The sequence below is a fragment of the Futiania mangrovi genome, assembly GCF_024158125.1.
Taxonomy (GTDB): Bacteria; Pseudomonadota; Alphaproteobacteria; order Futianiales; family Futianiaceae; genus Futiania; species Futiania mangrovi.
Window position 1 is genome coordinate 167,212 of record NZ_JAMZFT010000001.1, and the last position, 224,368, is coordinate 391,579.

217 protein-coding genes, 2 tRNA genes, 2 other RNA genes and 1 pseudogene (2 of these 222 running past the window's edge) are annotated in these 224,368 nt (G+C 68.2%); 129 read left to right on the plus strand and 93 right to left on the minus strand.

Features of this window, described 5'->3' with window-relative positions; all coding sequences use genetic code 11:
* Positions 1-303 carry the start of a hydantoinase B/oxoprolinase family protein gene (locus NJQ99_RS00795; protein WP_269330902.1) on the minus strand. It extends 3,354 nt beyond the left edge of the window, so only the first 303 of its 3,657 coding nucleotides appear in the window; its start codon is at positions 301-303; its stop codon lies beyond the left edge, outside the window.
* Between the two features lie 176 nt (positions 304-479).
* Here NJQ99_RS00795 and NJQ99_RS00800 point away from each other — a divergent pair, with 176 nt between their 5' ends.
* The 24 genes from NJQ99_RS00800 to ligA all read left to right on the plus strand — a co-directional run bounded on the left by NJQ99_RS00800 (position 480) and on the right by ligA (position 27,698).
* On the plus strand, positions 480-1,031 hold the full coding sequence (locus tag NJQ99_RS00800; protein WP_269330903.1) for a winged helix DNA-binding protein: 552 nt from the start codon (positions 480-482) through the stop codon (positions 1,029-1,031).
* Between the two features lie 87 nt (positions 1,032-1,118).
* Complete coding sequence (locus tag NJQ99_RS00805; protein WP_269330904.1) at positions 1,119-1,838, plus strand: TerB family tellurite resistance protein; 720 nt, start codon at positions 1,119-1,121, stop codon at positions 1,836-1,838.
* Between the two features lie 8 nt (positions 1,839-1,846).
* On the plus strand, positions 1,847-2,575 hold the full coding sequence (locus tag NJQ99_RS00810) for an N-acetylmuramoyl-L-alanine amidase (protein WP_269330905.1): 729 nt from the start codon (positions 1,847-1,849) through the stop codon (positions 2,573-2,575).
* Positions 2,576-2,582: 7 nt separating this feature from the next.
* An RNA gene (rnpB, locus tag NJQ99_RS00815) (RNase P RNA component class A) lies at positions 2,583-2,986 on the plus strand.
* A gap of 301 nt (positions 2,987-3,287) precedes the next feature.
* Complete coding sequence (locus NJQ99_RS00820) at positions 3,288-3,797, plus strand: division/cell wall cluster transcriptional repressor MraZ (RefSeq protein ID WP_269330906.1); 510 nt, start codon at positions 3,288-3,290, stop codon at positions 3,795-3,797.
* Positions 3,794-4,792: a 16S rRNA (cytosine(1402)-N(4))-methyltransferase RsmH gene (rsmH, locus tag NJQ99_RS00825; RefSeq protein ID WP_269330907.1), complete on the plus strand. Its 999-nt coding sequence runs from the start codon at positions 3,794-3,796 to the stop codon at positions 4,790-4,792. The genes NJQ99_RS00820 and rsmH overlap by 4 nt, the downstream gene beginning before the upstream one ends.
* A complete protein-coding gene (ftsL, locus tag NJQ99_RS00830; protein ID WP_269330908.1) occupies positions 4,789-5,166 on the plus strand; it encodes a cell division protein FtsL in 378 nt (125 codons plus the stop codon). The genes rsmH and ftsL overlap by 4 nt, the downstream gene beginning before the upstream one ends.
* The gene (locus tag NJQ99_RS00835; protein ID WP_269330909.1) at positions 5,163-6,878 is read left to right on the plus strand and encodes a peptidoglycan D,D-transpeptidase FtsI family protein; all 1,716 of its coding nucleotides are present in this window, start codon (positions 5,163-5,165) and stop codon (positions 6,876-6,878) included. Before ftsL ends, NJQ99_RS00835 begins: the two co-directional genes overlap by 4 nt.
* Before the next feature lie 6 nt (positions 6,879-6,884).
* A complete protein-coding gene (locus tag NJQ99_RS00840) occupies positions 6,885-8,375 on the plus strand; it encodes a UDP-N-acetylmuramoyl-L-alanyl-D-glutamate--2,6-diaminopimelate ligase (protein WP_269330910.1) in 1,491 nt (496 codons plus the stop codon).
* Positions 8,372-9,793 carry a UDP-N-acetylmuramoylalanyl-D-glutamyl-2,6-diaminopimelate--D-alanyl-D-alanine ligase gene (locus NJQ99_RS00845; RefSeq protein ID WP_269330911.1) on the plus strand — a complete coding sequence of 474 codons (1,422 nt, stop codon included), beginning with the start codon at positions 8,372-8,374 and terminating at the stop codon, positions 9,791-9,793. Before NJQ99_RS00840 ends, NJQ99_RS00845 begins: the two co-directional genes overlap by 4 nt.
* A gap of 8 nt (positions 9,794-9,801) precedes the next feature.
* Complete coding sequence (mraY, locus tag NJQ99_RS00850) at positions 9,802-10,890, plus strand: phospho-N-acetylmuramoyl-pentapeptide-transferase (protein WP_269330912.1); 1,089 nt, start codon at positions 9,802-9,804, stop codon at positions 10,888-10,890.
* A 4-nt stretch (positions 10,891-10,894) separates the two neighbouring features.
* Complete coding sequence (murD, locus tag NJQ99_RS00855; protein WP_269330913.1) at positions 10,895-12,295, plus strand: UDP-N-acetylmuramoyl-L-alanine--D-glutamate ligase; 1,401 nt, start codon at positions 10,895-10,897, stop codon at positions 12,293-12,295.
* Positions 12,292-13,434, plus strand: coding sequence for a putative lipid II flippase FtsW (gene ftsW, locus NJQ99_RS00860; protein WP_269330914.1), 1,143 nt, complete (start codon positions 12,292-12,294; stop codon positions 13,432-13,434). The genes murD and ftsW overlap by 4 nt, the downstream gene beginning before the upstream one ends.
* Positions 13,431-14,567, plus strand: coding sequence for an undecaprenyldiphospho-muramoylpentapeptide beta-N-acetylglucosaminyltransferase (gene murG / locus NJQ99_RS00865; RefSeq protein WP_269330915.1), 1,137 nt, complete (start codon positions 13,431-13,433; stop codon positions 14,565-14,567). Before ftsW ends, murG begins: the two co-directional genes overlap by 4 nt.
* On the plus strand, positions 14,564-15,991 hold the full coding sequence (gene murC / locus NJQ99_RS00870) for a UDP-N-acetylmuramate--L-alanine ligase (RefSeq protein WP_269330916.1): 1,428 nt from the start codon (positions 14,564-14,566) through the stop codon (positions 15,989-15,991). The genes murG and murC overlap by 4 nt, the downstream gene beginning before the upstream one ends.
* Before the next feature lie 5 nt (positions 15,992-15,996).
* Positions 15,997-16,926, plus strand: a complete 930-nt coding sequence (murB, locus tag NJQ99_RS00875) for a UDP-N-acetylmuramate dehydrogenase (protein ID WP_269332051.1) — start codon at positions 15,997-15,999, stop codon at positions 16,924-16,926.
* Positions 16,923-17,852, plus strand: a complete 930-nt coding sequence (locus NJQ99_RS00880; RefSeq protein ID WP_269330917.1) for a D-alanine--D-alanine ligase — start codon at positions 16,923-16,925, stop codon at positions 17,850-17,852. The genes murB and NJQ99_RS00880 overlap by 4 nt, the downstream gene beginning before the upstream one ends.
* Positions 17,840-18,724 (plus strand): cell division protein FtsQ/DivIB, encoded by an 885-nt coding sequence (locus NJQ99_RS00885; protein ID WP_269330918.1) that lies wholly within the window; start codon positions 17,840-17,842, stop codon positions 18,722-18,724. The genes NJQ99_RS00880 and NJQ99_RS00885 overlap by 13 nt, the downstream gene beginning before the upstream one ends.
* Positions 18,725-18,800: 76 nt before the next feature.
* Positions 18,801-20,084, plus strand: a complete 1,284-nt coding sequence (ftsA, locus tag NJQ99_RS00890) for a cell division protein FtsA (protein ID WP_269330919.1) — start codon at positions 18,801-18,803, stop codon at positions 20,082-20,084.
* 92 nt (positions 20,085-20,176) lie between these two features.
* Positions 20,177-21,703 (plus strand): cell division protein FtsZ, encoded by a 1,527-nt coding sequence (gene ftsZ, locus NJQ99_RS00895; protein ID WP_269330920.1) that lies wholly within the window; start codon positions 20,177-20,179, stop codon positions 21,701-21,703.
* Positions 21,704-22,027: 324 nt separating this feature from the next.
* Complete coding sequence (gene lpxC / locus NJQ99_RS00900; RefSeq protein ID WP_269330921.1) at positions 22,028-22,936, plus strand: UDP-3-O-acyl-N-acetylglucosamine deacetylase; 909 nt, start codon at positions 22,028-22,030, stop codon at positions 22,934-22,936.
* A 106-nt stretch (positions 22,937-23,042) separates the two neighbouring features.
* Entirely contained in the window at positions 23,043-23,876 is an 834-nt protein-coding gene (locus tag NJQ99_RS00905) for an outer membrane protein assembly factor BamD (RefSeq protein ID WP_331283226.1), read from the plus strand.
* Positions 23,877-23,913: 37 nt separating this feature from the next.
* Entirely contained in the window at positions 23,914-25,599 is a 1,686-nt protein-coding gene (recN, locus tag NJQ99_RS00910) for a DNA repair protein RecN (RefSeq protein WP_269330922.1), read from the plus strand.
* The gene (gene ligA, locus NJQ99_RS00915; RefSeq protein WP_269330923.1) at positions 25,596-27,698 is read left to right on the plus strand and encodes an NAD-dependent DNA ligase LigA; all 2,103 of its coding nucleotides are present in this window, start codon (positions 25,596-25,598) and stop codon (positions 27,696-27,698) included. The genes recN and ligA overlap by 4 nt, the downstream gene beginning before the upstream one ends.
* Here the strand turns inward: ligA and NJQ99_RS00920 are convergent.
* Both NJQ99_RS00920 and NJQ99_RS00925 read right to left on the minus strand, forming a co-directional pair.
* Positions 27,682-28,944: a multidrug effflux MFS transporter gene (locus NJQ99_RS00920; RefSeq protein ID WP_269330924.1), complete on the minus strand. Its 1,263-nt coding sequence runs from the start codon at positions 28,942-28,944 to the stop codon at positions 27,682-27,684. The two genes, ligA and NJQ99_RS00920, sit on opposite strands and share 17 nt — an antisense overlap.
* A gap of 100 nt (positions 28,945-29,044) precedes the next feature.
* Positions 29,045-30,862 carry an aminopeptidase P family protein gene (locus NJQ99_RS00925; protein ID WP_269330925.1) on the minus strand — a complete coding sequence of 606 codons (1,818 nt, stop codon included), beginning with the start codon at positions 30,860-30,862 and terminating at the stop codon, positions 29,045-29,047.
* 237 nt (positions 30,863-31,099) lie between these two features.
* On the opposite strand from NJQ99_RS00925, the gene NJQ99_RS00930 reads away from it, so the two are divergent.
* Positions 31,100-31,387, plus strand: a complete 288-nt coding sequence (locus NJQ99_RS00930) for a DUF1127 domain-containing protein (RefSeq protein ID WP_269330926.1) — start codon at positions 31,100-31,102, stop codon at positions 31,385-31,387.
* Here the strand turns inward: NJQ99_RS00930 and NJQ99_RS00935 are convergent.
* The 5 genes from NJQ99_RS00935 to NJQ99_RS00955 all read right to left on the minus strand — a co-directional run bounded on the left by NJQ99_RS00935 (position 31,366) and on the right by NJQ99_RS00955 (position 37,307).
* Complete coding sequence (locus NJQ99_RS00935) at positions 31,366-32,274, minus strand: 50S ribosomal protein L11 methyltransferase (protein WP_269330927.1); 909 nt, start codon at positions 32,272-32,274, stop codon at positions 31,366-31,368. The genes NJQ99_RS00930 and NJQ99_RS00935 overlap by 22 nt on opposite strands.
* A 1-nt stretch (position 32,275) precedes the next feature.
* A complete protein-coding gene (locus NJQ99_RS00940; RefSeq protein WP_269330928.1) occupies positions 32,276-34,540 on the minus strand; it encodes an ATP-dependent helicase in 2,265 nt (754 codons plus the stop codon).
* Positions 34,541-34,646: 106 nt separating this feature from the next.
* Entirely contained in the window at positions 34,647-36,257 is a 1,611-nt protein-coding gene (locus NJQ99_RS00945; RefSeq protein ID WP_269330929.1) for a chloride channel protein, read from the minus strand.
* 34 nt (positions 36,258-36,291) lie between these two features.
* Positions 36,292-36,795, minus strand: a complete 504-nt coding sequence (locus tag NJQ99_RS00950; protein WP_269330930.1) for a pentapeptide repeat-containing protein — start codon at positions 36,793-36,795, stop codon at positions 36,292-36,294.
* A complete protein-coding gene (locus NJQ99_RS00955; RefSeq protein ID WP_269330931.1) occupies positions 36,795-37,307 on the minus strand; it encodes a thioesterase family protein in 513 nt (170 codons plus the stop codon). The genes NJQ99_RS00950 and NJQ99_RS00955 overlap by 1 nt, the downstream gene beginning before the upstream one ends.
* Before the next feature lie 134 nt (positions 37,308-37,441).
* Here NJQ99_RS00955 and NJQ99_RS00960 point away from each other — a divergent pair, with 134 nt between their 5' ends.
* Positions 37,442-38,833 (plus strand): FAD-binding oxidoreductase, encoded by a 1,392-nt coding sequence (locus NJQ99_RS00960; RefSeq protein ID WP_269330932.1) that lies wholly within the window; start codon positions 37,442-37,444, stop codon positions 38,831-38,833.
* A gap of 29 nt (positions 38,834-38,862) precedes the next feature.
* Positions 38,863-41,832, plus strand: coding sequence for an AsmA family protein (locus NJQ99_RS00965; RefSeq protein WP_269330933.1), 2,970 nt, complete (start codon positions 38,863-38,865; stop codon positions 41,830-41,832).
* Between the two features lie 9 nt (positions 41,833-41,841).
* On the opposite strand, the gene NJQ99_RS00970 is transcribed toward NJQ99_RS00965, so the two are convergent.
* The 4 genes from NJQ99_RS00970 to ssrA form a co-directional block, all read right to left on the minus strand.
* Positions 41,842-42,084: a ribbon-helix-helix domain-containing protein gene (locus NJQ99_RS00970; RefSeq protein ID WP_269330934.1), complete on the minus strand. Its 243-nt coding sequence runs from the start codon at positions 42,082-42,084 to the stop codon at positions 41,842-41,844.
* Positions 42,085-42,104: 20 nt separating this feature from the next.
* On the minus strand, positions 42,105-43,499 hold the full coding sequence (gene fumC, locus NJQ99_RS00975; protein ID WP_269330935.1) for a class II fumarate hydratase: 1,395 nt from the start codon (positions 43,497-43,499) through the stop codon (positions 42,105-42,107).
* Between the two features lie 126 nt (positions 43,500-43,625).
* The gene (locus NJQ99_RS00980) at positions 43,626-44,117 is read right to left on the minus strand and encodes an SspB family protein (protein ID WP_269330936.1); all 492 of its coding nucleotides are present in this window, start codon (positions 44,115-44,117) and stop codon (positions 43,626-43,628) included.
* Positions 44,118-44,274: 157 nt separating this feature from the next.
* Positions 44,275-44,646: a transfer-messenger RNA gene (gene ssrA, locus NJQ99_RS00985) on the minus strand.
* A 75-nt stretch (positions 44,647-44,721) separates the two neighbouring features.
* On the opposite strand from ssrA, the gene NJQ99_RS00990 reads away from it, so the two are divergent.
* From NJQ99_RS00990 to NJQ99_RS01015, 6 genes are all read left to right on the plus strand, one after another.
* A complete protein-coding gene (locus NJQ99_RS00990; protein WP_269330937.1) occupies positions 44,722-45,516 on the plus strand; it encodes a thymidylate synthase in 795 nt (264 codons plus the stop codon).
* Positions 45,517-45,519: 3 nt separating this feature from the next.
* Positions 45,520-46,074 carry a dihydrofolate reductase gene (locus NJQ99_RS00995; RefSeq protein WP_269330938.1) on the plus strand — a complete coding sequence of 185 codons (555 nt, stop codon included), beginning with the start codon at positions 45,520-45,522 and terminating at the stop codon, positions 46,072-46,074.
* Between the two features lie 99 nt (positions 46,075-46,173).
* Positions 46,174-47,364: an FtsH protease activity modulator HflK gene (gene hflK / locus NJQ99_RS01000; protein WP_269330939.1), complete on the plus strand. Its 1,191-nt coding sequence runs from the start codon at positions 46,174-46,176 to the stop codon at positions 47,362-47,364.
* Between the two features lie 24 nt (positions 47,365-47,388).
* Entirely contained in the window at positions 47,389-48,279 is an 891-nt protein-coding gene (gene hflC / locus NJQ99_RS01005) for a protease modulator HflC (protein ID WP_269330940.1), read from the plus strand.
* A 46-nt stretch (positions 48,280-48,325) separates the two neighbouring features.
* Positions 48,326-48,511, plus strand: a complete 186-nt coding sequence (locus tag NJQ99_RS01010) for a DUF2065 domain-containing protein (RefSeq protein WP_269330941.1) — start codon at positions 48,326-48,328, stop codon at positions 48,509-48,511.
* A gap of 232 nt (positions 48,512-48,743) precedes the next feature.
* The gene (locus tag NJQ99_RS01015; RefSeq protein ID WP_269330942.1) at positions 48,744-50,222 is read left to right on the plus strand and encodes a DegQ family serine endoprotease; all 1,479 of its coding nucleotides are present in this window, start codon (positions 48,744-48,746) and stop codon (positions 50,220-50,222) included.
* 23 nt (positions 50,223-50,245) lie between these two features.
* Here the strand turns inward: NJQ99_RS01015 and serB are convergent, their stop codons facing one another.
* Positions 50,246-51,163 carry a phosphoserine phosphatase SerB gene (gene serB, locus NJQ99_RS01020; protein ID WP_269330943.1) on the minus strand — a complete coding sequence of 306 codons (918 nt, stop codon included), beginning with the start codon at positions 51,161-51,163 and terminating at the stop codon, positions 50,246-50,248.
* A 113-nt stretch (positions 51,164-51,276) separates the two neighbouring features.
* On the opposite strand from serB, the gene miaA reads away from it, so the two are divergent.
* From miaA to NJQ99_RS01060, 8 genes are all read left to right on the plus strand, one after another.
* Complete coding sequence (miaA, locus tag NJQ99_RS01025; protein ID WP_269330944.1) at positions 51,277-52,248, plus strand: tRNA (adenosine(37)-N6)-dimethylallyltransferase MiaA; 972 nt, start codon at positions 51,277-51,279, stop codon at positions 52,246-52,248.
* A gap of 169 nt (positions 52,249-52,417) precedes the next feature.
* On the plus strand, positions 52,418-54,181 hold the full coding sequence (locus NJQ99_RS01030; RefSeq protein WP_269330945.1) for an acetolactate synthase 3 large subunit: 1,764 nt from the start codon (positions 52,418-52,420) through the stop codon (positions 54,179-54,181).
* 153 nt (positions 54,182-54,334) lie between these two features.
* Positions 54,335-54,886, plus strand: a complete 552-nt coding sequence (gene ilvN, locus NJQ99_RS01035; RefSeq protein WP_269330946.1) for an acetolactate synthase small subunit — start codon at positions 54,335-54,337, stop codon at positions 54,884-54,886.
* Positions 54,883-55,560: a glutathione S-transferase family protein gene (locus tag NJQ99_RS01040; protein WP_269330947.1), complete on the plus strand. Its 678-nt coding sequence runs from the start codon at positions 54,883-54,885 to the stop codon at positions 55,558-55,560. The genes ilvN and NJQ99_RS01040 overlap by 4 nt, the downstream gene beginning before the upstream one ends.
* A 67-nt stretch (positions 55,561-55,627) precedes the next feature.
* On the plus strand, positions 55,628-56,647 hold the full coding sequence (gene ilvC / locus NJQ99_RS01045; protein WP_269330948.1) for a ketol-acid reductoisomerase: 1,020 nt from the start codon (positions 55,628-55,630) through the stop codon (positions 56,645-56,647).
* Between the two features lie 212 nt (positions 56,648-56,859).
* Entirely contained in the window at positions 56,860-57,153 is a 294-nt protein-coding gene (locus NJQ99_RS01050) for a hypothetical protein (RefSeq protein ID WP_269330949.1), read from the plus strand.
* Between the two features lie 157 nt (positions 57,154-57,310).
* A complete protein-coding gene (locus NJQ99_RS01055) occupies positions 57,311-57,535 on the plus strand; it encodes a hypothetical protein (RefSeq protein WP_269330950.1) in 225 nt (74 codons plus the stop codon).
* 277 nt (positions 57,536-57,812) lie between these two features.
* Positions 57,813-58,568 (plus strand): hypothetical protein, encoded by a 756-nt coding sequence (locus tag NJQ99_RS01060; protein WP_269330951.1) that lies wholly within the window; start codon positions 57,813-57,815, stop codon positions 58,566-58,568.
* 142 nt (positions 58,569-58,710) lie between these two features.
* Here the strand turns inward: NJQ99_RS01060 and NJQ99_RS01065 are convergent, their stop codons facing one another.
* The gene (locus tag NJQ99_RS01065; protein ID WP_269330952.1) at positions 58,711-58,953 is read right to left on the minus strand and encodes a hypothetical protein; all 243 of its coding nucleotides are present in this window, start codon (positions 58,951-58,953) and stop codon (positions 58,711-58,713) included.
* A 179-nt stretch (positions 58,954-59,132) separates the two neighbouring features.
* Between NJQ99_RS01065 and NJQ99_RS01070 the strand changes: the two genes are divergently transcribed.
* The 11 genes from NJQ99_RS01070 (at position 59,133) to NJQ99_RS01120 (ending at position 71,138) form a co-directional block, all read left to right on the plus strand.
* On the plus strand, positions 59,133-59,255 hold the full coding sequence (locus NJQ99_RS01070) for a hypothetical protein (protein ID WP_269330953.1): 123 nt from the start codon (positions 59,133-59,135) through the stop codon (positions 59,253-59,255).
* Between the two features lie 106 nt (positions 59,256-59,361).
* On the plus strand, positions 59,362-60,927 hold the full coding sequence (locus NJQ99_RS01075) for a 2-isopropylmalate synthase (protein ID WP_269330954.1): 1,566 nt from the start codon (positions 59,362-59,364) through the stop codon (positions 60,925-60,927).
* 247 nt (positions 60,928-61,174) lie between these two features.
* Positions 61,175-62,212 (plus strand): rod shape-determining protein, encoded by a 1,038-nt coding sequence (locus tag NJQ99_RS01080; protein ID WP_269330955.1) that lies wholly within the window; start codon positions 61,175-61,177, stop codon positions 62,210-62,212.
* Between the two features lie 35 nt (positions 62,213-62,247).
* Positions 62,248-63,132, plus strand: a complete 885-nt coding sequence (gene mreC / locus NJQ99_RS01085) for a rod shape-determining protein MreC (RefSeq protein ID WP_269330956.1) — start codon at positions 62,248-62,250, stop codon at positions 63,130-63,132.
* Between the two features lie 10 nt (positions 63,133-63,142).
* Entirely contained in the window at positions 63,143-63,655 is a 513-nt protein-coding gene (gene mreD / locus NJQ99_RS01090) for a rod shape-determining protein MreD (RefSeq protein WP_269330957.1), read from the plus strand.
* Positions 63,656-63,664: 9 nt separating this feature from the next.
* The gene (gene mrdA / locus NJQ99_RS01095) at positions 63,665-65,536 is read left to right on the plus strand and encodes a penicillin-binding protein 2 (RefSeq protein WP_269330958.1); all 1,872 of its coding nucleotides are present in this window, start codon (positions 63,665-63,667) and stop codon (positions 65,534-65,536) included.
* 4 nt (positions 65,537-65,540) lie between these two features.
* Entirely contained in the window at positions 65,541-66,680 is a 1,140-nt protein-coding gene (gene rodA / locus NJQ99_RS01100; protein ID WP_269330959.1) for a rod shape-determining protein RodA, read from the plus strand.
* A 136-nt stretch (positions 66,681-66,816) separates the two neighbouring features.
* A complete protein-coding gene (locus NJQ99_RS01105) occupies positions 66,817-67,647 on the plus strand; it encodes a 5-bromo-4-chloroindolyl phosphate hydrolysis family protein (protein WP_269330960.1) in 831 nt (276 codons plus the stop codon).
* 66 nt (positions 67,648-67,713) lie between these two features.
* On the plus strand, positions 67,714-68,844 hold the full coding sequence (locus NJQ99_RS01110) for a toxic anion resistance protein (protein ID WP_269330961.1): 1,131 nt from the start codon (positions 67,714-67,716) through the stop codon (positions 68,842-68,844).
* 34 nt (positions 68,845-68,878) lie between these two features.
* Positions 68,879-70,012: an SPFH domain-containing protein gene (locus tag NJQ99_RS01115; protein WP_269330962.1), complete on the plus strand. Its 1,134-nt coding sequence runs from the start codon at positions 68,879-68,881 to the stop codon at positions 70,010-70,012.
* Positions 70,013-70,025: 13 nt separating this feature from the next.
* Positions 70,026-71,138, plus strand: a complete 1,113-nt coding sequence (locus tag NJQ99_RS01120; RefSeq protein ID WP_269330963.1) for a primosomal protein N' (replication factor Y) - superfamily II helicase — start codon at positions 70,026-70,028, stop codon at positions 71,136-71,138.
* On the opposite strand, the gene NJQ99_RS01125 is transcribed toward NJQ99_RS01120, so the two are convergent.
* Positions 71,135-71,362 carry a sulfurtransferase TusA family protein gene (locus NJQ99_RS01125; RefSeq protein ID WP_269330964.1) on the minus strand — a complete coding sequence of 76 codons (228 nt, stop codon included), beginning with the start codon at positions 71,360-71,362 and terminating at the stop codon, positions 71,135-71,137. The two genes, NJQ99_RS01120 and NJQ99_RS01125, sit on opposite strands and share 4 nt — an antisense overlap.
* 184 nt (positions 71,363-71,546) lie before the next feature.
* On the opposite strand from NJQ99_RS01125, the gene NJQ99_RS01130 reads away from it, so the two are divergent.
* The 7 genes from NJQ99_RS01130 to NJQ99_RS01160 all read left to right on the plus strand — a co-directional run bounded on the left by NJQ99_RS01130 (position 71,547) and on the right by NJQ99_RS01160 (position 80,636).
* On the plus strand, positions 71,547-73,256 hold the full coding sequence (locus NJQ99_RS01130) for an NAD(P)H-dependent oxidoreductase subunit E (protein WP_269332053.1): 1,710 nt from the start codon (positions 71,547-71,549) through the stop codon (positions 73,254-73,256).
* Entirely contained in the window at positions 73,253-76,030 is a 2,778-nt protein-coding gene (gene fdhF / locus NJQ99_RS01135) for a formate dehydrogenase subunit alpha (RefSeq protein WP_269330965.1), read from the plus strand. The genes NJQ99_RS01130 and fdhF overlap by 4 nt, the downstream gene beginning before the upstream one ends.
* A gap of 64 nt (positions 76,031-76,094) precedes the next feature.
* Positions 76,095-76,973, plus strand: a complete 879-nt coding sequence (gene fdhD, locus NJQ99_RS01140; RefSeq protein WP_269330966.1) for a formate dehydrogenase accessory sulfurtransferase FdhD — start codon at positions 76,095-76,097, stop codon at positions 76,971-76,973.
* Positions 76,963-77,601, plus strand: coding sequence for a molybdenum cofactor guanylyltransferase MobA (mobA, locus tag NJQ99_RS01145; RefSeq protein ID WP_269330967.1), 639 nt, complete (start codon positions 76,963-76,965; stop codon positions 77,599-77,601). Before fdhD ends, mobA begins: the two co-directional genes overlap by 11 nt.
* Positions 77,602-77,635: 34 nt before the next feature.
* Entirely contained in the window at positions 77,636-78,157 is a 522-nt protein-coding gene (mobB, locus tag NJQ99_RS01150) for a molybdopterin-guanine dinucleotide biosynthesis protein B (protein ID WP_269330968.1), read from the plus strand.
* Positions 78,154-79,440, plus strand: coding sequence for a molybdopterin molybdotransferase MoeA (locus tag NJQ99_RS01155; RefSeq protein WP_269330969.1), 1,287 nt, complete (start codon positions 78,154-78,156; stop codon positions 79,438-79,440). The genes mobB and NJQ99_RS01155 overlap by 4 nt, the downstream gene beginning before the upstream one ends.
* Before the next feature lie 47 nt (positions 79,441-79,487).
* On the plus strand, positions 79,488-80,636 hold the full coding sequence (locus NJQ99_RS01160; RefSeq protein ID WP_269330970.1) for an MFS transporter: 1,149 nt from the start codon (positions 79,488-79,490) through the stop codon (positions 80,634-80,636).
* Positions 80,637-80,646: 10 nt separating this feature from the next.
* Here NJQ99_RS01160 and dgcA read toward each other — a convergent pair whose 3' ends face one another.
* From dgcA to NJQ99_RS01185, 5 genes are all read right to left on the minus strand, one after another.
* Positions 80,647-81,642, minus strand: a complete 996-nt coding sequence (gene dgcA / locus NJQ99_RS01165; protein WP_269330971.1) for an N-acetyl-D-Glu racemase DgcA — start codon at positions 81,640-81,642, stop codon at positions 80,647-80,649.
* On the minus strand, positions 81,639-82,646 hold the full coding sequence (dgcN, locus tag NJQ99_RS01170; protein WP_269330972.1) for an N-acetyltransferase DgcN: 1,008 nt from the start codon (positions 82,644-82,646) through the stop codon (positions 81,639-81,641). Before dgcN ends, dgcA begins: the two co-directional genes overlap by 4 nt.
* A gap of 21 nt (positions 82,647-82,667) precedes the next feature.
* Complete coding sequence (locus tag NJQ99_RS01175) at positions 82,668-84,050, minus strand: TRAP transporter large permease (RefSeq protein ID WP_269330973.1); 1,383 nt, start codon at positions 84,048-84,050, stop codon at positions 82,668-82,670.
* A gap of 31 nt (positions 84,051-84,081) precedes the next feature.
* Positions 84,082-84,696, minus strand: coding sequence for a TRAP transporter small permease subunit (locus NJQ99_RS01180; protein WP_269330974.1), 615 nt, complete (start codon positions 84,694-84,696; stop codon positions 84,082-84,084).
* Positions 84,697-84,821: 125 nt separating this feature from the next.
* On the minus strand, positions 84,822-85,880 hold the full coding sequence (locus NJQ99_RS01185) for a TRAP transporter substrate-binding protein (RefSeq protein ID WP_269330975.1): 1,059 nt from the start codon (positions 85,878-85,880) through the stop codon (positions 84,822-84,824).
* A gap of 420 nt (positions 85,881-86,300) precedes the next feature.
* Between NJQ99_RS01185 and NJQ99_RS01190 the strand changes: the two genes are divergently transcribed.
* From NJQ99_RS01190 to NJQ99_RS01205, 4 genes are read left to right on the plus strand one after another with little or no spacing between them, the layout of a single operon-like run.
* Positions 86,301-87,413, plus strand: a complete 1,113-nt coding sequence (locus NJQ99_RS01190) for an ABC transporter permease (RefSeq protein WP_269330976.1) — start codon at positions 86,301-86,303, stop codon at positions 87,411-87,413.
* Between the two features lie 17 nt (positions 87,414-87,430).
* The gene (locus NJQ99_RS01195) at positions 87,431-88,210 is read left to right on the plus strand and encodes an ABC transporter ATP-binding protein (protein WP_407933351.1); all 780 of its coding nucleotides are present in this window, start codon (positions 87,431-87,433) and stop codon (positions 88,208-88,210) included.
* Positions 88,211-88,223: 13 nt separating this feature from the next.
* Positions 88,224-89,603, plus strand: a complete 1,380-nt coding sequence (locus NJQ99_RS01200; protein WP_269330978.1) for an MlaD family protein — start codon at positions 88,224-88,226, stop codon at positions 89,601-89,603.
* Positions 89,600-90,241, plus strand: a complete 642-nt coding sequence (locus tag NJQ99_RS01205) for an ABC-type transport auxiliary lipoprotein family protein (protein WP_269330979.1) — start codon at positions 89,600-89,602, stop codon at positions 90,239-90,241. Before NJQ99_RS01200 ends, NJQ99_RS01205 begins: the two co-directional genes overlap by 4 nt.
* Positions 90,242-90,301: 60 nt before the next feature.
* Here NJQ99_RS01205 and NJQ99_RS01210 read toward each other — a convergent pair whose 3' ends face one another.
* A complete protein-coding gene (locus NJQ99_RS01210; protein ID WP_269330980.1) occupies positions 90,302-92,041 on the minus strand; it encodes a hypothetical protein in 1,740 nt (579 codons plus the stop codon).
* Between the two features lie 148 nt (positions 92,042-92,189).
* Between NJQ99_RS01210 and NJQ99_RS01215 the strand changes: the two genes are divergently transcribed.
* The 7 genes from NJQ99_RS01215 (at position 92,190) to NJQ99_RS01245 (ending at position 96,436) form a co-directional block, all read left to right on the plus strand.
* A complete protein-coding gene (locus NJQ99_RS01215) occupies positions 92,190-92,444 on the plus strand; it encodes a hypothetical protein (RefSeq protein WP_269330981.1) in 255 nt (84 codons plus the stop codon).
* Between the two features lie 118 nt (positions 92,445-92,562).
* On the plus strand, positions 92,563-92,955 hold the full coding sequence (locus NJQ99_RS01220; RefSeq protein ID WP_269330982.1) for an Hpt domain-containing protein: 393 nt from the start codon (positions 92,563-92,565) through the stop codon (positions 92,953-92,955).
* A gap of 105 nt (positions 92,956-93,060) precedes the next feature.
* Complete coding sequence (locus tag NJQ99_RS01225; protein WP_269330983.1) at positions 93,061-93,885, plus strand: MBL fold metallo-hydrolase; 825 nt, start codon at positions 93,061-93,063, stop codon at positions 93,883-93,885.
* A gap of 143 nt (positions 93,886-94,028) precedes the next feature.
* Entirely contained in the window at positions 94,029-94,349 is a 321-nt protein-coding gene (locus NJQ99_RS01230; protein ID WP_269330984.1) for a 2Fe-2S iron-sulfur cluster-binding protein, read from the plus strand.
* A gap of 5 nt (positions 94,350-94,354) precedes the next feature.
* The gene (locus NJQ99_RS01235; RefSeq protein ID WP_269330985.1) at positions 94,355-95,422 is read left to right on the plus strand and encodes an NAD(P)/FAD-dependent oxidoreductase; all 1,068 of its coding nucleotides are present in this window, start codon (positions 94,355-94,357) and stop codon (positions 95,420-95,422) included.
* A 17-nt stretch (positions 95,423-95,439) separates the two neighbouring features.
* On the plus strand, positions 95,440-95,760 hold the full coding sequence (locus NJQ99_RS01240) for a 2Fe-2S iron-sulfur cluster-binding protein (RefSeq protein WP_269330986.1): 321 nt from the start codon (positions 95,440-95,442) through the stop codon (positions 95,758-95,760).
* A gap of 58 nt (positions 95,761-95,818) precedes the next feature.
* On the plus strand, positions 95,819-96,436 hold the full coding sequence (locus NJQ99_RS01245; RefSeq protein WP_269330987.1) for a class I SAM-dependent methyltransferase: 618 nt from the start codon (positions 95,819-95,821) through the stop codon (positions 96,434-96,436).
* Positions 96,437-96,455: 19 nt separating this feature from the next.
* Here the strand turns inward: NJQ99_RS01245 and NJQ99_RS01250 are convergent, their stop codons facing one another.
* Positions 96,456-97,085, minus strand: a complete 630-nt coding sequence (locus NJQ99_RS01250) for a glutathione S-transferase family protein (protein ID WP_269330988.1) — start codon at positions 97,083-97,085, stop codon at positions 96,456-96,458.
* Between the two features lie 108 nt (positions 97,086-97,193).
* Here NJQ99_RS01250 and NJQ99_RS01255 point away from each other — a divergent pair, with 108 nt between their 5' ends.
* A complete protein-coding gene (locus NJQ99_RS01255; protein WP_269330989.1) occupies positions 97,194-97,376 on the plus strand; it encodes a hypothetical protein in 183 nt (60 codons plus the stop codon).
* 7 nt (positions 97,377-97,383) lie between these two features.
* Here the strand turns inward: NJQ99_RS01255 and doeB are convergent, their stop codons facing one another.
* The 6 genes from doeB to NJQ99_RS01285 form a co-directional block, all read right to left on the minus strand.
* The gene (doeB, locus tag NJQ99_RS01260; RefSeq protein ID WP_269330990.1) at positions 97,384-98,379 is read right to left on the minus strand and encodes a N(2)-acetyl-L-2,4-diaminobutanoate deacetylase DoeB; all 996 of its coding nucleotides are present in this window, start codon (positions 98,377-98,379) and stop codon (positions 97,384-97,386) included.
* Positions 98,376-99,572 (minus strand): M24 family metallopeptidase, encoded by a 1,197-nt coding sequence (locus tag NJQ99_RS01265; RefSeq protein WP_269330991.1) that lies wholly within the window; start codon positions 99,570-99,572, stop codon positions 98,376-98,378. Before NJQ99_RS01265 ends, doeB begins: the two co-directional genes overlap by 4 nt.
* A gap of 103 nt (positions 99,573-99,675) precedes the next feature.
* Positions 99,676-100,854 (minus strand): vWA domain-containing protein, encoded by a 1,179-nt coding sequence (locus tag NJQ99_RS01270; RefSeq protein WP_269330992.1) that lies wholly within the window; start codon positions 100,852-100,854, stop codon positions 99,676-99,678.
* Positions 100,855-100,876: 22 nt separating this feature from the next.
* Complete coding sequence (locus NJQ99_RS01275; RefSeq protein WP_269330993.1) at positions 100,877-101,041, minus strand: hypothetical protein; 165 nt, start codon at positions 101,039-101,041, stop codon at positions 100,877-100,879.
* Between the two features lie 173 nt (positions 101,042-101,214).
* Positions 101,215-102,825: a hypothetical protein gene (locus tag NJQ99_RS01280; RefSeq protein ID WP_269330994.1), complete on the minus strand. Its 1,611-nt coding sequence runs from the start codon at positions 102,823-102,825 to the stop codon at positions 101,215-101,217.
* A 113-nt stretch (positions 102,826-102,938) separates the two neighbouring features.
* Positions 102,939-103,781 carry an AAA family ATPase gene (locus NJQ99_RS01285; RefSeq protein ID WP_269330995.1) on the minus strand — a complete coding sequence of 281 codons (843 nt, stop codon included), beginning with the start codon at positions 103,779-103,781 and terminating at the stop codon, positions 102,939-102,941.
* A 237-nt stretch (positions 103,782-104,018) separates the two neighbouring features.
* Between NJQ99_RS01285 and dksA the strand changes: the two genes are divergently transcribed.
* From dksA to alaS, 8 genes are all read left to right on the plus strand, one after another.
* A complete protein-coding gene (gene dksA / locus NJQ99_RS01290) occupies positions 104,019-104,435 on the plus strand; it encodes an RNA polymerase-binding protein DksA (RefSeq protein WP_269330996.1) in 417 nt (138 codons plus the stop codon).
* A gap of 147 nt (positions 104,436-104,582) precedes the next feature.
* The gene (locus NJQ99_RS01295; protein WP_269330997.1) at positions 104,583-105,083 is read left to right on the plus strand and encodes a flagellar basal body-associated FliL family protein; all 501 of its coding nucleotides are present in this window, start codon (positions 104,583-104,585) and stop codon (positions 105,081-105,083) included.
* A complete protein-coding gene (gene fliM / locus NJQ99_RS01300; RefSeq protein ID WP_331283228.1) occupies positions 105,080-106,258 on the plus strand; it encodes a flagellar motor switch protein FliM in 1,179 nt (392 codons plus the stop codon). The genes NJQ99_RS01295 and fliM overlap by 4 nt, the downstream gene beginning before the upstream one ends.
* Positions 106,258-106,788: a MotE family protein gene (locus NJQ99_RS01305; RefSeq protein WP_269330998.1), complete on the plus strand. Its 531-nt coding sequence runs from the start codon at positions 106,258-106,260 to the stop codon at positions 106,786-106,788. The genes fliM and NJQ99_RS01305 overlap by 1 nt, the downstream gene beginning before the upstream one ends.
* Entirely contained in the window at positions 106,785-108,563 is a 1,779-nt protein-coding gene (locus NJQ99_RS01310) for a hypothetical protein (protein WP_269330999.1), read from the plus strand. The genes NJQ99_RS01305 and NJQ99_RS01310 overlap by 4 nt, the downstream gene beginning before the upstream one ends.
* A gap of 188 nt (positions 108,564-108,751) precedes the next feature.
* Positions 108,752-111,211 (plus strand): response regulator, encoded by a 2,460-nt coding sequence (locus tag NJQ99_RS01315; protein WP_269331000.1) that lies wholly within the window; start codon positions 108,752-108,754, stop codon positions 111,209-111,211.
* Positions 111,212-111,325: 114 nt separating this feature from the next.
* The gene (recA, locus tag NJQ99_RS01320; RefSeq protein WP_269331001.1) at positions 111,326-112,414 is read left to right on the plus strand and encodes a recombinase RecA; all 1,089 of its coding nucleotides are present in this window, start codon (positions 111,326-111,328) and stop codon (positions 112,412-112,414) included.
* A 181-nt stretch (positions 112,415-112,595) separates the two neighbouring features.
* A complete protein-coding gene (gene alaS / locus NJQ99_RS01325; protein ID WP_269331002.1) occupies positions 112,596-115,262 on the plus strand; it encodes an alanine--tRNA ligase in 2,667 nt (888 codons plus the stop codon).
* A gap of 33 nt (positions 115,263-115,295) precedes the next feature.
* On the opposite strand, the gene NJQ99_RS01330 is transcribed toward alaS, so the two are convergent.
* Together NJQ99_RS01330 and NJQ99_RS01335 are read right to left on the minus strand one after the other, a co-directional pair.
* Positions 115,296-115,760 carry a GFA family protein gene (locus NJQ99_RS01330; RefSeq protein WP_269331003.1) on the minus strand — a complete coding sequence of 155 codons (465 nt, stop codon included), beginning with the start codon at positions 115,758-115,760 and terminating at the stop codon, positions 115,296-115,298.
* Between the two features lie 87 nt (positions 115,761-115,847).
* Positions 115,848-117,059 (minus strand): NADP-dependent isocitrate dehydrogenase, encoded by a 1,212-nt coding sequence (locus NJQ99_RS01335; RefSeq protein WP_269331004.1) that lies wholly within the window; start codon positions 117,057-117,059, stop codon positions 115,848-115,850.
* A 157-nt stretch (positions 117,060-117,216) separates the two neighbouring features.
* On the opposite strand from NJQ99_RS01335, the gene NJQ99_RS01340 reads away from it, so the two are divergent.
* Positions 117,217-118,023, plus strand: coding sequence for an RNA methyltransferase (locus NJQ99_RS01340; protein WP_269331005.1), 807 nt, complete (start codon positions 117,217-117,219; stop codon positions 118,021-118,023).
* Positions 118,024-118,194: 171 nt separating this feature from the next.
* A complete protein-coding gene (gene rpsD, locus NJQ99_RS01345; protein WP_269331006.1) occupies positions 118,195-118,812 on the plus strand; it encodes a 30S ribosomal protein S4 in 618 nt (205 codons plus the stop codon).
* An 87-nt stretch (positions 118,813-118,899) separates the two neighbouring features.
* Here the strand turns inward: rpsD and NJQ99_RS01350 are convergent, their stop codons facing one another.
* The 7 genes from NJQ99_RS01350 to purC all read right to left on the minus strand — a co-directional run bounded on the left by NJQ99_RS01350 (position 118,900) and on the right by purC (position 124,105).
* Positions 118,900-119,397, minus strand: a complete 498-nt coding sequence (locus tag NJQ99_RS01350) for a hypothetical protein (RefSeq protein ID WP_269331007.1) — start codon at positions 119,395-119,397, stop codon at positions 118,900-118,902.
* Positions 119,398-119,517: 120 nt separating this feature from the next.
* Positions 119,518-119,859, minus strand: a complete 342-nt coding sequence (grxD, locus tag NJQ99_RS01355) for a Grx4 family monothiol glutaredoxin (protein WP_269331008.1) — start codon at positions 119,857-119,859, stop codon at positions 119,518-119,520.
* Between the two features lie 60 nt (positions 119,860-119,919).
* A complete protein-coding gene (locus NJQ99_RS01360) occupies positions 119,920-120,153 on the minus strand; it encodes a BolA family protein (RefSeq protein WP_269331009.1) in 234 nt (77 codons plus the stop codon).
* A gap of 16 nt (positions 120,154-120,169) precedes the next feature.
* Positions 120,170-122,338, minus strand: coding sequence for a phosphoribosylformylglycinamidine synthase subunit PurL (gene purL / locus NJQ99_RS01365; protein ID WP_269332055.1), 2,169 nt, complete (start codon positions 122,336-122,338; stop codon positions 120,170-120,172).
* A gap of 56 nt (positions 122,339-122,394) precedes the next feature.
* Entirely contained in the window at positions 122,395-123,081 is a 687-nt protein-coding gene (gene purQ, locus NJQ99_RS01370) for a phosphoribosylformylglycinamidine synthase subunit PurQ (RefSeq protein WP_269331010.1), read from the minus strand.
* Positions 123,078-123,320 carry a phosphoribosylformylglycinamidine synthase subunit PurS gene (gene purS / locus NJQ99_RS01375; RefSeq protein ID WP_269331011.1) on the minus strand — a complete coding sequence of 81 codons (243 nt, stop codon included), beginning with the start codon at positions 123,318-123,320 and terminating at the stop codon, positions 123,078-123,080. Before purS ends, purQ begins: the two co-directional genes overlap by 4 nt.
* Positions 123,321-123,355: 35 nt before the next feature.
* On the minus strand, positions 123,356-124,105 hold the full coding sequence (purC, locus tag NJQ99_RS01380) for a phosphoribosylaminoimidazolesuccinocarboxamide synthase (RefSeq protein ID WP_269331012.1): 750 nt from the start codon (positions 124,103-124,105) through the stop codon (positions 123,356-123,358).
* A gap of 200 nt (positions 124,106-124,305) precedes the next feature.
* Here purC and NJQ99_RS01385 point away from each other — a divergent pair, with 200 nt between their 5' ends.
* Positions 124,306-124,635, plus strand: a complete 330-nt coding sequence (locus tag NJQ99_RS01385; RefSeq protein WP_269331013.1) for a DUF1476 domain-containing protein — start codon at positions 124,306-124,308, stop codon at positions 124,633-124,635.
* Positions 124,636-124,738: 103 nt separating this feature from the next.
* On the opposite strand, the gene NJQ99_RS01390 is transcribed toward NJQ99_RS01385, so the two are convergent.
* The 5 genes from NJQ99_RS01390 to sfsA form a co-directional block, all read right to left on the minus strand.
* Positions 124,739-124,897 (minus strand): hypothetical protein, encoded by a 159-nt coding sequence (locus tag NJQ99_RS01390; protein ID WP_269331014.1) that lies wholly within the window; start codon positions 124,895-124,897, stop codon positions 124,739-124,741.
* 86 nt (positions 124,898-124,983) lie between these two features.
* Entirely contained in the window at positions 124,984-126,291 is a 1,308-nt protein-coding gene (purB, locus tag NJQ99_RS01395) for an adenylosuccinate lyase (protein WP_269331015.1), read from the minus strand.
* A 98-nt stretch (positions 126,292-126,389) separates the two neighbouring features.
* Positions 126,390-127,091, minus strand: coding sequence for a RadC family protein (radC, locus tag NJQ99_RS01400; protein WP_269331016.1), 702 nt, complete (start codon positions 127,089-127,091; stop codon positions 126,390-126,392).
* A gap of 7 nt (positions 127,092-127,098) precedes the next feature.
* A complete protein-coding gene (map, locus tag NJQ99_RS01405) occupies positions 127,099-127,920 on the minus strand; it encodes a type I methionyl aminopeptidase (protein WP_269331017.1) in 822 nt (273 codons plus the stop codon).
* 26 nt (positions 127,921-127,946) lie between these two features.
* A complete protein-coding gene (sfsA, locus tag NJQ99_RS01410; protein ID WP_269331018.1) occupies positions 127,947-128,648 on the minus strand; it encodes a DNA/RNA nuclease SfsA in 702 nt (233 codons plus the stop codon).
* Positions 128,649-128,765: 117 nt separating this feature from the next.
* Between sfsA and NJQ99_RS01415 the strand changes: the two genes are divergently transcribed.
* Entirely contained in the window at positions 128,766-129,524 is a 759-nt protein-coding gene (locus tag NJQ99_RS01415; RefSeq protein WP_269331019.1) for a competence/damage-inducible protein A, read from the plus strand.
* A 137-nt stretch (positions 129,525-129,661) separates the two neighbouring features.
* Positions 129,662-129,748: transfer RNA gene (locus NJQ99_RS01420), tRNA-Leu, on the plus strand.
* Between the two features lie 133 nt (positions 129,749-129,881).
* Here NJQ99_RS01420 and NJQ99_RS01425 read toward each other — a convergent pair.
* Entirely contained in the window at positions 129,882-131,264 is a 1,383-nt protein-coding gene (locus NJQ99_RS01425) for an MATE family efflux transporter (protein ID WP_269331020.1), read from the minus strand.
* Between the two features lie 295 nt (positions 131,265-131,559).
* On the opposite strand from NJQ99_RS01425, the gene NJQ99_RS01430 reads away from it, so the two are divergent.
* From NJQ99_RS01430 to NJQ99_RS01440, 3 genes are all read left to right on the plus strand, one after another.
* The gene (locus tag NJQ99_RS01430) at positions 131,560-131,805 is read left to right on the plus strand and encodes a TM2 domain-containing protein (protein ID WP_269331021.1); all 246 of its coding nucleotides are present in this window, start codon (positions 131,560-131,562) and stop codon (positions 131,803-131,805) included.
* A gap of 158 nt (positions 131,806-131,963) precedes the next feature.
* Complete coding sequence (locus tag NJQ99_RS01435; protein ID WP_269331022.1) at positions 131,964-132,602, plus strand: hypothetical protein; 639 nt, start codon at positions 131,964-131,966, stop codon at positions 132,600-132,602.
* A gap of 198 nt (positions 132,603-132,800) precedes the next feature.
* Positions 132,801-133,967, plus strand: a complete 1,167-nt coding sequence (locus NJQ99_RS01440; protein WP_269331023.1) for a CaiB/BaiF CoA transferase family protein — start codon at positions 132,801-132,803, stop codon at positions 133,965-133,967.
* 102 nt (positions 133,968-134,069) lie between these two features.
* On the opposite strand, the gene NJQ99_RS01445 is transcribed toward NJQ99_RS01440, so the two are convergent.
* The 10 genes from NJQ99_RS01445 to NJQ99_RS01490 are packed head-to-tail and all read right to left on the minus strand — an operon-like array spanning position 134,070 to position 142,256.
* The gene (locus NJQ99_RS01445) at positions 134,070-134,894 is read right to left on the minus strand and encodes a F0F1 ATP synthase subunit gamma (protein ID WP_269331024.1); all 825 of its coding nucleotides are present in this window, start codon (positions 134,892-134,894) and stop codon (positions 134,070-134,072) included.
* Positions 134,891-136,396, minus strand: coding sequence for a F0F1 ATP synthase subunit alpha (locus NJQ99_RS01450; RefSeq protein ID WP_269331025.1), 1,506 nt, complete (start codon positions 136,394-136,396; stop codon positions 134,891-134,893). The genes NJQ99_RS01445 and NJQ99_RS01450 overlap by 4 nt, the downstream gene beginning before the upstream one ends.
* Positions 136,374-137,129, minus strand: a complete 756-nt coding sequence (locus NJQ99_RS01455; protein WP_269331026.1) for a F0F1 ATP synthase subunit B family protein — start codon at positions 137,127-137,129, stop codon at positions 136,374-136,376. The genes NJQ99_RS01450 and NJQ99_RS01455 overlap by 23 nt, the downstream gene beginning before the upstream one ends.
* Before the next feature lie 4 nt (positions 137,130-137,133).
* The gene (locus NJQ99_RS01460) at positions 137,134-137,388 is read right to left on the minus strand and encodes a F0F1 ATP synthase subunit C (protein WP_331283231.1); all 255 of its coding nucleotides are present in this window, start codon (positions 137,386-137,388) and stop codon (positions 137,134-137,136) included.
* Positions 137,385-138,074, minus strand: coding sequence for a F0F1 ATP synthase subunit A (locus tag NJQ99_RS01465; protein WP_269331027.1), 690 nt, complete (start codon positions 138,072-138,074; stop codon positions 137,385-137,387). The genes NJQ99_RS01460 and NJQ99_RS01465 overlap by 4 nt, the downstream gene beginning before the upstream one ends.
* Entirely contained in the window at positions 138,071-138,346 is a 276-nt protein-coding gene (locus tag NJQ99_RS01470; protein ID WP_269331028.1) for an N-ATPase subunit AtpR, read from the minus strand. The genes NJQ99_RS01465 and NJQ99_RS01470 overlap by 4 nt, the downstream gene beginning before the upstream one ends.
* The gene (locus NJQ99_RS01475) at positions 138,343-138,624 is read right to left on the minus strand and encodes an AtpZ/AtpI family protein (protein ID WP_269331029.1); all 282 of its coding nucleotides are present in this window, start codon (positions 138,622-138,624) and stop codon (positions 138,343-138,345) included. The genes NJQ99_RS01470 and NJQ99_RS01475 overlap by 4 nt, the downstream gene beginning before the upstream one ends.
* Positions 138,621-139,070 carry a F0F1 ATP synthase subunit epsilon gene (locus NJQ99_RS01480; RefSeq protein WP_269331030.1) on the minus strand — a complete coding sequence of 150 codons (450 nt, stop codon included), beginning with the start codon at positions 139,068-139,070 and terminating at the stop codon, positions 138,621-138,623. The genes NJQ99_RS01475 and NJQ99_RS01480 overlap by 4 nt, the downstream gene beginning before the upstream one ends.
* Complete coding sequence (gene atpD / locus NJQ99_RS01485; protein ID WP_269331031.1) at positions 139,067-140,455, minus strand: F0F1 ATP synthase subunit beta; 1,389 nt, start codon at positions 140,453-140,455, stop codon at positions 139,067-139,069. The genes NJQ99_RS01480 and atpD overlap by 4 nt, the downstream gene beginning before the upstream one ends.
* Before the next feature lie 55 nt (positions 140,456-140,510).
* Positions 140,511-142,256, minus strand: a complete 1,746-nt coding sequence (locus NJQ99_RS01490) for a PHA/PHB synthase family protein (protein ID WP_269332057.1) — start codon at positions 142,254-142,256, stop codon at positions 140,511-140,513.
* A gap of 260 nt (positions 142,257-142,516) precedes the next feature.
* On the opposite strand from NJQ99_RS01490, the gene NJQ99_RS01495 reads away from it, so the two are divergent.
* The 3 genes from NJQ99_RS01495 (at position 142,517) to NJQ99_RS01505 (ending at position 144,781) form a co-directional block, all read left to right on the plus strand.
* Positions 142,517-143,761, plus strand: coding sequence for an MFS transporter (locus NJQ99_RS01495; protein ID WP_269331032.1), 1,245 nt, complete (start codon positions 142,517-142,519; stop codon positions 143,759-143,761).
* Between the two features lie 128 nt (positions 143,762-143,889).
* Positions 143,890-144,210, plus strand: coding sequence for an ArsR/SmtB family transcription factor (locus NJQ99_RS01500; RefSeq protein ID WP_269331033.1), 321 nt, complete (start codon positions 143,890-143,892; stop codon positions 144,208-144,210).
* Between the two features lie 40 nt (positions 144,211-144,250).
* Entirely contained in the window at positions 144,251-144,781 is a 531-nt protein-coding gene (locus NJQ99_RS01505) for a rhodanese family protein (protein WP_269331034.1), read from the plus strand.
* Positions 144,782-144,785: 4 nt separating this feature from the next.
* Here NJQ99_RS01505 and NJQ99_RS01510 read toward each other — a convergent pair whose 3' ends face one another.
* The 4 genes from NJQ99_RS01510 to moaA form a co-directional block, all read right to left on the minus strand.
* A complete protein-coding gene (locus NJQ99_RS01510; protein ID WP_269331035.1) occupies positions 144,786-145,754 on the minus strand; it encodes an EAL domain-containing protein in 969 nt (322 codons plus the stop codon).
* A gap of 60 nt (positions 145,755-145,814) precedes the next feature.
* On the minus strand, positions 145,815-146,906 hold the full coding sequence (locus tag NJQ99_RS01515) for an AbrB family transcriptional regulator (protein WP_269331036.1): 1,092 nt from the start codon (positions 146,904-146,906) through the stop codon (positions 145,815-145,817).
* Positions 146,903-147,670 (minus strand): NAD kinase, encoded by a 768-nt coding sequence (locus tag NJQ99_RS01520; RefSeq protein WP_269331037.1) that lies wholly within the window; start codon positions 147,668-147,670, stop codon positions 146,903-146,905. Before NJQ99_RS01520 ends, NJQ99_RS01515 begins: the two co-directional genes overlap by 4 nt.
* Before the next feature lie 130 nt (positions 147,671-147,800).
* Complete coding sequence (gene moaA / locus NJQ99_RS01525) at positions 147,801-148,844, minus strand: GTP 3',8-cyclase MoaA (protein ID WP_269331038.1); 1,044 nt, start codon at positions 148,842-148,844, stop codon at positions 147,801-147,803.
* Between the two features lie 325 nt (positions 148,845-149,169).
* On the opposite strand from moaA, the gene NJQ99_RS01530 reads away from it, so the two are divergent.
* From NJQ99_RS01530 to NJQ99_RS01550, 5 genes are all read left to right on the plus strand, one after another.
* Positions 149,170-150,885, plus strand: coding sequence for an ABC transporter substrate-binding protein (locus tag NJQ99_RS01530; RefSeq protein ID WP_269331039.1), 1,716 nt, complete (start codon positions 149,170-149,172; stop codon positions 150,883-150,885).
* 124 nt (positions 150,886-151,009) lie between these two features.
* A complete protein-coding gene (locus NJQ99_RS01535) occupies positions 151,010-151,942 on the plus strand; it encodes an ABC transporter permease (RefSeq protein ID WP_269331040.1) in 933 nt (310 codons plus the stop codon).
* A 31-nt stretch (positions 151,943-151,973) separates the two neighbouring features.
* Positions 151,974-152,927 (plus strand): ABC transporter permease, encoded by a 954-nt coding sequence (locus NJQ99_RS01540; protein ID WP_331283233.1) that lies wholly within the window; start codon positions 151,974-151,976, stop codon positions 152,925-152,927.
* A gap of 16 nt (positions 152,928-152,943) precedes the next feature.
* Positions 152,944-155,085, plus strand: a complete 2,142-nt coding sequence (locus NJQ99_RS01545) for a dipeptide ABC transporter ATP-binding protein (protein WP_269331041.1) — start codon at positions 152,944-152,946, stop codon at positions 155,083-155,085.
* Between the two features lie 137 nt (positions 155,086-155,222).
* Positions 155,223-157,550 carry a xanthine dehydrogenase family protein molybdopterin-binding subunit gene (locus NJQ99_RS01550; protein WP_269331042.1) on the plus strand — a complete coding sequence of 776 codons (2,328 nt, stop codon included), beginning with the start codon at positions 155,223-155,225 and terminating at the stop codon, positions 157,548-157,550.
* Positions 157,551-157,611: 61 nt separating this feature from the next.
* Here the strand turns inward: NJQ99_RS01550 and NJQ99_RS01555 are convergent, their stop codons facing one another.
* The 3 genes from NJQ99_RS01555 to NJQ99_RS01565 form a co-directional block, all read right to left on the minus strand.
* The gene (locus NJQ99_RS01555; protein ID WP_269331043.1) at positions 157,612-158,235 is read right to left on the minus strand and encodes a hypothetical protein; all 624 of its coding nucleotides are present in this window, start codon (positions 158,233-158,235) and stop codon (positions 157,612-157,614) included.
* 260 nt (positions 158,236-158,495) lie between these two features.
* Positions 158,496-159,140, minus strand: a complete 645-nt coding sequence (locus NJQ99_RS01560; protein ID WP_269331044.1) for a PEP-CTERM sorting domain-containing protein — start codon at positions 159,138-159,140, stop codon at positions 158,496-158,498.
* Between the two features lie 433 nt (positions 159,141-159,573).
* Positions 159,574-159,837 carry an usg protein gene (locus NJQ99_RS01565; protein WP_269331045.1) on the minus strand — a complete coding sequence of 88 codons (264 nt, stop codon included), beginning with the start codon at positions 159,835-159,837 and terminating at the stop codon, positions 159,574-159,576.
* A 181-nt stretch (positions 159,838-160,018) separates the two neighbouring features.
* Here NJQ99_RS01565 and NJQ99_RS01570 point away from each other — a divergent pair, with 181 nt between their 5' ends.
* Entirely contained in the window at positions 160,019-160,642 is a 624-nt protein-coding gene (locus NJQ99_RS01570) for a LysE family translocator (RefSeq protein ID WP_269331046.1), read from the plus strand.
* A 10-nt stretch (positions 160,643-160,652) separates the two neighbouring features.
* Here NJQ99_RS01570 and NJQ99_RS01575 read toward each other — a convergent pair whose 3' ends face one another.
* Together NJQ99_RS01575 and NJQ99_RS01580 are read right to left on the minus strand one after the other, a co-directional pair.
* Complete coding sequence (locus tag NJQ99_RS01575) at positions 160,653-162,077, minus strand: FAD-binding oxidoreductase (RefSeq protein WP_269331047.1); 1,425 nt, start codon at positions 162,075-162,077, stop codon at positions 160,653-160,655.
* A gap of 52 nt (positions 162,078-162,129) precedes the next feature.
* Complete coding sequence (locus tag NJQ99_RS01580) at positions 162,130-163,101, minus strand: L-threonylcarbamoyladenylate synthase (protein ID WP_269331048.1); 972 nt, start codon at positions 163,099-163,101, stop codon at positions 162,130-162,132.
* A 91-nt stretch (positions 163,102-163,192) separates the two neighbouring features.
* Between NJQ99_RS01580 and NJQ99_RS01585 the strand changes: the two genes are divergently transcribed.
* From NJQ99_RS01585 to NJQ99_RS01600, 4 genes are all read left to right on the plus strand, one after another.
* Entirely contained in the window at positions 163,193-164,977 is a 1,785-nt protein-coding gene (locus NJQ99_RS01585) for an acyl-CoA dehydrogenase (RefSeq protein ID WP_269331049.1), read from the plus strand.
* Positions 164,978-165,091: 114 nt separating this feature from the next.
* On the plus strand, positions 165,092-166,213 hold the full coding sequence (locus NJQ99_RS01590; RefSeq protein ID WP_269331050.1) for an MBL fold metallo-hydrolase: 1,122 nt from the start codon (positions 165,092-165,094) through the stop codon (positions 166,211-166,213).
* A 92-nt stretch (positions 166,214-166,305) separates the two neighbouring features.
* Positions 166,306-167,511: a M20 aminoacylase family protein gene (locus NJQ99_RS01595; protein ID WP_269331051.1), complete on the plus strand. Its 1,206-nt coding sequence runs from the start codon at positions 166,306-166,308 to the stop codon at positions 167,509-167,511.
* 242 nt (positions 167,512-167,753) lie between these two features.
* Positions 167,754-168,416, plus strand: coding sequence for a hypothetical protein (locus NJQ99_RS01600; protein WP_269331052.1), 663 nt, complete (start codon positions 167,754-167,756; stop codon positions 168,414-168,416).
* 164 nt (positions 168,417-168,580) lie between these two features.
* Here NJQ99_RS01600 and NJQ99_RS01605 read toward each other — a convergent pair whose 3' ends face one another.
* Genes NJQ99_RS01605 through NJQ99_RS01615 form a run of 3 tightly spaced genes read right to left on the minus strand, consistent with a single transcriptional unit; the run spans position 168,581 to position 172,225 of the window.
* Positions 168,581-170,665 (minus strand): acetate--CoA ligase family protein, encoded by a 2,085-nt coding sequence (locus NJQ99_RS01605; RefSeq protein WP_269331053.1) that lies wholly within the window; start codon positions 170,663-170,665, stop codon positions 168,581-168,583.
* Positions 170,666-170,679: 14 nt separating this feature from the next.
* Complete coding sequence (locus NJQ99_RS01610; RefSeq protein ID WP_269331054.1) at positions 170,680-171,057, minus strand: Zn-ribbon domain-containing OB-fold protein; 378 nt, start codon at positions 171,055-171,057, stop codon at positions 170,680-170,682.
* A gap of 22 nt (positions 171,058-171,079) precedes the next feature.
* The gene (locus NJQ99_RS01615; protein WP_269331055.1) at positions 171,080-172,225 is read right to left on the minus strand and encodes a thiolase family protein; all 1,146 of its coding nucleotides are present in this window, start codon (positions 172,223-172,225) and stop codon (positions 171,080-171,082) included.
* A gap of 324 nt (positions 172,226-172,549) precedes the next feature.
* Here NJQ99_RS01615 and NJQ99_RS01620 point away from each other — a divergent pair, with 324 nt between their 5' ends.
* Complete coding sequence (locus NJQ99_RS01620) at positions 172,550-173,191, plus strand: FecR family protein (protein ID WP_269331056.1); 642 nt, start codon at positions 172,550-172,552, stop codon at positions 173,189-173,191.
* Positions 173,188-175,023 carry a CHASE2 domain-containing protein gene (locus tag NJQ99_RS01625; RefSeq protein ID WP_269331057.1) on the plus strand — a complete coding sequence of 612 codons (1,836 nt, stop codon included), beginning with the start codon at positions 173,188-173,190 and terminating at the stop codon, positions 175,021-175,023. Before NJQ99_RS01620 ends, NJQ99_RS01625 begins: the two co-directional genes overlap by 4 nt.
* 33 nt (positions 175,024-175,056) lie before the next feature.
* On the opposite strand, the gene NJQ99_RS01630 is transcribed toward NJQ99_RS01625, so the two are convergent.
* Both NJQ99_RS01630 and NJQ99_RS01635 read right to left on the minus strand, forming a co-directional pair.
* Entirely contained in the window at positions 175,057-175,854 is a 798-nt protein-coding gene (locus NJQ99_RS01630) for an enoyl-CoA hydratase-related protein (RefSeq protein ID WP_269331058.1), read from the minus strand.
* 36 nt (positions 175,855-175,890) lie between these two features.
* A complete protein-coding gene (locus NJQ99_RS01635; RefSeq protein ID WP_269331059.1) occupies positions 175,891-176,766 on the minus strand; it encodes a DMT family transporter in 876 nt (291 codons plus the stop codon).
* Positions 176,767-176,945: 179 nt separating this feature from the next.
* On the opposite strand from NJQ99_RS01635, the gene NJQ99_RS01640 reads away from it, so the two are divergent.
* Complete coding sequence (locus NJQ99_RS01640) at positions 176,946-177,200, plus strand: hypothetical protein (RefSeq protein ID WP_269331060.1); 255 nt, start codon at positions 176,946-176,948, stop codon at positions 177,198-177,200.
* A gap of 31 nt (positions 177,201-177,231) precedes the next feature.
* Here NJQ99_RS01640 and NJQ99_RS01645 read toward each other — a convergent pair whose 3' ends face one another.
* The 5 genes from NJQ99_RS01645 to NJQ99_RS01665 form a co-directional block, all read right to left on the minus strand.
* Positions 177,232-177,645 (minus strand): hypothetical protein, encoded by a 414-nt coding sequence (locus NJQ99_RS01645; protein WP_269331061.1) that lies wholly within the window; start codon positions 177,643-177,645, stop codon positions 177,232-177,234.
* Positions 177,642-178,568, minus strand: coding sequence for a non-homologous end-joining DNA ligase (gene ligD, locus NJQ99_RS01650; RefSeq protein ID WP_269331062.1), 927 nt, complete (start codon positions 178,566-178,568; stop codon positions 177,642-177,644). Before ligD ends, NJQ99_RS01645 begins: the two co-directional genes overlap by 4 nt.
* A 2-nt stretch (positions 178,569-178,570) precedes the next feature.
* Complete coding sequence (locus NJQ99_RS01655) at positions 178,571-179,161, minus strand: DNA polymerase ligase N-terminal domain-containing protein (RefSeq protein WP_269331063.1); 591 nt, start codon at positions 179,159-179,161, stop codon at positions 178,571-178,573.
* 55 nt (positions 179,162-179,216) lie between these two features.
* Positions 179,217-180,023, minus strand: a complete 807-nt coding sequence (locus NJQ99_RS01660) for an SDR family NAD(P)-dependent oxidoreductase (RefSeq protein WP_269331064.1) — start codon at positions 180,021-180,023, stop codon at positions 179,217-179,219.
* A 187-nt stretch (positions 180,024-180,210) separates the two neighbouring features.
* Entirely contained in the window at positions 180,211-180,906 is a 696-nt protein-coding gene (locus NJQ99_RS01665) for a PEP-CTERM sorting domain-containing protein (protein WP_269331065.1), read from the minus strand.
* A gap of 327 nt (positions 180,907-181,233) precedes the next feature.
* Between NJQ99_RS01665 and NJQ99_RS01670 the strand changes: the two genes are divergently transcribed.
* Positions 181,234-182,304 carry an Acg family FMN-binding oxidoreductase gene (locus tag NJQ99_RS01670; protein WP_269331066.1) on the plus strand — a complete coding sequence of 357 codons (1,071 nt, stop codon included), beginning with the start codon at positions 181,234-181,236 and terminating at the stop codon, positions 182,302-182,304.
* Here the strand turns inward: NJQ99_RS01670 and NJQ99_RS01675 are convergent.
* The 5 genes from NJQ99_RS01675 to NJQ99_RS01695 all read right to left on the minus strand — a co-directional run bounded on the left by NJQ99_RS01675 (position 182,271) and on the right by NJQ99_RS01695 (position 187,177).
* Positions 182,271-183,128, minus strand: a complete 858-nt coding sequence (locus tag NJQ99_RS01675) for a glycosyltransferase family 2 protein (RefSeq protein WP_269331067.1) — start codon at positions 183,126-183,128, stop codon at positions 182,271-182,273. The genes NJQ99_RS01670 and NJQ99_RS01675 overlap by 34 nt on opposite strands.
* Positions 183,125-184,786 (minus strand): ArnT family glycosyltransferase, encoded by a 1,662-nt coding sequence (locus NJQ99_RS01680; RefSeq protein WP_269331068.1) that lies wholly within the window; start codon positions 184,784-184,786, stop codon positions 183,125-183,127. Before NJQ99_RS01680 ends, NJQ99_RS01675 begins: the two co-directional genes overlap by 4 nt.
* A complete protein-coding gene (locus NJQ99_RS01685; RefSeq protein ID WP_269331069.1) occupies positions 184,783-185,073 on the minus strand; it encodes a lipid-A-disaccharide synthase N-terminal domain-containing protein in 291 nt (96 codons plus the stop codon). The genes NJQ99_RS01680 and NJQ99_RS01685 overlap by 4 nt, the downstream gene beginning before the upstream one ends.
* A 95-nt stretch (positions 185,074-185,168) precedes the next feature.
* Positions 185,169-186,521 carry an ATP-binding protein gene (locus NJQ99_RS01690; protein WP_269331070.1) on the minus strand — a complete coding sequence of 451 codons (1,353 nt, stop codon included), beginning with the start codon at positions 186,519-186,521 and terminating at the stop codon, positions 185,169-185,171.
* On the minus strand, positions 186,518-187,177 hold the full coding sequence (locus tag NJQ99_RS01695) for a response regulator (protein WP_269331071.1): 660 nt from the start codon (positions 187,175-187,177) through the stop codon (positions 186,518-186,520). The genes NJQ99_RS01690 and NJQ99_RS01695 overlap by 4 nt, the downstream gene beginning before the upstream one ends.
* Positions 187,178-187,332: 155 nt before the next feature.
* On the opposite strand from NJQ99_RS01695, the gene NJQ99_RS01700 reads away from it, so the two are divergent.
* The 5 genes from NJQ99_RS01700 to NJQ99_RS01720 all read left to right on the plus strand — a co-directional run bounded on the left by NJQ99_RS01700 (position 187,333) and on the right by NJQ99_RS01720 (position 192,233).
* Positions 187,333-187,605 carry a PepSY domain-containing protein gene (locus NJQ99_RS01700; protein ID WP_269331072.1) on the plus strand — a complete coding sequence of 91 codons (273 nt, stop codon included), beginning with the start codon at positions 187,333-187,335 and terminating at the stop codon, positions 187,603-187,605.
* Position 187,606: 1 nt separating this feature from the next.
* Entirely contained in the window at positions 187,607-188,149 is a 543-nt protein-coding gene (locus tag NJQ99_RS01705) for a cytochrome b/b6 domain-containing protein (RefSeq protein ID WP_269331073.1), read from the plus strand.
* A 202-nt stretch (positions 188,150-188,351) separates the two neighbouring features.
* The gene (locus NJQ99_RS01710; RefSeq protein ID WP_269331074.1) at positions 188,352-190,001 is read left to right on the plus strand and encodes a GMC family oxidoreductase; all 1,650 of its coding nucleotides are present in this window, start codon (positions 188,352-188,354) and stop codon (positions 189,999-190,001) included.
* Positions 190,002-190,038: 37 nt separating this feature from the next.
* Positions 190,039-191,370, plus strand: a complete 1,332-nt coding sequence (locus NJQ99_RS01715) for an NtaA/DmoA family FMN-dependent monooxygenase (RefSeq protein ID WP_269331075.1) — start codon at positions 190,039-190,041, stop codon at positions 191,368-191,370.
* Positions 191,371-191,396: 26 nt separating this feature from the next.
* Complete coding sequence (locus tag NJQ99_RS01720; protein WP_269331076.1) at positions 191,397-192,233, plus strand: SMP-30/gluconolactonase/LRE family protein; 837 nt, start codon at positions 191,397-191,399, stop codon at positions 192,231-192,233.
* A gap of 3,673 nt (positions 192,234-195,906) precedes the next feature.
* Here the strand turns inward: NJQ99_RS01720 and NJQ99_RS01725 are convergent.
* The 4 genes from NJQ99_RS01725 to NJQ99_RS01740 are packed head-to-tail and all read right to left on the minus strand — an operon-like array spanning position 195,907 to position 199,610.
* The gene (locus NJQ99_RS01725) at positions 195,907-196,668 is read right to left on the minus strand and encodes an SDR family NAD(P)-dependent oxidoreductase (RefSeq protein ID WP_269331077.1); all 762 of its coding nucleotides are present in this window, start codon (positions 196,666-196,668) and stop codon (positions 195,907-195,909) included.
* On the minus strand, positions 196,665-197,501 hold the full coding sequence (locus NJQ99_RS01730) for a polysaccharide deacetylase family protein (protein ID WP_269331078.1): 837 nt from the start codon (positions 197,499-197,501) through the stop codon (positions 196,665-196,667). Before NJQ99_RS01730 ends, NJQ99_RS01725 begins: the two co-directional genes overlap by 4 nt.
* Before the next feature lie 28 nt (positions 197,502-197,529).
* On the minus strand, positions 197,530-198,666 hold the full coding sequence (locus NJQ99_RS01735; RefSeq protein ID WP_269331079.1) for a C45 family autoproteolytic acyltransferase/hydolase: 1,137 nt from the start codon (positions 198,664-198,666) through the stop codon (positions 197,530-197,532).
* Positions 198,663-199,610 carry a GntR family transcriptional regulator gene (locus NJQ99_RS01740; RefSeq protein WP_269331080.1) on the minus strand — a complete coding sequence of 316 codons (948 nt, stop codon included), beginning with the start codon at positions 199,608-199,610 and terminating at the stop codon, positions 198,663-198,665. The genes NJQ99_RS01735 and NJQ99_RS01740 overlap by 4 nt, the downstream gene beginning before the upstream one ends.
* A 40-nt stretch (positions 199,611-199,650) precedes the next feature.
* Here NJQ99_RS01740 and NJQ99_RS01745 point away from each other — a divergent pair, with 40 nt between their 5' ends.
* The 9 genes from NJQ99_RS01745 to NJQ99_RS01785 all read left to right on the plus strand — a co-directional run bounded on the left by NJQ99_RS01745 (position 199,651) and on the right by NJQ99_RS01785 (position 210,082).
* Positions 199,651-201,660 (plus strand): hydantoinase/oxoprolinase family protein, encoded by a 2,010-nt coding sequence (locus tag NJQ99_RS01745; RefSeq protein WP_269331081.1) that lies wholly within the window; start codon positions 199,651-199,653, stop codon positions 201,658-201,660.
* On the plus strand, positions 201,612-203,357 hold the full coding sequence (locus NJQ99_RS01750) for a hydantoinase B/oxoprolinase family protein (protein WP_269331082.1): 1,746 nt from the start codon (positions 201,612-201,614) through the stop codon (positions 203,355-203,357). Before NJQ99_RS01745 ends, NJQ99_RS01750 begins: the two co-directional genes overlap by 49 nt.
* A 71-nt stretch (positions 203,358-203,428) precedes the next feature.
* Positions 203,429-204,571, plus strand: coding sequence for an ABC transporter substrate-binding protein (locus NJQ99_RS01755; RefSeq protein ID WP_269331083.1), 1,143 nt, complete (start codon positions 203,429-203,431; stop codon positions 204,569-204,571).
* Between the two features lie 91 nt (positions 204,572-204,662).
* A complete protein-coding gene (locus NJQ99_RS01760; RefSeq protein ID WP_269331084.1) occupies positions 204,663-205,550 on the plus strand; it encodes a branched-chain amino acid ABC transporter permease in 888 nt (295 codons plus the stop codon).
* Positions 205,547-206,500, plus strand: a complete 954-nt coding sequence (locus NJQ99_RS01765) for a branched-chain amino acid ABC transporter permease (protein ID WP_269331085.1) — start codon at positions 205,547-205,549, stop codon at positions 206,498-206,500. Before NJQ99_RS01760 ends, NJQ99_RS01765 begins: the two co-directional genes overlap by 4 nt.
* The gene (locus NJQ99_RS01770) at positions 206,500-207,285 is read left to right on the plus strand and encodes an ABC transporter ATP-binding protein (protein ID WP_269331086.1); all 786 of its coding nucleotides are present in this window, start codon (positions 206,500-206,502) and stop codon (positions 207,283-207,285) included. Before NJQ99_RS01765 ends, NJQ99_RS01770 begins: the two co-directional genes overlap by 1 nt.
* A complete protein-coding gene (locus tag NJQ99_RS01775; protein ID WP_269331087.1) occupies positions 207,272-207,991 on the plus strand; it encodes an ABC transporter ATP-binding protein in 720 nt (239 codons plus the stop codon). Before NJQ99_RS01770 ends, NJQ99_RS01775 begins: the two co-directional genes overlap by 14 nt.
* On the plus strand, positions 207,984-208,748 hold the full coding sequence (locus NJQ99_RS01780) for an SDR family NAD(P)-dependent oxidoreductase (protein WP_269331088.1): 765 nt from the start codon (positions 207,984-207,986) through the stop codon (positions 208,746-208,748). Before NJQ99_RS01775 ends, NJQ99_RS01780 begins: the two co-directional genes overlap by 8 nt.
* Positions 208,745-210,082, plus strand: coding sequence for an NAD(P)/FAD-dependent oxidoreductase (locus NJQ99_RS01785; RefSeq protein ID WP_269331089.1), 1,338 nt, complete (start codon positions 208,745-208,747; stop codon positions 210,080-210,082). Before NJQ99_RS01780 ends, NJQ99_RS01785 begins: the two co-directional genes overlap by 4 nt.
* Positions 210,083-210,248: 166 nt before the next feature.
* Here the strand turns inward: NJQ99_RS01785 and NJQ99_RS16330 are convergent.
* Positions 210,249-210,662: pseudogene (locus tag NJQ99_RS16330) on the minus strand (PACE efflux transporter); the annotation flags it as partial.
* Positions 210,663-211,160: 498 nt separating this feature from the next.
* Positions 211,161-211,233, minus strand: a tRNA-Thr gene (locus NJQ99_RS01795).
* A gap of 82 nt (positions 211,234-211,315) precedes the next feature.
* On the opposite strand from NJQ99_RS01795, the gene NJQ99_RS01800 reads away from it, so the two are divergent.
* Positions 211,316-211,633 carry a hypothetical protein gene (locus NJQ99_RS01800; protein WP_269331090.1) on the plus strand — a complete coding sequence of 106 codons (318 nt, stop codon included), beginning with the start codon at positions 211,316-211,318 and terminating at the stop codon, positions 211,631-211,633.
* 160 nt (positions 211,634-211,793) lie between these two features.
* On the opposite strand, the gene NJQ99_RS01805 is transcribed toward NJQ99_RS01800, so the two are convergent.
* The 6 genes from NJQ99_RS01805 to NJQ99_RS01830 form a co-directional block, all read right to left on the minus strand.
* A complete protein-coding gene (locus NJQ99_RS01805; protein ID WP_269331091.1) occupies positions 211,794-212,648 on the minus strand; it encodes a GIY-YIG nuclease family protein in 855 nt (284 codons plus the stop codon).
* A gap of 69 nt (positions 212,649-212,717) precedes the next feature.
* On the minus strand, positions 212,718-214,037 hold the full coding sequence (locus tag NJQ99_RS01810) for a glycosyltransferase family 2 protein (RefSeq protein ID WP_269331092.1): 1,320 nt from the start codon (positions 214,035-214,037) through the stop codon (positions 212,718-212,720).
* Positions 214,034-214,276: a hypothetical protein gene (locus tag NJQ99_RS01815; protein ID WP_269331093.1), complete on the minus strand. Its 243-nt coding sequence runs from the start codon at positions 214,274-214,276 to the stop codon at positions 214,034-214,036. Before NJQ99_RS01815 ends, NJQ99_RS01810 begins: the two co-directional genes overlap by 4 nt.
* The gene (locus tag NJQ99_RS01820; RefSeq protein WP_269331094.1) at positions 214,273-214,464 is read right to left on the minus strand and encodes a hypothetical protein; all 192 of its coding nucleotides are present in this window, start codon (positions 214,462-214,464) and stop codon (positions 214,273-214,275) included. The genes NJQ99_RS01815 and NJQ99_RS01820 overlap by 4 nt, the downstream gene beginning before the upstream one ends.
* A gap of 95 nt (positions 214,465-214,559) precedes the next feature.
* Positions 214,560-214,958: a GIY-YIG nuclease family protein gene (locus NJQ99_RS01825; RefSeq protein ID WP_269331095.1), complete on the minus strand. Its 399-nt coding sequence runs from the start codon at positions 214,956-214,958 to the stop codon at positions 214,560-214,562.
* Positions 214,958-215,962 (minus strand): hypothetical protein, encoded by a 1,005-nt coding sequence (locus NJQ99_RS01830; protein ID WP_269331096.1) that lies wholly within the window; start codon positions 215,960-215,962, stop codon positions 214,958-214,960. Before NJQ99_RS01830 ends, NJQ99_RS01825 begins: the two co-directional genes overlap by 1 nt.
* A 244-nt stretch (positions 215,963-216,206) precedes the next feature.
* Between NJQ99_RS01830 and NJQ99_RS01835 the strand changes: the two genes are divergently transcribed.
* Positions 216,207-217,334, plus strand: coding sequence for a DNA-methyltransferase (locus NJQ99_RS01835; protein WP_269331097.1), 1,128 nt, complete (start codon positions 216,207-216,209; stop codon positions 217,332-217,334).
* On the opposite strand, the gene NJQ99_RS01840 is transcribed toward NJQ99_RS01835, so the two are convergent.
* Entirely contained in the window at positions 217,326-218,249 is a 924-nt protein-coding gene (locus tag NJQ99_RS01840; RefSeq protein WP_407933346.1) for a BstXI family restriction endonuclease, read from the minus strand. The two genes, NJQ99_RS01835 and NJQ99_RS01840, sit on opposite strands and share 9 nt — an antisense overlap.
* Between NJQ99_RS01840 and NJQ99_RS16335 the strand changes: the two genes are divergently transcribed.
* The 3 genes from NJQ99_RS16335 to NJQ99_RS01850 all read left to right on the plus strand — a co-directional run bounded on the left by NJQ99_RS16335 (position 218,225) and on the right by NJQ99_RS01850 (position 219,834).
* On the plus strand, positions 218,225-218,296 hold the full coding sequence (locus NJQ99_RS16335) for a hypothetical protein (RefSeq protein WP_407933352.1): 72 nt from the start codon (positions 218,225-218,227) through the stop codon (positions 218,294-218,296). The two genes, NJQ99_RS01840 and NJQ99_RS16335, sit on opposite strands and share 25 nt — an antisense overlap.
* Before the next feature lie 147 nt (positions 218,297-218,443).
* A complete protein-coding gene (locus NJQ99_RS01845) occupies positions 218,444-218,644 on the plus strand; it encodes a helix-turn-helix transcriptional regulator (RefSeq protein WP_269331099.1) in 201 nt (66 codons plus the stop codon).
* Positions 218,641-219,834, plus strand: coding sequence for a hypothetical protein (locus NJQ99_RS01850; RefSeq protein WP_269331100.1), 1,194 nt, complete (start codon positions 218,641-218,643; stop codon positions 219,832-219,834). The genes NJQ99_RS01845 and NJQ99_RS01850 overlap by 4 nt, the downstream gene beginning before the upstream one ends.
* A 48-nt stretch (positions 219,835-219,882) precedes the next feature.
* Here NJQ99_RS01850 and NJQ99_RS01855 read toward each other — a convergent pair whose 3' ends face one another.
* Together NJQ99_RS01855 and NJQ99_RS01860 are read right to left on the minus strand one after the other, a co-directional pair.
* The gene (locus tag NJQ99_RS01855; protein WP_234170186.1) at positions 219,883-220,080 is read right to left on the minus strand and encodes a hypothetical protein; all 198 of its coding nucleotides are present in this window, start codon (positions 220,078-220,080) and stop codon (positions 219,883-219,885) included.
* A gap of 342 nt (positions 220,081-220,422) precedes the next feature.
* The gene (locus tag NJQ99_RS01860; RefSeq protein WP_269331101.1) at positions 220,423-220,671 is read right to left on the minus strand and encodes a hypothetical protein; all 249 of its coding nucleotides are present in this window, start codon (positions 220,669-220,671) and stop codon (positions 220,423-220,425) included.
* 482 nt (positions 220,672-221,153) lie between these two features.
* Between NJQ99_RS01860 and NJQ99_RS01865 the strand changes: the two genes are divergently transcribed.
* The 6 genes from NJQ99_RS01865 (at position 221,154) to NJQ99_RS01890 (ending at position 224,311) form a co-directional block, all read left to right on the plus strand.
* On the plus strand, positions 221,154-221,339 hold the full coding sequence (locus NJQ99_RS01865) for a hypothetical protein (RefSeq protein WP_269331102.1): 186 nt from the start codon (positions 221,154-221,156) through the stop codon (positions 221,337-221,339).
* Between the two features lie 195 nt (positions 221,340-221,534).
* Positions 221,535-221,768, plus strand: a complete 234-nt coding sequence (locus NJQ99_RS01870) for a hypothetical protein (protein WP_234170182.1) — start codon at positions 221,535-221,537, stop codon at positions 221,766-221,768.
* A gap of 11 nt (positions 221,769-221,779) precedes the next feature.
* A complete protein-coding gene (locus NJQ99_RS01875) occupies positions 221,780-222,115 on the plus strand; it encodes a hypothetical protein (RefSeq protein WP_269331103.1) in 336 nt (111 codons plus the stop codon).
* 171 nt (positions 222,116-222,286) lie between these two features.
* The gene (locus NJQ99_RS01880; protein ID WP_269331104.1) at positions 222,287-222,709 is read left to right on the plus strand and encodes a hypothetical protein; all 423 of its coding nucleotides are present in this window, start codon (positions 222,287-222,289) and stop codon (positions 222,707-222,709) included.
* A 458-nt stretch (positions 222,710-223,167) separates the two neighbouring features.
* Positions 223,168-223,590 (plus strand): hypothetical protein, encoded by a 423-nt coding sequence (locus NJQ99_RS01885; RefSeq protein ID WP_269331105.1) that lies wholly within the window; start codon positions 223,168-223,170, stop codon positions 223,588-223,590.
* A 10-nt stretch (positions 223,591-223,600) separates the two neighbouring features.
* Entirely contained in the window at positions 223,601-224,311 is a 711-nt protein-coding gene (locus tag NJQ99_RS01890; RefSeq protein WP_269331106.1) for a hypothetical protein, read from the plus strand.
* On the opposite strand, the gene NJQ99_RS01895 is transcribed toward NJQ99_RS01890, so the two are convergent.
* A protein-coding gene (locus tag NJQ99_RS01895; protein ID WP_407933353.1) for a tyrosine-type recombinase/integrase crosses the window boundary here: on the minus strand, positions 224,280-224,368 show its final stretch. Its footprint extends 790 nt past the window's final position; the window shows 89 of its 879 coding nt (coding positions 791-879); its start codon lies off the right edge, out of view — the gene reads right to left on this strand; its stop codon occupies positions 224,280-224,282. The two genes, NJQ99_RS01890 and NJQ99_RS01895, sit on opposite strands and share 32 nt — an antisense overlap.

Genomic DNA, 224,368 nt, shown 5'->3' on the forward strand with positions numbered 1-224,368 from the left:
GACGAGCGCCGTGCGCTCGCCCTTGCGCTCCAGCAGGGCGTTGGTCGCTACCGTCGTGCCCATCTTCACCGCGGAAATGCGGTTCTTCGGCATGGGATCGTCGTCGCCGAGGCCAAGAAGCTCCCGGATGCCCTGGACGGCGGCGTCCTCGTACCGCTCAGGGTTTTCCGACAGCACCTTGTGCGTCACCAGCGCGCCGTCGGGCCGGCGGGCGACGATATCGGTGAAGGTGCCGCCACGGTCGATCCAGAAGTCCCAGAGCGTGTTGGATCCGATGGCGCCGCCTGCGTCCTGAGCCGTCATTCAAACCTCCATACTCCCTGCCTCCACGCGACCTGGCGCGGGCGGTTTTTGCATGTTGCGTGACAAAACGTTGACAAAAAATCGGCAAATTGTCAACGTAACGGATAAGGGGATGCGTCTGGCGTCAAATACCGTTTTGGTTGTAGCGGCTTGCGCGCGAGAAAGGGAAAAGCGACATGCCGAGGGATCCGAACGCTACGCCGAAAGGTGCCGCACGCCGCCCGGGCGTAGGCCCGGTGGTTTCGGCAGCTCACCTCGCCGCCGGCGGAATGCCGGAGCTTTCGGAGGTCGAGTTCGCGCTTGCCATGGCGACCAACGCCTTCAACCGCTGGATGACACGGTGCATGACGGCGGCGGGGGAGGAGGGGCTGAGCCCGCTGGAGGTATTCCTGCTGCACACGGTCAATCATCGCGGGCGGCAGAAGACGCTGGCGGACATCTGCCTCGTGCTGAACATCGAGGACACGCACACCGTCACCTACGCGCTGAAGAAGCTGGAGGCGCGCGGCCTCGTCGAAAGCGGCCGGCGCGGCAAGGAGAAAACCGTGGGCATCACGCGCGCGGGTGAAGCGGCCTGCAACCGCTATCAGGAGATCCGCGAGGCCGTGCTGGTCGGCGCCATGCGGCACCTGAGCCTGGACCCGGACGACGTTTCCAACATCGCCGCGCTGCTGCGCGTCCTGTCTGGCCACTACGACCAGGCGGCGCGGGCGGCAGCATCGCTCTGACGACACCCGCGACCAGGCGACGCGGACTGCGCGAGGCAGGGTCAATTCGGATTTCAAACCTTCTCGGCACGGGATAGTCTGCGCCCGATGTCCATGTGGAGCAAATTGGCGGGGGCGGCCGACAGCATCGGGCTTCCGGGCCCGCTGGGGGACCTGCTGCGGTCCTTCGATTCCGGCCGCGGGGTTTCCGCGCCGCACGGGGCACATGCGCCGGAACGCTCGGTCGCTTTCTCCATCGCCTTGATTGCGCTGTCGGCCAAGCTTGCCAAGGCGGACGGTTCCGTCTCCCAGGACGAGATCGCGGCCTTCGGCGATGTGCTGCACGTGCCGCAGGGCGAGGCTGGGAACGTCGCCCGGGTCTTCAACCTGGCCGGGCAGGCAACCGCGGGGTTCGAGGGCTACGCCCGCCAGGTCGCGCGCATGTTCCGCGACAATCCCGCCGTGCTCGAGGACGTGCTCGATGCGCTGTTCCACATCGCCAAGGCCGACGGCGTCATGCACCCGTCGGAGTGCGCCTACCTGGAGGAGGTGGCGGAAATCTTCGGCTTTTCCGAGGCCGAGTGGCGCCGCCTCAAGATCACGCATCTGGGACGCGCGGAGGACGACCCGTATGTCGTGCTCGGCATCGACCCGGATGCATCCGATCAGGATGTGCGCACGGCCTATCGGAGGCTCGCGCGCGACAACCATCCCGACCGGATGATGGCGCGGGGCGTGCCGTCGGAACTGATCGGCATGGCGAACGAGAAGCTTGCGGCAATCAATGCCGCCCATGCCCGCATCCGGGCGGAGCGCGGGTTGAAATGATCCCGGCCGTGAGGGTGCGTCCGTCGCCCAACCACGGCGACCGCAAGGGGCGGGAGATCGGCTGGGTGGTCCTGCACTACACCGGCATGCGCAGCGCGGAAGAGAGCATTGCCCGGCTGTGCGACCCGGCCGCGGAGGTCTCGGCGCACTATTTCATCGAGGAGGACGGCTCGGTCACGCAGCTCGTGCCGGAAGACCGGCGCGCCTGGCATGCAGGCGCGGGCTGCTGGCGCGGCGAGCGGGACATGAACTCGGTCTCTATCGGGATCGAGCTTCAGAACCCCGGGCACGAGTTCGGCTATCGTGCGTTCCCCGACGCGCAGGTCGGCGCGCTGTGCGGGCTGCTGTCGGACCTGCTCCGGCGGCACGCGCTGACACCGGACCGGGTGATCGGACATTCCGACCTCGCGCCCGCGCGCAAGACCGATCCGGGAGAGCTTTTTCCGTGGGAGGACCTGGCGCGCCGCGGGCTTGCGCTCCCCCTGCCGCGACAGCCGCGCCATGCGCCGCCGATGGGGGCCGCGGGCGTGCGCGCCTGCCTGTCGCTGATCGGCTACGAGGTTGGACAGGGGCCGGGCTGGGACCGGCAGACGCGGGCCGCACTTGCCGCCTTCCAGCGCCGCTGGCGGCCTGAACGCGTCACCGGGGCAGCCGATGCGGCGACGACCGCGCGCCTCGTCGCCGTCGCCGCGCGCGCAGCCGCCCTTGACGGCGACCCCCGTCTCGCCGACATCTGAGAACGGATCAGACGGCTGGACGGCCGCTCCCGTCCGGCTTGCCGGCGCGGGGGAGGAAAGTCCGGGCTCCACGGAAACACGGTGCCGGGTAACGCCCGGCGGGGGCGACCCCAGGGAAAGTGCCACAGAAAGCAAACCGCCCGGCGTTCGCGCCAGGCAAGGGTGAAAGGGTGCGGTAAGAGCGCACCGCGCCCCCGGTAACGGGGGCGGCACGGCAAACCCCACCGGGAGCAAGACCAAATAGGGGCGGCGCGCGGGTTTCGGTCCGCAGGTTCCGTTTCCGAACCAGCCGTCCGGGTCGGTCGCGCGAGGCCGGGAGCGATCCCGGTCCCAGAGGAATGGCCGTCCAGCGCCTTGCTGCCTTCGGGTGGCGGGCGTGGACAGAACCCGGCTTACAGGCCGTCTGATCCCATTCATTTCCATGCCCCGTCCCGCAGCATTCCATGGAACGCCGTGGGGTCATGCGGCCGTCCGGCCCCGATATTCTTTTTTTGTTCTTGTTTGAGCTTGTCGAAAGGACTGCAAAACCCGAAGGTTTCAGGCAAGTTCCATATAGACTCCATTAAGTTCCATGACATACCATGCCGTGTCAGCCTGATCCGGTGGCGTGAGTCGCGTGCGTGGTCCTTCGCGTTGCGTGGTCTCGCCGCCGTTGCCCGCGGAATGGGGTCCGTGGCCGGGGTCAGGAACCGATGGTGGGGTTTGCAGGACGATGAGCGAGCCGTTGTTCCTCGGCACATACCGCGTCCGCTGTGACGGCAAGGGCCGCGTGTCCGTGCCGGCGCAGCTGCGCGCGGAGCTGCGGGGGACGATGGGCATGGGCTTCTTCGCCTATCCCTCGCTCGCGGGCGAGCCCGCGCTGGAGTGTTGCGAGCCCGCGCACCTGCGCCGCCTCACCTCCGTGCTCGACCGGATGAGCCCGCTCTCCAAGACCCGCCGCAAGCTGGAGCGGCGCCTGCAGGCGCAGGCGACCCAGCTGCAGATCGACGGCGACGGCCGCACCGTCCTCAACGCCGACCTGCGCGCGCGCCTCGGCCTCGGCGAGAAGGGGGGCGAGCTTGTCTTTGCCGGTCGCGGGCGCGTGTTCGAGATCTGGTCGGCGGACGTGTTCGACGCCCAGCTCGACGACGCCCTGGGCGAGGACGAGGAGGAGATGTTCGCCGCCGCATGGTCGCAAGCCGTCGAGGCGGGCACGGCGCAGGCCGGGGAGGGCGCGGAATGAGTGCGCGGCCCCATGTTCCGGTGCTGCTGAACGAGGTTCTGGAGGTGCTGGCGCCTGCTGCGGGCGAGGTGCATGTCGACGGCACGTTCGGGGCGGGCGGCTACACCCGCGCGATCCTGCAGGCCGCGCCCTGCGTGGTCTGGGGCGTCGACCGCGACCCCCGCGCTGCGCGCGAGGCCGAAGTGCTGGCCGGCGAGGCTCGGGAGCGTTTCCGTTTCGTCGCTGGCCGATTCGGAGAGATGGACGGCCTGCTGCGCGCGGAGGGTGTCGAGGCGGTCGACGGTGTCGTGCTCGACATTGGCGTCTCCTCCATGCAGATCGACGAGGCCGAACGCGGCTTCTCCTTCATGAAGGACGGTCCCCTCGACATGCGCATGTCGGGCGAGGGGGAGAGCGCGGCGGATGTCGTGAATACCTATCCGGAGGGCAGTCTCGCCCGCATCATCGCGGTCTACGGCGAGGAGCGCGCGGCGCGCCGCGTCGCCCGGGCCATTGCGCGCGCCCGGGAGCGTCAGCCGCTTGCCACGACGGGCGCGCTGGCCGACGTCGTGGCGGCGGCGCTGGGCGGAGTGCGCGGCGACAGGATCCATCCCGCGACGCGGACCTTCCAGGCCCTGCGCATCCATGTGAACGACGAGCTGGGCGAGCTGGTACGCGGGCTGTTCGCGGCGGAATCCCTGCTGGCGCCCGGCGGGCGGCTGGTCGTTGTCACCTTCCATTCGCTCGAGGACCGGATCGTGAAGCGTTTCTTCCAGGAGCGCGGCGGCCTGACTGGCGGCGGCTCCCGCCACATGCCGGAAGTGCAGGGCGCGCAGCCGACGTTTCGCGTCTTGTCGCGCAAGGCCGTCGAGGCAGACGAGGCCGAGGTCGCCGCCAACCCGCGGGCGCGGTCGGCGAAGCTGCGCGCGGGCGTGCGCCTCGACGTCCCGGTTCCGGCGAATGACGGCCTTCGCGGACGGTTCCTTGAAAGCTTCACGCTGGAGGCCGCGGCATGATGCGTTTTGTGAACGTGCTGCTGTTTCTCCTGATCGCGGCGACGTCCGTCGGCGTCTACCGCGTGAAATATGCGGTCATGGATCTCGAGAAGGAGGCGACGCAGCTCTCCGCCCGGTTGCTGGAGGAGCGTGACTCCATCCGCACCTACCAGGCCGAGTGGACCTATCTGAACGAGCCGCGCCGGCTCGAGGGGCTGGCCCAGCGTCACCTGACACTTCAACCGGTCAATGCCCGCCAGATCATGGCGCCGGCGCAACTGCCGCTGCGTCCGCCGCCGGGGGATGCGGAAATCTTCGCCGAGCTGCCGGACGGCACCATCATCCGCCTGCCCCAATACAAGCCCTGGGTTCCTGCTTGGGAAACGCGCCAATGACCGACGTGACCTACGCCAAGCCCCGGCCGCACGCTCCCGCCCGTACGCGGCGGGTTCTGCGTTTGGACGGGGAGCAGCGGGCCGCGATGGAGACGGGCCGCAACCGCATGGCGCTCGCCGCTGTCGTGTTTGCCGCGGCGTTCGGCGTCCTGGGCATGCGCCTCGTCGACCTGGGCGTGCTGCGCGATGCCGGTGAGCCCGTGGCCGCCGCCATGACCTCGCAGCTTTCGGCGGGGCGCGCCGACATCGTGGACCGCAACGGCGTCCTTCTCGCGACGGAGCTTCCGACGGCCTCGCTCTTTGCCGACGCGCGCCGTGTGCTCGATCCCGCCGATGCCGCCCGCCGCCTGGTCCGGGTTCTGCCGGAACTTGACGAGGCGCAGGTGCTGGGCCGTCTCGACTCGCGCAAGGCCTTCGTCTGGATCGCCCGCGCGCTTACCCCGCGCCAGCAGGAAGCGGTCCTCAACCTCGGCATCCCCGGTCTCGATTTCGTCCGGGAGGAACGCCGCGTCTACCCGCAGGGCCGCGCCGCGCCGCATATCGTCGGCTTCGTGGACGTGGACAACCGCGGCATCGCGGGCATGGAGAAGGCGTTCGAGCAGGCGCTGACCGACCCGGAGCGTGCGGGCAAGCCGCTTGCCCTGTCCATCGATCTGCGCGTCCAGCACATCCTGCGCGACGCGCTGGCGGCACAGATGTCCAAGCACCAGGCGATCGGCGCAACCGGCCTCGTCATGGACGTACGGACGGGCGAACTGCTGGCCATGGTCTCGCTGCCCGATTTCGATCCGAACCAGCCGGCGCAGTTCGAGCCCGAGCGCCTGTTCAACCGGGCGACGCTCGGCGTCTACGAGATGGGTTCCACCTTCAAGATCTTCAACACGGCGATGGCGCTCGACTCCGGCGCGGTGCGGGTAAACGACAGCTTCGACGCCAGCAAGCCCATCAAGATCGGACGCTTCACCATCAACGACTATCACGGCAAGCACCGGTGGCTGTCGGTGCCGGAGGTGTTCAAGTATTCCTCCAACATCGGTTCGGCGCGAATGGCGCTGGCGGTGGGCGCGGAGACGCAGCGTGCCTATCTGCGCGACCTGGGCCTGCTGGAAGCTGCCGTGCTCGAGGTGCCGGAAGTCGGCAAGCCGCTCGTGCCTTCGCCCTGGCGGGAGGTGAACACGCTGACCGTTTCCTATGGGCACGGCCTCGCGGTCACTCCCGTTCAGCTTGCAGGCGCGGTGGCCGCCGTGGTCAACGGCGGCCGCAAGGTCGTGCCGACCCTCCTGCGGCAGGACCACGCCACTCCGGGCGAACAGGTGATCTCCGCTCGGACCAGCGCTCTCATGCGCGACCTCATGCGCCTTGCCGTGCTCGACGGCACGGGGCGGAATGCCGACGTACCGGGCTATCCCGTCATCGGCAAGACCGGGACGGCAGAGAAGGCGAACGCCGGCGGCTATGCACGCAAGGCGCTCCTCTCCTCGTTCGTCGGCGCGTTTCCGGCGCACGATCCCCGGTTTCTCGTGCTGGCCGTCATCGACGAGCCGAAGCCGACACCCGACACGCACGGCTATGCGACCGGCGGATGGGTTGCCGCGCCTGCCGTGCGCGAGGTCGTCGCCCGCCTCGGGCCGCTCTACGGACTTCGGCCGAGCCTGCCTCAAGAAGGCCCGAATCCGGACGTGAGGGTGGCCTCTTTCACCGTGAACGACTGAGGGGCTATGAAGCTGGATGCGCTCATCACTGCCGATCTTCCGCCAGCCCGCGGGACGGACGCGACTGCGTCCGCGCGGGACGTGGAGATCTGCGGGCTGACCGCGGACAGCCGCGAGGTCCGGCCCGGCTATCTCTTCGCGGCCCTGCCCGGAACGCGCACCGACGGCGCCCGTTTCGCGCAGGAGGCGGTGGCGCGGGGCGCCATTGCGATTCTCGCGCCGGAAGAGACGGCTGCGGCGATGCGGTTCGAGGGCGTGCACGTGATCGGCGCGAAGAACCCGCGCCGCGCCTTCGCAAGGATGGCCGCCGCCTGGCACGGGCGCCAGCCGGATATCGCGGTCGCGGTCACGGGTACCAACGGCAAGTCCTCCGTGGTGGAGTTCACCCGCCAGGTCTGGGCCGCACTGGGGCGCGAGGCCGCAGCGCTGGGCACGCTGGGCGTCGTGACAGGCAGGGGCGTCGAGGCGACGACCCACACGACACCGGACCCGGTCGCGCTGCATGCCCTTCTGGCGGACCTGAAGGACCGCGGCATCGAGCGCGTGGCGTTCGAGGCGTCGAGCCACGGCCTCTCTCAATATCGCACCGACGGCGTGCGGCTGACGGCGGCTGCCTTCACCAACCTAACGCGCGATCACCAGGACTATCACCCGACGCACGAGGATTACCTGCTCGCCAAGCTGCGCCTGTTCGGCGAGGTGCTGGGCCCCGGCGGCACCGCGGTGCTCAACGCCGACGACGCCCACTTCACGGACTTCGAGGACGTGTGCTGGGCGCGGGGGCTCAAGGTCCTGACCTATGGCGCGGGCGGCCGCGATCTCGTGCTCGAGGACGCCGATCCGCACGGGGAAGGCCAGGCCGTCACCGTGCGCGCGTTCGGGGTGCGACGTCATCTCGACCTCGCATTGAGCGGGCGCTTCCAGGCGATGAACGCGCTCGCCGCTGCGGGCCTCGCCATCGCCAGCGGCGAGGATGCCGACGCGGTATTCGCCGTGTTGCCGGCGCTGAAGCCCGTTCCGGGGCGGATGGAGCGCGTGGGCACGACACCGTCGGGCGCGGCCGTCTATGTGGACTATGCGCACACGCCTGACGCGCTCGAGACCGTGCTCACGGCGCTGCGCCCGCACGCGCACGGAGCCTTGCATGTCGTTTTCGGTTGCGGCGGCGACCGGGACCGCGGCAAGCGCCCGCTCATGGGAGAGGTGGCCGCGCGCCTTGCCGACCGAGCGGTCGTGACCGACGACAATCCGCGCAGCGAGGATCCGGCGGCGATCCGGGCGGAGATCCTTGCCGCCGCGCCGGGCGCGATCGACGGTGGGGAGCGGCGGGCGGCGATCTGTGAAGCAGTGGCGGCGCTCGGTCCTGGCGACCTGCTGCTGATCGCGGGCAAGGGGCACGAGACGGGCCAGACGATCGGCGCGCAGGTCATTGCCTTCGACGACCGGGATGTCGCGCGCGAGGCGATCGCCGCCCAGGGCGGAAAGGGGGCGGCATGACCGCGCCTCAGCCGCTCTGGACCTCCGCTGAGATGATGGCCGCGACCGGCGGGCGCATCGGTGCCGATGTGACAGTCACGGGCGTCTCCATCGACACGCGGACGCTGGCTCCGGGCGACCTGTTCGTGGCGCTTGAGGGGGAGAACCGCGACGGCCATACGTTCGTCGCGGACGCACTGGCGCGCGGCGCCGCGGCGGCAATAGTCGTGCGCGTGCCGGACGGCGTGGCTCCCGACGCCCCGCTGCTCATTGTCGAGGATACGCTCGAGGGCTTGCGCGCGTTGGGCCGCGCGGCGCGTGCGCGCATCGACGGCACGGTGATCGGCGTCACGGGGAGCGTCGGCAAGACCAGCACGAAGGAGGCCCTGGCCGCCGCCTTCGGGGCCCAGGGGGCGACGCACGCGGCGCAGGCGTCCTACAACAATCATTGGGGCGTGCCGCTGACGCTCGCCCGCATGCCGCGCGAAACGCGCTTCGCCGTGATCGAGATGGGCATGAACCACGCGGGCGAGATCGCACCGCTCTCGCGCCTCGCGCGTCCGCATGTCGCCATCATCACGACGGTTGCGCCGGTGCACCTGGAAAACTTCGCCGACGTGTCGGGTATCGCCGACGCCAAGGCGGAAATCATCGACGGGCTGGAGCCGGGGGGCACGCTGCTGCTCAACGCCGACAACGCCTGGACGCCGCGTATTCGAGACAGGGCACAGGCTGCGGGCGTGCGCCATGTCCTGACCTTCGGCGAGGCGGCAGACGCCGACATCCGGGCCGAGCGGATCGCGCTGAAGCCCGAGACCTCCTGCATCGCGGCGACCGTGTGCGGAACGCCGGTCACCTACAAGCTGGGCGCGCCCGGCCGGCATCTTGCCCTCAATTCGCTCGCGGTGCTGGGCGCGGTGCACGCGGCCGGCGGCGACCTTGCAAGGGCGGCGCTGGCGCTGGCCGGGGTCCGGCCCGCCTCCGGGCGGGGCGAGCGGATCGAGATCGGGCTTCCCGGCGGCGCGGCACTCCTGATCGACGAGAGCTACAACGCCAACCCCACCTCGGTGGGGGCGGCGCTCGACCTGCTGGCGCAGGCGCCGGTGGGCGACCGGGGACGGCGGATCGCGATCCTGGGCGACATGCTGGAACTCGGACCGGAAGCGGAGGCCCTGCACGCCGGGCTCGCGGAGGCGGTCGCACGGGCTGGCATCGACCGCGTGCATTGCGCCGGGCCGCTGATGCGCGCGCTCCACGATGCGCTGCCGGCGCGTGTGCGCGGCGTGTGGGCGCAGTCGAGCGCAGACCTGGCCGACCGTGCCGCCGCAGACCTGCGGCCCGGAGATGCGGTGATGGTGAAGGGGTCACTGGGAAGCCGGATGGCCCGCGTTGTCGAGGCGTTGCGTGCACGCGATGTACGCGGACGCCGGGCGGGTTAGGGGGTGCCATGCTCGAACTGCTGCTGCTGAACCTGTCTCCCCAGTTTCCGGGCGTGAACGTCTTCCGGTACCTGACGTTCCGGACGGGCGGGGCGATCATGACCTCGCTGGTGGTCGCCTTCCTGCTGGGGCCGGCGATCATCCGCTGGCTGAAGAGCCTGCAGAAGAAGGGCCAGCCGATCCGCGACGACGGACCGCAGAGCCACATCGTCTCGAAGGCAGGCACCCCGACGATGGGCGGCGTGCTGATCCTCGTGTCGGCGCTGGCGTCCACGCTGCTGTGGACCGACCTCGCCAACCCCTACGTCTGGATCGCGATCCTGGTGACGGTCGGTTTCGGCCTGATCGGGTTTGCCGACGACTACCTGAAAGTGACAAAGGCGAACGTGCGCGGCGTGCCGGGCAAGGTGCGCCTCGCGGCGGGGGCAGCGATCTCGGCCTGTGCCGCGATCGCCGTGCACCAGCTTTCGCCGGAGCCGCTGGCCGGTACGCTGGCCGTGCCATTCTTCAAGGACGCCCTGATCACGCTCGGATGGTTCTTCGTACCCTTCGCGATCTTCGTGATCGTCGGCGCGGCGAACGCGGTCAACCTCACCGACGGGCTCGACGGGCTGGCCATCGTGCCCGTGATGATCGCGGCGGCTAGCTTCGGGCTCATCTCCTATCTCGTCGGCAACGCGGTCTTCTCGGACTATCTTCAGATCCACTACGTCCCCGGCACGGGCGAGCTTGCGGTCCTGTGCGGCGCGCTGATCGGTGCGGGGCTGGGATTCCTGTGGTTCAACGCACCGCCCGCGATGGTGTTCATGGGGGACACCGGGTCGCTCGCGCTTGGCGGGGCACTGGGCGCGATCGGCGTCATCACCAAGCACGAGATCGTGCTCGCCGTGATCGGCGGGCTGTTCGTGCTGGAGACCGTGTCGGTCATCGTCCAGGTGGTGAGCTTCAAGCTGACCGGCCGGCGGGTCTTCAAGATGGCGCCGATCCACCATCATTTCGAGCAACTGGGCTGGCAGGAGCCGACCATCGTGATCCGCTTCTGGATCATCGCGGTCGTGCTGGCGCTGATCGGTCTGTCGACGCTGAAACTGAGGTAGGGCGATGCTGGCGCGCGGTTTCCAGGGACGCAATGTTGTGGTGTTCGGTCTCTCGCGGACCGGCCTCGCGGTGGCGCGTGCGCTCGCGCTGGGCGGCGCGAGGGTGGTGGCGTGGGACGACCAGCTCGCGGCGCGCGAGAAGGCAGCGGCCCTGGGCATCCCGCTCGACGATCCGTCCCGCGTCGTATGGGGAGAGGTGAGCGCGCTCGTCCTCTCGCCCGGCGTGCCGCTGACCCATCCGCAGCCGCACTGGGTCGTGGACCTGGCCCGTGCAGCGGGCACGCCCGTCATTGGGGACATCGAGGTGCTGGGCCGCACGCTGAGCCTGGGGCACGCCCCCCGCCATGTCGTCGGCGTCACCGGCACGAACGGCAAGTCCACCACGACGGCGCTGATCGGGCATCTGCTTGCCGGAGCCTACGGTCTCGACCACGTGGCGGTTGCCGGGAACATCGGGCGGGCGGTCTTCGACCTCGATCACGTCCCGGACGAGGCACTGGTGCTGGAGCTGTCCTCATACCAGCTCGATCTCGTGAAGAGCTTCCGCCCGACGATCGGTGCCTGGCTGAACATCACGCCCGACCACATCGACCGGCACGGCGACATCGACGGCTATGTCCGCGCCAAGAAGCGCATGTTCGCCGCCATGACCGACAAGGACATGGCGGTCGTCGGCGTCGACGACACGACGAGCGCCGGGGTCGCGACCGAACTGGAAAAGCGGAAAGGCGGGCCGAAGGTCGTCCGCGTGACCGTCGGCACGCGGGCGCGCAAGGGTATCTCCTGCGTCGACGGGCTCATTCACGAGAACGGCAAGGCGGCCGCCGACGTGCGCGACGTGCCCTCCCTGCGCGGGGCGCACAATTGGCAGAACGCCGCCGTGGCATTCGCGGTGGCGCGCGCTGCGGGCGTCTCCGCCACGGACATCGCGGCACGGATCGGCAGCTTTCCGGGCCTCGCGCACCGGATGGAGGAAATCGCGGTCGTCGACGGCGTGCGCTTCGTCAACGACAGCAAGGCCACCAACGCCGACGCCGCGGCGAAGTCGCTGGCGGCCTTCAAGCGGATCTACTGGATCGCCGGAGGGCGCGCCAAGGAGGGTGGGATTGCGCCGCTCAAGCCGCTTTTCCCGAATGTTGCGCGTGCCTACCTGATCGGCGAGGCCGCGCCGCAGTTCGCCCAGACGCTGGGCAGCGAGGTGCCCCATACGCTCGCCGGAACGCTGGAGCGAGCGGTCGCCCGCGCCTATGCCGACGCCCGCGCGGACGGCAGCGGGGACGCCACGATCCTGCTCGCACCCGCGTGCGCATCTTTCGACCAATTCTCGGACTACGAGGCGCGGGGGGCGGCCTTCCGCGCGCTTGCCCTCGGCATTGCCCACGAGAAGAACGGAGCCGCCGCATGACGACCTTCGCCCGCGCCGACACGCGCCCCCTGGCGCAATGGTGGTGGACCGTCGACCGGTGGTGCCTCGGCGCCCTGTTTGCGCTGGCCTGTCTCGGCCTTCTGCTTGTGCTGGCGGCGAGCCCCGCGGTCGCCAACCGCATCGACATCGCGGAGTTTCATTTCGTGATCCGGCAGGCGGTGTTCGTCTCGATCGCACTTGCGGCAATGGTGGGTGTTTCGATGCTGGGCCCGCTTGCGGTGCGGCGCACGGGTGTGCTGCTGTTCCTGGGCGCGTTGGTCGGCCTTCTGCTGACCCTGACGATAGCGCCCGAGGTCAACGGTGCGCACCGCTGGCTGTGGCTCGGGCCCCTGACCATCCAGCCGTCGGAGTTCGCCAAGCCCGGCTTCATCGTCTTCTGTGCCTGGATGTTCGCCGAGGGCCGCAAGCCCGACGGCTTGCCGGGCGGCTGGATCAGCTTTGTCGCGCTGTGCCTGCTGCTGGCGATCTTCGCCGCCCAGCCCGATTTCGGGCAGGCCGCACTCGTGACGCTGGTCTGGGTGGGCATGGCATTTGTCGCGGGCGCGCCGATCCTGCCGATCGTCGGTGTCGTTTCGGCGGGTGCGGGCGGACTCTTCCTCGCCTATCTCTTCGTGCCGCACGTGACGAGCCGGATCGACCGCTTCCTCGACCCGTCCTCCGGCGATACCTACCAGATGGACACCGCAATCAGCGCCATCACCTCGGGCGGGCTGTTCGGGCGCGGGCCGGGCGAGGGCGTGCTGAAGCGGGTGCTGCCGGATGCGCACACCGACTATATCTTCGCCGTCGCGGCGGAGGAGTTCGGCGTGCTCGCCTGCATGGCTCTGGTCGGCATTTTCGCCTTCATCGTGCTGCGTGCCTTCCAGCGCGTGATGGGGGAGCGCGACGCCTTCGTGCAACTGGCTGCGGCTGGCCTGATCGGCCTTTTCGGGCTGCAGGCCTTCATCAACATGGGCGTGAACCTCGGCCTGCTGCCGTCCAAGGGCATGACGCTGCCCTTCATCTCCTATGGCGGTTCCTCGAGCCTCGCCATCGGCATTTCCATGGGCTTCGTGCTGGCGCTGACGCGGCGGCGGGCGCACGGGCGCAGCGTGTTGAGGAGCGCACAGGGAGCATGACGGAGAAGCGCGCGATTGCACTGGCTGCCGGCGGCACGGGAGGGCACCTCTTCCCAGCCGAGGCGCTGGCGCGCGCGCTCGTCGACCGCGGCCATCGCATCGTGCTGGTGACGGACCGGCGCGGGCTTGCGTGGGCCGACCGGATTCCCGCCGGGACGGTGGTGGAGGTCCCGGCGGCGACCCTGTCGGGCGGTCCGGCGGCGAAGCTCGGCGCGGGTCTCACGATCCTCAAGGGTGTGTTCCAGGCGCGCCGCGCGCTGAAGGCCGCGGGTGCCTGCGCGGTCGTCGGGTTCGGCGGGTATCCGTCCTTTCCAGCTTGTGCGGCGGCGGCCTTGCTGCGGCTCCCCCTCGTCCTGCACGAGCAGAACGCCATCCTCGGCCGGACGAACCGTGCGCTCTGCCGGCTGGCGCACATCCTTGCCGTGAGCCATGCCGAGACCGCGGGCGTCCCGCCGCGGCTGCGTGCCCGGGTGCGCCATGTCGGCAACCCCGTGCGCCCCGAGATCGCGCAGGCTGCGACGGCCTATGCCGCGCCGGAGCCCGGTGCGCCCATCCATCTGCTCGTGATCGGTGGCAGCCAGGGTGCCCAGGCGCTGACCGAGGCGGTGCCGGAGGCGCTCGCACATCTCGCCGCGGACGTGCGCGCGCGGCTGCGGGTGGCCATGCAGGCGCGCGCAGAAGGTCTCGAGCTGGCGCGCGCAACACTCGCCGACGCGGGGATCGAGGGCGAGGTCGCCCCCTTCTTCGACCGGATGGGAGAGCGGCTGGCATCCGCGCATCTCGTGATTGCACGGGCCGGCGCGTCCACCGTCGCCGAGCTTGCCGTTGCGGGCCGCCCGTCGATCCTCGTCCCGCTGCCGTCCGCGATGGACGATCAGCAGACGCTCAATGCCGCCGCGCTGGAGCAGGCGGGTGGCGGGGCGCTTCTCCCGCAGGGCCGGCTCGATACGCTGGGCGCGATGCTGGCCGAGCTTCTGTCGTCGCCGAACCGGCTCCAGGCGATGGCCACCGCGGCCTCGGCGCAGGGCGCGCCGCAGGCGGCGGACGCGCTGGCAGACCTTGTCGAGACACTGGCGGACGGCGCGACGCCCGCGCCCGCAGCCGCCCCCATTCCCAGGGAGGGACGTGCATGAGCAAGCTTCCCCTCGATATCGGCCTCATCCATTTCGTCGGCATCGGCGGTATCGGCATGAGCGGCATCGCAGAGGTCATGCGCAACCTCGGCCACAAGGTGCAGGGCTCCGACGTGGCGGAAAGCGCAAACGTGCGCCGCCTGCGCGCCATGGGCATCCCCGTGGAGATCGGCCATCGCGCGGAGAACCTGGGCGAGGCGCGCGTGATCGTGGTGTCCTCCGCCATCCGCCGCGACAACCCGGAACTGGTCGAGGCGCGCGCGCGCCATCTCCCCGTCGTGCGGCGGGCGGAGATGCTCGCGGAACTGATGCGCCTGAAGAACGCGATCGCGGTCGGGGGCACCCACGGCAAGACGACGACGACATCGATGGTCGCCGCCCTGCTCGACGCCGCCGACATTGACCCCACCGTGATCAATGGCGGGATCATCAATGCCTATGGCACCAACGCCCGGCTCGGCGCGGGCGAGTGGATGGTGGTGGAGGCGGACGAGTCCGACGGTACCTTCGTCAAGCTGCCCGCGACCATCACGATCGTGACCAACATGGATCCGGAGCATCTGGATCACTACGGCTCCTACGATGCGATGAAGGCCGCCTATCGCGCCTTCGTGGAGAACGTGCCCTTCTATGGCGTGTCCTTCATGTGCATCGACCACCCGGAAGTACAGGCGCTGGTCGGACGGATCGAGGACCGCCGCGTCGTCACATACGGCATGAACCCGCAGGCCGACGTGCGCGCGGTCAACCTGCGTCCGGGCGGCGGAGGAACCAGCTTCGACGTCATCGTGACCAACCGGCGCACGAACGAGACGCGCACGCTGAAGGACATGCACCTGCCCATGCCGGGCGCCCACAACGTCCAGAATGCGCTCTCCGCGATTGCCGTCGCGCTGGAACTTGGCATCAAGGCACCGGTCATTCATGGCGCGCTGGCGCAATTCGGCGGCGTGAAGCGCAGATTTACCGAAGTCGGCGTCTGGAACGGGGTGCGAATCATCGACGATTACGGGCACCATCCGGTCGAGATCTCCGCCGTCCTCAAGGCCGCGCGCGAGGCGTGCCAGGGGCGCGTCGTCGCCGTGGTGCAACCGCACCGGTTCACGCGGCTGCAATCGCTGTTCGAGGACTTCTGCCGCTGCTTCAACGATGCCGATACCGTGATCGTGACCGACGTTTACCCCGCAGGCGAGTCCCCCATCGAAGGCGTCGACCGCGACGCGCTGGTGGCGGGCGTGCGCGCGCACGGGCACCGCGACGTGCTTCCGCTGGAGACGCCGGACGACCTCGCCTCCACGATCGCACGCCGCGTGTCGCCCGGCGACATGGTCGTCTGTCTCGGCGCGGGCAACATCACGCAATGGGCCAATGCGCTGCCCGACGCGCTGGCCGATTTGAAGCGCCTGAAGGAGGCGTGCAGGTGACTGTCATGGCGCTCGACCGGCTGCACCTGATCGACCGGCTGCCGCCCGTGCGCGGCCGGATCGTGCCGGACGTGGCGCTCGGCCCGATGACCTGGTTCCGGACCGGCGGGCCGGCGGAGGTCCTGTTCTCTCCGGCGGATGCGGCAGACCTTGCGGACTTCCTGCGCTCGAAGCCGGCGGACGTGGCCGTCACCGTGATCGGCGTCGGTTCCAACCTGCTGGTGCGCGACGGTGGGGTTCCGGGCGTGGTGATCCGCCTTGGCCGCGGCTTTGGCGGCATCGCGGCCGAGGGCGCGCGCATCCGTGCCGGTGCGGCGGTGCCCGATGCCCGCGTGGCGGAGGCGGCGGCCGAGGCCGGCATCGCTGGCCTCAGCTTCTTCCGCGGCATTCCCGGAACAGTCGGCGGCGCGGTGGCGATGAACGCGGGCTGCTACGGCGTCGAGACGAAGGACGTGCTGGTCGAGGTCGAGGCCGTGACCGTCGACGGCCAGATGGCGGTCTTCGCGGCACATGACCTGCCGATGACCTACCGTTCCGGCGGACTGCCTGCAGGCGCCATCGTCACGGCAGCCACGTTCGCAGGGCGTCCCGGCGATGCGGAGGCGATCCGCGCCGAGATGGCCGGGATCACGGCCCAGCGCGAAGCGTCCCAGCCCGTGCGCACCCGCACCGGCGGCTCCACCTTCCGCAATCCGCCAGAGGGCAAGGCCTGGGAACTGATCGACCGGGCGGGCTGCCGTGGCCTGCGGGTCGGCGGCGCGCAGGTCTCCGAGAAGCATTGCAACTTCCTCATCAACACGGGCGAGGCGACCGCGGCGGACCTCGAGACGCTGGGGGAGACGGTGCGCGCCCGCGTGCTCGAGGCGACGGGGGTCGAACTGCACTGGGAAATCCGCCGCATCGGCGTGCCCGCAGCAGGCGGGGAGGGCGCATGACCCGGCGCTTCGACCATGTGGCGGTGCTGATGGGCGGCTGGTCGGCCGAGCGCGAGGTGAGCCTCGTCTCGGGCGCCGGATGCGCTGCGGCACTGCGCGAGGCGGGCTATCGCGTGACCGATATCGATGTGGGTCGGGACGTCGCGGCGCGGCTGGCGGAGGTGCGTCCCGATGCCTGCTTCAATGCTCTGCACGGACGCTGGGGCGAGGATGGCTGCGTGCAGGGCCTGCTCGAGGTGATGGGCATTCCCTATACCCATTCGGGCGTGCTGGCCTCCGCACTTGCCATGGACAAGGCGCGTGCCCGCGACGCCTTCAGTGCCTGCGGCCTCACGGTGGCCGAAGGGCTGGTCGCGACCGCGCGGGAGGCTGCTGCGGGGCACCTTATGGCCGCGCCCTACGTGGTGAAACCGGTCAACGAGGGCTCCAGCGTCGGGGTGCACATCGTCCGCGACGGCGCGAACCGTCCGCCGCAGGAGATCCTCGGCGAGGATCCGGACCGGCACGTCCTGGTCGAGGCTTTCGTGCCGGGCCGCGAACTGACGGTCAGCGTCATGGACGGGCGCGCGCTCGCCGTGACCGACATCCTGCCCGCGACGGAATTCTACGACTACAAGGCCAAGTACGCCGCCGGCGGCTCCCGCCACGTCGTGCCCGCCGACATTCCGGAGGACGTCTACGATGCCGCCATGCGCGCCTCCGAAGCGGCGCACAGTGCGCTCGGCTGCCGGGGCGTGAGCCGGGCCGACTTCCGCTGGAACGAGGGCGGCACGGGCGATCCCGCGCACGATCTGGTGCTGCTGGAGGTCAACACCCAGCCCGGCATGACGCCGACCTCGCTCGTGCCGGAGCAGGCCGCCCATGTCGGGCTCAGCTACCGCGACCTGGTGGTCTGGATGATGGAGGATGCCTCGTGCCCACGGTGAAGCGCCGCAGCAGTCCGCGCGTGCAGGCCGCGCCGCGTCCTCCCCTGCTGAGCCGCCTGTTCGGCCGCCGGATGGAGCGGGCGTTGCGCCGGCGCTGGGTTCGCCGCTCGCTCGGCCTGGGGATGGGTGCCGTTTGTGCGATGGGGCTGCTCTCTCTCCTCGGCGGCGTGGACCGGATCGCACACGATGCGCGCAATCTCTGGCGCGGGCAAATGGAGCAGGCAGCAAGCGTCCTGGACCTGCGGCTTGCGCGCGTGCTCGTCAGCGGGCGCGAGGAGACCGACCCCGAACTTCTGCGCCTTCAGGTGGGCGTAGAGATCGGCGCGCCGCTGACCGCGGTCGACGTGCGCGCCGTCCGCAGCCGGGTGGAGCAGATCTCCTGGGTCGAAAGTGCATCTGTCCGCCTCGTCCTGCCCGACACGCTGCTGATCGACCTGCAGGAGCGCACACCCTATGCGATCTGGCAGGTCGACCGGGACTTTCACGTGATCGACCGGGAGGGGGTGCGTCTCACCTCCGTCGAGTGGACGCGGCACAAGGGGCTGCCGCTCGTCGTGGGCGCGGGGGCGAACCTCCGCGTCGAGGAGATCACGCGGCTGGTCGCCGCGCACCCTGAGATCGAGCGGCAGGTACAGGCGGCGGTGCGTGTGCGCGACCGGCGCTGGACGCTGCACCTGTGGAACGGGGTCGACCTGCTGCTGCCGGAGGAGGGCGCGGCCCAGGCGCTTGCCGGGTTCGCCGGGGATCCGGAGGCGGGGCGCCTGCTGTCTGCAGACGTGGAGCGCATCGACCTGCGTCAGAAGGACCGCTGGTACGTCCGCCTGACGCCGGAGACTGCCAAGCAGATCCGGGAGCCGGGGCGGGAGACATGACGAGAAGAGGGCGCGCGCGCGCCGGCCGCGCGCGAGGTGGGGACCGCATGAAACGCTTGAAGGGAATGGACCGGGCATGACGACGCTTGCACGGCAAGGATATGTCGCCGCTCTCGACGTCGGCACGACGAAGATCTGCTGCCTCATCGCCAAGGTGGACGGCTCCAAGAACATCGCGCGGGGCGAGCCGCTTCCGCTCGGCGCGGTTCGTGTCGTGGGCATCGGCCACCAGTTGAGCCAGGGCTTGCGCCAGGGGGCGGTCGTGGACATGGGCGCGGCAGAGGCGGCGATCCGCCATGCCGTCGACGCGGCAGAGCGCATGGCGGGCGAGACGATCGACCGCGTCGTCGTGAACGTCTCCTCGGGGTTTCCGCGCAGCCAGGCGCTCGAAGCGGACATCGCGCTGGGCGGTCATGCGATCACGGACCGCGATATCCGCCGGATCGTGGACCATGGGCGCGCCGAATTCGATCCGACCGACCGGGAACTGATCCACGCGATTCCGACGGCCTTCTCCGTGGACGGCAACGGAGGCATCCGCGACCCGCGCGGCATGCACGGCGACCGGCTGGGTGTCGCCATGCACTTCGTTACGGCCTCCGTCGGTCCCTTGCGCAACCTCGCGATCTGCGTGGAACGCTGCCACCTGGAACTCGGCGGTCGCGTGCTCTCCCCCTATGCCAGCGCGCTGTCGACGCTGGTCGAGGACGAGCGCGACCTCGGCGCGGTCTGCATCGACATGGGCGGGGGCACGACCTCGCTCGCCGTCTTCCACGGCGGGGAGTTCGTCTATTCCGACGTGATCCGCGTCGGCGGGCATCACATCACGAAGGACATTGCGCAGGGGCTTTCGACCTCGCTCGCCCACGCGGAACGGCTGAAGACGCTTTATGGCTCGGCGCTGCCATCCTCCTCCGACGAGCGCGAGATGATCACGGTGCCGCACCTCGGCGACGACCTCGATGCGCCCTCGGCTCAGATGCCCCGCTCGCTGCTGACCGGCATCATCCGCCCGCGGATCGAGGAGACGTTCGACCTGGTGCGCGATTCGCTGCGCCGGTCGGGCATGGACCGGCTCACCTCGCGCCGCGTGGTGCTCACGGGCGGGGGGAGCCAGCTGAACGGCGTGCGCGAACTGGCCGCCCGCATCCTCGACAAGCAGGTCCGGCCGGGCCGGCCGATCCGCCTGACCGGTCTCTCCGACGGGGTAAGCGGCCCCGCCTTCGCGACGGCCGCGGGCCTCGTCGCGCACGCGGTCGGGGGCACGGAGGAGCCACTTCTCGCCGCGCCCGACCTGCGCCGGGGACGCGCGGCGGGAACGCTCGGCCGCATCGGGCAATGGCTGAAGGAAAACTTCTGAGAAAAGGCCCGGAAAGCACAAGATCGTCCGCACGAAGGCTCTTCAAACGCCACAAGTTGTGCGAAACTCAGGTAACGAATCGGAGGCGCGGCATGACACTCAATCTCAAGGTTCCGGAACCCACCGAACTCAAGCCCAAGATCACCGTCATCGGTGTCGGCGGCGCCGGCGGGAACGCGGTCAACAACATGATCCGTTCCGAGCTGGAGGGGGTCGACTTCGCGGTGGCGAACACGGACGCGCAGGCGCTCGCGCTGTCGCTGACCAACAACCGGATCCAGGTTGGCCGCAACATCACGCAAGGTCTCGGCGCCGGTGCCAAGCCGGAGATCGGGCGCGCGGCGGCGGAGGAGTCGCTCGACGAGATCGTCGAGCACATCTCGGGCAGCCATATGTGCTTCATCACCGCCGGCATGGGCGGCGGTACGGGCACGGGCGCCGCGCCCGTCGTCGCCCGGATCGCGAAGGAGCACGGCATCCTCACGGTCGGCGTGGTCACCAAGCCCTTCCAGTTCGAAGGCGCGCACCGCATGCGCCTCGCGGAGAGCGGGATCGAGGATCTGCAGCAATACGTCGATACGCTGATCATCATCCCGAACCAGAACCTGTTCCGCATCGCCAACGAGCGCACGACATTCGCCGAGGCCTTCACGATGGCCGACGAGGTGCTGCACTCCGGCGTGCGCGGCATCACCGACCTGATGGTCATGCCGGGTCTCATCAATCTCGACTTCGCCGACGTGCGCTCGGTCATGAGCGAGATGGGCAAGGCGATGATGGGCACGGGCGAGGCCGAGGGCGACCGCCGGGCGCTCGACGCGGCCGAGGCCGCGATCTCCAACCCGCTGCTCGACGACGTGTCGATGAAGGGCGCGCGCGGTGTGCTCATCAACATCACCGGCGGCATGGACATGACGCTGTTCGAGGTGGACGAGGCGGCGAACCGGATCCGGTCCGAGGTCGACCCGGATGCCAACATCATCGTCGGCTCGACCTTCTCCGATGCGCTCAACGGCCGCATTCGGGTTTCGGTCGTGGCCACCGGCATCGACATCGACGAGGAGCATGCGGCGCAACTGCATCGCGCGGCAGCAACCATCACGCCGCGCAGCGAGCCGCGCAAGGCACCGGCACCGGTGGCGCGTCCCGCCGCTGCCGCAGCGGCTGCGGCACCCGCGGCCGTCGAATTGGCCGATGACGCGGATGAGGATCTGGGCGTGGATGTGGACGAGGCGTTCATCGCGCCCGCGCCCGCCAGCGTGCAAAAGCCTGCTGCCGCCCCCGCTCCGGCCGTGGAACGCGCCCCTGCCGCGGAGTTGCCACTGGCTGCCGATCCGGAAATGGCGGAGCGTGCACATGACGGGGACGAGGCGAGCCCCTTCGTCAAGCGTTCCCTGAGCCTTCTGGAGCGCATGGCCGGCAGCCTTGCCCGGCGCGACGACGAGGAGCGTGCCGAGGCGCCGCAGGTGCCGGACAATCGCCTGCGCGTCGCGGCCGCCGACGAGGCGCCGCCCACCCGGGGGGAGCCGCGGACCCGCCAGGAAGAACGCCTCTTCCCCGCTGCGGAGGAGGATGACCAACTGGAGATTCCGGCCTTCCTCCGCCGCCAGGCGAACTGAACGGAGGCGGGGGTCCCGGCGCACGGGTGCGCCAGCCGCCGCGTGTCATTGCAACGAAAAGGCTGCCCCGCTGGGAAGCGGCGGCAGCTTTTTTGTCTAACCCCCGGTCGTCGTGACGCTTTCCCGGCCGCCGCCTGCGTAACACTCCGTCACATAGCGTGATTTGTTCTGGCCCGGCGTTAAGGCTACCTATGCGCTGCGGGATCGGGCCCTTGCCGAATCGTCTGCATCAGCCGAGGGGGGCGAAATGCGGGGTAAGGGACTGGAGCCTGCAACGGGCCGCCATTGCGGCGGGCCGCTCAAGTTCAGGTCAGGGTTGGGATCATGCTTCAGACGACCATTCGCAACAGCATCAATTGCACCGGTACGGGCCTGCACTCGGGCGAGACGGTGCGGATGTGCCTGCGCCCGGCGCCTGCGGCGACCGGCATCGTCTTCGTCCGGACCGACCTTGAGCGGCGCATCGCCAAGGTGCCCGCGATGTGGGACCTGGTGACGGAAACGACGCTCGGCACCACGCTCACGAACGAGCATGGCGTATCGGTCGCCACTGTCGAGCATCTGATGTCCGCGCTCGCGGGCGCCGGCATCGACAATGTGTTCGTCGAACTCGACGGTCGCGAGGTGCCGATCATGGATGGCAGTTCGGCGCCCTTCCTGTTCCTGATCGATTGCGCCGGGATCCGGCGGCAGGAGAGCCCGCGCACGGCGATCGAGATTCTCGAGACCGTGCGGGTCGAGGAGGGCGACAAGTGGGTGACGCTCGAGCCCGCGGACCGGTTCGAGGTGTCGTTCAGCATCGATTTCCCGACCCCGGTGATCGCCAGCCAGTCGTTTGACCTGGTGGTGAACGAAGAAACCTACAAGGCGGAACTGGCGCGTGCCCGCACCTTCGGGTTCGCGCCGGAGGTCGACTATCTCCGCTCGCGCGGACTTGCCCGGGGCGGCTCGCTCGACAATGCGGTCGTCATCGACGGCGACCGCGTGCTGAACGAGGGCGGCCTGCGTTTCGAGGACGAGTTCGTGCGGCACAAGGCGCTCGATGCGGTCGGCGACCTCTACCTGGCGGGCGCGCCGATTCTTGGCCGGTACACCGGGCACAAGGCAGGGCACGCGCTCAACAACCGCCTGCTTCGGGCGCTCTTCGCGGAGGCGGATGCCTGGCGCACGGTGCCCATGACGCGCGGCGTGGTGCGCAGCGCAGCCCCGGCGTTCGCCGCCGTCGCTCTCTGAACCCGATTCCTTTTGCGCCAAGGCGGGCACGGCATCTGGCCGGGCGCCCGCCTTTCCGCTAAAAGGGCTGCCTGACGTCATCGCGCCGGGAATCGAAGAGCGTCTCATGTCCATGCTGCAGCGGCTCAGCCGCCTGACGATTGCCATTCTCCTGCTTGCGGGGCTGTCGGCCTGCGCCTCCGGCGAGCCGGAGGACGTGCCTTATGTCGAGCGCCCGGTCGAAGATCTCTACAATTCGGCGATGAATGCGCTCAACGAGGGCGACAACGAGATTGCGGTGCAGCTTTTCGACGAGGTGGAACGCCAGCACCCCTATTCTGTCTGGGCGCGGCGCGCGATCCTGATGGGGGCCTTCGCCTCTTACAGGGAGAACGACTACACCGCCGCAATCGCGGGGGCCGAGCGTTACCTCGAACTGTATCCGGGCAGCGATGACGCGGCCTACGCCCATTACCTGGTGGCGCAGTCCTACTACGAGCAGATCTCCGACGTGCACCGCGACCAGGGCTTCACGCAACTGGCACTGCGGAATCTGCGCGAGGTGGTCCAACGCTATCCCGACAGCGACTATGCACGCGATGCGAAGGTGAAGATCGACCTCACGCTCGATCACCTGGCGGGCAAGGAAATGGCGGTCGGCCGCTACTACCTGGAGCAGCGCAAGTACATCGGCGCCATCAACCGCTTCCGCAAGGTGGTGGAGGACTACCAGACCACCTCCCACGTGCCGGAGGCGCTGCATCGGCTGGTCGAGAGCTACCTCGCCATGGGCCTCAAGTCGGAGGCGCAAACGGCTGCCGCGGTGCTGGGCTACAATTACCCGGGCAGCCCGTGGTACGCGGACAGCTACTATGTGCTGGAGGGCAAGGACCTGCGGCCGGAGGTGGACGAGGGGTCCTGGCTGTCGCGGCTGATGCGGTCGCTGCGCAACGCAATCTGATCCCCTTGTTCGGGGCAGGTCCCAGGTCCGAGGTGCCATGCTGACCCGTCTTTCGATCCGCGACATCGTGCTGATCGAACGGCTCGATCTGACGTTTTCCGCCGGGCTGACGGTGCTGACCGGCGAGACCGGCGCGGGCAAGTCGATCCTGCTCGATTCCCTGGGGCTTGCGCTGGGTGCGCGCGCAGACACCGGCCTCGTCCGCGCCGGTGCCGCACAGGGGAGCGTGACGGCCGTCTTCGAGCCGGAGGATGGGAGCGACCTCGACGCGCTGCTCGCCGAGAACGGTCTCGACACCGGTGAGGGCGTGCTGATCCTGCGCCGCGTCGTCACGGCGGACCGCAAGAGCCGGGCCTTCGTCAACGACCAGCCGGTGAGTGTCGGGCTGCTGCGGGCGCTGGGGGAGCGGCTGGTCGAGATCCACGGTCAGCATGACGACACGGCGCTGCTGCAGCCGGCCGGGCACCGCGACCTGCTGGATGCGTTCGGCGGACATGCGCGCGAGGTGCGGGACACCGCCGGGGCGGCAGACGCGCTGGCGCGTGCGCAAACTGCGCTCGACGACGCCCGGCGCGCGATCGCCGAGGCCGCGCGCGACGCCGACTACCTGCGCCACGTGCTCGCCGAACTGGAGGAGCTTGCGCCGGAAGAGGGAGAGGAGGAAGGCCTCGCCAACGCACGCGCCGACATGATGGCGGCGGAGAAGGTGGCGGGCGACCTCGACGCCGCGCTGGCGCTCCTGAGCGGGTCCGGCGAGCGGACGAGCGCCGGGATCGAGCAGATGATGGCCGCGGCGTTGCGCCGGCTGGAGGCCGCGGCCCAGCGGGTGCCGGGCCGTCTCGACGAGGCCATGCAGGGACTCGACCGCGCGCTGGTGGAGGCGGGCGAGGCGCTGGCCGCGCTCGACCGGGCGCGCGCCGATCTCGCCTTCGATCCGGCGGTGCTGGAGCGGACGGAGGAGCGGCTCTTCGCGCTGCGGGCCGCGGCGCGCAAGCACGACGTGGCGGTCGACGTGCTGCCCGCGCTGCGCGACCGGTTTGCGCAGCGGCTGGCCGATCTCGACCGGGGCGAGGCGCGGGTCGGGGAGCTGGAGGAGGCCCGCGATGCCGCGGCTGCGGCCTATGACGCGGCGGCCGGTGCGCTCAGTGCCGCGCGAACGCTGGCTGCCCGCGCGCTGGAGACCGAGGTGACGGGCGAGCTTGGGCCGCTGGCGCTCGGCAAGGCGCGTTTTGCCGTCTCCGTGACCACCGACCCGGATGCAGGCCGCGCACCGCATGGGCGTGACCGCGTGGAGTTCCTCGTGGCCACGATCCCGGGCACGGAGCCTGCCCCCCTGATGAAGATTGCGAGCGGCGGTGAGATCTCGCGCTTCGTGCTGGCGCTCAAGGTGGCGCTGGGACGCGCGCGCTCGGCCCCCACGCTCGTCTTCGACGAGGTCGACCGCGGCATCGGCGGGGCAACCGCCGACATGGTGGGCGCGCGGCTGAAGCGGCTGGCCGATGGCGCGCAGGTCCTCGTCATCACCCATTCGCCGCAGGTGGCCGCGCGCGGCAACCGGCACCTGCGTATCGCCAAGACTCTGACCGACACGGGCGCGAGCACCGATGTCGCCGCGCTCGACATCGACGCCCGGCGGGAGGAAATCGCCCGCATGCTCGCCGGGACCACCGTCACGGACGCCGCGCGCGCCGCCGCCGACAGCCTGCTGGGAGACCGTCCATGAGCGACCGCGACCTCACGGCCCTGCCGGTGGACGAGCTTGAGGAGGAGGATGCGAAGGCCGAGCTTGCCCGCCTCGCCGCCGAGATCGCGGAGCATGACGCGCACTATTACCGGCAGGACGCGCCCGTCATCTCGGATGCCGAGTACGACGCGCTGCGACAGCGCAACGCGGCCATCGAGGCGCGCTTCCCCCACCTGATCCGCGAGGACAGTCCGAGCGAGCGGATTGGCGCCGCGCCGTCTGAGGCCTTCGGAAAGGTGCGCCACGCGGTCCCCATGCTGTCGCTCGGCAACGCCTTCGCCGACGAGGATGTGGAGGAGTTCGTGGCCCGCATCCGCCGCTTCCTGAAGCTGGAGGAGGACGATCCGCTCGCCTTGACGGCGGAGCCGAAGATCGACGGCCTGTCGATCTCGCTGCGCTATGAGAAGGGGCGCTTCGTGCGCGCGGCCACGCGCGGCGACGGCTATGAGGGGGAGGATGTGACCGCAAACGTCCGCACCATCGGGGACGTGCCGGAGAAGCTGCGCGCGAAGGATGTGCCCGACGTCTTCGAGGTGCGCGGCGAGATCTACATGCGCCACGACGATTTCGCGGCCCTGAACGCAAGACAGGCGGAGGCGGGCGACAAGGTCTTCGCGAACCCGCGCAACGCCGCCGCCGGTTCCCTGCGCCAGCTCGACGCCGAGGTGACGCGCGCGCGGCCCCTGCGCTTCTTCGCCTATGCCTGGGGCGAGGTGTCGTCTCTGCCGGCGGATACGCAGACGGGCGTGGTCGACGCGCTCGGGGCCTGGGGCTTCCCGGTCAACCCGGAGATGGTGCGCTGCGACAGCGTTTCGGAAATGCTCGATCATTACCGCGGTCTTGAGGAACGCCGCGCCTCGCTCGGCTACGACATCGACGGCGTCGTCTACAAGGTCGACCGGCTGGACTACCAGGAGCGGCTGGGCTTCGTCTCCCGCTCGCCGCGCTGGGCCATCGCGCACAAGTTTCCGGCGGAGAAGGCCACGACCGTGCTGAACGCCATCGAGGTGCAGGTGGGCCGCACGGGCGCGCTGACGCCGGTCGCCAAGCTCGAACCCGTGACCGTGGGCGGCGTCGTCGTCTCCAACGCCACCTTGCACAATGAGGACGAGATCGCGCGCAAGGACATCCGCGTCGGCGACACCGTGGTGGTGCAGCGCGCGGGCGACGTCATCCCGCAGATCGTCTCGGTCGACACCTCGAAGCGGCCGAAGGATAGCGCCCCGTTCGAGATGCCGCATACCTGCCCGGTCTGCGGCTCCCACGCCGTGCGCGAGGAGGGGGAGGCGGTGCGCCGCTGCACCGGCGGTCTCGTCTGCGAGGCGCAGGCGAAGGAGCGGCTGAAGCATTTCGTCTCGCGCAACGCCTTCGACATCGAGGGGCTGGGCGAGAAGCAGGTCGAGCTGTTCTGGGAGAAGGGCGCGGTGCGGGAGCCCGCGGACATCTTCACGCTGGAGGCGCGCGACGGGGGCAGCCTGACGCCGCTCAAGAACTGGCCGGGCTTCGGCGAGGTGTCGGCGCGCAACCTGTTCGACGCCATCGACGCGCGGCGCACGGTGCCGTTCGACCGCTTCCTGTTCGGCCTCGGCATCAGGCACGTCGGCCAGACAACAGCGCGCCTGCTCGCCCGCACCTATGGGAATTTCGACACCTTCCGCAAGGCGATGGTCGCCGCCGAACCGCGCGAGGGCGAGGCGTGGGAGTGGCTGCTCTCCATCGACGGCATCGGGGAGACGGTGGCGGGCGCGCTCGTCGACTTCTTCGCAGAAGCGCACAACGAGGAGGCGCTCGACCGCCTGCTGGCCGAGGTGCAGGTGGAGGACATGGAGGCCGCGCGCACCGACACGCCCATCGCCGGAAAGACCGTCGTGTTCACCGGCACGCTGGAGCGCATGACGCGGGAGGAAGCCAAGGCGCGGGCCGAGGCCCTGGGCGCGAAGGTCGCGGGCTCGGTCTCCGCGCGCACCGACTATTTGGTCGCCGGACCGGGCGCAGGTTCCAAGCTGAAGAAGGCGAACGAGCTGGGCGTGAAGGTGCTGACCGAGGACGAGTGGCTGGACCTCATTCCGCCGCTCTGACGAGCACAGCCTGCCGTGCCGGGCGGATCAGGAAAAGCCAGCACGACAGCAGTAGCAGTGCGAAGGCGAAAACCGTCAGCGTGGTCGGCAGGGCGCTCGACGACATGGCGGAGCCGACGACCTGCGTGGCGGCTGCGCCGACCAGCATCTGCGCTGCGCCCGCAATGCCGGAGGCGGAGCCTGCGAGCCGTGGATTGACGCTGACCGCCCCCGCGATCCCGTTCGCGGTCGTGAATCCGTTGGCGATGGACAAGAGGATCATCGGGATGAAGAGCGTTGGCGGCGTGAGCGGCAGCAGGCTGCTCGACAGGACCAGTACCGCCCCTCCGAAGGCCGCCAGGACCGCGCCGATCGCCAGCAGCTTGTCGAGCCCGACCCGGCGTGCGGTGCGGCCCGAGATGTAGTTTCCCGTCATGTAGCCGCCCGCTACCAGGATGAACCACAGGCCGTACTCGTACGGCTCCCGGCCCATCGCATCGACCACGAGAAAGGGCGCGCCCGCGATGAACGCGAAATACATGCCCGCGCCGAAACTGGTCGCGCCGGCATAGCCCAGGAACGCGCGGCTGCGCAGAAGCTGCAGGCTTTCTCCGCGGATCGGGGTGGACGTCTGGCTACCCTTCGCGGGCGGATGGGTCTCCGGGAGAGACGTCAGGATCAGGCCGAGCATGACCGCCCCCAGCGCCGCGACCAGCACGAAACTCGAGCGCCAGCCGAACGCGACGTCCAGCAGGCCGCCCACCGTCGGCGCGGCCATCGGCACGATCACCATGACGGTCGTCACGTAACCGAGCATGCTCGCGGAGGTGTCCCGGTCGTAGATGTCGCGCACGATCGCGCGCCCCAGGACCAGTCCCGCGCATCCGCCGATCGCCTGAAAGACGCGCGCCACGATCAGCCACCAGACATCCGGCGCGGCGGCGGCGGCAAGACTGGCGATCACATAGACGATCATGCCGGTGATCAGGACCGGCCGGCGGCCCATCCGGTCCGACAGCGGCCCCAGGGTGACCTGTCCCGCGGCCACGGCGATGAGGTAGAGCGTCACCGTCAGCTGCACCGTGCCCGCGTCCGTTCCGAGTGCAGCCGCGATGTTCGGCAAGCTGGGGATGTAGATGTTGATCGCCAGCGGTGCGACGGCCGTGATCCCGGCCAGCAGCGGCACCATGCGGCGCGGCGGCATCTGGCGCGGTTCGGGATCGCCGGCGATGGCGGGCGTCGCCGGATCTGTGGCGTAGCTGGGCACGAAATTCAACCTGGGGGCGAAACGAAGGCAGTTCGAGCATGCGCCCTTGCCGGAAAACCGGCAAGAGGAGGTGCGTGCATGGGACGTCTGCGCCGCCGCCTCAGACCGGTTCGGTCGCCCGTGCAAGCCAGGCGGCCGCATCCGCGTCGAGATGCGGGGTGAGCGTGTCGCGCACGCGCGCATGATAGGCGTTGAGCCAGTCGCGCTCGTGCCCCAGCAGCAGGCCGGGCGCGATGCAGGCCCGGTCGATGGGCGCGAGCGTGAGTGTCTCGAACCCCATCATCTCGCGCTCCCCGCCCACGACGCCTGAGGGGGGGGTAACGACCACGAGGTTCTCGATGCGGATGCCATAGGCGCCCTCGCGGTAGTAGCCCGGCTCGTTGGAGACGATCATGCCAGGCTCCAGCGCCACGTCGACCGCGCGCTTGTGGATGCCCTGCGGTCCCTCGTGCACCGAGAGATAGCTGCCCACCCCATGTCCCGTCCCGTGGTCGAAGTCGAGCCCTGCCTGCCACAGCCAGTAGCGCGCGAGCCCGTCGAGCACCGCGCCCGTCGTGCCCTTGGGAAAGCGCGCCCCGGCGATGCCGATATGGCCCTTGAGCACGCGGGTGAAGCGGTCGCGCATCTCCTCCGTCGGGGTGCCGATGGCGACGGTACGGGTCACGTCGGTCGTGCCATCCACATATTGCCCGCCGGAATCGACGAGGAACAGGCTGCCCGGCTCCAGCACCCGGTTCGTCCGCTTGGTCACGCGGTAATGCACGATCGCCCCGTTCGGACCCGCGCCGGAGATGGTGTCGAAGGAGATGTCCTTGAGGCAGCCCGTTTCGCGGCGGAAGGCCTCGAGCCGCTGCGTCGCCTCGATCTCCGTCACCGTGCCGTCGCCCGCGGTCGCCGCCAGCCAGTGCAGGAAACGGACGAGCGCCACGCCATCGCGTTCATGCGCGGCGCGCGCGCCGGCGACCTCCACGGGTGTCTTGCGCGCCTTGGGCAGCTGGCATGGGTCGCGCGCCTCGACAATACGTGCACCCGATCCGGTCAGCGCGCGGCGGATCGCTTCGGCGGTGCGGTCCGGATCGATCCAGACCGCCGCGCCGCGCGCGCCCAGCCGACCCAGCGCGTCGGTGAAGCCCTCGGGCGACAGGATGATCACCTCTCCCCCCAGGTGATCGCGCACCTCCGCGCCCACCTTCTCCGGCGCGACGAACCAGTCGACGCGCCCGTCGGCATGCACCACTGCGAAGCTCAGCACGAAGGGCGTGTGCGGCACGTCCGCGCCGCGCACGTTCAGGAGCCAGGCGATGGAGTCGGGCGCGTTGAGGACGGCCGCGTCGCAGCCCTTGCTTGCCAGCGCCTCGGCCATCTCTTTGCGCTTCTCCGCGCTCTCCCGCCCCGAGAGGGCGAGGGGCTGCACGACAGCCGGGGCCATCGGCGGCGCAGGCCGGTCGGTCCAAACGGCGTCGACCGGGTTCTGCGGCACGGGCACGAGGTCGATGCCCGCACGCTCGCACGCCTCGCGCAGGCTCTTGACCGCGGAGGCCGTGTGCAGCCACGGGTCGAAGCCGAGGCGCGCGCCGCGGGGCACATTCCCGCCGATCCATTCCGCCGTCGTCGTATCCGCGATATGGACGATCTCCACGAGGTCGGTGTCGGTCTGGTCGCGCGCCTGCAGCGTGTAGCGCCCGTCGACGAATAGTGCCGCGCGGGCCTCCAGCACCACGGCCTGCCCGGCCGATCCCGTGAAGCCGGTGAGCCAGGAGAGGCGCTCGGCGCAGGCCGGCACGTACTCGCCCTGGAACTCGTCGGCGCGGGGCACGATGAAGCCGTCGAGCCCGCGGTCGCCAAGCCCGGCACGCAGCGCCTCGAGCCGCGGTCGCACGCGGGCCGGATCGGCGCGATCTTCGAAGTCCTGAAACATGCAACGAGTCTATAGGGCGGGGCACTCTCCGGGGCAATCGGCACGCGCGGAAGAACCCCTGTCATGTTGCAGATGCGTTAATCCTTTTCGCACATGCACAAAACGCATCGCTGGGGTGAGAAAGCGTCACTTTTGCTTTGAAGCGGGCGGGACCATCTACCCGCTCCAAGAGAAACGCACGCAGCCCGGCTCGCCCTGTCCCGCCCTGCTGCGCCACTGTCTGAAAGGTTGAACGCCATGACCGCCACGGTCGACACCCAAACCGCCGCCACCGGCACCTTCGCGCGCCTGCGCACTGCCTTCGTCGCCATGATGACCGCCGCTGCCCGCCGGCGCGCCGCGCGGGAACTCCGCCGGCTCGACGACCGGATGCTTCGCGACCTCGGCATCGACCGCGGCGACATCGACGCCGTCGTCTATGGCCTCGACAGCCGCCGCGCACAGAAGTCCGCTCCGGTCGCGGCCGCCCCGGCCTCGTCTGCGAACGACAACGCCGACGCCGTTCAGACGCCTCGCGCCGCCTGAACCCGCCTGAGGACGAGCGTGGCCCAGTCGCCGCGCTCGACCCTGGCCACCAGGACAAGTCCCCGGCTGGCATAGGCGTGCGTGACCCAGCGCGCCTGCCAGCCGAGGATTCCTGACAGCACCACGTGTCCGCCGGGCGCCAGCGCGTCCGTGATGTCGCCCGCCAGCGCCACCAGCGGCCGGGCGAGGATATTCGCCACGATCAGGTCGTAGGGCGCGCCCCCGGCGATCGCGGGATGCCGCATGCCGGGCGCGGTCGCGCAGCGGACCATGTGAGAGAGTCCGTTGATCCGGGCGTTCTCGCGTGCAACCGCCACCGCCACCTCGTCGATGTCGGTCGCGAGCACGGAGCGCCCGAAATAGCGCGCCATTGCCATCGCCAGGACGCCCGTGCCCGTTCCCACGTCGAGCATCCGGCGCGGCCGCGTGCGCCTTGCGAGTGCGTCGAGCGCCAGCAGCACACCCTGGGTCGTCTCGTGATGGCCGGTGCCGAAGGCCAGGCCTGCGTCGATCTTCAGCGCGATGCGTCCGTCGCGCAGCGGGCGCGGATGGTGACTGCCGTAGATGTGGACGCGGCCCGCGTGCAGTTCCGTCAGGTCGCGCAGCGAGGCCGTCACCCAGTCGGTGTCGGCGATCTCCATGAGGTCCAGTTCCGGCACCGGGTCCAGGCCCGCCGCCGCCAGCGCGAGGCGCACCCGGTCGAGGTCGGGAACCGCGTCGAACAGCGCCTCCGCCGTCGTCAGGCCCTTGGGCAGGGGGGCGGCCTCCACGATCTCGCCCACGGCGACGGAAACGGCGTCCGTCCGGTCGTAGAGCGCGTCGGACACCGCGTCCTCGTGCGTTTTCGGAATGACCGCCGAAACCCGGTGAAACACGCGCACCACCACGTCAGGCACGCTCCACGAAACTGGAAATCACCTTCTTCGTCCCCGCCTTGTCGAATGCGACCACCAGCTTGTTGCCGTCGGCCTGCTGGATGCGTCCATAGCCGAATTTCTGGTGGAAGACACGCATGCCTTTCGCAAAGGCGTTGGCTGCGGCGGGATCGTTCGTGGCCACGAGTTCGGCCACGCTGTCTACCACGGGGCTGCGGGCATAGCGGCCCTGCGCCACGTTCTCCCGCAGCCGCGCCCAGCCGGGGCTGGAATAGGTCGAGGGGGCATGGCCTGCGCCCCGGAACGGGTCGTGCGTCGAATAGGAGGCATAGAGCCCGGGCGCGCTTTCCTTCTCGACATGGGCGTCGGGGATCTCCTCCAGGAAGCGCGACGGCAGGGCAGATTGCCACTGGTTGTAGAGCCGGCGGTTCGAGGCATGCGTGATGATCGCCCGGCGCTTGGCCCGCGTGATGCCGACATAGGCGAGGCGGCGTTCCTCCTCCAGGCCCTTGAGTCCGCTCTCGTCGAGCGTGCGCTGGGAGGGGAAGAGCCCTTCCTCCCACCCGGGCAGGAAGACCGTGTCGAACTCCAGCCCCTTCGCCCCGTGCAGGGTCATGATGGAGACCTTCTCGCCCTCCGCCGACTGCTCGTTCTCCATGACGAGCGAGACATGTTCGAGGAAGCCGCCGAGGTTCTCGAACGCCTCCATCGCGCGGACAAGCTCCTTGAGGTTGTCGAGCCGGCCCGGCGCTTCCGGAGAGCGGTCCATCTGGAACATCTCGGTATAGCCGCTCTCGTCGAGCACGGTTTCGGTCAGTTCCGGGTGTGGCAAGACCTCAGCCGCCTGCCGCCACCGCGCAAAATCGTCGAGCAAAGCCGCGAGCGCATTGCGCGCCCTCGGCTTCAGCTCGTCGGTCTGGACGAGCGCGCCCGCCGCCGCCGTCAGCGACACGCCTTCGAGCCGGGCGGCGGCGTGCAGCGCCTGCAGCGTCGCGTCGCCGAGCCCGCGCTTGGGCTTGTTCACGATCCGCTCGAACGCGAGGTCGTCGTCGGGCGACTGGATGACGCGCAGATAGGCGAGCGCGTCGCGGATCTCCATCCGCTCGTAGAAGCGCGGGCCGCCGATCACGCGGTAGGGGATGGCGGTGGTGACGAAGCGCTCCTCGAACTCCCGCATCTGGGAGGATGCGCGCACGAGGATCGCCATGGTGTCGAGGGACTGGCCCTGGCGGTGCAGCGTCTCGATCTTCTCGGCGACGAAGCGGGCTTCCTCCTCCCCGTCCCAGAGGCCGCGCACGCGGATCTTCTCGCCCGCGTCGCCCTCGGTCCACAGCGTCTTGCCGAGCCGGTCCTCGTTGGTGGCGATAAGGCCCGAGGCCGCGCCGAGGATGTTGGGCGTCGAGCGGTAATTGCGCTCCAGCCGGATGATCTTCGCGCCGGGGAAATCGCTCTCGAAGCGCAGGATGTTGCCGACCTCAGCACCGCGCCAGCCATAGATCGACTGGTCGTCGTCGCCGACGCAGCAGATGTTTTTCGAGCCCTGCGCGAGCAGCCGCAGCCACAGGTATTGCGCCGTGTTGGTGTCCTGGTACTCGTCCACCAGCACATAGCGGAACTTGCGGTGATAGTCGGCGAGCACGTCGGGATGGTCCTGGAAGAGCCGCGTCGTCAGCAGCAGCAGGTCGCCGAAGTCGACGGCGTTCAGCACGCGCAGCCGCTCCTGGTACTGGCGGTAGATGTCGAGGCCCTTGCCGCCCGCGAGGTCGTGTGCCTCGCCCCCCGGCACCTGGTCGGGGCCGAGGCCCTTGTTCTTCCAGCGGTCGATCTGGGCGTGGATCATGCGCGCGGGCCAGCGCTTCTCGTCCACGCCCTCGGCCTGCAGCAACTGCTTGATGAGCCGGATCTGGTCGTCGGCGTCGAGGATGGTAAAGTTCGATTTCAGCCCCGCAAGCTCCGCATGGCGGCGCAGGATCTTGGCGGCGATCGCATGAAAGGTGCCGAGCCAGGGCATCCCCTCCACCACGCCGCCGACCAGCGCGCCGATCCGCTCCTGCATCTCGCGGGCGGCCTTGTTGGTGAAGGTCACGGCGAGGATCTGCGACGGCCACGCAAGGCCCGTCGCCAGGATGTGCGCGAGGCGCGTGGTCAACACCCGCGTCTTGCCGGTCCCGGCGCCCGCGAGCACGAGCACCGCACCGTCCGTCATCAGCACGGCTTCGCGCTGTGCCTCGTTGAGGCCGGCGAGATAGGGGGCAGCAGTGTCGGGCGTGTGCGTCATGGGAGCTCGTGCGAATCCGGTGGTTGGGCGATGAGTATAGGGCAAGGGGACGCCCGCGTCGGCCCCGGCGGCGGCGAAATCCGGCCAACTGGCTGCGCGGCCGCGCCTAGCGGTGTTCCTCTTCATGGGCATCGAGGAGGGCGCGTGCAAGGGTCCGGTAGGCATCCGAGCGCCGAACGACGCCGATGGCCCGCTCCGGCTCGTCGGGATCGACGATCCAAACGGCCTCGCGGTTTTCCCGCTCCATCAGGTCCAGCGCCGCGGCGAGCGATGCGTCGGGGGCAATCCGTGGGGTATCCTCGTTGAGGCCGATGCCGGGCGGTAGCTCCGGCGCCTCGCGCATCACGTCGGTCACGGTGACGCCGTCGAGCACGATCCGCGTCGGAGGCTCCTCCACCGGTACGCCCGAGCGGACAAGCTGCATGCGGAAGAAGCCCGAGCCCGCGAAATACTGCATCGCCATCGACGAGATCGAGGCCGCGATCATCGCGAAGATCGCGACCTGGTAGTTGCCGGTCAGTTCGAAGCTGATCAGCGTGGTCGAGATCGGCGCGCCGAGCACCGCCGCCGAGACGGCCGCCATGCCGATCAGGGCGTAGAGCCCATGCGGCCCCGCAAGCTGCGGAAACGCGGCCGCCGCCACGATCCAGAAGGCGGTTCCCGTCACCAGCCCGACATAGAGCGAGGGCGAGAAGACGCCAGAGCCTGCACGTCCGCCGATCGTGATCGCGGTGGCCGCCGTCTTTGCCGCCGCAAGGGCGACCAGCATGACGAAGCCGGGCGGCGCCTCCAGCAGGCGGCCGACCGCCTCGTACCCCACGCCGAGCACCTGCGGCATCTGCGTTGCGATCGCGCCGACCAGCGCACCGGCGAGCGTGGTCCTGAGCCAGATCGGGGCCCGCGTGCGTGCCGCGACGTCCTCCACGAGGAAGATCGAGCGCGTGAAGGCGATCGCGACCAGGCCACACACCAGCCCCAGCAGCGCGAAGGCGGGAATTTCCCAATAGGACTGGAGGGTGAAGATCGGCACCTCGAACACGTGCGCATTGCCGAGGTGCAGGCGCGAGACGAGCGTGCCCATCACGCTGGCGATCACGATGGGCGCGAAGGCGGAGGGCGCGTAGTGGCCGAGCACCACCTCCAGCGCGAACAGGACGCCCGCGATCGGCGCATTGAACGAGGCCGACACGGCCGCCGCGACGCCGCAGCCCAGCAGGATGCGCCGCTCCCGCTGGGGAAGGCCGATCCGCCGCGCGAAGAGGGTGGAGAGCGTGGCGCCCAGGTGCACGACCGGACCCTCGCGGCCCATGCTGAAGCCGGAGCCGAGCGCGATCACGTTGCACAGGGCGCTAATGAGCCCGATGCGGCGGCTCATCTTCGCGCGGCGCAGAAGGCGGGCCTTTATGACATCGGCGACGCCATGGATACGCCGGTCCTCGATGGTGAAGCGCAGGATCAGCCCGACGAGGAGACCGCCGCCCGCCGTCACCGCCACGACGCGCCACGCGGGCAGGGCCTCGGCACCGGTTGCGAGCGCCGCCTCGTTCGCGCCGAACGCCAGCGTCTGCAGGAAGGAGACGCACCACCAGAAGAGCAACGCGCCATAAGCCGCCACGGTGCCGAGCGCAAGCGCATAGAGCCAGACGACCGGTTGCGTGCTGTGCGTCAGGTCCCACCAGAGGCGCTTGGCCGCCGCTGCTTTCAGATAGTCGCGCATGCGCCCCCGGCCGGTCCCTCCTTCTGGCCCCTCGTCACTCGCAGATGCCGACGGAGCCTTCGCTGCAGACCGTCGTGCCGTCCGTCCAGGTGGCGCCGGACAGGTCGGCGCCGAGAAAATCGGCGCCGTCGAGCCTTGCACCTGTCAGGTCGGCATCCCGCAGGTTTGCGCGAAACAGCTTCGTCCGGCGCAGGTCCGTCTCGACCAGGGTCGCGCCCGCGAATACCGCGCGGGACAGGTCGGCCCCCGTCATGTTCGCCCCCGAAAGGTCGGCACCTGTGAAATCGGAGCCCAACGCGCGCGCGCGCCTGCCGTCGATCCCGGCGAGCGTGGCCTCTCGCAGGCTCGCCTGGTTCAGCCGCACGTCGCGGAGGTTGGCGCCGGTCAGGTCGGCTCCGTCGAAGACCCGTCCGTCCATCACGCAACGCCGCCAATCGGCGCCCGGCCGCGGCGGATCGGTACAGTCCGCCATCGCCGCCCCCGCCAGAATGGGCAGCGTCAGCAATGCCAGGCCAAGGCAAGCAACAGCTTTTTTCATCACGCCCCCGGTTTCCGCCTGATTCCCAGCTGTGCGCCGACCTGCGGCGGCAGGGGCAGGTCGCGGTGCGCGGCCATCAGCGCCTCAACCTTCATACGGGTCTCCTCCGTGAAGGGGCGCGTCTTGCGTGTCTTTAGGTCGACGAACACCGTTATCTGCTCCAGCGTGGCGGCGAGGTAGCCCTTGTCCGCATGGTACATGCTCAGGAAGTAGTGCACCTTCTTCGCATCGTGATCGATAAGTTGGATCGTGATGCGTAAAGGATCGCCTTCCCTGACCTCGCGCATGAAGAAGATCTGGTTCTGCAAGGCAAACGGTCCGGCCCTGTCCTCCCTTGCCGATTTCGCCCCGATGCCCAGTTCGTCGAAAAACGGGTCGGTGGCCTTGTCGAACGCGAGCAGGTAATAGGCGACGTTCATGTGGCCGTTGTAATCGATCCATTCGGGACGGACGCTCAGGCGTACCACCTCGATCGGCTCTGCAGGATAGTGGAAGTCGTCTTTGGCAGTCATTGCAACCCGTGTACGCTGTCATGTGTTTTGGGGCCCGGATGTGGGGCCGAACCCACACTTAAGACCGGGGGCGCGCGCATGACAAACAATTCGGCGGCTGCGGCGGCGGCCCGTGCTTGCCAGGAGGCATTTCGATGAGCGTACTTTCCGATCCGGGAACGGAATGTCTGGCCGAACTCGCGGCGCTCCTCGGCGGCCGAATGACGCAGAACGCGGCGATCCGGGAGCGTCACGGCACCGACGAATCCTTCCACCCGACCGCTGCCCCGGATGCCGTCGTCTTTCCCCGCACGACGGAGGAGGTGGCGGAAATCGTTCGCATTTGCGCCCGGCACGGGACGCCGGTCATCCCCTATGGCACCGGCACGTCGCTGGAGGGGCACATCGCCGCGCTGAGGGGCGGGATCAGCATCGACCTCGGCCAGATGGACCGCATCCTCCGGGTCGGTGCGGAAGACATGGACTGCACCGTCGAGGCGGGCGTCACGCGCAAGCAGCTCAACGCCTATCTTCGGGATACGGGCCTGTTCTTCCCGATCGACCCCGGTGCTGATGCAAGCCTCGGCGGCATGACGGCGACCCGGGCAAGCGGGACGAACGCCGTGCGCTATGGCACCATGCGTGAGAACGTGCTGGGCGTTACGGCGGTGCTGGCCAGCGGCAAGATCGTGCACACCGCGCGCCGGGCACGGAAGTCCTCGGCGGGCTATGACCTCACGCGGCTCTTCGTCGGTTCGGAAGGAACCTTGGGCGTGATTACCGAGGTGACGCTGCGCCTCTACCCCCAGCCCGAGGCGGTGGCCGCCGGCGTGTGCCCCTTCCAGGACATGGAAGGCGCCGTCAACGCCGTGATCACGACGATCCAGATGGGTCTGCCGGTCGCGCGGATCGAACTTCTCGACGAGGTCCAGCTTGCCTCGGTGAACCGCTACGCGGGCTTCGACTACAAGGTGGCGCCGACGCTTTTCCTCGAGTTTCACGGCACCGATGCCTGGGTGAAGGAGCAGTCCGAGCGGTTCGGCGAGATCGCGAGGGACTTCGGCGGCGGCCCGTTCCGATGGGCCACGGAGCAGGAGGAACGCAGCGCCCTCTGGGACGCGCGGCACAAGGCGTGGTACGCCAACCAGGCGCTCAAGCCGGGAAGCCGGGGCTGGGCGACGGACGTATGCGTTCCGATATCGCGCCTGGCGGAGTGCATTCTGGAGACCAAGCTGGATATCGAGGAGTCGGGGCTCGTCGCGCCGCTGGTCGGCCATGTGGGTGACGGCAATTTCCATCTCTCGATCCTCGTCAACCCGGACGATCCGGAGGAGCTCGAGCGCGCGGAGGCACTGAACGACCGCCTCGTACGCCGGGCGCTTGCCATGGACGGCACCTGTACCGGCGAACATGGCGTCGGCTACGGCAAGATGGGCTACCTGCGCGAGGAACTGCCCGACGCGGTGCCGGTCATGGCCGCGATCAAGCGGGCGCTCGATCCGCAGGGGATCATGAATCCGGGCAAGATCGTTCCCAGCGAACCGTGAGCCGGGGGCAGCCGAGAAAGGCCGGGGTCGTGAAGCGGCGTCCGTGGGGGCGGCTGGCGCTCGTCACGGGCGTGTTGCTGGCCCTTGCCGCGGGGGCGGCGGTCCTGGCGGGCCCGCGTCTCGTCGACTGGCAGGCCGAACGGCCGCGGGTCGCCTTCGTGCTGTCGGCGCTCACCGGCCTCGACATCGAGATCGGCGGTACGCTCGACCTGTCGCTGCTGCCAGCGCCGCGGCTCTCCGCGTCCGGGGTGCGCATCGCGGGTGCCGGGGGGCGCGGTGCGATGACGGTCGAGCGGCTCGATGCGCGTGTGAGGGTGATGCCCCTGCTGATCGGGCGGCTCGACCTCTCGGGGCTGCGCCTTTACCGGCCGGTGCTGCGCCTGGGCGATGTTGCGGTGCCGGAGCGGCTGGCGCCGGACCTGCTGCCCGCCGCGCTGTCGGATGTGCTGGTTGAGGACGGCCGGGTCGAGTTCGCCGCGATGACCGGTGGCCGGGACGCGGTAGACATTCCCGTCGGCACCATCGAGACGCACCCCGAAACAGGCCTCGCGCGGCTCACGGGCGAGGTTCGGGTTGGCGGCCTTCCAGGCTCCTTGACGCTGGAGGCGACCGTGCGTGGGCGCGCGCGCGAGGTGCCGGTGCGTGCGAGCCTGCAATTCGCCGATGCCGATGCGGCGGCGAAGTTCAGCGGTGCGCTCGCCCACGACGGCGTTCGCGGCCGCATCTCCGGCGAGGCGGCGCTCGCTGCGGCCGAGGGGCAGCCGGTGCCGCTGGCCTTCGCGGCTACGGTCGCGCCCGGACAGGGCGGCCATGTCCTGCGCGAGATGGAGGCCTCGGTCGGCGGGCAGGTGCTGCGCGGCGAGGCCCGCATGATCGGCGGCCCGGCGCCGGGGCTGACGCTCGCGCTGTCGGCGCGCCGGTTCGATGCACGCCCGCTGGGCCGCGCCTCGAAGGGCATGGCGCGCCTTGTTTCGGGGATGGATACGGGGGTCCCGATTTCCCTCGCCATCGAGGCCGACAGGGTCATCCTGCCGCGCGGGACGGTGCGCGACATGGATGTGCGCGCGCAGATCCGGGATGGTCTCATCCTGCTCAGCCGCGGTCATGCAGTCCTGCCGGGAGATGCCCGTCTGGGCCTGAGCGGACGGATCGTTCCAGATGGGGACCGGCTTGCGTTCAGCGGCGACGGCGATCTGCAGATCCTTCGGCTGCGCGAGACGCTTGCATGGGCCGGTATCGCGCTGCCGGACGCGGCGGGGGACCGGTTGCGCACGTTCACCGGGCGGTTTTCGCTGGAACGGCGCCCCGGCGAGACGCGCGTTCACGCCGTTTCGGGTCAGCTTGACGGCGTGCCAGTCGCGGGCGAGGGACACAGGGTTCGCGATGCCGACGGCTGCCGGATGGAGGCGAGGCTGTCGCTGACCGTTCTTCCCCTTCACGCCTATGGCCTGGGCGAATGGCCCGGCACCGCGGAGGCATGGGCCGCGCCCTTGCGGACCTGTCCGCTCGAACTCGACGTCGCCGCTGCCGAGGTGCGGCTCGGGGCCGTCTCGCTGTCGGGCGTGGATGCGCGGCTTGCCGTCGCCGGAACGGCTGTCCGCGCCGAACTGGCCGTAGCGGCGCTGCCGTCTGGCGGCCGCCTCTCCGGCACGGCGGGCGCCGCCGACGGACGGCTCCGTACCGTCACGGGGCGGCTTGAGACGCCGGACCTCGCGGACGACCTGGCTGGCACCGGCTTCGCGGTGCCGGACTGGCTGGGACCGGATGTTCCAGCGTCGCTTGACGTGGCCCTCGACGCCGAGGGGGCGCTCAGCCTGTCAGGCACGGTGGCCGGTGCGGCCCTCGATGCGGTGGGGCAGATGGCGGACGGCCGGGTATCGGCCCTGTCGGCAACGCTCGATGGCCTGGTCGGCGGGCAGGTGCGGCAGGTTCTGGATGCGGCCGATCTCGGTGCCCTGACCCCGCTGATGCCGGATGCGTCGGGCAGACCGGTCAGTGCGTCGGCAGCGTGGGATGCGGAGGGGCGGCTGGACCTGCGTCTCTCGGGCGCTGGGATCGGACTGACAGTCGCGGGCGAGGGGGGCGTCGGGGCCGGACAGCAGCGTCTCGCGCTGGAGCGCGCCGATGTCCTGGCGCAGGCCGAAGACGGCACATGGCAGCTGGGAGGTGTGCTGACCCGCGGCGACGGCGCGATGCGGCTGGGCCAGGCCCGGCTTGTCTTCGGGGCGAGCGAGGTTACCGGATCGGCGACGCTGGCCGAGGGGGAACTGGGGATCGTCCTCGATGGCGGCACGGTACAGGAAACCGATGCGCGCGCGCTGCTCGGGCATCTGCCGAAGCTGCTTGCGGGCGTCGAGCGGCTTCCCTACGCGGCGCTGCACCTCGAAGGCGCGATCGGCCGGCTGACGCTCGCCGGGATGGCGTTGCGGACGGTGACGCTCGATGCCGACCTCACCGGGCGCGCGCTGACGCTCAGCCGCCTGGACGCGGAGGCCGGGGCGGGGGGGCAGCTTGCCTTCTCAGGCGGCCTGGTGCCGGGTGGGACGGGCGAGGAGCCGGTCGCGCGCATCGCCCTGAACATCGCCGGTGTACCGCTGGACGGCATCCTCGCGCGGTTGACCCCGCTCGACCTGCACGCCGAAGGCGACCTGTCCGGTGAGGTCTCGGGCATCCTCACGGAGACGGGTGGCCTGAGCGAGCCGACGGGGGAACTGGCTTTGGTCGCGGGGGCCGGGCGCCTCGACGGCCTCGGCGCGTTGCCGCCGATCGCGTCGGAGTTCCAGCAGGACGGCGGCCTGGTCTTCGACCGGCTGTCAGGTGAGATCAGTCTCGCGGGGGCGCGCCTGCTGCTGCGAGACATCGTCGCCGAACGCGCGGGGGCAACTGCCCGCATGACCGCGCTGCTGGTTCCCAGGACCGGGGCGCTGCGGGGCGCGGTCGAGGTGCGCAGCGCGTCCGGCATGAGCCTGCGCGCACCGCTCGATCCCGCCGCTCCCTGACGCTGCCTGCTAGTCCGCGGCGGGGATGTCGCCGCGCCGGGCGGCGTGCAGGACGTGGAGCCGCAGCGCACCCGCAAGGCCGGTGTCCGATCCGTCGCGCACGCGGGCGCCGTCGATGCGGGCGACGAAGGCGGCGAGGCTCAGGCCCTCGCGCGCGCAGAGCGCATCGACCGCGTTCCAGAACTCGGGCTCCAGCGCGACGCTGGTGCGGTGGCCCGCGATGGAGACCGAGCGTTTTACCGGCCGGGACATCGCGGGCAACTTCCCGTCCGTCAGGCGCCGGGACCGATCATCTTCTCGGGGCGCACGACCTCGTCGAACTCCGCTTCCGTGACGAAGCCGAGGCGCAGCGCCTCCTCCTTCAGCGTGGTGCCGCGCTTGTGCGCTTCCTTCGCCACCTTCGTCGCATTGTCGTAGCCGATCTTGGGCGCGAGCGCGGTGACCAGCATCAGCGACCGCTCCATCAGCACGCGGATGTTGTCGCGATTGGCCTCGATGCCCACGACGCAATTGTCGGTGAAGGCACGCGCGGCGTCCCCGATCAGGCGGATCGACTGCAGCAGATTGTAGATCATCACCGGCTTGTAGACGTTCAGCTCGAAATGTCCCTGGCTGCCGGCGACCGTGACGGCGGTGTGGTTGCCGAACACCTGGCAGCAGACCTGCGTCAGCGCCTCGCACTGGGTCGGGTTGACCTTGCCCGGCATGATGGACGAACCGGGCTCGTTCTCCGGCAGCGACAACTCGCCCAGGCCCGAGCGCGGGCCCGAGCCCAGCAGGCGGATGTCGTTGGCGATCTTGAAGAGCGAGGCGGCGACCGTGTTCACCGCGCCAGACATGTCGACGACCGCGTCGTGGGCGGCCAGCGCCTCGAACTTGTTCTCCGCCGTGCGGAACGCATAGCCCGTGATCTTCGCGATCTCGGCGGCGATCTTCTCGGCGAAGCCGACGGGCGCGTTGAGGCCGGTGCCGACCGCCGTGCCGCCCTGAGCGAGCGCCAGGAGGCCGTCGAGCGACCGCTCGATGCGCGCAATGCCATAGGCGACCTGGGTGGCATAGCCGCCGAATTCCTGCTCCAGCGTCAGGGGGGTTGCGTCCTGCGTATGCGTGCGGCCGATCTTGATGATGCCGGCGAAGGACTTCGCCTTCTCCTCCAGCGCCGCGTGCAGGTGCTTCAGGCCGGGAATGAGGCGGTCATGGATCTCCATCACGGCCGCGACGTGCATGGCCGTGGGGAAGGTGTCGTTCGACGATTGCGCCCGGTTCACATGGTCATTGGGATGAACTGGCGACTTGGTGCCGAGCGTGCCGCCCATGATCTCGATCGCACGGTTCGAGATGACCTCGTTCGCGTTCATGTTCGACTGGGTGCCCGATCCCGTCTGCCAGACGACCAGCGGGAAATTGTCGTCGAGCTTGCCGTCGATCACCTCCTGCGCGGCAGCATCGATGGCCTTGGCGACGTCGCCGTCGAGATTGCCGAGCGCGGCATTGGTGCGCGCGGCGGCCTGCTTGATGACGCCCAGTGCGCGCACGACCGGGATCGGCATCCGCTCGCCGCCGATCGGGAAGTTCTGGATCGACCGCTGCGTCTGTGCGCCCCAGTACTTGTCGGCCGGGACGTCGATGCCGCCAAAGCTGTCGGTTTCGGTGCGGGTGCTGCTCATGGGTCGGGCGTCCTCGCGTCAGGAGAAGAGAGTCGCGGGTTCGTTTAGCAGCGGGGCGGGCGCACTGCCAAGTGTGCGCGTGCGTGGGGGAAGAATGCGCGCCGCGCGGGGCGCGCACCGGCCTGTTCAGGTCTTCTTGCGGAACTGGTCGAGGCTGATGACCTCGCCGCGTGCATCCTCGCCCGTCTCCGCAGGTGCCGGGCTTGCGTCCGGGTTTTCCTGCGCGCTCCCTGCCGGAGAGACCGGCGCCTCCGGCGCGCAGGGCACGGCGACGGTGAATTGCAGGCCGAACTTCACGCTCGGATCGTAGAAATGCATGATCGAGGAGAACGGGATCGTCAGGCGTGCCGGCACCGAGTTGAAGTTCAGCGTGACGGAGAAGGCGTTCTCGCCCACCTCCAGATCCCAGAACTCGTGCTGCAGGACGATCGTCAGCTCGTCGGGAAACCGCTCGCGCAGGTGGGCCGGCATGTCGACGCCGGGCACGCCCGTTGCGTAGGTGATGTAGAAATGATGCTCGCCCGGCAGGCCGTCCTCGGCCACCTCGCGCAATGCGTGGCGCACGACGCCGAGCATGGCGTCCTGAACCATTCTGTCGTAGCGCAACCGGTCACTCATGCTGCATTCCTGAACGCGGGAGACGATCACCCCTCATGCCCGAGGCACCATATCCGCGCAGCGGCTGCGTGAAAAGGCGCGCTGCACGGATCGGCTGAAAAAGCCGGAGCAGCGCCAGGACGGGCGCCGGGAGAGGCAAAAACGAAGGGAGAGGGGAAGTGGAGGGCTTCTGTTGCCAGGCGCCCTCCGGACCCCGCCACGGCTTGTGCAAGCCGTGGACTTTAGGAGTGGATCACTCCGGCTGCATTACGCAGCCATCGCCATCCGTGCACGATTGTTGTCATTCGCAACTGTGCTTACGGCCCGATAACGGCGGAACCATGCCGGGCGAAAGATGCGTCTTTACACGTCCGTCGATCCTGGTTCGCCCCCATCAGAAGCCCGCGAAGCAACACGTTCGCGGGCTTGTGGTGGAGGCGCCGGGTACTGCCCCCGGGTCCGGTCCGCTTATTCCACGCCCCGTTTATCGCCATAGCCGGATGCCTCCGGCACACCCTATATAGGCGGGATCGGCCGCCAGTTGAAGAGGGCGCGCGCGGTTCGGCTTTGACCGGGGGCGCGACGATGCCGACAATGGCGGCGGGCCAGCGATGGGGAATCGGCGATGCAGAGCTATCACGCGCTTCTGGAGCGGATCCTGAAGGAGGGCGCGCGCAAGGAAGACCGCACGGGCACGGGCACGCTCTCGGTCTTCGGCCACCAGATGCGCTTCGACCTGTCGGAGGGCTTCCCCCTCGTCACCACGAAGAAGCTGCACCTGCGCTCCATCGTGCACGAGCTTCTCTGGTTCCTGAAGGGCGACACCAACATCGCCTACCTGAAGGAGAACAAGGTCACGATCTGGGACGAGTGGGCGGACGAGACGGGCGACCTCGGCCCGGTCTACGGCAGGCAATGGCGCGCCTGGCCCGCACCCGACGGGCGCACGATCGACCAGCTGGGCCAGATCCTGGCGGAGATCCGCCGCAACCCGGATTCGCGCCGCCTCGTCGTCAGCGCGTGGAACGTCGCGGACCTTCCGGCCATGGCGCTCGCGCCCTGCCATTGCCTCTTCCAGTTCTACGTGGCGGACGGCAAGCTCTCCTGCCAGCTCTACCAGCGTTCGGCGGACGTGTTCCTGGGCGTGCCGTTCAACATCGCGTCCTATGCGCTGCTCACCCACATGGTGGCGCAGGTCTCGGGGCTGGAGCCGGGCGATTTCGTCCACACCTTCGGCGACGCGCACCTCTATCTCAATCACATCGAGCAGGCGGAGCTTCAGCTGATGCGCTCCCCCCGCGCCCTGCCGCGGCTGGAGCTGAACCCGGACGTCACCGACCTTTTCGCCTTCACCTACGACGACATCCGGATCGTGGGCTACGACCCGCATCCGGCCATCCCCGCGCCGGTCGCGGTCTGACGCATGGCGAACGCAGCCCAGCCGGTCGTGACGCTGGTCGTCGCGGTCGCGGAAAACGGCGTGATCGGGGCCGAGGGCGGTCTGCCCTGGCACCTGCCGGCGGATCTGAAGCATTTTCGCGCCATGACCATGGGCAAGCCGATGGTGATGGGGCGCCGCACGTTCGAGAGCATCGGCAAGCCCTTGCCGGGACGCACCTCGCTCGTCGTCTCGGCGACCCGCACCGACTGGCCGGAGGGGGTGGAGTGCTTCGCCACACTGGAGGGTGCGCTCGACCGCGCCCGCGAGATCGCCCGCCGCGACGGCATGGACGAGATCGCGGTGATCGGCGGTGGCGCGCTCTACCGGGCGGCGCTGCCGTTCGCGGGCCGCATCCACCTGACGCGCGTGGCGCTCTGGCCGGACGGGGACACGCATTTCCCGCCGCTCGATCCGGCCGAGTGGGCCGTCACCGATCGCCGCGAGGTGCCCGCGTCCGGCGGCGAGCCCGCGATGGTGTTCGAGACGCTGGAGCGCACACGGCCTGCGGAAAGCGCTGCAAGCGATCGCGGCGGTTGAACTTTCGGTGCCTGCCCCCCTTGGGAAAACGTCCCCGTGACGCTATATGGCCCGCAAGGTTTATCGATCAGAGTCAACAGAGAGGGGAGGGGCGTCTTCATGCCCTGGAATCAAGGCAACGGAGGCCCTTGGGGCGGCGGTGGCGATAACGGCCATGGCGGCGGTGGCGGCCAGGGTCCCTGGGGACAGGGACCGCGCGGCGGCGGCGGGCCGGGTGGCGGCGGGCCGCAGCCCCCGAACCTCGACGACCTGATCCGGCAGGGGCAGGAGAAGCTGAAGCGCGCGCTGCCCGGCGGCATGGGCGGCGGCGGCGGCAAGAAGAGCTGGCCGATCATCGCGCTCGTCGCCATTGCGGGCCTTGTCGCGCTCGACTTCATCGGGCAGGCGAACATCTTCTTCTACCGCGTGCAGGCCGACGAGCAGGGCGTCGTGCTGCGCTTCGGCGAGTACAACCGCACGTCGGCGCCCGGCCTGCACATGAAGCTGCCGACTCCGGTGGAGACGGTGCTGACCCCGACGGTCACGCGCGTGAACCGCATCGACGTGGGCTATGTCTCCGGCGCCGAGCAGGGGCGCAGCGACCTCGTCCGCGACATGCCGCAGGAAAGCCTGATGCTGACCGGCGACGCCAACATCGTCGACATCGACTTTGCGATCTTCTGGCGCATCAAGGACGCGGGCCAGTACCTGTTCAACGTCGCCGACCAGGCCGGCACGGTGAAGGCGGTCGCCGAATCCGTCATGCGCGAGGTGATCGGCCGCAGCGAGATCGAGCCGATCCTAACCGAGGCCCGCCAGGAGGTCGAGCAGGCCGTGCGCGAGGGCGCGCAGCGCACGCTCGACGACTATGGCGCGGGTATCGAGGTGGCGCAGATCCAGCTTCTGAAGGTGGACCCGCCGGCGCAGGTCATCGACGCCTTCCGCGACGTCGAGGCGGCGCGCCAGGACCAGCAGCGCCTGCGCAACGAGGCCGAGGCCTACGCCAACCGCGTGATCCCCGAGGCGCGCGGCCAGTCGGAGCAGATCCGCCAGGGCGCGGAAGGCTATCGCGAGCAGGTCGTCGCCGACGCGCAGGGCGAGGCGCAGCGCTTCCTCGACATCCTCGAGGAGTACCGCAAGGCGCAGGACATCACCACGGAACGCCTGTTCCTGGAGACAATGGAAGACGTGCTGGCGGGCAAGCAGAAGGTCATCATCGACCAGGCGCCCGGCGAGGGGCAGGGGGTCCTTCCCTACCTGCCGCTGCCCGAGCTTCAGCGCCGCACGCCGCGCGCCGGCACGTCCAACTGATCGCCGCGAGAGGGGAGAAACGACATGACCCGCACAGGGATTATCATCGGCCTCATCATCGCGGTGCTGATCGTCGCGTCGAGCGCGCTGTTCACCGTGCGCGAGACGGAGCAGGCGCTGGTGCTGCGCTTCGGCCGCATCATCGGCGAACCGATCAGGGAACCGGGCCTGAAGTTCAAGATGCCCTTCGTCGACAATGTCGAGTTCATCGACAAGCGCGTCCTCATGGTCGAGACGCAGGAGGAGGAGGTCATCACCGCCGACAAGAAGCGCGTCCTGATGGACGCCTTCGCGCGCTACCGGATCGTCGACCCGCTGCTGTTCTACCAGACGGTGCGGACGGAGCTGGCGCTGCGCTCGCGGCTCGAGACGATCCTGAACTCCAGCCTGCGCGGGCAGATCGGCCGCTCCGACCTCTTCTCGGTGCTGTCGGGAGAGCGCGCGCAACTCATGCTCGCCATACAGGAAAGCGTGAACACGGAGGCGAAGTCGCTCGGCATCAACATCCTCGACGTGCGGATCCGGCGTGCCGACCTGCCGACCACGATCTCCGAATCGATCTACGCGCGGATGCGCACCGAGCGCGAGCGCGAGGCCCAGTCGGCCCGTTCGGAAGGTGAGGAGGAAGCCCGCCGGATCCGCGCCCGCGCCGACCGTACGGCGACCGTCCTGCTCGCCGAGGCGCGACGCGACGGCAACATCCTGCGCGGCCAGGGCGATGCGGAGCGCAACCGCATCTTCGCCGAGGCGTACAGCCAGGATCCCACGTTCTTCACGTTCTACCGCTCGATGCAGGCCTACCGGCAGGCGATGGGCGACGACACGACCACATTCGTCCTGTCGCCGGATTCCCAGTTCTTTCGGTATTTTGGGTCGCTGAGCGGTGAAGGCAGCGGCCTCAGCGCACCGAAATGAGGCCGGCAGCGCCCAAGAGGAGACGTGGACATGACCGGGGGCGGCGATGAGCGATCTCGTCGCCGCCTTCGGTTTGATGCTCGTGCTGGAAGGGGTGCTCTACGCCTTGTTTCCCGGCCTGCCCCGGCGCGTGATCGAGGTTGTGGCGGCCACGCCGGAACAGACGATTCGCCGGATCGGACTGGGCGTCGCGTTCGCGGGATTGGCACTGGTGTGGGTCGTGCGCAGCTGATGTGCGCTGTCGCGCGTGCACGATCTTTCCGGTTTCTGCCCACGTTTTGGCCACATGCGCTCATTAGCCATTCCTCCGCGGCATGCGGATCCTGGGGGATGACAGTTGCCTGAGTGGCGCGGTCGTTCCACCTTGGTCTGGCAGAGGACCGCTCCTGGTGCTTCGGCAGACTGCAGGGCAGACAAGGCATCGCCGGACGCGCGGAACAGACAAGCGAAGGCAGGTTCGACACATGATCACAGGACGATTCTTCAAGGCGGTTCGAGGGGCAGGACTCGGGCTCGCGCTTATCGGCGCCGCGGCCGTGGCCGCGGGGACTGTCCACCCCGTCTATGCCCAGCGCGGCGTGCCGGAAAGCTTCGCAGACCTGGCCGAGCAGCTGTCCCCGGCGGTCGTTAACATTGCGACGTCGCAGACGGTGCAGAGCCAGCGGCCGGATATTCCGATGCCGCAGTTCCCCCCCGGCACCCCGTTCGAAGAGTTCTTCAAGGACTTCTTCGACCGTCAGCAGCGCGGCAACGGACAACCCCGCCGCGTGCAGTCGCTGGGTTCCGGCTTCGTGATCGACGCGAGCGGCTACATCGTGACGAACAACCACGTCATCGAGGGCGCCGACGAGATCGAGGTCAATTTCGCAGACGGCAGGACGCTTCCTGCGGAACTGGTGGGCACAGACCCCAAGACCGACCTCGCGCTTCTGAAGGTCGAGCCGGAAGAGCCGCTCGTCTCCGTGTCCTTCGGCGATTCGGACGCGTCGCGCGTCGGCGAGTGGGTGATGGCCATCGGCAACCCCTTCGGGCTGGGCGGATCGGTCTCTGTGGGCATCATCTCGGCCCGCAACCGCGACATCAACGCTGGTCCCTACGACGATTTCATCCAGACCGACGCGGCGATCAACCGCGGCAACTCCGGCGGTCCGCTGTTCAACATGAACGGCGAGGTGATCGGGGTGAACACGGCGATCATCTCGCCGAGCGGCGGCTCGATCGGCATCGGTTTCGCCATCCCGTCGTCGATCGCGCAATCGGTCGTCTCGCAGCTGCGCGAGTTCGGCGAAACGCGCCGCGGCTGGCTCGGCGTGCGGATCCAGAGCGTGACCGACGAGATCGCCGAGAGCCTCGGCCTCGACCGGGCGCGCGGTGCGCTCGTGGCAGGCGTGAGCGACGGGGGCCCGGCTGCCGAAGGCGGCATCGAGCCGGGCGACGTCATCGTCTCCTTCGACGGCAAGGACGTGCTGGAAATGCGTCAACTTCCGCGCATCGTCGCCGAGACGCAGGTGGGCAAGACTGTCGACGTCGATGTCATCCGCCAGGGGGAGACGCGCACGCTGCAGGTTCGGGTGGGGCGCCTCGAAGAAGCCGAGGAGCCGGCCGCGGCGGCTGCAGGTTCCGAGGTGCCGTCGGCGGAACAGACCGTTTCCGCGCTCGGCCTGACGCTCAGCCCCCTGACCGAGGAGGCGCGCACCCAGTTCTCCGTGCCCGTAGAGGTGACGGGTGTGCTCGTCTCCGAAGTGGCAGGGGACAGCGCCGCCGCCGAGAAGGGCATCCGTCCGGGCGACGTGATCGTCGAGGTGGCGCAGCAGGAAGTCTCATCCCCCGCCGATGTCGCGCGTCTCGTCGAGGAGACGAAGGCGGGCGAGCGCAAGTCCATCCTGCTGCTGCTGAACCGCGGCGGCGATTTGCGCTTCGTCGCCGTGCGGCTCGACAAGTAGGGGGCGTGCAGGCGCGCCGCCGGTCAGCCGGCGGCGATCTCGTCCGTGCGGTATCCCTGAAGATACAGAAGCGACGTGAGGTCGCCGTGATCGATGCGGATCGCGGCGGCCTCTGCCACGATGGGCTTGGCCCTGTAGGCGACGCCGAAGCCCGCGTGGGCGAGCATTTCCAGGTCGTTCGCGCCGTCGCCGACGGCAAGCGTCTGGTGCGGCGCGAGGCCGAGCCGGTCACGGGTGGAAATCAGCGTCGCACGCTTCGCCGCACGGCCCAGGATCGGCGGAATGACGGCCCCCGTCAGGCGCCCGTCGGCGGTTTCCAGCCGGTTGGCGAGGTTCTCCGCAAATCCCAGGTACGCGGCGACCCGTTCGGTGAAGAAGGTGAAGCCGCCGGACACGATCACCGTATGCGCACCGTTGCGCGCCATCGTCTGCGCCAGCGAGCGCGCGCCTGCCATGAAGCGGATGCGGCTGCGGTAGGTGTCTTCCAGCGCGCCGACCGGCAGATCCTTCAGCAGGCCGACCCGCTCGGTCAGTGCGGCCTCGAAATCCAGTTCGCCGCGCATCGCCCGTTCCGTGATGGCCGCGACATGCGCGCCGATCCCGGCCACGTCGGCCAGTTCGTCGATGCACTCGTTCTCGATCAGGGTGGAGTCCATGTCGGCCACGAGCAGTTTCTTGCGCCGCCCGTCCGCAGGCACCGCGTTCGCGTCGACGGGCAGGCCGGAGAGCGCCTCGCGCACCGCCGCAAGGACCGCGTCCGTATCGTCGGCGAGGATGCCCATCTCCGCCGCGACGCCGTCGGCAAGCCAGGCCGGTGCGGCCAGCGCAGCCGCCCCCGTGTGCCCTGCGACCGCGCGCAGAACGTCCGCATCGAGCGCGGGCATCGAGGAGGCGCAGGTCAGAACCAGGACGTGATCTGCGCGCGATGCGGTCTGTGACATGGACAGGAAACCTTCGCCAGAAAAACCCGCGCCTACATCGCCTCCCGCCCCCTTCAGGGCAAGGGGGAAGTTGATATGGTGAGGGCGGAACCCCGATGGCGGCGGATGGGTACATGACGGAAGGTGCACAAGCCGGAGGAGGCGGGCAACGGCCTTCCGCGGTCCTGATCGCGGGGCCCACCGCCAGCGGCAAGACGGCGCTGGCGGTGGCGGTCGCAGAACGTCTCGGCGCCGACGTCGTCAACGCCGACTCCATGCAGGTCTACCGCGACCTGCCGATCCTCTCCGCACAGCCGGCAGAAGACGAGCGGCGCGGCATCCCGCATCATCTCTTCGGTCATGTCCCGGCATCGGTCGCCTATTCGGCGGGCCAGTGGCTGCGGGACGCGGGCGCTGTGCTCGACCGGCTCGAGGCCGAGGGCCGCATGGCCGTGATCGTCGGCGGCACAGGACTCTATTTCAAGGCGCTGACCGAGGGGCTGTCCGAGATCCCGGCCATTCCGCCCGCCGTGCGGGAGGCGGCGCGCGCGCGGCTGGCGGCGGTTGGGTCCGTAGCCATGCACGCCGAACTCGCTGTGCGGGATCCCGAAGCCGCGGCGTCGATCCGCCCAGGCGACGGGCAGCGCATCGTGCGCGCGTGGGAGGTGCTCGAGGCGACGGGCCGTCCGCTCGCCGCCTGGCAGGCCGCCGCCGCAGCCCCGCGTCTGCCGCTGTCGCGCACCGTGCCGGTCGTGCTGACGCCGCCGCGCGACTGGCTCTACGCCCGCATCGACGCGCGCTTCGACGCGATGATGGCGGCGGGCGCGCTGGAGGAGGTGCGGGCGCTTGGCGCCCAGAACCTTTCCCCCGAGCTTCCGGCCATGCGTGCGCTCGGTGTGCCAGACCTTCTGGCCCACCTGCGCGGCGAGGTTTCGTGCGCCGACGCGGCGGCCGCGGCCAAGACCGCTTCCCGCCGCTACGCCAAGCGCCAGATGACCTGGGCGCGCACTCAGATGATTGCGTGGAGTGCGCTTGTTGAGAAAGAAAATGACAAAAGGATAGCCCTTATCTTTCACTTTCTTTGCGAAAACGGGTTGACCCCATGAAGCGTCGGGGCTAGCGTGCCGCCGCCGTCGCGAGGCCAGGCTGTCGCGAGGCAACCGCATGGCGGTTTGGGAAACCAGGCCGCCTGATCTTTTTGTTGCGTTGGAAGTTCCCTGAGGGCCGAATCCGGTCCGAAGGTTCGCAAGCTGATCGAGGAAGGAAATCGCGACCATGTCCGCGCAGGAAATGACCGGAGCAGAAGCCGTTCTGAAGGCCCTTGTCGACCAGGGTGTCGAGGTGGTGTTCGGATATCCCGGCGGCGCGGTACTTCCCATTTACGACGAGCTGTTCAAGCAGAACTCGATCCGCCACATCCTCGTCCGGCACGAACAGGGTGCCGTGCATGCCGCAGAGGGCTATGCGCGCGCGACCGGCAAGCCTGGCGTCGTCCTCGTCACCTCCGGCCCCGGCGCGACCAATGCGGTCACGGGTCTGACGGATGCGCTGATGGATTCGATCCCGATCGTCTGCCTGACCGGGCAGGTGCCGACGCACCTGATCGGCAACGACGCCTTCCAGGAGGCGGACACCGTCGGCATCACGCGCCCCTGCACCAAGCACAACTGGCTGGTGCGGGAGCCTGACGCGCTCGCGCGTACGCTGCACGAGGCGTTCTACGTCGCGACAAGCGGGCGTCCCGGCCCGGTCGTCGTCGACATCCCCAAGGACGTGCAGTTCTCGAAGTGCCGCTACACCGGGCCGCAGAACATCAAGCACCGCTCCTACCAGCCCCGCGTCAAGGGCGACCTGGACAAGATCCGCGAGGCGGTCCGCCTGATCGCGGAGGCGAAGCGGCCGATCTTCTACACCGGCGGCGGCGTCATCAACTCGGGCCCGGAGGCGAGCCATCTGCTGCGGGAGCTTGTGCGCGCGACGGGCTTCCCGATCACATCGACGCTGATGGGGCTCGGCGCCTATCCGGCCTCGGACAAGCAGTGGCTGGGCATGCTCGGCATGCACGGCACCTACGAGGCCAATTGGGCGATGCACGACTGCGACCTGATGATCTGCATCGGGGCGCGCTTCGACGACCGCGTGACGGGGCGTCTGGACGCCTTCGCGCCGCACTCGAAGAAGATCCACGTCGACATCGATCCGTCCTCGATCAACAAGAACGTCCGCGTGGACGTGCCGATCGTCGGCGACGTGGCCCACGTTCTCGAGGACATGCTGCGCATCTACCGGTCCGAAGCCGTCCAGCCCGACAAGAAGGCGCTTGCAGCCTGGTGGAAGCAGATCGAAGGCTGGCGGGCGCGCGATTGCCTGGCGTTCCGGCAGAACGGCAGCGTCATCAAGCCGCAGTACGCGATCCGGCGCCTCTACGAGGCCACGAAGGGCCGCGACAGCTACATCTCGACCGAGGTCGGGCAGCATCAGATGTGGGCAGCGCAGTTCTACGGCTTCGAGGAGCCGAACCGCTGGCTCACCTCCGGCGGCCTCGGCACCATGGGCTACGGCCTGCCGGCGGCCATCGGCGTGCAGATCGCGCACCCGGATGCGACCGTGATCGACATCGCGGGCGAGGCCTCGATCCTGATGAACATCCAGGAGCTTGCGACGGCGGTCCAGTACCGGTTGCCCGTGAAGGTGTTCATCCTGAACAACCAGTACATGGGCATGGTGCGCCAGTGGCAGGAACTGCTGCATGGCGGGCGCTATTCGGAGAGCTATTCGGCGGCGCTGCCCGACTTCGTGAAGCTGGCCGAAGCCTTTGGCGGCGTCGGCATCCGGGCGGAGGATCCGGCCACGCTCGACGACAAGATCGCCGAGATGCTGGCCGTGACAGACCGGCCCGTGGTGTTCGACTGTCTCGTCGACCAGCAGGAGAACTGCTTCCCGATGATCCCCTCCGGCAAGGCGCACAACGAGATGATCCTCGGCGCCGACGACGAGGAGCGCACCGAGATCGACGAGGAAGGAAAGATCCTCGTCTGACACCGTCCGACGCGCCTGCCCTGCGGAGCGGAAAGGCCGGCTGCTCCGGCTGGCTCGCCATTCCGCAGGAACGGGCATTCACGTCATTTGTTCTTTTTCAGACGCGCGGGCATTGGGCTATAAGCCCCGCGCGAGGGGGCAGGGGATACCGCCATGAGAGCGCCAGAACCCATCCGGCAACATACCATCGCCGTTCTCGTCGACAACGAGTCCGGCGTGCTGGCCCGCGTCATCGGCCTGTTTTCCGGGCGCGGCTACAACATCGAGAGCCTGACCGTCGCAGAAGTTGATTCGGCAAAGAACCTTTCCCGTATTACGATTGTGACAAGCGGGACCGAGATGGTCATCGAGCAGATCAAGAACCAGCTCGACCGGCTCGTTCCCGTGCATACGGTCATCGACCTCACGATCGAGGGGCCGTCGCTGGAGCGCGAGCTGGCTCTGGTGAAGGTGCGCTCGACGGGCGACAAGCGGGTCGAGGCTCTGCGCCTTGCGGATGCGTTCCGGGCCCGCGTGGTCGATACGACCCACGAGAGCTTCGTGTTCGAGCTGACGGGAGCAACCTCGAAGATCGACGCATTCGTCACTCTGATGCGTCCTCTCGGCCTGAACGATGTCGCGCGGACCGGGGTCGTGGCCATCAAGCGGGGCGTAGAGCCCCTGGTGGACATGAAGACGGCTTCGCAAGGAGAGAAGTTCAGATGATCGAGTTGTACGGGTTCCATTACTCGCCGGCAGTGCGTGAGGTTCGGGTTGCGTTGGAGGTCAAGGGCCTCGCCTACTCCTACGATCCCCTGGACCCGTACGCCGACCGTGACCGGCTGGCGCAGCTCAATCCCTCGGGGCGTGTACCCGTCCTGCGCGACGGTGCCGCGGCAATGACCAACGCGGTCGACATCTTCGCCCACCTGGAGCGGACCTATCCCGGCGTGCCGCTGTTGCCGTCGGTGTCGCCCGCGCGGGAGCAGGCCGCCCAGGCCCATGTCTTCGCCAACAACGAGCTTCTGATGGCTATGTCGGGCCGGGTGTTCTTCCAGCGGGTCATCCGCCAGCTTCACCTCGGCCAGCCCTCCGACGAGGCTGTGGTGCAGCAGGCGTTGAGCGTGGAGGTTCCTTCGCTGCTGCAGCGCCTCGAAGTGGCGCTGCCGGAAACCGGCTTCCTGTGCGGCGGCCTGTCGATCGCGGATATCTCGATCGGGGCCAGCTTGCGCGCAGGCCTGCTGGCCGGCGTGCGCGTCGACCGCGCGAACTATCCGCGGCTTGCAAATTATCTCGCGGCAGTCTTCTCGATCCCGGCGTTCGTCCGGGTGATCGCCGAGGAAGACACGCTCGCCCCGTTCCAGCAGGCTTACCAGTACTATGGCTGGGGACTGAGTTGACGCGGCCCCGTTCTGGCCGGTCCTGACAGCCGACACCGACCCTACAGACCAAAGGAGACAGAAACGAATGCGCGTTTATTACGACCGGGATGCGGACCTGAACCTGATCAAGGGGAAGAAGGTCGCGATCGTCGGCTACGGCAGCCAGGGCCATGCACACGCGTTGAACCTGCGCGATTCCGGCGTCAAGGACGTCGCCATCGCGCTGCGGCCCGGTTCGGCGTCCGCCAAGAAGGCCGAGGGCGAGGGGCTCAAGGTCCTGTCCGTGGCCGATGCGGCGAAGTGGGCCGACGTGATCATGATGCTCACGCCGGATGAGCTGCAGGCCGAGATCTATGCCGAGCATATCGCCCCCAACCTGCGCGACGGCGCGGCGCTGGCGTTTGCGCACGGCCTCAATATCCATTTCAGCCTGATCGAGCCGAAGCCGACCGTCGACGTGATCATGATCGCGCCGAAGGGGCCGGGCCACACCGTGCGCTCGGAATACAAGCGCGGCGGCGGCGTGCCCTGCCTCATCGCCATCGCGCAGGATGCGACCGGCAATGCCCATGACGTCGCCCTGTCCTATGCCTCAGCCATCGGCGGCGGCCGCTCGGGCGTGATCGAGACAACGTTCCGCGAGGAGTGCGAGACCGACCTTTTCGGCGAGCAGGCGGTGCTCTGCGGCGGCCTCGTGGAGCTGATCCGCGCTGGCTACGAGACGCTGACGGAGGCGGGCTACGCCCCGGAGATGGCGTACTTCGAGTGCCTGCACGAGGTGAAGCTGATCGTTGACCTGATCTACGAGGGCGGCATCGCGAACATGAACTACTCCATCTCCAACACGGCGGAGTACGGCGAGTACAAGACCGGTCCGCGCATCGTCACGCCGGAGACGAAGGCGGAAATGAAGCGCGTGCTGGACGACATCCAGTCAGGCCGCTTCACCCGCGACTGGATGCTGGAGTGCAAGGCCGGCCAGCCGAGCTTCAAGGCCACGCGCCGCCTCAACGACGCCCATCCCATCGAGGAGGTGGGGGCCCGCCTGCGCGGCATGATGCCGTGGATCAAGGCGAACGCGCTCGTCGACAAGGACAAGAACTGAGCCATTCGGGCCAGGGCCCATTCTGGCAGTGCGGGAGAGGGCGGCTTCGGCCGCCCTTTTTCGTTGTGTGTTTCAATCCTTGACACGGGGTGTAGAATGTCTAAATTTGGGACATCCGCGCTCCGCTGGGCTCGTCGCCCTGATCAGCTCCGCGGGCAGGTGCTGCCGTTTGCGCGCCGCTGCATGTTTTCAACAGTATTGGAGTATTGGCGATGGCGATCACGAATTCGACCGGCGTGTCGGATGTTACGGGTGGGGCTGCCTCTGGCGGCATCGCGGAAAACGCCCAGATGTTCAGGGATCTCATGGAGGGCGCGCCCGTTGCGGGGACGGGCGGGGAACCGGTGCGGGATATTTCGGGTTGGCCGACGCCGCCCGAAGGGCTGCCGGACAGCAAGCCGGAAGGCTCCGTCGACACGGGACCGAATCCGGGCGGCCTCCCGAGCGATACCATTCCGGTGATCCCGAGCGATACGGTACCGGTCCCGCCGGGCGCCACGATCTGATCTGCTTTCGTGCATCGGGGCGGGGTGGCTCGGCCACCGTGCCCGGAGCATGTCTGCACGCCTGTGCAGAATCCCGACACGCGCATCTCCTGGGCCGGGCGGCCGTGAACAGACCGCGCAGAATGTTCAGCAACGACCTCAACAGGAGATGTGAGTTATGTCTGTGATCGATTTTGGAGGTGTGTCCGGTGCAGAGGCCTTCGGGCCTGCGGAGGGCGCTCCGGCGCCGGCCGAATTCCAGAGCGCGCTCCTCACCGGGAGCAATCCGACCGATGAGAATGGCACCGACGAGAACGGCGACGGCGTGATCATCACCGATCCGAGCGTTCCGGCGCCGTGGCCGTGCGATTACGACGACGGTTCCAACCCGGCGTGCGGCTGAGGCCCGCATCGCGCCCCGGCCCCGGGCAGCGTGTCCGGGCCATGCGCATGTGAGCCGCCAGCGGCGGCGCTTGAGAGAAGACGAAAGGGGCGGCTTCGGCCGCCCCTTTTGCGTCAATCTGAGACATTTTGTGCTTGCATATGTCAACCCTCTGTATATGCTTTCCTTCATCAGGGCCGATAGCTGAGCCTCCCAAGGCTGTGAACAGACCCTCTGGCCCGATCTTTTGGTCTGTGGCTTTCGCGGTGACGCCGCGAGTTGCTTGGGAGGTTGAATCATGTCTCATCGCAGTGCGCATTCCGTTCTCTTCGCCGCCGATGGCGCGGACGACATCGCGTTCCGTCCCGTTCGGGCCGCTTGCCAGGTGGTCATTTTCGGCAAGATCGCCGATGCCGTGACCGGCGGCGGCGACGGCGGGGGCCTGCTCGGCGGCATCATGGGCGGCGGCGGCCCGCTCGGTGGCCTTGTCGATGCCGGTCTCGGCGCGCTCGGCCTCGAGGAGTTTGCGCCCTTCGTCGGGATCGGCGTCAATCTGCTGAGCGGCAACTATCTCGGCGCGGCGCAGGGCCTCGCGGGTACCTTCGGCGCTCCGGACGCCGTGAACGACATGCTGGGCGGCACTGGGCCGTTCGCCGGCCTGTTCAACGGCGAGGGTTTTGACCCGTTCGCTGCGCTCACGTCCCTCAAGGGTCTCGGCGGCGGGGTCGGCGAGGCGGCCGACCTGGCGCTGACCTTCGGCGAAACGCTGAAGGACGGTTTCCAGCGCGAGGACCTCGCGGCGCTGGAGCCCTTCCTCCAATCGGTGAACCCCGATGTGGCGAACGCCGCGCAGGGCGTGATCGGCGCGCTGAACGGCGGTGACCTGGAAGGGGCGTTCAACGCCCTGCAGTTCGGCCTCTCCGGTGTCGAGGGCGTGGGGCAGACCCTGGCCTTCGTCGGCACGGTGGCCGGCGGCAACATCGACGCCAGCCAGCTGACGGACTTCAGCGGACTTCCGAACCTGATCATGAACCTGACCGGCGGCAATTCGTAAGCACGCCGATTTGCGCCGGGGCCGGGTGGGCCGGCCCCCATGCGCACAACCGTCCTGGAACATTGGGGCAAGATGTTCTGGCAGTCTTTCGCAGCACCCCGGCGGTTGGCCCCGCCGGGGTGTCCTGCTTTTCGCGGCCGGTTCAGTTGATGCCGAGGATCGCCTTGGCCTTGGCGAGCGTGTCGACCGAGGCCTGGTGATTGCCGGCCTTGTGCTGCTGCTCGCCCTCGGCGCGCAGTTCTTTCACTTCCGCCATCTGCGCGTCGGACAGGTTGGCGGTCTTCAGCGCCTCGTCGATCTGCGCCATGTGCTTCGGGCAACTGGACGCGAACGCCGGCCCGGCGAAGAGGGCGAGCACGGCGGCGGTTGCGAGGGTCTTCTTCATCACAAATCCTCCCGATCAAGTGGATTTCGGATCTGCCGCGACCCGGGTCGGTGCCGGGCGCAGACAGACACATAGACCGCAGCAAGCAGCTGTTTAGTCCCTGGCGCGAAAGATTGAGGCTTGAACGCCACGGCTTCTTGCGTTTTATTTCCTCCCTGAGTTCGAGCGTAACGGAAACCATGACCCAGTTCGCGACCATCGATGCGGCGACCGCCGGGCAGCAGGATCTGCGCCCCGGTGCGGTGCTGTGCGGTCGCGGTGCGGCGCCGCTCGGCCTTCTTCTTCTCCTTATCTGCCCCTGAGCGTTGGCATGGCGCCGCGGGCGCCGGACGCTTGGGGGGGAAAAGCCGGAGCGCAAGGCCCGGAACACACTCATTGTGACCCGATTTTCCGACAAGGACTGCCGAGATGACACCGCAAGAGATCAACGATTCCAACTACGTCCGCATCTTCGACACGACGCTGCGCGACGGCGAGCAGAGCCCCGGCGCCTCCATGACGCTGGCCGAGAAGCTGAAGGTCGCAGAAGTTCTCGACGACATGGGCGTCGATGTGATCGAGGCGGGCTTCCCCATCGCCTCGAACGGCGACTTCGAGGCCGTGCGCGAGGTTGCCAAGCTGATGAAGCGCTCGACCGTGGCGGGCCTCTGCCGTGCCTCCAAGGTCGACATCGACCGCGCCTGGGAAGCGCTGCGCCACGCGAAGAGCCCGCGCATCCACACCTTCATCTCCACCTCGCCGCTGCACATGAAGGTCAAGCTGCAGATGGACCCCGAAGACGTGGTGGCCGCGATCCACGAGAGCGTGTCGCACGCCAGGCGCTATTGCGAGGACGTGGAATGGTCGGCCGAGGACGGCACGCGCACCGAGCCCGATTTCCTGTGCCGCATCGTCGAGACAGCGATCGCGGCCGGCGCCACGACCATCAACATCCCGGACACGGTCGGATACACGACGCCGGACGAGTATTTCGACATGTTCCGCATGGTCCGCGAGCGGGTGCCGAACGCCGACAAGGCGGTCTTCTCGGCCCATTGCCACAACGACCTTGGTCTGGCGGTCGCGAACTCGCTGGCGGCGGTGCGCGCCGGCGTGCGCCAGATCGAGTGCACGATCAACGGCCTGGGCGAGCGGGCGGGCAACGCCGCGATGGAGGAGATCGTCATGGCGCTGCGCGTGCGCCATGACGCCATGCCCTATGAGACCGGCATCGATTCCACCTATCTGACGCGGGCCTCCAAGCTCGTCTCGCAGGTGTCGGGGTTCCCCGTGCAGTACAACAAGGCGATCGTCGGCAAGAACGCCTTCGCGCACGAGAGCGGCATCCACCAGGACGGGATGCTGAAGGACGCCCAGACCTACGAGATCATGACCCCGGAATCGGTCGGCCTGAACAAGTCGAACCTGGTGATGGGAAAGCATTCCGGCCGTCACGCCTTCAAGGAGAAGCTGAAGGACCTGGGCTACGCGCTGGGCGACAATGCCTTCCAGGAGGCGTTCTCCCGCTTCAAGGACCTCGCCGACCGCAAGAAGAACGTCTACGACGAGGACATCGTGGCACTGGTCGACGACGAGCTGAACCGGGCCGGCGACCGCATCCGCGTGAAGTCGCTGCGCATCGCGTGCGGCACCGACGTGGTGCAGACCGCCGACCTGACGCTGGAAATCGACGGCAAGGTGTCTTCGGCCTCCATGTCCGGAGACGGCCCGGTGGACGCGATCTTCAAGGCGATCAAGAAGCTGACGGGCGAGTATCCGCACCTGGCGCTCTACCAGGTGCACGCGGTCACGGGCGGCACGGACGCGCAAGCCGAGGTCTCGGTGCGGCTGGAGGACGAGGGCCACGTCGCCTCCGGCCAGGGCGCCGACACCGACACGCTGGTCGCGTCGGCCAAGGCTTATGTCAACGCACTCAACCGGCTGATCGTCCGCCGCGAGAAGAGCGCACCGCAGGGGCTGCAGGCCTCGGCCTGATCCAGGCGCCCCCGATTCGCACCGAAGGGGCCGGCGGAATCCATCCGCCGGCCCCTTCTGCTGCGCTTCTTCGTTAAAAAATTCTGCCGGAACAACGCAGATGGTGGAGAATCGTTAACCCTGCCGCGTTACACCTTTCTCACCATCAGCCGGAGGGCTATAAAGGGAGCAGGGTGCTCGTGTCCGGTGTAATTGCCCCAACATGGCCGCCGGCGGCGCCGCAACGCATGCACGGGAAAGAATTTTCATGCTGGCTGGCCTCTTCGGCATGTTCTCATCGGACATGGCCATCGATCTCGGGACGGCGAACACGCTCGTCTATGTGAAAGGCCGGGGCATCGTCCTCAACGAGCCCTCCGTCGTCGCCATCAAGGAAGTGGGCGGCAAGAAGCAGGTTCTCGCCGTGGGCGAGGAAGCCAAGCTGATGCTTGGCCGCACCCCAGGAAACATCCAGGCGATCCGGCCGATGCGCGATGGCGTCATCGCCGACTTCGAGGTCGCCGAGGAGATGATCAAGCACTTCATCAAGAAGGTGCACAAGCGCGCCTCCTTCGCCTATCCGCGCGTGGTGATCTGCGTGCCGTCTGGTTCCACCGCCGTTGAGCGGAAGGCGATCAAGGAATCGGCGGAGCTTGCGGGTTCGCGCCGCGTCGGCCTGATCGAGGAGCCGATGGCCGCCGCTATCGGCGCCGGACTGCCGGTGACGGAGCCGACGGGCTCCATGGTCGTCGACATCGGCGGCGGCACGACGGAGGTCGCGGTGATCTCGCTCGGCGGCATCGTCTACAAGCGGTCGGTGCGGATCGGCGGCGACAAGATGGACGAGGCGATCATCGCCTTCATCCGCCGCGCCCATAACCTGCTGATCGGGGAGGCGAGCGCGGAGCGGATCAAGAAACAGATCGGCTCGGCGCGCCAGCCGCAGGATGGCGAAGGTCCGCACATGGAGATCAAGGGCCGCGACCTGATGAACGGCGTGCCCAAGGAGATCTCCGTCTCGCGCGCCCAGATCGCCGAGGCGATCGCGGAGCCGGTGAGCCAGATCGTCGAGGCGGTGAAACTCGCGCTCGAGGCAACCCCGCCGGAACTTGCAGCCGATATCGTCGACAAGGGCATCATGCTGACGGGCGGCGGCGCGCTGCTCGACTCCATCGACGTGGTGATCCGCGAGGCGACGGGCCTGCCCGTGACCATCGCGGAGGAGCCGCTGTCCTGTGTCGCCCTCGGCACGGGCAAGGCGCTCGAGCACAAGAGCGCGCTCAACCAGCTTCTGGCAGAGGTCTGACCTCGAAGGTCTGAAGGAAGGGGGAGCGAACCGGCATGGCGGAACCGCGGCTCCAGTTCCGGCGCGGCGCGCGCCAGTCCGTTGCCGGCCCCGCCGGCCGCGGGCTGGCGATCTTCCTCGTGCTCGCCGTGGCGCTGTTCGCGGCGGAGCGGACGCGAGTCGTCTCGACCGCCGGTCTGCGGGCCGCCGTGGACGACGCGCTTGCGCCAGTCCTCGGCCTCGCGCGGGAGCCGGTCGCGGCTGCCGGGCGGGCGGTGGAGACGGTCGCCCAATATCTTCGCGTCTACGAGGAGAACGCCCGCCTGCGGGAGGAAAACACCCGCCTGCTCGCATGGCAGTCGGTCGCGCTGCGGCTGGAGCAGGAGAACGCCGCGCTGCGCGCGCTTGGACGCTACGACGCGATGGAGACGGCGACCTTCGCATCGGCGCGCGTGGTGGCCGATGCGGGCGGACCGTTCGCGCGGACACTGCTGCTCGACCAGGGCAGCGAGGCCGGGATCGCGCGAGGGGATGCGGTGGTTGCAGCCGCCGGGCTGATCGGCCGCGTGGTGCAGGTGGGCCGCACATCGGCGCGGGTGCTGCTGCTCACCGACCTCAACAGCCACGTGCCAGTCATGGTTGAGCAGACCCGGGACCGCGGAATGTTGACGGGCCGCAACGCACCGCTGCCCCGGCTCGATTTCCTGACCGGCGATACACCGCCGGCGCGCGGGGCGCGGTTGCTCACGTCGGGCGATGGCGGGGTTTTTCCGCCGAACCTGCCCGTGGGCACCGTGAAGTCCATCGACCGGTCCGGCGCGCAGGTGTCGCTGTTCGCCGACCTGGAGCGGCTGGACTATGTGCGCGTCATGCGGCGCGCAGAGCATCGGCCCGGCAGCGACTTCGGGGCGGAGGCCGGGACGTCCGGCCCCGGCACCTGAGGCGGCGGCCGTGGCAGCGCTTCCGCGCAGTGGACGTGCGGCGCTCGTCTCGGCAGTTCCCGTGGCGACCTGCACCCTTGTCATGCTGTTCGGCGCCGCGCTGACCGGTACGGCCATCGCCCCGATCGTCGCGCCCCCGCTGGCCGTGGCCGCGATCTATTTCTGGACGCTGAACCGCGCGGACCTCATGCCGGTCGCGGCTGCGTTCTGCGTCGGGCTGGTGCAGGACTTCGTCTCCGGAACGCCGCTCGGCGCCTGGGCACTGGCTGCCACGCTCGTCTGCGGGATGACGCACGGTCAGCGGCGTGCCCTGGCACTGCGGCCGTTTCCGATTGCCTGGCTGGCGTTTGCCGGTATCGCCGGCGTCGCGATGCTGGTGATCTGGGGGCTCGTGTCCATCGCCGCGTTTGCACCGCCGCCGGTGTCGCCGGTGCTGATCCAGTATCTGCTGCTGTTGGGCGCCTATCCGCCGATTGCGCTGGTGCTGGGGCGCGTGCAGCTTGCAACGCTGCGCTATGCGTGAGGGAGAGCGATGAACTCGACCGCGCGCCAGCATGAACGAAGTTTCACCCGCAGGGCGCTGTTGCTCGGCGGCTTGCAGTTGGGTGCATTCGTGGTGCTCGGGGGGCGCCTCTACCAGTTGCAGGTGGTGGACGGGGAGCAGTTCCTTCTTCGTGCCGAGGACAACCGGATCAACATGCGCCTGCTGGTGCCGGAGCGTGGCCGGATCCTCGACCGCAACGGACGCCCGCTTGCCGTGAACCGTCCGAATTACCGCGTGCTCATCGTCCCGGAGGACACCGAGGACATGGAGGCGACGCTCGACGCCGTCGCCGGCATCGTTCCTCTCGACGAGAAGACCCGCCAGCGTGTGCGCCGGGACGTTGCGCGCAACCGCTCGTTCGTGCCTGTCACGGTGGTCGAGAATCTCGACTGGGAGACCTTCGCGGCGGTGAATGCGCACCTGCCCTCGTTGCCGGGCGCCGTACCCGATGTGGGTGCCGCGCGGGATTATCCGCTGGGTCACACCGCTGCGCATCTCGTCGGATACGTCAGCAACGTGTCCGAGCGCGACGTCGCGGCAGAGCCCGACAATCCCCTGCTCGGCCAGCCGGCCTTTCGCATCGGCAAGGGCGGGGTCGAGAAGGAACAGGACCTGGTGCTGCGCGGCCAGGCGGGATCGAGCCGCGTCGAGGTGAATTCGATGGGGCGGGTGATCCGCGAGGTCGGGCGCAGCGATGCCGTCGCGGGCCAGGACGTGACCCTGACCATCGATGCCGACCTGCAGGAGTACGCCTTTGCCCGGCTGTCGGGCGAGAGTGCCGCGGCCTGTGTCATGGACGTGCGGGTCGGCGATGTGCGCGCGCTCGTCTCCACGCCCGGCTACGACCCCAATTCCTTCGTTACCGGCATCTCGCGCAAGGACTGGCAGGCGCTGCTCGCCGATCCCTACAATCCGCTGCTCAACAAGGCGATCGCGGGTCAGTATCCGCCCGGTTCGACCTTCAAGATGCTGGTCGCGATGGCGGCGCTGGAAAGCGGTGCGGTCGATCCCGGGCACACGGTCGTCTGCAACGGCAGCTACCGGCTCGGCAACCACACCTTCCATTGCTGGCGTCGCGGCGGGCACGGGAGGGTCGACTTCAAGGACTCGCTGAAGCACTCGTGCGACGTATTCTACTACGACATCGCGCGCCGGACCGGCATCGACCAGATCGAGGCGATGGCGAAGGCCTTCGGGATCGGCACGCGCCTCGACATCGGCCTGCCGTCGGAGGGCGAGGGGCTGATGCCTTCGCGCGAATGGGTGCGGGCTGCCAAGGGGCGGAGCTGGCTACAGGGCGAGACGCTCATCACGGGGATCGGCCAGGGGGCCGTCCTCGCCACGCCGCTGCAGCTTGCGACCATGACCGCACGCATCGCCAACGGCGGACTGGCGATCCGGCCACGCCTGTTCCGCGCGGTTGGCGGGCAGGAGCTGGAGGTGCCGCCGCTGCGCCAGATCCCGGTGTCGGACGCGGTCATGCGCGTCGTCCGCGAGGGCATGGATGCGGTGTCGAACGAGCAGGGCGGAACCGCCTATCGCAGCCGCATCGCGCACGAGGGGCTGGAGATTGCCGGGAAGACAGGCACCTCGCAGGTTCGCCGTATCACCAAGGCGGAGCGTGCCCGCGGCGTGACGCGGAACGAGGATCTGCCCTGGAACCGCCGCGACCACGCGCTGTTCGTGGCCTACGCGCCGCGCCACGACCCGCGCTACGCGATCTCGGTGGTGGTCGAGCATGGCAGCAGCGGTTCGGGGGCTGCAGCCCCGGTGGCGCGCGACATCCTGATGGAGACGATCCGGCGCGACCCGATCCTTTCGGCGCGCCTGCGCGAGGATACGGACGTGGAAAGGTCCTGAGGCGATGGCGCTCACCCGCGTTCAGGACGACCGGACGATTGGCGCCCGCCTGCTGGAGGTGAACTGGGGCCTGCTGCTGCTGTTGTGCACCGCCGCCGCCATCGGCACGGCGATGCTGTTTTCGGCGGCGGACGGCAGCTTCTCTCCCTGGGCCGGGCGGCACATCCTGCGTTTCTCGGTGTTCCTGGGCCTGGCGGTCGCGATTGCCGTCATCGACATCCGCTTCTGGATGAAGCTTGCGTATCCGGCCTATCTCGTGGCGCTGGTCCTGCTGATCGGTGTGGAGGTCGCGGGCGTGCGCGGCAAGGGTGCCGAGCGCTGGATAGACCTCGGCGTGCTTCAGCTTCAGCCGTCCGAGATCATGAAGATCGCGCTCGTGATGGCGCTTGCGCGCTATTATCACGGGGTACCCTACGACCGCATCCGCAGCCCGCTGACGCTCGTTGTCCCGGCGCTGATGGTGCTCGCGCCCGTGGCGCTGGTGCTGCGCCAGCCCGATCTCGGCACAGCGCTGCTGCTGGTGTTCGAAGGGACGGCGCTGGTGCTGGCGGCGGGCGCAAGCATCTGGCTTTTCGTTGCTGCCGGTGCAGCCGCGGCGGGCTTCGCACCGATCGCCTGGAGCTACCTGAAGGACTATCAGAAGGACCGGATCCTCACCTTCCTCGATCCCGAGCGCGACCCGATGGGGGCGGGCTATCACATCATCCAGTCGAAGATCGCCTTCGGGTCCGGCGGCGTCTGGGGCCGCGGCTACATGCAGGGGCCGCAGAGCCAGCTCGACTTCCTGCCCGAGAAGCAGACCGACTTCGTCTTCACGATGATCGCGGAGGAACTGGGCATGGTCGGGGGCTTGTGCGTGCTCGCCCTCTATCTGCTGATCGTCGCCTATGCAATCGCGATCGCGCTTCAGGTGCGGCACGTCTTCGGCCGGCTGCTGGCGCTTGGCGTCAGCGTCGTGATGTTCCTCTACGTCTCGATCAACACGGCGATGGTCATGGGGTTGATCCCGGTGGTCGGGGTGCCGCTGCCGCTTATATCCTACGGCGGAACGTCTATGCTCACCGTGATGACGGGTTTCGGTTTGCTCATGAGTGCCTATGTCTGGCGCAACGTCGAGATTCCGAGGTATCAATCTCGCCTGTGAGGCGAACCGGGAGGGACCTTTTCGTGACGGCCGGATGGATGCGCGCGCTGGGGTTTCTTCTGCTGTTCGGGACGACCGGGCTGTTCTGCCTGCGCGCCATCGGCTCCGCGGGATTCTGAACGGGGACAGCGGGGCCATGCCTGAACTCTACACCGGCGACAGGGCGCGCACGCTGGCCAGCAACGCGGTCTGGCTGCACCTGCTGCCCTTGCCCCTGATCTTCGCGGCGCTGGGATCGCTTGCCGGCGGGCGGCTGGGTGAGCTTGCGCTGGAGGTGTGCGGTTTCGTGGGCCTGATGGCGGGCGCGATCCTCGTGCGCCAGGGGCTCGTGCGGGAGCGCGACTACAACCGGCGAACCGTCGCCCGCGCCCCGCGCCTTCCGCGCAAGCTGCTGGGAGCCGCCCTCTACGGCGTGTCCACCGGGGCGGTCGTCCTGGCGACGGGCATGGGCCTGAGCGTGGCCGCGGTGGCGGCATCGGGCGCGGCGCTGGGCGTCGCGTTCGTCTATGGCCTCGATCCGCGCCGAGACAAGGCGGTGCAGGGTGCAGGCGGCGTCACCACGGCGGAGGTCGAGGAGACGGTCAGGACCGCGCTGGCCAAGATCGCGGGCATCGACGCCGCGGCCCGGCAGATCGGCAACATGGAGTTGCGTGCCCGCCTCGGCCGGATCGCGTCGCGTGCCCGGGACATCGTGGGCGTGCTCGAGAGCGACCCGAAGGACATCCGCCGCGCGCGCAAGTTCCTGCATGTCTACCTGGACGGCGCGCGCGATGTCGCCGCCAAGTACGCCGCCACCCATGCGCGTGTCGAGAGCGGGGAACTGGAGGAGAATTTCCGCCGTGTGCTCGAAGGCATGGAAAAGACGTTCGAGGCGCAGCATATGCGGCTTCTGGCTGACGACGTGAACGACCTCGACGTCGACCTCGAGGTGTTGCGGCTGAGGCTCAAGGAGGAAGGCGTCGTCTGACGGGCGGGCCGTCGGGGGGCGGGTAAATGGATCGCGCCTTGTGCGCTGGTAGAGGAGGCTGGGTAGATGGCTGACCGGATCGAAACCGCCGAGACGGAGTTGCGCGACGCGCTGGCTCCGCTGTCCGAGATCAAGGCCGAGATCGTCCCTGCCGAGGCGACGCCGGAAGAGAACGCGCGCATCGCCCAGATCGCCGCGGCCATCGACCTGAGCAACTCCAACGCCATCGTGACCTTCGGGGCAGAGGCGCAGGAGAAGCTGACCGACATCTCCGACCAGATGCTGGGCGACGTGCGGAACAAGGACACCGGGCCCGCGGGCGACGCGATCCGCCGCGTTGTCACCGCGATGCGCGGCTTCGACGTCGAAGGGCTGAAGAACAAGCAGGGCTGGCTTGCCCGGCTGTTCCGCCTCGCCGACCCGCTGGTCCAGTTCGCCCAGAAGTTCGAAGGCGTGCAGAAGCAGATCGATACGATCACGATCGAGCTGGAAGGCCACAAGACCAAGCTGATGAAGGATGTGGTCGCGCTCGACCGGCTCTACGACGCGACGCGCGACTATTACCACGAGCTTGCGCTCTACATTGCGGCGGGCGAGCAGCGGCTGGCCACCCTCGACAAGGAGGAGCTGCCGGCGCTGGAGGCGGCGGCGAAAGCCTCGGGAGAGATGCTGGACGCGCAGAAGGTGCGCGACCTGCGCGCCGCGCGCGACGACCTGGAGCGGCGCGTCCACGACCTGAAGCTGACCCGCCAGGTCACGATGCAGTCCATGCCGTCGATCCGCCTCGTGCAGGAGAACGACAAGGGCCTCATCACCAAGATCAACTCGACCATCGCCAACACGGTCCCGCTGTGGAAGCAGCAGATCGCGCAGGCCCTGACCATCCAGCGCTCGCGCCAGGCGGCGGCGAGCGTGAAGCAGGCGACGGACCTGACGAACGAGCTTCTGACCGCGACGTCGGAGACACTGGGGATCGCCAACCGCGAGGTGCGCACGCAGCTTGAGCGCGGCATCGTCGACATCGAGACGCTGAAGAAGGCGAACGACGCGCTGATCGGCACCATCAACGACGCGCTCAACATCGCCGACGAGGGGCGCAAGAAGCGGGCCGAGGCCGAGACGCAGTTGAAGGTCATGGAAGAGGAACTGAAGCGCACGCTCGCCGCCGCGAAGGCGCGCACGGGAACGGGCAGCTGAGCGGCGCGGCAGCGTACCGGACGGGAGGAACGACATGAGCCTTTGGGACCGCCTGATGGGCGAGTTCATCGACGTCATCGACTGGGTCGATTCGTCGAACGACACGATGGTCTGGCGGTTCGAGCGGCACGGCAACGAGATCAAGTACGGCGCAAAGCTGACCGTACGGGAGGGGCAGACGGCGGTCTTCGTGAACGAGGGCAGGCTAGCCGACGTTTTCCCGCCGGGCATGTATTTGCTCGAGACCAAGAACCTGCCGATCCTCTCGACCATCCTGCACTGGGACCACGGCTTCCAGAGCCCGTTCAAGGCCGAGGTCTATTTCGTCAGCACGCGGCGGTTCACGGACCTCAAGTGGGGCACCAAGAACCCGATCATGTTGCGCGATGCAGAGTTCGGGCCGGTGCGGCTCCGGGCCTTCGGCACCTACGAGGTGCGCGTCGCCGACCCGACCCGCTTCCTGCGGGAGATCGTCGGCACCGACGGCCACTTCACGACGGACGAACTGACCGACCAGCTGCGCAACCTGATCGTGTCGCGCTTCGCGACCGTGCTGGGGGCCTCGGGCATTCCGGCGCTCGACCTCGCCGCGAACTACCAGACGCTCGGCCGCTATGTGACGGACAAGATCGCGGGCGATTTCCTCGCCTATGGCATCGAGCTGACCAATCTGCTCGTGGAGAACGTGTCGCTGCCGCCGGAGGTGGAGGCGGCGCTGGACCGGCGCACCAGCATGGGGGTGGTGGGCGATCTCGACCGCTACACGCGCTTCCAGTCGGCGGAGGCGCTGAGAACCGCGGCGGCCAATCCGGGCGGTGCGGCGGGTGCGGGCGTCGGCATCGGCGCGGGCGTCGCCATGGGCCAGACGATGGGCGCCGCCCTCGGCGGGGCCGCGCCCTGGGGTGCGCGGTCTGCGCCGCAGCAGCCCGCCGCAACGCCGCCGCCACCGCCGCCGCCGCCCGCGGGGCCGGTTTTCTGGATCGCCGCGAAAGGGGAGCGGCAGGGCCCCTTCGACATGGGCACGCTCAAGGGACTGGCGCGCGAGGGCAAGCTCACGCCCGACACGCTGGTCTGGACCGACGGCATGGAGGGCTGGGAGAAGGCCAGCGCCGCGCCCTCGCTGAGCGTCCTGTTCGGCGCCATGCCGCCGCCCTTGCCGGGGGCGTGACGCGGGAGGCCGCATGACCGACGCGGCGGAGGAGGGCAGGCGCTTCCCCTGCGCCATGTGCGGGGCGAAGCTCGCCTATGCGCCCGGCACCGAGGTGCTCGCCTGCGCCTATTGCGGGCACGAGAACCGGATCGCGGCACGGGGAAGCGTCGAGGAACTGGACTATCTCGCGGGCCTGCGCGACCTCGCCGCGACCGTCCCGACGGAGGAGCGGCGAACCGTCAAGTGCGACGCCTGCGCGGCGAGCTTCGAGTTCGATCCGAAGCTGCACGCAAGCGCTTGTCCCTTTTGCGGCAGTCCGATCGTCGTCGCGCCGACGCTCACCCGCGTGTTCCAGCCGCAGGGCGTGCTGCCGTTCCAGATCGCGGAGCGCGATGCGCGCGCCGCGCTCAAGACATGGCTCGGCTCGCGCTGGTTCGCGCCCAATTCCCTGGCGACTGCAGCCGAACAAAACGGTTCGCTGTCCGGGCTCTACGTGCCGTTCTGGACCTATGACTCGCAGACGGCAACGGCTTATACCGGGCAGCGGGGCGATGCCTATTGGGTAACGCAAACCGTCACGGTGAACGTCAACGGCAAACCCCAGCGCCAGACCCGGCGCGTGCGCAAGATCCGCTGGACACCGGTCAGCGGCCGCGTGGCGCGCGCCTTCGACGACGTTCTGGTGGTGGCGAGCCACAGCCTGCCGCGCCGATATGTCGAGGCGCTGGCGCCCTGGCCGCTCGGCGCGGTGAAGCCCTATGACGCGGCGTGGCTCGCGGGCTACCGGGCGGAAACCTACCAGGTCGCGCTCGACGACGGGTTCGAGGACGCGCGCCACCAGATGGACGCGGTGATCCGCGGCGACATCCGGCGCGACATCGGCGGCGACGCCCAGCGCATCGGCCACGTCGACACGCGCCATGCGAACGTGACCTTCAAGCAGGTCCTCTTGCCCGTGTGGATGGCCGCCTACCGTCACGGCGGCAAGAGCTATCGTTTCATGGTCAATGCCGCGACCGGCGAGGTGCAGGGGGAGCGTCCCTATTCCTGGGTGAAGATCGCGCTCGCCGCGGCAGCCGCGCTGGTCGCGGCGGGCATCCTCGCCATGGTCTATGCCGGGGGCGGGTTCGAGGGGCTGAACTAGCCCTTCACGCAGCGCAGGACGAAGACGAGCGTGTCGCCCTCCTCGCGCTGCTCGACCAGTTCATGTCCGCTGGTGTCGCAATAGTGCGGGAAGTCGATGCGCGCGGCCGGGTCGGTGGCGAGCACGGTCAGCAGCGCGCCGGGCGCAAGGCTGCCCATCCTCTTGCGCGCCTTCAGAACCGGAAGCGGGCATTGCAGCCCGCGCACGTCGAGCGTTTCGGTCATCTTCCGTCCTTGAGCCTCGCCTGCAAGCTGGCATGCTGTCCGTCTATGCCACGGGCGGCGCAGACGCGAAAAGAGGGCGCGTGCGCACCGCGACATGTCGCTCGTGCGATGGCCGGGACGGACGGCTTGTGCGTGTTATCTTCATGGCCAACGCACCGGCGGAAAATACTTGGAACGCATGACGATGGCAGATGGCGGCGGCGAGATGGAGAGACCCCCGATCCCCGGCGGGCGGGGTGGGCGCAAGGCGCGGCCCACGCCCAGGGGGCGGCAGGCCGATCCGGCGGCGCTGGAAGAGGTTCGGGCGTTGCTCGGCGACCGGCCCCGCGGGCGGGACCTGCTGATCGAGCATCTGCACCTGATCCAGGACGCGCGCGGGCACATTTCGGCGGCACACCTGAGGGCGCTCGCCGCTGAGCTGCGCTTGTCGCAGGCCGAGGTCTATGAGGTCGCGACCTTCTACGCCCATTTCGACTTGGTGAAGGAAGGGGCGATGCCGCCGCCTGCGACCACAATCCGGGTTTGCGACTCGCTCACCTGCGCGCTGAAGGGGGCCGAGGCTCTGAGGGGCGCGCTGGAGGCCGGTACGGACCCGGCGGAGGTGCGCGTCGTGCGTGCGCCCTGCATGGGGCGGTGCGCCGTGGCCCCGGTCGCGGAGGTCGGCCACGCTCACGTGGACCATGCGACGCCTGAGGCGGTGCTGGAGGTGGTTGCGTCGGGTGTGCGGAGCCCGGAGATCCCGGACTACGCGGGCCTCGACGACTATCGCGCGGGCGGCGGCTACGGGCTGCTCGCCCGCGTGCGGTCGGGCGCGGTGGCGGTGGAGGACCTGATCGCGACGCTGTCGGACGCGGGGCTGAGGGGCCTCGGCGGCGCGGGTTTCCCGGCGGGGCGGAAATGGCAGATCGTGCGGGGCTTCGACGGCCCGCGCCTGATGACGGTCAACGGAGACGAGGGAGAGCCCGGCACCTTCAAGGACCGCTACTGGCTGGAGCGCGATCCGCATCGTTTCCTCGAGGGCATGCTGATCGCCGCCCACGCCGTCGCGGCCGAGCGGGTCTATATCTACATGCGCGACGAATATCCCGCCGTGCTGGCGATCCTGGCGCGCGAGATCGCCGCGCTGGAGGCCGCGGGACTGACAGCGCCGGGGTTCGTCGAGGTGCGGCGCGGTGCGGGCGCCTACATCTGCGGCGAGGAGAGCGCGATGCTCGAATCGATCGAGGGCAAGCGCGGGCTGCCGCGCCACAAGCCGCCCTATATCGCCGAGGTGGGGCTCTTCGGGCGACCCACGCTCAACCACAATGTCGAGACGCTGTTCTGGATCCGCGACATCGTGGAGAAGGGGGCCAACTGGTTCGCGGGCCAGGGCATGAACGGGTCGAAGGGCTTCCGCTCCTGGTCGGTGTCGGGGCGGGTGCGGGAACCGGGCGTGATCGTCGCACCCGCGGGCGTGACGGTGCGCGACCTGATCGCGCGCGCGGGCGGCATGGAGGAGGGGCACGTCTTCAAGGCCTATCTTCCAGGCGGAGCGTCCGGCGGCATCCTTCCGGCGGCGATGGACGACGTGGCGCTCGACTTCGGCGGGCGGCTGGCGGAGCTTGGCTGCTTCGTCGGCTCGCACGCGGTGGTCATCCTGTCGGACAAGGACGACATGCGAGAAGTTGCCATCAACCTGTTGAAATTCTTCGAAGATGAAAGCTGCGGGCAATGCACGCCCTGCCGCGTGGGCTGCGAGAAGGCGGTCAGGCTGATGGAGCGTGAGCGCTGGGACGCAGGCCTGCTGGAGGAGTTGTGTGCGGCGATGGCCGACGCCTCCATCTGCGGGCTGGGGCAGGCGGCGCCGAACCCGATCCGGTCCGTCCTGCGCTTCTTCCGGGAGGAGGTGGCATGAGCGGCGATACGGTTCGTTTCACGCTCGACGGCCGTGAAGTCGAGGCCCGGCCCGGCGAGACCATCTGGCAGGTGGCCGCGCGGGAGGGCACGACGATCCCGCACCTGTGCTGGCGGCCCGCACCCGGCTACCGCGCCGACGGCAATTGCCGCGCCTGCATGGTCGAGGTGGAGGGGGAGCGGGTGCTCGCCGCCTCCTGCCTGCGCCAGCCCGCCGACGGCATGGTGGTGAAGACGCAAAGCGACCGCGCGGTGAAGGCGCGCGCCATGGTCATGGAGCTTCTGGTGGCCGACCAGCCGCCGCAGGAGGTGGCGCACGACACGGAGGCGAGCTTCTGGCGCTGGGCGGATGCTCAGGGGATCGCCACCTCCCGCTTTCCGCGCGCCTGGGACGAGGAGAGCGCGCCTGCGCCCGACACCTCGCACCCGGCGATGGCGGTCAATCTCGACGCCTGCATCCAGTGCAATCTGTGCGTCCGCGCCTGCCGCGAGGTGCAGGTGAACGACGTCATCGGCATGGCCTATCGCGGGCCGGACGCGCTTATCGTCTTCGATTTCGGCGACCCGATGGGGCAGTCGACCTGCGTGGCGTGCGGGGAGTGCGTGGCCGTCTGTCCGACAGGCGCGTTGATGCCTGCCTCCATCGTCGACATGGCGACCCAGACCGGCGGCCGCGTGGCGGATGCGGAGGTGGCGAGCGTCTGCCCCTATTGCGGGGTCGGCTGCCAGATCAGCTACAAGCTGCGCGACGGAAAGATTGCGTGGGTCGAGGGGCGCGACGGCCCCGCGAACGAAAACCGGCTGTGCGTTAAGGGCCGCTTCGGCTTCGACTATGTCAGCAGCCCGGAGCGGCTGAGCGTGCCGCTGATCCGCAAGGAAGGCGCGCCCAGGGGCCTCAACGTCGATCCGGCCAACCCCTGGACGCACTTCCGCCCGGCAAGCTGGGAGGAGGCGCTGGACGCCGCCGCGGACGGGCTTGCGGCGCTTCGGGACGCCCACGGCGGGCGGGCGGTCGCGGGCTTCGGCTCGGCCAAGTGCTCGAACGAGGAAGCCTATCTCTTCCAGAAGCTGATCCGCACGGGCTTCGGGCACAACAATGTCGACCATTGCACGCGGCTCTGCCACGCATCCTCGGTCGCGGCCCTCATGGAGGGGATCGGATCGGGCGCGGTGACGGCCACGTTCAACGAGTGCCTGAAATCCGACGTGATCGTCGTGATTGGGGCAAATCCGACGGAAAATCATCCGGTTGCCGCCACATACTTCAAGCAGTCTGTGAAGAATGGCGCGAAGCTGATCGTCATGGATCCGCGCGGCATGGGGCTGAAGCGCTTCGCCACGCACATGCTGCAGTTCCGGCCCGGCACCGACGTCGCCATGCTCAACGCGATCATGCATGCGATCGTGGAGGAGGGGCTCTACGATACCCAGTACCTGCAGGCACACACCGACGGGTTCGAGGCGCTGAAGGCGCATCTCGCCGACTATGCGCCGGAGAAGATGGCGGAAGTCTGCGGCATCGACGCGGCAACGCTGCGAGAGGTGGCGCGCCTCTATGGCACGGCAGAGCGGGCAATGATCTTCTGGGGCATGGGCGTCTCGCAGCACACGCACGGGACGGACAATGCGCGCTGCCTGATCTCGCTGGCGCTGATGTGCGGCCAGTCGGGCCGGCCGGGGACGGGCCTGCACCCCTTGCGCGGGCAGAACAATGTGCAGGGCGCCTCCGACGCGGGCCTGATCCCGATGGTGCTGCCGGACTACGCCAAGGTCTCGCTGGCCGAGGCGCGGGAGAAGTTCGGCGCGCTGTGGGGGGCGGAGATCGACCCGCAGCCGGGCCTGACGGTCGTCGAGATCATCGACGCCATCGCGCGCGGCGACATCCGTGGCATGTACGTCATGGGCGAGAACCCGGCCATGTCGGACCCGGATGCCGCCCACGCGCGAGAGGCACTGGCGGGGCTCACGCATCTCGTGGTGCAGGACATCTTCCTGACCGAGACGGCGATGATGGCGGACGTGGTGCTGCCCGCGACGGCGTGGCCGGAGAAGGACGGCACCGTCACCAACACCAACCGGCAGGTCCAGATGGGCCGCAAGGCGGTCGCTGCACCGGGCGGGGCGAAGCCCGACTGGTGGATCACGGTGGAGATCGCGCGCAGGCTGGGCCTCGATTGGGACTACACGCACCCGCGCGAGGTGTTTGCGGAGATGGCCCGCGGCATGGCCTCGCTCGACAACATCACGTGGGAGCGGCTGGAGCGGGACGGGGCGGTCACCTATCCCTCGCTCTCGCCCGAGGATCCCGGGCAGGCGGTCGTTTTCTCCGACCGGTTCCCGACGGTGGACGGGCGCGCGCGCCTCGTGCCCGCTACGGGGGTCTCGCCGGCGGAAAGTCCGGATGCCGAGTATCCGATGGTGCTGACCACGGGCCGGCAACTCGAACACTGGCACACAGGCGCGATGACGCGGCGGGCGGGCGTGCTCGACGCGCTGGAGCCAGCGCCCACGGCCTCGCTCCATCCCTTCGCGCTGCGGAGGATGGGCATCGCAGCGGGCGACATGGTGCGGGTGACGACGCGCCGCGGCGCGATCACGCTGCAGGCGCGCGCCGACGAGGCGCTGCAACACGACATGGTGTTCATCCCCTTCGCCTATGTGGAGGCGGCGGCGAACATCCTGACCAACCCGCAGCTCGATCCCGACGGCAAGATCCCGGAGTTCAAGTACGCCGCCGCGCGAGTGGAGAAGGCGGAGGCCGAGGCCGCGGAATAGGCGGGGGGACTCAGCTCGCCCTGCGCCTTGTCGCGCGGGAGGGGCCGACCCATACTCACCCCCCATGGACGAGTTTCACATCCGCCCCGATCCGCACGACCCGCGCCTGACGCAGGCTGTCGAAGGCCTCGACCAGGACAGCAAGCCCGTCGCCTCGCGCGTGGTGATGGAGCGCCCGCTGACGATCTTCCTGAACCGGCAGGAGGTGGTGACGTCGATGACCATCGGCGACCATCCGGAGATGCTGGCGGTCGGCTTCCTGCTGAACCAGAACATGCTGCGCGCCGACGACGAGATCGTCGCCATCGACCATGACGAGGACCTCGACATCGTGGTCGTTCGCACAGCACGTGAAACGAATTACGAGGAAAAGCTCAAGAAGAAGATCAGGACCAGCGGGTGTGCGCAAGGCACGGTCTTCGGCGACATTATGGAGACGTTCGGGCAGGCGAAGCTCGCGCCGGATGCGCGCGTGCGCACGTCCTGGCTCTATGCGCTGTCGAAGAAGATCAACACGAGCCCGAGCCTCTATCTCGAGGCGGGCGCGATCCACGGCTGCGTGCTCTGCCAGGAGGACCGGCCGCTGGTCTACATGGAGGACGTCGGCCGCCACAACGCCGTCGACAAGATCGCGGGCTACATGCACATGAACAAGGTGCCCGCGGCGGACAAGATCTTCTACACGACGGGACGCCTGACCTCGGAGATGGTCATCAAGACGGTGCAGATGGGGATCCCCGTACTCGTCTCCCGGTCCGGCTTCACGGCGTGGGGTGTGGAACTGGCGCGGCAGGCGAACCTGACGCTCATCGGGCGGATGAAGGGCAAGCGGTTCCTTGCGCTCTCCGGCCTCGACCGGATCGTGTTCGACGCCGACCTCGGCCGCGTCGAGGACGAGGACCGCCGCCACGCCCGCAAGGCGAGCCACGCCGATGCCGATTGAGCCTGCCCGCGACGTCGTCGGCGTGCTGCTGGCGGGTGGCCTTGCGCGCCGCATGGGTGGGGGCGACAAGCCGCTGAAGGAGATCGGCGGCAAGAGCATTCTCGAGCATGTGATCGGCCGGGCCCGGCCACAGGTCCGTGCGCTGGTCTTGAACGCGAACGGACCGGCGGAGCGGTTCGCGCACTTCGGCTTGCCGGTCGCGGCGGACGTGGTGGAGGGGTTCGCGGGGCCGCTCGCGGGCATTCTCACGGGGCTCGAATGGGCCGGAGCCAACGTGCCCGAGGCGACCCACGTCGCAAGTTTCGCGACCGACACGCCCTTCCTGCCGCACGACCTGGTGGCGCGGATGGCGGCCGAGATGGAGCGGGCGGGTGCGCGGCTTGCCTGCGCTGCGAGCGGCGGGCGCACGCACCCGGTCTTCGGGCTCTGGCCGGTCGATCTCGCCGACGACCTCGCCCGCGCGATGCGGGAGGAGGAGGTACGGAAGGTCGACCTCTTCACCGCGCGCTATCCGCTGGCCGAGGTTGCCTTCGCTTCCGAACCGGTCGATCCCTTCTTCAACGCCAATCGTCCCGACGACCTGACGGAGGCCGAACGGCTTCTCGACCGGATCGCCGTCGCGGACTAGGGTTGCGGCCAAACGGGATGAAGAGGCGGCAGACATGCGGATTTTCGGAATCACGGGCTGGAAGAACAACGGCAAGACCACGCTCGTCGAGCGGCTGGTGACGGAGATCGTCGGCCGCGGCTTCACCGTCTCCACCATCAAGCACGCCCACCACGCCTTCGACGTCGACCAGGAGGGCAAGGACAGCTGGCGGCACCGGCAGGCGGGGGCGAAGGAGGTGCTGGTGGCATCGGCCGCGCGCTGGGCGCTGATGCACGAGGTGCGGGACGGGGAGGACGAACCGGCGCTCGCGGACCTGCTGGAGCGGCTCGCGCCCGTGGACCTCGTGATCGTCGAGGGCTACAAGCGCGACACGCACGACAAGCTGGAGGTGCACCTCGTCGAGACCGGCGGGCCCGGCGGGCGCGAACTGATCGCGCGCAACGATCCGACGATCCGCTTCGTCGCCTCGAATGGCGACGTGGAGGACGTGGACGTGCCTGTGCTCGACATCGACGACGTGCCGACCATTGCCGACGCGATCCTCGCGCACGTCGGCCTGCCGGAGCGGAAATGACCGGCAAGGCAGACACGCCCGGACCCCGCCTCGCCGACGATTGCTTCGCCGGGCCGCAGAAGCTGCTGCGCGCAGAGGAAGCGCTGGCCGCGATCCTCGGCGCTGCGGTGACGGTTGCGGAGCGTGAGGAGGTGCCGGTGGAGGAGGCGGGCGGGCGCGTGCTCGCCGAGGAGATTGCCGCGCCGCAGGACGTGCCCGCCTTCGACAATGCCGCGGTCGACGGCTACGCGTTCGCCCATGCAAGTCTCGCCCATCCGGGGCCGACGCGGCTGGCCATTGCTGGACGCGCGGCAGCGGGGCATCCGTTCGAAGGTGCCGTCCGGCTGGGCGAGGCGGTACAGATCCTGACGGGCGCGATGGTGCCCGAAGGGGCCGACACCATCGTCATGCAGGAGGATGTGGAGACCGCGGACGGTCACGTCATCGTCCCGGCGGGCGCGAAGCCTGGGGCGAACCGGCGCCGCAAGGGCGAGGACGTGAAGGCGGGCAGCGTGATCCTCGGCCCCGGCCACCGGATGCGGCCGCAGGACGTGGGCGCGGCGGTCTCGCTGGGGCGCGGCCGGCTGAAGGTGCGCCGGCGGCTGCGCGTCGCGATCTTCTCCACCGGCGACGAGATCGTGCCGCCCGGCGCGGATCTGCCGCCGGGCCAGGTTTACGACGCGAACCGGCCGATCCTGCGCGCGCTGCTCGCCCCGCTCGGCGTCGGCCTGATCGACCTCGGCGTGCTGCGCGACGAGCGCGGCCGCGTGCAGGCGGCGCTGGAGGATGCGGCGGCGCGCGCGGACCTGATCCTGACCACGGGCGGCGCATCGAAGGGTGCCGAGGATCACGTCATGGCCTCGGTCGAGGCGATCGGCAGGCTCCACGCCTGGCAGCTTGCGATCAAGCCGGGACGTCCGCTCGGCATGGGCCAGATCGGCGACACCGTGTTCGTGGGACTTCCGGGCAATCCGGTCGCGGCCATCGTCTGCTTCCTGATGTTCGTGCAGCCCCTGATGGCGCGGCTGCAGGGGGAGACGTGGCGGCCACCCTTGCGCGTGCGCGTGCCCGCCCGCTTCGAGATGAAGAAGAAGCCCGGCCGGCGCGAATATCTGCGCGGGATCGGCGTGCGGGAGGCGGACGGCACGCTGACCGGCGTCGCCAAGTTCCCGCGCGACGGGTCGGGTATCCTCACCTCGCTGCGGGAGGCCGACGGCCTGATCGAGGTGGCGGAGGAGACGACGCGGATCGCCGAGGGCGACCTCGTCACCTTCCTGCCCTTCCACGCGCCGGGCCTGATGTGAGCGCACCGCCTGCGTCCGGCCCGCGTGGTCCGCGCCTTCCCCCCGCGGTGGGCGTATCGCTGCTCTATGCGGCGGTTTTCGGACACGTGGGGGCGTTCCTGCCGTTCTTTCCGGTCTGGTTGGAGGGGCGCGGGCTCACCCCCGGTGACATCGGCCTGTTTCTTGGCCTCGTAGGCCTCACCCGCATCGTCGCGGGGCCGGGCGTGGCGCTGCTGATCGACCGCAGCGGCTCGCTGATCCGCTCCTACGGTCTGATCTCGGTCATCGGCACGCTGGTGCTGCTCTGCTTCGTGCCGGCTGTGCCGCCGCTGGTGCTGCTGGCGATGGCGCCGCTGCTGGCGGCCTTCCTGCCGACGCTCATCCCGCTCAACGAGACCATCGCGTTGCGCACCGCCGCCGACACGGGCGCGAGCTATGGCGTGATGCGGGCAGTGGGGTCGGCCGCCTTCATCCTCGCGGCCATAGGCTGCGGCTGGACGGTCGGCACGATGGGATCGGAGGCCGTGATCTGGTGGATGGTAATCACGGCGGCGCTGGCCGCTGCGGGCAGCCTGATCGCGACGGAGCCCCGCCCGCAGCCGCGGGGCGAGGGGGAGGCAGAGCCGAAGCGCGCGCGCCTGTCGGACGCGGGCCGGCTGCTGCGGTCGCGGCCGTTCCTGATGCTCGCGATGGGGGGTGGCCTGATCCAGGCCGGGCACGCGGTCTATTACGCCTTCTCCGCGCTGCACTGGCGCAGGCTCGGCTATGACGAGACCACCATCGGTCTGCTGTGGGGCGTGGGCGTCGTGGCGGAGGTGCTGCTGTTTGCGTTCGCGGGCCGGGTGGGGCGCTGGTTCGGGCCGCTGGCGCTGGTGCTCATCGGCGGGCTGGGGGCGAGCGTGCGCTGGCTGGGGCTCGCCTTCGACCCGCCGCTCTGGGCGCTGTTCGTGCTGCAGACGGGGCACGCGCTGAGCTTCGGGGCGATGCACCTCGGCGCGGTGCAGTTCCTGCACGGGGCGCTCAGCCCGCGCCTCGGCGTCACGGGGCAGACGCTCTACAACACCATTTCCGGGGGGATCCTGCTTGCAGGCGCGACGGCGGGGATGGGCCTCGTCTTCGACCGGCTGGGCGCGCTCTCCTACCTGGCGATGGCGGCGATGACGCTCGCCGGAACGCTCGTCACCTGGCGGCTCATGCGGACGTGGCGGCCTGCGTGAGGACGATCGGCTAGCCCCAGAGCGCGCGCTCGGGCGGGTGGACGGTCGATCCTTCGAAACGCAGGCCCGGCACCCGGTCGCGGGCGAGCAGCAAGGGCCCGTCGAGGTCCACGACAGCGGCCCCCTGCGCCACCAGCATCGCCGGCGCCATGGCGAGCGAGGTGGCGACCATGCAGCCGACCATGAGGCCGAGGCCGTGGGTGCGCGCGGCTTCCGACAGCGCCAGCGCCTCGGTCAGGCCGCCGGTCTTGTCCAGCTTGAGGTTGACCATGTCGTAGCGTCCGGCAAGCTCCGCGACGTTCGCGCTCGTATGGCAGGATTCGTCGGCGCAGATCGGCACCCTATGGGCGAAGCCCGCGAGGGCTGCATCCTCGGCAGCGGGAAGCGGCTGCTCGATCATTTCCACGCCAAGATCGGCGAGCGGCAGGTCGAGGCGGGCGAGCGTGTCGATGTCCCAGCCCTCGTTCGCGTCGATCACGAGGCGCGCGTTCGGCGCGCCCTCGCGCACGGCGCGGATGCGGTCGAGGTCTTCCGCGCCCGCGCCCAGCTTGACCTTGAGCAGCGGACGCGAGGCGGCCTTGCGCGCGGCCTCCCGCATGGCGTCAGGCGTGTCGATGCCGAGCGTGTAGCAGGTCGTCACGGGGGCAGGGGGCTGGTCGAGACCGGCGAGCTGCCAAGCGGGCTTGCCCGCCTCCTTCGCCTCGAGATCCCAGAGCGCGCAGTCGAGCGCGTTGCGTGCCGCGCCCGCCGGCAGCAGGCGGGCGAGGTCGTCCCGTGTCAGGCCGGCCTCGACCGCCGCCTGCACCTTCTCGATCTGCGCGATCGTGCCTGCCACCGTCTCGCCATAGCGGGCGTAGGGCACGCACTCCCCATGGCCCGAGACGTCGCCGCGGCTCAGCGTGACGACGACGGTCTCCGCGCTCGTCTTCGCGCCGCGCGAGATGCGGAACGCCGAGGCGAGCGGCCAGCTTTCCGCCGCGACCGCAAGGACGGTGCGCGCGCTCATGGCACGCAGGCGAGCAGACGGTCGACGATGGGGCCCACGCCGTGGCGGATCGGGTCCGTTGCGGGCAGACCGTGCTCCCGCTCCAGTCCCTTGAGGTAGCGGGCAACCTCACCTTCCGGGAGTTGCGAGGTGTTGACGGCGATGCCCACGCACTGGATCGCCGGATTGGTCAGGCGGCCGAGGTGCAGGATCGTGTCGATGGTCGACCGAATCGAGGGCAGGGGGTAGTCCGTGCCGCGCATCTTGGTGCGCGTCGGCTCGTGGCAGAGAACGACCGCGTCAGGCTGCGCGCCATGCAGCAGGCCAAGCGTCACGCCCGCGAAGGAGGGGTGCCAGATGGAGCCCTGCCCCTCGACGAGGTCCCAGTGGTCGTCGTCGTTGGAGGGCGACAGCCACTCCGCGGCGCCGGAGATGAAGTCGGCAATGACCGCGTCCACGGACGTGCCGCGCCGCGAGATCAGCACGCCGGTCTGGCCGGTCGCGCGGAAATCGGCCTTGAGCCCGCGCTCCCGCATCTCCCGCTCCAGCGCCAGCGCGGTGTACTTCTTGCCGACGTTGCAGTCGGTGCCGACGGTCAGAACGCGCTTTCCGGTGCGGTGTGCGCCCTTGCCGGTCGTGAACTCCTCCGCCGGTGTGCGGAGATTGTGGAGCGCACGGCCATGCTTCTCGGCAGCCGCGTTGACCTCCGGGATGGATTGCAGGCGGCGGTGCAGGCCGCTCGCCACGTCGAGGCCCGCCTCGAGCGCGGTGACGATCGTCTCGACCCAGGAATGCGGCAGGACACCACCCGAATTGACCACGCCGATCACGAGGGTTTTCGCCCCCTTCGCCACGGCCTCGCCGATGGTCAGGTCGGGAACGCCCGCGTCGGCCTTGCAGCCGGGCAGGCGAAGCTGGCCCACGCACCACTCCGGCCGCCAGTCCACGACGCCAAGAGCGGTCTTGGCCGCAGGCTGGTCCGGCGCGTCACCCAGAAACAGCAGGTAGGGGGTCTTGATCTCCACGGTTCGAGCATCCCGTTCTTGTCATTCCAGAAGCTTGCCAGGCAACCACAGCGCCAGCTCAGGAAACAGCACTACCAGACCGAGACCGGTCAATTGAAGCAGAACGAACGGAATGATGCCCTTGTAGATGTGCTGGATCGTCACGCCCGCCGGCGCCACGCCCTTCATGTAGAAGAGCGCAAACCCGAACGGTGGCGTCAGGAACGAGGTCTGCAGGTTCACCGAGACGAGAATGGTGAACCAGATCACCCCCGCATTGGCGATGGCGGCGTACTCGCCCACGTGACCGCCGAAGTCGAGCTTGCCCACGATCGGGCCGAACACGGGCAGCACGATGAGCGTGATCTCGATCCAGTCGAAGAAGAAGCCCAGGAAGAAGATCATCGCCATCAGGACGAACAGGATGCCCCAGGGGCCGACGCCCCACTCGGCGATGAATTCGTCGATGAGCGCCTCGCCGCCCAGCCAGCGGAACATGAGCGAGAAACAGGTCGCGCCGACGAAGATGCCGAACAGCATGGCGGTGGTGAGCGCCGAGCGGTCGCACACGTCCTTCAGCGTGCCCCAGTCGAGCTTGCGGTTCCAGATCGCCAGAACGGTTGCGCCGATGGCGCCGACGCCCGCAGCCTCGGTCGGAGTTGCGAAGCCGGCGAAGATCGAGCCGAGCACAACCACGATCAGCAGGATCGGCGGCAGGAAGCTCTTGAGGATCATCGCCCAGAACTCTCCCCGGTCCGACGGCCCGATGTCGTCCGGCAGCGGCGGCGCAAGCTCCGGCTTGATGTGGCAGACAGCGAAGATGTAGATGCAGTAGAGCGAGGACAGCAGCAGGCCCGGAATGATCGCGGCTATGAAGACCGTGCCGACCGGGATGGACAGCAGGTCCGACATGATCACCAGCATGATCGACGGCGGAATCAGGATGCCGAGCGTGCCCGAGGCCGCGATCGTGCCGGTCGCAAGCGACTTGTTGTAGCCGCGCTCCAGCATCACGGGCAGGGCGAGCAGCGTCATCATCACCACGCTCGCGCCGATGATGCCCGTGGTCGCGGCCATGATCGTGCCCATCAGCGTGACGGAGAGCGCAAGGCCGCCCGGCACGCGGCGTGTCAGCACCTGCAGGCAGTAGAGCAGGTCGCGGGCGACACCGGATTTCTCCAGCATCGTGCCCATGTAGATGAACATCGGGATTGCGACGAGGACCGGCGCCTCCATCGTGCCGCCGAAGATCCGGCTCGGCACGACCATGAGGCGGGCGACGTTGAACACACCCAGCCAGTCCCCGATGAAGGCGAACCCCAGGCCGATCCCGCCGAGCACGAAGGCGACCGGGTAGCCGGAGAACAGCAGGATCCCCAGTGAGAGGAACATCAGGATCGGCAGCGACTCGACGAGCATTTCCATTGCGGTCTTTTCCCTTCAGGCGCGCCGACGGTCAGTCTGCGACCGGTCTGTTCGGATCGTCGGCATGGTGCACGCCGACGTGGGAACGCGCCCGTGCCCGCAGATCCTCGGACCCGAACAGGTAGACGAGCGAACGCAGGGCGACCGCGAGCCCCGCAAGGCCCAGCAGCAGGAAGCCCAGCGGCAGGGCGCCCTTGACGATCCAGCGGTGCGAGAGGCCGACGCCGCTCGCCGAGGACTCCCCGGAGAGGAAGGCGCGTTCGGCGAAGGTGTAGCCGTAGTCGGTCACCAGGATGCAGTAGGGAATGAGAAAGATCAGGCAGCCGATCAGCTCGATCCAGGCGCGGGTGCGCGGGTGCATCTGGTCGCGAACCAGTTCGATGCGGACGTGGGCATCCTTGAGATAGGCATAGGCGAGGCAGAGCAGGAACAGCACGGCGTGAATGTGCCACTCCATCTCCTGCATCTTCGTCGAGCTGAAGTAGAAGACGCTGGAGGTGAAATCGTGGTCGTATTCCAGGATCTTCCGCTGGGTGACGTCGTAGAAGATCACGATCATCAGCGGGATGAACAGGAACGACGCAACGCGTCCGATCGCTTGCAGAAACGCTTCCAGCGCCTCGCTGACACGCATCAGGAAAGGCATGGGCCGCACCCTTTTCCGGAGGGAAGGCTGCCGGCGAGGGTCGCCCCCGCCAGCATTTCTTCCGTGCAGAACAGTGCGCGGGACCGGTCAGGCCGGCCCCGCGCCGTCATGCACTGAGCCGGGCGTCAGTCGAGATCGCCCGCACGCAGGTAGCCGCGGTCGCCCCAGGACCTGTAGTTCGCGCGGAACTCCGACAGCGAAGCCCAGACCTTCGCGAAGGTCTCGTTCTTCGTCTGCTCGGCGATCACCTCGTCCCACGCAGCCTTCAGGGCCTTGAGGATCTCGGGCGACCAGCGATGGATGGTCACGCCCTTCGACTCGATCTCCTTCAGCGCGGAGAACTGGATCGCCTCGCCCTCCGCGAAGCCATAGGCGACGTTCGCGTCGCAAACCGTCTGGAAGATCGCCTTCTGCTGGTCGCTGAGGCCTTCCCACTCGTCCTTGTTCATCATCAGGTCGAACAGGGTGGTCTGCTGGTGCCAGCCCGGCAGGTAGTAGTGCTTCGCGACCTGGTAGAAGCCGAGGTTGAGGTCAATGGCCGGCATCGAGAACTCGGTCGCATCGATCGTGCCGAGCTCAAGCGCCGGGAAGATGTCGCCGCCCGCCAGAAGCTGGGTCGACACACCCATCTTGTTCATCACCTGCGCGCCGAGGCCGAAGAAGCGCATCTTCAGGCCCTTCAGATCGTCGACCGTATTGATTTCCTTGCGGAACCAGCCCGAGGCTTCCGGCGCGATCAGGCCGCAGATCAGCGACTTGATGCCGTGCTTGGCATAGACCTCGTCCATGAGTTGCTGGCCGCCGCCGAACTTCATCCAGGCGAGGTATTCGCCTGCCGACGGCCCGAACGGAACGGCCGCGAAGAGCGCCAGCGCCGGCTCCTTGCCGATCCAGTAGCCCGGCGTCGACCAGGCGGCCTGCACGGCGCCGGAGGCGACCGCGTCGAAGGCCTCGAGGGCCGGCACGATGGCGCCCGGCTCCTGGAACTTCACGTTGATCTGTCCGCCCGAGACGGTCTTGAGCTGCTCCTGGATCCGGACGCCGAGCGAGCCGAGCTGCTTCAGCGAGCTGGGATAGGTGCTCTGCATGTCCCAGTTGATGGACTGGGCCGACGCGGCCCCCGTCGCAAGTCCGGCGGCAAGAACCGTCGCGCCGGCAAGCCGCGCAATGCTGGAAAGGGTCATTCAATTTCCTCCCTGTGCAGATTGCACCGGCGCGATGCGCACGCCGGTGCCGATCGGATTACTGCCAGCCCCTTCCGCCACGATGGCGAAAGCTCCCCGGGCCGTGCGGCGGTCATCCGCAGGCATGCAGGACATGCAACCGTGATGGCCTTGGATATTGATTGACTTGTCAGCCCCGCGTGTCCTGCCGACACGGTACACGCAGCTTGAGCGAACGCCAAGAGCCGCGCGATAAGGCTTTTGGCCAATGCGCGGGAAGCCTTGCCCGCCGCTCTCCGGCTTGGCACCTTGACATCCGCCTGCCGGACGGGCGCCCCCCCTGGGGGCAGGAGTGTTCGCAGGCCTTGGGGGAGGGGCAGCTGTGTCCATTGCAGGGATCGAATGCCGGCGGACGGGCTGGCAGCGCGGGCAGGGCGGTACATGACATCGCCGGCCCCGCCGCGCGCGACCGGGGACGGGCAGGGACGATTTGCGCTCTCCGGCGACTGGGTCATGGCGACGCTCGCGGACGCGGAACGCGCGCTGAAGGCGGTTCATGCGGCGCGCGACCGGGGACCTGTCACCCTCGACCTCTCGGCTGCCGGGCGGCTCGACACCGGGGGGGCCTACCTGCTGCACCGGCTCGAGTCGGAGCGCGGGATCACCCTTGCGGGAGTGCCGGAGGCCAGCCGGCGGCTGCTCGACCTCGTGGCAGCGCCCCCCCTCGGCGAGGGACGCGCGGGCGGGCCCGGAGGCATTGTGCGCCTCCTCACGCTTCTGGGCGTGCGCGTCGCCCATGGCGTGGCTGACGCACGCAACATCGTCGCCTTCTTCGGCCTGACGCTCGCACGGCTTGGGCGCGTCCTCGTGATGCCGCGTCGGTTCAGGCTCACCTCGCTCGTCTATCACATGCAGGAAACCGGCCTTGCGGCCGTGCCCATCGTGAGCCTGATCTCCTTCCTGATCGGCGTGGTGATCGCGTACATGGGCTCGGTGCAGCTGCGGGCCTTCGGCGCGGAAGTCTTCGTCGTCAACCTGATCGCCGTCGCCATGCTGCGCGAGCTTGGCATCCTTCTCACCGCCATCGTGATCGCGGGCCGGTCGGGCAGCGCCTTCACGGCGGCGATCGGGTCCATGAAGGTGCGCGAGGAGATCGACGCGATGCGGGTGATCGGTCTCGACCCGGTGGACGTGCTGGTCCTGCCGCGCGTGCTGGCCCTCGTCTTCATGCTGCCGGTCCTGGGCGTGATCGCGGACGTGGTCGGCCTGATCGGCGGCGGACTGATGTCCTGGATCTCGCTGGGCATCTCGCCGGGCATGTTCGTGACCCGGCTGCACGAGACGACGGACGTCTGGCACTATGCCGTGGGCCTCATCAAGGCACCGTTCTTCGCCATGATCATCGGGATCGTGGGCTGCTACCAGGGCTTCCAGGTGTCGGGCAGCGCGGAATCGGTGGGCCGGCTCACCACGCAGTCGGTGGTGCGTGCGATCTTCCTCGTGATCGTGGCCGACGCGCTGTTCGCGATCCTGTTCGTGGAGCTCGACATATGAACGGCGCGCAGGGGCCGATGCGCGACGCCGTCATCGAGGTGCGCGGCGTGCGCAACCAGTTCGGACGGCAGGTCGTGCACGACGGCCTCGACATCGACGTCTACCGCGGCGAGATCCTGGGCGTCGTGGGCGGGTCTGGCACGGGCAAGTCCGTGCTGCTGCGCACGATCGTCGGCCTCAACCGCCCCAAGGCAGGAGAGATCCGCGTGTTCGGCACCGATGTGCTGCGCGCCCCCCCGGCCGAGCGGCGCGCCATCGAGCGCCGATGGGGCGTGCTCTTCCAGGACGGCGCGCTGTTCTCGTCCCTGACCGTGCGGCAGAACGTGGAGGTGCCGATGCGCGAGCATCTGGACCTCTCGCCGGCGCTGCGGGCGGAGCTTGCGGAGTTGAAGGTCGCCATGGTCGGCCTGCCGCCGGAGGCGAACGACAAGTTTCCTTCCGAACTCTCGGGCGGCATGCGCAAGCGGGCGGGGCTTGCCCGTGCGCTGGCGCTCGATCCGGAAATCCTCTTTCTCGACGAGCCGACGGCCGGCCTCGACCCCATCGGAGCAGCCGCCTTCGACACGTTGCTGCACGATCTCGGCGAGACGCTGGGGCTGACCGTGTTCCTCGTCACGCACGATCTCGATACGCTGGTCGCCACGACCGACCGCATTGCGGTGCTGGCGGAGAAAAGGGTGCTGGTGACCGGCACGATGGAGGATATGGTGCGGCAGGATCATCCATGGATCCGGGAGTATTTCTGCGGACCGCGGGCCCGGGCAGCCCGGGGCGCCGCGGCGGCCGGGAACCGATGAAGGCGGAGACGGCATGGAAACCCGCGCGAACCATTTCCTGATCGGACTGTTCACGCTGCTGGGGCTCGCCGCGGGAACCGGGCTACTCATCTGGTTTGCGAACGTGCAGGTGTCGCGGGAGTTTGCCTACTACGACATATTGTTCAAGAACACGGCAGGCCTCTCGCGCGCGGGGGACGTGCGCTACAACGGCGTGCTGGTGGGGCAGGTTGCCGACATCGCGATCGATACGCGCGATCCCGGAAAGGTGCGCGTGCGCGTGGAAGTCGATGCCGAGACGCCGGTCAACGAGGACACGATCGCCACGCTGGAGCTTCAGGGGGTGACGGGCGTCTCCTTCGTCTCCCTGCAGGGCGGAGGGCCGGCGTCGGCGCCGCTCGAACCCGGTCCGGGCGAGCGTTATGCCGAGATCCCCTCGAAGGATTCCGCCTTCCAGGACGTGCTGACCGCCGTTCCGGAGCTTCTGTCACGCGCCATCGAGCTTCTCGACGAGGTGCGCGGCATCGTCAACGACGACAACAAGGCCCGCATCGCGTCCATCCTGAAGAACGTGGACGAGGCGACGGCCGACCTGACCGTCACGCTGCAGGAGGTGCGCACGCTCACCGGCGAACTGGGTGTCGTGGTGGGCGACGTGCGCGGCTTTACCGGAAATCTGGGCGAGCTGACCGATGCGGCCGGGCAGACGATCCGCACCGCGGATGCGACGCTCGACTCGGCGCGCGCCGCGATCGAGCGGGCGAACGCGGCGATCGCGACGGTGGACCGGCTTGTGGAAGGGGAGGTCACGGCGCTCGTCGCCGATCTGCGCGGCGCGGTCCGCCAGGCCGACACGGTGTTCGCGGACGCCTCGGGCGCGATCGCCACGGTCAGCGGGCGCGTGGAAACGCTCTCCGCCACCGCGGAGGAGACGCTTGCCACCGCGACCGAGACATTCGCGGCCGCGAACCGGACGCTTGCCGGGATCGACCGTCTCCTGGCGGGTACGGATGGCGTGGTGGAGCAGGCCGAGGCCGCCTTTGCGACGGTGAACCGGGTTCTGGATGGGGACATCGCGCCGCTCGCAGGCGATGTCCGCAAGTCCGTCGCCACCGCCAATGGCGCCATCGAGCGGACGGCTGCGCTGCTGGAGCGGGAGCTTCCCGCGATCACGCGCGAAGTGCGCAGCGCCGTGGGCCGCGCCAACGGGTTCGTCGGCGAACTGGAGGGCCTCGTCATCGACAACCGTGCACCGCTCAACGACTTCATCCAGTCGGGGCTGCCGCAGTTCGTCCGCTTCGTGCAGGAGGCGCGCCAGCTCGTCCTCAACCTCGAGCGCGTGACGGCCCGGATCGAGGCCGATCCGGCCCGCTTCCTTCTCGGCACACAGACACCGGAGTACCGACCGGAATGATACGCCATGCTCTGATCGCCGCCGTTGCCCTTGGGCTGGCCGGATGCGGAACCCTCCCGCTGCCGGGTACCGCGCCGGCCGACCTTTACGACCTGTCTCCGAAGAACTCGTTTTCGGAGAATCTGCCCACGGTGGGCTGGCAGCTGATCATCGACGAGCCGGTGGCGACGAGCGCGGTGAACACGAGCCGGATCGCCCTCAAGCCGAGCAACCTCGAGGTCCGCTATTTCGCCGACGCGCAGTGGATCGACCGTGCCCCGAAGATGATCCAGTCGCTGCTGGTGGAATCCTTCGAAAACAGCAATCGAATCACGTCGGTAGGCCGGTATGCGATCAACCTGACGTCGGATTTCCGGCTGATGGGCACGCTGAGGGAGTTCCAGGCCGAGTATGCCGTTCTTGGCGAGGCGCCGGACGTCCGCGTGACGCTCAACCTCAAGCTGGTGCGCGAGCCGCAAGGTCATATCGTCGCGGCGCGCACCTTCGAGGAACGGGTGCCCTCGACCGCGAACACAATGCCCGAGATCGTGCACGCCTTCGACCTGGCGACCGGGCAGGTGCTGAAACGCAGCGTGGAATGGGCACTGCGCGAGATGGCGGAGATCGGCGTGCCCAAACCGCGCCGCGACCCGTCCTGAGCGCGGTCTGAGCGCGGCCCGCGCGCCGCGATCGGGAGGTTCCGGGCGCTGTCCTGACGGTCAGCTGGTTTCGCCGGCCTCTGTCTCTTCGCTTTCGGCCTCCGTGGCCCGCGCATCGCGCGCAGCGATCAGGAGGTCGGCAATCAGGGTCACGTCGGTTGCCGGCAGGGCGCCGCGCTGCGCCTCGAGCCCGTCCGCCGCGTCGAGCGCCTCCGTCAGCTTCCCGTAGTTGGTGAGGTAGCGGTCGGCATACTTGCGGAATTCCTCGCTGGCGCCATAGGCAGTCGCCAGGTTCTCCTGCCGGTCGGCGGCCCAGCGGATCAGGTGCAGCGTGAAGACGTCCCGCTCCCCGTTCATGTAGCGGCGCCAGTTCGCAACGGGCGGATTGGTGCCGAGCAGCCGGTTGAGATCGATCGTCAGCGCATGGAGCCCTTCAAGCTGGGTTTTCAACGCCTTGGGCAGATCCAGAAGGAGGGATGAGGGAAGATCCTCCAGCGCCGATTCGTCGAGTTCCGCATGCTCGCCGTCATCGGTCGCGGCGACGGCGAGCGCGGCCTCGCGCGTGGGGGCGGCGGCTTCCGGTTCCGGCTCGGCGGCCTGCGGCTCCTCCTGCTCCTCGTCGAACACCTCAAGTTCGGCGAGTTCCCCGGCCTCGCTCTCCTCGAGGTCCAGGTCCAGCCCGGCCTCCTGGCTCTCCTCGTCCGCCGCGCCGGGGCCGGTGTCCCCGTCCACCGCATCTTCGTCCTGCGGACCGGGGCCGGCCTCCTCATCCGGCACGCCCAGATGGAGGGCGTGCTGGCTCTGCTCCCGTGCCGCATCCTCGATGCCATCCCCTGCACGGGCTTCCTCGGTGTCGGACATGTCGAGCAGGTCGGAAGCGAGCGGATAGCGGGACGGGCGCGCGCCCTCCCGGCCCTCGGGACCTGCGTCACTGTTCTCCGATGCCGCCTTCTTCATCAGCGCGAGCGCCTTGGCCGCATCCTGGGTCGAGCGGTGGTGGGCGAGATAAGCCGTCAGTTCTTCCAGCGGCGTCAGGGGGCGGCCGTCCTCGCCGCGGGCCGTTGCCGCGGGGACCGCTTCGTCCGCTTCCCGTGCATCCCCGTCTTGTCGTGCCCCGGTGAGCGCCGCCCCGATCTCGGCGAGGGCATCGGCATCGGCGCCGCCGGCAGGGGCGTGCCTGCCGCCCCCCTCGCTCGCGGAGCCGAACATGCGTGCCACCTGGTTCGCCTCGTTGCCCAGCAGGTGCGCAACGTCGCGCAGCGCCTCCCGCTCGGCTGCCAAATGCTTCTCGATCTGCTGTGCCTCTGTCCCGATCTGGCGGCCCGCGGACTGCACTGCAGAGATCTGCTCTGCCAGCCGTTCCTCGATGTCCTTCATGGTCCGGTCGAGACCGTCGAGTGCGGTCGCCATCGCCTGGATACGCCGCTCGAACCCGGCAGCCGCCGTGTCGGCATCTTCGCGAGCGAAATCCATCGGCGCGCTCAGCCGCCGCGTGGCGTGCGTCAGTTCCGTGGCGATTCGCGTGAGCGTCGCCGCCCGGTGCAGCGAAAGCGCCGCAAGCCACACGAACAGCGGCGGCAATATGCCGAGGATGGCGAGAGAGGCGAGCACGTGCGGCGCCAGCCCCCAGTTGGCAGGGTTCATGCCCGCATCCGCGCCGATGCCGAAATAACCGCGGACATAGGCGATCACGGCGCCGATCCAGACGACCGAAAAGACCGCGACCACGAAATAGATGGCGCCGGTTGCGCCGCCGCCGATCTCCCTGCGTTCCCGCCGGTCAGACGTGCCTTGTGTCATCGTCGCGTCCCGATCGCCCCTGCTTGACCCTTGACACTGCATTACACTATCCGGCGTGTGCGCGTCCACGCAGGCGGGCATGCGGAAACCTCCGTATGTGTGCGTGGCGTGTCTGCAGGAAGCGCGCGGGGGCACAAGGGGGCAGGGCATGAAGCGGGAGGGGCGCAAGCCGCCGACGGTGGCGCAGCGGCGGTACCTGGAACGCGGGCTGACGCAGCCCGGCGGCAAGTTGCCGCTGTTCGACGGCGAGGGACGGGCCGTCGATGCACGCACGGTGCGCGCGTGCGTCGAGGCCGGCTGGGCCGAGCCATGGTTCCATAATCCGCTCAAGCCCGACTGGCTCGTCTGCCGGCTGACCGAGGCAGGACGAAAGGCCGCCGGCCGCACGCCCGGCGCGTCCTGAGCGGTTGCCTGCCCAACAGGAAAAACACGTCATGCGTGCTTTCGACCCCGGCCGTTAACCCGCGGGCAAGGCAGACAGGCGCAAGCTCCCCCGAAGTGCGGACTTTCGGGGGCGTTCCATGGCGTATGCGGGCAGTGAAAGGGTGCGGGGCGGCGAGGCGGCATCTGCGGACCGCTGCGTGATCGACGAGGCGCACCTGATGCACTACACGCTTGGCGATCAGGCGCTGGCCTGCGAAATCCTGGAACTGTTCGTGGCGCAGGTGGATATCTACCTGGAGCGGCTCGGCGGGGCGAAAGACGACCTCGCCTGGCACGAGGCGGCGCACAGCCTTAAGGGCTCGGCCCGCGCGATCGGGGCCCAGGTCCTGTCGGCGCAGGCCGCCGCCGCCGAAGCCATCCGGCATGAGGACGAGGACGTCCGCGCCCGCCACCTGGCAACGCTTGCGGCAAGCGTGGAAGATGTGAAGCAGGCCGCCGCCGGCTATCTGCAGCGCGTCAAGGCAGCTTGAGCGCGTGCCCGGGCCCGTGCCAGCCTGACGCGGCGCCTATCCCTTAACAAGATCACGCACGCGGTCTAAGGTTTTTCCGGTGCAGCAACCGGCGGGGTCGGGCCAGTGACGTTCACGGTGACATTCTGGGGCGTACGCGGCTCTATCGCCTGTCCTGGCGCGCGGTATGTGCGCTACGGCGGAAACACGAGCTGCATCGAGGTCAGGGCCGGGGACCAGACCTTCATCCTCGACTCCGGCACCGGCATCCGGGAACTGGGACTTGCGCTGATGAAGCGGGAGGAGCGGCGCGCAACGCTGCTTCTGACGCATACCCACTGGGACCACATCAACGGGTTTCCGTTCTTTACGCCGGCCTATCATCCGGACCGGTCCCTGCGCATCATGGCAGGCCATCTGCCCGCCCACACGCAGATCGGCAGGGTCCTGTCGGAGCAGATGTCGAAGCCCTTCTTCCCCGTGCCCATCGGGATCATGAAGGCCGCCATGACGTTCGACGACTTTACCGCCGGCGACCGGTTCCAGCTGGGCGGCGGCACGCGGGTGGTGACCGCGGCGCTGAACCATCCGGACGGCGCGTGCGCCTACCGGATCGAGCATGGCGGCCGCGCGGTCTGCTACGTCACCGATACCGAGCATCTGCCGGGCCAGCCCGACCAGTCGGTCCTCGGACTGATCGAGGGGGCGGACCTGGTGATCTACGACTGCACCTACACGGATGCAGAGTTCCCGGCGAAGGTCGGCTGGGGACATTCCACTTGGCAGGAGGCGGTGCGCCTGTGCCGGTTGGCGCAGGCCAAGCGCCTGGCGATCTTCCACCACGATCCCGACCACGACGACCCCGTCATGGACGCGATTGCCGCCGAGGCGCAGGCGACGTGGGCGGGCGCCTTCGTCGCGCGCGAGGGCATGACGGTCGCTCTCGACTGACGCCTGCGGACTGCCAACGTCAGCCGTGCATTGTCGGCCGGGGGCTTGAAAGGCTGTGACAATCGGCCGAGATGCGCTATGTCAGCGCCGCGCCCAGCCACGTCCCGGCTTTGTCGAACCTGTCCTGCCTACCGGAAGCGCTCATGGCCAAGATCACCTACATCGAATTCAACGGAACCCCGCACGAGCTTGAGGTCGCCGAAGGTCTCTCCGTAATGGAAGGGGCAGTGAAGAATGCCGTTCCCGGCATCGACGCCGATTGCGGCGGCGCATGCGCCTGCTCCACCTGCCACGTCTATGTGGACCCGTCTTGGGGAGAAAAGGTGGGAAAGCCGTCCGAAATGGAGGAGGACATGCTCGACTTCGCGTTCGACGTACGCGAGAACTCGCGGCTGTCCTGCCAGATCCGTGTCACGCGCGAGCTGGACGGCCTGATCGTCCGGCTTCCTGAAAAGCAGTTCTGAGTCTCATGGAAAACGCAAGAATCGCAGCTCCCGTCCAGGCCGAGCCCGGGGGCGAGTACCGCACGGACGCAGTCATCGTGGGGGCGGGGCCGGTGGGCCTCTTCGCCGTGTTCGAGCTTGGCCTGCTCGACATAAAGGCGCACCTGATCGACGTTCTCGAAGTGCCGGGCGGCCAGTGCGCGGAGCTTTATCCCGAGAAGCCGATCTACGACATCCCGGCGCTGCCGGTGGTCACGGGCCAGGAGCTGACGGACCGGCTGATGCAGCAGATCGCGCCGTTCGACCCGGTGTTCCACCTGGGCCAGACGGCGGAGGCCATCGCGAAGACGGACGAGGGCCGCTGGCGCGTGACGACGAGCGCAGGCACGGTCGTCGACGCCCGCGTCATCGTGATCGCGGCGGGCGGCGGCTCGTTCACACCGAAGAAGCCGGCGCTGGAGGGGATCGAGGCCTATGAGGGCACCTCGGTCTTCTACGCGGTGCGCAAGATGGACGCCTTCCGCGGCAAGCGGCTGGTGATCGCGGGCGGCGGCGATTCCGCGCTCGACTGGGCTCTGAACCTGAAGGACGTGGCGGAGCGTGTGACGCTGGTCCATCACCGCGACGGCTTCCGCGCCGCACCCGACAGCGTGAACAAGATGCGCTCGGCCGTCGCGGCGGGCGAAATGGACCTGAAGATCGCGAAGCTGCAATCGCTGGAAGGCGCTGCGCCGCAGCTGACGGGGGTGGGCGTCGCCTCCAAGGAAACCGGCGACGAGACGATCCCGGCGGACGCGATGCTAGCCTTCTACGGGCTGACGATGAAGCTGGGGCCGGTCGCCAATTTCGGGCTGAACCTGCACGAGAACCTGATCCCCGTGGACACGGAGAAGTTCGAGACGAGCGAGCCGTCGATCTTCGCGGTGGGCGACATCAACTGGTATCCGGGCAAGCTGAAGCTGATCCTGTCGGGCTTCCACGAGACGGCGCTGATGGCGCAGGCGGCCTTCCGCTATGTCTATCCCGACGCCAAGCTGCGGTTCCAGTACACGACGTCGTCGACCAACCTGCAGCAGAAGCTCGGCGTCGCCTGAATTCCGGGAGAGTTGCGATGAAGATCCGCGTCACCGACCAGACCGGCAAGGAGCACGAGCTCGAAGGCATCGAAGGCTGGCGCGTGATGGAGATCATCCGCGACTGGGGCCTGCCCATCAAGGCGGAGTGCGGGGGCGCGTGCTCCTGCGCCACCTGCCACGTCTATGTGGACGAGGACTGGATGGACCGGCTGGTCCCGGCGACCGACGAGGAGCTGGAGATGCTCGATACCGCCCCGGCGGTGGAGGACAACTCCCGCCTCTCCTGCCAGATCCTGATGAGCGAGGCGCTCGACGGGCTGCACGTGACGCTGGCGCCGGGGTCCGAGCCCGACTGAAGCCGTATCGGGTGTCCCGAATGACGCCGGGGCGCTTCTCTGCTATGCTGCGCCGATCATGAAAACGCTCTACGACCGGCATGTGCTGCCGCGCCTGATCGATCTGGCGTGCGGGGTTTCCATGGTCACCCGCCAGCGCGAAAAGGTCGTGCCCGCAGCGGAGGGCACGGTGCTGGAGGTCGGCATCGGCTCCGGCCTGAACCTGCCGCACTACGATCCCGCGAGGGTCGACCGCGTGATCGGCGTCGAACCCGACGACCATATCTGGAAGCTGTCGCGCAGGCGGCGGCAAAGCCTCGGCTTCCCGGTGGAGCGGGTCGGCCTGCCGGGGGAGGCGATCCCGCTCGACGATGCAAGCATCGACACGGTGGTCGTCACCTACAGCCTTTGCACCATCCCCGACGCGGTGGCAGCGCTGAGGCAGATGCGGCGCGTGCTGAAGCCCGGCGGGCGGATGCTGTTCCTCGAACATGGCGAAGCGCCCGATGCGGGCGTCAGGCGCTGGCAGGACCGCATCCAGCCGTTCTGGGGACCGATCGCGGGCGGTTGCCACCTGGGCCGGCCGATCCCGGAACTGATCCGGGAAGCGGGCTTCGCCATCGAGGACCTGCAGGCCGCCTATCTGCCCGGCCCGCGGCCCATGACCTTCAACTATTGGGGCAGCGCGCGGCCCTGAGGCGCTGCCCCGCGAGGGCCTACTGGTTCTTCGGGCTGGTGGCGGCGAACATCTCCTGCGCGCCGAGGCGTTTCGCATGGGCCGCGAGCGCAGGGAACCGGTCCGCGTCGGCAAGCCCGACGTTCGCGACCTCCATAAACTCCCATAGCACGACGCTGGTGATGTCGGCCTGGCTGAGCCTGCCGCCCGCGAACCAGTCGCCGCCCGCGGCGGTGAGCCTGGCGTCGAGCGCGTCGAGCGCGGCCGCGGCGCTGTCCTTCATGCGCTGGGAATATTCGGGCCAGCGCTTGTCTTCCGGGCGGCGGGTGTCCTCGTTGAAGGCGACGACCGCGCGGTCCATGACGCCGGTCAGGAGTGCGAGAAGCTGCAGCATGTCGCGGCGCGCGGTTCCCTTCGCCGGGATCAGGGCGCGTTCCGGACCCGCCATTTCGTCCAGCGTGTCGAGGATCGCGCCCGATTCCACCAGCGCCGTGCCGTCGTCGAGAATGAGCACCGGCACGCGGCCCAGCGGGTTGTGGCGGCGGATCTCGGCCAGATGCTCCGGATTGACGATGGCGAGCGGGATCTGCTCGTACGCCATCCCGTAGTGGCGCAGGCTGATCGCGACGCGGCGGGTGTAGGGCGAAAGCGGACGTCCGAGAAGCTTCATGGATATTCCATCCCTGTCAGTGTCGTTTTGCTGTCGTGGGTGCGGGCAAGGAGATGCGATGAGAGGTAGGGACTTCAAGAGCGGCGCGACAATGGCTATTTTAGAGCGATGGAACGCACCGGGGATAAGTTTCTTGAAAGCGTGGAGCCCGGCCGGGTCGGGCGCGGTCCGGCAATGCTGCTCGCCGCGGGCGCGGCGGCGGGGCTTCTGGTGCTGTTCGGCGAGGCGCTGGCCAAGGGGTACGAGGACCTCTATTTCGCCGGGCTTCTGACCGCGCTCGGCTGCTTCTGAGCCTGCCTCAGTCGGTGGGGACGGCGACCACCGCGAGACAGTCCCCCATCTGGACCTTCCCCGGAAAATGCCGGCCTGCGAGAAGGCCTGAGAGCTTCGCGCGATGCTCCACGGGTGCCGCGCCCAGCCGCTCGGGCGCATGGACGCGCGCGATCACGTCGCCAGCCTGCACCCGGTCTCCGAGGTCGGCGCAGGGTTCCACAAGACCCGCAGCGTCGGCGAAGACGAAGCAGTCGCCCGACGGCATGTCGAGGCGGACGGAGCGCGCGGGCGCGACCGGTCCCGGCAGAACGCCCGCGTGGGCCATAACGTTGCGCACGCCGGTCCGCGCGATGGCGACCGTGCGTGCGGTCGCGGTGCCGCCACCGCCAAGCTCCGTCGTGACGAAGACCTTGCCCATCTCCTCCACGGTCGTGTCGAGCATGCCTGCGGCGTCGATCTCCAGCAGGCTCATGGCGTAGGGCGCGCCGAAGGCATCGCGCGCGGCGGCGCAGGCTGCTTCCTGCGCCTTGTCGGGCAGGATGTGCGAGGCGGCGAAGGGCAGGAAGTCGAGCGTCCGGCCGCCCGAATGGATGTCGAGCACGAGGTCTGCCAGCGGCACGAGATGGCGGGCGACATAGTCCGCGATCTTCTGCGTCACCGTGCCGTCTGGCCGCCCGGGAAACAGCCGGTTGAGATTTCCGCCGTCGATGGGCGAGGTGCGAGTCGCCGCCATCACGGCGGGGTGGTTCATGAAGGGCAGGAAGATCGCGCGGCCGGTCATCGCGGTCATGTCGATCTCGCGCGAGAGACCGGCCAAAGCCAGCGGCCCTTCGTACTCGTCGCCGTGGTTGCCCCCGGTCAGGAGCACGGTCGGCCCGTCGCCGTTCTTCAGGCAGGCGACCGGGATCATCACGTGCCCCCAGGCGCTGTCGTCGCGCGAGAAGGGCAGGCGCAGGTGGCCGTAGTGCGCGCCCTCGGCGTCGAAGTCGATGGTCGGCGTGATCGGGGAGGGAGCAGTCATGGCTTCACGAACAGCTTGCGGGGCGTCTCGCACAGCGTCTGCGACCCGGTGTCGGTGACGAGGACAGTCTCCGAAATCTCCAGCCCCCAGTCGTCGAGCCAGATCGCCGGCATCAGGTGATAGGTCATGCCTGCCTGCAGCACCGTCATGTCGTCCTTGCGGAAGGACATGGTGCGCTCGCCCCAGTCGGGCGGATAGGACAGGCCGATGGAATAGCCCATGCGGCTTTCCTTGGTGAAGCCGTGGGCGTTGAGTGCCCTGGTGAAGGCGTACCAGACATCGTGGCAGGTGTTGCCGGGCCGGGACTGGTCGAGCGCAGCCTCGATACCCGCCAGCACCGCCTCCTCGGCGCGGTACCAGATGTCGGGCGGCGTGCCGAGATAGACCGTGCGCGACAGCGGCGCATGGTAGCGGCGGTAGCAGCCCGAAAGCTCGAAGAAGGTGCCCTCGCCGCCGCGCAGCTGCCGGTCGTCCCAGGTGAGATGCGGGGCCGACGCATCGACCCCGGTCGGCAGCATGGGCACGATTGCCGGATAGTCGCCGCCGTAGGGGCCGTCCTCGTCCTCCGCGCCGCGGATGGCGGTCCGATAGATCTCCGCCACGAGGTCGCACTTGCGCACCCCCGGTTCGATCATCTCGAGCACATGGGCGTGCAGCCCGTCGGAGATTCGGGCCGCCCGCCGGATGAAGCCGATCTCCGTCTCCGACTTCACGATGCGGCACCAGTTGACGAGGTTGGTGGCGTCGTAGAGACGCGCCTGCTCCATCGTCGCGCGCAGCGCGGCATGGGCGGCGGCGGAGAAGTAGTAGTTCTCCATCTCCACGCCGATGGTCGACTTGCCGAAGCCCATGTCGATCAGCAGTTCCGCGAGGTGCTGCATGGGGTGGCGGTCGGGCGACTGCACGAGGTTGTCCGGGTAGCCGACGATGCGGTCCTCGTCCATCCAGACCGTGCGCATCGCGCCCGCGGCGTCCATGTTCCGGCCCCACCAGATCGGGTTTCCGGACGCGAACACGATCACCGCCTGGTGGACGTAGAAGGACCAGCCGTCATAGCCCGTCAGCCAGGCCATGTTCGACGGGTCGGTGGCGATCATCACGTCGATGCCCGCATCCTCCATGCTGACGCGCACACGTTCTATGCGGTCGGCATATTCGTCCCGGCTGAAGCTGAGCAAGACGTCCTGCGGCATGGGCACCCCGTCGGTTCTTCGTGTCGCCTGTCGTCCGACACAACCAGCCCGATGCACGCAGGTGCAAGGAAAAATCCGTGTATGGCCGGGCCGCGCGCGGCGCCTAGCGCCCGAGCGCCTTCACCGCGCGGTCGAGCCCGTCGAGGGTCAGCGGGAACATGCGGTCCTCGAAGATCTGCCGGATCATCTGGACAGAGGGCGTGTAGGACCAGTGCTTCTCCGGCACCGGATTGATCCAGACAGACTTGGAGAAGGTCTCGGTCATCCGGCGCAGCCAGACCGCGCCCGGCTCCTCGTTCCAGTGCTCCACCGAGCCGCCGGCATAGGCGATCTCGTAGGGGCTCATCATCGCGTCGCCGACGAAGACCGCCTTGTAGTCGGCGTTGTAGGTGCGCAGCACGTCCCAGGTGGGCGTCCGCTCCTCGAACCGGCGGCGATTGTCCTTCCACACGCTCTCGTACAGGCAATTGTGGAAGTAGAAATGCTCGAGATTCTTGAACTCGGACCGGGCGGCGGAAAACAGCTCCTCGCACAGCTTCACGTGCGGATCCATCGAGCCGCCGATGTCGAGGAACAGCAGCACCTTGACGGCATTGTGCCGTTCGGGGCGCATCTGGATGTCGAGATAGCCGTGGCGGGCGGTTTCGCTGATCGTTCCGTCGAGGTCGAGCTCCTCCGCCGCACCCTCGCGCGCCCAGCGGCGCAGGCGGCGCAGCGCGACCTTGATGGAGCGGGTGCCGATCTCGACGTCGGTGTCGAGGTTTCGGAACTCCCGCTTGTCCCAGACCTTCACGGCGGAGAAGTTCCGGTTGCCGTCCTGCCCGATCCGGATGCCTTCGGGATTGTAGCCATAGGCGCCGAAGGGGGAGGTGCCGGCCGTGCCGATCCACTTGTTGCCGCCTTCGTGACGCTTCTTCTGCTCCTCGAGCCGCTTCTTGAACTCCTCCATCAGCTTGTCCCAGCCGCCCAGCGACTCGACAAGCTTCTTTTCCTCTTCCGTCAGAAAGCGTTCCGCGAGCTTCTTCAGCCATTCCGCGGGGATGTCGACGGCTTCTTCCATCGGAAGTGTCGGCTCCAGCCCCTTGAACACCTTGCCGAAAACCTGGTCGAAGCGGTCGAGGAACTTCTCGTCCTTCACGAGCGAGGCACGCGCGAGGAAATAGAAGTCGTTGATGGAGTATTCCGGTACGCGCGCGTCCATCGCCTCCAGCAGCGTCAGGTACTCCCGCACGGACACGGGTAGCCGGGCTGCCTTCATCTCGTAGAAGAGGTCGAGGAACATGGGGCGGCGCTCCCTTGGCCTGTCAGGTGGCGCGCTGGACGATGACGATGATCACGAAATAGGCCGCGAGCGCGAAGGTCGTCCAGACGCCCGCGCGCATCAGGGCATCCGGCCAGCCCAGGCGCTTGCGCAGGCGGCCCCAGGCGAGAACGGCGGCGAACACGACGGCGAGAACGAGAAAGCCCATCGCCTAGCGCCTCCCGGCGCGGTGCGCCGTGCGGTTGCGGTCTGCCGTCATGCCTTGTCCAAGCCTCCACGCCGGTACTGGTTTCCGGGTGGGAGACTAGCGCCCGGAGCCCCCCTCGGCCAGTGGGCTTTGCGCAGAGGTGGCAGGTGCCGGACGTGGATCGCGGAGATATGCTAGCCCGGTGTGAAGGTGCAGGGTGCCGTGATGTCAACCTTGAGCGCCTCGGGCGGGGGGACCGCGGAAGGATTGCGGAAGACCGTCAGGCGGTCTGCGCGTGGGAACGCGCCCGGCTGCAATTCCTGCTCGAAATCCATGGCCGCATCGCTCAGCACAGGGAGGGCCAGCACCTTCTCGCCGTCTTCGGGACGCATCGGCGGGAAGAGGGGACCGCTGCGCCAGCGGTAGGTCTGGATGTAGTCGGCCGAGCGCCATAGCGTGCCGAGATCCATTGCCGAGGTCATGCACCCGGTCCTGTAGGAGACGAGAAATTCCATCACGTGCGCCTCGGGTAGGCGCGCGGCGGTCACGCCGCCTGCGATGGTCAGGATGCGCGGAGGGCGCGCCGCCGCGCGCGGGTCCGCCGCCCAATCCGTGGCGATGGCACCCGCCTGCTCCCTCAGCACCGCCAGAAAGCCCGCATAGTCGCGCAGGCTCACGAACGCATACTCCCGCGCCAAGGCCGCCTCGAGCGCCGAGGTGTTCCCGTCGTTGCGGAGAAGGAGGTGGAACACGGTCGGGTTCAGCGTGTGCACGCTCATCACGAGAGTGAGCAGAATGTTGGCACCCGCCGCTGCCATGGCCGTCCGCAGACCCGCGCCAGCGGCAGCGATGCCGGGCGCGAGAAGCGCCGCGGCAACCGGCAGATAGGGGACGAGCGCGCGGTAACCGAACATCATGTGCGCGGTCGCCATCGTCGCAAGGTAGGGAGCGAGACAGAGCAGGCCGAGCAGCAGCATGCGCCGGAAGGAGCCGGGCGCGGCTTCGATGCGCGCGCGGCGCAGCAGGACCGGACCGAGGGCAAGCACGCCGAAGCCGGCAATATAGGCAAGGTTCGCGAACAGCGCGCCCCCGGATGCAAGTCCGGCCTTTGCGTAGAAGGACGAGGGCAGGGGCGTGCCGTATGCAAGCTGTGCGTACAGCAGCCACGCTCCAAGCAAACCGCCACCCGCCAACGCTCCTGCCCATGCGCAGGGTGAGGCGCGGTAGCGCCAGAGGACCGCGAGGCCGAGCGGCGCCACGAACAGCAGGGCATCGTGGCGGGTCAGCACGATCAGTGCGCACAGGAACAGCAGAAGTCCCGCCTTGCGGGGTGCGGATTGGCGGCCGAGGTCGTGCGCAAGCGCCGCCGCCGCGGCGAGCATGCCCGCGAGCATCGGCGTCTCGAGGCCGCCGACGGACCAGAGCGCAAGAAACGGCGAGGTGGCGGCTATCGCGAGGAAGATCGCGCGGGCCATCCCGTCGAGGCGCGCGGCGAGGATCAGCACGCCGCCGAGCGCGAGAAGCGGGCCGGCAAGCCGCCACACCCCGACCGGGTCGAGCCCCAGGAGCGCGACCCCGGCGGCAATCAGCCCGTGCAGGGGAGAGGTCAGCGCGCTGACCGGCTCTCCCGGATTATAGACGAGCGCGCTGTGCGTGGCCGCGTTGTGGGCATATCGGGCGACGATCCACGCATCGTCCGCGGTGAACGGCCAGAACTGAAGGCACAGGAGCACAAACATGCCGACGGCAAGCGCCGCCGGCACGATCTGCCGCTCCCGCATCGAGGCAACCGCTGTCAGGCTCACCCGCTACGCGCCCTACCCAACCGAATACAGGGCGAGAGCCTAGACCGGCATGCTTAACGCGGGGTTAGGCCGTCCGCGGCCGGGCGTCCCGGGCACGGCCAGCGGGGGAGAGGCTATTGCCCCCGGCGCTGCAGGAAGGCGAGGCGTTCCAGCAGGTGCACGTCCTGCTCGTTCTTCAGAAGCGCACCATGCAGCGGCGGGATCACCTTCTTGGGGTCGCGCTCGCGCAGGACCTCCGGCCCGATGTCCTCGGCCATCAGCAGCTTCAGCCAGTCGATGACCTCGCTGGTCGACGGCTTCTTCTTCAGGCCGGGCACGTCGCGCACCTCGTAGAAGACCGACAGCGCCTCGCGCACGAGGTCCGCCTTGATCTCCGGGAAGTGCACGTCGACGATTCTCTGCATCGTGTCGCGGTCGGGAAAGCGGATGTAGTGGAAGAAGCACCGGCGCAGGAAGGCGTCCGGCAGGTCCTTCTCGTTGTTCGAGGTGATGATGACGATGGGGCGCTGCTTCGCGCGGACCGTCTCGCCGGTCTCGTAGACGAAGAACTCCATGCGGTCGAGTTCCTGCAACAGGTCGTTCGGGAACTCGATGTCGGCCTTGTCGATCTCGTCGATCAGCAGGACGACACGCTCGTCCGACTCGAACGACTCCCACAGCTTGCCCTTGCCGATGTAGTTGCGCACGTCCTCCACGCGCGGGTCGCCGAGCTGGCTGTCGCGCAGGCGGGAGACGGCATCGTACTCGTAGAGACCCTGGTGCGCCTTGGTGGTCGACTTCACGTGCCATGTGACGAGGCGCAGGCCCAGCGCCCCGGCGATCTCCTCGGCCAGCACCGTCTTGCCGGTCCCCGGCTCCCCCTTCACGAGGAGCGGACGCTCCAGCCGGATCGCCGCATTGACCGCCACCATCAGGTCGTCGGTCGCGACATAGGTGCTCGTGCCTTCGAAACGCATGCTGCTTCCCTCGTCAATTTCGCGCGCGCGAAAGGCAAGCTAGGGGGGCATCGCCCCCGCATCAAGCGTTCCGCGTGCCGGTCTGCCTTGCGGCGGCGCACACTCATGACGTGACTTCTGCGAAAATTCGCGTATATAGCGCCGCATCTCTCCCGACGACTCGCGCGGGGAACAGTGGTGCCAGCCGGGTCTCTTACGTCAGGGATGCCGAGGATGGAGAGGGACAGGTAGAAGCTCATGTCGGTTGAATTGCCCGCAGATTACGTCCCGTCGGACGACGAGCCCTTCATGAACGAGCGGCAGCTGGAGTATTTCCGGCGCAAGCTCGAAACCTGGAAAGCCGACATCCTGTCGCAAAGCCGGGAGACGGTTCACGCGATGCAGAGCGAGGAGATGAACCTCGCAGACATCGCCGACCGGGCGTCGTCGGAGTCGGAGCGCGCGCTGGAACTGCGCGCCCGCGACCGCCAGCGCAAGCTGATCTCCAAGATCGATTCCGCTCTGCGGCGGATCGAGGACGGCTCCTACGGCTATTGCGAGGAGACGGGGGAGCCGATCAGCCTGAAGCGGCTCGACGCGCGCCCCATCGCCACGCTCTCCATCGAGGCGCAGGAGCGTCACGAGCGGCGCGAGAAGGTCTACCGCGACGATTGATCCGGCCGGGCCCGGCGGCGTGCTGACGTTCCGTTAATGCAAACGGAACGTTAACCCGCCCCGCCCCATGCTGGCGGCGTGCGCCTGACGTGTCCCGTTCGCGTGGATGTGTCGGCGTGGAACCGCAAGCGACGGGATGGCCCTGCCATGACCGATCTGGCCGCGGACCGGGCGACCGGCTCCGTTTTCCTTTCACGATGGCACCGGCTGACGCCGGGGCGCCGGCTGCTGCTTGCCGCGCTGCCCATGGCGTGGCTCGCACTCGGCGCGCTCATCGGCTATGGCGCGGGCCGGATCGACGCGATGCACCCGGCAGGCGGTGCCGCCGGGCAGGGCGCGCCCTTGCGCGCGGCCTGGGATCTGCCCGACATGCTCGTGACGCTCGATTCTCCGGCAGAGCGTCCGGTCTATCTGCGCCTCGCGGTCTCTCTCGAACTCGCCGGCGGCGCCGCGCAGCAGCGCGACGCGGCACGGCTTGCGCGCCTCACCGACAGTTTCCAGACCGGCTTGCGCGCCCTGCGTCCCGTGGACCTGTCGGGTGCGGCGGGCACGCAGCGCGTGAAGGACGAACTGGCCCGGCGCGCGGCGCTGGTCCTCGGGGCGGGCCGGGTCGAAGGCGTTCTGATCCGGGAGCTTCTGGTGCAATGAGCGCAGACGACGCCAAGATGCTCGATGCCTGGGCGGCCGCGCTCGAGGAAGAGCGCAGATCCATGCTCGGGAACAGCCTGCTCACCGACGAGTTCCTCGACGAGCTTGCGCCCGACGCGGCAGCCGACGCCGGCACGGATGACGGCATGGGCGACGGGGTGGGCCGCATCCTGAACCAGGACGAGATCGACAGCCTGATGGGGTTCGATCTCGACGCCGGGGGAGACTGGTCCGACGAGGGGGCGGAGGACGCCGCCGGCGGGTCCGGAAGCCTTGCGGCGATCGTCAATTCCTCGCTGGTCTCCTACGAGCGGCTACCCATGCTGGAGATCGTTTTCGACCGGCTGGTCCGCCTGCTCACCGGCTCGCTGCGCACGCTGACCGCAGGTTCGGTGGAGGTCGACATCGAGAGCATCTCGTCGGTGCGCTTCGGAGACTATACCGAACAGGTGCCGGTGCCGACGCTGATGGCGGTCTTCAAGGCGACGGAGTGGGACAATCACGCGCTCTTCACGCTCGATTCTGGCCTGATCTACGCCGTGGTGGACATCCTGCTCGGCGGGCGCCGTGGCGGGAGGGCGGTGGACCCCGACGGACGGCCGTTCTCCACGCTGGAGCGCCGCCTCGTGGAGCGCCTCGTCACCGCGACGCTGGACGACCTTGGGCAGGCATTCAAGCCGCTTGCGGACGTCCATTTCACCCTCGACCGGACCGAGACGAACCCTCGTTTCGCCGCGATCGACCGGCCGTCGAACGCCTGCGTCCTCGTGCGCCTCAAGATCGACTTCGAGAAGCGCGGCGGCCGCATGGACCTGCTGTTGCCGCATGCGACGCTGGAGCCTGTGCGCGAGGTCCTGCTGCAGATGTTCATGGGCGAGAAGTTCGGCCGCGACAAGATCTGGGAGAGCCACCTTGCGGGAGAGGTCTGGCGGACCGAGGTCGAGATCGAGGCGGTGCTCGACGAGCGCACCGTACCGCTCGGCGACCTGTGCCGGCTCAAGGTCGGCGACACGCTGATGTTCGGCGCGATGCCCGACGGCGAGGTCGTGTTGCGGGCGGGCGGCGTGCCGCTGCATACCGGAACGGCGGGCCGCACGGGCAGCAGGGCCTCTGTGACCGTCGTGCGCGCGCTGGCCGGGGAGGCTGCGGCGGCGCGCGGCGAGGATGCGGCCTGATGGTGCGGTTCCGGTTCGTCTTCGTCCTCACGGCTCTCTGCGTGGCCGGGGCCTGGTTGCTGGCTGTGGCTCCCGGTGCGGCTGAGGAGGCGGGCTACCTGACCCCCGACCAGGAGGCCCTGCATGAGGGGCTCGCGCGCCGGGCGGCCGACCTGGACCGGCGGGAAGCCGCGCTCGACCTCAAGGCGCGGGAGCTGGAAACGCTCGCGCATGAGATCGCACGCAGGATCGACGCACTCGAGGCCGAGGGGCGACGCATCTCCGCCGCCCGGGCCGCCCTCGACCGGAGCCGGAACGCAGAGGCCGATGCGCTCGCCCGTGCCTATGGCGCCATGCGCCCGCGCGAAGCAGCCGCCGTGCTGGCCGGTCTTTCGCCCGCTCTGGCCGAGGACATCGCCGCGCGGCTGCCTCCGATGAAGCTCGGCCCCATCCTCGGCCACCTGCCGGAAGAGCGCGCGCGCGACCTGACCCGCCGTCTCGCCGCGCGCGCAGGCCTTGCCGCCGCCGGACGGGACGGCAACCCGTCGTGACCGCGCCCCGCGCCGCAGCCCTGCTGGCCGCCGCGTTCCTCGCATGCGCCGGACCGGCCCGGGCCGACAGTGCATCGGCGGGGGCGACGGACATTCTTGCCATGGACCTCAAGGGCTGGGCCGGCGGGGCCGATGCCGCCTACTGGCCGCGCCGCCATGCGCTCGAAACGGCGCTCCTGGAGGCGCCGGAAGAAGAGACGCCGGACCGCCGTCTCGCGCTCGTCCGGTTTCATCTCGCCTATGGAGAGGGTGCGGAGGCGCTTGGTCACCTGGAGACGCTGACCGGAACGGCGCTGCAGCCGGCAGCGCGGTCGCTTCTCGCGGGGGCGGCCCGGATGCAGGCCGGGCAGGTGACGGAGGCGCTGCGCGCGCTGTCCATCCCGGCGCTGGCGCACGACCGCCACGCGCGCTTGTGGCGCGCGCTCGCAGCCGTGCGCCGCGGCGACTGGCAGGGAGCCGGGCGGGAGCTGGCCGCCCTCGGCCCCAAGGCGCTGGGCGGGGTTCTGGCCCTCTATCCCGAGGCGTTCGCCGAAGAATTGCTGGCCGGTGCCGCGCGCGCCGCGACACTGACCGCCGATGCCGCACTCGCGCGGCTGCTGGGCGAGACGGGCCGCGTATACCCGCTTCCGCCGGTCGCTTCCGCCCGGGTGGCGTTGGTCGTCGGCGACACGGGTGCGGCGCGGCAGGCGCTTGCCGGGGCGGAGGTGGCAGAGGGGCCGAACGGGGCGGCCGAGGCGGCCTATCTGCGCCTCGCCCTGCGGGACGCGCCGATGTCCGGCCGCCGGGCTGCCCTGCACGGGCTTGCCCGGGATGCCGAAGGCAGCCTCGCTGCCGAGATCTGGGCCGCCGCGGCAGAACAGGCACGCCGCGACGGCGCGCCGCTTGCCGCCTTCGAGGCCGCGGCACGGGCCCGCGCGACGGCGCCGCCCGGACCCTGGCGGCAGGCGCTGGCGCATGCGGCGGCGGACGATCTTGGGCACCTGCTCCTGCCGGGCCCGGGGGACGCGGTCCCGCTGTCGCCGATTGCGGCTGCCGAACTCGTCCTTGCGCACCGCGACCTCGTGGAGGGTGCGCCGAACCGGCTGGGCCTGCTCGAAGGGTTCGCCGGCACTCTGTCGCGGCTCGGTCTTCCCGATGCGGCCGCGCGCGTCCTGATGCGTGCCGCCGACCTGCCCGAGGCGCGCCCGCAAGGGCCGTGCCTGGCGCTGCGCGCTGCGCGGGCGGCGCTCGCAGCGGGCGATCCGGAACGTGCCCTCACCTGGGCGGCGCGGGCGGAGGCGGGCGCGCACCCGCAGGAGGACCGGCACGCTGCACGTCTCCTCGGCGCGCGTGCTCTCGCTGCTGCGGGGCGCACGGACGAGGCGCTGGCAGCAATCGGAGAGGCGGACGCAGGCGATGTGGCATCGCTGCTTGCGGTGCGCGCAGAGATCGCCTGGCAGGGGGAGGCGTGGGGTGAGGCGGCCGACGCTGCAAACACGCTCCTTGTCCAGAGGGCGGCCTACCGGGCCGGAGAGACGGGCGCAGCAGGACAGGACGGCGGCCCGGATACGGGCACGCTGGCCCGGCGGGCTGCCGTAGCCTTGATTCGCAGCGGTGCCCGCGCCGATGTCGTGGCGGAACGTCTCGCCCCGCTTCCGGCACAGGCCGGAGCGCGCGACGGGCCGCGGATCGATGCGCTCGCGGCGGTTCTCCTGGGCAATGCGGAGCCTGGGAGTGCCCAAGATATCCGGGTCTTGCGCGCAGCCCTTGAGACGCTGTCCCAGGCAAGACCCTGAGACGGCCTTGCCGCGCATACCTCGGGGCAGCCATGCCATTAACCATTCGTTAAGTTACGCCCGCCGAACGTGAGCGCCGGGGGCGGTGCGCCGGTGCGGCGACAGGCGGCTTGAGGTTCAGAATGGTCCGGCGCACTCTTTCACGGGGCGATTCATCGCCCGCCGCGACGCGCGACAGGGCGACCCAGGTGAGCCAGGCCGAAGACATGCTGCAGAAGGATAGCGCCGGCCGCGGGGCCGTTGCCGGCGGCCGCGACTTCACAGCCTGGTTCGGCGTTGGCGGCCTCGTTCTCGCGGTCGCGGTCAGCGCGGCGCTGCTCGTCAACTCTGAGGATGCGGGGCTCCGCACGGTATCGCTTGCGGTGGCGCTGGTGCTGCTGGCCTTTCTCGTGGCGGCGGACACCTTGCGCACCCGAACCACCGCGCGCGGCGCAGCGGAGGCGGAGCGGGCGCTGGCCACCGCGCTGTCGGTTTCGGCCGACGGAATGGCGGTCAGCGACAAGGCGGGGCGGCTGCTCACCGTCAATGCCGCGTTCCGGGCGCTGTTCCCGGTCTCCGGCGCGCCGGCGATCGACCGGCTGCTGGTGCCGGAGCCGGACAGTGCCGAGCCGCTCTACCGCCTGTTCCGCGCAATGCGCGAGGGAGAGGTGGCCGAGGCCGAGGTGACGCTTGCCCGCGATGGCGGTACCGCGCGCGTGGATCTCGCGGTCGGGCCTCTTCCGGGAGGAACGGGCCGCGCGCTGTGGCGGATCACGTTGCGCCCGGACACGGCAGCCCCGCAAGCGGAGGCGGCACCGGGCGATCTCGATCATCTGCCGGTGGGGGCGTTCACAGCCGACCTGCAGGGGCAGGTAATGGCGCTGAACGCGCGTCTCGCGGACTGGACAGGACGCGCCGCGGCAGCTTGCACCGACGGGCTGCGTCTCACGGACCTGTTCCCCACGCTTGCCGAGGAGACGCCCGAGACCTGGGACACCGTCGTGGTGCGTGACACCGTCCTGCCGGGGGGTGAGGACGCGGGCGGCAGCATGGCGGGCAGACCGGTGCGCCTGCTTCTGCATCTCGAGCGGGAGAGCGGCGAGGTACCCGGCCGCATCCTCGCCCTCGTGCTGCCGGGAGAGGTGCTGGGAGGGACCGGCACCGGCGCCGAGGAGAGCGGCGACGGCCATCTCGTGCGCTTCCTCAACCAGACACCCATCGGCATCGTGGTGGCCGAGCCCGATGGTGCCGTGATCGAATGGAATCGCGGTTTCGTGCGCCTGACCGGCGAAGGGGAGACGCGCAGGCTGACGGATGCGCTCGCGCCGGAGGATGTGGCCGAGGTTGCCCTGCGGCTCAGGGACGCCTGGGAAGGCAAGCGCTTCGACGCGCCCGCCGAGGTGCGCTTCCCGCGCACCGGCCGCGTCGCCCAGCTTTACGCCAGCCGCATCGAGGAGGCGGACGTCACCGGGGTCATCGTCTACCTGATCGACACGACCGAGCAGAAGTCGCTGGAGTTGCAATTCGCCCAGTCGCAGAAGATGCAGGCCGTGGGTCAGCTGGCCGGCGGCATCGCCCATGACTTCAACAATCTGCTGACCGCGATCATCGGGTTCTGCGACCTGCTGCTGGTCCGGCACGAACCCGGCGACCCGTCCTTCGGCGACGTCATGCAGATCAAGCAGAACGCCAACCGCGCGGCCAATCTCGTGCGTCAGCTGCTGGCCTTCTCGCGCCAGCAGACGCTCAGGCCGAAGGTGCTCCAGCTGACCGACACGCTGGCCGACCTCTCGAACCTGCTGTCGCGCCTGATCGGCGGGACCATTCACCTGAAGATGATCCACGGGCGCGACCTGGGTCTCGTGAAGGTCGACCAGGGCCAGTTCGAGCAGGTCGTCATCAATCTCGCGGTCAACGCGCGCGATGCGATGCCCGAGGGTGGCACACTCACGATCGCCACCCGCAATGTCAGCGCCGACGAGGTGCGTGTGCTGGGGCACCCGCTGATGCCGCCTGCGGACTATGTCTGCATCTCCGTCACCGATACGGGCACCGGGATCCCGAAGGAAAACCTGGGCAAGATTTTCGAACCCTTCTTCACCACGAAGGAGGTGGGCAAGGGCACGGGCCTAGGCCTCTCGACGGTCTATGGCATCATCAAGCAGACGGGGGGATTCGTCTTCCCGGTCTCCGAGGTGGGCAAGGGCACAACCTTCGACATCTACCTGCCGCGCCACGAGGAAGAACAGAAGGCCGCGCCTGCCGCCGAGGAGGCGCCGCCGGCGCGCCAGGACCTGACGGGCCGCGGCACGATCCTGCTGGTGGAGGACGAGACGGCGGTCCGCTCCTTCGCGGTGCGGGCTCTCACCACGCGCGGCTATCACGTGCTCGAGGCCGACGGGGGCGAGGCCGCCCTCGAGATCGTGCAGGAGCATCCGGGACGAATCGACCTGCTGATCTCCGACGTGGTGATGCCGACCATGGACGGCCCGACCCTCGTCGCGGCCGCGCGGAAATCGCGGCCGGACATGCGGATCATCTTCATTTCCGGCTATGCCGAGGATGCTTTCCGCAAGAGCCTGAAAAAAGACGAGAATTTCACATTCCTGCCGAAACCCTTCTCGCTCAAGCAGCTCGCTGCGACCGTCAAGGACGTGCTCAACGCCTGAGCGGAGCACGGACGAAGCGCGCGCGCCCATGTTCCACACTTGTTCGCAGGAACAAATTATGCACACTTGCGGCTGTTGCGACGACTCGCGAGCTGTGAGAGGAAAGGGACGGCAATGGGCCAGGGCAGTTTCCGGTTGATCGAAGGCGGGGGAGAAAAGGGCGGCATGGACAAGCAGAAGGCACTCGAAGCCGCGCTCTCGCAGATCGAACGCGCGTTCGGCAAGGGCTCCATCATGAAGCTCGGCCAGAACGAGGTGCAGGCGGTCGACGTCGTCTCCACCGGCTCGCTGGGGCTCGACATCGCTCTGGGCGTGGGCGGCCTGCCCATGGGCCGCGTGATCGAGGTCTATGGGCCGGAAAGCTCCGGCAAGACGACGCTCGCGCTTCACGTGGTCGCCGAGGCGCAGAAGAAGGGGGGCATCTGCGCCTTCGTCGACGCCGAGCATGCGCTGGACCCCGGCTATGCGCGCAAGCTGGGCGTGGATGTGGGCGAACTGATCATCTCGCAGCCCGATACGGGCGAGCAGGCGCTGGAGATCGCCGACACGCTGGTGCGTTCTGGCGCCGTCTCGGTTGTGGTGATCGACTCCGTCGCCGCGCTGACGCCCAAGGCCGAACTCGAGGGCGAGATGGGCGACAGCCTGCCCGGCCTGCAGGCCCGCCTGATGAGCCAGGCGCTGCGCAAGCTCACCGCGTCCATTTCACGCTCGCACTGCATGGTGCTCTTCATCAACCAGATCCGCATGAAGATCGGGGTGATGTTCGGTTCGCCGGAGACGACGACGGGCGGCAACGCGCTGAAGTTCTATGCCTCGGTGCGTCTCGACATCCGCCGCATCGGCGCGATCAAGGACCGGGACGAGATCGTCGGCAACCAGACCCGCGTGAAGGTGGTGAAGAACAAGGTCGCCCCGCCGTTCAAGGTGATCGAGTTCGACATCATGTACGGCGAGGGCATCTCCAAGATGGGAGAGTTGATCGACCTCGGCGTGAAGGCCGGCATCGTGGAGAAGTCGGGCTCCTGGTTCTCCTACAACAGCCAGCGCATCGGGCAGGGCCGGGAAAACGCCAAGCAGTTCCTGCGCGACAATTCCGACATGGCGGCGGAGATCGAGCAGGCGATCCGCGCGAATGCAGGCCTGATCTCCAACAAGATCATGGGCGACGAGGAGGGCGACGAGGACGCGGCCGCCGAGGGCTGATCCGGCCGCTGCCCGCACCGTCCTCCCGGGTTGAAACCGGCGTCCGCGCGCGCGATATCCTTGCGCCCGTGGCCTGCAGCAACGGTGCGTCTGGACGGCGTGCCGCCGCACCGATATGACAGGCGGGCTTGCGCAATCCCCGGCCCGGTGGCGGGCCGGGCCAGACGAGGTGCCGATCGACATGAGCAGCCTGAGCGACATCCGCCGCACGTTCCTCGAGTTCTTCGAGAAGAACGGACACCAGGTCGTGGCGTCCTCGCCACTCGTGCCGCACAACGATCCCTCGCTGCTGTTCACGAACGCCGGCATGGTGCAGTTCAAGAACGTGTTCACCGGGCTCGAGACGCGCGCGTACAACCGTGCGGCGACCTCGCAGAAATGCGTGCGCGCGGGCGGCAAGCACAACGACCTCGACAATGTCGGCTACACCGCGCGCCACCACACGTTCTTCGAGATGCTGGGGAACTTCTCCTTCGGTGACTATTTCAAGGCGGACGCGATCGACTTCGCCTGGCGGCTGGTGACGCAGGAGTTCGGCCTGCCGAAGGATCGTCTGCTCGCCACCGTCTATGCCGAGGATGACGAGGCCTACGATCTCTGGCGCAAGGTCGCAGGCCTGCCCGAGAGCCGCATCATCCGGATCGCGACGTCGGACAATTTCTGGCAGATGGGAGACACGGGCCCGTGCGGACCCTGTTCCGAGATCTTCTTCGACCATGGCGAGGGCATTCCCGGCGGACCGCCCGGTAGCCCGGACGAGGACGGCGACCGCTTTATCGAGATCTGGAACCTCGTCTTCATGCAGTTCGAGCAGAAGGAGGGCGGCGCGCGCGTGGCCCTGCCCAAGCCCTCGATCGACACCGGCATGGGGCTCGAGCGCGTCGGCGCCGTTCTCCAGGGCAAGCACGACAATTACGACACGGACCTGCTCCGCAGCCTGATCGTGGCGTCGGCGCAGGCGTCCGGTACCGATCCGGACGGCCCGCACAGGACGAGCCACCGCGTGATCGCCGACCATCTGCGCGCGTCCTGCTTCCTGATCGCCGACGGCGTGCTGCCCTCGAACGAGGGACGCGGCTATGTGCTGCGGCGGATCATGCGGCGCGCCATGCGCCATGCGCACATGCTGGGCGTTGACGAACCGCTGATGTGGAAGCTGGTGCCCGCGTTGGTGCGCGCCATGGGAGATGCCTTCCCGGAGCTTGGCCGTGCGCAGGCGCTGGTGACGGAGACGCTGAAGCTCGAGGAGAGCCGGTTCCGCCGCACGCTCGACCGGGGTCTGCGGCTGCTCGACGAGGAGGTCGCGGATCTCGCCGCGAGCGGCACGCTGCGCGGCGATGTGGCGTTCAAGCTTTACGATACCTATGGTTTCCCGCTGGACCTGACGCAGGACGTGCTTCGCGGGCGCGGGCTGAAGGTCGATACCGACGGCTTCAACCGTGAAATGGCACGCCAGAAGGCGGAGGCGCGCGCCCATTGGGCAGGCTCCGGCGAGGCGGCGACGGAGGCGGTGTGGTTCACCATCCGCGACCGCGTAGGCGGCACGGACTTCCTGGGCTACGAGGCCGAGCGGGCGGAGGGCCGCGTCGAGGCGCTGGTGCAGTCCGGCAAGGAAGTGGCGAGCGTGGCCAGGGGCGGCGAGGCCGAGGTCGTGCTCAACCAGACGCCGTTCTATGCGGAATCGGGCGGACAGGTCGGCGACTCCGGTGCGATGCACGGAAACGGCGTTCGGCTCTCTGTGCTCGATACGGTCAAGCGCGCGGGCGACCTGCACGTCCACCGCGTGCGCGTGGAGGACGGCACGCTCGAGGTGGGCGCGGAACTGGCGCTCGAGATCGACGCTGCGCGGCGCACGGCAATCCGCGCCAATCACTCCGCGACGCACCTGGTGCACGAGGCGCTGCGCCGCGTGCTGGGCGATCACGTGACGCAGAAGGGCTCGCTTGTGTCGGCGGAGCGGTTGCGCTTCGACTTCAGCCACCCCAAGCCCATGACGGCGGAGGAGGTCGAGCAGGTCGAGGCCATCGTCAACCGTGTCGTCCGCCAGAACGAGGAGGTGGGCACCCGCCTGATGGCGCCGGAGGACGCGATCGAGGCCGGCGCGCTCGCCCTTTTCGGGGAGAAGTACGGCGAGGAGGTCCGCGTCCTCTCCATGGGCGCGGACGCGGAGAAGCCGACCGGCATCTATTCGGTCGAACTGTGCGGCGGCACGCATGTGCGGCGCACCGGCGACATCGCGCTGTTCAAGATCGTCTCGGAAGGCGCGGTTGCGTCGGGCGTGCGCCGGATCGAGGCGCTGACGGGCGAAGGCGCGCGCCGTTACCTGGTTGAGCAGGAGCGAGCCGCGCGCGAGGCCGCCGCGGCGCTCAAGACCACGCCGCAGGAACTGCCGGGCCGCGTCGTCTCGCTGATGGAGGAGCGCCGCCGGCTCGAGCGGGAACTCGCGGATGCGAAACGCGCGCTGGCCCTGGGCGGCGGCGGGGGCGGGGCGACGGCGTCCGCGCCGGTGGAGGTTGGCGGTATCCGCTTCCTCGGCCGGGTGCTCGACGGCGTGAACCCGAAGGATCTGCGCGGCCTCGTCGACGATGCCAAGCGCGACCTGGGTTCCGGCGTCGTTGCCTATGTCGCGGTCAACGAGGGCAAGGCGGCGGTTGCCATCGGTGTGACCGACGACCTGACCGGCACGCTGAGCGCGGTCGACCTCGTGCGCGTCGGGGCCGAGGCGCTGGGCGGCAAGGGCGGCGGCGGCCGCCCCGACATGGCGCAGGCGGGCGGCCCGAACGGGGCGGACGCGGCCAAGGCGATCGAGGCGCTGCAGGCCGCGCTTGCGGCGCGCGTGGCGGCCTGAGCGTCGCCGGGCACCGGGGGGGCGGGCCCGGGGTCAGTCGCGGTCGGGTGCCTGAAGGCTCTCGAGCCGGGCAAGAAGGTCCGCGGGCATGGAGGCCTCGGTCGTGCGGCCGGGCAAAAGGTGCAGTGTCTCGAACCAGGGGAGGCGGCTCTCGACGCCCTCCTGCATGACCGGCGGCACCCGCTCCGGGTCGTCGAGACTGCCGATGGACACGGCGATGCGCGGCCGGCCTGCAACAGCATAGGTCAAGGGCGTGCCGCACAGCCGGCAGAACCCCCGCCGGCCAGCCTCCGACGACTTGAATACGGCAATCTCCCCGCGCGTCACATGAAAGTGGTGTGCGTCGAGCCCCGCAAGCGCGGCGAACGGCGCGCCGAAAGCCTTCTGGCACATCCGGCAATGACAGATCGAGGGCGTGTCGGGGATGGCGTCGAGCGCGTAGCGCACGGCCCCGCACTGGCATCCGCCCGTCAGGACGGCATCTGTTGGGGCGCTCATGGTCCTTCCTCCTCCTCGGCAGAAAGCAAAGGGGCCCGGCGGACAACCCGCCGGGCCCCCAAGCAAACCACGAAGCGGGTAGGCCCGTCAGCCCAGCGCCTTCTGAAGGTTCTCGTCGATCTTGTCGAGGAAGCCGGTCGTGGAGAGCCACTTCTGGTCCGGTCCGACGAGGAGCGCGAGATCCTTCGTCATGTAGCCGGCCTCGACCGTGTCGATGCACACCTTCTCCAGCGTCGTGGCGAAGCGCGCCAGTTCCGCGTTGTCGTCGAGTTTCGCGCGGTGCGCGAGGCCGCGCGTCCAGGCGAAGATCGAGGCGATAGAGTTGGTCGACGTCTCCTTGCCTTGCTGGTGAAGGCGGTAGTGGCGCGTGACCGTGCCGTGGGCCGCTTCCGCCTCGACCGTCTTGCCGTCCGGCGTCATCAGCACGGAGGTCATCAGGCCGAGCGAGCCGAACCCTTGCGCGACCGTGTCGGACTGCACGTCGCCGTCGTAGTTCTTGCACGCCCAGACGAAGGCGCCCGACCACTTCATCGCGCAGGCGACCATGTCGTCGATCAGGCGATGCTCGTAGGTGATGCCGGCGTCCTCGAACTTCTTCTGGAAGTCCTTCTCGAACACTTCCTGGAACAGGTCCTTGAAGCGGCCGTCATAGGCCTTGAGGATGGTGTTCTTGGTCGACAGATAGACCGGCCAGCCGCGGTTCAGGCCGTAGTTCATGCAGGCCCGCGCGAAATCGCGGATCGACTCGTCGAGGTTGTACATCGCCATGGCGACGCCGCCGCCGGGGTAGTTGTAGACCTCGTGTTCGATGACCTGGCCGTCTTCGCCCTCGAACTTGATGGTGAGCTTGCCCTTGCCCGGCACCACGAAGTCGGTGGCGCGGTACTGGTCGCCGAAGGCGTGGCGGCCGACGACGATCGGCTGCGTCCAGCCCGGGACGAGGCGCGGCACGTTCTTGCAGATGATCGGCTCGCGGAAGACGACGCCGCCCAGGATGTTGCGGATCGTGCCGTTCGGCGACTTCCACATCTTCTTCAGGCCGAATTCCTCCACCCGCGCCTCGTCCGGCGTGATGGTGGCGCACTTCACGCCGACGCCATGCTTCTTGATCGCTTCCGCCGCGTCGACCGTGACCTGGTCGTTGGTCTGGTCGCGGTACTCGATCCCGAGGTCGTAGTACTCCAGCTTGATGTCGAGATAGGGCAGGATCAGCTTCTGCTTGATGAAGTCCCAGATAATCCGGGTCATCTCGTCGCCGTCCAGTTCGACGACCGGATTTGCCACCTTGATTTTCGTCATGGATCCCTCGGGCCTTGAGCGTTGCCTTTGAAGGACGCGGCCTAACGCGCGCCCTGCCTTGATCGCGCGCGGACCATAGCCGAGGCCGCGCCCCTCGCCAAGTACGCCAAAGGGCGTTAGAAGGCGCGGGCTCGCATTGCAGGGGAATTTGCCGCAGATGGCCGGAACCAACCGCACCGCCCTCGCGATCACGGGGGGGCCCGTGATCATACTCGTTGAGCCGCAGCTTGCCGACAACATCGGGGCCGCGGCCCGCGCCATGCTGAACTTCGGCCTGACCGAGATGCGGCTGGTCGCGCCGCGCGACGGCTGGCCGAACGACCGTGCGAACGCGATGGCGAGCGGAGCGGTCGAGGTGCTGGAGCGCGCGCAGGTCTTCGAAACGACGGCCGATGCGGTCGCCGACCTGCACTGGGTCGCGGCGACGACAGCGCGGGGCCGCGATCTCGTGAAGCCGGTGCTCGGCCCCGACACGGCGACGCGCGAGGCGGCTTCTCGCATGTCCTCCGGGCAGAAGTGCGGGGTGCTGTTCGGACGGGAGCGGACGGGGCTCGAGACCGAGGACATCGCGCGCGCCCATGCCATCGTCACCTATCCGGTGAACCCTGCATTCGCCTCGCTCAACCTCGCGCAGGCGGTGCTGCTCTACGGCTACGAGTGGTTCCGCGCCGCGGTCGACTGGTCGCCGCACCAGATGCCGGAGCCGGCCCCGGCCGCCGAGTTCGAGGGCTTCATCGGCCACCTGGAGCGGGAACTCGACGCCTCGGGCTTCCTGCGCCCGGCGGAAAAGAAGCCCGGCATGATGCGCAACATCCGCGCCATGTTCCAGCGCGCCGACCTGACGGCGCAGGAGGTGCGCACACTGCGCGGCGTGGTGCGTGCGCTGGCCGAGTTCCGGCCCGCGACCAAGGCGCACCTGATCAAGAACCCAGGCCCCATCGTCGACGAGGAGGACGGGGTTTGACTTTTCGCGCCGAGGACGTATAAACCCCGACTTCGCCGGCGCATAAGGCCGGCGGGAAACGCGTGCCCGCGCCGTCTGCGATAGAAAGCGACGGTCTGTCGTCCGGGGCGACTCGGAAGAGGAGGGCGCGAACACTTTTGATGACGACGTCACTCGTTTGAAGGACTGAACATGTCGAAGCGCAGCGAAGCGAAGTACAAGCTTGACCGCCGCATGGGCGAGAACATCTGGGGCCGCCCGAAGAGCCCGGTCAACAAGCGCGAATACGGCCCCGGCCAGCACGGCCAGCGCCGCAAGGGCAAGCTCTCCGACTTCGGCGTGCAGCTGCGCGCCAAGCAGAAGCTGAAGGGCTATTACGGCAACATCACCGAGAAGCAGTTCCACCGCACCTATGTCGAGGCGGAGCGGCGCAAGGGTGATACCGGCGAGAACCTTGTGGGCCTGCTGGAGAGCCGCCTGGACGCGGTCGTCTACCGCTCGAAGTTCGTGCCGACGGTCTTCGCCGCGCGCCAGTTCGTCAACCACGGCCACGTGAACGTCAACGGCCGCCGGGTGAACATCCCGAGCTTCCGCTGCAAGCCGGGCGACGTGATCGAGATCCGCGGCAAGGCGCGCGAGATGGCGCTGGTGCTCGAGGCGCTGCAGTCGGCGGAGCGGGACATCCCCGACTATGTCGACGTCGACGTGAACAAGATGACGTCGACCTTCGTGCGCATCCCGCGCCTGGGCGACATTCCCTACCCGGTGCACATGGAGCCGAACCTGGTCGTCGAGTTCTACTCGCGCTGACCGGCCCGCACAGGGACAGAGACGGACGCGGGGGCCTTCGGGCCCCCGTTTTCATTGGTGGGTGTCAGGCGGAGAGGAGGCAGCCGCTCAGCGCGCGCCCCAATGCACCGTATAGGCCAGGCGCGGCAGCGCAGCGTCTTCGGGCGAGGGAACGGGCGCGACGCCGATGGTGTAGAGGCCCGAGGAGGCGATCGGAACGACGAAGAGACCGCGCCCGCTGGCCGTCACCACATGCTCTCGCAGGGACTCCGGCATGCCCTCGCGCATCACGGTCAGGCGCAGGGCGCCGGCTGCGATGGCGGCGTCATATTCCACGAACACCGTCTGGCCGGACAGGTAATAGAAGGTCTTGAGACCCAGGGTCTCCGACGGCACGAAGCCCGCCTGGTAGTGCGCCGCGGCAGCAGGACCTTCGAGGCGGCCGCTCTCCCGCCCGACATAGGGGAAGATGCCGCTCAGATAGACGAACACGACCGTGCCGACGGCGCCCGCGATCAGGATGCCGATAAAGGTGCCGATGCCGCCCTTCGACTTCGGGCGGTCGTCGGCGCGGGCCGGGGCGGTGCGGGGTGCGGGACGGGCCATGCGGGCACTATAGCCGCCGGAGTGTTAGCCGCCCGTGAACGCAAGCGCCCTGAAACGCGAAACCGCCGGGCGCTTGCGGGCGGCCCGGCGGTGCGAACTTGCGGCGGTGACGGGAACGCCTCAGGCGGCGTTCTCCGTTGCGATGCCCTTGTCCTTCAGGAACTGCTGCAACTCGCCTTCCTGGAACATCTCGCGGACGATGTCGCAGCCGCCCACGAACTCACCCTTCACATAGAGCTGCGGGATCGTCGGCCAGTCGGAGAAGTCCTTGATTCCCTGGCGGATCTCCATGTCGTCGAGCACGTTCACGCCCTTGAACTTCACGCCGAGGTAGGTCAGTACCTGCACCACCTGGCTGGAGAAGCCGCACTGCGGAAACACCGGCGTGCCCTTCATGAAGAGCACGACGTCGTTTTCGGAAATGTCCTTGCGGATCTGGTCGAACGCCGGATTGTCACTCATCGTCATCGTCTCCCATCATGCCCGGATCAAGGGCCGGACCGTGGTTGCTGGAAAGTCCTGTCAGGCCGGGGCAGAGGTCTGCAGCGCGAGCGCGTGCAGTTCCCCACCCATCCGTCCCTTCAGGGCATCGTAGACCATCTTGTGCTGCTGCACGCGCGTCTTGCCCGCGAAGGCCGCGGACACGACGTGCGCCGCGTAATGGTCGCCATCGCCGGCCAGATCCTCGATGCGGACCTGCGCATCGGGAAAGCTTTCCTTGATCAGCCGTTCGATGTCGGCGGCATCCATTGCCATCGGGCGCCTTGCCTCCTCAGCTTGCGTCCATGAAGCGAGGGAACCACGACTCGTGCGCGGTCCGCAACGCCTCAACGGATATGGAGAGATGGCCCTCGACGGTCAATGCGTCGCCGCCCGTCGTGCCGATGCGCTGCGCCGGAACGCCGGCGTCCCGCGCCCGGGCGAGAAGGCCCTCGGCCTCGCCCTCGGGCACGCAGACGAGGTAGCGCGCCTGGTCCTCGCCGAAGAGAGCGGCATGGGCTGCCACCTTCCTCGGCAGCGCATGGATGCGCGCGCCGATGCCGGACGCCATCGCCATCTCTGCCAGCGCAACGGCCAGGCCGCCGTCGGCAAGGTCGTGCGCCGTGCGCACCGTGCCGTCCTCGACGAGGGTTCGCACGAAGTCGCCGTTCGCCCGCTCCGCCACCAGATCGACGGGCGGGGGCGGGCCATCCTCGCGGCCCAGCACGTCGCGCAGGTAGACCGATTGGCCGAGATGGCCCGCGGTCGCGCCGATGAGGACGATCGCCGCGCCCGCGGCCTTGAAGGGTACGGTCGCGATGCGGTCGCAGTCGGCGATCAGGCCCACGGCGCCGATGGCCGGGGTGGGCAGGATCGCGCGGCCCTGCGTCTCGTTGTAGAGGCTGACATTGCCGGAGACGACGGGCGTGTCGAGCGCACTGCACGCCTCCCCGATGCCCCGGATCGCGGCGACGAACTGGCCCATGATCTCCGGCCGCTCGGGATTGCCGAAATTCAGGTTGTCGGTGATGGCGAGCGGCTTCGCGCCCACCGCGCAGAGATTGCGGAACGTCTCCGCCACCGCCTGCGCGCCGCCAATGCGCGGGTCGGCCTCCACATAGCGGGGGGTGACGTCGCAGGTCACGCCCAGCGCCTTGCGCGTGCCCTCGATCCGCACGACGGCGGCGTCGCCGCCGGGACGCACCAGCGTGTTGCCCTGGACGAGGTGATCGTACTGCTCCCACACCCAGCGGCGCGAGCAGAGGTCGGGCGAGCCGATCAGTGTCAGCAAGGTCTCGCCCAGGTCGCGCACGGGCGCCACCTCGCCCAGCGGCGCGGGGGCCGCCGGCGCGGTCCAGGGCCGGTCGTACTCTGGCGCCTCGTCGCCCAGTTCCTTGATCGGCAGGTCGGCGTATTCCGCGCCGTTCATGCAGATGCGGAAGCGCTTGTCGTCGGTCGTGTGGCCGACGACGGCGAAGTCGAGGCCGTATTTGCGGAAGATCGCCTCCGCCACCTCCTCGCGCCCCGGACGCAGCACCATGAGCATCCGCTCCTGGCTCTCCGACAGCATCATCTCGTAGGGCGTCATGCCGGTCTCGCGGCAGGGCACGTGCTCGAGGTCGAGACGCACGCCGAGATTGCCCTTCGCACCCATCTCGACCGCCGAACAGGTGAGGCCCGCCGCCCCCATGTCCTGGATCGCGATGACCGCGTCGGTCGCCATCAGTTCGAGGCAGGCTTCCAGCAGCAGCTTTTCGGAGAACGGGTCGCCCACCTGCACGGTCGGGCGCTTCTCCTCGGTCGCGTCGTCGAACTCCTGGCTCGCCATGGAGGCGCCGTGGATGCCGTCGCGCCCCGTCTTGGAGCCGAGGTAGACGATGGGGTTCCCCACGCCCGACGCCGCCGAATAGAAGATCCTGTCGGCCGGCGCGATGCCCACCGCCATGGCGTTGACGAGGATGTTGCCGTTGTAGCGCGGGTGGAAGTTTACCTCTCCGCCCACCGTCGGCACGCCGAAGGCGTTGCCATAGCCGCCGATCCCCTCGACCACGCCCGCCACGAGATGGCGCGTGCGCGGATGGTCCGGCGCGCCGAAGCGCAGCGCGTTGAGCGCCGCGATGGGCCGTGCGCCCATGGTGAAGACGTCGCGCAGGATGCCGCCCACGCCGGTCGCCGCGCCCTGGTAGGGCTCGATGAAGCTCGGGTGGTTGTGGCTCTCCATCTTGAAGACGACCGCCAGCCCGTCGCCGATGTCGACGACGCCCGCGTTCTCGCCCGGCCCGCAGATGACCTGCGGCCCCTTGGTCGGCAGCGTCTTGAGGTGGATCTTCGAGGACTTGTAGGAGCAGTGCTCGTTCCACATGGCGGAGAAGATGCCAAGCTCCGTCAGCGTCGGCACGCGGCCGATCAGCGACAGGATCTTCTCGTACTCCTCGGGCTTCAGGCCATGCTCGACGGCCATCTCGACCGTCACCTGCGGCTCCTCGCCCGGTCCCTTGTTGTGAGTGCGGGGATGCGTCACGCTACCGTCTCCACCAGCGAGCGGAAGAGGCCGAGCCCGTCCGTGCCGCCCTGCGCCGGGTCGGTCAGGTTTTCCGGGTGCGGCATCATGCCGAGCACATTGCGCCGTTCGTTCAGGATGCCCGCGATGTTCTCCAGCGAGCCGTTCGGGTTGGCCGCCGCCGTTATCGCGCCGTCGGCGTCGCAATAGCGGAAGGCCACGCGGTCCTCGTCCTTCAGCCGGGCGATGGTGTCGGCGTCGGCGAAATAATTGCCGTCGTGGTGCGCCACGGGCACGCGCAAGACCTGGCCTTGCGCATAGGCCTGCGTGAAGCCCGACCGCACCGTTTCCACCCGCAGGTGCACGTCGCGGCAGATGAACTTCAGGCCCGCGTTGCGCAGAAGCGCGCCCGGCAGCAGCCCGGTCTCGGTCAGGACCTGGAAGCCGTTGCAGATGCCGAGCACCGGCACACCCGCACCGGCCCGGCGGATCACCTCCGGAATGACGGCTGAGCGGGCAGCCATCGCGCCGCAGCGCAAATAGTCGCCGTGCGCGAACCCGCCCGGCAGGACGATCAGGTCGGCGCGGGGCAGGGCGGTCTCGTCGTGCCAGACGAACTCGGCCTTGCCGCCGGCACGCACGATGGCGGCTGCGACGTCGCGCTCGCGGTTGGTGCCGGGGAAGACGACGACGACCGCTTTCACCCGACCAGCTCCACGTCGTATTTCTCGATCACCGTGTTGGCGAGCAGCTTCTCGCACATGTCGCGGACGCTCGCCTCGGCGCGGGCGGGGTCGGTCTCGGCAAGCTCGATCTCGATGAGCTTTCCCTGCCGGACCTCGCCGACGCCCTCGAAGCCGAGCGTGCCCAGCGCCTTCCCGATCGCCTTGCCCTGCGGATCGAGGACACCGGTCTTGAGCGTGATGTGAACCCTGGCCTTCACCTGATTCCCTTTCGATCTGCGCCGTGGCGGCAGTCTTACGTCGCCGAGGCGGACTGGCCCTCGCCCGGCATCAGGCCGAGGCGGCGGGCAACCTCCTGGTAGGCTTCCGTGACCCCGCCGAGATCGCGGCGGAAGCGGTCCTTGTCGAGCTTCTCGCCCGTTTCGATGTCCCACAGGCGGCACGAATCGGGGCTGATCTCGTCGGCGAGCACGATGCGCATCATGTCGTTCTCGTAAAGCCGGCCGAATTCCAGCTTGAAGTCGACGAGCCGGATGCCGATGCCGAGGAAGAGGCCCGACAGGAAGTCGTTCACGCGCAGCGCCAGCGCGATCATGTCGTCGAGGTCCTGCGTCGAGGCCCAGCCGAAGGCGGTGATGTGCTCTTCCGACACCATCGGGTCGCCCAGCGCGTCGTTCTTGTAATAGAACTCGACGATGGAGCGGGGCAGGGAGGAGCCTTCCTCCAGGCCAAGCCGCTTCGACAGAGAGCCAGCCGCGACATTGCGCACCACGACCTCGATCGGGATGATCTCCACCTCGTGGACAAGCTGTTCGCGCATGTTCAGGCGGCGGATGAAGTGCGTGGGGACGCCCAGCTCGTTCAGCCGCGTCATGATGTATTCGGAGATGCGGTTGTTCAGCACCCCCTTGCCGTCGAGCACCGCGCGCTTCTCGTTGTTGAACGCCGTGGTGTCGTCCTTGAAGTACTGGATGAGGGTGCCGGGCTCCGGGCCCTCGTACAGCACCTTGGCCTTGCCTTCGTAAATCCGTCTGCGCCGTGCCATGGGGTGGCCTGCCTCGCCGAAAAGGGGGCTTCAGAAGGGACGCCGTGCGCGCGTGCCGCTGCGGCCGTCCGTACGCGAGGCGGTTCTTACTCCAAAGGCTTGCGCAAAACAACGCTCGCGCCTTGATATAGGGGGGCGGCGGGGGTATCCCGTAGCCCGAGCGAAACGCCGCATCAAACGTCGAGGAGATGGGAGCCGCCATGAGCGCGTTCAATGACCGGGAAAAGGGTTACGAATCCAAATTCGCGCATGACGAGGAACTGCGCTTCAAGGCGAACGCGCGCCGCGCCAAGCTCGTCGGGCTGTGGGCGGCGGGCCTGATGGGCAAGTCCGGGGACGAGGCCGACGCCTATGCGAAGTCCGTCGTCATCGCCGACTTCGAGGAAGCGGGCGACGAGGACGTGTTCCGCAAGCTGCGCAAGGATCTGGACGCCGCGGGCGTGGAGGTCTCCGACCACCAGATCCGCCGCGAGATGGACGACCTGCTGGTCACCGCGCGCGAGCAGATCATGATGGAAGTGAAGGGCTGAGCCTGCGGCGGCCGCCGATCATCCTGAGAGGCTGAAAGGCCGCCGGCGTCCGACCGGCGGCCTTTTCCATACGTGCGTTGGGGGCGCGGTGGGCGCGCCCCTGTCAGTCCGTCTTCACCGACGGCAGGTTGACGGTGATGTCCGCCTGGTTCTGCTGGGCGTCGTAGTAGAGATACCCCAGCACGCCGACGGCGACGACCAGCGCCCCCACGATGAAGTAGAGGATGTTGTTGCCGCCGGCCTGGCGCGTGTTGGTGCTCATCTCGGCGCGACCTCCTTCGCTTTCGTCCAGTGTCCTGGGCCGAAGAACGCCGCGCCGGCGCAATGGGTTCCCGCGAAGGGGGGGCGTCAGGCTTCCCCGAACACGCGGGCGAAGATCGTGTCCACGTGTTTGGTGTGGTAGCCGAGGTCGAACTTCTCCTCGATATCGGCGTCGGAGAGGTACTTGCGCACGTCCGGGTCGGCCTTGAGGAAGGCGATGAAGTCGCCCTCGCCGCGCCAGACCTTCATCGCGTTGCGCTGCACGAGGCGGTAGGCGTCCTCCCGGCTCGCGCCCTTCTGGGTCAGCGCCAGCAGCACGCGCTGCGAATTGTGCAGGCCGCCCAGCCGGTCGAGGTTGCGCTGCATGTTCTCAGGGTACACGACCAGCTTGTCGATCACGCCGGTCAGGCGCGCGAGCGCGAAGTCGAGCGTCACCGTCGCGTCCGGGCCGATGTTGCGCTCCACCGAGGAATGGGAGATGTCGCGCTCGTGCCACAGCGCCACGTTCTCCATCGCCGGGAACGCCATGGAGCGGACGAGGCGGGCAAGGCCCGTCAGGTTCTCCGTCAGCACGGGATTGCGCTTGTGCGGCATGGCGGAGGAGCCTTTCTGGCCGGCGGAGAAATACTCCTCCGCCTCGAGCACCTCGGTGCGCTGCAGGTGGCGCACTTCCGTCGCCAGCCGCTCGATGGAGGATGCGACGACCGCGAGCACCGAGAAATACATGGCGTGCCGGTCGCGCGGGATCACCTGCGTGGAGACCGGCTCGACCGCGAGGCCCAGCTTCTCGGCGACATGCGCCTCGACGCGGGGGTCGATGTTGGCGAACGTGCCGACCGCGCCGGAAATGGCGCAGGTCGCGATCTCGGCCCGCGCCATCTCCAGCCGCTGCTTCGCCCGGTCGAACTCCGCATAGGCCTGGGCGAGCTTCAGCCCGAAGGTCACCGGCTCGGCATGGATGCCGTGGCTGCGGCCGATGCAGACGGTGTCCTTGTGCTCGTAGGCGCGGCGCTTGATGGCGGCGAGCAGGGCCTCCACGTCCGCGATCAGCAGGTCGGTCGCGCGCACGAGTTGCACGTTGAAGCAGGTGTCGAGCACGTCTGAGGAAGTCATGCCCTGGTGCACGAAGCGCGCATCCGGTCCCACGAACTCGGCCAGGTGGGTAAGGAAGGCGATGACGTCGTGCTTCACCTCGCGCTCGATCTCGTCGATGCGGTCGACGTCGAAGGTGGCGGGCCCGCCCTTTTCCCAGATCGTGCGGGCGGCTTCCTTCGGAATGATTCCCAGTTCCGCCATGGCGTCGGCCGCGTGCGCCTCGATCTCGAACCAGATGCGGAACCGGGTCTCGGGCGTCCAGATCGCGGACATTTCGGGGCGGGTATAGCGGGGGATCATCGGCGGCGTCCTCGCGTTGCGGGATGGCGGCAGGAGAAGTGACGCCGCGGCTCTTAGCAGAGGGGCGCGCGCGCCTCAACGCCGGAAGGCTCAACCCCCTAAAGCAGGCCGAGGGACTTGAAGCTCGCGTGCGCGCCCTGGCCGATGACGAGATGGTCGTGCAGCCGGATGCCGACGGCGCGCGCCGCCTCCTCGATCTGCTTGGTCATGGCGATGTCTGCCCCCGACGGCGTGGGATCCCCGCTGGGGTGATTGTGGACGAGGATCAACGCCGACGCACCCAGTTCCAGCGCGCGCTTGACCACCTCGCGCGGGTATACGGGCGTGTGGTCGACGGTGCCCTTCTGCTGCACCTCGTCGGCGATCAGCAGGTTCTTCTTGTCGAGGAACAGGATGCGGAACTGCTCCGTCGTGTTGAAGCCCATCGCCGCCGTGCAATAGTCGAGCAGCGCGGTCCACGAGGAGATGGCGGGCCGGTTCAGCACCCGCCCGCGCGCGAGTTTCAGGGCAGCGGCCTGCACGCTCTTCAGTGCGACGATTACGGTGTCGCCCACGCCCTTGACTTCCCGCAGGCGGGCGGGGTCGGCGCTCACCACCTCGCCGAAGCCGCCGAAGCGCGCGATCAGCGCCTTGGCAAGCGGCTTCACGTCGCTGCGCGGGATGGCGAGGAAGAGGATGAGCTCCAGAAGCTCGTAGTCGGCGACCGCGTCCGCGCCGCCGTCGAGGAACCGCTGCTTCAGCCGGGCGCGGTGGCCCGCGCGATGGTCGTCCGCCGTCTCGCTCGCGCCCGTGTCCGCCATTGCGGCGCTAGAGATAGGGCGGCCGGTGCAGGCCGGCGGGCGAGAGGGTGAAGATCTCCACGCCGTCGGCGGTCACGCCCACCGAATGTTCGAACTGGGCCGACAGCGTGCGGTCCTTGGTCACCGCCGTCCAGCCGTCCGAGAGGAGCTTCACCGCGGGCTTGCCGAGGTTGATCATCGGCTCGATCGTGAAGAACATGCCTTCCTTCAGCACCGCGCCCTGGCCCGGGCGGCCGAAGTGCAAGACGCTCGGCGCGTCGTGGAACACGCGGCCGAGGCCGTGCCCGCAGAAGTCGCGCACCACGCCGCAGCGGTGGCTCTCGGCATAGGCCTGGATCGTGTGGCCGATGTCGCCCAGCGTGACGCCCGGCCGCACCATGTCGATGCCGCGCATCATCGCCTCGTAGGTCACGTCGATCAGGCGTTCCGCCTTCCGCGAGATCGCCCCCACGGGGTACATCCGGCTCGTGTCGCCGTGCCAGCCGTCGAGGATCACGGTGACGTCGATATTGACGATGTCGCCTTCCTTCAGCTCCCGGTCGCCCGGGATGCCATGGCAGACCACGTGGTTGACCGAGGTGCAGATCGACTTCGGGAAGCCGCGGTAGAAGAGGGGGGCTGGCACCGCACCGCGCGCCACGACGAACTCGTGGCAGCGCCGGTCGAGTTCGTCCGTCGTCACGCCCGGCACGACATGCGGCGTAATCATGTCGAGGCATTCCGCAGCGAGCCGCCCGGCCTGCCGCATGCCTTCGAAGGCCGCCGGCCCGTGCAGCTTGATCCGGCCAGAAGGGGTCGCCACAGTCTGGAGAACGAATGCGTCTGTCATCGGGTTATGATCTCGTCTTTCCCGCGTCACACGTCAAGCGCGAGCCGCCGGACGGGCACGATTTCATCGGGCGCGATCCGGCAGGCGCACACCGCGACCTCCACGCCCGCGGCCCGTGCCTCCGCGAACGCGGCGGCGTATGCGGGGTCGAGGTCGCCCGCCAGCGCGAACCGCTCGCAGTCGTCGCGCTGCACGATGTATAGCATCAGCGCGCGCGCCCCTTGCGCCACCATGTCCGACATCTCCCGCAGGTGCTTGGCGCCGCGTGCGGTCACGCTGTCGGGAAACTCGGCGAGGCCCTCCCGCCGGCGCAGGTGGACGTTCTTCACCTCGATGTAGAGGGGCGGGGCGCCCGGCGGTTCTGCCAGCAGGTCGATGCGGCTCGACGCGCCGTACTTCACCTCGCGCCGCAGGGGCGCGCCCGCCGGCACCTCCGGCACGAGGCCCGCTGCGATCGCCTCCGCCGCGAGACCGTTGGGGCGCCCCGTGTTGATGCCGACGAGGGTTGCGTCCGCGCGCACAAGCTCCAGCGAGAGCGGGTATTTCCGGCTCGTACCCTCGTGCGCCTCCAGGAACACTTCCATGCCCGGCTCGGCGAGGCCCAGCATCGCGCCGGGGTTCGGGCAGCTGACCGTGACGTCGCGTCCGTCGGCCAGCGTCACGTCCGCGAGGAAGCGCTTGTAGCGGCGGATCAGCCGGGCGGGGACGAGCGGGCGGGGAAACTGCATGGCAGGCACCTTCGACATGTCGGCGGGCAGGCGGGCGAGGGGGCTTGACGCCGCCCCCTCCGCGCCCTTCCTAAAGAGCCGGAGCGCACCCGTCGAGAGCCAGGAGGAACACACCCCATGTCCGAACAGCCGACCGCCGGCATGGTCATCATCGGCGAGGAGATCCTCGGCGGGCGCACGCAGGACACCAATCTCGCGCGGCTCGCGAACTTCCTCGGCCCCATCGGCATTGCCATCCGCGAGGTCCGCGTGGTCGTCGACGAGGTCGAGGAGATCGCCGCCGCCGTCAACGCGCTGCGCACCCGCTACACCTATGTCTTTACCACGGGCGGCATCGGGCCCACCCACGACGACGTGACCGCCGACGGCATCGCGCGGGCGTTCGGCGTGGAGTTGAAGGAGCGGGCGGACGCGCTCGCCATTCTCGAGGCCTATTATGCCGAGGGCGACCTCAACGCCGCCCGCCGCCGCATGGCGCGCATCCCGGGCGACGCCAGCCTGATCGAGAACCCGGTCAGCGCGGCGCCCGGATTCCGGCTGGAGAATGTCTTCACCATGGCCGGTGTGCCGAAGATCGTAGACGGCATGCTGGAGAGCATCCGGCCGCAGCTTGCGGGCGGGCCGCCGCTGCTGTCGGTGTCGATCCGCTCGAACGCGCTGGAGGCGGAGATCTCCGAGGGGCTGGAAGCCTTGCAGAACGAGATGCCGGACGTGCGCTTCGGCTCCTACCCCTTCGCGCGGTCGGGCCGGTTCGGCACGCGCCTCGTCGGGCGCACGACCGACGCGGACCGGCTGGCGGCGGCCGAGGAGAAGATCGTCGCGCTCCTCGAACGCCTGGGCAAGGAGTACGTCCGCGAGGACCCCGACGCGGCGTGAGGGGGGCGCCGCGCCCTTTCACAGCTCCCAAGTCACCCCGTGTAGATGCGAACCGGCCGCCGGGAATTTTCCCGCGACGCTGGGGGCTTCCCGCCGGGCGCGGCCTCGCCTAGGTTGAACGCGCTGCGCTTCGCGATGCCCGCTTGGCGGAATTGGTAGACGCAAGGGACTTAAAATCCCTCGGCCGCAAGGTCATGCCGGTTCGACTCCGGCAGCGGGCACCAAAAAAAAGCAAAGGCTTATGCCGGTTCAAAACAGGGATGAGCCGCCAGCCCCGGCGTTCGTGTCACCGCGTGTGTCAGCGAGTCGCCGGGTGGTCCTGGCCCGCGTCTCTTGAACGCCCCTGGTGCCCCGGACCTATGGGAAGTCGCCCGTGGCGGTCCCGGTACCGCGGGTGCCGGCCCTCCACGGTCCTGTGCGCAGCGCCGCGCCGTTGAAGAGACCGTAGCTCACCATGCCCGCCGCCACCGCGGCGAACAGGACCCCGGTCGTCAGCGCGTCCATCGCGTGCGCCACCGCGAGCACCGCCACGATTACGGCGAGCCGAACCACCGACCCGCTCACCGGCCAGAACAGCGTGCCGAGGCCCTGGCTCGCGAAATAGAGGGCAAGCCCAAGCCCGAAGAAGCCATAGGCCGGGCCGACGATGCCGAGGGCCTGTTCCGCAACCGCGGTTACCGCCGCCTCGCGCGTGAAGAGCGGCACCCAGAGGTCGGGGACCGTCGCGACGGTGATGCCGATCGTGCCGACCAGCGCAGCAGCGATCAGCGCGCCCGTCCAACCGATACGCACCGCGCGCGCCCGCCGTCCCGCGCCCGCATTGCCGCCCACCATGGCGATGAGCGCCGCGCCCACGCCGAAGATCAGAGGAGTCATGAGCAGCTCGAGCCGGGCCGCGATCGCATAGCCCGCCAGCGCCTCCAGCCCGATGCGGCCCGCGACCGCCGCGACCAGCAGCGAGGCTGAGACGGTCAGCAGCGACTGGGTGCCCGCGAGCATCCCCGACGCGAGACAACGGCGCACGAGGCCCCACGGCACCGGTACCCGGAAGGTCAGGCGAAACCCCGCCCGGCCCGTGAGCACATAGGCAAGCAGCCCGGCCGCACCCAGGCCATAGGCCGTCAGCACCGCGAGCGCAGCCCCGCCCATGCCGCCCCAGCCGATCAGCGGCCAGGCGAGGCCTGCGTGGATCGCCGTCACCGCGGCGATGCCGGCCATGGGCACGACCATCTCGCCGGTGCCGCGCAGCAGCCCCGCCGTCATGTTGAACAACCACACCGCCAACATGCCGGGGAAGAATACCGCGCCATAGGCGACGGCTGCGTCCAGCGCCGCGCCGCTGCCGCCGAGCAGGCGGAAGAACGAGGGCCCTGCCACGGTCAGCAGCCCGCCCATCACGCCCGCGCCGATCAGCGCGATAACCATGGCCGCGCGCGCAACGTCCGCGCAGGCCCGCGCGTCGCCCGATCCGCTGGCCCGCGCCATCGCGCCCGATACCGCGCCGCCGATCGCGCCCGCCGAAAGCATCGCGGTCAGCATGTAGAGCGGGAAGACGAGTGCCGAGCCAGCAAGAGCATCGATGCCGAGCTGCCCGATGGCCGCGCCCTCGACGACGCTGATGGTGATCTGGATGAGCGCGCCCGCAACGGTCGGCACGGCAAGGCGCGCGAGCGTCGGCCCGATGGCGCCGTCGAGGATCCGCATACGCCGCGCAGCCGACTTCTGCTCGCCCCCTGCCACCCGCGCCGCCCTTTTCGGATAACTGCCCCGTGGGGACGTTAGGCAGAACCGCGAGAACCCTCAAGCGGATCGGATAGCCGAACGTCCACGATGCAGAATCCGGCGGAGGGGGGAATTGGGCGCTGGCTTCGGTTTTGACGGGTGGCGGATTGTTCGGCAGAATTGCAATCGGAAATGGAATTGGGGCGGGAAAATGAGCCAGATACAGCGTGGTGCAGACGGCCAATCGGCTCAGAATTCGACAATCAGCGCGGATACACGGGCGCAACTCAACTATGATGCCCAGAAGAAATCGATGCTGGTGTCCTATCTGTTGTGGATCTTTCTCGGCTGGTTCGGGGCGCACCGGTTCTATCTTGGGCGGATCGTCTCGGGCCTGATCCTGCTCGCCCTCACCATCCTCACCTTCCTGATCGGGATGGTCACGCTCGGCTTCGGCAGCTTTCTGATGGCCATTCCGGCGATCTGGGTCCTGGTCGACGCCTTCCTCATCCCCGGCATTGTCCGGCGCGCCAACCAGGCGCTCATCGCCCGGCTCTGAGAGGCGCCTTCGTCTTCAAGCGGCTTCTCCCGAACACTGCACCCTAACCGATGGAGGCCGGGATATGCGCGTCCTGATGCTTGTGCTGCCCCTTCTGACCTCGCTGGCCGCTCTCGCGCCGCAGGCGTCAGCGGAGATCAAGGTGGCGCTGAGCGGCAGTGCGCGAGGCCTATGGCCAGAAGGTGCGCGAGGAACAGGCGCGCTGGGCCGCCCACATGGAGCGCGTCCTGGCGGACCCCAAGGCGTCGGTGAACCTTGCCGATGCGAGCGCGCATGACGAGGCGCGCGCCGTGGCCCTGCTCGCCGCGGGGCGCCGGGTTTTCATGCGCAATGACAAGATGTCCTTCAGCGAGGGCAGGGCGGTCGTTCAGACCTTTATGCCCTACACCCTGCCGCAGCGGCTGGCCGCGATCCCCAAGCCCGATCAGGGGTTCAACTGGGAGGACTGGTTCGACAAGACAGCCTCGGCGGGCAAGCGCACCGGCTACGACGTCTATTGCCGGATGGACCCGGCTGCATTGTCGAACATCGATAAGGGCGCGCTGTTCGAGGTGGACGCGAAACTCGCAAGCTTCGGCCGCTCCGTCGTGCTGGAGTGCACACCGGCAGTGATCGAGGACCGAAAGCTGTGCGACCTGGCCGACGGGGGCAAGTATTGCGAGACCGTACACACCTGCCAGAGCGGGGAATACCGGCTGGTTCTGCGCAACGAGAGCGGCGATCTCAGCCACATCGACGCCGTGTACCCGAACGCCGCCGATCCGGACGAGTGGCAACATTCGCAACGCTGGCGCTAAGGTGTTCCAACCGGGACACCGGGAAGGGATCGGGCAGCTACGCCGGACGCGCGTTCCGGCCACGCGCCTTTCTGGCCAGGCGCCTTTCTGGCTTTTGCGCGCGATGTGCTGACCGTGCCTCGGTGAGCGCGGCGCTTCAGCAGGGGCTGTGCCCTCGCACCGAACAGGGACCAACAGCTGCAAAGCGGGGTAGAGAAATTGGCAGCACCCGACGCCTGGCAACCGCTCGAAGGGGTGCGGATCGTCGACTTCTCGATGCTCCTGCCCGGTCCGCTGACGACCGTCGTTCTGGCCGACCTCGGGGCAGAGGTCATCAAGGTCGAACCGCCCGGCGGCGACTACGCCCGCCAGATGAAGAACAACACGCTCAAGGGCACCAATCGCAACAAGCGGAGCATCGCGCTCGACCTGAAGGTCGCGTCCGCGCGCCAGGTCGTTGACCGGCTGGCCGCCTGGGCCGATGTGGTCGTCGAGGGCTTCAGGCCGGGTGTCGCTGACAAGCTGGGCTTCGGCCCTGCGCGGCTGAGAGGCATCAACCCGGGGCTGATCTATTGCTCCATCTCTGGCTTCGGGCAGACCGGGCCGGCGCGCACCCATCCGGGGCACGACCTCGCCTACATGGCCATGGGCGGCGGCATGGCGCACAAGGGGCAATTGCGCTCCCCGCCGCAGCGGGCGGCGCTTCCCGTGGCGGATTACCTCGGCGGTGCCTATGCCGGTATCGCGATCCTGGCCGCGCTCAGGGAGCGGGACAGGACCGGCAAGGGCATCGCCATCGACCTGAGCCTCTACGAGTCGGTCCTGTTCGCGACCCTGATGCGTTTCGGGCCCGAAACCCCGCCCACGTCGCTGACCCATCTCTTTCCCGCCAACGACGTTTTCGCGTGCGCAGACGGGAAGCAACTCGCGCTCACCGTCGTCGAACAGAAATTCTGGGACAATTTCGTGGCTGCCGTGGGCGGTGCGTTTCCGGAAATCGCGTCGCCCGACTTTGCGGACGAGCAGGGGCGCCTGGAACACCACCTGCGTCTGATGGACCTGCTCGACGCGATGTTCTCAACGCGCCCCGCGGCGGAGTGGATCGCGCTGCTCGAGAGATACGACGTGCCGGCGGCGATTTGCGTGACGCCGGCCGAGGCGCTGGCGTCCGCGCACGCCCGGGCGCGCGCGCTGCACCATGAGACGGCGGAGGGGCCCGTCATGCCGTTTCCGGCCGTCACGGACCGCGGGCGCGTGCCGCCGCCGCGGCGTGGGGCGCCGCCGCTGTCCATGGACGCGCACGCCATCCTCGAGCAGATCGGGTTCGAAAGGGACGAGGCCGCGAGGCTGCTGGCCGACGGGGCCGTCGTCGCACCCCCGTCCTGAACATTTGGGCAGCGCAGGAGGCAAGCGCCCACCGGCGGCATGTTGAGATGGCGGAAGGTGTTGCACATCCGCACAGGCCAGGGACAGGGCGGGTAGGGGCGCTCAGCGGGCTGACGCGCCACCGCCGGAAACCTCGATGATCTCCTCGGTCATCTGCTCCTGGCGTGCCTGCTGAAACTCGGTACGCAGGTCCTTCGCCATGCGGCGTACGTTCGATTGCGCGCGCGCCATCGCCTCCGCGCGGGCCGCGTTCTCCGCCGCGAAGGCCAGCATCAGCGCCTCGCATAGCTCGGTGAAGACATACTCCTCCACGAGCGCGGCCAGCAGGGGTGCAGGCGCGAGGTTGGTAAGAGGCTGCCGTTCGCGTTCGGGCGGAAAGCGGCCGAAGTCGAACGGGAACAGCCGCCGGCGCACAGGCGGCTCGGCGGGCGCGGCAGGGTCGGCGAAAAGGATGTGCACGGCCTTACCCGGAGCCTGCGCGAGATGGGCGAAGAGCGCATCGGCCAGCCGGCTTGCAAGGCCCGGTACCTCCGGCGCGTGCGCGACCATGTCGGCGTACCAGAAGGGCTCCTCCTCCCCAAACGCCGCGAGCGTCCGCGCGCCGATGATCATGAGCTGCGCGCCGCCCGCCCGCTCTGCCGCCGCGGCGTCGGCCAGCCGGTCGGCGTGTGCCCCGCAGAACCCTTGCGAGGCGCCGACCACGATCGACAGGGCGGCGTCCGGCTGCCCGGCGGCGGGAACGTCCAGCATGGTGCCGAGCACCGCCGACAGCGCGCTGGCGACCGTCCCCTCTTGCTTGCGGATCGCCTCCAGGTGGGTGCGGGTCTCGGCCTGGTGTGCGGCGGCGATGGCGCGCAGCGTCGAGACGATGCTCTCGATCTGTCCGATGTTCCCGATCCGCTGCTGGATGTCTTCAGGCCGGTTCATTCGCCGCGCTCCGGCAGGTGTCCGGCGGCGGAGCGCACGCAGGCGACGAGCGCGGCGCGGGTGTCGTCATCGAGGTCCGAGGGATCCTCGCGGAACGCCGCAAGCGCGGCGTTTTCCGCGATCAGCGGTTCGAGCGCGTCCTTCAGGCGGGAGAAGTCCTCCAGCGCCACGTCGTCGAGCGCGCCGTCGGAGAGGGCTGCCAGCAACGCCACCTGCGCCGCGGGGGTGAGCGGTGCGTAGCGCTTCTGCGCCAGCAGCGCCCCGATCCGCTCCCCGCGCGCGAGCCTCGCCTTCATCGCGGCATCGCCGAAGCCGCCGAAGCGGGAGAACATCTTCATCTCCAGATATTGCGCATAATCGAGCCGCACGCGGCCCGCGACCTTCTTCAGCGCGCCGGGCTGGGCTTTGCTGCCGACGCGGCTGACCGACAGGCCGACGTCGACGGCGGGGCGCTGGTTGCCCGCGAACAGCGCCGACGAGGTCACGATCTGCCCGTCCGATATCGAGATGAGATTGGTCGGGATGTAGGCGGAGAGGTTGCCTTCCTCGATTTCCGCGATGGGCAGGGCGGTGAGCGAGCCGCCCCCCTTCGCCTCGGCGAGCTTCGCCGAGCGTTCCAGCAGGCGCGCGTGCAGGTAGAAGATGTCGCCCGGATAGGCCTCCCGCCCCGGCGGCTCGCGGGCGAGCAGGGCAAGCTCCCGGTGCACGGCGGCGTGCTTGGTCAGGTCGTCGTAGACGATCAGCGCATGCCCGCCCCGGTCGCGGAACCATTCCGCCATCGTCGTCGCCGCGAAGGGGGCGAGCCAGCGCAGCCCCGGCTCCGCCGTGGCGGGGGCAACGACGAAGATCGTGCGGTCGAACGGCCCGCGGTTGCGCACCGCCTCGATCACGCGGCGTACCTCGGTGGTGCGCTGGCCGATGGACACATAGACCGAGACGATGTCGCTTGCCTTCTGGTTCAGGATCGTGTCGACGGCGATGGAGGTCTTGCCGGTGCTGCGCTCCCCGATGATCAGTTCCCGCTGGCCGCGGCCGATGGCGAACAGCGCGTCCACGACCAGGATTCCGGTGGCGAGCGGCACGCTCACGAAATCGCGGTCGACGATCGCGGGCGCGGGCCGTTCGGTCTCGACGGTCTCTCCGGTCTCGATTGCGGGCTGACCGTCGAGCGGTCGGCCCAGCGGATCGACGACGCGGCCGAGCAGGGCTTCGCCCACCGGGACCGACAGCGCCCGCCCCGTGCGCGCGACGCCGGCGCCCGCTTCGACGCCGTCCATGGGGTCGAGAAAGGCGGCTTGCAGCACATCCTCGTCGAGATTGAGCACGAAGCCGCGCGCGCCCGTCGGAAACGTCAGGATCTCGCCAAGCGACGCTCCGGGCAGCCCGGCGACCCGGGCAAGGCCGTCGGCGATCTCGGTCACCACGCCCGTTTCCTCCGCCTCCGCGCCGAGCGGGGTCTCCGACACGCGCCGCTTCAGGTCATCGAGCAGTGGATCGGTCATCGTCGGCAAGCGCCTTCGTCAGCTTGGCAATGTCATGGGCGAGCGAATTGCGGACCGCGCCCGAGGTCGAGCGTAGCTCGAGCCCGGCGATCATCTGCGGGTCCGTCTCGACTGGCAGGGCGGCGAGATCCGCGTCCCCGGCGAACCCCGAGAGCGCCGCGCGCACGGCGGCCTCCTCCTCCCCGCCGAGGGGGCGGGCCGCGACGATGCGCAGATCGCCGCCCGACAGCAGTGCGTGCCGGTCGCCTTCCGCCATGGCCGCGAGCGCCTCGGCAAGACGCGGCGCATAGCCCGCGGGCGTCGGCGGGTCGGGCATGTCGTCGGCGGCGCGGCGGGCGATGGCGGCGGCAAGCTCCTTGGCGCGGGCGACTGTGGCGCTCTCCGCATCGCGCCGGGTGCGTTCGGCGTCCTTGTGCGCCTCGGCGACGATCCGGGCGGCTTCCTGCCTCGCGGCATCGACCAGTCGCCTGTGCTCGGCCTCGGCATCTTCCTTCGCCTTGTCCAGAAGCTCCCGGCGGGCGGCGCGGTTGGCGTCGGCCTGTGCTTTCGCCTCCGCCGTGGCCGCCTCGGCCTGCTTGCGCGCCTCCTCCGCCTTCGCCATGGCCGCCGCGGTCTCCGCCTTGCGCGCCGCGATCATGTCCGCGACCGGCCGGAACAGGAAGTACCGGAGGATGGCCAGCAGAACCAGAAAGTTGACGATCTGGAACGCGAAGGTGACCCAGTCGAAGGTCATGGGGTTAGGCGACGAACGGGTTGGCGAAGAGCAGGAGCAGCGCGATCACGAGGCAATAGATCGCCATCGTCTCGATCATGGCGAGGCCGACGAACAGCGTGCGCGAGACGGTGCCTGCGGATTCCGGCTGGCGCGCGATGGCGTCCATCGCGGCTGCGACCGCGCGGCCTTCCGCGAGCGCCGGGCCGATCGCCCCGAACGAAACCGCGATCACTGCGCCGAGCGCGCTGACGATCTTGATGTAGATATCCGGTGTCACGAACCTTTCTCCCTGCTGTCGGGCGCGGCCCCCTCGACCGCGGCGGCGATGAACACGAGCGCGAGCGTGGCGAAGATGTACGCCTGCACGGCGCCCGTCAGAAGGTCGAGCGCCATGAGCGGGATCGGCACGAACAGTCCCGCGAGCGACAGCACGATGCCGATCACGAAGACGCCGCTCATCACGTTGCCGAACAGGCGCACCATCAGCGAGAAGGCGCGCGTCACCTGCTCGATCAGGTTGAGCGGCACCATCACCCATGTCGGGCGCGCGAAGCTCCTCAGATAGCCGGCGACGCCCTGCTCCCGGATGCCGAAACCGACGGTCGCGGCCAGCACGATGACGGCAAGAGCCGCATCGGTTTCCAGGTGCGCCGTCGGAGGCTCCAGCCCCGGCAGGACCGAGATCCAGTTGGCCGCGAGGATGAAGACGAGCAGCGTCCCGATCAGCGGACGCAGGCGCGCCGGATCCCCGCCCACGGTCGCGCGGATCTGCGCGTCGAGCGTGCTGACGAACAGCTCCAGCACAGCCTGCGCGCCGGTGGGCGAGGGGCGCATCCGCCGGGTCAGCAGCACGCAGACGAGGCCCAGCGCGGCGACGATCCCCCATGTGGTCACGACCGTCTCGCTGATCGCGACGGGCCCCAGTTCGAAGGCGGTCGTTACGCTGAAGGGCGAGGCGGTCATGGCAGCTCCCGTCTGACCTTGCGGATCACCATGGCGCGCGCGGCGAAGACGCCTGCCGCCGCCGCCAGCAGCGGAAAGAGGCCCGCTTGCGCGCACAGCACGAGAAACCCCGCGAGCAGCGCAAGCCGCAGCACCTGCAGGCCGACCGCCCGCCAGTCACGTTCCAGGATGCGTTCGGTCAGCGGCAGCAGCGTGCGGAAATGCAGCCACCCCGCCGCGAAGCCCGCAACGCCCGCCAGGAGCGTCAGCAGGTAGGGTATCGCCGCGCTCATTGTTCGTGCATCCAGCGGAAGGCGAGGAAGAGGCCCAGCGCGGCCCCTGCCATGGTCAGTGCGGCCGCCATGGCGATGCCGGTGCCGAGCAGGCCGTCGAGCCAGTTGCCGGCCAGCACGCCGAGCAGGGTGGGGCCGACGATGATCCAGCCGAGCACGCCGATCTGGCCGAAGCGCCGGGCGAGAGAGGGCTCGGGATCGCGTTCTCCGGCCTCCGCACGGCCTTGGCTGCGCCGGGCTGCGTCCTTCAGCTTGTTGCCGCCATCCTCCACGCTCATCGGAACGCCTCCGCCAGCGCGTCCACAGTCTCGTCGTCGGGCCGGCCCAGCCGCTGCATCAGCCGGCGGATGGCGACGGCGTGAAGCCGCATCTGCTCGCCCCGCGCCCGGCGGGCGGCATCGTCGGCCGCCTCGAACCGGGCGCGCACGTCGGTCTCGAGCGCGGCCAGGTCGTCGCCCGGAACGGCCTCGCGGCAGGCGACCTCGAGGCGGGCGCCGCCGGTCACGCGCATCACGCCGCCGTGCAGCGCGCAATAGCGCCAGCGGTCCTCGCCGGCCCGCTTCCAGCGCAGGACCGACGCCCCCAGCACCGTCAGGAAATCCCGGTGGCCGGGCCAGATGCCGAAGCCGCCGCTCGCATCCTCGGCACGCACCGAGGTCACGTCCGCATCCCTCAACACGATGGCGAGCGGCGTGGTCACGGTCAGCTCCATCGGCGTTCTCATGCCGCTCGCTCCTTGCGGCGGGCCTCTTCGCGGGCGCGCGCCTCGTCGAGATTGCCGATCATGTAGAGCGAGGCCTCGTCCCAGTCGTCGCATTCCCCTTCGAGGATCGCCGCGCAGCCCGCCACCGTCTCCGCCACGGGTACAGAGCGCCCCTCGAGCCCGGTGTAGGCCGCCGCGACGAAGAACGGCTGCGTCAGGAAGCGTTGCACCCGCCGCGCGCGCCCCACGAGCAGGCGCTCCTCGCGGCCCAGCTCCTCAACGCCCAGAAGCGCGATTACGTCGCGCAGTTCCCGGTAATGCTCGATCGCCTCCTTGAGGCGGCCGGCGACCCGCACATGCTCCTCGCCCACGATCAGCGGGTCGAGCAGCACCGACGTCGTCGAGATCGGGTCGACCGCGGGATAGATGCCTTCCGCCGCCAGTTGCCGCGACAGGACCACTGTGCTGTCCACGTGCGCGCTGATCGCGGTGACGGCGGGATCGGTGAAATCGTCGGCGGGGACGTAGACTGCCTCGACCGCCGTCACCGAGGCCTCGCCGACGGAGGCGATCCGCTCCTGCAGGTCGGCGACCTCGGTCTCCAGCGTCGGCTGGTAGCCGACCCGGGACGGCATCCGGCCGAGCAGGCCCGAAACCTCCGCGCCCGCCTGCACGAAGCGGAAGATGTTGTCCATCAGCAAGAGGACGTTGCGCCTCTCCTCGTCGCGGAAATGCTCCGCGATGCTGAGCGCGGTCAGGGGCACGCGCCAGCGCGCGCCCGGCGGCTCGTTCATCTGTCCGTAGACCAGCACGGTCCGGTCCAGCACGCCGCTCGAGCGCATCTCGTTCAGCATCTCGTGCCCCTCGCGGGAGCGTTCTCCGACGCCCGCGAAGACCGAGATGCCGTCGTAGCCCGCGACCATGGAGTGGATCAGCTCCATGACGAGCACGGTCTTGCCGACGCCTGCGCCGCCGAACATGGCCGACTTGCCGCCCTGCGCGAGCGGAGCCAGCAGGTCTAGCACCTTGATGCCCGTGGAGAACACGTCGATGCTCGCCCGCTGCGTGGCGAGCGCAGGTGCGGCCTGGTGGATCGCGCGCCGGGGGGTGTCTGCCGGCAATGGCGCGCCCGCGTCTGCCGTCTTGCCCATCACGTCAAGCAGGCGGCCGAGCACGGGCGGTCCGACCGGCACGGAAAGCGGGGCACCGGTCAGCCGCGCCCCCGCGCCGCGTACGAGGCCTTGCGTGGTCTGAAGCGCGATGGCACGGACGCTTGCGATGTCGAGGTGGGCCTGCACCTCGGCAACGACCGTACCGCTGCCCGCCGCGATCTCGACCGCCTCGTGGATTTCCGGCAGCGGACCTTCGACGGCAAGGTCGATCACCGCCCCCCGGACGGCCGTCACGCGCGCGCGGCTGCGGCTGCCTTCTGCAGGCGCCGCGCGTCGATGGAGGCGGGGGTTACTGCTCGAGCACATAGTCGCCCGGCGCCTCGCACAGTGGGGGCAGACCGGCCTCGGGTGCGCCCATCGGGGGTGGCGGTGCGGGCGGGCCGGAACGCGCCGCCAGCCAACTGGAGAATTCGGGCCACCATGAGCCGTCCTTCGGCTGGGTCTCCTCCAGCCAGCGTTGCGGGTCGCGGTAGTGGTCCTGGTCGCGTTTGGCCGCGATCCGGTAGTGGCGCCGCGGGTGCCCGATCCCGGACACGATCCCGGCATTGTGCCCGCCGTTCGTCAGCACGAAGGTGATGTCCGTGTCGGCGAAGAGATGCAGCTTGTAGACCGATCTCCACGGCGCCACATGGTCCCATTCCGTGCCCACGGCGAAGATCGGCGCCCGGATGTCGGACAATGCGACCGGCCGCCCGTCTACCCTGTAGCGGCCTTCGGCGAAGTCGTTGTTCAGGAAAAGGCTGCGCAGATACTCCGAATGCATCCGGGCCGGCATCCGGGTGGAATCCGCGCTCCACGCCATCAGGTCGGTCATGCCGGAGCGCTCGCCCATCAGGTAGTCGTGGATGACGCGCGACCAGATAAGGTCGTTCGAGCGCAGGATCTGGAACGCGCCCGCCATCTGCCTGGCGTCCAGGACACCTTGTTCGGCCATCATGTCCTCGAGGAACGTCACCTGGCTCTCGTTGATGAAGAGCATCAGCTCGCCCGCCTCGGTGAAGTCGGTCTGCGCGGCGAAGAACGAGAGGTCGGCGAACCTGTCGTCGCCGTCTCGGGCCATCGCGGCTGCGGCGATCGCCAGCAGCGTTCCGCCCAGGCAGTACCCGACGCCGTGTACCTTCCGGCTGCCGACGATCCGCTCCACCGCGTCGAGCGCGTCCATCACGCCGAGGGTGCGGTAATCGTCGAAGCCGAGATCGCGGTCGTCGCCGCCAGGGTTCTTCCACGAGATCATGAAGACCGTGAAGCCCTGTCCGATCAGGTATTTGACGAGAGAGTTCTCCGGCGACAGATCGAGGATGTAGTACTTCATGATCCACGCCGGAACGATCAGGATCGGCTCCGCCCGCACCTCGTCCGTCGTCGGCGCGTACTGGATCAGTTCGATGAGGCGGTTCCGGTAGACGACGCGGCCCGGCGTCACGGCCACCGTTTCACCGGGCCTGAACGCCTCCGCGCCGGCGGGCGGCTGCCCGGTCTGCAGGCGGGTCGCGTCGTCGAGGAGGTTCTGGAAACCGCGGACAAGGTTCTGCCCGCCCTGCCGCACAGTCTTCTCGAGCACCTCGGGGTTGGTTGCGAGATAGTTCGACGGCGAGAACACGTCGAGGACCTGCCGGGTCACGAAGCTGACCACGTCTTCATGCTGGCGGGTCACGCCGCGCACGTCGTTCATGGCCTTGTGCCACCATTGCTGGTTCAGCAGGAAGGCCTGCGAGCAGACGTTGAAGGGCCATTTCGCCCACGCCTCGCCCGCAAAGCGCCTGTCTTGCGGCAAGGGTTCGATGCAGGCGGCGGGGTTGGCGTCTCCGCCCGCGCACCGCTGGACGAACTGCGCCAGGCGGGAGGATTGCCGCAAGGCGTTCTTGGCGAGCTGCAACTGCTTGCCGGGCGATGTGGCCAGGTGAAGCGCCCAGTCGGCATAGGCTTCGGACAGCGCGCTGGGCGAGATGCCGCCCGTCATCCGCGCCACGGCGGCATGGATGGACCGGTCGATGCTGGCCTCGAATCCCATGGCGGCGTCGTCTGGCTGGCGCATCGCGACGCGGCCGCCGGATTTCCGGACGGTTTTCTTGGCGTGCGGTCGCTGCAGCTGCGACATTGCGTTACCTTTCCCGGTGCGAAGGACCAAACACATTCTCGGCCTGCGCACCTATTCGCGCCTTGATCGAGGTCACTTCGTCAGGCGCGACAGTGTCGTTCCGTCCTTCCGCGCCAGAAATCGGGTCTGGAAGCACAGAGATGAAGGAAATATCCCGCACATTGACGCCGAAAGCGCCGGGGTTGCGGCATCGGATCATGGCCGGTTTCATCGGTAATGTCGTCGAATGGTATGATTTCGCGCTCTACGGTTATCTGGCGGGCGTCATCGCGCCCGTGTTCTTTCCCACCGGCAACCCGACGGCAGGGCTGATCGCAACTTACGGGATCTTCGCGGCCGGCTTCGTCATGCGTCCGCTCGGGGCCGCTGTCTTCGGCTGGTTCGGCGACCGGTACGGTCGGGCACGGACCATGCAGATCTCCGTTGCGATGATGGCGCTGCCGACCCTTCTGCTCGGCCTCCTGCCGACGTATGCGCAGGTCGGACTGCTCGCCCCGGTGCTTCTGGTGCTGGTGCGCCTGGTGCAGGGCCTGTCGGTCGGCGGGGAGTTTTCCTCGTCCGCCACCTATCTGGTGGAGACCGCGCCGTCGGGGCGTCGCGGAGTGGTCGGAAGCTGGGCCAACATCGGGTCGATGACGGGGACGCTTCTCGGCGTCGGAGCGGCAGCCCTCGTCACCAATCTCTTCAGTCCGGAAGCGCTCGATGCCTGGGCCTGGCGCATACCGTTTCTGGGCGGCGCAATCCTTGGCACGGCGGCCATCTGGATCCGCAGCGGCCTGCATACCTCCGAGCGGTTCGAAGCCCACCATGCGGGCCGCGATGCGACCTCGCCCCTGTTCGAGGCGTTCACGACCAACCGGCGCGAGACGATGCTGGCCCTGGTCTTCGCCTCCGCCTATGGCATCTGCTTCTATGTGGCCTTCGTGTATCTGCCGGAATGGCTCTCGTCGCAGGGCCTGATGCCGAGGGGTACGGCACTGGCGATCAACACGGCCCTGACGCTTATCGTCATTCCCGCCATGCCGCTGGCGGCCGCGGTTGGCGACCGATGTCTGCCGCGGCGGACCTGGATCGCCATCGCGATCGGCCTCCTCGGTCTCCTGATGTGGCCGCTCTACGCATGGATGCTGGCATCCGGCGGGTCGTTCGTTGCCGTGGTGACGGCGCATGCGGTCGCCTTCGTGCTGCTCTCGGTCCCCCTGGGGTCGGGGCCGGCGCTGTTCGTGGAGATGTTCCCCGAATGCGACCGGCTGTCGGGGTACTCCGTCGCGTTCAACATCGGCATGGGCGTCTTCGGCGGCATGACCCCCATGATTGCCACCAGCCTGATCGCCGCGACGGGCATTGCGGCTGCCCCGGCGCTCTATGTCGCCGTTGCGGCATTCGCTGCCGTCGTCGCGCTCGCGCTGACGCCTGACCGCAGCCGCGCTCCCCTCCGATAGCAGCGAAGGGCAGGTGCGGGCAGCCATTCCCCGCCCCGTCCGAGGGCCGGTCGCCCTCCGTTCTGCGCAGCCCGCTTGCCCCATCCATAAGCATCCCCTAAATAAGCATCATCTTGAGGAGCTGTAACATGTCCCTGACCGCCGAGATCGATGTCAGCGCCTTCGAGGCGAACGCCGCCGAGGTCGAAACCGTGCTTCGGGCGCTGGCGAACCGCCGGCGGCTGATGCTGCTGTGCACCCTGGCGGGGCAGGGCGAGGCGAACGTCGGGCAGCTGAGCGAGGCCGTGGGGCTTGGCCAGTCTGCAACGTCCCAGCATCTTGCGAGGATGCGGGAGGAGGGGCTCGTGGCCACCCGGCGGGAGGCGCAGACGATCTGGTACCGGATTGCCGACGCCCGGGTCGCCCGGCTGCTCGAGGTGTTGCACGCGCTCTATTGTCCTGCGGGCTGAACCTGACGCCCGCGCAACGAGATGAAACTGGGGAAAGCACATGTCACTGGATGTCATCACGCCGCAGAAGGCCCGCGAACTCATTGCCCAGGGGGCCGTGTTCATCGACGTGCGCGAGCCTGACGAGCACGCGCGCGAACGCATTCCCGGCGCGCACAATCACCCGGTCAGCGCGTTGTCGCCGCACACACGTGTCGCGCCGGGCGAGGCGGAGATCATCGTGTTCCATTGCCGCTCCGGCGCGCGGACCGTGGCGCACGGCGCGCGGCTGAAGCAGGCTGCGGGGTGCGACGCCTATATCCTCGACGGCGGTCTCGATGCCTGGAAAAAGGCCGGTTTCGACGTGGAGAAGGACAGCCGGCAGCCACTGGAACTGCAGCGGCAGGTGCAGATCGCGGCGGGCGGCATGATCGTGCTCGGCGGGATCCTCGGTGTGGCCGTGGACCCGTGGTTCTTCGCACTGTCGGTCGGCGTTGGGGCGGGCCTCGTCTTCGCGGGCGTCACCGGCGTTTGCGGTCTTGCCCGCTTCCTGCGCGCCATGCCCTGGAACCGCGCACTGCGCAGCGCCTGACGCGTCAGTGCGCTGCGCGCTGGCGCTGGCCGAAGGTTTTCCGGCCGGTGACGGGCTCGGTTTGGGGTGCTCGCAGAGCCGGTGACCCGGCCTCCGCGGCCAGTGCGGCGGCTACCCCCAGTGCGGTCCAGTCCGGCAGGCTTGCTGCTGCAGCCGGGTGGCCGATGAGGCGGCCTTGCGCCGCGGTGAAGCCAAGGTCGGCCACCGTGCGCAGGGTCCGCGCATCCTCGACGCCCATTGCGACCGTTTCGATCCCCTGCTCGGCAACGAAGCGAAGGCGTGCGCGCGACAGCGGGCTGTCGCCGGTGCCGAGCACCCCCTCTACGAGGTGCCGGATCGCCGTGGCACCGATCTTCACCGTGTCGAAGGTGTGCGGCGCGAACATCTCCAGCGTCGAAAGGGCATCCGCAGTGCCGTCGAGCGCGACACGCACGCCCAGCGCCCTGAGTCCCGAGACGACGCCCTGGATCTCCGACCAGGCGCGGGCGGTGACCGTGTCCGCGCGCCGGTCCGGCGCATGGCGGCGCGGCCGCTCCTCGATGCGCCTGTTTGGCCCGAGATACGACAGCGTGTGCGGCAGTTCCAGCGTCAGAAGCGGCGCGGCGATACCGTGGCGGGTCAGCGCCTCGGCGACGTTGTCGCACAGGGACGCCTCCCGCAGGTCGGCAAGCGAGACGTTGACGGAAACCCCGCACATCGCGCCTTCTGCCTGCCACTGCGCACATGCCGACAGCGCATCGTCCAGGATCCGCCGGGTAAGGTCGGGCATCCGCCCGTGCTCGGCCAGGAAATCGAGGAACAGGCCCGGCGGGATCGTTCCGAATTCCGGATGGCGCCAGCGCACGAACGCCTCCGCCCGGATCAGGGTGCGGTCGCCCACGCGCATCTGCGGCTGATAGGTGACGCGGAACTGTCCTTCCGCAAGTGCCGCGTCGATGTCGGCCGGCCGGAACCGGAAGCTGCGCACGAACATGCTGGATCACTCCGCGGTTGAGGAGGTCTCCAGCATGACGGTGCCATGGTTGCCAAACCGCTAATCCCCGCCGCCCGCGGCAGGCCGGCCGAGGATGCGGCGCGCAGCCAGCGGCATCGCCACCATCACCACGATGATGCGCGCGGCGTGCAGCGTCGCGACGAATGCCGTGTCGGTGTCGATGGCCAGCGCGATCAGCATCATTTCCGCAAGACCGCCGGGCGCGAACGCGAGGAAGACCGCCAGTGTCGGCAGCGCCATGTGCGGTGCGACAAGCGCGGTGAAGGCTGCACTGACCGCGAGGATCAGGATGGCGATGGCGATGCCTTCGAAGACGGGGCGGCGCAGTTCGGCAATCGGCGCCCCTGCAAATCGGCAGCCGATCCCGGCGCCGATCACGACCTGGGCGATGGCGACGAGAGTCTGGGGCGGTGCGTCCGCCGTGAACCCCGCCAGATGCACCACGGCAGAACCCGCAAGCGGCCCGAGCAGAGCCTTCGCCGGCCAGTTCATCAGCCGTGCAAGCCCGTAGCCCGCGAGGCCGCTCGCCACCAGCAGCGCCACGTCAGGCGGTGCAGGCCATGCGACGTTTCCCGCGATCCGGGGGGCGCTGGCATCGCCGCCGACCCCCAGCAGCAGCCTTACGGCGAAGGGCACGACCGTCACCACCACGAGGATACGCGTCGCATGGACAAGGCTTATGAAGCGACTGTCACCCCCCCAGCCGGTGCCGATGATGATCATCTCGGTCATGCCGCCGGGCGGACTGGCGAAGAAGGCGGTGGTGCGGTCGGTCCGCTGCTTCCGCCGGAGCCAGAGGTACGATACCGCCGAACCGATGAGCACGTAGAAGGGCAGCGCGACGAACGCGGGCCACCAGTTCGGCACGACGGAGAAGAGATCGGGCTTGAACGTCGAGCCCAGCAGCACGCCCAGCACCGCCAGCATCGGCAGGCGCAGCCACATCGGGATGACGACCGGAAGCCCCGCGAGCGCGGCGGCCAGTACCGCGAACATGGAGCCCAGCATGAAGGCCAGCGGGAGGTTGAAGACGCTGGCCGCGAAGCCGCCAGCGCCCCCGATGACAAGCGTGACCGCCAGGTTGGCCGCGGTCCGCGCAAGGCCTGGCCGGGGTGAGGGCGGCGGGCTCACTGCAGGAACTGCTCCGTGATGATCCGCTCCGACAGGCTGCGGTCGGGATCGAACAGCATCAGCAGGGAGTGGCTGCGATCCTCGTGCACGTCGACGGCGATCACCTCGCGCACCTCGAGCTGGTCGGCAACGGCGGAGACGGGCCGCTTTTCCGGCTCCAGCACCTCGAAGCGGACGCGCGCCCGGTGCGGCAGCAGCGCACCGCGCCAGCGCCGGGGGCGGAAGGCGCTGATCGGGGTCAGCGCGAGCAGGTTGGAGTCGATAGGCAGGATGGGACCGTGCGCCGACAGGTTGTAGGCGGTTGAGCCCGCGGGCGTGGAGACGAGCGCCCCGTCGCAGACAAGCTCTTCCAGCCGCACCTTACCGTCGACGAGGATGCGCAGCTTGGCCGCTTGCCGCGTTTCCCGCAGCAGGGAGACCTCGTTGATTGCAAGGCCCTCGATGGTCTCGCCCCGGATCGTCTCGGCCCGCATGGCGAGCGGATGGATCTCCGACCGGGCTGCGGCCGCGAGCCGGGCCGGCAGATCCTCGGCACGGTAGTCGTTCATCAGGAAGCCGACCGTGCCGCGGTTCATGCCGTAGATCGGCACGCCCCGGTTCATGCTGCGATGCAGCGTGTTGAGCATCAGCCCGTCGCCACCCAGCGCGACGATGACGTCTGCCGCATCGAGCGGGGCGGACCCGTAGCGCGCCGTCAGGTCGGCCAGCGCGGCCTGGGCCTCGGGCGTTTCACTGGCAACGAAGGCAATGGCGGAAAAGCGCATGGATCTAACCGTCGTGAGTGGCGACGGTTCCACTAGTAGCGCGGCTGCCCCCGAAAGCGAAGGGCGGCGCGCGCATGGGGGCTGCTCCCCTGGACGCGGTGTGTCCGGCGAAAGGGCGCGGGCGGGCGGGTCAGCCGCCCGTCACGCTCATGTGGCGGGAGACGGCGGGGCGCTTGTGCTCCCGGTCGATGATGAAGTCGTGTCCCTTGGGCTTGCGCGCGATCGCCTCGTCGATGGCCTCCATGAGGAGGGCGTCGTCCTCGCTCTCGCGCAGGGGCGCGCGCAGGTCGGCGGCATCCTCCTGGCCCAGGCACATGTAGAGCGTGCCGGTGCAGGTCAGCCGCACGCGGTTGCAGCTCTCGCAGAAATTGTGCGTCATCGGCGTGATGAAGCCGAGCCGGCCACCCGTTTCCGCCACCGTGACATAGCGGGCGGGGCCGCCCGTGCGGTAGTCGCTCTCGGTCAGGGTGAACTGGCGCTCCAGGTTCGCGCGTACCAGCGTCAGCGGCAGGTACTGGTCGGTACGGTCGCCGTCGATATCGCCGAGCGGCATCGTCTCGATCACCGTGAAGTCCATGCCGCGCGCGTGCGCCCAGCGCATCATGTCGGCAAGCTCAGGCCCGTTTACGTCCTTGAGCGCGACGGCGTTGATCTTGACCTTGAGGCCCGCATCCTGCGCGGCGTCGATACCAGCCAGCACCTTGTCGAGCTTGCCCCAGCGCGTGATCTCGTGGAAGCGGTCGGGGTCGAGCGTGTCGAGCGAGACATTGATCCGCCGCACGCCCGCGGCATGGAGATCCTTCGCATAGCGGGCAAGCTGCGAACCGTTGGTGGTCAGCGTGAGCTCGTCCAGCAGCCCGGTGTCGAGGTGCCGGCCCAGCCGCTCGATCAGCCACATGATGTTCCGGCGCACCAGCGGCTCCCCGCCGGTCAGGCGCAGGCGGCGCACGCCGCGCGCGACGAACGCGCTGCACAGCCGGTCCAGTTCCTCCAGCGAGAGCACCTGCGACTTCGGCAGGAAGGTCATGTCCTCCGCCATGCAATAGACGCAGCGGAAGTCGCAGCGGTCGGTCACCGACACGCGCAGATAGGTGATGGCGCGCCCGAACGGGTCGATCATCGGAGCGCCCGCCCCGGCAGACGAGTTCGGGCTGAACGGCAAGGTCATCGGCATCCCTTCGCGTTTTCCGTCTGGAGCCATTCCAGAAAAGATTGGCCGAACGCCACGATTTGTAAAGGCCGCAGGCTGTTGCAGTGCGCCGCTGCGCGGTTGGCGCCGTGCTCAGGCGGGCGGAAGGCTCCCTGTCCCGGGACCATTTGCCGCATCGAGGGCTGAAATGTCCTGCATCAATGGGGGCGCCCTCCCATCGATCGGGCCGGAAAAATGGGGCTGTGAATTTGACATCCGGAGTCGAAGGGGGGTTCAATGAAAATTGTGCATGTCAGCCGAGTGCCCGTCGAAGGGCCTTTCGCGAGTGCAATAAGGGAGATTTGCCTACATGACTGTTGATGATCGGGACGCCGAAGGGCGCGCCTATCACCCTGCCGTTGCCGGACTCTGCGACGACCTGAAGACGGGCCGCGTGGACCGGAGGGAATTTCTGAGAACCGTGACGCTGCTCGGCGTTTCGGCGGGCGCCGCCTACGGTATGGCCGGGACGATTCTCGGCGAACCCGTGGCACGGACGGCGGCCGCCCAGACGCCGAAGAAGGGCGGCATCCTGCGCTGCTCGATGCCTGTCCAGGAAATGACGGATCCCGCCACCTTCTCGTGGACGGAGATGTCGAACGTGGCCCGCCAGATCGTCGAATACCTGACGATCACGGGGCCGGACAACATCACGCGTCCCTATCTGGCCGAGCGGTGGGAGCCGAACGAGGACCTGACCTCCTGGACGTTCTACCTGCGCAAGGGCGTGAAGTGGTCGAACGGGGACGAGTTCAACGCCGACGACGTGATCCATAATTTCACCCGCTGGCTCGACCCGGCGACGGGGTCGTCGAACATCGGCCTGTTCGCGGCGATGGTCGAGGAATATGACACCGGCGAGAAGAACGAGGACGGCTCGCCGAAGATGGCGAAGCGGATGCGCGAGGGCGCGCTGGAGCGGGTCGACGACTACACGATCCGCCTGAATCTGGCCCAGCCGGTGCTGTCGATCCCGGAGAACCTCTACAATTATCCGACGGCCATCGTGCATCGCGGCTTCGGCAAGGATTACGAGGCCAACCTCGCCAAGAACCCCATCGGCACCGGGCCCTACACGCTGGCCGACTACGCCGTGGGCGAGCGCGCGGTGCTGAAGCGCCGGCCCGAGCCCTATTGGGGCGGGGAGGTCTATCTCGACGAGATCCGCTACATCGACCACGGACCCGCCTCGACGGCGCAGCTTGCCGCCTTCGCGTCCGGGCAGGTCGACATGATCTACGAGTTCGACATCCAGTCGCTCGCCATGGCGCAAGCGATCCCGAACGCCACGATCTACGAGGCGCGCACGGCACAGACCGGCTGCGTGCGCATGCAGGTGACGCAGGCGCCCTTCGACAACAGGAAGCTGCGCCAGGCCATCGTCGCGGCGGTGGACGCGGCGCGCTACCGGGAGTTGATCTACCAGGGCCGCGGCGACGTGGGCGAGCATCATCATGTCGCGCCGCTGCACCCGGAATATTTCAAGCTTCCGGCGCCGAAGCAGGACTACGAAAAGGCCAAGGCCCTGCTGGCCGAGGCGGGCTTTCCGAACGGGCTGGAGCTGTCGGTCGACTGCGGCAACACCAACGGCCCCTGGCAGCAGCAGGTCTGCGAGATCCTGAAATCGCAGCTCGAGCCCATCGGGATCACGCTGAACATCAACCTGATGCCGTCGGCCCAGTACTGGGACCTGTGGGACAAGACGCCCTTTGGCATCACGGCGTGGACGCACCGTCCGCTCGGCACCATGGTGCTGTCGCTCGGCTACCGTTCGGGCGTGCCGTGGAACGAGACCAGGTACGCCAATCCGGAGTTCGACCAGGCGCTGAACGAGGCCGAGGCGCTGATCGATGTCGAGCAGCGCCGCAAGGCCATGGAGAAGGTCGAGAAGATCCTCCAGGACGATGCGGTCATGGTGCAGCCGCTGTGGCAGCCCAAGTTCTTCGTCGCCTCCAACAAGGTGAAGAACCTCGGCGCGCATCCGACCCAGTACCACCAGTTCCGGGACGTGTGGGTGGACGCCTGATGAGGGCAGAGACCCGCGGGCCCAAGGGTCCGCGGGCAACCCGCCGCCTTGGCGCGGCTGCCCGTGAGGGTGGCCGCGGCTGGCGGGCTTGCGTCCGGCACCGGGCCGAATGGGGGATCGTCCGATGCTCATCCTGACCTTGCGGCGCCTTGCGTCGATGGTGCTGATCATGATCACCGTCTCGGTGATCCTGTTCGTCATCTTCGAGGGCGACAAGGTGAACGTCGCGCGCAAGGTGCTCGGCCCATACGCGCAGGCGGACCAGCTCCAGATCTGGCTGGAGCAGAACGGCTACAACCGGGCGCTCTGGGTCCGGTATTTCGAATGGGCGGGCAATTTCCTGACCGGCGATTTCGGCCAGTCGATCCGCTACCGCGTGCCGGTGAGCGAGGTCCTGTGGCCGCGGCTCGCCAATACCGGCATCCTCGCCTTCTTCGTCTTCCTCATCATGATCCCGCTGTCGCTGACGCTGGGCGTGCTGGCGGGGATGAAGGAAGGCTCGATGCGCGACCGCACGATCTCGGTCGTCTCGATCATCACGACCTCGATCCCGGAGTTTGCGTCGGCGACCTTCCTGCTCGTGGTGTTCGTGTTCACGCTGGGCTGGCTGCCGGGCACGTCGGGGTTCGCCAACGGCTTTTCCTTCGTCGAGCTGATCCTGCCCGTGGCGGTGCTGGTGATCTACGACTTCGGCTATGTCGCGCGCATGACGCGGGCGTCCATGGCGGAGGTGATGACCTCGCAATACATCCGCACGGCGATCCTGAAGGGGCTGCCCTATGGCCGCGTCATCATGCGGCACGCGCTGCGCAACGCGCTGATCGCGCCCTTCACGGTGATCGTGCTGCAGCTGAACTGGCTGCTGTCGGGCGTGATCGTCACGGAGATGGTGTTCGCCTACAAGGGTTACGGCGCGCTGATGCTCGATGCCGCGCTCTTCGGCGACATCTACGTGATCCAGGCCTGCACCATGGTCGCGGTCGCGATCGCGGTGCTGTCCCAGTTCATTTCCGACATCGGCTACACGCTTCTCAACCCGCGGATCCGCTTCTCGTGAGCGGCGCTGGCGTGAGGACGGGAGAACATCCATGAGCGATGCGACACTCGAACCCGGCGAAGAGGTGAAGCGGCCGAGCCGCCTGAAGGGCGCGCTGTCCACGCTCGCGCTGCTGAGCGAGTCGCCGGTGGGCATGGTGGGGGCGGGCCTCGTGCTCTTCTGGGTGGTGGTGGCGCTGCTTGCGCCCTTCCTGCCGCTCAACGACCCGAACCAGCCGCTGATGCCGTTCCAGCCGATCATCTCGGTGCCGCAGCCGGACGGGACGGTGCTGACGCTGGGCGAGGGCGCAGGCTATCCGGGCGATGTCGGCCCCAATGGGGAGACCTTGTGGTTCGGCCTAGACCACAAGGGGCGCGACATGCTCTCGCGCGTCATCTGGGGGTCGCGCACGGTGCTGTTCTGGGCGACGTTCGCCACCGCGGTCGCCTATGCCGTCGGCATGATCATGGGCGTGATGGCGGGCTATTTCGGGCGCTGGGTGGACGAGGGCATCTCGTTCATCGCCAACGTCCTGCTGTCGTTTCCGGTCTTGGTGCTCTACATCGTAATCATCACGAACCTGGGGCCGTCGGGCACGAATGTCGTGCTGGCGGTGACGTTCGCATCGGCGCCGCAGATCATGCGGATCGTCCGGGGGCTCGCGCTCGACATCAAGACGCGGGACTATATCGCAGCGGCGCAGACGCGCGGCGAGAGCGCGCTCTACATCATGTTCGTGGAGCTTCTGCCGAACGCGAAGGGGCCGCTGATCGTCGATGCGTGCCTGCGCCTCGGCTACACGACGATTGCCATCGCCACGCTGGGTTTCCTTGGCCTCGGCCTGCCGCCGCCAGATGCGGACTGGGGCAAGATCATCGTCGAATCCATGCCGAGCGCACAGTTCGCGCCGCACATGGTCGTCATTCCCGCCATCGCGATCTCCTCGCTCGTCCTCGGCTTCAACCTGATGGCCGACGGCTTGCGCGAGATCGCCATGCGCGACTGAACCGGAGGGGCAGGGCATGGCCGAGGCAGGCACTGCGAACCGCGCGATCTTCGAGGTGAAGGAGGGGCCCGAGCCCATCCTGGAGTGCAAGGACCTGTGCATCTCCTACTACACCCGCGCGGGCGAGATCCCGGCGGTGGTGGACTTCAACCTGGTTGTCCGGCCGGGGGAATCCATCGGGCTGGTGGGGGAATCGGGTTGCGGCAAGTCGACCGTCGCCATGGCGATCATGCAGTACATGGGCGCGAACGGCGGCGTGACGGGCGGCGAGATCCGCTTCAAGGGCCGCGACATGACCGCCTTCACCGAGGAGGAGTTGCGCCAGCTTCGCGGCAAGGAAATCGCGATGGTCTACCAGGAGCCGATGTCGGCCCTGAACCCCTCGATGAAGATCGGCATGCAGCTGATGGAGGTGCCGCTCTACCATGAGAACGTGAGCGAGGAAGAGGCTTTCGCACGCGCCCGCGACATGCTGGAGAAGGTGCACCTGCCCGATCCCGAGCGGATCATGGACGCCTATCCGCACCAGATTTCCGGTGGCCAGCAGCAGCGCGTGGTGATCGCCATGGCGCTGCTGTCGTACCCGTCGCTGTTGCTGCTCGACGAGCCGACGACCGCGCTGGACGTCACGGTCGAGGCGGGCATCGTCGAGCTGATCGGCGAGATCGCGCGCGAGTTCGGCACCAGCATCATCTTCATCAGCCACAATCTCGGCCTCGTGCTGGAGACGTGCGAGCGCGTGTGCGTCATGTATTCCGGAGAGGCGGTGGAGACGGGCCCCGTCGCCGACGTCTTCCGCGAGATGTACCACCCCTACACGCGCGGGCTCTTCGGCGCGATCCCGCTGCCGTCGGCGGACAAGAACGCGCGGCCGCTGCGGGCGATCCCCGGCCAGTTGCCCTTGCCGCACATGCGCCCGCCGGGGTGCAATTTCGGGCCGCGCTGCGACCATTTCGCGGCCGGGCGCTGCGATGCCGGCGACATCCGGATGCAGCGGGTCAATCCGGACGCCCGCCATTCCGTCCGCTGCATCCGCTGGGACGAGATCGACTGGTCGGCGGCGGACGAGGGAGGCGAGGTGCGCCCGGCGCTGGAGCCCGGAGAGGTCGTGCTCAGCGTCGACCACATGCAGAAATATTACGAGATCGAGGACAATTCGATCGGCGCGCTCCTCGGCGGAAAGGCCACCCGATACGTCAAGGCGAACGAGGATCTCTCCTTCCGCGCCCGCCGGGCGGAAACGGTCGGTATCGTGGGCGAATCCGGTTGCGGCAAGTCCACCTTCGCCAAGGTGCTGATGGGCCTGGAGGAGGCAACCGACGGCAGGATCATGTTCCGCGACGTAGACCTGGGGGAGGTCGGCGTTCACGACCGCACGCCCGACCAGATCGGCGCGATCCAGATGGTCTTCCAGAACCCGAACGAGACGCTCAACCCCTCGCTCTCCATCGGCGCGCAGATCGGCCGCGTGATCCGCAAGTTCGGCGTGGAGAGCGACGCGGAGAAGGTGCGCGAGCGGGTGGGCGAACTGCTCGACCTCGTCAAGCTGCCGCGCGAGTTCGCGCGCCGCAAGCCGCGCCAGCTTTCGGGCGGTCAGAAGCAGCGCATCGGCATCGCGCGCGCGTTCGCAGCCCAGGCCGACGTGGTGGTGGCGGACGAGCCGGTTTCCGCGCTCGACGTCTCCGTGCAAGCGGCGGTGACCGAGCTTCTGATGGACATCCAGCGCGACTACGGCACGACACTGCTCGTCATCGCGCACGACCTGTCCTTCATGCGCTATCTCGCCGACCGGATCGTGGTCATGTACCTCGGTCACATCATGGAGAAGGGCACGACGGAGGAGATATTCGCGCCGCCCTATCACCCCTATACGGAGGCGCTTCTCTCCGCGATCCCGATCGCCGACCCGAACGTGGAGAAGACGCACATCCTTCTCGAAGGCACGCTGCCGAGCCCGTCGAACCCGCCCGAAGGCTGTCCGTTCTGCACCCGGTGCCACCGCAAGGCGCGCGCGCAGGAACTGGGCCGCGACTGCGACACGGAGATGCCACCGGACCAGAAGACAGAGAGCGGGCACACGATCAAGTGCCATATCCCGCTCTCCGAACTCGCCGAGATCGAACCGGTGATCCGCATCAAGGGCGAGAGCGCGGCCTGAGACCCGGACCGGCTGCAGGGCAGATTGGCTGCCGCGGGCACTGGTCGGCGCGTGCAGCCCCGCTACACTGACGCGCTGTGAACGCATCGCCGGGCGGGCCGCACCGCGCCCGGCCGCAAGGGACAGGGAACGGCCCCATGAAATTCGGCATCGGACAACCCGTTGTCCGCGTTGAGGATCCGCGCTTCATCACCGGTCGCGGACGCTATGCCGACGACCGGCAGGACGAAGGCCTCCTGCACGCCGTCTTCGTCCGAAGCCCCTTCGCCCATGCGCACGTCGCGGGCTTCGACACGGCCGAGGCGAAGGCGGCCCCCGGCGTCGTCGCGGTCCTGACAGGCACGGACTGGGCGGCGGAGGGCTTCCCGGGCCTGCCCGTCCGCTCACAGCCGACGAACCGCGACGGCACACCCGGTTTCCTGCCGCGGCGCGACGCGCTCGCCAGCGATACCGTGCGCCATGTGGGCGACGCGGTCGCCGTGGTGATCGCCGAAAGCCGCGCGGCCGCCGAGGACGCCGCCGAGCTTGTTGCCGTCGACTATGCCGAGATCGAGCCTGTCGCGGACCCGCGCGCGGCACTCGCCGATGACGCGCCCGCGATCCATGCGCGCGAGGGGGAGGGGGCGGCCAACCTCTCCTTCACATGGGGGACGGGCGACGACGAGGCCGTCGAGGAAGCGTTCGCGCGCGCCGCGCACGTGACGCGGCTGACGGTCGTGCAGAACCGCATCGCGCCGAACCCGATGGAGCCGCGCGGCTGCGTCGCCCTGGTGGAGGAGGGCGGGCGGCTGACGCTCACCGGCGCGATCCAGGGCGTCTACGCCTTCCGCGACCTGATCTGCGGCCTGTTCGGCTGGGACAAGGCGAAGCTCCATGTGAAGGCCGAGGACGTGGGCGGCGGCTTCGGCGGCAAGAACCAGGTGCAGCCGGAACATGCGGTCTGCCTGTGGGCGGCGGAGAAGCTCGGCCGGTCCGTCAAGTGGATCTCGGGCAGGTCGGAGGCGTTCGTGACCGATGCGCACGGCCGCGCGGTGGTCAGCGAAGTGGCGCTCGCGCTGGACGAGGGCGGGCGGTTCCTCGCGCTCGACTGCGCGTCGCTCGCCAATCTCGGGGCCTATTGCTCGACCAACGGGACGCTCATTCCGACGGCCTCTACTGCTGCGGTGCTGGGCGGGGCCTATGATATCGGCGCGGTGCGTCTCGTCACGCGCGGGGTCTTCACCAACACTGCGCCGACCGATGCCTATCGCGGCGCGGGGCGGCCCGAGGCGACCTACATGCTGGAGCGCGCCATCGACCAGGCGGCGCGCGAGATGGGCCTCGACCGCATCGACCTGCGCCGCCGCAACCTCGTGCGACCCGAGCAGCTGCCCTATCGCACCGCGCTCGGCAAGGAGATCGACACGGGCGACTTCGCCCGCGTGCTGGACGAGGCGCTGGCCGCGGCGGACGCGGACGGTTTCGCGGCGCGTGCGGAGGAGAGCGCGGCGCGCGGGCTGAAACGGGGCCTGGGCATCGCAAGCTATCTCGAAAGCGTGCTGGGTCCGCCGGTGGAGAACGCGCGCGTGGGCTTCGAGAAAGACGGGACGGTGCTCGTCTCCGTCGGCACGCAGTCGAACGGGCAGGGGCACGAGACCGCGTTCGCGCAATTGGCCTGCGAGATGTTCGGGCTTCCCATCGACCGGGTGCGGTTCCTTCAGGCCGACACGGACGCGCTGCCGCTGGGCGGCGGGCACGGCGGCTCGCGTTCGCTCCAACTCGGCGGATCTGCCATCCTGCGCGCGGGCGAGAAGGTGATCGAGAAGGCGAAGGCGCTGGCCGGGCACCTGCTGGAGGCGGCGGCGGACGACATCGAGCTTGTCGATGGCCGCTTTCGCATCGCGGGGACCGACCGGGAGACGGGCTGGGACGAGATCGTGGCGGCGGCCCACGACGGGCGGGCCGAACGATGGGGCCTCCGCGGTGGGCTGGTCGAACTGGCCGACTACACGCGCGAGAACCACTCGTTCCCGAACGGTGCGCACGTGGCGGAGGTAGAGGTCGATCCCGAAACGGGGCGCGTTGTCCTGCTTCGCTACACCGTGGTGGACGATTTCGGGCGCATCGTGAACCCGCTGCTCGTCGCCGGGCAGGTGATGGGCGGCATCGCGCAAGGGGCGGGGCAGGCGCTGCTCGAAGGCGTCGTCCATGACGAGGCAGGGCAGCTTCTGACCGGTTCGTTCATGGACTACGCCATGCCGCGCGCCGACGACGTGCCGTCCTTCGACATCCGCTTCATGGAGGACGCGCCCTCGACGAGCAATCCGCTGGGCATCAAGGGCTGCGGCGAGGCGGGGACCATCGGCGCACCGCCTGCCATCGTCAACGCGGTGCTCGATGCGCTGGCCGGTCTGGGGGTGCGACACCTCGACATGCCGCTGACCCCGGAGACTGTCTGGCGCGCGATCGCGGACGCGCGCGGCTGAAACGCGAACGGGCGGCACCCCGAAGGATGCCGCCCGCCGCCAATGCCGGAGACCGTGCGGTTCAGGCGCGCCGGCGCGCCATCGCGATACCGAGCATGCCGAGGCCCAGGAGCCCCCCAAGCGCCGGCTCGCTGATCTGGACGGAGCCAACGCCGCCGATGCGCACCTGGCGCGTCGTCTCGGCGATGTCGACGGACACGCTGGCGTCCGTGGTCCAGAACTCGATGAACGGAAGGTCCGCACCGGTGATCGTGAAGAAGTTGGCGCCGCCGCTGCTCAGGTCGAAGAAGCCGGAAAGGTCGGTGCCGTCGCCGAACTGGACCTGTCCGTCCTCGCTGGCGTTGATGTTCAGGATCAGGCTGTCGAAGCTCGTCCCGACAACCTCGATCTTCAGATAGGAGAAGCCATTTCCATCCTCCGCCTCGACGGTCGCCTGGCCGCCGGAGTAGGTGATCGCTTCGTCCGAGGTGAACAGCACCTGTTGGCCCCGGTCGCCATTGAGGCAACCCGCGACCTGCAGCGCGGGACCCGCGATGCCGACGCCCGCATCGCAGCCGTTTGCGATCACATTGTCGTCGAACTGGGGGATGTTGCCTTCCTGAACGACGAAGGCGGCCTGCGCCGCAGACGCGGCGAAAAGAACACTCGCGGTTACCGCCGTTGCGGCCATGATCGACATACGCATCACATACTCTCCCGACCGATCCGGTACACATGCGCGGTCTTCATCCAGACCGCCCCACCCCCCGCGATAGCAAGCTGAATGCCACGCTGGCAGGGTGCACCGAGAGAAACTTAATGAAACCTTTATAGATCCATTATGGCGAGTGAGTCACGAAAGATTCCCGCTGTGCGTGATTCTACGGTTCCTCGCCCGCTCCGAAACAGCAACGGGCGGCGCCCCGGAGGACGCCGCCCGCAAAAGTCTTTCGGCGAAGCTTTGGGTCAGGCCCGGCGGCGCGCCGCCGCGATCCCGATCAGGCCGAGGCCGAGGAGGCCGAGCAGCGCCGGCTCGGACACTTGCTGGCGCGGGCCGTAGGTCACGCGGACCTGCTTCACGTCGTCCACGCTGTCACCGAGCGCGATGGCGGCAACGCCGGACGTGGCCGTGAACTCGATGAAGGAGAACGGGCCGCCTGTGATCGTGAAGAAGTTGTTGCCGGAGCCGGACAACGCCTGCGGCGCGGAGGTGTCGACCCCGTCGCTGAACGTCACGAAGCCGTCGGTGATCGCGTCAATGTTGAGGATCAGCTTCGAGATGAGCTGGCCCACAACCTCGATCTTCAGATAGGAAAAGCCGTTGCCGTCATCCGACACGATCTGCGCCTGGCCGCCTGCGGCGTAAGTGATCAGTTCGTCGGACGTGAAGTCCACTTGCTGGCCGTGATCATTCTGAACGCAAGCCGAGATCGTCGTCGCGGGACCCACATTGACGATGCCCGCATCGCAGGCATTGTTATCGATGACCAGGCTGCCGAGCGGCGGGTTGTTCCCGGTGTCGACGACCAGCGCCGCATTGGCGCCCGAGGATGCCGCGATGGCGCCGAGAAGCGCCATGGCAGCGGCGCTGCCAACCAGATTCCAACGCATGATAGACCCTCCAGAGGCCATGAGTGTTTTTTACGTGGAACGCAACTTGTTGACGCGATTCTGGTGGCTGGGGCCGGAGGTCTCTCTGTCACTGGTGACAGCCTGTTTGACACCCGGTGTCCGTTTACTTGCCACTCCCGATCGTTTCGGCCCGGCCAAGTCCTTGATCTTTCGAATTGCTGTGCGCGATCAACCGAAGAACATGGCGTTCGACCCAAATATGAGCAATTCGCATGCCAAGTTCTGGAAAAACCACCGCAAGGCGCTATCAAATAAAATAAAACAATCAATAGGTGAGTCAGGTTTGTGTGGATTTATGGAGGGCCGGCCGGGGGACGGTCCGCGCGAAAGGAAACGGCAGCGCCGCCAGGCACTGCCGGTGCCGAATGTCGCCGCGTCCGCGGGGAAGAGGAGCGCCGCTGCCGCGGGCAGGTCAGTGGACCACCCATTCCCCTTGCGCGTGCGAGAAGTCGCTGGCGCGCACGATCTCCATCGTGCCCACGCGCACGGAGTGGAGCTTGCCGTCCAGATTGTGCGTCCAGAAGTCGAGGAAGCGCGTCAGGACCGGAAATTTCGGGGCAAGGTCCAGCTGCTGCCAGATGAAGGATTGCAGAAGGTGCGGATGGTCCGGCATGTGATAGAGGATCTCCGCCGTGGTCATGCGGTAGCCCTGCAGAAGTCTTTGCATCTCCGTCATGCGTGTTCTCCCGTCTGTCTCCCGAACCCTCTCCCTTTTTTCTTGCGTCCCCGACCTGTCGCGGGTCTCTTGTTCCCGGCCGTCGTCAGGTCCTCTTGCCTGAAAAGGCTAGATTCGACCCCTTTCCAAGTCACTAATCGGTTTTGGCAGCCGAATGCTGAGTGTGCTGATAAATGGAGCCGTGATCGGCGTTATCGTCGCTGCGCCGATCGGGCCGGTGAACCTGGTCTGTATTCAGCGCACCATCCAGCACGGGCGACTGAACGGACTGCTGGCGGGCATGGGGGCGGTTGCGGCGGACGCGGTGTTCGCGGCGCTGGCGGCGTTCGGCCTGGTGGCGGCGAGCGACCTGGTGGGCGGGCTCGGCGCGGGCATCCAGATCCTCGGCGCGCTGTTCCTGGTGATCCTCGGCGTGCGCACGATCCTGAAGGCGCGGCCGCGCGGCATGACCGCGGACGTGGCGGAGGGGGCGCGGGCGGGCCTCTGGCAGGCGCCGGCGCTGACCTTCCTGCTGACCATCACCAACCCGATGACGCTGCTCGGGTTCATCGCGATCTTCGCGGGGGCGGGCGGCCTCGTCGGCACCCATGTCGACACGGTCGAGGCGCTTCTGCTCGTCGCGGGCGTGGCGGCGGGCTCTGCCGGGTGGTGGCTGGCGCTGACGGGTGTCGTGGGCACGGTGCGCAGCCGCTTCACCGACAGCTGGGTGATGCGCCTCAACCAGTTCTCCGGCCTGTGCATCATGGGTTTCGGGGCGTGGCTGCTCTACCGGATCGCCGCCGCGGGCGGGCTGACGGTCAACTGAGCGCGCGGCCTCAGACGCGCACCACCTTGCCGGGGTTGAGCAGATTGTGCGGGTCGAGCGCGCGCTTGATCGCCCGCATGGCGGAAAGCTCGGCGGCACTCTTGTAGTGCGCGATCTCGTCCACCTTCATCTGTCCGAGGCCGTGCTCGGCGGAGATGGAGCCCGAAAGCTCAGCAGTGACGCCGTGCACGATGGCGGTCAGTTCGTCGGTGCGCGCGAGATAGGCGGCCGTGTCGGCACCGATGGGCTGGCTCAGGTTGTAGTGGACGTTCCCGTCGCCGATATGGCCGAAGGCCAGCGGGCGGATGCCGGGACAGGCCGCCCCGACCGCGGCGTCGGCGCGCGCGATGAAGTCCGGGATGGAGCCGACGGGCACCGAGATGTCGTGCTTGATCGAGCCGCCCTCGGGCTTCTGCGCCTCCGAGATCAGTTCGCGCACCTCCCAGAACCGGCGCGCCTGTTCTCCGGTCTGCGCGAGGGCGGCATCGGTAACGAGGGATTTCTCGAACGCCTCGGCCAGCGCGTCCTCCATGAGGGTGCGCAGCTCCTCTGCCTTGCCGCCGGAGGAAAGCTCGACCAGCACATACCAGGGGTGCGCCTCCTCGAACGGGTCGGCGCCGCCCTGCGTGTGGTCGAGGACGAAGTCCACGGCGCGCCGCGGGATCAGCTCGAACGTGGTGACGCGGTCGCCGCTCGCCGCGCGCATGAGCTGCAGAAGCTGCACCGCGTCCGACGGGCTTTCGACCGCAACCATCGCGGTCTCCGTTGCCGAGGGGAGGGGGAAGAGGCGGAGGACCGCCGCCGTGATGATGCCGAGCGTCCCCTCGGACCCGATCAGCAGGTCCTTCAGGTCGTAGCCCGTGTTGTCCTTCAGCAGCGCGCGCAGGCCGGGCAGGACGGTGCCGTCCGCGAGCACCGCCTCGACGCCCAGGCACAGCGCGCGGGCGTTGCCGTACTTCAAGACCGCCGTACCGCCCGCATTGGTCGCGAGATTGCCGCCGATGGTGCAGGACCCCTCCGACGCCAGCGACAGCGGGAAGAGCCAGCCCATGCGGCGCGCCTCCTCCTGGCATTGCAGAAGGGTGACGCCCGCTTCGACCGTCAGCGTGCCGTTCGTGGCGTCGGCGGCGCGGACGCGGGTCATGCGCGCGAGCGAGAGCACGATCTGCCCGCCGCCCGCGTCCGGGATCTGCCCGCCGACGAGGCCGGTGTTGCCCCCTTGCGGCACGATGGCGACGCGCGCGGCGGCGCAGGCGGCGACGACGGCGGAGACTTCTTCGGTCGTGGCAGGCTTGACCACGGCGGGCGTTCGGCCCGTCCAGCGCCCGCGCCATTCGGTCAGGTGCGGGGCCATGGCGTCCGGGTCGGTGACAAGGCCCTTCTCGCCGACGATGCCGGCGAGGGTCTGGAGAAGTTCGGCGGGAATGGTGCTCATGGAAGAACACTCTAGGTGCGGGCGCGGGCGCCGGCCAGAGGGTGCGTGCCGCTCAGGTTCGGGGGAGTTGGGTCCGGGGAGCGGCGGCGCGCGCCAGCCGGTCGTTGATCGCCTCGCCCAGCCCCACGTTCGGGACCGGCATGACGGCGATGCGGGCGTGTCCCTCGGCGTCGAGGGCGCGCAGGAAGGCGAAGAGATTGGCCGCCGCCTCCCGCAGGTCGCCGGCCGGCGAGAGGTTGAGCACCCGCGCCGCCGCACGCGGCACGTCCGGGCCGAAGGCGAGCAGCGCCTCGCCCTTGCGGGGGCCCGCGGCGTTCAGGCGCAGATGGGCCGCGGGGGCGTAGTGGCTGTCGAGTTGCCCTGGCGCGGTGATCGGACCGACATGGCCGCGCAGTTCGCCCACGATCTCCTCGATGGCGGCGCGGGGAAGGCCGCCGGGACGGAGCAGGCGCGGCGGTTCCCCCGGCTCGGCGAAACCGACGATGGTGCTTTCGACGCCGACCGTGCAGGGCCCGCCGTCGAGGATCAGGTCGACCGTGTCGCCCAGCCCATCGGCGACGTGGGCGGCGGTGGTGGGGCTGACCCGCCCGCTCGGATTGGCGGAAGGCGCGGCGAGCGGGCGGTCCACGGCCCGCAGCAACGCCTGCGCCACTGGGTGCGCGGGCACGCGGATCGCGACCGTGTCGAGACCCGCGGTCACGAGGTCCGCGACCGGGCAGGCGGGCGCGCGCGGCACGACGAGGGTGAGGGGGCCGGGCCAGAACGCTTCCGCCAGCGCCTCGGCCCGCGCCTCGAACCGGCCGAGACGGCAGGCGGCCGGGAAATCGGGCACGTGGGAGATCAGCGGGTTGAAGCGGGGCCGGCCCTTCGCCTCGTAGATGCGGGCGACAGCCTCCCCGTTCGTGGCGTCGGCGCCGAGGCCGTACACTGTCTCCGTCGGGAAGGCGACGAGGCCGCCCGCGCGCAGCACATGGGCCGCGCGAGCGATCGCGGCGGGGTCTTTCGCATCGAGAATCTCAGCCATGGTGTCCTGTCGCTTGCCTGTCACCGCGCCGGGCATTAAGTCGTTTGCGGACCAGACGCCCGCGCATGTCCGCGCCGACCCCGGAGGGATCATGACCTATCGTGCCGCGTTAAACGATATCCGCTTCGCGCTCAATGCCATCGTCGGGGCGGGCCGCCTGGCCGAGACCGAACGCTATGCCGATGCGACGCCGGAACTCGTCGACCAGATCGTCGAGGAGGCGGGCCGCTTCACGACCGAGGTTCTGGCTCCGCTCAACACGGTCGGCGACCGGCAAGGCTCGCACCTGAAGGACGGCAAGGTTGTGACGCCGGACGGCTGGGCCGACGCCTACCGCCAGTTCTGGGAAGGCGGCTGGAACGGCGTCGCGGCGCCGGCGGCGCACGGCGGCATGGGCCTGCCGATCCTGCTGCAGATGGCGGTCTCGGAGATGATGACCTCGGCCAACATGGCGTTCGGCCTCTGCCCGCTGCTGACGCAGGGCGCGATCCACGCGCTGGAGGCGCACGGCACCGACGAGCAGAAGGAACGCTATCTCGGCAAGCTGGTGACCGGGGAGTGGACCGGCACGATGAACCTGACGGAGCCGCAGGCGGGCTCCGACGTGGGCGCGCTCACGACGAAGGCCGAGCCCGCGGGCGACGGCACCTACAAGATCACCGGAACCAAGATCTACATCACCTATGGCGACCACGAGATGGCGGAGAACATCATCCATCTCGTGCTTGCGCGCCTGCCCGACGCGCCGCTCGGCACGCGCGGCATCTCGCTGTTCCTCGTGCCGAAGTACCTGCTGAACGAGGACGGCACGCCGGGGACGCGCAACGCGCTGCGCCCGCTGAGCCTGGAGAAGAAGCTCGGCATCCATGCCTCGCCCACCTGCGTCATGTCCTACGAGGGCGCGACCGGCTTCCTCGTCGGCGAGGAGAACCAAGGCATGAAGGCGATGTTCACCATGATGAACGACGCCCGCCTCGGGGTCGGCACGCAGGGCGTCGGCATCATGGAGCGCGCGTTCCAGCAGGCGCTCGCCTATGCGCAGGAGCGCAAGCAGGGCAAGCCCGTGGGCAAGCAGCATGCGCAGAAGGAAATGGTGCCGATCATCGAGCATGCGGACGTCCGCCGTACGCTCCTGCACATGAAGGCGCTGACCATGGCCGCGCGCGGCCTGTGCTACGACACCGCCCTGCACGCCGACCTGTCGATGGCCGCGGCGACGGAGGAGGAGCGGGCGGCCGCCAAGGCGCGCGTCGAGCTTCTGACGCCCGTGGCCAAGTCCTGGTCGACCGACAAGGGGGTGGAGGTCGCTTCCCTCGGAATCCAGGTGCACGGCGGCATGGGCTTCATCGAGGAGACGGGCGCAGCCCAGCACCTGCGCGACGCGCGCATCGCGCCGATCTACGAGGGTACGAACGGCATCCAGGCGCTCGACCTCGTGGCGCGCAAGCTGCCGATGCAGATGGGCGGCGTGGTGCGTGCCTATCTGGAGGAGGTGGTGGAGACGGCGGACGCGCTGCGCGCGACCAACGCGCCGCACCTCGTCACCATCGCCGACCGGCTGAAGACCGCGACGGAGCAGCTTGGCCGCGCGACCATGTGGATCGGCCAGAAGCTCGCGTCCGGCGAGATCGAGGATGCGCTGGCGGGCGCCACGCCCTACCAGTCGGCGTTCGGCACGGTCGCGGGCGGCTTCTACCTCGCCAAGGGCGTGCTGGCCGCGCACAAGGCGGGCGACGAGAGCCCCACGGCACAGACCGCGCTGCAACTGGCCCGCTTCTATGCCGAGCAGGAACTGCCGCACACGGAGGGCTATTGCGCCGCCGCGATGTCGGGCGCGGACCTCGTCGGGGTGACGGCGGAACAGCTCGCGAGCTGAGGCGCCTGGCGTTCGGGCGGCGGCCGCATGGCGCGCCGCCCGCAACCCTGCCCCGCGCCGGTTCTGGCCGGGGCGCGGTTGACGTTTGCGTCAACTGGCCCATCATCGCCGCTCATGACAGCTTCGACCGCCCAGAACGCCCAGAACGCCCGCAAGACCTCGCCGGACGCCTCCCTCACCGACCGCGACGACGGTCCCAGCCCGCGCGAGGCGCTCGTCTATCCCTTCGACTCCGTGCCGGAGGCCGGGGAGGCCCGGCCGGTCGCGCCCGGCGTCTACTGGATCCGCATGCCGTTGCCGGTGGGCGGCCTCGACCACATCAATGTCTGGGCGATCGCGGACGGCGATGGCTGGACGCTGGTCGACACGGGCATGCGCGATGCGGGTATTGCCGGCTTGTGGGAGCAGGTGCTGGCCGGCCCGCTGGGCGGGCGTCCGGTGCGGCGCGTGATCGTCACGCACTATCACCCCGACCATGTCGGGCAGGCGGGCCCGCTCTGCCGCGCGCACGGGGCGCGGCTGTGGATGACGCGGACCGACTATTTCTACGGGCGCACGCTGTCGCTCGACCGTTTCGAGGAACCGCATGGCGAGGCGGAGAGCTTCGCCCGCGCCTGCGGCTTCGACGCGCGCATGATGGAGGTGTGGCGCGAGCGGGCGCGGCGCGGCTTCTGGATGGTGGTCGAGCCCCTGCCGCCGGCGTACCGCCGCATCGTCGACGGCGAGCGCATCGGGATCGGCGCGCACGACTGGGAAGTGGTCGTGGGCCGCGGCCACTCGCCGGAGCATGCCTGCCTGCATTGTCCGGAGCTTGGCGTGCTCATCTCCGGCGACCAGGTGCTGCCGCGCATCTCCTCCAACATCTCGGTCTATCCGACGGAGCCGGACGCCAACCCGCTCGAATCCTGGATCGCGTCCTGCCGGGCGATCCCGCAGCGGGTGGGGGCGGACGTCCTTGTCCTGCCCGCGCACAACGAGCCGTTCCGCGGCCTGCACGAGCGCTGCAACCGGCTGGCCGACCGCCACGAGGCGGGCCTCGATCGGCTGGCGGCGCTGCTGTCCGAGCCGCGCCGGGTGATCGACTGCTTCCCGGCGCTGTTCCGCCGCCGGATCGGCGACGACGACCGGGGGCTCGCGACGGGAGAGACGCTCGCCCACCTCAACTGCCTGATCGCGCGGGGGCGCGCGCAGCGGACAACCGACGCCGATGGCGTGTGGTGGTATTCGGCGGCCTGACCGGGCGCGGGCCGCTTGACGCACCCCGCACGCCTCGGGTGCAATGCGTGCGACAACAACCGACACCGATTTCCCAAGGGGATGTTCCGCCCATGCCGATCATCAACCGCATCGCCGCCTTCCATGACGAGATGACCGCGTGGCGGCGGCAAATCCACGCCCATCCCGAAACCGCGTTCGAGGAGCACAAGACCAGCGCCTTCGTCGCGAAGATGCTGGAAAGCTTCGGGGTGGAGGTGCATCGCGGCCTCGCCGGGACGGGCGTCGTCGGCACGCTGAAGGGGCGCACGGATACAGGCCGCGCCATCGGCCTGCGCGCCGACATGGACGCCCTCGACCTGCACGAGAAGAACGAATTCGAGCACGCCTCGCAGAACCCCGGCAAGATGCACGCCTGCGGCCATGACGGGCACACGGCCATGCTGCTGGGCGCGGCGAAGTACCTGGCCGAGACGCGCAATTTCGACGGCACCGTGCATTTCATCTTCCAGCCGGCGGAGGAGAACGAGGGCGGCGGGCGCGTCATGGTCGAGGAGGGGCTGTTCGACACGTTTCCGGTCGAGCAGGTCTATGGCATGCACAACTGGCCGGGCATGGAGGTCGGCAACATCGCCGTCATGCCCGGGCCGATGATGGCGTCCTTCGACATCTTCGAGATCACGGTGCAGGGCAAGGGCGCGCACGGCGCCATGCCGCACCTCGGCGTCGACTCCGTGGTCGTGGCGGCGCAGATCGTCACCGCGCTGCAGACCATCGCCAGCCGCAACACGCATCCCCTCGACGCCGTGGTGGTGAGCGTGACGCAGATCCATGGCGGCGACGCCTACAACGTCCTGCCCGACGAGGTGGTGCTGCGCGGCACGACCCGCAGCTTCAAGCCCGAGGTGCAGGACACGATCGAGCCCGCCATGCGGCGGATCATCGACGGGGTGTGCGCCTCCATGGGCGCGCAGGCGACGATGCGCTACGAGCGGCGCTACCCGCCGACCATCAATACGGAGGCGGAGACGGAGCTTGCCGCACGCGCCGCCGCCGCCGTGGTGGGGGAGGAGCACGTCCACCGCGACCAGCAGCCGTCCATGGGGTCTGAGGATTTCGCCTTCATGCTGCAGCAGCGGCCCGGCAGCTACATCTGGCTCGGCAATTCCTCGCCGAGCGGGGAGGTCGGCGGCTGCATGCTGCACAACCCGCACTACGACTTCAACGACCAGGCGCTGCCCGTGGGCGCGAGCTATTGGGCGACGCTGGTCGAGCAGGTGCTGGCGCGCGCGGAGACAGCGACCGGCAAGGCCGCCTGACGCGCCGGACAGGCGTGCGGAACTGCGAAGGGGCGGCCCGCCGGCAAGCCCCTGACCAGATGTGTTGAAGAACACGCATGGCCAATGTGATTCTAACAGGCAAATGCCCTCGCAGATAGCTGCGAGGATAGTTGCATCGTCTCGGATGTCGGCTGTGCGGGACATCGCGGGCGTTTGCGCTGGACACGGTTCATATCGTTTTGGCACCAGCTTCGCGTTGAAATCTTGGACGATCTCTTCGCGTGCTATACACCAACTACACCAGTCCGGTTGAAAACAGAAAGTTGCAAATGCCAAGCCAAAGCAGGCTGCAGCCAATCGAAATTCACGAATCGCTACAAAGAGTTCTTGAAGCATGGGAAAGCCACGCAAGCGATACATCTTTTAGTGAAATTCTTAGGAGAGACGGTAGAGAACTTGGCCTATTAAACGCAGCGTTGGGGCAGGCAAATGTTGCTTGGAGTATGTCATCCATTCTTGGCGAACTGGCAAGTCGCCCAGAAATCATGGCTTCACTGCGACCGCCGCCAAGTGACATTCCCGCGGATGTGTTTTTCTTTATGCAAGCGGATGCACTTGCATCCAACTCCATCCTTTACAGAACATTTGTTTCGGTTGTTTTGGGTCGAACGGAAGAATTCGTAAATGCCTTGAGCAGAGTACATAGGAGAAATCCGCGCGCACATTTTTCCGCAACGATGAATCTATTGCGAAACGATGAGGTTCGACGCCTTCGAAATGCAATCAGTCATGGAACTTTCTTGGTCGGCGGTCAGGTCTTAGAATATTGGGATCGAAAAAATCATCGTAAAATCTCCTTTCGTGAGCTTGATAAGGTCAATGGAGCAATTTGGTCGATTGTGCTTACCGGTCTGGTGGCAAGCTATGATTGGATAAACGATTGACTGTAGGGGGTAGCGCACCGGCGATTATTCGTGACCGTCCGCTAAGAGCTCGAAGCGGACGAACGCCCTCTTGATGGTCGCGACCGCCCTGGTCGCAACGATCAACACAATTGGTAAGGGGCTTGGCCCGCGGGGCGGCCCGCCGGGGCCGCCCTTTTTGCGTGTCAGCAGAGGGCCTCGGGCTCCGTCCCCTCGACGAGCGCGTCGATGGCGACCGCACCGTCGGAGGAGACGAGCACCGGGTTCACGTCGACCGAGGTCACGCGGCCCCCGCCCTCGATCAGCAGGCCGGCAACCGCGCGGGCCGCGCGCGCGATCCCCGCGACGTCGAGCGGCGGCTGGCCCCGCACGCCCCGGAAGAGCGGCGCGATGCGCAGCTTCATCAGCGCCGCGCGCACGTCCTCCGCGTCGAAGTGGGGGAGCAGCAGCGTGCTGTCGGGCATCGCCTCGACCAGGATGCCGCCGTCGCCCAGCGTGACCACCGGGCCGAACATGGGGTCGAGGCGGCCGCCCACGATCAGCTCCCGCGCACCCGACGCCATGCGGGCGGCGAGGATGCCGTCGAGCGCCACGCCGAGACCGGCCGCGTGCGTCTCGATGTCCCGCCAGGCGCGCGCGATGGCGTCCGCGTCGGCCAGCTTCAGGTGCACGAGGCCATGCTCGCTCTTGTGCGGCAGGGCGGCGGAACAGGCCTTGAGCACGATGGGCCCGCCGACATGGACCTGGAAGGCCTGCGCCTCGGCAAGGCTGTGGCACAGCCGCCGCTCGACGGCGGGGAGCCCGTGTCGCTCCAGCAAGCTGAGGGAACGGTGTTCGTCGAGGAAGCGGGTGCGTACGTCCCCCGACGGCCCCTTGGGCGCGAGCGCGGCGGGCTTTGCCGCGGCCATGATCGCATGATGGCCGGTGAACTGGGCGAGCGCGGCGACCGCCTCGTCCTCCGTCTCGAAGGCGGGAACGCCCTCCGCCACGAAGGCGTCGCGCACGATGGCCTGGGGTGCGGCGAGCACGACGGCCTTGCCGCTTTCGCGCATGAAGGCGCCCGCGTCCTTCGCATAGCGCGGATAATCGTAACCGCGCCCGCTCACCGGGATGCCGATGAGGAAGAGGTCGACGTCCGGATCGTTGCCCGCGACCGGCAGCACGTCGCCGAACAGCCCGGAATTGCTGAGCAGCGCCGCGGTGATGTCGATGGGGTTCGAGCTTGCGGCGAAGGAGGGCAGGATCTCCTTCAGCCGCGTCTCGGTTGCCGGCGCGAGGCGGGCGAGCGGCAGCCCGGCCCGGTCGGCGGCGTCCGCCGACAGCACGCAGGTCGCGCCGCTGTTGGAGATGACGGCCAGCTTGCGGCCCTTCGGTTTCCAGCCCTGCAGGTAAAGCTCGGCGGCGTGGACAAGCTCCAGCATGCCGTTCGCGCGCCAGATGCCGTGGCGTTCGAAAAAGGCGTCGACCACGCGGTCGGCGGTGGCGAGCGCGCCGGTGTGGCTTGCGGCCGCGCGCTTGCCGTCCTCCGACCGGCCGGACTTCACCGCGATGATCGGCACGCCGCGATCGCGCGCGATCTCCGCCGCGTGGGCGAGGTTTTCCGGGTCGTTGAAGGTTTCGAGATAGAGCAGCAGCAGCTTGACGCCGGGGTCCTGCACGACGGCGGCCGCCAGTTCCCCCACCGTCACGTCGCAGTCGTTGCCGGTTGCGTGCGTGTGGCGCAGGCCGATGCCGCGCGCCCTCAGCATGCCGTAGGGCACGACGCTCATCGCGCCCGACTGGCTGATGCAGGCAACGGGGCCGTCCTGCGGCGGGCTCTCTATGAACATGGTCGAGAAGGAGAGGATCGCGCCATTGCCGAAGTTGGCGAGCCCCTGGCTGTTCGGCCCGACGAGGCGCATGCCCGCCGCGTGCGCCATGGCGCGCATGGCCGCTTCCTGCGCCTTGCCTTCGGGGCCGGTCTCGCCGAAGCCGCTCGCCATGATCACGGCGGCCTTGACGCCGGCGCGCGCGCACTCCTCAACCGCGGCGATTGCCGCGGAGCCCGCGACAGCGATGATGGCGGCCTCCGGCGCCTCGGGCAGGGAGGCGAGGTCGGGGTAGGACTTCAGGCCCTGCACCTGCTCGCGCGCCGGGTTCACCGGGTAGAGCGTGCCCGTGTAGCCGAACTTCTGCATGTAGTGGATGGGCCGCCCGCCGATCTTGTCGGGATTGTCGGACGCACCGACGATGGCGACCGAGCGCGGGTTGAGGAAGGCATCGAGGCTCATGGGACCTGGCACCCTCACTCGGCTGCGGAGACGCGGGGCAGGTGCAGGGTGCCCTCGGCGCTCTCGTGCGGGGCGAAGGAGAGCGCGACGCGCTGGCCGACGGACAGGTCGAGATCGGCGTGGGTCATCACCCGCACGCCCTCGTCGAGGTCCACGAGCGCGATCGCATAGGGCACCTTGGCGCGGTAGTCGGGCGTGGGCGCGCGGTGCAGGACGGAGTGGGCCGCAACCGTCCCCCCGCCCGCGGCGTGGCGCCAGTCGATGTCCTCGCTGCCGCAGGCCTGGCAGAACGGGCGTAGGAAGGCTTGGTTCGCCCCGCACGCGCGGCAGGACTGGAAGGCGAGGCGGCCGGCCTCGGCATCGGCGCGGTAGCGGTCGAGCAGGGCGCGCATGGGCGGTCTCTCCCCTCTTGGCTCAGGACTGGGTGAGGAGAAGGCTGACGTGCGAGGACAGGATCCCGCCGTCGCCGTGGACGAAGCCGATCTCCGGTCGCGCGGGCATCTGGCGGGCATCCGCCTTGCCCAGCATCTGGCGCACCACCTCGACGAAATGGGCCATGCCGCCCGCGACGCCGGAGTGGCCGAAGGACAGAAGCCCGCCGTGCGTGTTGAGCGGCAGCACACCCTTCGGGCCGAAGTCGCCTGCGCGGGCGCGTGCCGCGGCCTCGCCCCGCTCGGCCAGTCCGATCTCCTCCAGCAGGATCGCGGCGGTGATCGTGAAGCTGTCGTAGACGCCCGCGACCTCCACGTCCTTCGGCGTGAGGCCCGCTTGCGCGAACGCGCGCGCCGCCGCCGGGCCGCCGCCGAACTGGCTGAGGCTGGGGGCGGCGGAGATGTGCTGGTGCTGGTGCGCCTGCCCCGCGCCCGCGAGCCGGACGCCCTTCGAACGGGTCTTGTCGGCGGTCACGATGACCGCCACGCCGCCGTCCGAGATCGGGCAGCAGTCGAGCAGCTTGAGCGGCGTCGCGATGGGGCGCGAGGCCATGACGTCCGCCACCGTGATCGGGTCGGTCAGGTGGGAGCCGGGGTGCAGCGCGGCGTGCGTGCGCATCAGGACCGCAAGCTCGGCCAGGTCCTCCTCGGTAATGCCGTAGGCGGCCATGTAGGCCGAGGCGAGCAGGCCGTAATAACCCGGGATGGTCGCGCCGAAGGGGACCTCCTGCGTGGCGTGACCCACTTGCGCCAGCGTCTGGATCACGCTGTCGCGCCCGCCGGTGCTGGTCAGCCGGTTCTCGCCCGCAGCGACGAGCACGGTGTCGCACTGGCCCGATTCCACGAGGAGTTTCGCCAGCATGACGAGGCCGCAGCCGGTGCCGCCGCCCATCTGCATGCTGTGGCAATAGCTGGGATCGAGGCCGAAATGCTCGGCAAAGAGCGAGGCGAGCATCAGGTGCGGCATGGCCGTCGAATAGCCTGTCAGCACCCCGTCCACGTCGGCGCGGGTCATGCCCGCGTCGTCAAGCGCGGCGCGCGTCGCCGCCGACATGAGGTCGAGCGTGTCCACGCCCTCGTGCCGTCCGAAGGACGTGTCGCCCACGCCCGCGATCCATGCCGTCGTCACCTGATCCCCCCGCTGCACGGGCTTTCGCGCCCGTCTTGCTTCTTCCGGTGTCGTGTCCGTCCGGTATCGTTGCCCGTTCATCCCGCTGCATCAATGGCTTTCGGGGCCCCGCATGGTTGGAATGCGCCCCCGGCATCGGCGCCGGGCATGGGCGCGGGCTGGCCACGGGGGCGGTGCGCCTGTATCGTGCCGGGGTGCCTGAAGCCCGCCTGCATGGTGCGGGGGCGTGCAGGCAAGAGGGGAAGAGAGATGACCGAAGCCCTTTTCCGGGGGTGCCGGTTGCGTGGTCTGCCCCCGGTTATCCGTCTGTCCGCAGTCGCAGGAATGTTCGGCGCGTTCTTCGGGGCGCTGGTCCTGGGCCTCGGCGGTGCCATGCCCGCGCACGCGCAAGGGACGGCCGCCCCGCCCGTGACGGGGCAACTCGTCCATGTCGAGGGGGATGTCGCGCTGCTGCGCCCCGGCGGCCAGGCGCCCGCCGTCGTCGGCACTGCCGTGCATCGCGGCGACCGGATCAGCACCGGCGCGGCCGGGCGCGCGGAGATCCTGTTCCTCGACGGCGCACGGCTGCGCGTGGGCCATGACAGCATGCTTCACCTGACCGGCGCGCGCCGGGGCGCCGCCCCGCGTCCAGGCGGCCTCGTCCGCCTGTTCGAGGGCGTGGTCCGCATGGTGATCGATGCGCGCGCGCCCTCCGCGCACGCGGTGGCGACACCGACGGCGATTGCGGCGGCCCGCTCCACCGCCTGGCTCGTGCTGGCGGAGCCGGAGACGAGCGCCGTTTTCGTCAGTGCAGGCAAGGTCGAGGTGCGGGGCCTCGCGGGGGGCACGTCCGTCGTCCTCGCGCATGGCGAGGGCACCGACGTGCCGGCGGGCGAGCCGCCGCAACCGCCCAAGCGCTGGGGCCAGAAGCGCATCGACGCCGCGCTTGCCCGGCTCGGCCTCGGGCCAGTGCCCGGCCGGCAATGATCCGGGCGCTGGGGGCGGGACTTCTGGCCGCGCTGGTGGCCGCCACCGCCCTGCCGGTTCAGGACCGGGTGCCGGTGGTCGCCGGACTGGAGGAGATGACGCGGGACTGGCGGTTCCGCCTGCGCGGCCCCCTCGCGCCAGGCGGTGGCGTGCTGATCGTGATGATCACCGACGAGACAGCGGCGTCGGCAGGCGGCTGGCCCTTGCCGCGCGAGGTGCTGGCGCGCGCGGTGAGCGCGCTGCGCGAGGCGGGCGCGGCGGCGATCGGAGTCGACCTGCTGCTGGTGGACGAGGGCGGGCGGACGGCCGCCGATGCCAGGCTGATGGAGGCGCTGGCACTGCCGGCCCCCGCCGTGATCGCCGTCGCGGCGGAGGCGGGCAAGGCGTCCGCGCTTTCGGCCGATGAGAGCGCCGGCCTGCTGGCCGCGTCCTACGACACCGTCTATTGGCCGGCGGACGCGGCCCCAGGGTCGGTGGAGGCCGCGCCCGTTTCCTTCCTCCTGCCGCTGGCACCGTTCCGGAATGCGGCACGCCTCGGCCATGTCATGCTGGACATGGGCGCAAGCGGACAGCCGCGCGCGATGCGCCTCGCCATACCGCTCGGCGCGAGTTTCGTCCCCGCACTCCCGGTGGAACTGGTCCGCATGGCGAAGGGGGCAGCACCCGCCGACGTGACAGTCTTGCCGGGCGAGGGGATCGACCTCGGCGGCTTGCGGCTGGAGGCGGCACAGGACTTCCGCGCCGGGATCAACCTCCTGGGTGGTGCGGGGCATGTCGAGACGGTCACGCTGCACGCGCTGCTCGACGGCGCGGTCGACACCGAACGCATCGCCGGGCGCGCGGTGCTCATCGGTACCAACGTGGCGGCGGTCGGCGACAGTTTCGCAACGGCCTTCGCGCCGGATGTGACGGGCGTGGAGGTGCTGGCAACCGTCACCGACAATCTGCTGACCGGGCGCGCCCTGCGCGAGGGCACGGCAGCGATGGGACTTGGCCTCGTGGTGATCCTCGCGGGCGCGGTGCTGGCGGCGGCGGCGGGCTGGTGGCTTCCGGGCCGGTGGGCGGCGCTGGCTGCGGGCGTGCTCGTTCTCGCGGAGGGCACGGTGGCGCAGATGGCATTCACGAGCGCGTACCTGGCCGTGCCGGTCGTGCTGCCCGCGCTTGCGACCGCGCTCGGAGCAGGCGGGGGGGCCGCGCTCGCCGCCGTGAACCGCGCGCGCGGCGGGCAGGCGCAGCCCGCGCGCGAAGGCCGGCAGGTCGCGACGATCATGTTCGTGGACATGGCGGGTTCGACGGCGCTGGCCGAAAGCGCGGCGTCCGACGTTGCGGTCGACCGGCTGCGGCGCTTTCACCGGATGACGGAGCAGGCCGTGCGCGCCGCGGGCGGGCGCGTGGAGAAGTACATGGGCGACGGCGCGATGGCGGTCTTCGCGCAGGCGGGCGGGGTGCATTCGCCGCCCGTCGCGGCACTGACGGCGGCCTTGCGCCTGTGCCGCCAGGTCGAGGCGTGGAACGTGGTCGAGCAGAAGAAGGGCGCGGTCCCGGTCGGCATCCGCATCGGCATCCACGCGGGGCCTGTCACGGTGGCGCGTCTGGGCGGCGACGACCTGCCCGACGTCACGCCGACGGGCGACACGGTCAATGTCGCAAGCCGGCTGGAAGCGCTGGCGAAGGAGGAAGGAGCGGTCATCGCCATCTCCGACGCGGTCGCGGCGGAGGCGCAAGGGCACCCGCGCGCCCGCCGCCTGCTCAAGGGCTTCCAGGAATTGCCCCCGCAGCAGATCCGCGGCCGGCAGGGGCTGCTGCCGGTGTGGGTCCGGCGGACCGGCTGAGACACCAGGCCCCCAGCCCGCAGACCCGGGCCCTTAGCCCTCTCCCGGGTACCACGCGGGCTTGCGCTTCTGCAGGAAGCTTTCGAGCCCCTCGGTCGCCTCCGCGCCCGTGCGCGTGCGGGCATGGAACTGCGACAACCGGTCCGACAGACCTGCATCCACCAGCGCATTGCCAAGCTCAAGCGCCAGCGCCTTCGTCCCCGCGATGGCCTCGGGACCCGCCATCAGGAAGGCGTCGATCACGGGCGCGGCGGCAGCGTCGAGCCCGCCTTGCGTGCACACCTCGTCGACGAGGCCCACCTCGCGGGCGCGCGCCGCACCGAACCGCTCGCTCGAAAGCGCGTAGCGGCGCACGTTCTTGAGGCCCATGCGCGCGACGAGTTGCGGCAGGATCGGGGTGGGCACGAGGCCCCAGCGCGTCTCGGTGATGGCGAAGATCGCATCCTCGGACGCGACGACCACGTCGCAGGCCGCGACCATGCCGGTGCCGCCGCCGAAGCAGCCGCCGTGAACGAGCGCGATGGTAGGCTTTGGCAGTTCGTTGAGGGTGCGCACCGCCTGCGTCGTGGCGCGCGAGATGGCGAAGTTCTCCTCCTGCGTCAGGTCCTGGTTCGCGCGCACCCAGCGCAGATCGGCGCCGGCCTGGAAGTGCTTGCCCTCGCCGCGGAGCACCACGACGCGCACCTTCGGATCGCTGGCGGCGGCCTCCACCGCGGCGGCGAGGCCTGCGATCATCTCGGAATTGTAGGCATTGTGCACCTCGGGCCGCGACAGCCGGACGGTGGCGACGCCGCGGGCGTCGACCTCGGTCCGGACGGTGTCTGTGGTCATGGCTTTTCTCCCTTGTTTCCGTGGGGATGTGCGCCCTCAGGACGCGACGAGCAGCACGACGCCCGCGACCGTCACCAGGATGCCCGCCAGCAGCCAGGCGCCGAGCGTCCGGTCGGCGAGGATCATCCGGTTGAGCGCCAGCGTCACCAGCGGATAGCAAGCGACCACGGGCGCGACCAGCTTGACCGGGCCCAGTGTCAGCGCGCTGTAGAGCGCGAGCAGTGCGCCGCCGTTGGCGAGCCCCACCGCCACGAACCACAAATCCGCGCGCCGCCGCGGCAGGCGCGGGGGCACGCCCCGGCTCGCCGCGATACCCAGGATCACGCCCGCCGAGACGAGATAGGCAACCGTCGTGGCCGCGAACGGGTTTGGCCAGTCGATCAGACCCAGCTTCACCATGGGCTGCGCCAGACCGCGCACGAGGGCGGCCGCGACCGGCAGGAGGAAGGCCCAGAGCGGCACGCCCGGCAGCGACGTCTTGCGCCCGCCGAACAACATCATTCCGCCGACGCAGACGGCGGTGAGGCCGGCAAGCTGAAGGAGGCTCGGCCGTTCGCCCAGCAGCACCGCGGCGATGGCGACCGCGAAGGCGGGCGAGACATTGCCGAGCGCGCCCGTCAGGTTCGGCCCGATGCGCCGGTTCGCCGCGAAGGTCAGCAGCGTGACCGCCGCCGGGAAAATCAGCCCCGCCGCGACGAACAGCAGCACGGCATGCGTGTTCCATTGCCCGAGGTCGATGGTTGCGGGCGCGATCAGCAGAAGGACGGCGGCGGTCGTCGGCACGCTCATCGACGCGCCCTGGATCGGCGTCATCTCGAATAGCCCGCGCCGCGTGAGCACGAGGCCGAGGCCGAAACAGAAGGCAGCGCAGAGGGAGAGCGCGAAGAGCAGCGGATCCATGCGCGCGAGCATAGCCGCGCCCGGGCCACCGTACAGTGCCGGGTAGCCCCCGCCGCGCGGGAAGCACCCATGCACGCAAGGCGGACAGGGGGGACGGGGCAGGCCCGCCCCTTGATGCGGGTCAAGGCGCGCGCGGACCGTGCCGGCCAGCCTGACTGCAAGATCCGGAAAACGGAAAGGGAGCGAAGGCCATGACCCCAGCAGACGAGAGCGCGAAGCCGGCGGCGGCGTCGGATATCGTAGCCCTGTGCCGCGACATCGCGGACTGGAAGGTGGCGCGCATCCTCGACACCGGCGCGAGCGTCGCCGACCTCGAGGTGGCGGTGCATTATGCGCAAGGGGAAAGCGACGTGCTCGGCGCCGCGCGCGTGCCGCTGGAGGGGCGTGCGGCGGCGGTCCACGCGATCCTGGTCGCCGACGAGGATATCTGGGGCGAGGACGTCTAGGGCGATGACCGGGCCTGAGGGCCGGGGCCGCTCAGCGCCCGAGCCGTGCGCGCAAGGCCGGGATCAGCGCGAAGACGACCTGGCCCGCGAGCCCGATGCGGGCGGCAGGTTCGGCATAGACCGAGAGATGCTCGGCCAGAGTCCGCCCGAAGAGCCAGAGCGACAGCGCCGCCTCCAGCGCCATCAGAACGGCGAAGGCGAGCCCGCCCATGGCAAGGCGCGGCGCGGCGCGCGGCGGGACGGCGAATCGGCGCGCCGCGAACCCCGCCGCGGCCCATGAGATCGCGAGCATGACCGGCACTTCCGCCGCGACCGCGCCCGTCTCCCCCAGCGCAGGCACGAGCAGCAGCACGCGCACGACGCCCATGGCGAACCCGGCGGCAAAGACGAGCGCGACATAGAGAAGGCCTGCGCCGATCCAGCGGGCGTGGGTGGTGGCGCTCATGGCGGGGAAAGCTCCCCCGCCCGGCGCACCAGCGCCGATGCGCCGGTCGCCGCGTCCGCGATCCTGGCCCAAGGGTCGTCCTTGGCTCCCAGCCTGCGGAAGATGTTGGCGATATTGTATTTCTGCGGCGTCATGCCGGACGACAGCGCCTCCTCCCAATCGAGTGGGGTCGCGAGCGGTGCGCCGGCCCGCGCGCGCACTCCATAGGGCGCGACCGATGTCTGCCCATAGGCGTTGCGCGCAATGTCGAGGTAGACGCGGCCGCCGCGGTCCTTCTTGCGCTGCGCATTGGTCAGCGTCTCCGGATGGCGGGCGGCCAGAACCTCGCACATCTGGCGCGCGGCCTCGCGCACCGTATCGAAATCCTCCGTCCGGTCGAGCGGGACGACCACGTGCAGCCCGCGCGAGCCCGTCGTCTGCACGAAGGGCGCGGCGTCCATCTCCTCCAGCATGCCGCGGACCCACCGTGCCGCGTCCTGTACCTTCGCAAAGTCGCCGTCGGAGGGGTCGAGATCGAACACGAGCCGGTCAGGCCTGTCGATGCGGTCCACGCGCGACAGGCCGAGGTGGGGCGTGATCATGCCCTGGTTTGCGAGGTAGACCAGGGTTGCCGCCTCCTCGATCACCACATGGGTGACGGTGCCGTCCTCCTTCTCCAGTTCCGCCCGGGCGATCCAGCCGGGAAAGTGATCGGGCGTGTGCTTCTGGAAGAAACCGTCCTCGCCGATGCCGTCCGGGTAGCGCTCCATCGAGAGCGGGCGGCCCCGGTAGTGCGGCAGCGCCACCTCCGCGATGCGGGCGTAATAGTCGCCAAGGTCGCGCTTGGTGATGCCGTCTGCGGGGAAGAGCACCTTGTCCGGGTGGCTGAGGGCGACCTCGCGCCCGCCGGCCACGATGACGGCGCCATGGTCATCGCCAACCATGCTCAGCCCTCCCCCTCTTCGCGGGCGATCTCGTCGCGCGTGCGCCCGCTCAGCACCGAGCGCGGCTCGGTCGAGACCGGGTTGCGGCGCGCGTCCGCTTCCGCGTCGTCCATCTTCACGAGCAGCCAGCGCGCGTCCTTCCCCTCGCCGGTGCGCTGCAGCGCATAGCCGCCGGTCAGCTTGCGGCCCTTCAGCCAGACGAGGAAATGGCCGTTTGCAATGGCGCGCGCGGCGGGCACTGTCTTGCCGTCCTTTTCCGTGATGTTCTCGTAAGGCCCCTTGTCCCAGACGAGCACGGTGCCCGCGCCGTATTCGCCCTCGGGGATCACGCCCTCGAAATCGGCGTAGGCGAGGGGGTGGTCCTCGGTCGGGATGGCGAGGCGCTTCTCGCACGGGTCGGTGGAGGGACCCTTGGGCACCGCCCAGGACTTCAGCGTGCCGTCCACCTCGAACCGCACGTCGTAGTGCAGTGTGCTCGCGTCGTGCTCCTGGATCACGAAGACCGGATCGCCGCCCGATGTGCTCCCGCGCCCGGACTTCGGCTCGGGCGTGCGCCGGAAATCGCGCTTGTCGTCATAGTCGCTCATCCGCATCCACCGCTTGCCAGATGCTCCCGCCGGAAAAACGCAGGAGAGCCCTTTGTGCGTTTCAGCTGACCTTGAGCGTCAGGCCCCCGTCGACGACCATCTCCAGCCCGGTCACGTAGCGCGCCTCGTCGGAGGCGAGGAACAGGCAGGCGTGCGCCACGTCCCAGGCGTCCCCCATGTGACCCATGGGCACCTGCGCATCGCGGGCGCGCCACATCGCCTCCACGTCGCCCTTTCCATATGAAGCGGCGAGACCCGCGGAATGTTCCACCATCGGCGTCTTCATCAGCCCGGGCAGGACGGCGTTCACGCGGATGTTCTTCGGCGCGTACTCGACCGCCGTCGTGCGGGTCAGGTGGTTCATCGCCGCCTTGGTCGCGTAATAAGTGGCGTAGGGCACGCCGGTGTAGCGGATCGAGGCCACGGACGAGATGTTGACGATGGAGCCGCCGCCCTGGGCCTCCATCACCGGGATCACATGCTTCATGGAGAGGTAGCAGCCCTTGAGGTTCACGTCGAAGACGCGGTCCCAGTCGTCCTCCGGCAGGTCGACGACCCCGCCGACATGGGCGAGCCCGACATTGTAGTCGAGCACGTCGATGCGCCCGAAGGCGCCGGTGCAGGCCGCGACCATGGCGCGGATGTCGTCGTGGCTGGAGACGTCGGCGCGCACTGCCTCCGCCGTGCCGCCTTCGTCGCGGATGATGCGGGCGGTTTCTGCCGCGGCATCGGCGTTCACGTCGGCGCACATGACGCGGGCGCCTTCGCGCGCGAAGAGCACGGCCGCCGCCTTGCCATTGCCCCAGCCGGGCCCGATCGAGCCCGCGCCGACGACGAGCGCCACCTTGTCCTTCAGCCGTTGGCCCATGATCCTCAGTCCTCCCCCGGTTTCATTGCGCCGCACGGCTCCGCCGCGGGCGTGCCGCCACCGCATCTTGCGCCGGAGCGGCCGTAGAGGCAAAGCCCGGCCCCGCACGCGAACGCGCGAGCGGATGCGAAAAGGGGGCCGCCATCGCTGGCGGCCCCCTTGTCGGTCGTGTGTCTGCGTTTGGGCGTCAAGCCGCCGCATGCGCCTTGCGGCGGGCCGCAGCGGCAAGGCCGAGGAGACCGATGCCGATCATCGCGAGGCCGGCCGGCTCCGGAATGGCCTGCAGGTTCACGTTGTCGATGCCGCGCACGCCGCCGTCGGCGGCCGTGCCCCGCATCTGGAACGCGATCGCATAGGCCGCGTACTTGCCGTCCAGGTCCGCAATCATCGGCGTGCTGCTGGTCCAGACGTCGCTATAGAGGCTGAGCGAGGCCAGAACCACCACGTCCGGGCCGCTGAACCAGGGCGCGAACGGGCTGACCGATCCCGCGGCCGTCAGGCCCAGGATGTAGGCCGTGCCGTCCGTGGTCGGCGGCTCCTGCTTGATGAAGTCGAAGGTCAGCTGAAGCTGCGTCGCCCCCGCCGGCACGACGGCCGAGGAGATTCCGTAGTACAGCAGGTTGGTGTGGTCGCCCGTCGGCGGATTCAGGTGACGCGCATAGTCGCCGTCGCAGGGGGCGACGCACTCAGCGCCGCTGGTGATGCCCCAGCGTGCCGGCGCGCTCGGCAGGTCGAGCCACATGTTGAGGTTCTGGGTCGGCGTCAGCGTCGCCTGCGAGATCGTCGCTGCCGTGAAGTCTTCGTCCACGAGGACGGTCGCATGCGCCATCGATGCCACCAGAAGCCCTGCGGACAGGGCAAAGGCGCCGAAAATCTTCTTCATGATCCGTACTCCCAATTGATCCTTTTTCTTCTGTCCGTTGTGCAACTGGGCGAAGTGATTAACCATGGTCGCAAGAAGTGGGCCACTTGGTTCGGGGCGGAAAATTGAATATGTGGCAATGGGTTGGCCTATCCGCCACCGCGATTTGGGCGGAAGGTGGTGTAAGCGTGGGTTAACTATTGTTAATTTTCTGGACGATGATTGCTTGCCTGCATCCGGCGCGGGCGATGGGCATATCCGCGTTGGCTGCATCGCCGGGTGATGCAGATCATGGCGGCGCCGGGCCTCGTGCCGCCACGCTCCCGCAGGTTTTCCGAGGAGGTGCCGATGTCGCGACAGGATTATGCTGCTGCCGCCGCTGCCATCCGTACACCCTTGCGTGTCCCGGCGGGAGGCGGGCTGGACCTGGAGGAACTGGTCCGGCTCGGCACGCTGGCCGCCAACAGCCACAACACCCAGCCGTGGACCTTCTCCCTGGAGGCTGGCGCCATCCTGATCCGGCCCGATCCCGGCCGCCGCTGCCCGGTGGTCGACCCGGACGATGCCCACCTGTGGCGCAGTCTGGGATGCGCGGCAGAGAACATCGTGCAGGGGGCGCAGGCCTTTGCCCATGCAGCCAGCGTGTCGGTGGACGGGGAGGTGCTGCGGATCGATTTCACGCCGGCCGAGCCGCGCGCGCCGGATGCCCTCTGTCTCGCGATCCCGCGGCGGCAATGCGTCAAGACGGCCTATGACGGCCGGCCGGTCCCGGCGCACCAGCACGACCTCCTGCGGCAGGCCGGGACGGTGGGGCTTGCGCGGGCAGTGCTCGTCACGGACGCGGACATGCGGGCGGGGATCGCCGACCTCGTCGCCGAAGGAGACCGCGCGCAATTGGACGACCCGGCGTTCCGGGAGGAGCTGACCGGCTGGATGCGGTTTTCCGATGCCACGGCGATCCGGACGGGCGATGGCCTTTCGGGCCGTACTGTCGGTCAGCCGGCGCTGCCTGACTGGCTGGCGCGGCCACTCGTGGGACTGATGCTGTCAGGCAAGGCGCAGGCGCGGACTGACCGCCGCAACATCGAAAGCTCTCCAGTGCTGGCGGTGATCGTCGCGGCTGGGGAGGGACCGGAGACCTGGGTCGACGCAGGCCGCGCGAGCGAGCGCTTCCAGCTCCAGGCCACGGCGCTCGGCCTCGCGAGCGCTTTCCTCAACCAGCCCGTGGAGGTGCCGCATCTCCGGCCGCGCTTGACGGCGTTGCTGGGACTTGCCGACGAGACGCCCCAGCTCATCCTTCGCGCGGGGTACGGTCCCGAGATGCCCTACAGCCAACGCAGGCCCGTGCGCAGCGTGATCCGTGCGCCGGGGGCGGATCCGGCGCGTCAGGCGCCGCCTGCCTTGCCCGCAGGCGATTGAGCCCGCAGGGTCCGCAGACCAGGCGTTGCAGGGGGCCGGGTGTCCTCGGCGGCGGCAAGGGGCACAGCCGCCGCAGGCCGTACGGCCTCGACCCGTGGCAGGCGGCGACGGCGCATTAGCCAGGCGGCGCCCGCAAGGTCGACGATGCCGACAAGGGCACGCTGCAGATTGCCGTACTTCGACCGCCCGGCCACGCGCGGACGGTGGGCGACGTCGACGGTCTGGACGCGCAGCCCCTCGCGCTGAACCATCGCCGGCATGAAGCGGTGGATATGGTCGAAATAGGGAAGCATCAGGTAGACCTCGCGCGGGAAGGCCTTGAGCCCGCAGCCGCTGTCCCGCACCCCGTCCTTCAGAAGCCCGCCGCGAATGGCGTTGGCGAGGCGGGAGCCGGCCTTCTTCCAGCCGGTGTCGCGCCGTCCGACACGCTGCCCCTGGACGAGACCGAGCGTGCGGTCCGGTGCGGCGCAGAGAAAGGGCGCGACCAGGCGGGGAAGTTCTGCCGGGGGGTTCTGGCCGTCGGCATCGAGCGTCGCGACGACCGTCCCCCGCGCGGCGTGTACCCCGGTGCGGATCGCGGCCGACTGGCCGCACGACGCGGTGTGGCGCAGGCAACGCAGGTCCGGCATGCGCCCGGCGAGTTCGGCAACCCTGCCGGAGGTGTCGTCGGTGGAGCCGTCGTCGACCACGACGATCTCGTGGCGGATGCCGGACAGCGCCTCCGCGATCTCGGCGATCAGGGTGCCGATCGACTGGGCTTCGTCCCTCGCCGGGATGACGACTGTAACTTCGAGGGCGGGAAAGCGGGGGGAGACGAGCGTCATTGCGGCGCGGATCCTTTCTGCGGTGGCCGTGCGGCATCTGGCACGGGCCACACACGGTAGAGGCGCCCGCGGAAATTGATCTCGCGGACGGCCGGCCAGCCGGGCGACATCCGTTCCGCGCGGCCGATCACGGCGCCGCCGGGGTGCGTGGCGGCCCAGGCCGCGATCTCTCCGGGGATGCGCAGTTCCGCGACCGGGCTTGCGAGGCGGCCGGAGAAGGTGAACTCGCCGTGATAGTCCCCGCCCGTGTAGGCAAGGCCGCCGGACGCATATGGCGCCGCCGCCTCTGCCAGAAGCGCGCTGTCATAAACGGTGCGGAGGGGCGTGGCCGCCACGGCGTAGAAGATCAGCAGCGTTCCGGGCGCGATCAGGGCCCATGCGGCGAAGCGGCTCGGCATGGCGAGGACGGCGGCTGCGAGTGCCGCGAGCAGGCCGAGCGCAAGGGCAACGGACGCCGCATCGACGGTGAGACCTTCCTCCCGGGCATGCGGGACGAGCCCCAGCAGCACCGCCGCTGCCCCCGCCACGATGAGCAAGGCGGGAACGAGCGGCAGGAGCCGCCATCTCTTTGGTTCCGCGGCAGAGGTGTCTGCCGTTCCGGGCCAGGCGCGCGCCAGCAGCAGGGCGAGCGCGGGCAGTTCGGGAAGCAGATAGTGGATTTGCTTGCCGCTGATCAGGCTGAAGGCGAGGAGGGCCGCCCCCGCCCAGACGAGGCAGAACCGGACGGCTTCGTCCCGCAGCAGCGCCCTGGAGCCAAGCGCGCGCAACACGGCCGGCCGCCAGCCCCAGGGCCACAGGAAGGCCGGCAGCAACGCCACGAAGAACCAGGCCGGCTCGCGGTGCGCGAAGGACGAGACCATGCGGTCGGCACTCTGGTGCCAGAGGATGGCGTCCCGATACTCCGGCCCTCCCCACACCGCGGCCGGAACCAGCCAGACCGAGACGAGGCCGAGCCCGAAGAGGAAGGCAAGGCCGACGCCGCGGTACCAGGTCCCGGCCGCGGGCCGGGATGCCGTGTCGCGCCAAAGGGGGGCAAGGAGCGCGACGGGCATCACGTGGAGAAGAATGACAGGACCCTTGGCGAACGCGCCCAGCGCCAGCGCGGCGCCGACGCCCAGCCAGCCGAGGCGGTCCGGCGTCCTCCGCTGGCGCGCTAGGCCGATCATGGCGAGCAGGGTCGCCGCGGTCAGCATCGCGTCGAACATGGTGAGCGAGGCGAAGACCAGGAACACGCCGAGGGTCGCGAGGATCCAGGGCGCGCGCCGTGCGGCTCCGGGGATCTCGGGCCAAAGGATGCGGGCGAGCGCGCCCGTCAGAAGCACCGAGAGCACCCCGAAGGCGGGGCCGACGAGACGGGCGGCAATCTCCGACACGCCCGCGACGGACCAGGCGAGGTCGATCAGCCAGAACAGGAGGGGCGGCTTGTGCGTGTAGACGGCGCCGTTGAAGTGAGGCACGAGAATGTGCCCGTCCCGCCACATCTCCCACGCGACCGCGACATAGCGGGTCTCGTCGACCGGCAGCAGCGGACGCACCGCGATGCCGAGCACGGCCAGGCCGGCGAACACGACGCCGGCGGCGGCTGCTGCCGTGGCCAGCGCGGCGCTGCGTCCGGTCCCGGCCAGCGGCCGTGGGCCCGTCTCCATTGCCGTGCTCATGCCGCGACCTTCCCGCGCGCATCTTCGCGGCGCCGGCGTCCGATCAGCACGAGATTGCGCAGATAGATGACCAGGCCGAGGCCCTGCCCCGCGATGAATACGGGGTCTTCGCGCCACAGGGCATAGGCGAACAGCGTGGTGCCGCCCGCGATGCTGAACCACCAGAAGGCCAGGGGCACGATGCTTTCGCGGCGCATTTCGCTCGCGATCCATTGCACGAGGAAGCGCCCGGAAAAGAGTGCCTGCCCGACAAATCCGATACCCAGCCAGAGCTGTTCGCCCGTCATCTGCATCCGTCCAACGGGGAGAACCCCCAATGGCAGCCGGTGTAACGGGCGAACCTGTCGGCAAGCTGACAGAGAGGGGGCGCAACGCCCGGCGGTCAGCGGCGGGGCGACTGGCCCTCGACCGGGAGCGTCAGCCGCGCCTCGAAACCGTCGGGGCGTCCGCTCGCAGGCGACAGCAGCCTGAGCGCACCGCCGCCCGCCTGGGCTATCGTGTCGGCGATGGCGAGGCCGAGGCCGGACCCCTCGGCGTCCGTCGCCCCGCGGACAAAGCGCGCCTTCAGGCCGGCCCGCGTGTCGGGCGGAACCGGGGGGCCGCCGTTGACGATGCTGAGCACGCCGTCTTCCGGCAGGAAGACCTCGACCGGTCCGCCCGCCGGTCCATGGTGCAGGGCGTTCTCGACGAGATTGCGCACCAGAACGGCGAAGGCGTCGGCATCGAGACGGGAGACGAGCGGACGGCCGGAGGGTGCCGGCCCCCGGATCCGGTCTCCCGCACCGGGGGAACGGCGCATCTCCTCCAGGACGTGGCGGAGCACGGGCACCAGATCCTGCGGTTCCTCCGCAGTCAGGCCGCCGCCCTCCGCGCGTGCGAGGTCCATGAGCTTCTCCGCGAGGCGGGCGATCCGTCGGAGCGAGGCCTCGATGCTGCGCGCGCGCTCCCGCACCGGTCCTTCCGGCGCTTCGGCGACGAGGCGCTGGGTCTGCGCGAGCGTTGCGGCGATGGGCGTGCGCAACTCGTGGGCGCTGTTCGCGGTGAAGCTGCGCTCGCTCTCGATGGCGCGGCGCAAGCGGTCCATCAAGCGGTTGACCGCGTCCGCGATGGGCGCGATCTCGGTCGGCAGCTTGCGCGCCGAAACGGGTTGGAGGTTTCCGTTGCCCCGCAGTTCGATCTCGCCGCGCAAGGTGTGCACGGGCCGCATGCTGCGGCGGACCAGAAGCCAGACCCCGATCAGGCTCAACGTCATCACGAAGGGCAGGGGCGCAAGCAGGCCCAGGGCCGATTCCAGCGCCGCCTCGCGCCGGTGTTGCAGCGGCTCGGCGACCTCGAGGATGATCGTGCCGGAAACCGCTGCCTCCCCATAGATCCGGTGGGTCGGGGTCGTGCGGAACCAGACGGCGGGCTTTTCGGGGAAGTGCGCGGGATCGGCATCGTGCGATTGCAGCAGCAGCCTGCCGTCCCGGTCCCGCACGATATAGGTGATGTATTCGCGGTGCGCGTGCAGCGAATCTACCCGCGCCGCCTGTGCGCCCGGTTCGCGTTCCATCACATCGGCCACCGTGAGCGGAAGCAGCCGCTGGGCGGCCTCCTGCAGGGCGCTGTCGAAGGCCTCGTCAAGCTCATGCCGGACGATCAGGCCGGAGCCGACGGTCGCCACCAGCCACATCGCCGTCACGGCCAGGGCCAACGCAAGGCCGAGCCGGCCCTGCAGACTGTTCGGAGCCCTCATCGGCGTGCCATCCTGTAGCCCATGCCGCGCACGGTCTCGATGGCGTTTGCGCCCAGCTTCTTGCGCATGCGGCTGACATGCACCTCGATGGTGTTGCTTTCCACCTCGCGGTCGAAGGCGTAGAGCCGGTCCTCCAGATGCGCTTTCGAGACGATCGCGCCGGGGCGCTGGACCAGTGCCTCGAACAGCGCCCACTCGCGCTGCGTCAGGTCGACCGTCCGCCCCGCGCGGGTCACGTTGCGCGCCGCGAGGTCGATCTGAAGTTCGCCGAGGCTGAGGAGCGGATTGGGATTGCCGGCATAACGCCGCGCAACCGCCGCAACCCGGGCCGAAAGCTCCGACAGGTCGAAGGGCTTGACGAGATAATCGTCGGCGCCGGCGTTCAGCCCCTCGATGCGGTCGGAAATCCTGTCTCTGGCCGTCAGGATGATGACCGGCGTGCCGTCTCCGGCCCGCCGCCGCGCCCGCAGGAAATCGAGCCCGCGCCCGTCCGGCAGCATCAGGTCAAGGAGAACGAGGTCGTAGGAGACGCCCGCCACGCTCGCCTCGGCCTCGTCGATCCGCCGGGCCCAGTCGACGGCATGGCCGTCGGCGCTGACCTGGTCGCGCACCGCGGCGCCGAGCAGGGCATCGTCCTCGATCAGCAGAATGCGCATGCGTCAGGTTCCGGAACGTCCCGCGGGAAAACCGCCGACTTCTGCCGGCTCAAGCTGACACGGGGCTGACAGGACATCCTTCCCGATGTCAGGCGCACGTCAGCCCGTCGCAGCACTGTTGCCCGCATCGAAACCGCTCGCAAGGGAGCATGCATATGAAGACCACACTCGTCATCGCCACCCTGGTCGCCGCCGCGGCGGGCACGGGCGCCGCGTTCGCTAGCGACAAGTGCGACGTGCCCATGTCCGAATGGCAGCCGCGCGAGGCGCTTCAGAAGAAGCTCGAGGAGCAGGGCTGGCAGGTCCGGAAGATCAAGACCGACGACGGCTGCTACGAGGCCTATGCCATCGACGACAAGGGCCAGCGCGTCGAGGCCTATTTCAACCCGAAGACCTTCGAGATGGTGAAGAGCAAGAAGGACGACTGAGATGGCCGGTGCAACGATCCGCGTCTGGGATCCGCTGGTCCGCATCTTCCATTGGACGCTCGTCGCAAGCTTCGCCGTGGCGTGGGCGACGGCGGAAGACCGGGGCGGCCTGCACGAGTGGGCGGGCTACGCGGCCGCCGCGCTGATCACCTTCCGCCTCGCCTGGGGACTGGCCGGGCCGAAATACGCGCGGTTCAGGCAGTTCGTCCGCGCGCCCTCGGAGGTGCTGGGCTATCTGAAAGCCTCGCTGCGCGGGGGCGAGCCGCGCTATGTCGGTCACAACCCCGCGGGCGGCCTGATGATCGTCGGCCTGCTCGCGGGTCTCGCGGGAACGGCGCTGACCGGCTGGATGTACACGCTCGACAGGTTCTGGGGCGCGGATTGGGTGGAAGAGACGCACGAGGCGCTCGCCACCCTCCTGCTCGCCATGGTCGGCCTGCACGTGGCGGGCGCCCTCTTTGCCAGCATGCGCCATGGCGAGAACCTGGTGCGCGCCATGATCACAGGCCGCAAGCGCGCCCCCGGGCCCCTGGATATCGCCTGAAGTCGCAAGAACTGGTGCGTGGTGTCGCCGGGATGAGTCGACACGCACGATCCCGCCGACAATTCCGGAGTTCGTTGACATGGGGGATGTCCGACATGACAATTTTTGTTTAGGGATTTTCTACTTGGGAAGTTAGCCGCTTGCCTGCCGTCGACAGTATCGCTGTGCCGATCCGGCTCCGCTGTTGCCCGCCGGGCCGGCGATGAGGGTGAGGGAGTGCGAGTTCGTCGTCGTCGGCTCCGGTGCGGCCGGCAGCGTGGTAGCCGGCCGCCTCGCCCAGGGGACCGATGACCGCGTCGTGCTGGTCGAGGCGGGCGGTCCCGACGGCCACCCGCTGACCACGATCCCGGGTATCGCGTTCCTCGCCAGCGTCTCGCCGCGGCGCAACTGGAACTTCCTCACCGAACCGATCCCGGCGCTCGGCGGGCGGCGCATGGCCTGGAACCAGGGCCGGATCCTCGGCGGCGGCAGCAGCATCAACGGCATGATCTACATGCGCGGACATTCCCGCGAATACGACCAGTGGCGCCAGGCCGGCTGCACGGGCTGGGGCTTCGACGATGTGCTGCCCTTCTACCGCAAGTCGGAGGGCAGCGCGCGCGGCGCCGACCGGTGGCATGGAGGCGACGGGCCGATCGCGACGCGGCCCTCGCACACGCCGCTGCCGATCTGCGCCGCCTTCCTGGAGGCAGCGCGCACGGCGGGCTTTCCTGTGGTCGAGGACCTCAACGCCGACGTGGCGGAGGGGTTCGGGCGCTTCGACATCAATGTGCGGGACGGACGGCGGGTCAGCGCGGCAACGGGATATGTTCGGCCCGCGCGCGGCCGGCCCAACTTCACCGTGCTTACCGGCGCACTGGCGCGGCGGGTGATCGTCCGCGACGGGCGCGCTTGCGGCGTCGAGATCGCGTGCGGCGGCCAGATCGAGACGGTGCGCGCGACCCGCGAGGTGATCGTCTCCTGCGGCGCGGTGAATTCCCCGCAACTTCTGCTGCTGTCGGGGATCGGGCCTGCGGACGAGTTGCGCGCGCTTGGCATCGACGTGGTCGCCGATGTGCCGCAGGTCGGGCACAACCTGCACAACCACCCCGCCTACACGCTGCGCTATGCGTGCCATGCGCCGATCACGGCCTATCGCTATGCCCGCCCGCTGGCCGCGCTCGGCCTGGCGGCGCGCTACGCTTTCGGGCGCCGGGGCCCCCTGGGCGAGAGCTACGTGGCACAGGGCGGCGTCTTCCGCACCGATCCGGGACTGGAGATCGCCAACAGCATCGTGGTCATGGCGCCTGCGCTGGTCGAACGCGGGCGCGCGGGCGAGAGCTGGCGCAGCCTGTTGCCCCATCGCCATGGCTTCGCCGTCTCCGTGAGCGTCGGCCGGCCGCTGAGCCGGGGCGTCGTCCGGCTGCGCTCCGCCGATCCTGCTGCGCCGCCGTCGATCCAGCCGAATTATCTCTCCGACCCAGCCGACGTGGCGAGCCTCGTGCGCGGAGTGGAACGGGTGCGCGAGATCATGCGGCAACCGCCGATCCGCGATGCGATCAGCGAGGAGCTTTCGCCGGGCCCCGCCGCCGAAAGGGACGGGCTCGAGGCCGAAATCCGGGCGGGCCTCGGCAGCTATTCCCACCCCGGCGGGACCTGCCGCATGGGCGGCGACGCAAGCTCCGTGGTCGATCCGCAGCTTCGGGTGCGTGGGATCGAGGGGCTGCGCGTGGCCGATGCGTCGATCATGCCGGGGCCGCTCAACGCCTGCACCCATGCGCCGAGCCTGATGATCGGTGAGAAGGCGGCGGCGATGGTGATGGCGGACCGGCAAGGGGGCGCCGGCACGCCTTTCGCCGAGACACAGACCTGAGCACGGGGCAACGACAACAAAGCGGGGGACGACCGAGATGACGAGCCAGATCCACCTCCTGAGCTTTCCGGAGCATACCGAGGGCGTGCACCACGCGCTGGACAACGCGGTCAGGGATCCGGCCGACCGGCGGTTCCGTGGCAGCAGCATGATCGACTATTGGCAGAACGTCGCGCGGATCCTCGAGCGCGGGAAATTCGACGGCATCTTCTTCGCCGATACGGCGGCGATCTACGACCGCTACAAGGGGCGGCCGGACGAGTCGATCAAGTACGGGCTGGGCTGGCCGCGCCACGACATCATGCCGACGCTGGCGCTGATGGCGGCGGCCACAGAACGGCTGGGCTTCGCCTTCACCCAGTCGATCGGCGGCGCCTTTCCCTATCCCTTGATGCGGCTGATCTCGACGCTCGACTTCCTCTCGGATGGGCGCGTCGGCTGGAACATCGTGACCGGCAACACGCGCATGGAGTACGACGCCATCGGCATCGAGGCGCTGGAGCATGACAGCCGCTACGACCGGGCGGACGAGTTCATGGAAATCTGCCGCGCCCTCTGGGACGGGATCCCGCGCGACGCCATCCTCATGGATACCGAAGGCGGCATCGTCGCCGACCCCGCGAAGGTGGGCCGCGTCGATGTCGAGGGGAGGTATCTGAAAAGCCGCGCGGTGCCGCTGGTCGTTCCCTCGCCGCAGGGCCGGCCGGTTCTGTTCCAGGCCGGTTCGTCGGGCCGCGGCCAGCGCTTCGCGCTGCAGAACGCCGACGTGATCTTCGCCATCCAGAGCACGACCGAGAACATGCGCCGCTATGTCGAGCAGTTGCGCGCGGCGGCGGAGGAGCAGGGGCGGTCGGATCCCGTCCGCGTGATCTTCGGCTTGCAGATCGTGCTCGGCAGCACCGAGGCCGAGGCGCGCCAGCGGCGCGAGGAGTTGCTTTCGCGCTACACGCTCGAGGCATCGCTCGCGCGGCTGTCCGGCTCGCTCGGCATCGACTTCAGCGAGATCGATCTCGACAGCCCGATGGAGGAGTGGCCGAGCCAAGCCTCGCAGGGTCTGGTGAAGGCGCTCTCGAGCGACATGGGCGGCGGCAAGCGGCTGACGCTGCGCGACGTGGCGAAAACCTGGGCCACCTCCATCGGCACGCCGCACGTGGTGGGCACGCCCGAGCAGGTCGCCGCCGAGATCGAGACCATCTGGCGCAACACCGGCTGCCACGGATTCAACCTGCGCCCGGCGACGATCCCGGACAGCATCGAGGACTTCGTGGACAACGTGATCCCGATCCTGCAAGCCCGCGGGGTGTTCCGGACCGAGTATGAAGGCCCGACCTTCCGCGACAACATTCTTGGAACGGGTGCGGGCGCCTGACGCCCGGCCGCAGCGGGGGGGCCGCCATGGAAGTATTCCAGTCCGATCTCGGGTTCATCGAGGGACCCGTCATCATGCGCGACGGCGCGGTTGTCGTGACCTCGATCGACCGGGGTGTGCTCTACCGCATCGCGGACGGGCGCGCGCGCGTGCTGGCAGAACTGGGCGGCGGTCCGAACGGCGCCACCGAGGGGCCGGACGGCGTCATCTATGTCGCGCAGAACGGCGGCAAGTGGCCGGCCGAGAACCGCGTCCGGGCCGCGCCGGGCATCCAGGCCGTTGCACCCGACGGAACCGTCCGGGTGGTCACCGACGTCGCGACCTCTCCCAACGACCTCGCCTTCGGACCCGACGGGCGGCTCTATTTCACCGATCCGACCCGCAAGCCGGAGCGCGACGACGGCAGGATATACGCCTGCGACATCGAGACGGGCGAGGTCGAACTTCTGCTGACCTGCGACTGGTATCCCAATGGCATCGGGTTCTCGACGGAGAACGACGCGATCTATGTCGCGGACAGCCGCCACAGCCGGATCGTCCGGTTTCCGCTGGATGCCGTGCGGCCGGAACGCATGGAGGTCTGCTGCCAGATGACGCGGGGCCTGCCCGACGGCTTCGCCTTCGATCGGGCGGGGCGGCTGGTCATCGCATGTCCCGGCCTGGGGGGCGCGCCGGGCAATCTGCAGGTGTGGACGCCGGATGGCACCCTGGTCGAGGAGATCGACCTGGGCACATCGCCCTATTACACAAACCTGGCGATTTCGGCGGCCGGGGAGATCTATGTCTGCGACTCCAGCGCGGGCTGCCTGCTCACCGGGCGCTGGCCGTCCCCGGGCCTTGCCCTGCATCCATTCCGCGGGTGAGGCGCGCGCAAGGACGGACCGATCGGACTGCCTGGCGCGCCGCCGCCCCTGCAACGCCTGCTGCGGCCGTGAACGCCGGGCGAAAGCCTGTCCGAGCCTTGCCAGCGACGGTCTCCCGTTCCCGGGGGGTGCCCCTTCGACAGTATCCGGGCGGTTGAGAGCGGCAATCGGCCGCTGCCCGATCAACCGGTCCGGCGTTGTCAGAGGAAGCTAATTTGATACCCAATCAACGGGTGACAGGTGGGTCTCAGCAGCGCTGCGGAAGACAATTCTCGCGGCAGACCAGTAAATCATTGGCCCCAAGCTGGGCGCTAAGGCCCCAAGGGGCATCCTCGGTTCATTCCTCTGACAACGCCCTCTAGATGCACGAAAGCTGGTCCCGGAGGGGGGCGAGCGAGTCGCCCTGAGTCATTTGATGCATTTGATCCGCTTGAGGCCGCAGGCTTGATCCGCTTCAAGCGATTCTTTTTGCATCGTATTTCAGGGCCGGTGCATCACAACTGGAAATTTGCCCAGGTGTAAAGGGTTCATGCCTCGCCGCGAGTCTCTCGTGTTGCGAGACATGGCAATAGTCCTGCGTGCGCAGAGACCTGACGCCCGCAATAATGGCGGGACCGTTCCGGCGGGCTCCTCGCATTTGCTGCCCGCATTCAGCGGGAGGGTCGTTCCCGGATTGGCGCCCTGGTTCGCCAGATGGAAAGCTGTTCCCGCAATCGAGGACGCAGTCGATCACTTTCATCCGCGATTTTCGTTCTGCGTATCCACAAGAGCAATTGTGTGCGCAGACCGTAGATATTTGGGTAATGGAGCACTGGTTGACCGTCGGTGCTTGCGCGTCTAGCACAATTGCTTTGCCCGATTTGACAAGACGCATTCGTCTTTCTATGTTGACTCTGCCCGGGCAGCAGCGAGAGACGGGGAAGCCCTCGGCCTTCCCATATCGATCACGAGTACGGACCGCGAGACGTCCCGCCTTCATTCGCGGGCGGACAAGGCTCGGACTCCAACCCGGTACGCGTTGCGCGTATCTGCCCATGATCGTGCGGGGAGCGGTGTCACCTCCTGCCCGACCGGCCCATATCCGCACTGCACGCGTCCCACCCCTATCTCGAGACGCTCGGCTTGCAGATCGCGCACCATTGCACGTGCGCAGATCTCTCGAAGGCCACGTCTTCGAACGAGAATCTTTCTGCCGGCGAAAATCGCAGAGTTTCCGCAGGAAACGTGTCGCATGAGTTTCCGCAGGAAACGTGTCGCATGAGGTGAAAATTCATCCTCTCTCGAGGAAAGAGACGTGGACGTCGTGGCTGGACAACATTCCCTTCTGTGAGCGTCCCGATCGTCTTCGTCGTCTCCTCCTTCCCGAGATGTTGTTCCAGGCGGGATGGAGGAGCCGGACGAGGTTCAGCAACCAGCCCCTGGCTCACCAACTTGGATATTACGCGCTCTGCGTTCTCCGTCTCGACGTCGCCTTCACCACGCACGTCGCTTGTTCCCTCCAGCCCGGCGAGAGCCCGGGCGATCTCACGCGCAAGCTGCGCAACCTGGTGCGCAGGCACACCGACGAGCCGCTCCATTATTTCGGCGTCGCTTCAAGCGATCCCCATCCACATGCCCATCTCGCGATCGCCATGCCGGAGGGCAGCCGGGTGCGTCCGCTCGTGCAGGAGTTCCTGTGCCGGCGGGCGAACATCGACGTGCCGCAACTCTGGCGCCGCGGCCGCAAGGATGCGCCCCTGCAGGATGCGCACTGCGTCGAGATCACCATGCGCCGGCGGGGGTACTGGGGCTATTCCGGGCTTATCGCCTATATGGCGCGCCATGTGCCCATCCTCGACCGCAAGCCCCCGTTGGAGATCGAGGTCTTCGCCAGTCGGGATGTGCATGGCGCGGCGGTGGAGCTTTCCGGCACATCCATCGACGAGCTCATCGACGAGATCGAGCGCTACAATCGTCGTGTCGCTGCAGAAGCGCTCGAGGGGCCTATGAAGGGCCCTCTGGCAGCCGGAAGCACATCGGCCGCCGGTCTTCTCTCTCGCGACGACATCGCGTCTCCAGGGGCGTCCGTGCCGCGGGACCTTGCCACGACACCCGTACATGGGTCCGCGGACGGTGTGGGCTCAGCGTCCTCCGCTTCCGGATCGGAGACCGGATCCGGTGCGGGGGTACATGGAGAGACGCTTGCCCGTCCCTATACCGGAGCGGATGCCGAGCCGTCCGCCGAGACGTTGGCCGGATCGGATGCGCATCCAGGCGCCAATACGGGTGGCGGCTCCGGAGTGCCCAGCTCGTCCTCCTCTATCGGATCTCCTGGAGCTTCGTCCGGCAACCCGGGAACCGGGACTACGGCGGCCACGACGGCGACATCACCAGCACCTGCCGAGACAACGGCTATCGGCGCGCCTGGCAGCCACGGCAACGCTCATCCGGGCACCGTTACGTCGCCGGCTCCGGCGTCTGTCCACCCCGGTTCTTCGGGTGCCTCTGGAGCCTCAGTTCCCTCTGACGCATCCGCATCCTCTGAAGCCGCAGCGACTTCGACACAAACTGAAAGCGCAACCTCTCCATCCGCGACCCATCACGATCTGACCGGCACGACACATCCGACGACGACAACACATCCGACGACGACACGACACTGCCCTCGAACCGATCCCGCACACGATACGTCCAGACCAACGGCATCTTCAGCCACGACGACAGACGGCGACAACATTGCCCTGACAGAACGCGACATCAGACAGACATCAGACCCTTCGAATACCGGCACCTTCCCGACACGTGACATCTCATCTCACGATCCATTCGCCGACAGAGCAAGACACGCAGCCACGACGCATCCGGTTGACCCAGGTGCGGCCGGCACAGCCTCGTCTTCTGCGGGCTTTGCCGACACGCACCCTCACAATCCTTCAAGTCCTGTCCTGACGATCAGAACACGAACGAAGACGCATCGCCTGAGACCGCATCGCACGTCCGACAGACCGCGATCACGACACGAGACCAGACCCGAGATCCATCGACCCGAGCCGAACCCGATCTACACGCAAGTTCATCCCATCGACCTGTTCACGCCCTTTGACTCGCCCTGGCGTCGCTGGCGGCGGCCGACAGGGATTACCCGGCCGCGGACACGGCTCGTCCTGAAGACCATGCCCGCACCGGGCGACAGTCCCGGCCGGGCCAGTCAAGCGGCGACAAGCTGTCGCCTGAACGCGTGTCGTGAGCAGATGCAGCCTGTAACGCGCGCACGCTGCACGCTAGCACGCGACGTCCGCACCCTGCCGGGCTGCGATGTCCTGCGCCCGGCAAGGCCCCCGCCTTTCAAACGACGCGAACAAGAGTAACCGGGCGGGCGGAAGGGTCATGATCATGCACCGCGCATTTCCTGTCAGGGTGTGGGGGGTGGTTCACTGCACCTGTTTGAGAGGGCGTCCGGGCGTCAAGTTTCAATAGCCACCAAGCGGTGAATTTGTGCGGCGGCTAGCGGACATGTTCTGCCTGTTTCGATGGTTGCCACGGATCCGCTTTCAGGCGGTCGTATGCAGGCAGGTGCGCGCACTACCATAGCGGGTGCTTGGCGGATGAAGCCACTCGAAACGCCGGGCACGAATAAAACCGATGGAAGTGGGGGGTTGCTCTCGAAAGTGAAAAAACGGTTGCTCGAGGAAGGTCATGCATCGACGGTTTTCGTCGCGAGCCACCCACCGTCGACGGGAAGCACAACCCCCGCAATGAAGCTCGCATCCTCTGACAGCAGGAAGGCTATTGCCGCGGCGACTTCTTCCGGATCGGCGACCCGCCCAATTGGCGTAGTGCCGATCATCTCCCGGCGATAGGCTGCATCGCCATCGATGCGCGCGGCAGTCATCGGCGTGCGGATCACGCCGGGAGCCACCGCGTTTACGCGTATTCCCTGGCCGGCATAATCCGCGGTCATCTGGCGGGTGAGTTGGGCTACTCCTGCCTTTGCCACGGCATATGCAGCAGTTCCCCGGTAGCCGACCTCGCCGAAGGCAGACGCGACATTCACGATGCGTCCGCCCGGGTGCGGCAGATGTGCGAGAGCCGCGCGGCACAGGCGCATCACCGACAGCAGGTTGATATCGACGATCCGCTGGATGTTGGCGTCATCGCTTGCATCCAGTGGGCGCGACCCGCCGACACCGGCGACGTTCGCGACCATGTCGAGGCGTCCGAAAGCTTCGATACAGGACACGACAAGCCGCGTCTCCATGCCCGGGCTCGCGACATCCGCGGTCATTGTCACGACGTTTGCGCCCCAGGTCGGGGCGTTTCGCTCAAGCGCCTCCCGCTGGACGTCCACCGCCAGAACGGATGCGCCTTCGCTTGCAAGGCGCGTGACGGTGGCGGCGCCGATGCCCCCCGCGGCACCGGTGACGAGGGCGGCCTGCCCCTCGAAGCGCGCGCTCACATCTGCTCCGCGGCGCAGGAGGCGATCTGCTCGCCCGTCGCGAACCAGACGTTGTCGTATGTCTTCAGGAACTGGATGAAGCGGCGCAGCATGGCCAGCCGGTTCGGCCGGCCGATGAACTGCGGGTGCATCACGAGGTCGAAAAGACCTCCCCATCGATAGATCTCGTGAAATTCCTCCTGCCAGATGCGCAGTATGGACTCCGAGTCGACGATCGTGCGCGGCGTCTGCACAGAGAACATCGAGAAGGGCGCATCATCGCAACTCCAGTGCCAGGGCAACTCGATCAGACCCGGCGATCCGTCCTCGAGCACGTGCCGGTAGGGGTTGATGGAGTCCATGAGCGAGGTGTCGTAGACAAACCCGCGCTCGGTCAGAAGGCGGATCATGTTGCCGCTGGTCTCACCTGCCGGCGAGCGATAGCCCTTCGGACGAAGCCCGAGCGTCCGCTGCAGGGCGTCCAGGCCCTTGTCGAGCGCCTCCTCCTCCTGGTCCGGATAGTCGGGATGGATCCATTCGTGCAGATAGCCGTGATGGCCGATCTCGTGTCCGTCCTTCAGGATCGCTTCCGCGCGCGACTGGTGCCGTTCGGCCGTCCAGCCGGGTACGAAGAACGTGGCGGGGACCTGTTCCTCGCGCAACAACTCCAGGATCTTCGGCACGCCGACACGGGCGCCGTAAAGGCCCTGGGACAGGATCCCCGGCCGCTTGGCATTGTCGGGATTGCGCGAGAGCCAGAGGGTTTCGGCGTCGAAGTCGAAGGTCAGCATGACGGCGCACCGCGCGCCGTTCGGCCAGACGATCTCGGGGACGTCCGCGTTGCTCAGGGTCATGGTCGGGGCTCCGATGCTCTGGGGATGCTCAGGCGATCGCGGCAGATCGCTCCAAGGCATCAGGGTAGAGGGCGTATGCATTCATGGGATGCGTGCAAGGCGTTCCCGCCGAGGCGTGCAGCACGCGCGCATCGAGATCGAGCACGAGAGCCGCGACCGTGGACACGTGCCGCGCCTCGGGCAGGGCAGGGTCGGGATGCCGGCAGACGGCAGCCGGATAGCCATAGTGATCGGTCAGCGCCTGTTCGATCGCCCCCATGTCGATTCGTGGACTTGCAGCCCGCAGCGTGCGCTCGACGCGAACGTCGCGGTAGAGCGTGTTGGGCGCGATCCACTCCATCCGCGATGCGATCGAGGAGGGGTGTTTCATATGATTCGCATGGACGACGATGCCGGCCGAGGGATAGAGGACCTGGTGCGCGTTGGGCGAGAGTTCGAAGTTCAGGATCTCTCCCTCCGCCTGACCGATGAGCACATTGGTGGAGCACACCCGGCTGGTGTTCAGGAACGGATAGATGGCGAGGTCCATCCGGTCAGCGTCGATCGTCTCGCGGCACCGGACATGGACGGGCTTGCGATACTGGTTCTGCCCGTCCTCCGCCGTGACCAGTCCATTGATGCACAGGCCGATCCCGGCTTCGTTGATCGCCATCTTGCAGCCGACGATCCCGGCTTCGGCGTAGCCGATGAAGTCGGGCTTCTCCTTGCGGCGGACGCGCATGATGAAGGTGCGGCCCCGCAGCCCGTCGAGCCAGTCCCAGTTCTGGCCGATCAGCGTTCCCCCGTGCGCGGTGACCGAAGGCATCAGGCCGAACGACGTGCAGCCGTCGGGCTCCTCCATCCTGCCTTCGGCGAGACGGGCCTCGCTGGAAAAGACGCCATAGGTGATCTCGTATCGCGCATTGAGGACGGCGATATCGCCGAGCGGAAGACCGCAACCCTCGGCGACGCCTTCCATTTCCCGGAAGTATTCGGGATTGTCGGAGGCCATGAAGTCCACCCAGGCGCGTCCCTCCACGGCCGCGGCCTCGCGCGAGATGCCGCCAGCCTCGAAGCGGCGAAGATAGATCTCGAGCGTTTCGGCGATCTTCGCTCCCATGAACCTGCCATGCGCGACGCCCCGTTCAAAGGGATCGTCGCCAAGCTCGAGGATGGGAAGTGTCATGTCTCTTGGTCCTTCCTTGCCGGCGGCAATCGGTCCTGCGCCTTCGCGTCGGCCGCCAGGCGCTCCAGAAGCAGGTCGCGGGACCGCACGAGATGGGCTTCCATCGCTGCGGCCGCACGCACGCCGTCGCGTGCGAGCAAGGCGCTGACGATATCGTCGTGACCCTGCGCAATCCGGTCGGCGCGTCCGAACCTCAGATTGATGAGCGACAGGCCGAGCCGGACCTGGTTGATGACGTTCTCGAACAGGGGGCGGAGGGTGTCGCTCCCCGCCAGGTCGACGATCAGCCGATGCAGCGCGAGGTCATGCTCGACGAATTCGGCGGGAGACAGCGACTGTTGCCGCCGGCACATCATTGCGCGCCAGTCGGCGAGGCGGGCAAGATCCGCGTCGCTGGCGGTCCTGGCAGCCTCTTCGACGGCAAAGCGCTCGAGCACGATGCGCACCCGGAACACATCGTTGATCTGGTCTGCCGTCAGGTCGCGCACGAAAAAGCCGCGCCGCGGCGAGAAGACGAGCAGGCCCTGCTGCGCCAGTTGCCGCTCGGCCTCGCGGATGGGACCGCGGCTTATGCCCATTTCCCGCGACAGAACGGATTCGGAAATCCGCTGGCCGAGCTTCAGCCGGCCCACGACGATGGCTTCGTGCAATTGGCGCGCGACCTCTTCCGTCAGGCTGCGCGCCTGCACTGGCTGGAACCCCAGCTCCTCGGTCTCATAGGAGGCGGTTCTGCCGTTTCCGAAGCCCTTGTTGCCGTCCTCAGGACTCACTGACTGCCTCGTTCGTTGGGCGTTGTGGCAAGCCGGCGCCCGCATATTCGGCTGCGCGCAGGACCACGGCCCCAACAGCTTGACGCGATTAAACGACGAACCGTCGCTAATCAACTGTTGACAGTGTACATCTGTCAAATTCACCCTTGCAAGGTCCGAAGGCATGTTGCGCATCAAACGCTTCCGGGACCGGGGATGAGGCGAGGGGATCCGCATGTTGCAGCGGGTGGGCGTTGAGATCGGGGGTACGTTCACCGATCTGGTTTGGCAGGTGCCGGGAGGGCAGCTCCGGACCCACAAGGTGCTGTCCACGCCGGAGGAGATACAACGTGCGGTGATCGAAGCCGTCGAGGGCAGCGGCGCGGACCTCCGGTCGATCGACCATCTGGTTCACGGATCGACCGTCGCGACCAATGCACTCCTAACCCGTTCCGGCGCGCGCACGGCGCTCCTCACCACGCGCGGCTTCCGGGATGTCATCGAGATCGGGACACACGACCGGCAGGGGAGCGTCTACGAGGTCTTTTACCGGAAGACGCCGTCTCCGGTCCCCCGTCACCTGATCGGCGAAGTCGACGAACGGATGGGCTTTGCCGGCGCCGTCATTCAGCCGCTGGACGAGGCGGGTGCGCGCGCCGCGGTCGAGGACCTGCTGGCCAGGGGCGCTTCGTCCTTTGCGATCTGCCTTCTGCACGCCTACGCGAACCCGGCCCACGAGCAGGCGCTGGCGCAGTTGATCCGCAGCCTCGCGCCCGACGCGCTCATCAGTTGCAGCCATGAAATTTCTCCGGAGTTCCGGGAGTATGAACGCAGCATGACAACCGTCGTGAATGCGTTCGTGAGCCCCGTCGTCACACGATACGTGGACCGGCTCGGCGAGGATCTGCAGGCGCGCGGCTATGGCGGCATCTTGCAGATCATGCAATCGAACGGCGGCATCATGCCCGGGGCCGCCGCGGGCCGGAACGCCGTCCGCATGCTGCTTTCCGGCCCTGCAGCCGGCGTGCGCGGCGCCGTCTGGTTTGCCCGCCGCAATGGCATTTCGGACATTCTGACGCTCGACATGGGCGGCACCAGCACAGATGTCGCACTGGCTCCGGGTCTTGTGCCAGGGCTCGTCCCGGAACTCGTCGTGGACGGTCTGCCCGTCCGTACCCCGGCAATTGACATGGTGACGGTCGGCGCGGGCGGGGGCAGCATCGCGCATCTCGACCCGGGTGGCTTTCTTGCCGTGGGGCCGGCGAGCGCGGGCGCCCGGCCCGGCCCCGCGTGTTATGGCCGCGGCGGGACGGCGGCGACGGTCACCGATGCGCAGGTCGTTGCCGGCCTGCTCAGGCCCGATCGCTTCTTCGGCGGCCGGATGAGCTTGCGTACGGATCTGGCGGCCGAGGCGCTGCGTAGCACTGGGGTCGGCGGTACTCCCCGCGAGATTGCCGATGCCGTCCTGCGAATGGTCAACAACAACATGGCGCAGGCGGTCCGGCTGGTTTCCACTGCGCGCGGCATCGACCCCACCGAATTCACGCTCGTGGCCTATGGCGGAGGCGGGCCGCTGCATGCGGCGACCGTCGCCGACGAAATCGGGATCCGGAGGGTGCTCGTTCCCTGGTCGCCGGGCCTTGCATCGGCGTTCGGCCTGATGGTCGCCGATACGACCATCGACCTTGTGCAGACCGACCTGCAGCCACTGGGCGATGCCGCCCTGGACACCGCGCGCGTGGCGCAGCTTTCCGACCTCTGTACGCGCGCGGCGGCCGAGCACGGGCTCGATCCCAGCAGCTACAGCGTGGAGATCGGTCTCGATCTCAGGTATCGCGGGCAGGCATTCGAGTTGACGGTCTGGGGGGACGCCAGTCCGCGGTCCGCGGCGGAGTTGCGCGCGGCGTTCGAGGAATTGCACAGACAGCGTTACGGTTACGCGCGTGCCCAACTCGACGTCGAACTGGTGAACTATCGCGCGCGCTTGGTCGAGCCGGTTGACGCCGCCGTCGCGACGCCGGAGCCGCCGCAAGCGGGCGAGCCCGCTCCCGAGCGTGGCGAGGTTTTCCTTAACGGCGAGGTGCACGAGGCACTTTATCTCGAGCGGGCGAAACTGCCGCGCGGTTACGCCGTGGACGGCCCTGCAATCATCGAAGAAGATACGTCGACGACCGTGGTGCCACCGGGGTGGCGTGTGTGCGTGACGCATTGCGGCGATCTGCTGATGGAGCGGAGCGCAACATGACCGCAAGGGGCAGGCAAGCCAATCTGGATCTGACGAAGGTGGCGATCATCGCCCGGGCGCTGCAATCGGCGGCCGACGAGATGAACGCGAACCTCATCCGGTCTGCGTTCTCGACGGTCGTGCGCGAGGCGCGCGACTGTTCCACCGCGCTGCTCGACGCCGATGGCAATGTCATCGCTCAGGCCGAGACCATTCCGATGCAGACCGCCGCCTTGGCGCTCTCCTTCAAGGCCGCGAAGTCCCAACTCGACCTGTCCACGGTGACGGACGGGCAGGCGATCATCATGAACGATCCCTACTCGGGCGGTCAGCACCTCAACGACATCATCCTGTTCCAGCCGATCTTTCATCAGGGCGATCTGCTCGGTTGGTCGGGCAGCACGGCGCACCACCTCGATATCGGCGGCGGCAGCGCCGGCGTGAACACCCGCGCCACCGATCTGATCCAGGAGGGTCTCGTCATCCCGCCGATCCTGTTCGACGTGGCGCGCGACTGGCACGGCGGGGCGATAGAACGCTTGATCTTCGCCAATATCCGCACCCGCGAAATCGGTCTCGGGGACATGAACGCGCAGTTCGCAGCCAACCATACCGGGGCTGTGCGCATGCGCGAACTTGCCGATCGCTATGGCGTGGACACGCTGCGCAAGGCGATGGTCGAGGTGCTGGACTACAGCGAACGGCGGATGCGCGCCGCAATCGCTGAGCTTCCCGACGGCTCCTATACCGGCAGCGCGTCGATCGACCGCGATGTGTTCGAGGACCGGCCGGTCCATGTCCGCGCGACCGTGAGCATCGAGGGCAGCGAGATGACGATCGACTTCACCGGCACGGACCCGCAGGTGAAGAGCATGTTCAACTGCCCGCTGTCCTCGGCGCACGCCGCGGTCTTCGCCGCCGTGCGCTGCATCATGGGCGACAAGGACATGCCGGCAAACGACGGGTGCAACAGGCCGCTGACATTGGTGTTTCCGAAGGGCAGCCTGCTCAATCCCGCTGGTCTCGCGCCGGTGCGGGCGCGCATGGCATCGGCCTACCGTGCCTTCGACGCGGTGCATGCGGCGCTGTCCGGGGCGGTTCCCGACCGCGTGCCCGCCCAGGGGTTCAACACCACGACTGGCTTCTATATCGCGCAGCAGCGGCCAGAGGGCTACCGCGTCTTCGTCGATGTCCTGGGAGGCGGGTTCGGTGCCGGGCGCGACTACGACGGGGCGGATGCCTGCGACAATATCCTGAGCAACTGCCGGAACACGCCCATTGAAGCCTTCGAGCAAGCCAATCCGCATCTGCGCATGGAGGCCTACGAACTGGTCCCGGATTCGGGTGGCGCCGGGCGCTGGCGGGGTGGCCTGGGCTTCACGCGCGTGCTCAAGGTGCTCGAAGAGGGTGTTTTTCTCAATCTCTACTCCGACCGCTACAACGTACCCGCGCAGGGATCGTGCGGCGGGTTGCCAGGGGCGTGCGGCGGGCTTTCCGTCTTGCGTGCCGGCGAGGAAATCAGCTTGTCGCCGACCGCCGCCTTCGACTTGCAGCCCGGCGATACCGTGCGGCTCGCGACAGGTGGCGGCGGCGGCTACGGGGATCCGCGCGAGCGGTCGCGTGCGGATGTCGAACGCGATCTCGAGGATGGCCGGATTTCGGAAAGACATGCGCGCGAGGTCTATGGCTTCGCGCCGAGCAAGAAGAGCGCTGCCTGAACGGACGGCGCCGGAACAGGAGAGGCCTGGGGGCATAAGGCGTCCAGGATGCTAAAGGAAGGGAGTGCAACATGAAACACTGGTCTCGAGTACTGGGGGCGGCGGCCGTTGCTGTCGGCCTCGCCGGGACGGCCATGGCGGCCGACCCCGTCAAGGTTGGCGTGATCCTTCCGCTGAGCGGTCCGAGCAGTCTCGCCGGATCGGAAGTCATTCAGGGAGTGCGCCTCGCGGCCGAGGAAGCAAACGCTGCGGGCGGCGTTCTGGGTGGCCGTCAGATCGAGCTCGTTGTCGAGGATGATGAAAGCTCGCCGACGAAGGGCGCGACCGCGGCCCGCAAGCTGATCGAGCAGGACGGCGTCGTGGCCATTGTCGGCACCTACAACAGCGCCGTGGCGATGTCGGCGCTGAAGGTCGCGGCAGAGGCGAAGATCCCGATGACCTCCGGCGGTTCCACGTCCGTTGGCGTCACCAACATGAACGAGCCCGGCAATCCCTGGTTCTTCCGGGCCTTCCCGGGATCCGACCAGCAAGGGTCGGAGTCTGGTCTCGACACTGTGAACGTGCTGGGCGCCAAGCGGCTCGCGATCGTTCACGACAACTCGTCCTACGGCAACTCTCTGGCCGACATGTTTGCCGAGGTCACGAAGGCGAACGGTGCGGAGATCATCGCGCGCGAGTCCTACAATGCGGGCGAGCAGGACTTCTACGCGATGCTGACCAAGCTCGGCGCGCTGAAGCCGGAGGCGGTGTATCTCGCCGGTCTCGTCGGCGATGGCGCGAACATCGTCCGGCAGGCCTCGGAAATGGGCATCCAGACGCAGTTCGTGGGCTCGGGCAGCATGATGACGGACAAGTTCATCGAACTGACGGGCCCGGCGTCGGAGGGTTTCGCCGTTTCGTCGATGTTCGAGCCTGACACGCCGAACGAGCATGGGGCTGCTTTCGCGAAGCGCTTCAAGGAGCGTTGGGGCGTTAACGCCAACGTCCATTCCGCGCTCGGCTACGACTCCATGGCGGTTCTTGCGAAGGCCATCGACCGCGCCGGCTCCACGGACGGGACCGCGATCCGCGATGCGATGATGAAATCCGGCGACGTTCCGCTGGTTCAGGGACCTCCGGGGACCACCGCCGCCTATGACGAGAAAGGTAGCGTCAACTTCAACATCGGCATGGCGATCGTGAAGGACGGTAAGCGGCAGCTGCAGCCCTTCTGATCGGTCTCGACCCCAAAGATCCGGCGACAGCAGGGCGCCTGTCCCGCTGTCGCCGGTCCTGGTTCCTCACGCAAACGCGGGCCCGGCACGCATGTACACCATCGATTTTGCCATGACGCTTTTCGTGAACGGTGTGATCACGGGCAGCGTCTACGTGCTGGTCGCGATGGGTTTGACCCTGATCTTCGGCATCCTGCATGTGGTGAACTTCGCTCATGGCGAGTTCTACATGCTGGGGGGCTATTTCGGCATTGTCGCGGTCATGTATTCCGGGATGCCGCTGCTTGCCGCCCTTCTCGTGTGCATGGTGCTGATCGCACTGATCGGCATGCTGGCGGAACGCCTCGTCTTCCGGCCGATCCGGGGGAGGGATCCGACGGATTCGATCATCTCTTCCTTCGGCCTCGCGGTTGCGATGCAGAACGCAGCGCTGCTCGTATTTGGGCCGCAACCGCAGATCATCCGCACGGAAATGGCGCGCGTCACGTTCAGCATCTTCGGCGTCTTCATGACGCTTCAGCGCGCCATCATTCCGATCATCGCGGCAGTTCTCGTGATCGTCTTCCACCTCGTGCTCCGTTACACCTGGACCGGGAGGGCGCTGCGGGCGGTCGCCCAGCATCCGACGGTAGCGACCCTGTCGGGCGTGGACGTGAACCGCGTGGCGCTGGCGACCTTCGCCATCGGGGCCGCGCTGGCGGCGGGCGCCGGGGTAATGATGTCCAGCGTCTTCATGGTGCAGCCTGCTGTCGGCAACACCATCGCGCTGAAGGCGTTCACGGTCGTCATCCTGGGTGGCATGGGCAACATCTACGGCGCGGTCGCAGCCGGTCTGCTGCTGGGCATCGTGGAGAGTTTCGTCTCCGGCTACATCTCGAACGAGGCACGCGAGATCGTGGGCTTCGCCCTCGTGATCCTCGTGCTGATGGTGCAGCCGTCCGGCCTCTTCAGCTTTGGCAAGGCGGTCGACCGGGCATGAGCAGGATCGTGACGAACCCCTGGGGATTCGGGCTGGCAGCCGCCGCCCTCGGTGCGCTTGCACTGTTTCCGCTGACCGCGCCGAACAGCTATTTCCTCCACATCTTCATCATTGTCTTCATCTACGTGATCCTGGCTGTCGGCCTGGACCTCGTGTTCGGCTATTGCGGTCAGTATTCCTTTGCGCAAGGCGCGTTTTACGGGATCGGCGGGTACACGGCAGCAATCCTTTTCCGGGACCTGGAATGGGGGTTCTGGGCGACATTGCCGTCCGGGATCGTTGTCGCCGGGCTGTTCGGTCTGCTGCTTGGCGTTCCATCGCTGCGCCTGGCGGGTCACTTTCTGGCGATCGTGACCATCGCGTTCCAGACGATCGTCTATCTGCTGCTCGGCTCCTGGACGGGCTTTACCGGCGGGCAGTACGGGATCGGGATGCCGCGGATCGAGCCCTTCGCATGGGCCGGTCTGCCGCGCCATGAGGGCTTCTATTACCTGGCGTTGCTGGCGATGGCCCTGGCCGTCCTGATCGGCTGGCGGCTTGCCGCCTCGCGGATCGGCAAGGAGTGGGTTTCCATCCGCGACGACGAGATGCTGGCCAAGGCCGTCGGCCTCAACACAACGCGCTCCAAGCTCATCGCCTTCGTTCTCAGCGCCGCGTTCGCGGGCGGGGCGGGCGTTCTGATCGTCTATTATCTCGAGGGCGCGTACCCGCAGGACTTCGCGATCATCACGTCGGCCACCATCATCGCCATGGTGGTGGTCGGCGGGCGCGCGACGATCATCGGGCCGATCCTCGGTGCGGTCCTCTTCACGGCCATGCCCGAGTTCCTGCGCTTCACCGAGGACTACAAGCTGATCATCTACGGTTTGCTCATGATCCTTGCGATGACCTTCCTGCCGGCCGGCCTGATCGGCCTTGGGCGGCGGCTCGTCACGAGGAGGGCCGATTGATGGCACTGCTGACGTGCGAAGGCGTGACACGGACGTTCGGCGGCATGGTGGCCGTCAACGAAGTGGATCTGCACGTGAACGAAGGCGAGATCGTCGGGCTGATCGGGCCGAACGGCTCGGGCAAGTCGACGATGGTCAACCTGATCACCGGCGTGCTGCCGCCGACCTCGGGCCGTATCATGTTCGACGGACGTGACATCACCGGTCTGCCCTCGTGGAAGATCAACCGGCGCGGCATTTCCCGGACCTTCCAGTTGTTGCGCCTCTTCAAGTCGCTGAGCGTTGCCGACAACATCTCCATGCCGCTGCATCCGCGGCACAGGGCGGGGTTGCTCGCGTCGATCCTTGGCCGATCCGAGGCAACCGCCGAGGACGAGGCGAGCTATGCGCAGGCATGCGAGTTGCTCGACCTTTTCGAGCTTCGTGCATTCGCCGACCGCCCGGCGTCCGACCTGTCCATCGGCCAGCAGCGCATGGTCGAACTGGCGCGCGGCATCATCGTCAACCCGAAGCTGTTCGTCCTCGACGAGCCGGCGGCTGGGCTGTCGCCTCCCAACGTCGACAAGCTCATCGCGCTGATCCGCCGGCTTCGGGACGAGCGCGGGATCACCATTCTCCTGGTGGAGCACGTGATGCGCGTGGTGCAGGAGTTGTGCGACCGCGTCATCGTGCTGGACTACGGGACAAAGATCGCCGACGGGCCGCCGCGGGAGGTTTCCGAAGATCCCAAGGTCGTCGAGGCCTATATCGGCGGTGGAAAGGTGTCGCGGCGTGCTCGAGCTTGACAGTGTCACCGCCGGGTACGGCAAGGCGCAAATCCTGAACGGCATCTCTCTCACGGTGCCGGAGGGGAAGATCATCGCGCTGCTCGGCGGCAACGGCACGGGCAAGTCCACGACGCTCAAGGTGGCCGCGGGCCTGCTGCAGCCGACGGGCGGCGAGGTGCGCTTCGCGGGCGAGCGGCTCGACGGCGTCAAGGCGAGCAAGGTGATCGAGCGGGGGCTGTGCCTCGTCCCGCAGGGAAAGGAGGTTTTCGCCGCCATGTCGGTGGAGGAGAACCTCGTCATGGGCGCCTATCACCGGCGTTCGGACAAGGCGGGGATCCGCGCCGACCTCGAGGCGCGTTACGCGCAGTTTCCTGCCTTGCGCGACCTTCGCAGCCGCGCGGCCGGCTATCTCTCCGGCGGCGAGCGCCAGATGCTCTCGATCGCGCGTGCGCTGATGGGACGGCCCAGGCTGCTGATGCTGGACGAGCCATCCGCCGCTCTTGCGCCCAAGGTGGTCGAGCAGATCGCGCAGATCGTGCTCGACCTGAACGACAGCGGCCTCACGGTGCTTCTCGTCGAGCAGAACGTCGCCATGGCCATGGCGGTGGCCGAGCATCTCTACATCATGCGCGACGGCCGGATCGCCTTCGACCGGCCGATCACCGCTGAGGACGAGGGGACCGACGATCTGAAGGCGTTCTATCTGGGACAGGACTATGGCTGACTTCAGCGGCAAGCGATGTGTGGTCACCGGCGCGGCCTCGGGTCTAGGACGGGACGTGGCCGGCGCCCTTGCGAGGTCCGGAGCGCGTCTGTGCCTTGCCGACCGGGATGGCGATGCACTGGACCGGACGGCGCGCGATCTCGCGGGCGTCGAGGTGGCCCGAACGCTCGACGTGTCGCGCGACGAAGACGTCGCGGCCTTCGCGGCAGAGGTGCAGGAAAGCTGCGAAGCGGTCGACGTGCTGATCAACGCCGCGGGCATCCTCGGCCCTGCGGTGTCCGTTGCCGACTGCGGGGAGGCGGACTGGGACCGCGTGTTCGCGGTCAATGTGAAGGGCAGCTACCTGATGGTGCGCTATATCCTGCCGCTGATGCGCAAGGCCGGCGGCGGCGCCATCGTCAACTATGCCTCGACGGCCGGTCTGGCGGGGTCTGCGACACTCGGGCCCTACAGTGCGAGCAAGGGCGCGGTCGTGATGATGACGCGCAGTCTGGCGCTGGCTCATGCCGGCGAGAAGATCAGGGTCAATTGCGTCTGTCCCGGCTCCATCGAGACGCCCATGCTGGATGCGACGTTCGCCAGCGCGGGGGGCGCGGAAGCGCAGGAAGAGCGTCGCCGACAGTTTCGCGCGCGGCATCCTTTGCTGCGGTTCGGCAGGCCGGAGGAGGTCACTGAAGCCGTCCTTTACCTGGCGAGCGACCGGGCATCGTTCACCACCGGCGTGGCGCTTCCGGTCGACGGCGGAAGGCTTGCATGACACCCGCCTCGTCGGGCGCGCCCGTCCTCTCGCCCGACTTCTCGGGCGAGCCGTTCTGGTGGGAGGACGCGCGGCCTTCTCCCGACCGGTGCGAAGACCTTCCGGCGTCCTGCGACGTTCTGGTGATTGGTGGCGGATATGCCGGACTGTCCTGTGCTCTCGCCCTCGCTCGCGGGGGAGCGAGCGTCATCGTCGCCGATTCCGAGATGGCAGGCTTTGGCGGGTCGAGCCGCAACGGCGGCCAGGCGAACGGCGGCTGGAACATGATCGACCTTGCTGCCCCCGATCAGGGGGCGATGCGCGCCCGCGTCGAAAGCGGACTGGAGTCGCAAGGCCACTTTGAGGAGCTTCTGGCGCGCGAAGGCCTCTACGACTGCTACGAACCGGTCGGAAAGTTCGTCGCAGCCTATGTGCCCCGGCACTACGACACGCTGCGGCGCAAGGCAGAGTGGGCGAGCGCGAACGGCTATCTCGACGCCGAGGAGGTCGCCCCAGAGAACGTGCACGAGGAAGTCGGCACCGAATTCTATCACGGCGGTGTCCGGTTCAGCCGGGGTGGCCTTGTCCAGCCTGCGCGGCTTCATGCCGGTCTGCTGGCGCGGGTCGCGGCTGCGGGTGCCACCGTTGCCAGTCCTGTCCGGATCGACGGTTTCCGCCGGGTTCCGGGCGGCTACTCGGTCGAGACGACGGCGGGCGACATCAGATGCAACAATCTCGTCGTGACGACCAACGGGTACACAGGGTCCGCAACACCGGACCTGCAACGCCGCGTGGTGCCGGTTGCTAGCTACATCATCGCCACCGAGCCGCTTGCGGACGAGGTCGTTGATGCACTCATCCCCAGGCGCCGCGCGGTGTCCGATACGGCGCGCGTTCTCACCTATTTCAGGCTGTCGCCGGACCACCGTCGCATGGTGTTCGGCGGGCGGGCGAGCTTTGCCTCGGTCAGCCCGGAGGAGGGCGCGACCGGGCTGCACCGCATGATGACGGAGCGCTTTCCGCACCTGCGCGATGTGCGCGTCACCCATGGCTGGAAGGGAAACGTCGCCTTCGCCCGGGACCGGCTGCCGCACATGGGCGAGGCGGACGGGTTGCATTGGGCGCTGTGCTGCAATGGGTCCGGGGTCGTGATGATGACGTACCTCGGCGCGAAGATCGCCCAACGGATCCTGGACCGGCCCAATGCGCCCGTTTGCGCCTTCGACGGCACGGGCAGCGCCAATCAGGCATTTCCCGCGATCCCTCTCTACAACGGGCGGCCCTGGTTCCTGCCCGTCATCGGCTTGAGTTATCGCCTGAGAGATTTCGTCGATCGACTTCAGTCCGCTCGATAATCTGGTGTCGGAAGGGGTTTTGTACGGACGCGCCCGTCTTGCAGCCCCGTTCTCCTGATGGGTGTAGCGCGGTTTCGGCAGTTGGCGCCGTTTGCCCAACGGCCGCAGGAAAATCAGCAAGAGATGGAAGGGGTTGGCGCGATCTTGTCCTCCGCCCGCCGCGTTCGGCGGCCGGGACCGGGAAGACGATGTCGTACGCCCAGTTGAAGACGAACGCGTAGACCAGGTAGGAGGCCGCGAAGGTGACGTCCATCAGGAACGCCTTCACAAGCCCGATCCCGAGGTACCAGGCGATCACCGGCAGGAGCACGAGCAGCAATCCCCCCTCGAACAGCAGCGCGTGCACGATGCGCGTTGCAAGCGTCTTGCGCACGCTGCCCTTCAGGCGGAGCAGGGCGTGGTCGAAGATCAGGTTGTAGACATAGTTCCAGCATGTCGCGATCGTCGCGCTGATCACCACGACCGCGCCCATGTCCTGCAAGGGCTCGTCGAAGGCCAGCGCGCCCGCGGGCGTGACGATGAAGAGGGCGATGAGCTCGAAGCTCACCGCATGACGGATCCGATCGCCGGTGCTGCGCAAGGGAACGCTCCCGCGTGGTCTCGATGCACGGGTCGTCCCGGCGCTTTCACCGGCATGGGGGAGGTCGTCCTCGCTTGTGCGGGATATAGAGGCTTTGCCGTCCGGATTGAACAGACCGAAGCGCGACTTTTCCTGCGTCGGCCCGAACGGCCGTCGCGATCGCGCATGGGGAGCCGCACAGGACAGTATCGGTCGTGCAGCAGACCGCGAACCCGGACGACAATCAGACCATCGGCCGCGCCCGCTTCGCCAGCTTGCCAACTCCGTGAGTCCCTCAAGGGCGGGCACGGAGAGACGCTTCCCGGATGCTTACCTCTTGCTTACCCGGTTCTTTTGGATGGAGGGTCTTTGTATATAACATATTCAAATTATTGGTGCCGGCTGAGGGACTTGAACCCCCGACCCCCTGATTACAAATGACGCCAGATCACGCCTTCAATCAAGTGGTTAGCGGGCCTGACACCACGGTTTGACCGGTATTTGATTGCTGATTTTGCGTGCCCCCACGACGATTCGAACGCCGGACCCCCTGATTACAAGTCAGGTGCTCTACCAGCTGAGCTATAAGGGCTACGCCCGTTCCCACTATCACGCTAACGCTCTGACTCGCAACCCATCTTGCCAGTAAAACTTGGTCGTGCGATGCTCAACCCATGAGCGAGAACGACACCAATCGCGGACGCGACCTGCCCAAAGGGCCTGACCATCTTCCGATGCCCGATCAAGACACGCCCGATAGCATCGAGTACCGCATCATCCTGGCACGCAGCAAGGCGATGAAGACCCTAGAGCCGTATATTCGCGACCTGCCGGAAAACAAGCTGTTCCCGACCGCCTCTGTCGGCACGGCAAAGACCGAGGCGAAGCATCGGAAGAAGATCGCAAAAGCCCTTACCGATGCGATGAAGGCGGGTGTCCCGCCGTCCGATTTCCCCGAGGCGTTGTTTAAACGGGCGGGCATCCGGGTCTAAACCCGCGTCTGTCGTCGTGCTCGTGATCGTCGATTGGGTCAATGCACCATCAGCACCGCGAGAGATGCGGCAGAGCGCGTCAGCCAGTGGGGGAGCGTGGGGTTGCCCCTATGGCGGCAGGGCAGCGGCTATAACCGAGTTATACGCCCAAGCCACGCGGTCACGCGCGGCAACGCATCCAGGTTGGCACGTTCTCATGGTCGGGATTGGCTTCTGCCCACTGCATGATGGCCCAGCACTCCTCGACCGCGTCGCATTCCAGGTCATTGTGGTTCGGGATGCGGTGCCAGAACCGAAAGCGCTCGGTTGTGGAGCCAAGCCGATAGTCAATGATCTGGCTAGCCGTCTTCAAGGCGCGTGCGGCTTCGCAGGCAGATGAGTAGATGCGGCCTTCGATGAACACGTTGGGGTGCTTCGCGTTCATCCGCGCAGTCACCCGCTGATGGAACGCCGGGTCAGCCCAGCGCTCGGAAATTTGTTCAACACGCCGCTGGCGAACCTCTGGCTCGGCAAGGCGGGCTTTCAAACTGTCAGCACGACGCCTCACCCATTCTGGATCGGCTATGCAGCGTTTCAGTGCACTGATTGAACGGTTGCGCTCTTCGGCACAGGCCAGGCGCGCTTTGAAGATATCCGAATGCCTTTTGCGTGCCCTGGCATTATTGGACCAGTATTTCTTTAATCCTGCGGTCTGCCTTGCTCGCGTCTCGTCACTGGGCAGGCTGTTATCGCCACCCGTTCGCAGGTTGTAGCCGCCCGGTGCCAATGTGCCTCGCTGCGCAATCTCGAACGCCTCAAGGCGGTTCAACTCGTCTAGGTCGTCGCTCTCGTGCAGCATTTCGACGCTGAACGCGTCCGCGCCATACTTTCTGATGGCGTGCGCGACGGCACGGCAACCTGCCGGTCTGTTGAGTGCATCCCAGACATGGCTCCGCCACCTTGCGCTGAGTCTGTCGGTTGTCTGCCCGACATACTGCTTCCCGCTGGGGCTGGTGATCAGATAGACGCATCCCACTTCGGGCCGACTCCGTTGTTTCGTCGCGCTGATCGTGGACGAGCCTGGGCGCAGAACGCGAGCAGTCATTCAGGATGGACCCGACAATCTCGGGCGGTTCTTGACCAAGCCGTGATCCGTTTTTCTCCACAGAGAGGGGCAAACCACCAATTCCACCACGGCAATCGCCATCGCGACGGTGTGCAGGAAGGCATAGAGCGGCAAGGCGAACGCATCCCAGGGCGACCGTTCGGCCCTGATCGCCGCGACCATGAAGACGATGATGGTCAGGGCGTAGCCGGTGAACAGCAGAACGGCCAGCGGGCCGTGAGGATCGTTGAAGGCGACGGCCATCCCGACAGGATGGGATGCGAGGCACAAAAGCTGGACCGGGAGTTGAACAGCAAGGGCGACACGATCACGCAGCCGCATCGGCGGGGTCCAGCGGTCGATAGCCTTCGGCAACAGGCCGTGGACAAGCACGGCTTGAAGCCAACCTTTAATCCAGCGAGAACGCTGTTTCACCCACGCGCTGATCTCTCCGGGCGCTTCCTCCCCTGTGACGGACAGGACGACTGACGACGTGTAGCCAGCGCGCGCCAGCCTGACTGCAAGGTCTGCATCCTCAGTAACCGAGTGCGCGTCGAAGGCCCCGACCGCCATCAAGGCATCGCGCCTTAAGAATTGAGTGGTCCCGCCAAGGAGGAACGGAACACCTAGCCATGACAGGAACGGGAGCACTCCCTGAAACAAAACGAGATATTCAAGTGCCCACAGCCTCGTGACGAGCGGCCCGTCATGGTCACAGGCGAGAACACCCTGAACAGCGGCGCACCTGGGATCAGACAGGAGCCGTGCGACTGCGCGTCTCGGCTGATCTGGTGCGGGGCGGTCTTCGGCGTCATAGACCACGACGACGCTTCCAGTAGTGTGCAACAGGCCGTAGTTGACCGCCCTCGGCTTTGTCCGCGGCCTGCCGTCAGGCACAACCAAGACCTGAAACGGCCAGAAGTCGAGTGCTGCGCGTGTCTCGTCGTCGTCCTGCTCGACCAGCAAGACGATCTCAAGCGACGGGTAGTCGAGGGCGCGCATCGCGGCCGCAAGGTCCGGGATCACTGACGGCTCGCGATAGACGGGTAAGAGGACGGTCAGGCGCGGCCATCGTGCAGGCTCCGGGTCGGTTGCGTCCTGCCACCTGATGAGGGCGGCAGCACGCAGCACGAGGACGGCGAGGAAGCAAGGCACGAGCAGCCATGCCAACGGCGGCCAGATCAGCGGCAGCAGCGCGACCAGGACGACGACCGCCCCAAGCCAAGGCTCCCTGATCGAACGAGCAGACAGGTGCTCTGGAACGGAAGAAGCCGCCCGCTGGGCGGCTTCGGTGACGTGGGAGAAGGTTTCGTGTCTCATCCTGTCCACACCTCCCCGAGTTCGGAGGCATCGCGGATGGTGCGCTGATCGCCAGGGCGCATCTTGCGGGGGCGTGACGACACGGCGACGTGCTTCATCTCTGGACGGGCCCTTGCTCGCGCCGCGATGTTCAGTGCCTGGGTGTAGGAGGAACACTTGATGCAGTAGAGGGCACGGCCATTCCTCGCCTCGCCCCAACCGGACAGGAACGTGTCCTGCATGTTGACGAACCACGTCATGCCGCGCGCACCACGCTGCGGAGGCGAGAAATCTCGCTCTGGTGCTTGAGGGCGATCAGGGCAAGGGCAACGTCCAGCGCAAAAGCGCCGTCGTCGCGCAGGATGCGCGCAACGTCCTTTTGGTTGCCGTTGAGGAAGAAAATGGCGATGCGCGTCGCGTCGCGTTCGGTCAGTTCGGGCTTGCTCATGGTTGCTCCGTTGATGAAAAAAAAGCGGCCCGTGGGGCGGGCCGCTTTCGTTCATCGGTGGCGCTTGGGGTCTCGAAACAACCGATCTTTTGAGGTCAGATTCCCGCGATCAGGAGCACGAGGGTTAGCCAGCCGAGACCTTCGACAACGCCACGCAGGATGCGCCAGGCGCGGCGCGCAATGGTCGGGCGGGTTGTCGATCCGTGCAGGCGGTCAAGCGCCCGCACAGCGCGGTCAGCAGGCAGGGCAAACCACTCGCGCCCTGCATCTGTGCGGAAACGGTCGAGAGCCGCGTGAGCGCGGCGCTCTGCCGCCCGCACGTCGTCAACGTGCCACTTCGCGACGACGTGGTAAGGCTGGGGCGACCCCGTATCGTGCAGTTCTGCGGCCCGCTCCTCCGGTTCCCGCGTCGTAAACCCGACCTTGCAGACGCGAGGCATGGCCGGGTTGGCAATGACGTAAAGCCAACCCGGTTCGATCACGTTCAGGGCCATCACTTGCAAGCCGCGACCAAGGCGTCCGCGCGCGAGATCGTCGCTTCGCGCACAGGCAGGCGCTTGAGGCCTTCAGGCATGATCAGGAAATACTTGTCGCCTTTGCGCTCGACGCCGAGGCCGACCTGTCCCATGTCCCAGCGCAGGGCCGACGTGACGGTCGAACGGCTCCACCCCGTCACTTCGATAAGGTGTTCCAAGGTCGCGCCGCGCTGCATGGCTTGGGCGAGCAGGTGACGTTTCGAGCCGTCAGTCATCGGGCGCACCTTGGCGAGGTCCGTCGCGGGCTTCTGGATCACCCGATCCTCAAGGGTGCGTGCCTTGCGGGCGGGCTTGTCCGCTTTCGCCGTGTCAGCCTTGGGCGCGTGCGTCGGGCCTTGGTTCGCGATGATGCCTTCGGCCAGCAACTCGAACGCGACGACAACGCCCCAGTCGGTCAACACCTGGTCAACACCTACCGCTCCGTTCGGCTTCTCGCAGTTGGCATCGAGCAGGCCCTTCGAGGACAGCGACGAGATCACGCCCTTGACCTGATTCTTGGTCAGGCCCGTGCGCTGCGCAATCTCGGCCACGTCGGCCCAGGTCATGTTGTCCGCGCGCATCGCGTCCAGGGTCTCGGCCCCGTTGCAGTCGATCCCGGCTTCCAGGTGCGCGACGACGACGCGCTTTTCAAGGTCGGTCAGGTTCTGGACCACTTCGCTCAGCGTCGGTTCGGTCGGTTTCCCAAGGAGAGTTTCCAGCTTGCCGGACGCGATCTCGTCCCGGGTGGGTTCGGCCCCGCTCAACAATGCCTCGTTGCGGTGCGCATCGCGCTGCTCGTTGAACACTTCAACGATACCTGCGAACGCCGCGAGGGCGGCCTTCTTGGTCGTCGCGCTGCCCAGGACCTCGGCAATCCGCCCGTCCTCATAGGTCTCGACCACAACGTCCCAACCTTGATCATAGTGGGCGTTCGCATGTTCGCGGATGAAGGCGACGAGTTGGGTGGTGTTGAACTTCGGCATGATCGTGTCTCCGTTGATGGGGCACACAGCGCGCCCGGTGACACGTTCATAAGTTCCATCTTTGTTCTCGCTCAACCGGGGTTCGCGGGGCAAAGATGTTGTTTGTTTGAGACACCTTGGCTGGCGTTGCCCAATCTGGGGGCGCTTGCTCGAACGTCCTGACCTACGCGCTAGGCGTGGTGCATGTGTGATTGCGCGGCCCCTACATATCGCGTAATCCTAAGCAAAAGTGAGCAAGCGACACATGGCCTTCGAGATTCCCCGTTCTGAAACCCAAATCTACCCAATGAACCGACAAGATGCTTTCCGCAGGGCAAGCGCAAAACTTGCTGGTCATTCGGCCTTTAGCAGTCCCGAGCACAACCTGTGCAAAGGGGACTCGCTCGAATTGCTCAAGATGATTCCGAGCAATTCAATCGACCTCGTGCTGACTGATCCTCCATATCACTCGACGAAGAAGGCGAACATCTACGGCGACGCGAGTTTTGGCGACGATGAGGAATATCTGACCTGGATGGATCAGTATTTTGCAGAATGGCACCGCGTCCTTAGGCCCAATGGTTCAATCTATCTTTTCTGCTCGTCGGAAATGATGCCCTTCCTTTATGTTCAGGCGTCCAAGACGATGAACATGCACAGCACGATCACCTGGACCAAGCCGAACGAGCCAGGTTATGACGGCTGGAAACAGAAGATGAAGAAAACGGCATTGCGCCAGTGGTATCCGCACAGCGAGCGGATTATCGTCTGCTCGCCCGCGCGCGAGGGGAACCTTCACAAATCCCCGTTCGGCCTTTTCCTGCGCGATTGCAGGAAGCAATGCGAATTGTCCTCGAACGAACTCACGGAGATTATCGGGGCCTACGGCAAGGTCAACAACGGCGGTGCTGTCTCGAACTGGGAAACAGGCCGTAACATTCCGAGCCGCGAACAGTATGCCAAGATGTGCGCCGCCTTCATCGGCACAGGTAAGATTGCTCTGATGCCTGCCTATGAGGACGTGATCCGCGCCTTCAACGTCGATCCGAGCCAGCCATTCACCGACGTCTGGGAGCACATGAACGTGCGCCAGTACAAGGGCAAGCACCCAGCCGAGAAGCCGCAGGACTTGCTCAAGTTGATCATATCGACCAGCAGTTATGAAGGCGACGTGGTTCTCGACTGCTTCAATGGCTCAGGCGCGACCATGCTCGCGGCCCATGACCTCAACCGCCGTTCCATCGGGATCGAGATCGAAGACAAGTGGGTTGAGTATGCGGCGGCAAGCCTTTCTGCGCGGATCAAGGAGGGCAGGACGCAATCTGCTGCGCCGCGCGCCCAGATCGCGCCGAACGGCAAGGCCCCTGCTGAATTGCCTCTATTCTCAGTTTAGCATCCGGTTGTGCCGGAGGACATTGGCCATCCACTCAAGCGTTGGATGGATGCCCGCATCTTTGCAGACGACATTGCAGTGATGGTGTCCCCAGCCGAGGTTGTAGGGGCGGTGATTGAATACTCCGTAGGCCAGTTCCTGAATATGGAACAGGTTGATCTCGGTCACGGTCAAGTCGTGCCGCTCACGACCTGACGCCTGCGGCAAGCGGCTCAAGAAGCCTGCGGCACTGATCGGTTCTAGGCAAAGTGGGCAAACTAGTTCCCGCGCACTGTTCAGAATGCGAGTTTCCTCGAGCCGCCCATAATCGAGGAGGCCCAATTGGGTCGCATTCTCTAGCACCGCCGTTCTGCGGCGACGAATCTCATCCTCTGACATACCTGCGGTGAGCATCTTTTCTTCCGCATCGACTGCGTGCCAGAAAGCCGCCTCAAGTTGAATTCTCGTTGTGCCAAGTGTTGCAGTGTCGGCATACTCGTAAAGGCGAATGCCTGCGCCCTTCAATCCAGTGCTCGTGAAGCCGATATTGATCCGCGCATCGTTCTCGGAAGTGGTATTCGCAATTCGCGCCGCGAAGTGACCACCCAAAGGGGCCGTGCGCGACGTGGGAGGCGTGAACCCATATTGATCTGGATTGAATTGCAGCCACTCATCGCGGCGCTCGAAATAGACGAGGGCATTGACCCCAATCTCTAATTCATGCCGGGTAAGGTCTTGCCCCTCTGTCTCGAAATAGTCGCGAGGTGGCACCAGAACGATAAAACCGTTCTCATATGGGAGCGCGCGAATGGCTGGGATTTGCACCCAGACCGCGAATGGAATCAGAACAGTTGAATTGCGACCAACTCGGTTCTGGAAAATCTGATCGTCGTCGGCTCCACGCGTCTGCCCTGTCTTGTAAATCTTGCGGTCCAAGAGGCTCGGTAACTTGGGCAGTCTCGCCATGGGCACTCGTCCATTAGTTGTTGCAAGACATGGCTACCTCGAACGTCACGCGAAGTAAATCACTCCTCCACCTCAGAAAGCCGACCTCCACCTTCGATTGCCCGCTGCGACGCCCTTCCTCACCATGTAACGTCATGTCATGATGCAACCTCAAGGAGATCGCCATGGCAGTGCAGTCGCGCGTGTTACCTGAATGGCCGGAGTGGATGAGCGAGGAAACCGCCGCCCGCTACATGGACACGTCCCAGAACACCCTCAACTACTGGCGGGCGCACGGGAAAGGCCCTGCGTTTAAACGCATCGGGCAGAGAATGGTGCGCTATCAGAAGGCGGAACTCGACGCCTTTATGGAGGCGCAGGGATGACCACGTTCCGCGAAAGACAGGATGAGACCGACTTCTTCTGGGAACAGGACGAATTGCTTCGGACCTATCGCGGGGTCGTGAAAAAGATCGTGCCTCGCGCGCAGCACATGGCTCGCAAGCATCCGCGCCTCCAGAAGGAAATCTCGGAATCGACACTGCGGAAGGCGATCAGCGGCGATCACGTCTGGGAACCTATCGCGCAGCTTCTGGCTGAGTTGCGGCGTGAGGTGGCACGCGATCCGCGTCCGGCTTGCGAACCGCCAGAGATCCCGGAAACCATCGACGCATTCCGCAAGGTGGCGCTCGAATATGCGCCAAACACCTGGTGGTATCGTGCCCTTGCTCTGGATGACCTCTGCAAGCCGAGTTCGTTCCAGACCTGGATGTCGCGCGGTGAGCCGAAAGAATGGCCTGCGGTCAGGGAGCGTGCCGTTGCATGGCGTTTGCGCGTCATGTCCGCACTCGATCGCTGGGAACGGTGCGCCCGCGAGCAGTTCGACCGTTTCGAGATGCTCGATACCTGGGTTAAGGACGTTCTCGACGCCAGGGGCGAAGTCGCGGCCTTGCAGGAGTTCAAGCGCCTGCGGGACTACGAGACAATCTCCTATCACATGTGCTTCGATCCGGCGAACCCTGAACGGCCTCAGTTCGAGTTCCGTCACCGCAAGGACGAGAGCGAGGACGCGGCGGCGCTCAAGAAGCTGGCCGATGCAGGTTTTCCGCGCTACCGCGCTGACGACCCGAAACCGGAAACCTGCGAAGTCGTCAGGACGTTCCAGAACTTTGTCTCGGACGATTTCCGCTGGGAATGGTCCTCGCAGGTGATCGTTGAGCGGACGCTGCGTTGGGACGCATGGACGCGCGGCATGGCGCGCACGGACAGGTTGCTCAAGGTTCGCGTCAAAGTGCCGTCGTCCCTGGCCGTCGAAGGCGAGACCATTGAACAGGACCGCCGCCGCGTCTGGATCGAACGCAAGGCGGAATGGTACTACGAGTTCTCGCCCTACGTCTGGCGGTGGCGGGACGTTGATGAGCACGACATTCCCGGCGGGGCCGATGCACGGGACGAGGCAATGAGGCGCGCGGGCCTGGATGCTGAGGGGCGTGAGCCTGTTATTGACGGCTACCTTCTGGACTGCATCCCGCCTATCGAGAAAATCGAACCTGGGCGGGTTTACACCGTCGAATGAAAGAAGGCCGGCTTGTCGCCGGCCTTTTTCGTTTCATGGGTTAGGCAATCAGGCGAAGGAGGTGCTTGCCGCCGTGCCCTGCGCAAGACGGGCATTGTAGCGCAGCACGGCAAGGGTGCCCATCGCGGCGCGGCGGAAGGACCAGCGGATCAGTTCGCGGGCATTCTGCGGGTCACGTTCGCGCGCCATCACGTCTTCGATCACCTGGTCGATATGGCGAAGGTCTTCGGCAAGTCCGGGGTTCATGGTCGGGTCTCCGTTCTGATGCGCGTCGGGCGCGGTTGATGCTTTGCATCATATCGCCCAGGTGCGGCATGGCTCGACCAAGGATGAAGGTTACTCCTGGAATAACTCGGTTATGCAGGGCGGGCGTTCAGGATAACTGGCTTATCCAGTGCTATCGCTGCTGCGCTCAATAGCGCGCGCGTGCATATGCGAAAAAAAATGATGATGATTGCGGCGAAACTCATCATCATCATTTTTTTGTTCATATGCGTGTGCGCGCGTTCTGGTGCAGCATTCTGGTTTCGACGCCTCGGGATCATCATCATTTTTTTTCGCATACACATGCGCGCGTGCAGATAGCCGTCATTCCTGAGCATAAACGCCCACGGCGTTCAGGATCGGCACTTTTGGAAAGCGGTCCTGCCGTCGCTGAAAGGCGATGAGCGTCACCTGCGCGAGATCGTCCTTGCTGATGCGTGCATGGCCAGCTTCTGCAAGCGCCGTGCAAACATGGAAGTAGAAGGCGACCTTTCCCATGTCCTCTGTCACCTCGTCGCCGATCTGCTCGGCCAGCTTCCGCAGCGGCAGGCTGATTGTCATTTGCTCGTCCATTGCATCCTCCATCGTCGAACCGACGATACAGGGCAGCGCGTTCTGCCGCGACCGATCCTTCAGGAGAGGGCGTGACCACCCAAAATGTCAGCCTTGGTGACGTATCTCGCGAGCGCGGTATGTCAGCCTTGGTGACGTATTCTGCGCCCATCGACGAAAACCGCGTTCAGCGCGTCAGCGAAGGCGGTTCGTGCCTCTGCCCTACATCGACGCCCAAACGCGCAAGACGCCGCCTCACGCCTCAGCTCTGCCGCGCTCTGCACCATGCGCCGCGCATGTCGTCGCCGTCGTCCTGCATCGCGCCCCGTCGGTCGCGGTCAAGCATCGGTCAAACTGATGGCTGCGCGCGGTCAACGGCTTGATGGTGCAGACGTTCCACCTTGATTGATCATCAGTTCGCGGCGCTCCACCTTCGATCTCGGTCGGATCGCCCAAAGTGAGGTTGTATCGTGCAAGGGACTGACAACGCTAGGAGAAGTCCCTTGAAGAAGCCCAAACCTGCTCCAAAGGCAGACGACCGCCTCGCCGCGCTCCACGCCCAAGGCCTCGACGTGACAGGCATTGCCGACCGCGACGGCACGCCTCTGGTTCAGTGGCGCAAGCCGCCGACCGAAGCCGAGCGCGCGCAAGCCAACCTGATCCTGCCGGGAGCGCTGCACGATGCTTGACGCCGCAACTCTCGTGGACGTTCGGCGCACTGACTGCGCCATCACTTTCTTCTGGTCTGACCAACCCACCGGCTACCAGCGCAAGGTGGCCGAGGACGCGAACCCATCGAACGGCCTGCGCGTCGGCCATTCCTGGCCGGGACCGCGTGACGAAGGCGCTCCCGGCGTATACCGGATTACCGGAGGCAGGCCGTTTTGACAAAGCGCACGGTCAAGACCTTCGAGGAACGCCCCCTCGACCACATCATCGAGAGCGAGACGGTGGACTATGACAACCGCTCCTTCGCCTTCTCGGTGTTCGGCCACGAAGACCCGGCCATCGTCACCGTGATCATCGGGAAGGAGCAGCGCACCCTGTCCCGTGATGCCCACACCGAAGGCTTCACCCGCCTGCTCGACGCCATCAAGCGCGTGCCGCCCGCACGCTGAAAGGACCGAAGATGAAACACCCGAACCCATATGCCGACTTCTGGCTTGCCAATACCCACGCCTGGACGGTCGAACCTGGCGAGGAGGCTCAGGTCTTTTCCTCAGGCGAGGACGCGCTGACCCCTTGGGCGACTGACGACGGCACGCTGCTCCTCGTCTACACATCGACCCGGAACGAACTCGTCGCCCTGCACAACGCCTCCGTGGGCGGTGCGGATGCCCTGCGCGCCTGCGATCTGCCTGGCTGGCCGTGGCGCATCCTGCTCGACGATCTGCCGCCCGCTGCATCGGCCAACCGCGCGCCGTTCACGTTCCCGGTCAAGCAGCAATCAGACGAAGCGGCCTGACGGAATAACCGAGTTATACAAGGAGCAAACCGCCATGATGAACAATCACCTGGAACTTCGATCTCGGTCGCGTTCCGCGTCGATGCTTGCGATGATCAGGGCGAGCGGTTTTGCTCTCTCCTCCTTGGTTGCAGTCAGTCAGGCGGGTCTCTGGAAACGGAGGCCCGTCTGATGCCGTATGCTTCTGGCCGCAAGACGGGCAAGCCCCGCAAGTCGAAGGACGAGTTGTCCGAACGCATGGACGCCAAGCTGCGCGAACTGCGCCTGCACGCGGGCAACGAAGAATTCGACCCCGTGGTGCTTATGGCGATCATCGGCGCGGAGGCCTACGACAAGGGCGAAACCGTCGTGGCACTGGCCGCGATGAAGGAAGTCGCCCAGTATGTCCGACCCAAGCTGTCGTCCGTGAACTTCGAGGGCAAGGTCGAAATTGAAGCGGTCGACTCCCGCATCAAGACAATCGAGATGGCACGCCGCATGGGCGTTCCCGTTGATGGGATGATCCAGCAGCTTGCCAAAGAACGCGGCATGACCCTGGCCGAGGCGTGGGCAGCAGTTGACAACATCGCCATCCCCTCCCTGACGGTCGAATGATGAACGCGGACCTGGACGCAGCCCTCGCGCTCGCGATGATGGTCGCACTCGTCTGCATCGCTCTGCGGTAAGCGCCCCAGCCAGCTAGGCGAGCGCCGGGCGTCTCTGGGTTCGCCCCTACCGTCGCCCCCGAACACCCCAAACCTCACTGGCTGACGCGCTCTGCGAAGGTAGGCCCGTGATCGTGGTCGCAAGTGATCATCCATCAAGACGGTTCGCCTGCGATTGCCGATGGTTGGCACCACGAGCGCCACGAGATTGATGGCGTCTTGACCGTAACACCTCATTTTCCCGCCCGTTGCCAGTCGTGGACCTCAAACACCGGATGGTCGTCTCGGGCTGTCTCGCCGCATCGTCGCGCCAGCCCAAGCACCGCTCAAGGACAGGTCTGGGCTTGGGTTGCGGTTGCTCCTTCCTGCGACGAGCCGGGCCTGTCCGCCCAACCAGAGGAATGAAGAATGCCGGAACCGCTTTACATTGCCAAATCCGAAGCCGACCGAGACTCCGACTTGTTCAAGCGGACGGTCGCGAAGGCAAACGAACTCGGCGTTGACGTGGTGCACGTCAAGCCGGAAGACACGATCCTGACCCGTGATCAGGCGCGCGACCGCGACACCTACATGAAGGCCCGCAAGATGGCCGAAGCCATCGGCCAGACGGTGCAGGTCGTTGACAACCCGACCGACGACGGCACGCAGAAGCAGGTGATCCAGGCGACGCACCACCTGACCGACGACGCGCTCTATATCCGGGCGGGTGCTGTCGATCCGCGCACCTACCAGCGCCTGACGACGCAGGCACGCGCCGAGATGAAGCGGATCGTGCCTGTCAGCACCTGGGACGATGCGCCCGAAGACATTCGCGCGGCACTGACGGCCTGACACTGTGTCGGTGAACCGCTTCACGACCAACAAGAGCGACCACGCGCAGCAGCATATGTGGGCTGCCGTGGTGTTGATGGCCGTCAACGACGCTTTCACTGTCATGCGGGACCGGACAGAACTCGACCGGGCAGAGGCCCTGCGCTTCTTGCTCGCGCCTCATGGGGCCTGGGCCAAGTCGCGGGAACATGTCTGCTCATGTGCAGGTGCAGAACCCGACCGTCTGCACACCTGGGCGCTCGAAGTCATGGCCGGAAAGGTGGTTTTTGGCACCCCTAAGGAAGTGCAGGCATCGCGCGACCTTTGGACCGCCATGAACGCGCCGCGCGAGAAGCCGCAGCCAACCGCGAAGGCCGAGATCGCTCCTGCACCCGACGCAGGGGCGATTCCGCTCCCCTCCATCGTCGATACCTTTGGCGTCTTCGACGTGCGAGACGACGGCACGCTCGTCTGCCCGAACTCTCGCCCGCTGACCGGCCCGTCCTTGCCGCGCGAAAACTCCCAGCAAGGGCGCGTCCTGAAAGCCCTGACGATGCAACGGGGCGGCACCCTCAACAGCCTCCGCAAGGCCTACGCGAAGTGGGAACAGGTCGCGGTCGAGTTGTGCCGCCGCCTCGACCTGGAACTGATCTACCGTCACGATGGGCATGAGGTCGATGGCATCGTTGATGCCGATACCAAGGTCTTTGTCAGACGGCGGCTCCTTTCACCCGCTGCATGATCTCGTCTGCGACCGCCTGAACGGCGTTCCGCACGTCAGGGGTCACGACGTAGGAGT

Bases quoted from the DNA above. Each gene is read 5' to 3' on its own strand.
- NJQ99_RS00800 (WP_269330903.1), top strand. From the start codon at position 480: ATGCCGAGGGATCCGAACGCTACGCCGAAAGGTGCCGCACGCCGCCCG.
- NJQ99_RS00805 (WP_269330904.1), top strand. From the start codon at position 1,119: ATGTCCATGTGGAGCAAATTGGCGGGGGCGGCCGACAGCATCGGGCTT.
- NJQ99_RS00820 (WP_269330906.1), top strand. From the start codon at position 3,288: ATGAGCGAGCCGTTGTTCCTCGGCACATACCGCGTCCGCTGTGACGGC.
- rsmH (WP_269330907.1), top strand. From the start codon at position 3,794: ATGAGTGCGCGGCCCCATGTTCCGGTGCTGCTGAACGAGGTTCTGGAG.
- ftsL (WP_269330908.1), top strand. From the start codon at position 4,789: ATGATGCGTTTTGTGAACGTGCTGCTGTTTCTCCTGATCGCGGCGACG.
- NJQ99_RS00835 (WP_269330909.1), top strand. From the start codon at position 5,163: ATGACCGACGTGACCTACGCCAAGCCCCGGCCGCACGCTCCCGCCCGT.
- NJQ99_RS00840 (WP_269330910.1), top strand. From the start codon at position 6,885: ATGAAGCTGGATGCGCTCATCACTGCCGATCTTCCGCCAGCCCGCGGG.
- NJQ99_RS00845 (WP_269330911.1), top strand. From the start codon at position 8,372: ATGACCGCGCCTCAGCCGCTCTGGACCTCCGCTGAGATGATGGCCGCG.
- mraY (WP_269330912.1), top strand. From the start codon at position 9,802: ATGCTCGAACTGCTGCTGCTGAACCTGTCTCCCCAGTTTCCGGGCGTG.
- murD (WP_269330913.1), top strand. From the start codon at position 10,895: ATGCTGGCGCGCGGTTTCCAGGGACGCAATGTTGTGGTGTTCGGTCTC.
- ftsW (WP_269330914.1), top strand. From the start codon at position 12,292: ATGACGACCTTCGCCCGCGCCGACACGCGCCCCCTGGCGCAATGGTGG.
- murG (WP_269330915.1), top strand. From the start codon at position 13,431: ATGACGGAGAAGCGCGCGATTGCACTGGCTGCCGGCGGCACGGGAGGG.
- murC (WP_269330916.1), top strand. From the start codon at position 14,564: ATGAGCAAGCTTCCCCTCGATATCGGCCTCATCCATTTCGTCGGCATC.
- murB (WP_269332051.1), top strand. From the start codon at position 15,997: ATGGCGCTCGACCGGCTGCACCTGATCGACCGGCTGCCGCCCGTGCGC.
- NJQ99_RS00880 (WP_269330917.1), top strand. From the start codon at position 16,923: ATGACCCGGCGCTTCGACCATGTGGCGGTGCTGATGGGCGGCTGGTCG.
- ftsA (WP_269330919.1), top strand. From the start codon at position 18,801: ATGACGACGCTTGCACGGCAAGGATATGTCGCCGCTCTCGACGTCGGC.
- ftsZ (WP_269330920.1), top strand. From the start codon at position 20,177: ATGACACTCAATCTCAAGGTTCCGGAACCCACCGAACTCAAGCCCAAG.
- lpxC (WP_269330921.1), top strand. From the start codon at position 22,028: ATGCTTCAGACGACCATTCGCAACAGCATCAATTGCACCGGTACGGGC.
- NJQ99_RS00905 (WP_331283226.1), top strand. From the start codon at position 23,043: ATGTCCATGCTGCAGCGGCTCAGCCGCCTGACGATTGCCATTCTCCTG.
- recN (WP_269330922.1), top strand. From the start codon at position 23,914: ATGCTGACCCGTCTTTCGATCCGCGACATCGTGCTGATCGAACGGCTC.
- ligA (WP_269330923.1), top strand. From the start codon at position 25,596: ATGAGCGACCGCGACCTCACGGCCCTGCCGGTGGACGAGCTTGAGGAG.
- NJQ99_RS00925 (WP_269330925.1), bottom strand. From the start codon at position 30,862: ATGTTTCAGGACTTCGAAGATCGCGCCGATCCGGCCCGCGTGCGACCG.
- NJQ99_RS00930 (WP_269330926.1), top strand. From the start codon at position 31,100: ATGACCGCCACGGTCGACACCCAAACCGCCGCCACCGGCACCTTCGCG.
- NJQ99_RS00940 (WP_269330928.1), bottom strand. From the start codon at position 34,540: ATGACGCACACGCCCGACACTGCTGCCCCCTATCTCGCCGGCCTCAAC.
- NJQ99_RS00945 (WP_269330929.1), bottom strand. From the start codon at position 36,257: ATGCGCGACTATCTGAAAGCAGCGGCGGCCAAGCGCCTCTGGTGGGAC.
- NJQ99_RS00950 (WP_269330930.1), bottom strand. From the start codon at position 36,795: ATGAAAAAAGCTGTTGCTTGCCTTGGCCTGGCATTGCTGACGCTGCCC.
- NJQ99_RS00955 (WP_269330931.1), bottom strand. From the start codon at position 37,307: ATGACTGCCAAAGACGACTTCCACTATCCTGCAGAGCCGATCGAGGTG.
- NJQ99_RS00960 (WP_269330932.1), top strand. From the start codon at position 37,442: ATGAGCGTACTTTCCGATCCGGGAACGGAATGTCTGGCCGAACTCGCG.
- NJQ99_RS00970 (WP_269330934.1), bottom strand. From the start codon at position 42,084: ATGTCCCGGCCGGTAAAACGCTCGGTCTCCATCGCGGGCCACCGCACC.
- fumC (WP_269330935.1), bottom strand. From the start codon at position 43,499: ATGAGCAGCACCCGCACCGAAACCGACAGCTTTGGCGGCATCGACGTC.
- NJQ99_RS00980 (WP_269330936.1), bottom strand. From the start codon at position 44,117: ATGAGTGACCGGTTGCGCTACGACAGAATGGTTCAGGACGCCATGCTC.
- NJQ99_RS00990 (WP_269330937.1), top strand. From the start codon at position 44,722: ATGCAGAGCTATCACGCGCTTCTGGAGCGGATCCTGAAGGAGGGCGCG.
- NJQ99_RS00995 (WP_269330938.1), top strand. From the start codon at position 45,520: ATGGCGAACGCAGCCCAGCCGGTCGTGACGCTGGTCGTCGCGGTCGCG.
- hflK (WP_269330939.1), top strand. From the start codon at position 46,174: ATGCCCTGGAATCAAGGCAACGGAGGCCCTTGGGGCGGCGGTGGCGAT.
- hflC (WP_269330940.1), top strand. From the start codon at position 47,389: ATGACCCGCACAGGGATTATCATCGGCCTCATCATCGCGGTGCTGATC.
- NJQ99_RS01010 (WP_269330941.1), top strand. From the start codon at position 48,326: ATGAGCGATCTCGTCGCCGCCTTCGGTTTGATGCTCGTGCTGGAAGGG.
- NJQ99_RS01015 (WP_269330942.1), top strand. From the start codon at position 48,744: ATGATCACAGGACGATTCTTCAAGGCGGTTCGAGGGGCAGGACTCGGG.
- serB (WP_269330943.1), bottom strand. From the start codon at position 51,163: ATGTCACAGACCGCATCGCGCGCAGATCACGTCCTGGTTCTGACCTGC.
- miaA (WP_269330944.1), top strand. From the start codon at position 51,277: ATGACGGAAGGTGCACAAGCCGGAGGAGGCGGGCAACGGCCTTCCGCG.
- NJQ99_RS01030 (WP_269330945.1), top strand. From the start codon at position 52,418: ATGTCCGCGCAGGAAATGACCGGAGCAGAAGCCGTTCTGAAGGCCCTT.
- ilvN (WP_269330946.1), top strand. From the start codon at position 54,335: ATGAGAGCGCCAGAACCCATCCGGCAACATACCATCGCCGTTCTCGTC.
- NJQ99_RS01040 (WP_269330947.1), top strand. From the start codon at position 54,883: ATGATCGAGTTGTACGGGTTCCATTACTCGCCGGCAGTGCGTGAGGTT.
- ilvC (WP_269330948.1), top strand. From the start codon at position 55,628: ATGCGCGTTTATTACGACCGGGATGCGGACCTGAACCTGATCAAGGGG.
- NJQ99_RS01050 (WP_269330949.1), top strand. From the start codon at position 56,860: ATGGCGATCACGAATTCGACCGGCGTGTCGGATGTTACGGGTGGGGCT.
- NJQ99_RS01055 (WP_269330950.1), top strand. From the start codon at position 57,311: ATGTCTGTGATCGATTTTGGAGGTGTGTCCGGTGCAGAGGCCTTCGGG.
- NJQ99_RS01060 (WP_269330951.1), top strand. From the start codon at position 57,813: ATGTCTCATCGCAGTGCGCATTCCGTTCTCTTCGCCGCCGATGGCGCG.
- NJQ99_RS01065 (WP_269330952.1), bottom strand. From the start codon at position 58,953: ATGAAGAAGACCCTCGCAACCGCCGCCGTGCTCGCCCTCTTCGCCGGG.
- NJQ99_RS01070 (WP_269330953.1), top strand. From the start codon at position 59,133: ATGACCCAGTTCGCGACCATCGATGCGGCGACCGCCGGGCAGCAGGAT.
- NJQ99_RS01075 (WP_269330954.1), top strand. From the start codon at position 59,362: ATGACACCGCAAGAGATCAACGATTCCAACTACGTCCGCATCTTCGAC.
- NJQ99_RS01080 (WP_269330955.1), top strand. From the start codon at position 61,175: ATGCTGGCTGGCCTCTTCGGCATGTTCTCATCGGACATGGCCATCGAT.
- mreC (WP_269330956.1), top strand. From the start codon at position 62,248: ATGGCGGAACCGCGGCTCCAGTTCCGGCGCGGCGCGCGCCAGTCCGTT.
- mrdA (WP_269330958.1), top strand. From the start codon at position 63,665: ATGAACTCGACCGCGCGCCAGCATGAACGAAGTTTCACCCGCAGGGCG.
- rodA (WP_269330959.1), top strand. From the start codon at position 65,541: ATGGCGCTCACCCGCGTTCAGGACGACCGGACGATTGGCGCCCGCCTG.
- NJQ99_RS01105 (WP_269330960.1), top strand. From the start codon at position 66,817: ATGCCTGAACTCTACACCGGCGACAGGGCGCGCACGCTGGCCAGCAAC.
- NJQ99_RS01110 (WP_269330961.1), top strand. From the start codon at position 67,714: ATGGCTGACCGGATCGAAACCGCCGAGACGGAGTTGCGCGACGCGCTG.
- NJQ99_RS01115 (WP_269330962.1), top strand. From the start codon at position 68,879: ATGAGCCTTTGGGACCGCCTGATGGGCGAGTTCATCGACGTCATCGAC.
- NJQ99_RS01120 (WP_269330963.1), top strand. From the start codon at position 70,026: ATGACCGACGCGGCGGAGGAGGGCAGGCGCTTCCCCTGCGCCATGTGC.
- NJQ99_RS01125 (WP_269330964.1), bottom strand. From the start codon at position 71,362: ATGACCGAAACGCTCGACGTGCGCGGGCTGCAATGCCCGCTTCCGGTT.
- NJQ99_RS01130 (WP_269332053.1), top strand. From the start codon at position 71,547: ATGGCAGATGGCGGCGGCGAGATGGAGAGACCCCCGATCCCCGGCGGG.
- fdhF (WP_269330965.1), top strand. From the start codon at position 73,253: ATGAGCGGCGATACGGTTCGTTTCACGCTCGACGGCCGTGAAGTCGAG.
- fdhD (WP_269330966.1), top strand. From the start codon at position 76,095: ATGGACGAGTTTCACATCCGCCCCGATCCGCACGACCCGCGCCTGACG.
- mobA (WP_269330967.1), top strand. From the start codon at position 76,963: ATGCCGATTGAGCCTGCCCGCGACGTCGTCGGCGTGCTGCTGGCGGGT.
- mobB (WP_269330968.1), top strand. From the start codon at position 77,636: ATGCGGATTTTCGGAATCACGGGCTGGAAGAACAACGGCAAGACCACG.
- NJQ99_RS01155 (WP_269330969.1), top strand. From the start codon at position 78,154: ATGACCGGCAAGGCAGACACGCCCGGACCCCGCCTCGCCGACGATTGC.
- dgcA (WP_269330971.1), bottom strand. From the start codon at position 81,642: ATGAGCGCGCGCACCGTCCTTGCGGTCGCGGCGGAAAGCTGGCCGCTC.
- NJQ99_RS01175 (WP_269330973.1), bottom strand. From the start codon at position 84,050: ATGGAAATGCTCGTCGAGTCGCTGCCGATCCTGATGTTCCTCTCACTG.
- NJQ99_RS01180 (WP_269330974.1), bottom strand. From the start codon at position 84,696: ATGCCTTTCCTGATGCGTGTCAGCGAGGCGCTGGAAGCGTTTCTGCAA.
- NJQ99_RS01185 (WP_269330975.1), bottom strand. From the start codon at position 85,880: ATGACCCTTTCCAGCATTGCGCGGCTTGCCGGCGCGACGGTTCTTGCC.
- NJQ99_RS01190 (WP_269330976.1), top strand. From the start codon at position 86,301: ATGACATCGCCGGCCCCGCCGCGCGCGACCGGGGACGGGCAGGGACGA.
- NJQ99_RS01195 (WP_407933351.1), top strand. From the start codon at position 87,431: ATGCGCGACGCCGTCATCGAGGTGCGCGGCGTGCGCAACCAGTTCGGA.
- NJQ99_RS01200 (WP_269330978.1), top strand. From the start codon at position 88,224: ATGGAAACCCGCGCGAACCATTTCCTGATCGGACTGTTCACGCTGCTG.
- NJQ99_RS01205 (WP_269330979.1), top strand. From the start codon at position 89,600: ATGATACGCCATGCTCTGATCGCCGCCGTTGCCCTTGGGCTGGCCGGA.
- NJQ99_RS01210 (WP_269330980.1), bottom strand. From the start codon at position 92,041: ATGACACAAGGCACGTCTGACCGGCGGGAACGCAGGGAGATCGGCGGC.
- NJQ99_RS01215 (WP_269330981.1), top strand. From the start codon at position 92,190: ATGAAGCGGGAGGGGCGCAAGCCGCCGACGGTGGCGCAGCGGCGGTAC.
- NJQ99_RS01220 (WP_269330982.1), top strand. From the start codon at position 92,563: ATGGCGTATGCGGGCAGTGAAAGGGTGCGGGGCGGCGAGGCGGCATCT.
- NJQ99_RS01230 (WP_269330984.1), top strand. From the start codon at position 94,029: ATGGCCAAGATCACCTACATCGAATTCAACGGAACCCCGCACGAGCTT.
- NJQ99_RS01235 (WP_269330985.1), top strand. From the start codon at position 94,355: ATGGAAAACGCAAGAATCGCAGCTCCCGTCCAGGCCGAGCCCGGGGGC.
- NJQ99_RS01240 (WP_269330986.1), top strand. From the start codon at position 95,440: ATGAAGATCCGCGTCACCGACCAGACCGGCAAGGAGCACGAGCTCGAA.
- NJQ99_RS01245 (WP_269330987.1), top strand. From the start codon at position 95,819: ATGAAAACGCTCTACGACCGGCATGTGCTGCCGCGCCTGATCGATCTG.
- NJQ99_RS01250 (WP_269330988.1), bottom strand. From the start codon at position 97,085: ATGAAGCTTCTCGGACGTCCGCTTTCGCCCTACACCCGCCGCGTCGCG.
- NJQ99_RS01255 (WP_269330989.1), top strand. From the start codon at position 97,194: ATGGAACGCACCGGGGATAAGTTTCTTGAAAGCGTGGAGCCCGGCCGG.
- doeB (WP_269330990.1), bottom strand. From the start codon at position 98,379: ATGACTGCTCCCTCCCCGATCACGCCGACCATCGACTTCGACGCCGAG.
- NJQ99_RS01265 (WP_269330991.1), bottom strand. From the start codon at position 99,572: ATGCCGCAGGACGTCTTGCTCAGCTTCAGCCGGGACGAATATGCCGAC.
- NJQ99_RS01270 (WP_269330992.1), bottom strand. From the start codon at position 100,854: ATGTTCCTCGACCTCTTCTACGAGATGAAGGCAGCCCGGCTACCCGTG.
- NJQ99_RS01275 (WP_269330993.1), bottom strand. From the start codon at position 101,041: ATGGGCTTTCTCGTTCTCGCCGTCGTGTTCGCCGCCGTTCTCGCCTGG.
- NJQ99_RS01285 (WP_269330995.1), bottom strand. From the start codon at position 103,781: ATGCGTTTCGAAGGCACGAGCACCTATGTCGCGACCGACGACCTGATG.
- dksA (WP_269330996.1), top strand. From the start codon at position 104,019: ATGTCGGTTGAATTGCCCGCAGATTACGTCCCGTCGGACGACGAGCCC.
- NJQ99_RS01295 (WP_269330997.1), top strand. From the start codon at position 104,583: ATGACCGATCTGGCCGCGGACCGGGCGACCGGCTCCGTTTTCCTTTCA.
- fliM (WP_331283228.1), top strand. From the start codon at position 105,080: ATGAGCGCAGACGACGCCAAGATGCTCGATGCCTGGGCGGCCGCGCTC.
- NJQ99_RS01305 (WP_269330998.1), top strand. From the start codon at position 106,258: ATGGTGCGGTTCCGGTTCGTCTTCGTCCTCACGGCTCTCTGCGTGGCC.
- recA (WP_269331001.1), top strand. From the start codon at position 111,326: ATGGGCCAGGGCAGTTTCCGGTTGATCGAAGGCGGGGGAGAAAAGGGC.
- alaS (WP_269331002.1), top strand. From the start codon at position 112,596: ATGAGCAGCCTGAGCGACATCCGCCGCACGTTCCTCGAGTTCTTCGAG.
- NJQ99_RS01330 (WP_269331003.1), bottom strand. From the start codon at position 115,760: ATGAGCGCCCCAACAGATGCCGTCCTGACGGGCGGATGCCAGTGCGGG.
- NJQ99_RS01335 (WP_269331004.1), bottom strand. From the start codon at position 117,059: ATGACGAAAATCAAGGTGGCAAATCCGGTCGTCGAACTGGACGGCGAC.
- NJQ99_RS01340 (WP_269331005.1), top strand. From the start codon at position 117,217: ATGGCCGGAACCAACCGCACCGCCCTCGCGATCACGGGGGGGCCCGTG.
- rpsD (WP_269331006.1), top strand. From the start codon at position 118,195: ATGTCGAAGCGCAGCGAAGCGAAGTACAAGCTTGACCGCCGCATGGGC.
- NJQ99_RS01350 (WP_269331007.1), bottom strand. From the start codon at position 119,397: ATGGCCCGTCCCGCACCCCGCACCGCCCCGGCCCGCGCCGACGACCGC.
- grxD (WP_269331008.1), bottom strand. From the start codon at position 119,859: ATGAGTGACAATCCGGCGTTCGACCAGATCCGCAAGGACATTTCCGAA.
- NJQ99_RS01360 (WP_269331009.1), bottom strand. From the start codon at position 120,153: ATGGCAATGGATGCCGCCGACATCGAACGGCTGATCAAGGAAAGCTTT.
- purL (WP_269332055.1), bottom strand. From the start codon at position 122,338: ATGGCCGTCGAGCATGGCCTGAAGCCCGAGGAGTACGAGAAGATCCTG.
- purC (WP_269331012.1), bottom strand. From the start codon at position 124,105: ATGGCACGGCGCAGACGGATTTACGAAGGCAAGGCCAAGGTGCTGTAC.
- NJQ99_RS01385 (WP_269331013.1), top strand. From the start codon at position 124,306: ATGAGCGCGTTCAATGACCGGGAAAAGGGTTACGAATCCAAATTCGCG.
- NJQ99_RS01390 (WP_269331014.1), bottom strand. From the start codon at position 124,897: ATGAGCACCAACACGCGCCAGGCCGGCGGCAACAACATCCTCTACTTC.
- purB (WP_269331015.1), bottom strand. From the start codon at position 126,291: ATGATCCCCCGCTATACCCGCCCCGAAATGTCCGCGATCTGGACGCCC.
- radC (WP_269331016.1), bottom strand. From the start codon at position 127,091: ATGGCGGACACGGGCGCGAGCGAGACGGCGGACGACCATCGCGCGGGC.
- map (WP_269331017.1), bottom strand. From the start codon at position 127,920: ATGACAGACGCATTCGTTCTCCAGACTGTGGCGACCCCTTCTGGCCGG.
- sfsA (WP_269331018.1), bottom strand. From the start codon at position 128,648: ATGCAGTTTCCCCGCCCGCTCGTCCCCGCCCGGCTGATCCGCCGCTAC.
- NJQ99_RS01415 (WP_269331019.1), top strand. From the start codon at position 128,766: ATGTCCGAACAGCCGACCGCCGGCATGGTCATCATCGGCGAGGAGATC.
- NJQ99_RS01430 (WP_269331021.1), top strand. From the start codon at position 131,560: ATGCTGGTGTCCTATCTGTTGTGGATCTTTCTCGGCTGGTTCGGGGCG.
- NJQ99_RS01445 (WP_269331024.1), bottom strand. From the start codon at position 134,894: ATGAACCGGCCTGAAGACATCCAGCAGCGGATCGGGAACATCGGACAG.
- NJQ99_RS01450 (WP_269331025.1), bottom strand. From the start codon at position 136,396: ATGACCGATCCACTGCTCGATGACCTGAAGCGGCGCGTGTCGGAGACC.
- NJQ99_RS01455 (WP_269331026.1), bottom strand. From the start codon at position 137,129: ATGACCTTCGACTGGGTCACCTTCGCGTTCCAGATCGTCAACTTTCTG.
- NJQ99_RS01465 (WP_269331027.1), bottom strand. From the start codon at position 138,074: ATGACCGCCTCGCCCTTCAGCGTAACGACCGCCTTCGAACTGGGGCCC.
- NJQ99_RS01470 (WP_269331028.1), bottom strand. From the start codon at position 138,346: ATGAGCGCGGCGATACCCTACCTGCTGACGCTCCTGGCGGGCGTTGCG.
- NJQ99_RS01475 (WP_269331029.1), bottom strand. From the start codon at position 138,624: ATGAGCGTGGAGGATGGCGGCAACAAGCTGAAGGACGCAGCCCGGCGC.
- NJQ99_RS01480 (WP_269331030.1), bottom strand. From the start codon at position 139,070: ATGAGAACGCCGATGGAGCTGACCGTGACCACGCCGCTCGCCATCGTG.
- NJQ99_RS01490 (WP_269332057.1), bottom strand. From the start codon at position 142,256: ATGCGCCAGCCAGACGACGCCGCCATGGGATTCGAGGCCAGCATCGAC.
- NJQ99_RS01495 (WP_269331032.1), top strand. From the start codon at position 142,517: ATGGCCGGTTTCATCGGTAATGTCGTCGAATGGTATGATTTCGCGCTC.
- NJQ99_RS01500 (WP_269331033.1), top strand. From the start codon at position 143,890: ATGTCCCTGACCGCCGAGATCGATGTCAGCGCCTTCGAGGCGAACGCC.
- NJQ99_RS01505 (WP_269331034.1), top strand. From the start codon at position 144,251: ATGTCACTGGATGTCATCACGCCGCAGAAGGCCCGCGAACTCATTGCC.
- NJQ99_RS01510 (WP_269331035.1), bottom strand. From the start codon at position 145,754: ATGTTCGTGCGCAGCTTCCGGTTCCGGCCGGCCGACATCGACGCGGCA.
- NJQ99_RS01520 (WP_269331037.1), bottom strand. From the start codon at position 147,670: ATGCGCTTTTCCGCCATTGCCTTCGTTGCCAGTGAAACGCCCGAGGCC.
- moaA (WP_269331038.1), bottom strand. From the start codon at position 148,844: ATGCCGATGACCTTGCCGTTCAGCCCGAACTCGTCTGCCGGGGCGGGC.
- NJQ99_RS01530 (WP_269331039.1), top strand. From the start codon at position 149,170: ATGACTGTTGATGATCGGGACGCCGAAGGGCGCGCCTATCACCCTGCC.
- NJQ99_RS01535 (WP_269331040.1), top strand. From the start codon at position 151,010: ATGCTCATCCTGACCTTGCGGCGCCTTGCGTCGATGGTGCTGATCATG.
- NJQ99_RS01540 (WP_331283233.1), top strand. From the start codon at position 151,974: ATGAGCGATGCGACACTCGAACCCGGCGAAGAGGTGAAGCGGCCGAGC.
- NJQ99_RS01545 (WP_269331041.1), top strand. From the start codon at position 152,944: ATGGCCGAGGCAGGCACTGCGAACCGCGCGATCTTCGAGGTGAAGGAG.
- NJQ99_RS01550 (WP_269331042.1), top strand. From the start codon at position 155,223: ATGAAATTCGGCATCGGACAACCCGTTGTCCGCGTTGAGGATCCGCGC.
- NJQ99_RS01555 (WP_269331043.1), bottom strand. From the start codon at position 158,235: ATGCGTATGTCGATCATGGCCGCAACGGCGGTAACCGCGAGTGTTCTT.
- NJQ99_RS01560 (WP_269331044.1), bottom strand. From the start codon at position 159,140: ATGCGTTGGAATCTGGTTGGCAGCGCCGCTGCCATGGCGCTTCTCGGC.
- NJQ99_RS01565 (WP_269331045.1), bottom strand. From the start codon at position 159,837: ATGACGGAGATGCAAAGACTTCTGCAGGGCTACCGCATGACCACGGCG.
- NJQ99_RS01575 (WP_269331047.1), bottom strand. From the start codon at position 162,077: ATGAGCACCATTCCCGCCGAACTTCTCCAGACCCTCGCCGGCATCGTC.
- NJQ99_RS01580 (WP_269331048.1), bottom strand. From the start codon at position 163,101: ATGGCTGAGATTCTCGATGCGAAAGACCCCGCCGCGATCGCTCGCGCG.
- NJQ99_RS01585 (WP_269331049.1), top strand. From the start codon at position 163,193: ATGACCTATCGTGCCGCGTTAAACGATATCCGCTTCGCGCTCAATGCC.
- NJQ99_RS01590 (WP_269331050.1), top strand. From the start codon at position 165,092: ATGACAGCTTCGACCGCCCAGAACGCCCAGAACGCCCGCAAGACCTCG.
- NJQ99_RS01595 (WP_269331051.1), top strand. From the start codon at position 166,306: ATGCCGATCATCAACCGCATCGCCGCCTTCCATGACGAGATGACCGCG.
- NJQ99_RS01605 (WP_269331053.1), bottom strand. From the start codon at position 170,665: ATGAGCCTCGATGCCTTCCTCAACCCGCGCTCGGTCGCCATCGTCGGT.
- NJQ99_RS01610 (WP_269331054.1), bottom strand. From the start codon at position 171,057: ATGCGCGCCCTGCTCGACCGCTACCGCGCCGATGCCGAGGCCGGCCGC.
- NJQ99_RS01620 (WP_269331056.1), top strand. From the start codon at position 172,550: ATGTTCGGCGCGTTCTTCGGGGCGCTGGTCCTGGGCCTCGGCGGTGCC.
- NJQ99_RS01625 (WP_269331057.1), top strand. From the start codon at position 173,188: ATGATCCGGGCGCTGGGGGCGGGACTTCTGGCCGCGCTGGTGGCCGCC.
- NJQ99_RS01630 (WP_269331058.1), bottom strand. From the start codon at position 175,854: ATGACCACAGACACCGTCCGGACCGAGGTCGACGCCCGCGGCGTCGCC.
- NJQ99_RS01635 (WP_269331059.1), bottom strand. From the start codon at position 176,766: ATGCTCGCGCGCATGGATCCGCTGCTCTTCGCGCTCTCCCTCTGCGCT.
- NJQ99_RS01640 (WP_269331060.1), top strand. From the start codon at position 176,946: ATGACCCCAGCAGACGAGAGCGCGAAGCCGGCGGCGGCGTCGGATATC.
- NJQ99_RS01645 (WP_269331061.1), bottom strand. From the start codon at position 177,645: ATGAGCGCCACCACCCACGCCCGCTGGATCGGCGCAGGCCTTCTCTAT.
- ligD (WP_269331062.1), bottom strand. From the start codon at position 178,568: ATGGTTGGCGATGACCATGGCGCCGTCATCGTGGCCGGCGGGCGCGAG.
- NJQ99_RS01655 (WP_269331063.1), bottom strand. From the start codon at position 179,161: ATGCGGATGAGCGACTATGACGACAAGCGCGATTTCCGGCGCACGCCC.
- NJQ99_RS01660 (WP_269331064.1), bottom strand. From the start codon at position 180,023: ATGGGCCAACGGCTGAAGGACAAGGTGGCGCTCGTCGTCGGCGCGGGC.
- NJQ99_RS01665 (WP_269331065.1), bottom strand. From the start codon at position 180,906: ATGAAGAAGATTTTCGGCGCCTTTGCCCTGTCCGCAGGGCTTCTGGTG.
- NJQ99_RS01670 (WP_269331066.1), top strand. From the start codon at position 181,234: ATGTCGCGACAGGATTATGCTGCTGCCGCCGCTGCCATCCGTACACCC.
- NJQ99_RS01675 (WP_269331067.1), bottom strand. From the start codon at position 183,128: ATGACGCTCGTCTCCCCCCGCTTTCCCGCCCTCGAAGTTACAGTCGTC.
- NJQ99_RS01680 (WP_269331068.1), bottom strand. From the start codon at position 184,786: ATGAGCACGGCAATGGAGACGGGCCCACGGCCGCTGGCCGGGACCGGA.
- NJQ99_RS01685 (WP_269331069.1), bottom strand. From the start codon at position 185,073: ATGACGGGCGAACAGCTCTGGCTGGGTATCGGATTTGTCGGGCAGGCA.
- NJQ99_RS01690 (WP_269331070.1), bottom strand. From the start codon at position 186,521: ATGAGGGCTCCGAACAGTCTGCAGGGCCGGCTCGGCCTTGCGTTGGCC.
- NJQ99_RS01695 (WP_269331071.1), bottom strand. From the start codon at position 187,177: ATGCGCATTCTGCTGATCGAGGACGATGCCCTGCTCGGCGCCGCGGTG.
- NJQ99_RS01700 (WP_269331072.1), top strand. From the start codon at position 187,333: ATGAAGACCACACTCGTCATCGCCACCCTGGTCGCCGCCGCGGCGGGC.
- NJQ99_RS01705 (WP_269331073.1), top strand. From the start codon at position 187,607: ATGGCCGGTGCAACGATCCGCGTCTGGGATCCGCTGGTCCGCATCTTC.
- NJQ99_RS01710 (WP_269331074.1), top strand. From the start codon at position 188,352: ATGAGGGTGAGGGAGTGCGAGTTCGTCGTCGTCGGCTCCGGTGCGGCC.
- NJQ99_RS01715 (WP_269331075.1), top strand. From the start codon at position 190,039: ATGACGAGCCAGATCCACCTCCTGAGCTTTCCGGAGCATACCGAGGGC.
- NJQ99_RS01720 (WP_269331076.1), top strand. From the start codon at position 191,397: ATGGAAGTATTCCAGTCCGATCTCGGGTTCATCGAGGGACCCGTCATC.
- NJQ99_RS01730 (WP_269331078.1), bottom strand. From the start codon at position 197,501: ATGACCCTGAGCAACGCGGACGTCCCCGAGATCGTCTGGCCGAACGGC.
- NJQ99_RS01735 (WP_269331079.1), bottom strand. From the start codon at position 198,666: ATGACACTTCCCATCCTCGAGCTTGGCGACGATCCCTTTGAACGGGGC.
- NJQ99_RS01740 (WP_269331080.1), bottom strand. From the start codon at position 199,610: ATGCGCAACATGCCTTCGGACCTTGCAAGGGTGAATTTGACAGATGTA.
- NJQ99_RS01745 (WP_269331081.1), top strand. From the start codon at position 199,651: ATGTTGCAGCGGGTGGGCGTTGAGATCGGGGGTACGTTCACCGATCTG.
- NJQ99_RS01755 (WP_269331083.1), top strand. From the start codon at position 203,429: ATGAAACACTGGTCTCGAGTACTGGGGGCGGCGGCCGTTGCTGTCGGC.
- NJQ99_RS01760 (WP_269331084.1), top strand. From the start codon at position 204,663: ATGTACACCATCGATTTTGCCATGACGCTTTTCGTGAACGGTGTGATC.
- NJQ99_RS01765 (WP_269331085.1), top strand. From the start codon at position 205,547: ATGAGCAGGATCGTGACGAACCCCTGGGGATTCGGGCTGGCAGCCGCC.
- NJQ99_RS01770 (WP_269331086.1), top strand. From the start codon at position 206,500: ATGGCACTGCTGACGTGCGAAGGCGTGACACGGACGTTCGGCGGCATG.
- NJQ99_RS01780 (WP_269331088.1), top strand. From the start codon at position 207,984: ATGGCTGACTTCAGCGGCAAGCGATGTGTGGTCACCGGCGCGGCCTCG.
- NJQ99_RS01785 (WP_269331089.1), top strand. From the start codon at position 208,745: ATGACACCCGCCTCGTCGGGCGCGCCCGTCCTCTCGCCCGACTTCTCG.
- NJQ99_RS01800 (WP_269331090.1), top strand. From the start codon at position 211,316: ATGAGCGAGAACGACACCAATCGCGGACGCGACCTGCCCAAAGGGCCT.
- NJQ99_RS01810 (WP_269331092.1), bottom strand. From the start codon at position 214,037: ATGAGACACGAAACCTTCTCCCACGTCACCGAAGCCGCCCAGCGGGCG.
- NJQ99_RS01815 (WP_269331093.1), bottom strand. From the start codon at position 214,276: ATGACGTGGTTCGTCAACATGCAGGACACGTTCCTGTCCGGTTGGGGC.
- NJQ99_RS01820 (WP_269331094.1), bottom strand. From the start codon at position 214,464: ATGAGCAAGCCCGAACTGACCGAACGCGACGCGACGCGCATCGCCATT.
- NJQ99_RS01825 (WP_269331095.1), bottom strand. From the start codon at position 214,958: ATGGCCCTGAACGTGATCGAACCGGGTTGGCTTTACGTCATTGCCAAC.
- NJQ99_RS01830 (WP_269331096.1), bottom strand. From the start codon at position 215,962: ATGCCGAAGTTCAACACCACCCAACTCGTCGCCTTCATCCGCGAACAT.
- NJQ99_RS01835 (WP_269331097.1), top strand. From the start codon at position 216,207: ATGGCCTTCGAGATTCCCCGTTCTGAAACCCAAATCTACCCAATGAAC.
- NJQ99_RS01845 (WP_269331099.1), top strand. From the start codon at position 218,444: ATGGCAGTGCAGTCGCGCGTGTTACCTGAATGGCCGGAGTGGATGAGC.
- NJQ99_RS01850 (WP_269331100.1), top strand. From the start codon at position 218,641: ATGACCACGTTCCGCGAAAGACAGGATGAGACCGACTTCTTCTGGGAA.
- NJQ99_RS01855 (WP_234170186.1), bottom strand. From the start codon at position 220,080: ATGAACCCCGGACTTGCCGAAGACCTTCGCCATATCGACCAGGTGATC.
- NJQ99_RS01860 (WP_269331101.1), bottom strand. From the start codon at position 220,671: ATGGACGAGCAAATGACAATCAGCCTGCCGCTGCGGAAGCTGGCCGAG.
- NJQ99_RS01875 (WP_269331103.1), top strand. From the start codon at position 221,780: ATGAAACACCCGAACCCATATGCCGACTTCTGGCTTGCCAATACCCAC.
- NJQ99_RS01880 (WP_269331104.1), top strand. From the start codon at position 222,287: ATGCCGTATGCTTCTGGCCGCAAGACGGGCAAGCCCCGCAAGTCGAAG.
- NJQ99_RS01885 (WP_269331105.1), top strand. From the start codon at position 223,168: ATGCCGGAACCGCTTTACATTGCCAAATCCGAAGCCGACCGAGACTCC.